The sequence below is a fragment of the Gordonia sp. w5E2 genome (genome assembly GCF_036540975.1).
Lineage (GTDB): Bacteria > Actinomycetota > Actinomycetes > Mycobacteriales > Mycobacteriaceae > Gordonia > Gordonia jacobaea.
Map to the genome: position 1 here is coordinate 4205282 of NZ_CP144213.1, position 230686 is coordinate 4435967.

Annotated in this window: 210 protein-coding genes, 8 pseudogenes, 1 riboswitch and 2 other annotated features (2 of these 221 cut by a window edge); of the genes and pseudogenes, 92 read left to right on the forward strand and 126 right to left on the reverse strand. The window is 64.3% G+C overall.

Annotated features, from left to right (window positions below):
• From RND64_RS18985 to hpt, 20 genes are all read right to left on the reverse strand, one after another.
• Nucleotides 1–980 carry the 5' portion of an FAD-dependent oxidoreductase gene (locus tag RND64_RS18985; RefSeq protein WP_049699936.1) on the reverse strand. The gene continues 811 nt to the left of window position 1, outside the view, so 980 of the gene's 1791 nt are visible here — the first part of the coding sequence; its start codon is at nucleotides 978–980; its stop codon lies beyond the left edge, outside the window.
• 110 nt (nucleotides 981–1090) lie between these two features.
• On the reverse strand, nucleotides 1091–2239 hold the full coding sequence (locus RND64_RS18990) for an NAD(P)-dependent alcohol dehydrogenase (RefSeq protein ID WP_049699937.1): 1149 nt from the start codon (nucleotides 2237–2239) through the stop codon (nucleotides 1091–1093).
• Nucleotides 2236–2793 carry a flavin reductase family protein gene (locus tag RND64_RS18995; RefSeq protein WP_049699938.1) on the reverse strand — a complete coding sequence of 186 codons (558 nt, stop codon included), beginning with the start codon at nucleotides 2791–2793 and terminating at the stop codon, nucleotides 2236–2238. Before RND64_RS18995 ends, RND64_RS18990 begins: the two co-directional genes overlap by 4 nt.
• Nucleotides 2790–3908, reverse strand: a complete 1119-nt coding sequence (locus RND64_RS19000; protein WP_049699939.1) for a zinc-binding dehydrogenase — start codon at nucleotides 3906–3908, stop codon at nucleotides 2790–2792. Before RND64_RS19000 ends, RND64_RS18995 begins: the two co-directional genes overlap by 4 nt.
• Nucleotides 3908–5155, reverse strand: coding sequence for an acyl-CoA dehydrogenase family protein (locus RND64_RS19005; RefSeq protein ID WP_160318053.1), 1248 nt, complete (start codon nucleotides 5153–5155; stop codon nucleotides 3908–3910). Before RND64_RS19005 ends, RND64_RS19000 begins: the two co-directional genes overlap by 1 nt.
• 187 nt (nucleotides 5156–5342) lie before the next feature.
• Nucleotides 5343–6317, reverse strand: coding sequence for an AraC family transcriptional regulator (locus RND64_RS19010; protein WP_049699941.1), 975 nt, complete (start codon nucleotides 6315–6317; stop codon nucleotides 5343–5345).
• Nucleotides 6318–6480: 163 nt separating this feature from the next.
• Nucleotides 6481–6930, reverse strand: coding sequence for a hypothetical protein (locus RND64_RS19015; protein WP_049699942.1), 450 nt, complete (start codon nucleotides 6928–6930; stop codon nucleotides 6481–6483).
• Nucleotides 6931–7138: 208 nt separating this feature from the next.
• Nucleotides 7139–7948, reverse strand: a complete 810-nt coding sequence (locus tag RND64_RS19020; protein ID WP_064864206.1) for a type III pantothenate kinase — start codon at nucleotides 7946–7948, stop codon at nucleotides 7139–7141.
• Nucleotides 7949–7955: 7 nt separating this feature from the next.
• Nucleotides 7956–8408, reverse strand: coding sequence for an aspartate 1-decarboxylase (panD, locus tag RND64_RS19025; protein ID WP_049699944.1), 453 nt, complete (start codon nucleotides 8406–8408; stop codon nucleotides 7956–7958).
• Nucleotides 8393–8650 carry a hypothetical protein gene (locus RND64_RS19030; RefSeq protein ID WP_064864204.1) on the reverse strand — a complete coding sequence of 86 codons (258 nt, stop codon included), beginning with the start codon at nucleotides 8648–8650 and terminating at the stop codon, nucleotides 8393–8395. The genes panD and RND64_RS19030 overlap by 16 nt, the downstream gene beginning before the upstream one ends.
• The gene (gene panC / locus RND64_RS19035) at nucleotides 8640–9554 is read right to left on the reverse strand and encodes a pantoate--beta-alanine ligase (protein WP_064864202.1); all 915 of its coding nucleotides are present in this window, start codon (nucleotides 9552–9554) and stop codon (nucleotides 8640–8642) included. The genes RND64_RS19030 and panC overlap by 11 nt, the downstream gene beginning before the upstream one ends.
• A gap of 68 nt (nucleotides 9555–9622) precedes the next feature.
• Nucleotides 9623–10651 carry a Rossmann-like and DUF2520 domain-containing protein gene (locus RND64_RS19040; RefSeq protein ID WP_049699947.1) on the reverse strand — a complete coding sequence of 343 codons (1029 nt, stop codon included), beginning with the start codon at nucleotides 10649–10651 and terminating at the stop codon, nucleotides 9623–9625.
• 178 nt (nucleotides 10652–10829) lie between these two features.
• Nucleotides 10830–12314: a DUF6779 domain-containing protein gene (locus RND64_RS19045; protein WP_064864200.1), complete on the reverse strand. Its 1485-nt coding sequence runs from the start codon at nucleotides 12312–12314 to the stop codon at nucleotides 10830–10832.
• Nucleotides 12315–12416: 102 nt separating this feature from the next.
• Nucleotides 12417–12959, reverse strand: coding sequence for a DUF3180 domain-containing protein (locus RND64_RS19050; RefSeq protein ID WP_049699949.1), 543 nt, complete (start codon nucleotides 12957–12959; stop codon nucleotides 12417–12419).
• Entirely contained in the window at nucleotides 12956–13507 is a 552-nt protein-coding gene (gene folK, locus RND64_RS19055) for a 2-amino-4-hydroxy-6-hydroxymethyldihydropteridine diphosphokinase (RefSeq protein ID WP_064864198.1), read from the reverse strand. The genes RND64_RS19050 and folK overlap by 4 nt, the downstream gene beginning before the upstream one ends.
• On the reverse strand, nucleotides 13504–13884 hold the full coding sequence (folB, locus tag RND64_RS19060; protein WP_064864298.1) for a dihydroneopterin aldolase: 381 nt from the start codon (nucleotides 13882–13884) through the stop codon (nucleotides 13504–13506). The genes folK and folB overlap by 4 nt, the downstream gene beginning before the upstream one ends.
• Nucleotides 13877–14740 carry a dihydropteroate synthase gene (gene folP / locus RND64_RS19065; protein ID WP_049700102.1) on the reverse strand — a complete coding sequence of 288 codons (864 nt, stop codon included), beginning with the start codon at nucleotides 14738–14740 and terminating at the stop codon, nucleotides 13877–13879. Before folP ends, folB begins: the two co-directional genes overlap by 8 nt.
• A 50-nt stretch (nucleotides 14741–14790) precedes the next feature.
• Nucleotides 14791–15429, reverse strand: coding sequence for a GTP cyclohydrolase I FolE (gene folE, locus RND64_RS19070; RefSeq protein ID WP_064864196.1), 639 nt, complete (start codon nucleotides 15427–15429; stop codon nucleotides 14791–14793).
• Nucleotides 15430–15440: 11 nt separating this feature from the next.
• Nucleotides 15441–17939, reverse strand: a complete 2499-nt coding sequence (gene ftsH, locus RND64_RS19075) for an ATP-dependent zinc metalloprotease FtsH (RefSeq protein ID WP_197494456.1) — start codon at nucleotides 17937–17939, stop codon at nucleotides 15441–15443.
• A 190-nt stretch (nucleotides 17940–18129) separates the two neighbouring features.
• Nucleotides 18130–18705 (reverse strand): hypoxanthine phosphoribosyltransferase, encoded by a 576-nt coding sequence (gene hpt / locus RND64_RS19080; protein WP_049699953.1) that lies wholly within the window; start codon nucleotides 18703–18705, stop codon nucleotides 18130–18132.
• A gap of 402 nt (nucleotides 18706–19107) precedes the next feature.
• Here hpt and RND64_RS19085 point away from each other — a divergent pair, with 402 nt between their 5' ends.
• Nucleotides 19108–19770: a hypothetical protein gene (locus RND64_RS19085; RefSeq protein ID WP_064864192.1), complete on the forward strand. Its 663-nt coding sequence runs from the start codon at nucleotides 19108–19110 to the stop codon at nucleotides 19768–19770.
• 54 nt (nucleotides 19771–19824) lie between these two features.
• Here the strand turns inward: RND64_RS19085 and tilS are convergent, their stop codons facing one another.
• From tilS to dacB, 3 genes are read right to left on the reverse strand one after another with little or no spacing between them, the layout of a single operon-like run.
• Nucleotides 19825–20781, reverse strand: a complete 957-nt coding sequence (gene tilS, locus RND64_RS19090; protein ID WP_331436262.1) for a tRNA lysidine(34) synthetase TilS — start codon at nucleotides 20779–20781, stop codon at nucleotides 19825–19827.
• Nucleotides 20760–21911 carry a zinc-dependent metalloprotease gene (locus RND64_RS19095; RefSeq protein ID WP_331436263.1) on the reverse strand — a complete coding sequence of 384 codons (1152 nt, stop codon included), beginning with the start codon at nucleotides 21909–21911 and terminating at the stop codon, nucleotides 20760–20762. The genes tilS and RND64_RS19095 overlap by 22 nt, the downstream gene beginning before the upstream one ends.
• A complete protein-coding gene (dacB, locus tag RND64_RS19100; protein ID WP_331436264.1) occupies nucleotides 21908–23314 on the reverse strand; it encodes a D-alanyl-D-alanine carboxypeptidase/D-alanyl-D-alanine endopeptidase in 1407 nt (468 codons plus the stop codon). The genes RND64_RS19095 and dacB overlap by 4 nt, the downstream gene beginning before the upstream one ends.
• A 136-nt stretch (nucleotides 23315–23450) precedes the next feature.
• Between dacB and RND64_RS19105 the strand changes: the two genes are divergently transcribed.
• Nucleotides 23451–23933, forward strand: coding sequence for an inorganic diphosphatase (locus tag RND64_RS19105; RefSeq protein WP_005207556.1), 483 nt, complete (start codon nucleotides 23451–23453; stop codon nucleotides 23931–23933).
• A gap of 120 nt (nucleotides 23934–24053) precedes the next feature.
• Here RND64_RS19105 and RND64_RS19110 read toward each other — a convergent pair whose 3' ends face one another.
• Both RND64_RS19110 and RND64_RS19115 read right to left on the reverse strand, forming a co-directional pair.
• Nucleotides 24054–25745 carry an MDR family MFS transporter gene (locus RND64_RS19110; protein ID WP_331436265.1) on the reverse strand — a complete coding sequence of 564 codons (1692 nt, stop codon included), beginning with the start codon at nucleotides 25743–25745 and terminating at the stop codon, nucleotides 24054–24056.
• A complete protein-coding gene (locus RND64_RS19115; protein WP_049699957.1) occupies nucleotides 25742–26218 on the reverse strand; it encodes a MarR family winged helix-turn-helix transcriptional regulator in 477 nt (158 codons plus the stop codon). Before RND64_RS19115 ends, RND64_RS19110 begins: the two co-directional genes overlap by 4 nt.
• A 191-nt stretch (nucleotides 26219–26409) precedes the next feature.
• Here RND64_RS19115 and alc point away from each other — a divergent pair, with 191 nt between their 5' ends.
• The 6 genes from alc to RND64_RS19145 all read left to right on the forward strand — a co-directional run bounded on the left by alc (nucleotide 26410) and on the right by RND64_RS19145 (nucleotide 35059).
• Entirely contained in the window at nucleotides 26410–27393 is a 984-nt protein-coding gene (gene alc / locus RND64_RS19120; protein ID WP_331436689.1) for an allantoicase, read from the forward strand.
• Nucleotides 27394–27544: 151 nt separating this feature from the next.
• Nucleotides 27545–29212: an alkaline phosphatase D family protein gene (locus RND64_RS19125; RefSeq protein WP_331436266.1), complete on the forward strand. Its 1668-nt coding sequence runs from the start codon at nucleotides 27545–27547 to the stop codon at nucleotides 29210–29212.
• Between the two features lie 50 nt (nucleotides 29213–29262).
• A complete protein-coding gene (locus RND64_RS19130) occupies nucleotides 29263–30435 on the forward strand; it encodes a phosphatase PAP2 family protein (RefSeq protein ID WP_331436267.1) in 1173 nt (390 codons plus the stop codon).
• Between the two features lie 356 nt (nucleotides 30436–30791).
• Nucleotides 30792–32501: an alkaline phosphatase D family protein gene (locus RND64_RS19135; RefSeq protein WP_235434415.1), complete on the forward strand. Its 1710-nt coding sequence runs from the start codon at nucleotides 30792–30794 to the stop codon at nucleotides 32499–32501.
• Nucleotides 32502–32570: 69 nt separating this feature from the next.
• Nucleotides 32571–33860 carry a hypothetical protein gene (locus tag RND64_RS19140; RefSeq protein ID WP_049699962.1) on the forward strand — a complete coding sequence of 430 codons (1290 nt, stop codon included), beginning with the start codon at nucleotides 32571–32573 and terminating at the stop codon, nucleotides 33858–33860.
• Between the two features lie 11 nt (nucleotides 33861–33871).
• Complete coding sequence (locus tag RND64_RS19145; RefSeq protein WP_083444429.1) at nucleotides 33872–35059, forward strand: phosphatase PAP2 family protein; 1188 nt, start codon at nucleotides 33872–33874, stop codon at nucleotides 35057–35059.
• Nucleotides 35060–35129: 70 nt separating this feature from the next.
• On the opposite strand, the gene RND64_RS19150 is transcribed toward RND64_RS19145, so the two are convergent.
• Both RND64_RS19150 and RND64_RS19155 read right to left on the reverse strand, forming a co-directional pair.
• The gene (locus tag RND64_RS19150) at nucleotides 35130–35633 is read right to left on the reverse strand and encodes a hypothetical protein (RefSeq protein WP_049699963.1); all 504 of its coding nucleotides are present in this window, start codon (nucleotides 35631–35633) and stop codon (nucleotides 35130–35132) included.
• Nucleotides 35630–36958: an aminotransferase class V-fold PLP-dependent enzyme gene (locus tag RND64_RS19155; protein ID WP_331436268.1), complete on the reverse strand. Its 1329-nt coding sequence runs from the start codon at nucleotides 36956–36958 to the stop codon at nucleotides 35630–35632. Before RND64_RS19155 ends, RND64_RS19150 begins: the two co-directional genes overlap by 4 nt.
• A gap of 16 nt (nucleotides 36959–36974) precedes the next feature.
• Nucleotides 36975–37088: riboswitch (SAM riboswitch) on the reverse strand.
• Between the two features lie 166 nt (nucleotides 37089–37254).
• Here RND64_RS19155 and RND64_RS19160 point away from each other — a divergent pair.
• Entirely contained in the window at nucleotides 37255–38355 is a 1101-nt protein-coding gene (locus RND64_RS19160) for an isochorismate synthase (RefSeq protein WP_331436269.1), read from the forward strand.
• 64 nt (nucleotides 38356–38419) lie between these two features.
• Here RND64_RS19160 and RND64_RS19165 read toward each other — a convergent pair whose 3' ends face one another.
• Nucleotides 38420–39715, reverse strand: a complete 1296-nt coding sequence (locus RND64_RS19165; protein ID WP_331436270.1) for an aspartate aminotransferase family protein — start codon at nucleotides 39713–39715, stop codon at nucleotides 38420–38422.
• Nucleotides 39716–39799: 84 nt separating this feature from the next.
• On the opposite strand from RND64_RS19165, the gene RND64_RS19170 reads away from it, so the two are divergent.
• Nucleotides 39800–40738, forward strand: coding sequence for a GntR family transcriptional regulator (locus tag RND64_RS19170; RefSeq protein ID WP_331436271.1), 939 nt, complete (start codon nucleotides 39800–39802; stop codon nucleotides 40736–40738).
• Here the strand turns inward: RND64_RS19170 and RND64_RS19175 are convergent.
• The 3 genes from RND64_RS19175 to RND64_RS19185 all read right to left on the reverse strand — a co-directional run bounded on the left by RND64_RS19175 (nucleotide 40723) and on the right by RND64_RS19185 (nucleotide 43380).
• Entirely contained in the window at nucleotides 40723–41922 is a 1200-nt protein-coding gene (locus RND64_RS19175; protein ID WP_049700107.1) for an O-succinylhomoserine sulfhydrylase, read from the reverse strand. The genes RND64_RS19170 and RND64_RS19175 overlap by 16 nt on opposite strands.
• Nucleotides 41919–42332: a rhodanese-like domain-containing protein gene (locus RND64_RS19180; protein WP_049700108.1), complete on the reverse strand. Its 414-nt coding sequence runs from the start codon at nucleotides 42330–42332 to the stop codon at nucleotides 41919–41921. The genes RND64_RS19175 and RND64_RS19180 overlap by 4 nt, the downstream gene beginning before the upstream one ends.
• Nucleotides 42333–42513: 181 nt before the next feature.
• Entirely contained in the window at nucleotides 42514–43380 is an 867-nt protein-coding gene (locus tag RND64_RS19185; RefSeq protein ID WP_270484416.1) for a LysR family transcriptional regulator, read from the reverse strand.
• A 142-nt stretch (nucleotides 43381–43522) separates the two neighbouring features.
• On the opposite strand from RND64_RS19185, the gene RND64_RS19190 reads away from it, so the two are divergent.
• Together RND64_RS19190 and RND64_RS19195 are read left to right on the forward strand one after the other, a co-directional pair.
• On the forward strand, nucleotides 43523–44437 hold the full coding sequence (locus tag RND64_RS19190) for a hypothetical protein (RefSeq protein WP_270484418.1): 915 nt from the start codon (nucleotides 43523–43525) through the stop codon (nucleotides 44435–44437).
• Between the two features lie 64 nt (nucleotides 44438–44501).
• Nucleotides 44502–45368, forward strand: coding sequence for a 3-hydroxyacyl-CoA dehydrogenase family protein (locus RND64_RS19195; RefSeq protein ID WP_064867411.1), 867 nt, complete (start codon nucleotides 44502–44504; stop codon nucleotides 45366–45368).
• A 21-nt stretch (nucleotides 45369–45389) separates the two neighbouring features.
• On the opposite strand, the gene RND64_RS19200 is transcribed toward RND64_RS19195, so the two are convergent.
• Nucleotides 45390–45890 (reverse strand): Rv0361 family membrane protein, encoded by a 501-nt coding sequence (locus tag RND64_RS19200; protein ID WP_064867409.1) that lies wholly within the window; start codon nucleotides 45888–45890, stop codon nucleotides 45390–45392.
• A 114-nt stretch (nucleotides 45891–46004) separates the two neighbouring features.
• Here RND64_RS19200 and RND64_RS19205 point away from each other — a divergent pair, with 114 nt between their 5' ends.
• Entirely contained in the window at nucleotides 46005–47045 is a 1041-nt protein-coding gene (locus RND64_RS19205; protein WP_270484422.1) for an ABC transporter substrate-binding protein, read from the forward strand.
• Between the two features lie 148 nt (nucleotides 47046–47193).
• Complete coding sequence (locus RND64_RS19210) at nucleotides 47194–48585, forward strand: FAD-dependent oxidoreductase (protein ID WP_064867405.1); 1392 nt, start codon at nucleotides 47194–47196, stop codon at nucleotides 48583–48585.
• Between the two features lie 84 nt (nucleotides 48586–48669).
• On the opposite strand, the gene RND64_RS19215 is transcribed toward RND64_RS19210, so the two are convergent.
• Complete coding sequence (locus RND64_RS19215) at nucleotides 48670–49218, reverse strand: hypothetical protein (RefSeq protein ID WP_270484425.1); 549 nt, start codon at nucleotides 49216–49218, stop codon at nucleotides 48670–48672.
• Between the two features lie 263 nt (nucleotides 49219–49481).
• Here RND64_RS19215 and RND64_RS19220 point away from each other — a divergent pair, with 263 nt between their 5' ends.
• The 3 genes from RND64_RS19220 to RND64_RS19230 are packed head-to-tail and all read left to right on the forward strand — an operon-like array spanning nucleotide 49482 to nucleotide 52443.
• Nucleotides 49482–50516, forward strand: a complete 1035-nt coding sequence (locus RND64_RS19220; RefSeq protein WP_049699973.1) for a FecCD family ABC transporter permease — start codon at nucleotides 49482–49484, stop codon at nucleotides 50514–50516.
• Entirely contained in the window at nucleotides 50513–51619 is a 1107-nt protein-coding gene (locus tag RND64_RS19225) for a FecCD family ABC transporter permease (RefSeq protein ID WP_270484429.1), read from the forward strand. The genes RND64_RS19220 and RND64_RS19225 overlap by 4 nt, the downstream gene beginning before the upstream one ends.
• Complete coding sequence (locus RND64_RS19230) at nucleotides 51616–52443, forward strand: ABC transporter ATP-binding protein (RefSeq protein WP_049699975.1); 828 nt, start codon at nucleotides 51616–51618, stop codon at nucleotides 52441–52443. Before RND64_RS19225 ends, RND64_RS19230 begins: the two co-directional genes overlap by 4 nt.
• Nucleotides 52444–52463: 20 nt before the next feature.
• On the opposite strand, the gene purT is transcribed toward RND64_RS19230, so the two are convergent.
• Entirely contained in the window at nucleotides 52464–54110 is a 1647-nt protein-coding gene (purT, locus tag RND64_RS19235; RefSeq protein WP_331436272.1) for a formate-dependent phosphoribosylglycinamide formyltransferase, read from the reverse strand.
• Between the two features lie 112 nt (nucleotides 54111–54222).
• Nucleotides 54223–54567 carry a UBP-type zinc finger domain-containing protein gene (locus RND64_RS19240; protein WP_049700110.1) on the reverse strand — a complete coding sequence of 115 codons (345 nt, stop codon included), beginning with the start codon at nucleotides 54565–54567 and terminating at the stop codon, nucleotides 54223–54225.
• A 77-nt stretch (nucleotides 54568–54644) separates the two neighbouring features.
• Here RND64_RS19240 and RND64_RS19245 point away from each other — a divergent pair, with 77 nt between their 5' ends.
• Nucleotides 54645–56234, forward strand: a complete 1590-nt coding sequence (locus tag RND64_RS19245; RefSeq protein WP_049699977.1) for a Na+/H+ antiporter — start codon at nucleotides 54645–54647, stop codon at nucleotides 56232–56234.
• Nucleotides 56235–56237: 3 nt separating this feature from the next.
• Here the strand turns inward: RND64_RS19245 and RND64_RS19250 are convergent, their stop codons facing one another.
• The 3 genes from RND64_RS19250 to RND64_RS19260 form a co-directional block, all read right to left on the reverse strand.
• Entirely contained in the window at nucleotides 56238–57785 is a 1548-nt protein-coding gene (locus RND64_RS19250) for an adenylate/guanylate cyclase domain-containing protein (protein WP_049699978.1), read from the reverse strand.
• A gap of 26 nt (nucleotides 57786–57811) precedes the next feature.
• Nucleotides 57812–59155, reverse strand: a complete 1344-nt coding sequence (locus RND64_RS19255; protein ID WP_049700111.1) for an NAD-dependent succinate-semialdehyde dehydrogenase — start codon at nucleotides 59153–59155, stop codon at nucleotides 57812–57814.
• Nucleotides 59156–59387: 232 nt separating this feature from the next.
• Nucleotides 59388–60674: an adenylosuccinate synthase gene (locus tag RND64_RS19260; protein ID WP_049699979.1), complete on the reverse strand. Its 1287-nt coding sequence runs from the start codon at nucleotides 60672–60674 to the stop codon at nucleotides 59388–59390.
• A gap of 155 nt (nucleotides 60675–60829) precedes the next feature.
• On the opposite strand from RND64_RS19260, the gene RND64_RS19265 reads away from it, so the two are divergent.
• Nucleotides 60830–61456, forward strand: a complete 627-nt coding sequence (locus RND64_RS19265; RefSeq protein ID WP_049700112.1) for a hypothetical protein — start codon at nucleotides 60830–60832, stop codon at nucleotides 61454–61456.
• On the forward strand, nucleotides 61453–62316 hold the full coding sequence (locus tag RND64_RS19270; protein WP_049699980.1) for a site-2 protease family protein: 864 nt from the start codon (nucleotides 61453–61455) through the stop codon (nucleotides 62314–62316). The genes RND64_RS19265 and RND64_RS19270 overlap by 4 nt, the downstream gene beginning before the upstream one ends.
• Before the next feature lie 25 nt (nucleotides 62317–62341).
• Here the strand turns inward: RND64_RS19270 and RND64_RS19275 are convergent, their stop codons facing one another.
• Both RND64_RS19275 and RND64_RS19280 read right to left on the reverse strand, forming a co-directional pair.
• Nucleotides 62342–63142, reverse strand: a complete 801-nt coding sequence (locus RND64_RS19275) for a polysaccharide deacetylase family protein (RefSeq protein ID WP_049699981.1) — start codon at nucleotides 63140–63142, stop codon at nucleotides 62342–62344.
• Between the two features lie 75 nt (nucleotides 63143–63217).
• Nucleotides 63218–64135 carry a cation diffusion facilitator family transporter gene (locus RND64_RS19280; protein WP_049699982.1) on the reverse strand — a complete coding sequence of 306 codons (918 nt, stop codon included), beginning with the start codon at nucleotides 64133–64135 and terminating at the stop codon, nucleotides 63218–63220.
• A 135-nt stretch (nucleotides 64136–64270) separates the two neighbouring features.
• On the opposite strand from RND64_RS19280, the gene RND64_RS19285 reads away from it, so the two are divergent.
• Nucleotides 64271–64687 (forward strand): DUF2568 domain-containing protein, encoded by a 417-nt coding sequence (locus tag RND64_RS19285; protein WP_049699983.1) that lies wholly within the window; start codon nucleotides 64271–64273, stop codon nucleotides 64685–64687.
• Between the two features lie 2 nt (nucleotides 64688–64689).
• On the opposite strand, the gene RND64_RS19290 is transcribed toward RND64_RS19285, so the two are convergent.
• Together RND64_RS19290 and RND64_RS19295 are read right to left on the reverse strand one after the other, a co-directional pair.
• Nucleotides 64690–65805 (reverse strand): FUSC family protein, encoded by a 1116-nt coding sequence (locus tag RND64_RS19290; protein WP_049699984.1) that lies wholly within the window; start codon nucleotides 65803–65805, stop codon nucleotides 64690–64692.
• On the reverse strand, nucleotides 65802–66269 hold the full coding sequence (locus tag RND64_RS19295; RefSeq protein ID WP_049699985.1) for a DUF3151 domain-containing protein: 468 nt from the start codon (nucleotides 66267–66269) through the stop codon (nucleotides 65802–65804). The genes RND64_RS19290 and RND64_RS19295 overlap by 4 nt, the downstream gene beginning before the upstream one ends.
• 260 nt (nucleotides 66270–66529) lie before the next feature.
• On the opposite strand from RND64_RS19295, the gene RND64_RS19300 reads away from it, so the two are divergent.
• On the forward strand, nucleotides 66530–68959 hold the full coding sequence (locus tag RND64_RS19300) for an Rv0361 family membrane protein (RefSeq protein WP_049699986.1): 2430 nt from the start codon (nucleotides 66530–66532) through the stop codon (nucleotides 68957–68959).
• A 229-nt stretch (nucleotides 68960–69188) separates the two neighbouring features.
• Here the strand turns inward: RND64_RS19300 and RND64_RS19305 are convergent, their stop codons facing one another.
• Nucleotides 69189–69383, reverse strand: a complete 195-nt coding sequence (locus tag RND64_RS19305) for a hypothetical protein (protein ID WP_160318054.1) — start codon at nucleotides 69381–69383, stop codon at nucleotides 69189–69191.
• Between the two features lie 78 nt (nucleotides 69384–69461).
• Nucleotides 69462–70496: a class II fructose-bisphosphate aldolase gene (fbaA, locus tag RND64_RS19310; RefSeq protein WP_049699988.1), complete on the reverse strand. Its 1035-nt coding sequence runs from the start codon at nucleotides 70494–70496 to the stop codon at nucleotides 69462–69464.
• 177 nt (nucleotides 70497–70673) lie between these two features.
• Here fbaA and RND64_RS19315 point away from each other — a divergent pair, with 177 nt between their 5' ends.
• The gene (locus RND64_RS19315; RefSeq protein WP_049699989.1) at nucleotides 70674–71402 is read left to right on the forward strand and encodes a VTT domain-containing protein; all 729 of its coding nucleotides are present in this window, start codon (nucleotides 70674–70676) and stop codon (nucleotides 71400–71402) included.
• Between the two features lie 168 nt (nucleotides 71403–71570).
• Nucleotides 71571–72308, forward strand: coding sequence for a DedA family protein (locus RND64_RS19320; protein ID WP_049699990.1), 738 nt, complete (start codon nucleotides 71571–71573; stop codon nucleotides 72306–72308).
• Between the two features lie 9 nt (nucleotides 72309–72317).
• On the opposite strand, the gene RND64_RS19325 is transcribed toward RND64_RS19320, so the two are convergent.
• The 4 genes from RND64_RS19325 to RND64_RS19340 all read right to left on the reverse strand — a co-directional run bounded on the left by RND64_RS19325 (nucleotide 72318) and on the right by RND64_RS19340 (nucleotide 75895).
• Nucleotides 72318–73025, reverse strand: a complete 708-nt coding sequence (locus tag RND64_RS19325) for a TrmH family RNA methyltransferase (protein ID WP_049699991.1) — start codon at nucleotides 73023–73025, stop codon at nucleotides 72318–72320.
• Between the two features lie 4 nt (nucleotides 73026–73029).
• Nucleotides 73030–73608 carry a phosphoribosyltransferase family protein gene (locus RND64_RS19330; protein ID WP_049699992.1) on the reverse strand — a complete coding sequence of 193 codons (579 nt, stop codon included), beginning with the start codon at nucleotides 73606–73608 and terminating at the stop codon, nucleotides 73030–73032.
• A gap of 81 nt (nucleotides 73609–73689) precedes the next feature.
• The gene (locus RND64_RS19335) at nucleotides 73690–74637 is read right to left on the reverse strand and encodes a hypothetical protein (RefSeq protein WP_049699993.1); all 948 of its coding nucleotides are present in this window, start codon (nucleotides 74635–74637) and stop codon (nucleotides 73690–73692) included.
• 244 nt (nucleotides 74638–74881) lie between these two features.
• A complete protein-coding gene (locus RND64_RS19340) occupies nucleotides 74882–75895 on the reverse strand; it encodes a D-2-hydroxyacid dehydrogenase (protein WP_152930108.1) in 1014 nt (337 codons plus the stop codon).
• 89 nt (nucleotides 75896–75984) lie between these two features.
• Here RND64_RS19340 and RND64_RS19345 point away from each other — a divergent pair.
• The 6 genes and pseudogenes from RND64_RS19345 to RND64_RS19370 form a co-directional block, all read left to right on the forward strand.
• A pseudogene (locus RND64_RS19345) lies at nucleotides 75985–76404 on the forward strand (aminotransferase class III-fold pyridoxal phosphate-dependent enzyme); the annotation flags it as partial.
• A 55-nt stretch (nucleotides 76405–76459) separates the two neighbouring features.
• Nucleotides 76460–76798 (forward strand): annotated as a pseudogene (locus RND64_RS19350) (FAD-binding oxidoreductase); the annotation flags it as partial.
• Nucleotides 76795–78243, forward strand: coding sequence for an NAD-dependent succinate-semialdehyde dehydrogenase (locus RND64_RS19355; RefSeq protein ID WP_049700114.1), 1449 nt, complete (start codon nucleotides 76795–76797; stop codon nucleotides 78241–78243). The pseudogene RND64_RS19350 and the gene RND64_RS19355, both read left to right, overlap by 4 nt.
• The gene (locus tag RND64_RS19360; protein ID WP_049699995.1) at nucleotides 78244–79437 is read left to right on the forward strand and encodes a M24 family metallopeptidase; all 1194 of its coding nucleotides are present in this window, start codon (nucleotides 78244–78246) and stop codon (nucleotides 79435–79437) included. It abuts the gene before it with no gap.
• A gap of 19 nt (nucleotides 79438–79456) precedes the next feature.
• The gene (locus RND64_RS19365; protein ID WP_049700115.1) at nucleotides 79457–80665 is read left to right on the forward strand and encodes an aminotransferase-like domain-containing protein; all 1209 of its coding nucleotides are present in this window, start codon (nucleotides 79457–79459) and stop codon (nucleotides 80663–80665) included.
• Between the two features lie 39 nt (nucleotides 80666–80704).
• On the forward strand, nucleotides 80705–81895 hold the full coding sequence (locus RND64_RS19370; RefSeq protein ID WP_049699996.1) for a M20 family metallopeptidase: 1191 nt from the start codon (nucleotides 80705–80707) through the stop codon (nucleotides 81893–81895).
• On the opposite strand, the gene RND64_RS19375 is transcribed toward RND64_RS19370, so the two are convergent.
• From RND64_RS19375 to RND64_RS19395, 5 genes are all read right to left on the reverse strand, one after another.
• Nucleotides 81846–82469, reverse strand: a complete 624-nt coding sequence (locus RND64_RS19375) for a TetR/AcrR family transcriptional regulator (RefSeq protein ID WP_049699997.1) — start codon at nucleotides 82467–82469, stop codon at nucleotides 81846–81848. The genes RND64_RS19370 and RND64_RS19375 overlap by 50 nt on opposite strands.
• Nucleotides 82470–82567: 98 nt before the next feature.
• On the reverse strand, nucleotides 82568–83962 hold the full coding sequence (locus RND64_RS19380; RefSeq protein ID WP_049700116.1) for an MFS transporter: 1395 nt from the start codon (nucleotides 83960–83962) through the stop codon (nucleotides 82568–82570).
• Nucleotides 83963–84042: 80 nt separating this feature from the next.
• Nucleotides 84043–84729: a GntR family transcriptional regulator gene (locus tag RND64_RS19385; protein WP_049699998.1), complete on the reverse strand. Its 687-nt coding sequence runs from the start codon at nucleotides 84727–84729 to the stop codon at nucleotides 84043–84045.
• Between the two features lie 15 nt (nucleotides 84730–84744).
• The gene (locus tag RND64_RS19390; protein ID WP_049699999.1) at nucleotides 84745–85242 is read right to left on the reverse strand and encodes a DUF3830 family protein; all 498 of its coding nucleotides are present in this window, start codon (nucleotides 85240–85242) and stop codon (nucleotides 84745–84747) included.
• Nucleotides 85239–86696 carry an amidase gene (locus RND64_RS19395; protein WP_049700117.1) on the reverse strand — a complete coding sequence of 486 codons (1458 nt, stop codon included), beginning with the start codon at nucleotides 86694–86696 and terminating at the stop codon, nucleotides 85239–85241. The genes RND64_RS19390 and RND64_RS19395 overlap by 4 nt, the downstream gene beginning before the upstream one ends.
• A 73-nt stretch (nucleotides 86697–86769) precedes the next feature.
• Between RND64_RS19395 and RND64_RS19400 the strand changes: the two genes are divergently transcribed.
• Entirely contained in the window at nucleotides 86770–87579 is an 810-nt protein-coding gene (locus RND64_RS19400) for a maleate cis-trans isomerase family protein (protein ID WP_049700000.1), read from the forward strand.
• Here RND64_RS19400 and RND64_RS19405 read toward each other — a convergent pair.
• The 6 genes from RND64_RS19405 to kdpF are packed head-to-tail and all read right to left on the reverse strand — an operon-like array spanning nucleotide 87479 to nucleotide 95606.
• On the reverse strand, nucleotides 87479–88234 hold the full coding sequence (locus RND64_RS19405) for a response regulator (RefSeq protein ID WP_083444431.1): 756 nt from the start codon (nucleotides 88232–88234) through the stop codon (nucleotides 87479–87481). The two genes, RND64_RS19400 and RND64_RS19405, sit on opposite strands and share 101 nt — an antisense overlap.
• Complete coding sequence (locus tag RND64_RS19410) at nucleotides 88231–90759, reverse strand: sensor histidine kinase (RefSeq protein WP_049700001.1); 2529 nt, start codon at nucleotides 90757–90759, stop codon at nucleotides 88231–88233. The genes RND64_RS19405 and RND64_RS19410 overlap by 4 nt, the downstream gene beginning before the upstream one ends.
• 30 nt (nucleotides 90760–90789) lie before the next feature.
• Nucleotides 90790–91413, reverse strand: a complete 624-nt coding sequence (locus RND64_RS19415; protein WP_049700002.1) for a potassium-transporting ATPase subunit C — start codon at nucleotides 91411–91413, stop codon at nucleotides 90790–90792.
• A 7-nt stretch (nucleotides 91414–91420) separates the two neighbouring features.
• Nucleotides 91421–93532 carry a potassium-transporting ATPase subunit KdpB gene (gene kdpB, locus RND64_RS19420; protein ID WP_235434422.1) on the reverse strand — a complete coding sequence of 704 codons (2112 nt, stop codon included), beginning with the start codon at nucleotides 93530–93532 and terminating at the stop codon, nucleotides 91421–91423.
• 23 nt (nucleotides 93533–93555) lie between these two features.
• On the reverse strand, nucleotides 93556–95505 hold the full coding sequence (gene kdpA, locus RND64_RS19425; protein ID WP_049700004.1) for a potassium-transporting ATPase subunit KdpA: 1950 nt from the start codon (nucleotides 95503–95505) through the stop codon (nucleotides 93556–93558).
• 2 nt (nucleotides 95506–95507) lie between these two features.
• On the reverse strand, nucleotides 95508–95606 hold the full coding sequence (gene kdpF / locus RND64_RS19430; RefSeq protein WP_064861331.1) for a K(+)-transporting ATPase subunit F: 99 nt from the start codon (nucleotides 95604–95606) through the stop codon (nucleotides 95508–95510).
• 358 nt (nucleotides 95607–95964) lie between these two features.
• Here kdpF and RND64_RS19435 point away from each other — a divergent pair, with 358 nt between their 5' ends.
• Nucleotides 95965–96462, forward strand: a complete 498-nt coding sequence (locus RND64_RS19435) for a DUF6611 family protein (protein WP_049700006.1) — start codon at nucleotides 95965–95967, stop codon at nucleotides 96460–96462.
• Here RND64_RS19435 and RND64_RS19440 read toward each other — a convergent pair.
• From RND64_RS19440 to RND64_RS19460, 5 genes are all read right to left on the reverse strand, one after another.
• A complete protein-coding gene (locus tag RND64_RS19440) occupies nucleotides 96449–96838 on the reverse strand; it encodes a PPOX class F420-dependent oxidoreductase (RefSeq protein WP_331436273.1) in 390 nt (129 codons plus the stop codon). The genes RND64_RS19435 and RND64_RS19440 overlap by 14 nt on opposite strands.
• Before the next feature lie 38 nt (nucleotides 96839–96876).
• Nucleotides 96877–97647 carry a maleate cis-trans isomerase family protein gene (locus tag RND64_RS19445; protein WP_049700008.1) on the reverse strand — a complete coding sequence of 257 codons (771 nt, stop codon included), beginning with the start codon at nucleotides 97645–97647 and terminating at the stop codon, nucleotides 96877–96879.
• 163 nt (nucleotides 97648–97810) lie between these two features.
• Complete coding sequence (locus tag RND64_RS19450; protein ID WP_152930109.1) at nucleotides 97811–98257, reverse strand: hypothetical protein; 447 nt, start codon at nucleotides 98255–98257, stop codon at nucleotides 97811–97813.
• 770 nt (nucleotides 98258–99027) lie between these two features.
• Nucleotides 99028–99324: a WhiB family transcriptional regulator gene (locus RND64_RS19455; protein ID WP_049700118.1), complete on the reverse strand. Its 297-nt coding sequence runs from the start codon at nucleotides 99322–99324 to the stop codon at nucleotides 99028–99030.
• 107 nt (nucleotides 99325–99431) lie between these two features.
• Complete coding sequence (locus tag RND64_RS19460) at nucleotides 99432–100031, reverse strand: DNA-3-methyladenine glycosylase I (protein WP_049700011.1); 600 nt, start codon at nucleotides 100029–100031, stop codon at nucleotides 99432–99434.
• Between the two features lie 92 nt (nucleotides 100032–100123).
• Between RND64_RS19460 and RND64_RS19465 the strand changes: the two genes are divergently transcribed.
• Nucleotides 100124–101749, forward strand: coding sequence for a dihydroxyacetone kinase family protein (locus RND64_RS19465; RefSeq protein ID WP_049700119.1), 1626 nt, complete (start codon nucleotides 100124–100126; stop codon nucleotides 101747–101749).
• 187 nt (nucleotides 101750–101936) lie between these two features.
• Nucleotides 101937–102506, forward strand: coding sequence for an ECF RNA polymerase sigma factor SigK (sigK, locus tag RND64_RS19470; protein ID WP_049700012.1), 570 nt, complete (start codon nucleotides 101937–101939; stop codon nucleotides 102504–102506).
• A gap of 149 nt (nucleotides 102507–102655) precedes the next feature.
• Here sigK and clpB (RND64_RS19475) read toward each other — a convergent pair whose 3' ends face one another.
• Nucleotides 102656–105208, reverse strand: coding sequence for an ATP-dependent chaperone ClpB (gene clpB / locus RND64_RS19475; protein ID WP_049700013.1), 2553 nt, complete (start codon nucleotides 105206–105208; stop codon nucleotides 102656–102658).
• Nucleotides 105209–105528: 320 nt separating this feature from the next.
• On the opposite strand from clpB (RND64_RS19475), the gene RND64_RS19480 reads away from it, so the two are divergent.
• Complete coding sequence (locus tag RND64_RS19480) at nucleotides 105529–106209, forward strand: response regulator transcription factor (protein WP_049700014.1); 681 nt, start codon at nucleotides 105529–105531, stop codon at nucleotides 106207–106209.
• An 11-nt stretch (nucleotides 106210–106220) separates the two neighbouring features.
• Here the strand turns inward: RND64_RS19480 and RND64_RS19485 are convergent, their stop codons facing one another.
• On the reverse strand, nucleotides 106221–107564 hold the full coding sequence (locus RND64_RS19485; protein ID WP_049700015.1) for an ATP-binding protein: 1344 nt from the start codon (nucleotides 107562–107564) through the stop codon (nucleotides 106221–106223).
• Nucleotides 107565–107746: 182 nt separating this feature from the next.
• Between RND64_RS19485 and RND64_RS19490 the strand changes: the two genes are divergently transcribed.
• Nucleotides 107747–108502, forward strand: a complete 756-nt coding sequence (locus tag RND64_RS19490; RefSeq protein WP_049700120.1) for an ABC transporter permease — start codon at nucleotides 107747–107749, stop codon at nucleotides 108500–108502.
• 34 nt (nucleotides 108503–108536) lie between these two features.
• On the opposite strand, the gene RND64_RS19495 is transcribed toward RND64_RS19490, so the two are convergent.
• Nucleotides 108537–109346 carry a phosphatase PAP2 family protein gene (locus RND64_RS19495; protein WP_083444432.1) on the reverse strand — a complete coding sequence of 270 codons (810 nt, stop codon included), beginning with the start codon at nucleotides 109344–109346 and terminating at the stop codon, nucleotides 108537–108539.
• Between the two features lie 313 nt (nucleotides 109347–109659).
• Here RND64_RS19495 and RND64_RS19500 point away from each other — a divergent pair, with 313 nt between their 5' ends.
• Nucleotides 109660–110520, forward strand: a complete 861-nt coding sequence (locus RND64_RS19500) for a COG4705 family protein (RefSeq protein ID WP_083444433.1) — start codon at nucleotides 109660–109662, stop codon at nucleotides 110518–110520.
• A 26-nt stretch (nucleotides 110521–110546) separates the two neighbouring features.
• Nucleotides 110547–111260 carry a metal-dependent transcriptional regulator gene (locus RND64_RS19505; protein ID WP_049700018.1) on the forward strand — a complete coding sequence of 238 codons (714 nt, stop codon included), beginning with the start codon at nucleotides 110547–110549 and terminating at the stop codon, nucleotides 111258–111260.
• Between the two features lie 125 nt (nucleotides 111261–111385).
• Here RND64_RS19505 and RND64_RS19510 read toward each other — a convergent pair whose 3' ends face one another.
• From RND64_RS19510 to RND64_RS19530, 5 genes are all read right to left on the reverse strand, one after another.
• Complete coding sequence (locus RND64_RS19510) at nucleotides 111386–113002, reverse strand: long-chain-fatty-acid--CoA ligase (protein ID WP_083444434.1); 1617 nt, start codon at nucleotides 113000–113002, stop codon at nucleotides 111386–111388.
• Nucleotides 112999–114117, reverse strand: coding sequence for an NAD(P)-dependent alcohol dehydrogenase (locus tag RND64_RS19515; RefSeq protein WP_049700019.1), 1119 nt, complete (start codon nucleotides 114115–114117; stop codon nucleotides 112999–113001). The genes RND64_RS19510 and RND64_RS19515 overlap by 4 nt, the downstream gene beginning before the upstream one ends.
• Before the next feature lie 28 nt (nucleotides 114118–114145).
• Nucleotides 114146–115657: an aldehyde dehydrogenase family protein gene (locus RND64_RS19520; protein ID WP_049700020.1), complete on the reverse strand. Its 1512-nt coding sequence runs from the start codon at nucleotides 115655–115657 to the stop codon at nucleotides 114146–114148.
• A gap of 27 nt (nucleotides 115658–115684) precedes the next feature.
• Nucleotides 115685–116089 (reverse strand): SCP2 sterol-binding domain-containing protein, encoded by a 405-nt coding sequence (locus tag RND64_RS19525; RefSeq protein ID WP_049700021.1) that lies wholly within the window; start codon nucleotides 116087–116089, stop codon nucleotides 115685–115687.
• A 126-nt stretch (nucleotides 116090–116215) separates the two neighbouring features.
• Entirely contained in the window at nucleotides 116216–116830 is a 615-nt protein-coding gene (locus tag RND64_RS19530) for a TetR/AcrR family transcriptional regulator (RefSeq protein ID WP_235434417.1), read from the reverse strand.
• A gap of 401 nt (nucleotides 116831–117231) precedes the next feature.
• Here RND64_RS19530 and RND64_RS19535 point away from each other — a divergent pair, with 401 nt between their 5' ends.
• Complete coding sequence (locus RND64_RS19535; protein WP_049700022.1) at nucleotides 117232–117720, forward strand: hypothetical protein; 489 nt, start codon at nucleotides 117232–117234, stop codon at nucleotides 117718–117720.
• A gap of 95 nt (nucleotides 117721–117815) precedes the next feature.
• Here RND64_RS19535 and RND64_RS19540 read toward each other — a convergent pair whose 3' ends face one another.
• A complete protein-coding gene (locus RND64_RS19540; RefSeq protein WP_049700023.1) occupies nucleotides 117816–118526 on the reverse strand; it encodes an IclR family transcriptional regulator in 711 nt (236 codons plus the stop codon).
• A 65-nt stretch (nucleotides 118527–118591) separates the two neighbouring features.
• Here RND64_RS19540 and RND64_RS19545 point away from each other — a divergent pair, with 65 nt between their 5' ends.
• Entirely contained in the window at nucleotides 118592–119962 is a 1371-nt protein-coding gene (locus RND64_RS19545) for a CoA transferase (protein WP_049700024.1), read from the forward strand.
• A gap of 11 nt (nucleotides 119963–119973) precedes the next feature.
• On the opposite strand, the gene RND64_RS19550 is transcribed toward RND64_RS19545, so the two are convergent.
• Nucleotides 119974–120405 (reverse strand): MarR family winged helix-turn-helix transcriptional regulator, encoded by a 432-nt coding sequence (locus RND64_RS19550; protein WP_083444436.1) that lies wholly within the window; start codon nucleotides 120403–120405, stop codon nucleotides 119974–119976.
• A 62-nt stretch (nucleotides 120406–120467) separates the two neighbouring features.
• On the opposite strand from RND64_RS19550, the gene RND64_RS19555 reads away from it, so the two are divergent.
• Together RND64_RS19555 and RND64_RS19560 are read left to right on the forward strand one after the other, a co-directional pair.
• Nucleotides 120468–120866 carry a hypothetical protein gene (locus RND64_RS19555; RefSeq protein WP_152930110.1) on the forward strand — a complete coding sequence of 133 codons (399 nt, stop codon included), beginning with the start codon at nucleotides 120468–120470 and terminating at the stop codon, nucleotides 120864–120866.
• A gap of 60 nt (nucleotides 120867–120926) precedes the next feature.
• A complete protein-coding gene (locus RND64_RS19560) occupies nucleotides 120927–121610 on the forward strand; it encodes a type 1 glutamine amidotransferase domain-containing protein (RefSeq protein WP_049700026.1) in 684 nt (227 codons plus the stop codon).
• 423 nt (nucleotides 121611–122033) lie between these two features.
• On the opposite strand, the gene RND64_RS19565 is transcribed toward RND64_RS19560, so the two are convergent.
• Entirely contained in the window at nucleotides 122034–123497 is a 1464-nt protein-coding gene (locus RND64_RS19565) for an MFS transporter (RefSeq protein WP_049700027.1), read from the reverse strand.
• A gap of 171 nt (nucleotides 123498–123668) precedes the next feature.
• Between RND64_RS19565 and RND64_RS19570 the strand changes: the two genes are divergently transcribed.
• The 4 genes from RND64_RS19570 (at nucleotide 123669) to RND64_RS19585 (ending at nucleotide 127501) form a co-directional block, all read left to right on the forward strand.
• The gene (locus tag RND64_RS19570) at nucleotides 123669–124637 is read left to right on the forward strand and encodes a serine hydrolase (protein ID WP_049700028.1); all 969 of its coding nucleotides are present in this window, start codon (nucleotides 123669–123671) and stop codon (nucleotides 124635–124637) included.
• Nucleotides 124634–125113 carry an ArsR/SmtB family transcription factor gene (locus RND64_RS19575; protein WP_049700029.1) on the forward strand — a complete coding sequence of 160 codons (480 nt, stop codon included), beginning with the start codon at nucleotides 124634–124636 and terminating at the stop codon, nucleotides 125111–125113. The genes RND64_RS19570 and RND64_RS19575 overlap by 4 nt, the downstream gene beginning before the upstream one ends.
• Nucleotides 125114–125156: 43 nt before the next feature.
• The gene (locus RND64_RS19580; RefSeq protein WP_049700030.1) at nucleotides 125157–126167 is read left to right on the forward strand and encodes an acrylyl-CoA reductase family protein; all 1011 of its coding nucleotides are present in this window, start codon (nucleotides 125157–125159) and stop codon (nucleotides 126165–126167) included.
• Between the two features lie 89 nt (nucleotides 126168–126256).
• Complete coding sequence (locus RND64_RS19585; protein WP_049700031.1) at nucleotides 126257–127501, forward strand: APC family permease; 1245 nt, start codon at nucleotides 126257–126259, stop codon at nucleotides 127499–127501.
• Here RND64_RS19585 and RND64_RS19590 read toward each other — a convergent pair.
• Nucleotides 127464–128771 (reverse strand): cytochrome P450, encoded by a 1308-nt coding sequence (locus RND64_RS19590; protein WP_235434418.1) that lies wholly within the window; start codon nucleotides 128769–128771, stop codon nucleotides 127464–127466. The genes RND64_RS19585 and RND64_RS19590 overlap by 38 nt on opposite strands.
• A gap of 112 nt (nucleotides 128772–128883) precedes the next feature.
• Here RND64_RS19590 and RND64_RS19595 point away from each other — a divergent pair, with 112 nt between their 5' ends.
• Entirely contained in the window at nucleotides 128884–129564 is a 681-nt protein-coding gene (locus RND64_RS19595; protein ID WP_049700032.1) for a response regulator transcription factor, read from the forward strand.
• Here the strand turns inward: RND64_RS19595 and RND64_RS19600 are convergent.
• Nucleotides 129481–130986: a sensor histidine kinase gene (locus RND64_RS19600; protein ID WP_049700033.1), complete on the reverse strand. Its 1506-nt coding sequence runs from the start codon at nucleotides 130984–130986 to the stop codon at nucleotides 129481–129483. The two genes, RND64_RS19595 and RND64_RS19600, sit on opposite strands and share 84 nt — an antisense overlap.
• Before the next feature lie 154 nt (nucleotides 130987–131140).
• Here RND64_RS19600 and RND64_RS19605 point away from each other — a divergent pair, with 154 nt between their 5' ends.
• From RND64_RS19605 to RND64_RS19620, 4 genes are read left to right on the forward strand one after another with little or no spacing between them, the layout of a single operon-like run.
• Nucleotides 131141–132814, forward strand: coding sequence for a thiamine pyrophosphate-binding protein (locus RND64_RS19605; RefSeq protein ID WP_049700034.1), 1674 nt, complete (start codon nucleotides 131141–131143; stop codon nucleotides 132812–132814).
• A gap of 2 nt (nucleotides 132815–132816) precedes the next feature.
• Nucleotides 132817–133482, forward strand: a complete 666-nt coding sequence (locus tag RND64_RS19610) for a hypothetical protein (RefSeq protein WP_049700035.1) — start codon at nucleotides 132817–132819, stop codon at nucleotides 133480–133482.
• Nucleotides 133479–134513, forward strand: coding sequence for a 3-oxoacyl-ACP synthase III family protein (locus RND64_RS19615; protein ID WP_049700036.1), 1035 nt, complete (start codon nucleotides 133479–133481; stop codon nucleotides 134511–134513). The genes RND64_RS19610 and RND64_RS19615 overlap by 4 nt, the downstream gene beginning before the upstream one ends.
• Nucleotides 134513–135520, forward strand: a complete 1008-nt coding sequence (locus tag RND64_RS19620) for a pyridoxal phosphate-dependent aminotransferase (protein WP_049700037.1) — start codon at nucleotides 134513–134515, stop codon at nucleotides 135518–135520. Before RND64_RS19615 ends, RND64_RS19620 begins: the two co-directional genes overlap by 1 nt.
• A gap of 22 nt (nucleotides 135521–135542) precedes the next feature.
• Here the strand turns inward: RND64_RS19620 and RND64_RS19625 are convergent, their stop codons facing one another.
• From RND64_RS19625 to RND64_RS19635, 3 genes are all read right to left on the reverse strand, one after another.
• Nucleotides 135543–136067, reverse strand: a complete 525-nt coding sequence (locus RND64_RS19625; protein ID WP_049700038.1) for a DsbA family protein — start codon at nucleotides 136065–136067, stop codon at nucleotides 135543–135545.
• Nucleotides 136068–136077: 10 nt separating this feature from the next.
• Nucleotides 136078–136575 (reverse strand): redoxin domain-containing protein, encoded by a 498-nt coding sequence (locus tag RND64_RS19630; protein ID WP_049700039.1) that lies wholly within the window; start codon nucleotides 136573–136575, stop codon nucleotides 136078–136080.
• Between the two features lie 171 nt (nucleotides 136576–136746).
• Nucleotides 136747–138549, reverse strand: a complete 1803-nt coding sequence (locus tag RND64_RS19635; RefSeq protein WP_049700040.1) for an N-acyl-D-amino-acid deacylase family protein — start codon at nucleotides 138547–138549, stop codon at nucleotides 136747–136749.
• A gap of 80 nt (nucleotides 138550–138629) precedes the next feature.
• Here RND64_RS19635 and RND64_RS19640 point away from each other — a divergent pair, with 80 nt between their 5' ends.
• The gene (locus RND64_RS19640) at nucleotides 138630–139517 is read left to right on the forward strand and encodes an alpha/beta hydrolase (protein WP_049700041.1); all 888 of its coding nucleotides are present in this window, start codon (nucleotides 138630–138632) and stop codon (nucleotides 139515–139517) included.
• A gap of 2 nt (nucleotides 139518–139519) precedes the next feature.
• On the opposite strand, the gene RND64_RS19645 is transcribed toward RND64_RS19640, so the two are convergent.
• Nucleotides 139520–140293, reverse strand: a complete 774-nt coding sequence (locus RND64_RS19645; protein ID WP_049700042.1) for a glucose 1-dehydrogenase — start codon at nucleotides 140291–140293, stop codon at nucleotides 139520–139522.
• Between the two features lie 132 nt (nucleotides 140294–140425).
• On the opposite strand from RND64_RS19645, the gene RND64_RS19650 reads away from it, so the two are divergent.
• Complete coding sequence (locus RND64_RS19650) at nucleotides 140426–140728, forward strand: DUF2316 family protein (RefSeq protein WP_049700043.1); 303 nt, start codon at nucleotides 140426–140428, stop codon at nucleotides 140726–140728.
• A 70-nt stretch (nucleotides 140729–140798) separates the two neighbouring features.
• On the forward strand, nucleotides 140799–141272 hold the full coding sequence (locus RND64_RS19655; RefSeq protein WP_049700044.1) for a DUF2231 domain-containing protein: 474 nt from the start codon (nucleotides 140799–140801) through the stop codon (nucleotides 141270–141272).
• A 45-nt stretch (nucleotides 141273–141317) separates the two neighbouring features.
• Here RND64_RS19655 and RND64_RS19660 read toward each other — a convergent pair whose 3' ends face one another.
• Entirely contained in the window at nucleotides 141318–141794 is a 477-nt protein-coding gene (locus RND64_RS19660; RefSeq protein ID WP_049700045.1) for a glutathione peroxidase, read from the reverse strand.
• Nucleotides 141795–141862: 68 nt separating this feature from the next.
• On the opposite strand from RND64_RS19660, the gene RND64_RS19665 reads away from it, so the two are divergent.
• The gene (locus RND64_RS19665) at nucleotides 141863–142906 is read left to right on the forward strand and encodes a membrane protein (protein WP_049700046.1); all 1044 of its coding nucleotides are present in this window, start codon (nucleotides 141863–141865) and stop codon (nucleotides 142904–142906) included.
• A gap of 39 nt (nucleotides 142907–142945) precedes the next feature.
• Here the strand turns inward: RND64_RS19665 and RND64_RS19670 are convergent, their stop codons facing one another.
• Together RND64_RS19670 and RND64_RS19675 are read right to left on the reverse strand one after the other, a co-directional pair.
• Nucleotides 142946–146323 (reverse strand): arabinosyltransferase domain-containing protein, encoded by a 3378-nt coding sequence (locus tag RND64_RS19670; protein ID WP_152930111.1) that lies wholly within the window; start codon nucleotides 146321–146323, stop codon nucleotides 142946–142948.
• Nucleotides 146313–149642, reverse strand: coding sequence for an arabinosyltransferase domain-containing protein (locus tag RND64_RS19675; RefSeq protein ID WP_049700047.1), 3330 nt, complete (start codon nucleotides 149640–149642; stop codon nucleotides 146313–146315). Before RND64_RS19675 ends, RND64_RS19670 begins: the two co-directional genes overlap by 11 nt.
• Nucleotides 149643–149819: 177 nt before the next feature.
• On the opposite strand from RND64_RS19675, the gene RND64_RS19680 reads away from it, so the two are divergent.
• From RND64_RS19680 to RND64_RS19700, 5 genes are all read left to right on the forward strand, one after another.
• Complete coding sequence (locus RND64_RS19680; RefSeq protein ID WP_049700048.1) at nucleotides 149820–150869, forward strand: NAD(P)-dependent alcohol dehydrogenase; 1050 nt, start codon at nucleotides 149820–149822, stop codon at nucleotides 150867–150869.
• A 138-nt stretch (nucleotides 150870–151007) separates the two neighbouring features.
• Nucleotides 151008–151880, forward strand: a complete 873-nt coding sequence (locus tag RND64_RS19685; protein ID WP_049700049.1) for a formate/nitrite transporter family protein — start codon at nucleotides 151008–151010, stop codon at nucleotides 151878–151880.
• 228 nt (nucleotides 151881–152108) lie between these two features.
• Nucleotides 152109–152381 (forward strand): GlsB/YeaQ/YmgE family stress response membrane protein, encoded by a 273-nt coding sequence (locus RND64_RS19690; RefSeq protein WP_049700050.1) that lies wholly within the window; start codon nucleotides 152109–152111, stop codon nucleotides 152379–152381.
• A 161-nt stretch (nucleotides 152382–152542) separates the two neighbouring features.
• Entirely contained in the window at nucleotides 152543–153367 is an 825-nt protein-coding gene (locus RND64_RS19695; RefSeq protein ID WP_049700051.1) for a TIGR03619 family F420-dependent LLM class oxidoreductase, read from the forward strand.
• A gap of 46 nt (nucleotides 153368–153413) precedes the next feature.
• Entirely contained in the window at nucleotides 153414–153899 is a 486-nt protein-coding gene (locus RND64_RS19700; RefSeq protein ID WP_049700052.1) for a GAF domain-containing protein, read from the forward strand.
• On the opposite strand, the gene RND64_RS19705 is transcribed toward RND64_RS19700, so the two are convergent.
• From RND64_RS19705 to RND64_RS19730, 6 genes are all read right to left on the reverse strand, one after another.
• Nucleotides 153896–154414 carry a flavin reductase family protein gene (locus RND64_RS19705; protein ID WP_049700053.1) on the reverse strand — a complete coding sequence of 173 codons (519 nt, stop codon included), beginning with the start codon at nucleotides 154412–154414 and terminating at the stop codon, nucleotides 153896–153898. The two genes, RND64_RS19700 and RND64_RS19705, sit on opposite strands and share 4 nt — an antisense overlap.
• Nucleotides 154411–154908, reverse strand: coding sequence for an NAD(P)H-dependent oxidoreductase (locus RND64_RS19710; protein ID WP_049700054.1), 498 nt, complete (start codon nucleotides 154906–154908; stop codon nucleotides 154411–154413). Before RND64_RS19710 ends, RND64_RS19705 begins: the two co-directional genes overlap by 4 nt.
• A complete protein-coding gene (locus RND64_RS19715; RefSeq protein ID WP_049700055.1) occupies nucleotides 154905–156116 on the reverse strand; it encodes an LLM class flavin-dependent oxidoreductase in 1212 nt (403 codons plus the stop codon). The genes RND64_RS19710 and RND64_RS19715 overlap by 4 nt, the downstream gene beginning before the upstream one ends.
• 173 nt (nucleotides 156117–156289) lie before the next feature.
• Entirely contained in the window at nucleotides 156290–157102 is an 813-nt protein-coding gene (locus RND64_RS19720) for a crotonase/enoyl-CoA hydratase family protein (protein ID WP_049700056.1), read from the reverse strand.
• A gap of 2 nt (nucleotides 157103–157104) precedes the next feature.
• Complete coding sequence (locus tag RND64_RS19725) at nucleotides 157105–158133, reverse strand: zinc-binding metallopeptidase family protein (protein ID WP_049700057.1); 1029 nt, start codon at nucleotides 158131–158133, stop codon at nucleotides 157105–157107.
• Nucleotides 158134–158320: 187 nt separating this feature from the next.
• On the reverse strand, nucleotides 158321–159157 hold the full coding sequence (locus tag RND64_RS19730; protein ID WP_083444440.1) for a sulfurtransferase: 837 nt from the start codon (nucleotides 159155–159157) through the stop codon (nucleotides 158321–158323).
• A gap of 184 nt (nucleotides 159158–159341) precedes the next feature.
• Between RND64_RS19730 and RND64_RS19735 the strand changes: the two genes are divergently transcribed.
• Nucleotides 159342–159635 (forward strand): hypothetical protein, encoded by a 294-nt coding sequence (locus RND64_RS19735; RefSeq protein WP_049700058.1) that lies wholly within the window; start codon nucleotides 159342–159344, stop codon nucleotides 159633–159635.
• Nucleotides 159636–159657: 22 nt separating this feature from the next.
• On the opposite strand, the gene RND64_RS19740 is transcribed toward RND64_RS19735, so the two are convergent.
• From RND64_RS19740 to RND64_RS19750, 3 genes are read right to left on the reverse strand one after another with little or no spacing between them, the layout of a single operon-like run.
• On the reverse strand, nucleotides 159658–160809 hold the full coding sequence (locus RND64_RS19740) for a CaiB/BaiF CoA transferase family protein (protein WP_049700059.1): 1152 nt from the start codon (nucleotides 160807–160809) through the stop codon (nucleotides 159658–159660).
• On the reverse strand, nucleotides 160796–161671 hold the full coding sequence (locus tag RND64_RS19745) for an SDR family oxidoreductase (RefSeq protein WP_049700060.1): 876 nt from the start codon (nucleotides 161669–161671) through the stop codon (nucleotides 160796–160798). Before RND64_RS19745 ends, RND64_RS19740 begins: the two co-directional genes overlap by 14 nt.
• An 8-nt stretch (nucleotides 161672–161679) precedes the next feature.
• The gene (locus RND64_RS19750; RefSeq protein ID WP_049700061.1) at nucleotides 161680–162186 is read right to left on the reverse strand and encodes a MarR family winged helix-turn-helix transcriptional regulator; all 507 of its coding nucleotides are present in this window, start codon (nucleotides 162184–162186) and stop codon (nucleotides 161680–161682) included.
• A gap of 105 nt (nucleotides 162187–162291) precedes the next feature.
• On the opposite strand from RND64_RS19750, the gene RND64_RS19755 reads away from it, so the two are divergent.
• Nucleotides 162292–163785, forward strand: a complete 1494-nt coding sequence (locus RND64_RS19755) for an MFS transporter (RefSeq protein WP_049700126.1) — start codon at nucleotides 162292–162294, stop codon at nucleotides 163783–163785.
• Nucleotides 163786–163860: 75 nt separating this feature from the next.
• On the opposite strand, the gene thpD is transcribed toward RND64_RS19755, so the two are convergent.
• From thpD to RND64_RS19785, 6 genes are all read right to left on the reverse strand, one after another.
• On the reverse strand, nucleotides 163861–164784 hold the full coding sequence (thpD, locus tag RND64_RS19760) for an ectoine hydroxylase (protein ID WP_235434424.1): 924 nt from the start codon (nucleotides 164782–164784) through the stop codon (nucleotides 163861–163863).
• Between the two features lie 188 nt (nucleotides 164785–164972).
• Nucleotides 164973–166082, reverse strand: coding sequence for an ABC transporter ATP-binding protein (locus tag RND64_RS19765; RefSeq protein ID WP_049700063.1), 1110 nt, complete (start codon nucleotides 166080–166082; stop codon nucleotides 164973–164975).
• 41 nt (nucleotides 166083–166123) lie between these two features.
• Entirely contained in the window at nucleotides 166124–167002 is an 879-nt protein-coding gene (locus RND64_RS19770) for a carbohydrate ABC transporter permease (protein WP_049700064.1), read from the reverse strand.
• Nucleotides 167002–167946 (reverse strand): carbohydrate ABC transporter permease, encoded by a 945-nt coding sequence (locus tag RND64_RS19775; protein WP_235434425.1) that lies wholly within the window; start codon nucleotides 167944–167946, stop codon nucleotides 167002–167004. Before RND64_RS19775 ends, RND64_RS19770 begins: the two co-directional genes overlap by 1 nt.
• 18 nt (nucleotides 167947–167964) lie before the next feature.
• Entirely contained in the window at nucleotides 167965–169293 is a 1329-nt protein-coding gene (locus tag RND64_RS19780; RefSeq protein WP_049700066.1) for an ABC transporter substrate-binding protein, read from the reverse strand.
• Nucleotides 169294–169343: 50 nt separating this feature from the next.
• Complete coding sequence (locus RND64_RS19785) at nucleotides 169344–170408, reverse strand: sugar-binding transcriptional regulator (protein WP_152930114.1); 1065 nt, start codon at nucleotides 170406–170408, stop codon at nucleotides 169344–169346.
• Between the two features lie 130 nt (nucleotides 170409–170538).
• Here RND64_RS19785 and RND64_RS19790 point away from each other — a divergent pair, with 130 nt between their 5' ends.
• From RND64_RS19790 to RND64_RS19800, 3 genes are read left to right on the forward strand one after another with little or no spacing between them, the layout of a single operon-like run.
• Entirely contained in the window at nucleotides 170539–171579 is a 1041-nt protein-coding gene (locus RND64_RS19790; protein WP_049700067.1) for an NAD(P)-dependent alcohol dehydrogenase, read from the forward strand.
• On the forward strand, nucleotides 171576–173048 hold the full coding sequence (locus RND64_RS19795) for a mannitol dehydrogenase family protein (RefSeq protein WP_049700068.1): 1473 nt from the start codon (nucleotides 171576–171578) through the stop codon (nucleotides 173046–173048). Before RND64_RS19790 ends, RND64_RS19795 begins: the two co-directional genes overlap by 4 nt.
• Nucleotides 173045–174358, forward strand: coding sequence for a xylulokinase (locus RND64_RS19800; RefSeq protein ID WP_049700128.1), 1314 nt, complete (start codon nucleotides 173045–173047; stop codon nucleotides 174356–174358). Before RND64_RS19795 ends, RND64_RS19800 begins: the two co-directional genes overlap by 4 nt.
• A 41-nt stretch (nucleotides 174359–174399) precedes the next feature.
• Here RND64_RS19800 and RND64_RS19805 read toward each other — a convergent pair whose 3' ends face one another.
• A complete protein-coding gene (locus tag RND64_RS19805) occupies nucleotides 174400–175089 on the reverse strand; it encodes a helix-turn-helix domain-containing protein (protein ID WP_049700069.1) in 690 nt (229 codons plus the stop codon).
• Nucleotides 175086–176582, reverse strand: a complete 1497-nt coding sequence (locus RND64_RS19810; RefSeq protein ID WP_235434419.1) for an APC family permease — start codon at nucleotides 176580–176582, stop codon at nucleotides 175086–175088. Before RND64_RS19810 ends, RND64_RS19805 begins: the two co-directional genes overlap by 4 nt.
• Nucleotides 176583–176827: 245 nt before the next feature.
• Between RND64_RS19810 and RND64_RS19815 the strand changes: the two genes are divergently transcribed.
• From RND64_RS19815 to solA, 3 genes are read left to right on the forward strand one after another with little or no spacing between them, the layout of a single operon-like run.
• Complete coding sequence (locus RND64_RS19815; protein WP_049700130.1) at nucleotides 176828–178288, forward strand: APC family permease; 1461 nt, start codon at nucleotides 176828–176830, stop codon at nucleotides 178286–178288.
• Between the two features lie 33 nt (nucleotides 178289–178321).
• Complete coding sequence (locus RND64_RS19820; protein ID WP_049700070.1) at nucleotides 178322–179449, forward strand: tyramine oxidase subunit B; 1128 nt, start codon at nucleotides 178322–178324, stop codon at nucleotides 179447–179449.
• Nucleotides 179446–180600, forward strand: coding sequence for an N-methyl-L-tryptophan oxidase (solA, locus tag RND64_RS19825; protein ID WP_049700071.1), 1155 nt, complete (start codon nucleotides 179446–179448; stop codon nucleotides 180598–180600). The genes RND64_RS19820 and solA overlap by 4 nt, the downstream gene beginning before the upstream one ends.
• 93 nt (nucleotides 180601–180693) lie before the next feature.
• On the opposite strand, the gene RND64_RS19830 is transcribed toward solA, so the two are convergent.
• Complete coding sequence (locus RND64_RS19830; RefSeq protein WP_049700072.1) at nucleotides 180694–183822, reverse strand: type I restriction endonuclease subunit R; 3129 nt, start codon at nucleotides 183820–183822, stop codon at nucleotides 180694–180696.
• Between the two features lie 270 nt (nucleotides 183823–184092).
• Here RND64_RS19830 and RND64_RS19835 point away from each other — a divergent pair.
• Nucleotides 184093–185375, forward strand: a protein-coding gene (locus RND64_RS19835; RefSeq protein ID WP_287014881.1) for an IS3 family transposase whose coding sequence is annotated in 2 segments (ribosomal slippage) — nucleotides 184093–184381 and nucleotides 184381–185375 — 1284 coding nt in all. Because the reading frame shifts where the segments join, the coding sequence is not laid out codon by codon here.
• Nucleotides 184371–184499, forward strand: a sequence feature (AL1L pseudoknot). (Overlaps the previous gene by 129 nt.)
• Nucleotides 185376–185633: 258 nt before the next feature.
• Here the strand turns inward: RND64_RS19835 and RND64_RS19840 are convergent.
• The 3 genes from RND64_RS19840 to RND64_RS19850 form a co-directional block, all read right to left on the reverse strand.
• Entirely contained in the window at nucleotides 185634–186452 is an 819-nt protein-coding gene (locus RND64_RS19840; protein WP_053117498.1) for a restriction endonuclease subunit S, read from the reverse strand.
• Nucleotides 186449–188185: a type I restriction-modification system subunit M gene (locus RND64_RS19845; protein ID WP_049700074.1), complete on the reverse strand. Its 1737-nt coding sequence runs from the start codon at nucleotides 188183–188185 to the stop codon at nucleotides 186449–186451. The genes RND64_RS19840 and RND64_RS19845 overlap by 4 nt, the downstream gene beginning before the upstream one ends.
• A 460-nt stretch (nucleotides 188186–188645) precedes the next feature.
• Nucleotides 188646–189665: an IS481 family transposase gene (locus RND64_RS19850; protein WP_143932887.1), complete on the reverse strand. Its 1020-nt coding sequence runs from the start codon at nucleotides 189663–189665 to the stop codon at nucleotides 188646–188648.
• 389 nt (nucleotides 189666–190054) lie between these two features.
• Here RND64_RS19850 and RND64_RS19855 point away from each other — a divergent pair, with 389 nt between their 5' ends.
• The gene (locus tag RND64_RS19855; protein WP_152930115.1) at nucleotides 190055–190831 is read left to right on the forward strand and encodes a hypothetical protein; all 777 of its coding nucleotides are present in this window, start codon (nucleotides 190055–190057) and stop codon (nucleotides 190829–190831) included.
• A gap of 465 nt (nucleotides 190832–191296) precedes the next feature.
• Here RND64_RS19855 and RND64_RS19860 read toward each other — a convergent pair whose 3' ends face one another.
• From RND64_RS19860 to RND64_RS19890, 7 genes and pseudogenes are all read right to left on the reverse strand, one after another.
• A complete protein-coding gene (locus RND64_RS19860) occupies nucleotides 191297–192283 on the reverse strand; it encodes an IS481 family transposase (protein ID WP_270484528.1) in 987 nt (328 codons plus the stop codon).
• A gap of 143 nt (nucleotides 192284–192426) precedes the next feature.
• A complete protein-coding gene (locus tag RND64_RS19865) occupies nucleotides 192427–192813 on the reverse strand; it encodes a VOC family protein (protein WP_005180136.1) in 387 nt (128 codons plus the stop codon).
• Nucleotides 192814–192823: 10 nt separating this feature from the next.
• On the reverse strand, nucleotides 192824–193621 hold the full coding sequence (locus tag RND64_RS19870) for a helix-turn-helix domain-containing protein (RefSeq protein ID WP_005180139.1): 798 nt from the start codon (nucleotides 193619–193621) through the stop codon (nucleotides 192824–192826).
• Between the two features lie 120 nt (nucleotides 193622–193741).
• Nucleotides 193742–194757: pseudogene (locus RND64_RS19875) on the reverse strand (IS3 family transposase); the annotation flags it as partial.
• A 40-nt stretch (nucleotides 194758–194797) separates the two neighbouring features.
• The gene (locus RND64_RS19880; protein WP_053117565.1) at nucleotides 194798–195055 is read right to left on the reverse strand and encodes a hypothetical protein; all 258 of its coding nucleotides are present in this window, start codon (nucleotides 195053–195055) and stop codon (nucleotides 194798–194800) included.
• On the reverse strand, nucleotides 195052–195585 hold the full coding sequence (locus RND64_RS19885) for a hypothetical protein (RefSeq protein ID WP_005180782.1): 534 nt from the start codon (nucleotides 195583–195585) through the stop codon (nucleotides 195052–195054). The genes RND64_RS19880 and RND64_RS19885 overlap by 4 nt, the downstream gene beginning before the upstream one ends.
• Nucleotides 195586–195930: 345 nt before the next feature.
• Nucleotides 195931–197075, reverse strand: a protein-coding gene (locus RND64_RS19890; protein WP_442903957.1) for an IS3 family transposase whose coding sequence is annotated in 2 segments (ribosomal slippage) — nucleotides 195931–196808 and nucleotides 196808–197075 — 1146 coding nt in all. Because the reading frame shifts where the segments join, the coding sequence is not laid out codon by codon here.
• 305 nt (nucleotides 197076–197380) lie between these two features.
• Here RND64_RS19890 and RND64_RS19895 point away from each other — a divergent pair.
• Nucleotides 197381–197683, forward strand: a complete 303-nt coding sequence (locus RND64_RS19895) for a helix-turn-helix domain-containing protein (RefSeq protein WP_005180184.1) — start codon at nucleotides 197381–197383, stop codon at nucleotides 197681–197683.
• Between the two features lie 198 nt (nucleotides 197684–197881).
• Here RND64_RS19895 and RND64_RS19900 read toward each other — a convergent pair whose 3' ends face one another.
• The 6 genes and pseudogenes from RND64_RS19900 to RND64_RS23170 form a co-directional block, all read right to left on the reverse strand.
• Nucleotides 197882–200890, reverse strand: coding sequence for a TniQ family protein (locus RND64_RS19900; RefSeq protein ID WP_049701074.1), 3009 nt, complete (start codon nucleotides 200888–200890; stop codon nucleotides 197882–197884).
• Nucleotides 200887–202035 carry an ATP-binding protein gene (locus RND64_RS19905; protein ID WP_005180180.1) on the reverse strand — a complete coding sequence of 383 codons (1149 nt, stop codon included), beginning with the start codon at nucleotides 202033–202035 and terminating at the stop codon, nucleotides 200887–200889. Before RND64_RS19905 ends, RND64_RS19900 begins: the two co-directional genes overlap by 4 nt.
• A 102-nt stretch (nucleotides 202036–202137) precedes the next feature.
• Nucleotides 202138–204231 carry a transposase gene (locus tag RND64_RS19910; RefSeq protein ID WP_007237587.1) on the reverse strand — a complete coding sequence of 698 codons (2094 nt, stop codon included), beginning with the start codon at nucleotides 204229–204231 and terminating at the stop codon, nucleotides 202138–202140.
• 101 nt (nucleotides 204232–204332) lie between these two features.
• Nucleotides 204333–205286 carry a TnsA-like heteromeric transposase endonuclease subunit gene (locus RND64_RS19915; protein WP_083444510.1) on the reverse strand — a complete coding sequence of 318 codons (954 nt, stop codon included), beginning with the start codon at nucleotides 205284–205286 and terminating at the stop codon, nucleotides 204333–204335.
• 833 nt (nucleotides 205287–206119) lie between these two features.
• Nucleotides 206120–206599 (reverse strand): hypothetical protein, encoded by a 480-nt coding sequence (locus RND64_RS19920; protein WP_040519576.1) that lies wholly within the window; start codon nucleotides 206597–206599, stop codon nucleotides 206120–206122.
• A 177-nt stretch (nucleotides 206600–206776) separates the two neighbouring features.
• Nucleotides 206777–207241, reverse strand: a pseudogene (locus tag RND64_RS23170) (TniQ family protein); the annotation flags it as partial.
• A gap of 124 nt (nucleotides 207242–207365) precedes the next feature.
• Between RND64_RS23170 and RND64_RS19925 the strand changes: the two are divergent.
• Nucleotides 207366–207584: a helix-turn-helix domain-containing protein gene (locus RND64_RS19925; RefSeq protein WP_233425431.1), complete on the forward strand. Its 219-nt coding sequence runs from the start codon at nucleotides 207366–207368 to the stop codon at nucleotides 207582–207584.
• 18 nt (nucleotides 207585–207602) lie between these two features.
• On the opposite strand, the gene RND64_RS19930 is transcribed toward RND64_RS19925, so the two are convergent.
• Nucleotides 207603–208343, reverse strand: coding sequence for a winged helix-turn-helix transcriptional regulator (locus RND64_RS19930; protein ID WP_331436275.1), 741 nt, complete (start codon nucleotides 208341–208343; stop codon nucleotides 207603–207605).
• Between RND64_RS19930 and RND64_RS19935 the strand changes: the two genes are divergently transcribed.
• From RND64_RS19935 to RND64_RS19955, 5 genes are all read left to right on the forward strand, one after another.
• Complete coding sequence (locus RND64_RS19935) at nucleotides 208342–208728, forward strand: hypothetical protein (protein ID WP_005177618.1); 387 nt, start codon at nucleotides 208342–208344, stop codon at nucleotides 208726–208728. The two genes, RND64_RS19930 and RND64_RS19935, sit on opposite strands and share 2 nt — an antisense overlap.
• Nucleotides 208725–209057 carry a TfoX/Sxy family protein gene (locus RND64_RS19940; RefSeq protein ID WP_005177612.1) on the forward strand — a complete coding sequence of 111 codons (333 nt, stop codon included), beginning with the start codon at nucleotides 208725–208727 and terminating at the stop codon, nucleotides 209055–209057. Before RND64_RS19935 ends, RND64_RS19940 begins: the two co-directional genes overlap by 4 nt.
• A gap of 76 nt (nucleotides 209058–209133) precedes the next feature.
• On the forward strand, nucleotides 209134–210120 hold the full coding sequence (locus tag RND64_RS19945; protein WP_331436276.1) for an IS481 family transposase: 987 nt from the start codon (nucleotides 209134–209136) through the stop codon (nucleotides 210118–210120).
• An 11-nt stretch (nucleotides 210121–210131) separates the two neighbouring features.
• On the forward strand, nucleotides 210132–210443 hold the full coding sequence (locus RND64_RS19950) for a putative quinol monooxygenase (RefSeq protein WP_005180837.1): 312 nt from the start codon (nucleotides 210132–210134) through the stop codon (nucleotides 210441–210443).
• Nucleotides 210444–210666: 223 nt separating this feature from the next.
• Nucleotides 210667–210978, forward strand: coding sequence for a hypothetical protein (locus tag RND64_RS19955; protein ID WP_152930182.1), 312 nt, complete (start codon nucleotides 210667–210669; stop codon nucleotides 210976–210978).
• A gap of 727 nt (nucleotides 210979–211705) precedes the next feature.
• Here the strand turns inward: RND64_RS19955 and RND64_RS19960 are convergent.
• Nucleotides 211706–212164 carry an Hsp20/alpha crystallin family protein gene (locus RND64_RS19960; protein ID WP_040519594.1) on the reverse strand — a complete coding sequence of 153 codons (459 nt, stop codon included), beginning with the start codon at nucleotides 212162–212164 and terminating at the stop codon, nucleotides 211706–211708.
• A gap of 686 nt (nucleotides 212165–212850) precedes the next feature.
• Between RND64_RS19960 and RND64_RS19965 the strand changes: the two genes are divergently transcribed.
• Nucleotides 212851–212979 (forward strand): hypothetical protein, encoded by a 129-nt coding sequence (locus RND64_RS19965; protein WP_268760693.1) that lies wholly within the window; start codon nucleotides 212851–212853, stop codon nucleotides 212977–212979.
• Nucleotides 212980–213550: 571 nt separating this feature from the next.
• Here the strand turns inward: RND64_RS19965 and RND64_RS19970 are convergent.
• Together RND64_RS19970 and RND64_RS19975 are read right to left on the reverse strand one after the other, a co-directional pair.
• Complete coding sequence (locus tag RND64_RS19970; RefSeq protein ID WP_331436277.1) at nucleotides 213551–213724, reverse strand: IS3 family transposase; 174 nt, start codon at nucleotides 213722–213724, stop codon at nucleotides 213551–213553.
• Nucleotides 213725–213775: 51 nt separating this feature from the next.
• A pseudogene (locus tag RND64_RS19975) lies at nucleotides 213776–214351 on the reverse strand (IS256 family transposase); the annotation flags it as partial.
• 56 nt (nucleotides 214352–214407) lie between these two features.
• On the opposite strand from RND64_RS19975, the gene RND64_RS19980 reads away from it, so the two are divergent.
• Entirely contained in the window at nucleotides 214408–215799 is a 1392-nt protein-coding gene (locus RND64_RS19980) for an IS256 family transposase (RefSeq protein WP_227918570.1), read from the forward strand.
• Nucleotides 215800–215849: 50 nt separating this feature from the next.
• Here RND64_RS19980 and RND64_RS19985 read toward each other — a convergent pair.
• Nucleotides 215850–216683, reverse strand: a pseudogene (locus RND64_RS19985) (IS256 family transposase); the annotation flags it as partial.
• A gap of 53 nt (nucleotides 216684–216736) precedes the next feature.
• Nucleotides 216737–217153, reverse strand: a pseudogene (locus RND64_RS19990) (helix-turn-helix domain-containing protein); the annotation flags it as partial.
• 429 nt (nucleotides 217154–217582) lie between these two features.
• On the opposite strand from RND64_RS19990, the pseudogene RND64_RS23175 reads away from it, so the two are divergent.
• From RND64_RS23175 to RND64_RS20035, 10 genes and pseudogenes are all read left to right on the forward strand, one after another.
• Nucleotides 217583–218103, forward strand: a pseudogene (locus RND64_RS23175) (general stress protein).
• Nucleotides 218104–218106: 3 nt separating this feature from the next.
• Nucleotides 218107–219990 (forward strand): molecular chaperone DnaK, encoded by a 1884-nt coding sequence (gene dnaK, locus RND64_RS19995; protein ID WP_005180078.1) that lies wholly within the window; start codon nucleotides 218107–218109, stop codon nucleotides 219988–219990.
• An 8-nt stretch (nucleotides 219991–219998) separates the two neighbouring features.
• The gene (locus tag RND64_RS20000) at nucleotides 219999–220523 is read left to right on the forward strand and encodes a nucleotide exchange factor GrpE (RefSeq protein ID WP_005180075.1); all 525 of its coding nucleotides are present in this window, start codon (nucleotides 219999–220001) and stop codon (nucleotides 220521–220523) included.
• Nucleotides 220524–220528: 5 nt separating this feature from the next.
• Nucleotides 220529–221482: a DnaJ C-terminal domain-containing protein gene (locus RND64_RS20005; RefSeq protein ID WP_005180074.1), complete on the forward strand. Its 954-nt coding sequence runs from the start codon at nucleotides 220529–220531 to the stop codon at nucleotides 221480–221482.
• Nucleotides 221479–221808 (forward strand): chaperone modulator CbpM, encoded by a 330-nt coding sequence (locus tag RND64_RS20010; protein ID WP_005180070.1) that lies wholly within the window; start codon nucleotides 221479–221481, stop codon nucleotides 221806–221808. The genes RND64_RS20005 and RND64_RS20010 overlap by 4 nt, the downstream gene beginning before the upstream one ends.
• Nucleotides 221790–224420 (forward strand): ATP-dependent chaperone ClpB, encoded by a 2631-nt coding sequence (gene clpB, locus RND64_RS20015; protein ID WP_005180068.1) that lies wholly within the window; start codon nucleotides 221790–221792, stop codon nucleotides 224418–224420. Before RND64_RS20010 ends, clpB (RND64_RS20015) begins: the two co-directional genes overlap by 19 nt.
• 14 nt (nucleotides 224421–224434) lie before the next feature.
• Nucleotides 224435–224887, forward strand: coding sequence for a thioredoxin (gene trxA, locus RND64_RS20020; RefSeq protein ID WP_049701016.1), 453 nt, complete (start codon nucleotides 224435–224437; stop codon nucleotides 224885–224887).
• Nucleotides 224884–225150 carry a UBP-type zinc finger domain-containing protein gene (locus RND64_RS20025; RefSeq protein WP_005180064.1) on the forward strand — a complete coding sequence of 89 codons (267 nt, stop codon included), beginning with the start codon at nucleotides 224884–224886 and terminating at the stop codon, nucleotides 225148–225150. Before trxA ends, RND64_RS20025 begins: the two co-directional genes overlap by 4 nt.
• Nucleotides 225128–226855 (forward strand): FAD-dependent oxidoreductase, encoded by a 1728-nt coding sequence (locus RND64_RS20030; RefSeq protein ID WP_005180062.1) that lies wholly within the window; start codon nucleotides 225128–225130, stop codon nucleotides 226853–226855. Before RND64_RS20025 ends, RND64_RS20030 begins: the two co-directional genes overlap by 23 nt.
• A gap of 13 nt (nucleotides 226856–226868) precedes the next feature.
• The gene (locus tag RND64_RS20035) at nucleotides 226869–227309 is read left to right on the forward strand and encodes a DUF1931 family protein (protein ID WP_174320862.1); all 441 of its coding nucleotides are present in this window, start codon (nucleotides 226869–226871) and stop codon (nucleotides 227307–227309) included.
• A 135-nt stretch (nucleotides 227310–227444) separates the two neighbouring features.
• Here the strand turns inward: RND64_RS20035 and RND64_RS20040 are convergent, their stop codons facing one another.
• Both RND64_RS20040 and RND64_RS20045 read right to left on the reverse strand, forming a co-directional pair.
• Nucleotides 227445–228131 carry a TetR/AcrR family transcriptional regulator gene (locus RND64_RS20040; protein ID WP_053117551.1) on the reverse strand — a complete coding sequence of 229 codons (687 nt, stop codon included), beginning with the start codon at nucleotides 228129–228131 and terminating at the stop codon, nucleotides 227445–227447.
• 103 nt (nucleotides 228132–228234) lie between these two features.
• The gene (locus RND64_RS20045) at nucleotides 228235–228594 is read right to left on the reverse strand and encodes an IclR family transcriptional regulator domain-containing protein (RefSeq protein ID WP_083444496.1); all 360 of its coding nucleotides are present in this window, start codon (nucleotides 228592–228594) and stop codon (nucleotides 228235–228237) included.
• On the opposite strand from RND64_RS20045, the gene RND64_RS20050 reads away from it, so the two are divergent.
• The 3 genes from RND64_RS20050 to RND64_RS20060 all read left to right on the forward strand — a co-directional run.
• Nucleotides 228593–228874 (forward strand): transposase, encoded by a 282-nt coding sequence (locus RND64_RS20050; RefSeq protein ID WP_005180712.1) that lies wholly within the window; start codon nucleotides 228593–228595, stop codon nucleotides 228872–228874. The genes RND64_RS20045 and RND64_RS20050 overlap by 2 nt on opposite strands.
• Nucleotides 228871–229569 (forward strand): DDE-type integrase/transposase/recombinase, encoded by a 699-nt coding sequence (locus RND64_RS20055; protein WP_235434488.1) that lies wholly within the window; start codon nucleotides 228871–228873, stop codon nucleotides 229567–229569. The genes RND64_RS20050 and RND64_RS20055 overlap by 4 nt, the downstream gene beginning before the upstream one ends.
• A 50-nt stretch (nucleotides 229570–229619) precedes the next feature.
• A protein-coding gene (locus tag RND64_RS20060) for an IS3 family transposase (RefSeq protein WP_227918568.1) occupies nucleotides 229620–230686 on the forward strand; the annotation gives its coding sequence in 2 pieces (ribosomal slippage) (nucleotides 229620–229926 and nucleotides 229926–230686; 1266 coding nt in all) (it continues 198 nt past the right edge of the window).
• Nucleotides 229922–230053, forward strand: a sequence feature (AL1L pseudoknot). Its footprint overlaps the gene before it by 132 nt.

Here is a 230686-nt window from a genome sequence, read left to right on the forward strand (position 1 = left end):
ACGGCGTCGCCCACGCAGAACACCCGTCCGCGCTGCAAATTCGTCGCATACATTTCGTTGACGCCCCAGAGGCTGTAGCCGGTGATCTCCGGTTCCAGATCCGGCATGCCGAGTAGATCGCGGACGATCTGGGTGGCGGCGGCATCGTCGAGAACCGGTGGCGGCTGGTTGATGTCGTAGCCCCACACGATCAGCCACTCGTTCCACGGCCGGACCATCCGGACCAGTCCGGTGCCGATGCCACCGACGTTGGAGCCGGGCTGGATGACCCAGTAGAGGACACTCGGGCGGTGGTCGACGAGGGCGGCGATGTCGGCGGTGAAGGTGATGTTCATCGACCCGGCGATGTCCATCGCCCCCTCGAACGGCAGGTCGATGTCGGCGGCGATCTGCGAGCGGGCGCCGTCGGCCCCGATCAAGTACTTGGCGCGGATGCGGTAACGGTGGGCGGTGAGTCGGTCGAGGACTTCGACGGTCACCCCGTCGTCGTCCTGGGTGTGCGAGAGGTACTCGGTGGAGAACCTGGCCTGCGTACCGCGAATCGTGGCGTTGCGCACCAGAATCGGCTCGAGGTAGGTCTGCGGGATATCCACCGTCAGGCATGGCGAAGCGAGCTGGTAGTCGGCCTCCCGGTCGGGACGGGTGCCCCAGGTGCGGATTCTGCCGATCTCCTCGCCGGCGATTGATGTGCAAAACACCGTGTCGCCGACGAGGTCGTGCGCGGTGGCGTCGACCAATACCTGGTCCTCGATGCCCAGGTCTCGAAAGACCTCCATCGCACGCTGATTGGTGATGTGCGCACGCGGCGTGTTGGCCGTCCAGCGGTACTTGGTGATCATGATGTTGTCGATGCCGAGTTCGCTGAGCATCAGCGACGCGGCCGCCCCGGACGGTCCGGATCCGACGACGAGCACATCGGTTTCGACCACCTGGCCGGTGGGTATCTCGGTCTGGGCCATGCCGTCGTCGAATGCAGGCATTGGTGGCCACCTTTCCACGACCGGTCCGGCCGGTCGTCTACGTTGTTTGTCGCTCGTGTCCCGAGAGGCACTGGCGAGAGATGAGTTGTGGTGAGCTAAGACGAAATCCGTCAGAACACGATGACCGGCTTGATGACTCGGCCGCTCTTGGCCGCGGCGATCGCATCGTTGATCGCGTCCATATCGAAGGTGGTGACCAGCCGTTCCACCGGCAGATCACCGTTGCGCCAATGGTCGACGAGTTCGGGTATCACCTGGTTCGCGTCGCAGTCGCCGATCGCCACACCGGAGATGGAGATATTGCGGGCGATGAACATGGTGACATCGGTCGTGAACGCGGTGCCCGGTGGCGGCGCGCCGATCACACCGCAGTGTCCGCCGGTGATCGTCGCCGCCATCGCGACGTCGAGAACTCCTGCCGCACCGCTGGTTTCGAGCGTCTGGTCGGCGCCGCCACCGGTGATGCGCTGAATCTCTTCGACGGAATCCGATGCCGACGGATCGATGACGTCGGTGGCACCGAGCTCGAGGGCCAGCTCGCGCCGCGAGGCGACCGGGTCCACACCGATCACCCGGTCGATGCCACGAATCCGGGCCGCCATCACGGCTCCGAGACCGACGGTGCCCAAGCCGAATACCGCCAGGCTGTCCATCGGGCGGGTGGTCTGGGGATGAAGGACCGGCCCGGCGCCGGTGATGATGCCGCATCCCAGCGGCGCCGCGACCTCTGCCGGCACGTCATCGGCGACGACGATCGCAGTCGAGCGGGGCGCAAGAATCGTTGCAGCAAAGGAGGATTGACCGAACCAGTGCGAGTGGATCGGGCTGCCGTCCAGAGAGAACGCCGTTGTGCCGTCGGGTCGACCGCCTGCGATGTTCATCCCGAAGGCGTTGGCGCACGCCCAGTACCGACCGCGATCGCAGCTTCGGCAATGTCCGCAGTGATCAATGGTCAGCACCACCCGATCACCGATACGCACATCGTCGACTCCCTCACCCACCGCTGTGACGGATCCGGTTCCCTCATGGCCGAGGACGATCGGGAACTGTGCCGGAAACTGTCCGTCGCGCGCGCTGAGATCGGTGTGGCAGATACCGCTCGCGGCCAGGTCGATCCGGAGTTCGCCTGCGGCCGGTGCGCCGATCTCCACCTCCTCGACTTTCAATGGCGCGCCGATGGTGGCGGCGACCGCGGCGCGCACCGTGCGTGATGGGCCTGCCGATTCGTCGGCGGCGGGGTCGGTGACGGAAACACTCATGACGACTCCTGTTTTGGTGTGGCGCTGTGTGATGCGGCGCTCCAGGCGCCGAAAGCGCTGCGGAAGAACAGCAACGGCTCGGCGTCGGGATGGCCGTCAAGGGCAACTACTCGTCCGACGGATAGGAAGTGGTCACCGACGATGTGCTCGGCGTACAGCTCGCACTCGATGTGGGCGACCGCGTCGTCGAGCAGCGGTGCGCCGGTTTCACCGAGATGCCATGGCGCAAGCGCGAATCGGTCGATGCCGCGGCGTGCGAAACCCAGCGCGGTCGCCGATTGCGTGCTGGACAGCACGTTCACCGCGAACGACCCGCTATCCCGGATCGCAGGATAGGTCGACGACGTGGCCGCAGGCGCGAAAGCCACCAGCGGTGGGTCCAGCGACATGCTCATGAATGACTGGCAGGTCATGCCGACGTTCTCCCCGCTCCTGGAAGCGGTGATCACCACGACGCCGGAACAGAATCGCCCGAGAACGTCGCGGAACAGATCCGAATCGAACGGGTCGCGAGTTGGGCGAGCGGCACCTGCCCTGATGTCGAGCGCGGTCATCGTCGCGGCTCCACAACAGCTGCGACGACCTCGCAGTCGGCCACCTGATTGAGGACGCCGTCGATGGCGTCGAGGCCCACAGTGGTCGAAACCATTGAATCGAAGTCCAATTCACCGCGTTCGAGAAGCCCCGTCCACACCGGGATGTCACGCAACAGGTTGGTCTGTCCCCACTGGCAGCCGTGAATCTGTTTGCCGTTCATCGCTGCGTCGAACGCGCTGATCGGCAGTGTCGCAGTGAGGAAGTCCTTGGTGACGCTGGCGAGGACGACGTGACCCGTCGGGCGCGTGATCGCCATGGCGGTACCCATCGCGGTCGCCTCACCCGAGGCCTCGAAAGCGAACTCGACGCCGCGCTTGTCGCCGAAGAGAGCCGGATAGCTGCCGGCCACCTCTTTGACCTTCTCGACGAGGTCGGGATCATTGGCGTCGAAGGTGTGTGTGGCGCCGAACTTTTCGGCAATTTCCCGACGATGCGCCAGCGGATCGATGGCGATGATCGTTTCTGCTCCGAGAACACGCGCGCTCTGCAGGTATGCGAGCCCCGTCATGCCACACCCGACGACCGCGACGCTGGCTCCCGCGGTGACCGGCGCGACGTTGAACGCTCCACCTACGCCACCTGCACCGCCGTCGGCCAGGACGGCCAGCGCCTGATGGGATAGACCTGTGGTCAGCGGCACCACCTGGATTTCCCTGGTCAGCATCTGTTCGGCGTAGGACCCGAGGTAGGAGTGCGCGACCGTGGAACCCGTTCTGGCGAGCTCGATCTCGGGCCCGAGGAAGGTCAGCTCGCCGCACATGTCCGGCCGATCGCGTAGACATGCGTAGCAGACACCGCACCACGGATTGGCCGATGCGAGCACGGTGTCGCCCACGCGTACCCGACTGACGTCGGAGCCCACGGCAGACACGATGCCCACACCCCCGTGACCGGGGATCTGCGGGATGTGTGCGCCGGGCGGGAACGGGGGATTGTCGAAGGCGATGACGTCGGTGATGCAGGCGACCACCGCGGTGGTGTCGACAACCACTTCGTGCGGGCCGGGAGCGGGCAGGTTCACATCGTCGACCTCGACGTGGCGGCCGTTTCCGTGCCAGAGTGCCGCGCGCATCAGGCGTTCGCCTCTGCGAGTGCGGCAACGGCGTATCCGCTGGCGGTGGCTTCGCGAATGGTCTGCGCGACGTGGCTGCGGTACATGGTGAAGTCTCGCCAATAACGTTGTGTGCGTGTGCCATCCTTCATCGCGCTGGACCCGGTCACACGAGCCATCAGATCCATCGCTTCGGTGAGCACCTTGCCAGCCTGGATGGCCAGCGAGACCAAGCGCTGATTCTCGGCAATGGTGACCGGCCTGCCGGTCGCCGCCGACTCGGCGCACAGTTGGGTGTAGGAGGCGGTGACGCTGAGCAGGCAGGCTTCAGCCTGATCGATCAGGGTGGTTGCCTCGCCGTACCACTGCCGATAGAACGAGTCCTCTGCGCGGACAGCCATCGGTGGCCACATCGTCTTCTTCACCGGCATCGTCGCCGCGAACTCGTCGAACATCGCCTTGGTCATTCCCAATGCGACGGCGAGCAATTCGGCGAAGAAGAACGGCTGGATCGGCCCGATGTACATCGGATTGCCATACAGCTCAAGCCCATAGGTCTGATCCGGACGAATGGCGTTGATATCGATGTCGAGGACGTATCCATGGTCGACGACGCAGTGGTCGACCTTGACCGAGTTGGAACCGCTGCCCTTGAGGCCGATCAACGTGCCCCAGTCGTCGAGGATCTCGTACTTGTCGCGCGGTACCAGCGCCAGCCCCGGATGGGGACGACCGCCGTCGGCGGGCATGATCATCACCGCATTGAAAACGTGTGTCGAGTAGGGCACGCCTGAGCAGTAGTCCCAGAGCCCGTTGAGTTCCCAACCACCGTCCACCGGCGTCGCGGTCACCGAGGGCACCACGCGGGAGGGCGCGATGAAATGTCCGTCGGCGCCCATGGCCTCGGCTTGAACGTCGGCATCGAACAGCCCGGCAAGGTTGACCACGTGGGCCGAGCCCAGGCACAAACACCATGCTGTCGAAGGACATCCGCGACCGATTTCGACGACGACGCGCAGGAAGTCTTGAATCGACAGTTCGTAGCCGCCCAGAGCAGCCGGCTGCAGCATCCGGTAAAAGCCGAGCCGCCTGAACTCCTCGTGCAGCTCCGGCGAGTAGCGGGTGCGTCGCTCGGTTTCGGCTTGCTCCTCGCGCAGCCTGTCCCTCAACCCACGCGCACGAGCCAAGAAGTCGTCAACGGTCAGTCCTGGCTCGGGGACCGGGATCTGCTTCCGCACAGACGTTTTGGTGGAATCAATGACGGTCATCGACACTCCTCTGATTGAGACCCACGGCCGACACCAGTGACGGTGGCGGCTCGCTTCTGTTCTCGAGTGTGATGCGGCGCACATCGGTAATGAAAGGAGATGCGGCGAGGTTGGCCGAAATCAGCCGCGATGTCTGATCACCGGAGGGCGTTGACCGAATTCCAAAGCCGTTCCACGACTTGCTCGTTCACCCATCGCCCCGAAGTGCACGGCGAAGTGCGTTGTCGCGCAATATGTCGTCGGGCCTGTTCCCGAACCTGGCGTGGTACGTGCGCGAGAAGTTTCCGACCGAGCCGAAACCGCAGCGAACCGCGATCTGTGCCACGGTCAAACCGTCGTCGGCTTGGAGCAACATCCCCCTGGAGCGCAGAAGACGTTGCTCACGAACATATTTGGGCACACTGGTGTGCGCCTCGGCGAAGATCCGGGACAGGTGCCGTTCGCTGATCCCGACAGCACGTGCCACATGTGGTGCGGTCAGACCTGGATCGGACAGATTGGCCGCGATGTAGTCACGTGCTCGGTCAAAATGATTGTGGACGGCTGGCTCCGGTCGCGGAGAGAGGACAGCGGAGATGAGCTCCACCAGGTCGTCCTCCGCGAGCGACTCGGCCGCCTGATCGCTCGTCGCGGCAATCAATCGCGTTCTCAAAGCGGCACCGGCGAAATTGTTGCCGATGTCGATGACCCGCGGAGTGAATCCGATTGGCACACCCGTCGATCGTTGCAGAAGTGGCGTCGGAACGACGACGGCCAGAGCTTCGGTGTCCTCGCCGAAGCCACTGACGAACGGGCGCTCGAGGCTCGTGACCAACAACCGATCGACCGTGGCGAAGTGGGTTTGGCCGTCGGTGAACAGGAAAGTATGGCCTTTGAGGGTGATCGTGATCAGCGTGGCGGGCACACCATCGTCGGATACAAATCTGCCCGACATCTCGACGATGTGGGACCCCATTCGCAACGACATGACACGCAGCGAACCGACCTCGGCCACCGTTCCCGTTGCATCGAGTCGCTCGTCACCGAGGACTTTGGCGTGCAGCGGCAGAAAGGTACTGCTGGTGAACTCCTCCCACCGGGCCGCGGATTCGACACCGAGCCCATCGGTGGTGAAGGCGATCGGATCAGGAGCCGACGGCCGCCCCGACGCCCCACGTGCCATGTCTACTCCCACGTCCTCCAGTGCTCGCGGCGAAAGACGCGATGAAACCGCACTGCCACGCCGCACCTGGCCATGTTATCCAGGTCACACGATGGTTCGGCAAGTGGCGTGAAAGCATGACCGAAATGACGCCGGATGGCCGATTCCCACAGGAGACGGACCCTCAGTGCGCGGAGAAGACCGCCAGTTCGCCCGCGCTGATCTGGCCGTTGATGCCGTCGCGACGCAGGCCGCGGAACCCGCCGACGACGAACACAGCACCACTGACACCGCGTGCCTGCAGGTGCCAGGCCAGCCACTCGGCCTCGTGGCCGTCGTCGCTCACGACGACCCAGCGCCGATCGGCGGTTGCCGTGCGCAGCGAGGTCGGTGAGCCGGGGGTCAGCAGGTCGAGCGCTTCCGCGGCGTCGACCGCCAGCGCACCGAGCAGCGCGCCGTCGAGCCTGCGCTTGCGGTGACTGCGGATGTCGACCGGCACTGCTCCTGCAGCGATCGCGGCGCGGTAGGCCGTGGGCTGAAGCGAGAGCGGAACGTCGGGGACGGGCTGTGTGACCGGCGCCTGTGCGAAAGAGTGAACCTGGACCAGTGCGTTAACCAGCGGTGATGCGGTCATGAGAGAAACCTCGAGAGTGATCGAAACGAGCGGGGGCGTCGACGAAGGGCGGCCGCATGATGCGGACTCAGCCCTGACAACACTCCTGACAGCTCTTGATCACGGCGACAAGTTTGCCACAGTGCACCGCCGCGGGCCAGGCCTGCGGGAGTTTTGTGCTTGCGGCGCGCAAAAAGAAGAAGTTCGACGCCGCGCTGGGCGTGCCAGGTCAGCGGGTCCCGCGCCCACGGCCCTGCTGTTTGGCCCGCTCGGACACCAGGCGTAGCCCCTCGAGAGTCAGATATGAGTGGTGCGTGGTGAGCGTGCGGCTCTCCGGGAAGATCAGCGGCGCCAGCGACCCGGTGGCCACGACTGTCAGATCCCGGCCGTCGAAGCCGTCGACGGTGCCGCGCACCCGGTCGACGAGTCCGTCGACCTGCCCGGCGAATCCGTACAGGATTCCCGACTGCAACGCTTCGACGGTGTTCTTGCCCAACACGCTGCGCGGAGGCATGAGCTCGACGCGGCGAACTGTGACCGTGTGCTCGGCGAGGGCCTCGACGCCGAGGTTCACTCCGGGTGCGATGGCACCGCCGAGGAACTCGCCCTTCGCAGACACCGCGTCGACAACTGTGGCCGTGCCGAATGCGACGACGATGCACGGTCCGCCGTAGATATGGTGCGCGGCAAGACAATTGGCAACACGATCAGTGCCGACCTCTTTGGGATTGTCGACGAGCAGCGGAACCCCGGTGCGCACACCCGGTTCGAGGAGCACGTGATGGACGCCGTCGTAGTAGCGCGAGACCATGACACGGAGCTCGCGCAACAACGCCGGCACCGTCGACAACGCGGCCACGCCGGTGATCTGCTCGATGTCGCCGCCGAGTAGGCCGCGAATAGCCATCGCGAGTTCGTCGGCGGTCAGGTGCGGGTCGGTGTGAATCCGCCAGTCCCGCACCAGGGTGGCGTGCTCACCCGACCCCGCGAACACCCCGAGATGGATGTTCGTGTTCCCGACCTCGACGGCGAGCAGCATCGACGACCTAGACCGTTGAATCTGCGAAGTCGGTTCGCGCCGAGTCAGTTTCGGGGTGGCGGGGGTCGAGTAGTCCTGATCCTTCTGGTGCGTGCGCGGGATCTGTGCCGTTCTCGACGACGCGGTTGGCCTCGTCGACGAAGACCACGTGCGGGCTGTAGGCCCGCACTTCCGCTTCGTCGAGGATCCCGTAGGCGATGATGATCACCAGATCACCGGGATGAACGAGATGTGCTGCCGCGCCGTTGATCCCGATGACGCCCGTACCGCGGTCGCCCGCGATCGCATAGGTCTCGAGACGGGCGCCGTTGGTGATGTCGACGATGGTGACCTGTTCACCTTCGAGAAGGTCCGCGGCGTCGAGCAGGTCGGCGTCGATGGTCACCGACCCGACGTAGTGCAGATCGGCCTGAGTGACGGTCGCCCGGTGGATCTTCGACGTCATCATGGTGCGAAACATGCTGTCATTCCTCTGTGTTGGCGTGCATTGCGGGCGGGCTGCAGAGTCTGTGGGGGCGTGATCTCGACTAGCTCGATCAGCGGGGAACGGCGCTCGATCAGCGCGGGGCGGCGCTCGATCAGCGCGGGAGTGATCTCGACAAGCTCGATCAGCGAGGAACGACGCTCGATCAGCGAAGAGTGGCGCTCGATCAGCGAGGAACGGCGCTCGATCAGCGAAAGCCGGTGCGGGTCAGTACGCATCGGGATTCCCGATGTCCTCGGGCTCGATGCCGATCGATACGCCGACGTTGTCGATCAGCCGCGCGGCGCCGAGGCGGGCGGCGACCAGCAGGCGTCCGTCGCCCTTGTCGGGCGCTTCGCCGAGGGCGCGGTCACGCAGCGCGAGATAGTCGAGTTCGATGTCCGGCGACGTCGCCAAAACCGCTTGTGCGGCAGCGAGAATCGCATCCTTGCCGCCGGGAGCGGCGTGAGCTCCCGCGGTGAGCGCCGCAGACAGCGTGGTCGCGACCTCACGCTGCTCCGGTGTCAGGTAGCGGTTGCGCGACGACAATGCCAGGCCGTCAGCCTCGCGCACCGTCGGCACCCCGACGATGTCGACGTCGAGGTTGAGGTCGGCGACCATCTGCGCGATCAACACCAACTGCTGGTAGTCCTTCTCCCCGAAGAACGCGGCGTGCGGTGCCGCGATGTTGAGGAGTTTGCACACCACGGTCAGCATCCCCGCGAAATGCCCCGGGCGCACGGCGCCGTCGAGGATGTCCCCTGCCGGTCCCGGCACGATCGTGGTGCGCGGCCCGAGTGGGTACATGTCGTCGACGGTCGGCGCGAACACCAATTCCACACCGGCGGAACGCAACAGCTCGACGTCGTCGTCGAACGTCCGCGGGTATGCGTCGAGGTCTTCGCTCTCGCCGAACTGCAGCGGGTTGACGAAGATCGACACGATGACCACCACATTGCCGACGCTCTTGGCGGCGTCGATCAACTGCAAGTGGCCCGCGTGGAGCGCACCCATCGTCGGCACCAACGCCACGCGCTTACCCGCGCGACGCAACGCCTGGCTCACCCGGTGCAGCGTCGCAGGGTCGCGATGCACCGTCAGTTCACCTCGGGCGTAGGCGTCTGGACTCAGCGGCGCGGTCATCGTTCTCCTCCGATACGGCTCGAAAGGCCGTGCATCACAACATCTGTCGACATCTGTTCGGTGTTCACTCACTGCTCCAATACGTCGAGGAGCGGTGCGGGTGCGTCGGTGTATGCGGCTGCCCGGCGCGCAAGGATGCGATACGCCTCGGCGATGGCGTCCGGTCGATGACCGCCGGGTAGTGCTCGGAGAGCGTCGAGGTGGTCTGCGACGGCCTGCGCGTCGCCCCTCGCCACGGGGCCGGTCAGCGCGGAGGGACCGAGGTCGAGCACATTGTGCAGAGCTGCCGTCAGAAGCGGCGCGAGAATGCGTTCGGCCAACCGTTCCGAAGATCCGTCGACTGTTGCCGCGTCACGGCCGGACTCCCCCGCACCGCCCTCGATGGCCGCGTTCATCGCCACGACCGCATCACTGACAAGTGCGACGAGATGATTGGCACCGTGCGCGAGTGCTGCGTGGTAGAGCGTGCGGTCGGCCTCGGCGATCCGGACAGGCTCACCGCCCATCTCGAGCACGAGGGCCGACGCTATCGCGAGACCCACCTCGTCGGAAGCGGTGACGCCAAAGCAAGCCTGCGGCAGTCGGGCGGTGTCGTCGTCGGTTCCGACGAACGTCATCGCGGGATGAATGGCGAGCGGAAGCGCCCCGAGCGCGGTGAGGGGCGCCAAGATGTCGACGCCGTGCGCGCCCGCCGTATGTACGACGAGCGTCCGAGGACGCAGCCGTCCGCTGTCCACGATCTCCGCGACAACGTCGGAGATGCGGTCGTCGGGTACGGCGATGATCAGGAGCTCCGAGCGGGCGACCACGTCGGGAAGATCGAGAATCTGCGATTCGGGAAGTCGTTGGGCGGCGCGGCGTCGAGACTGCGGCGACCTGGCCACGACCGCTCCAACCACGTGGCCTGCGCGTTCGAGTGCCTCGCCGAGTGCGGTTCCGACACGTCCCGCCGAAATGATGCCGATAGTCAGGCGCGCGGGTGTCGGCAGATTGCTGACCCCTGCGAATTCGGCGGAGAAGGATCCGGAATGGCCTGCTCGCCCCGCGTCGCGGGGTGGCTGATTCGACACGGCGGGATCGCCGTTCGGTGAGGTCACCGGTGTCCTCCCAGATCGTTCCAGTCCCAACTGCAGCGTGGGTACCGGACGTGCACCGCAATGCTAGGCGCTCGACGCATCGTCGGGCCAATGCCTGTGAGGCGGGTCACCCAAGCGGATCGTCGACGACACGGGTGAGACGCTCGACGGCTCTGACCAGGTCGACGGAAGGGGAAAGTCAGTCCTCGCGACGACGACGTCCGCCGCCACTGCCACCGGGAGACTGGCGAAGCTGATTGAGCAGCTCTGCGACGGGCAGTCCAGCGGTATGCGCGGCGTCGTGGTCCTCATCGTCCTCACGACGTCGTCGGCCACCGCTGTAGGTACTCGCGGGCGCACCGTCGCCGGTCTCGTGCCGACCCGCCGCGGAGTCAGGGGTGTCGACCGTTTCGGAGTCACCGGACTCGGGCGCCGACGTTGCCGTCTCAGCCTGGGCCTCCTGCTCCGGCGCCGCGACGGTGTCGGCGGCTGAAGGAGTCGTCTCCGCAGTGGGGACATAGAACCCGCCGGAGAACGGTGACGCCGAGGTCGATCCTGCAGGGGGTTCCTCGTCGTATCCCGAGGTGTAGGGCGCCCGCGGCTGTTCGTCGACCACGTCGACGACGACCTCGTCAGCCCTCACCTCTTCTGCACCGAAATCCTCCGGGCCGAATTCTGGGCCCGATCCCGCTGCGCCCAATCCTTCTGTGCCCGATCCTTCTGTGCCCGATCCTTCTGGGCCAACGTTCTGCTGGTCGGCCTCAGCTTGCGCCGCAAGCTCCTCGTCGACAGCGACCGTCTCGACCTCGTCGGCGCTTACGTCCTCGACGGCCGCATACTCCACCGCGCCATACTCAACCGCCCCGTACTCGACGGCTGTGTCTTCGGCGTGGATGTCGTCGAGCGGGACCTCGGCGGCGATGCGCCCGGAGATGGGGGCGTCACCCGGAACCACCGGGAGCACTTCGGTCAGTTCGTTGGGGTCGACGTCGGTCCCGAAACGTCGCGGAGCGTCGAACGGGCGGGAGTCGCGTCGACGATGCTCAGCACCGGGAGCGGTCTGCTCGAAGTCGCGCGCGGCAACGGCGCCGTCGTCGTGAGCGGTGTAGTCGGTCGTGCCGTACCCGCCGGAATAGCCCGAGTCGCCGTAACCCCCGTTGCCGTACCCGGTATGGGATTGACCCGACTCGGCGCCGAGACCACCGAGGCCCGAAGCCAGCTCACGCAGCTTCTCGTTGGGAAGAGCCGCGCGCTGATCGGGCAGCGACTCACCCAGCAGCATCTCGAGGCTCGATCGCAGTGCGAGCACCTGCGCCTTGAGTTCGGCCAGTTCGACGCCGGCTTCGTCGCTGATCTCCTTGCGAATCGTCGACTCGACGTCGAGCTCGTACTGCCTGCGCGCGGCGATCTCGCGCTCGAGTTGCAGTTCGTACACCAGGCGCAGGTCGCGGCTCTTGCTCTCGGCGCTTTCGGCCTGCCTGCGGTAGCGCGTGACAAGAATCGCCGCGATCACCGCCGCCCACAGCGCAGCGATCACCGCCAGCGATCCGAGCACCGAGATTTGATCAGTGAAGAGCATCAGCACGCTGGCCACAACGGCCAGCACGATCAGGAGACCCACCAACCACTGCCCGACGCGACCGGAACGGCGTGTGTCGGCGGCACGGCCAGTCGAGGTCGTCATGATCGTGAACTTACCCTCTGACAGCCGCCACGACCGCCAGGCTGGTGCGGAGAGTCACGATTGGACCCCTAAGAAGTCGTCCGATCGCGTCACACATGCAAGTCACGCGGGTCCGGGATGACCGTCTGCCCGCGGCTGCGTCGGCTGGTCGGTCGGGTCATCGGGTGCCCGGCAGCAGTACTCGAGCCACAGCGCCGCACCGACGAGCGCGAGTCCGCCGAAGGCGCCCACGATCGCGCCGGGTCTGTCGTGCTCGGCGGCATTCACGCCGTGCTGACTCCACAGGAACACCAGCATCCCCACCCACACGCCGACGGCCACAGCGCCGAGGATCGCGGACGCCTTCGCCAGGGCGAGCACACGCGCCGCCGTCAGCGGGTGCAACTGCCCGCGCGCCCGACCCACCTGACGGTCGGCGACACGTGCGCGCACCACGAAAGCCATCGCCGTCTCGATCGCGGCGAGCACGTAGAGAACGATTCCAGCAAGCAGCGGCAGCGGGGGCAGCGCCGAGTAGTTGTAGCGCACCAGAATCCACGAGACCACGGCGACGAAGACCGCGATGATCAACAGATCGCGTGGTCGCGTCGGACCCAGGCCGGGTTCGTCGGACTCCGGTGGCGTCGACGGCTGCGGGACGGTCACCTCGACACCTCACTCCCAGGTCGGCCCGGCTGCGAGTTCCCGGGACGCGCGGACAGTCGATGCACGCCCGCGCGTTCACTCGCGGGTAGCGCCGCAACCAGGTCGACGACGAACCGGACACCGTCGGGCGTCCACAGCGTCGCGTCGGGTTCGATCTCCAGCCACGGAACGAGTACGAAGGCCCGGTCGGCGGCACGCGGATGTGGCAGCGTCAGCACCTCGTCGTCGCTGGTGATCGGCTGTCCGTCTGCGTCGGTCGCACAGATCACGTCGACGTCGAGTGTCCTCGGGCCCCAACGAATATCACGGGTCCTATCGGCAGCGCGTTCGAGTTCGAAGCCCCGCTCCAACCAGTCGCGCGCCGAGATCGGGGCGTCGACGATCAGCGTGATGTTGTAGAAGTCGGGTTGTTCGACGCCGCCCCACGGGGCCGTCGAATAGATGCTCGACGCCGCGACGAGGTCGTCGGCGAATGCGTCGACGACCTCGCGAAGCCGGGCCTCGCGGTCGCCGAGATTGGTACCTGCGGACAGCACGGCGCGAGTCACCGGACACCACCGGCCGACTTGCGAGAGCGTCGGGTCACGACGGCGACGTCGGCGAAATCCAGCGGGATCGGCGCGGACGGCTTGTGCACCACCACCTCGCAGGCGTGGATGCGGTCGTCGAGCATGATCTTCTCCGCGATCTCCCCGCCGACGGCCTCGATCAGATTGCGCGGGCCACCAGCGACGACGTCGTGGACCTGCTGTGCGAGCGATCCGTAGTCGATGGTGTCGGCCAGATCGTCCGACGCCGCAGCAGCACGCAGATCGGCCCACAGCGTCACGTCGATGATGAAGTCCTGCCCGTCACGGCGCTCGTGGTCGAAGACGCCGTGGTTGCCACGCACGCGCAGACCGCGCAGTTCGATGCGGTCAGCCATCTCCATGCTCCCGTCGGACGGCGTGCCGGTCGCGCCCACCTGTACGCCACGCCGCAGCGACAGTCACCGCATCACGGTTGGCTGCGACGTCGTGTACCCGAACTCCCCACGCACCGTGCACCGCGGCGAGCGCGCTGATCGACGCCGTGGCGATTTCGCGGCCCTCCGGCGCACGATCATGGCCGTCCGCGGCGAGCAGCGTACCGAGGAAGCGCTTGCGCGACGCCCCGACGAGCACCGGGAAACCGAGATCGACCAGCGTCGGCAACGCGTTCAGTAGCGCCCAATTGTGTTGTGCGGTCTTGGCGAACCCGAGACCGGGATCGAGGATGATGTTGTCGGGATCGACGCCGACGTCGACGGCGGCGTCGACTTGGCCGAGCAGTTCACGACTGACCTCTGCGACAACGTCGCGGTATCCACCCGTGTCGTCGACCCGGTGGGTGAATCGTCGACCGGCATCCGATTCGGCTGCCGCGGGACGCCAGTGCATCAGAATCCAGGGCAGTCCGGCGTCGGCGAGGAGCGCTGCCATGCCCGGGTCTGCGCGACCGCCCGAGACGTCGTTGACGATCGTCGCCCCGGCCTCGATGGCGGCCGCCGCCACGCCTGCGCGCATCGTGTCGACCGAGACCTGCACGCCTTCGGCAGCAAGTGCGGAGATCACCGGAACCACGCGCTTGATCTCGACGGACTCATCGACGCGCACCGCACCCGGGCGGGTCGATTCACCACCGACATCGATGATGTCGGCGCCGTCGGCGAGGAGACGCACACCGTGTTCGACGGCGCGGTCGGGGTCGAGGTAGCGACCACCGTCGGAGAACGAGTCGGCGGTGACATTGACGACGCCCATCACCTTCGTGCGTGCGGCATCGACCGTGTCGGCGGCGACCGGGTGAGCGGTCACCGGGTGATGAGGTCGAGTGCCTCGCCGCGCGAAACGGCGCTTGTCTTGAAGATGCCGCGCACCGCGGACGTCGTCGTGCGGGCGCCCGGCTTGCGGATACCCCGCATCGCCATGCACAAGTGCTCTGCTTCGATCACGACGATCACGCCGCGCGGATTGAGCCGCTCAACCAGGGCATCGGCGATCTGGCTCGTCAACCGCTCCTGCACCTGCGGACGCTTGGCATAGAGGTCGACGACGCGCGCCAACTTCGACAGTCCGGTCACCTGGCCGGTCGGGCCCGGAATGTAGCCGACGTGGGCGACACCGTGGAACGAGACGAGATGGTGCTCGCACGTCGAGTACATCGGGATGTCTTTGACCAGCACCAACTCGTCGTGATCTTCGTCGAAGATGGTGGCGAGCACCTCCGACGGGTCGGTGTAGAGACCGGCGAACATCTCGCGGTACGCATTCGCCACGCGAGTCGGTGTGCGCCGTAACCCCTCGCGGTCGGGATCCTCGCCGACCGCGATCAGCAACTCTCGCACAGCCGCCTCTGCGCGCTCCTGGTCGAAGAAGCGCCCATCACCGGTCGACAAATCACGCGACGCGTCGTCGTGAGTCGCGATGTCGTGACCCTCGCTGATTGTCATCGATCCGGCCCTCAGGCTCCGTCTCCGGGTGAACGGTTGTCTCCGTGCGAACCGGTCTCCCCGTGCGAACTGTTGCGCTGCGACCCGTCGCCGGCATCATCGCGATGCTGCCCGCCGTTGCTGCCCGCTCCGTGCTGGCCGCCGTACGAACCGTTGCCGTAGCCATACCCGTTGGGCTGATTACCGTTTGGCTGGTTTCCATTTGGCTGATTTCCGTTGGCGCCGTTCGGGTTTCCGTTCTGCGGGTACCCCTGCGACTGGGGATATCCCTGCGACTGCGGATATCCCTGCGACTGCGGATTCCCCTGCGATTGGGGCGGCCAACCCGGCGCCGACCAGTCACGCGGAGCACCATAGTCGGGGCGAGTGCCGCCACCCTGCGAACCCTGCGGGTAGCCCTGCTGCGGATAGGGCTGTCCGTATCCCTGACCCGGGTACGAACCCTGGCCCGGATAGGAACCCTGACCCTGATGGGGGGTTCCGTAGTAGGGCTGCTGCCCACCGGGGTAACCCGGGGCGGCGGGAGCACTGCCTGCACCGACCGGCTCGCGCACCGGCTCCGGCGGCGGAGGAGGCCACGGCTCGCCGCGCTCGATGGCCAACTCGCCCGGGGTCTTCACCGGGGGCTTGTCGCTCGGGGTGCGCTCGCCGAACTCGTTGAACGTCGTGATCCGCGGACGCTTTTCGACGTCGGACAGGATGTTCTCGAGATCCTTGCGCGTCAGCGTCTCCTTCTCGAGGAGTTCACTGGCAAGCACGTCGAGGGTGTCGCGGTACTCGGACAGGATCGCCCACGCCTCGGTGTGTGCGGCCTCGATCAGTCGGCGCACCTCGTCGTCGATCTCACTCGCGACCTCGGCGGAGTAGTCACTCTGCGCGCCCATGCTGCGGCCGAGGAACGGATCGCCCTGCTCCTGCCCGTAGCGCACGGCGCCGAGCTTGGCGCTCATGCCGTATTCGGTGACCATCGCGCGTGCGATCTTGGTCGCCTGGTCGATGTCCGACGACGCGCCGGTCGTCGGCTCGTGGAAGACCAACTCCTCCGATGCGCGACCGCCCATGGCCATCACCAGACGAGCGATCATCTCCGAACGCGTCATCAGGTCTTTGTCCTGCTCGGGCACGGCGAGCGCGTGACCACCCGTTCGTCCGCGCGCGAGGATCGTCACCTTGTAGATCGGGTCGAGATCGGGCATCGCCCACGCGGCGAGCGTGTGTCCACTCTCGTGGTACGCGACGACCTTCTTCTCGTGTTCGCTGATGATCCGGCTCTTGCGACGCGGTCCGCCGATGACGCGGTCGACCGCCTCCTCGAGCATTTCCGCCGTGATCTGCGTCTTGTTCTCGCGCGCGGCGAGCAGTGCGGCTTCGTTGACGACGTTGGCGAGGTCGGCGCCCGACATTCCTGGCGTGCGCTTGGCCAAACCGTCGAGATCGGCATCCTCGGCGATGGGCTTGCCCTTGGCGTGCACCTTGAGGATGGCCCGACGACCCGCGATGTCGGGGTTGCCGACGGGAATCTGCCGGTCGAAACGTCCGGGACGCAGGAGCGCCGGGTCGAGGATGTCGGGACGGTTGGTCGCCGCGATCAGGATCACACCCGAGCGGTCGCCGAAGCCGTCCATCTCCACGAGCAACTGGTTCAGCGTCTGCTCACGCTCGTCGTGACCACCGCCGAGACCAGCACCACGCTGACGGCCGACGGCGTCGATCTCGTCGACGAAGATGATGCACGGACTGTTGTTCTTGGCCTGCTCGAACAAATCACGCACACGCGACGCACCGACACCGACGAACATCTCGACGAAATCGGAACCCGAGATGGTGAAGAACGGCACGCCCGCCTCGCCCGCGACTGCCCGCGCGAGCAACGTCTTACCCGTTCCCGGCGGACCGTAGAGCAGCACGCCCTTCGGGATCTTGGCGCCGAGAGCCTGGTAGCGCGCGGGGTTCTGCAGGAAGTCCTTGATCTCGTAGAGCTCTTCGACAGCCTCGTCGGCACCCGCGACGTCGGCGAAGGTGGTCTTGGGCATGTCCTTGGACAACTGCTTGGCCTTGGACTTGCCGAAGCCCATCACGCCGCCCTTGCCGCCACCCTGCATGCGGTTCATGACGAAGAAGAACAGTCCGAACAGCAGCAGCATCGGCAGCAGGAAGATCATGATCTGCCAGAACACCGACTGCTGCGTCACGTTGGTCTGATAGCCGGCCCCGGTCGACTTGACCGAGTCGAAGACCTGCTCGCCCGCCGAAGCCGGGTATTTGGTCGAGATCTTCGTGACGTCCTGGCCGTCGACCTTGATTGCATCCTTGGTCTCGATCCGCAACTGCTGTTCGCGATCGTCGATCTGGATGAACTTGGTGTTCTTTGTGTTGAGCTGCGTCAACGCGACAGAGGTGTCGACCCCGGTATAGCCGCGATCGCCATCGCGCATCGCGCTCCAGCCCCACAGGGCGAGCACCAGCACCGCGAGTATCGCGAGGTTACGGAAGACTGTCTTTCGGTTCATGCGCATTGGTGGAGGTCCAGGCTACGTGGGGCCGCCCGGCGCCGTTACCACTGTCCTTCCCATCGGTTCGTGAACGATGTGAACGCCACCCAAGGGTTCGGTCGTACACATTGAGGCTACCGGTCAACGATCACGCAGGTGAAACCGTTCCCTGTTTATCTGCGCGGGCTCCCCTCGCGCGCTGTGCGGGCTAGTTCTCGTAGACCGACGCGCGCAGGCGGCCGATGAAGGGGAGGTCGCGGTAGCGCTCCGCATAGTCGAGGCCATAGCCCACGACGAACTCATTGGGGATGTCGAAGCCGACATCGGCGACGTCGACGGGCGAGCGGACCGCCTCCGGCTTACGGAGCAGGGTGCACACCGCCAACGACCGCGGCTGACGGGTGGCGAGGTTCTTCATCAGCCACGACAGCGTCAGCCCCGAGTCGATGATGTCCTCGACGATCAGGACGTCACGACCTGCGATGTCGCGGTCGAGGTCCTTGAGGATGCGCACCACGCCCGACGACGACGTCGCCGACCCGTAGCTCGACACCGCCATGAACTCCATCTGCGACGGAATGGGCAACGCGCGGGCGAAATCGGTCATGAACATGATCGCGCCCTTGAGGACGCCGATCAGGACCAGATCGTCCTGCAGATCCGTGTAGCGCTGCGCCACCGACTGGGCCAGCTCCGCGGTCCGCGCCTTGATCTGTTCCTCCGTTATGAGGACAGCTTCGATGTCGTCGCCGTAGTGGTGCTCGATCTCGATCTCGGAATGCACGGATACCAGCTTGACACGTCCACCGAACCGGCCGATGCCCGCGGTGCCGTCCGCTGCGTCTGAACACCATTACCCACCCGAGGAAATGTCGTCTGAAAACAGGACGAATCCATCACAAGAGAATAACGGATCGAAACATGCGTCACCCGCGGGCGCGGTTGTGCCCACGCCCCAAGAAAAGCAGCCACTATCTATTTTCGGGCATCGTAGTGATCGGTATCACTCACTAACGATTCTCGGATTTTATTTGAGGATCACGGAGCGGCGTAATCGCCGATGACAAGCAAACTCAACGTCGGATCAAGGACGAGGACGACAATGAACCAACAGCGGCGATACAACCCCAAGCCACCCTCTCAACTAGCACATTTGCCTGGCGAAACATATTTGCCGACAAAGTATTTGATACGTGCGATTGCAATCTTCGCCGCCGCTGTGCTCGCGATCCCCCTGCTGCAGGCAACTGCCCACGCTGCGCCGTCGTCGGAATCGGTTCACTACCGCCTTTCCGCTGGACCGTCGTCGGTGAGCCTCTCCGTCACCGACGGCACGATAGCTCGTGAGGGCTCTGACCTGGTCATCAAGAACGGCGCGGGAAAGTCCCTTTTCCGCATGGCTTTGTGGTATCGGGATGAATTTCTCGAATTGCCCATCGACGCGCACGTGACCCCGACATCCGCGACTTTGGTCCCGTCCCGAGACAAACTGCGTGCACATCTCGCCGACCCGGTTCAGGTGAACGCGATGCGTGCGGTCGCCGCGAAGGAAGCCCCGACGAAGCAGACGAAGCAACAACGCGACAACGAGGCTCTCACCCGCTTCAACGGTCAGCTGTCGGCCGGAATGACCATTTCTTCTCTGGTCGGACTTGGTCTCGGCGCTGTTGTCGGGGCTGTGGTCGGATGTGGATTCGGTGCGGCGCTGGGCGCGGGAATCGGCTGCCTCTTTCCTGGCATTCAGATCGGTGCGGCGCTCGGGTCGATCGTCGGAATCATCCTCGGCGGAGGTGGGACGCTGATCCTCTCCGCGATCCAGTACTTCCAGACCATCAACTCGCCCGTTTAGAACGACTAAAAAGCGATCCCTCCGCGGTGACCCGGCCACGCTTTGGTGACCGGGTCACCGCGGAAGGCGCGTCACCCTCATCCCATCGGCTGTCCGTTCGACCGCCAGCCGGTGATCAGGCGATCCGCCGATCGCCACCTGACCCGGCCGAACACCCCGAAGTAGCTCGTCGACGGCCTCGATCACCCGCGTCGTGGGTTCTGTCGCGCCGACCTCCCGCAGCCAGCGCCGCACGACCCTGGTTCGCACCGCGGCGGGAAGGTCGGCGACCGAAGCGACGTCGAGTTCGGCGTGCTCGCCGATCCGCGACGACGTCGAGTAGATCTCGTCCGCGACGTCGTCGAGAGCGTCGACGTCCGCCTGCAATGAGGTCGCGGTGCGCGCCAGCGCCTCGACGACCCCACCGTGCAGGACATCGTCGAGCAACGGGATCACCTCTGCTCGTAGCCGCACGCGAGTGAATCTCGGGTCGCGGTTGTGCGGATCGGCATGCGCTGGCAGTGCCAGCTCTGTGCACGTTCCGACCGTCTGCGAACGACGTACACCCAGCAGCGGCCGACCCCACGGCTCACGCCACGCACGCATACCAGCCAGCGAACGCGACCCCGAACCCCTCCCGAGGCCGAGGAGGACAGTCTCGGCCTGATCGTCCATGGTGTGGGCCAGCAGGACCGGCAGTCCGGAGCGGGCGGCGTCGAGTGCCGCATACCGGGCCTCTCGTGCCGCCGCTTCCATGCCGCCGGCGGTACCGACGCTCACGCGCAGCACCTGCGCCGACGCACCGAGGCCTATGGCGGTCCGCGCCGCATCGGCCGCAACAGCATCAGAGCCTGGCTGCAGTGCATGGTCGACGATGAGCGCACGGACCGTCAGACCCGCACGAAGCGCTCCTGCGGTGAGCGCCAACGAGTCCGGCCCTCCGGACAACCCGACGCACACCTCGGTGCGTCCGGCCAGGTGAGCGGTCGCAAAATCTGCGACCGCGCGGGTCACAACACGCGTGCAATCCATCGCGACGGCTCGTCGATCTCGTCTGGCCGGGGCAGCGTCTCCGCATCGGTCCAGATGGTGTTGAAACGCTCCATTCCGACGGTCCCGACGACCTCGTCGACGAAAGCCTTACCCCGAATGTATTGCGCGAGTTTGGCATCCATACCGATCAACGCCCTGATGATGCGCTGCACTGGATTTCGCGGTGCGGTGCGTCGTTTGTCGAACGATGCGCGGATCTGCTCGACTGTCGGAACCTGTGCTGGGCCAACGGCATCCATGACGTGGTCGGCATGTCCCTCCAGAAGGGTGCCGAGCATCATCATGCGGGTGAACGCCTCGTACTGCTCGGGCGTCTGCAGCATCTGCATCACACCGATGACGCCCTTCTCCCGCTTGGCACCACCGCGCACAGCCGAATTGATCCGTGCGACAACGTCTGTCACCGATTCGCCCGCATCGGAGGTCAGCACCGCGATGTTGTCGAGCATGTACTGACGCAGCCAGGGGTTGGCGGAGAACTGCACGCGATGGGTCACCTCGTGCAGACACACCCACAGACGGAAATCCGACGGCACGACGCGCAGACTGCGCTCCACCGCAATGATGTTCGGCGTCACCAGCATGAGCACGCCGGGGTCACTCGGCCCGCTCGCGTCCGAACCACTCGGCGTGAACGGGTCGTACTGCCCGAGGATGGCGCCCGCGAGGAACGCGAGGAGACCGCCTGCCTGTAGGCCGCCGACCTTCCCCGACAGTCCGCCACCGGACTCGCCGTCGTCGTCGCCGTCGAGCATCGATCGCATCGACTGAGACGCGGCGTCGACCCAGCCGCGCCGGTCGACCACGAGCGCACTCGGTACGCGCAGACCGTCCGCGAGTCCGGTGACCTCGCGCACCGGTCCCTCGGCCCGCACTGCGGCGTCGGCCAGTTCGGCCTGCGCGGCGTCGAGCGTGTACTCGGTGACCTTCGGTCCCGGACGCACCAGCCGTTTCCCGACCGTCGCGGCAAGCGACCAGTCGATGCGCGCACCGATCGACTCGCCGCGCTCCTCCTGCTGGTCTCGCTGGTCGAGCTCGCCCCGCTGGTCAGCTCCACCCCGCTGGTCGAGCTTGTCGAGACCACTTCCCACGTCGGTCGGCTCGGTCATCGGCACCCGCACTCCCTCAACTTGCCCGCGACGTTGTCGAGGGCCGGCCGCGCGTCCGCGGGAGATGTGCCTCCCGAGATCAACGCGAACGACAGCACCCGACCGTCGACCGTCTGAACTATGCCGGTCAACGAACTGACGCCGGTCAGTGTTCCGGTCTTCGCACGCACCCACCCCGCGCCGGGGTTCTCGCCGACGGTGAAACGGTCGGCGAGTGTGCCGGTGCCGCCTGCGACCGGAAGTCCGTCGAGCATCGGGCGGATCTTGGAATCGATCGGCTGATCGCTTCCGGTCGGTCCGCTGGCAGCGGCCATCAGCTTGTCGAGCAGTGCTGCGGGCACGAGGTTGCGGTACGACAGCCCCGACGTATCGCGCAGCGTCACGTTCGAGACGTCGAACTTGTTGTCGGAGAGCGTCTGCTTCACCGCCGACGTACCCCCTGCGAGCGTTGCGGGCCCACCACGGGCGACGGACAGTTCGACGCCGAGCGCCTCGGCGAGGACATTGTCGGAGTAGCGGAGCATGTCGTTGACCCTGGTGACCAGCGGTGCCGAGCGGACCGTCGCGACGGTCCGCGCGCCAGCGGGAGCGGTGACGTTCGTGACCGGGGCGTCGACGTCGAGCGCCTTGGCGAGTTGTTCTCCGGCGGTTATCGCAGGGTTGTCGACGCGCGGGGAGTATTCGTTGAGCGGATCTATGCGCGCGCCGTCGGTCATCAATGCCTCGATCGGAGCGATGTCGCCGCCCTTGATGTCGTCGCGGCTCCAACTGCTGTCCATCGTCGGACCGGTGTACGCGCTGGTGTCGACGGCCACGGACGTGACCGAGACCCCCGACTTACGGACTTGCTCGGCAAGATCGCTGATCCGACCCGGATCGGTGTAGAACGTCTGCGACCGCTTCGACTGGGCCGACAGCGTCGGATCGCCCGCCCCCTTGATGATCACCTGACCGTCGGTACCCACCACGACGGTCGTCGTCAGGCGCGCATCGTGCGGCAGTCCGAGCAGCGCGGCAGCAGCGGTCAGGATCTTGGTGTTTGATGCCGGCACTCGTGGGGTGCTCGGACTCTTGGACCACAGGATCGCGCCGGTCAGCGAGTCGCTGACCTGGCCGGTGAACTCGCCGAGCTGGGGCGCGCGGGCCGCTGCGGCGATCTGTTTGGTGACGCCGTCTGCCGTCGGCTGCGGGGCCGTGGCCGACACAGCGTTGATCGCAGGTGTCGCGGCGATCGGCGCAGGCCGTGGCGGCACACCTGCGGGCAGGTCGTCGGACTTGTTCATGCGCAACGCCACGAACAGCACACTCGAGGCGATCAACGCCAGCACGACCACCGACACCAGGGTCCACACAACCGCGCGACGTCGACCGCCCAACCGACCGTCCTGATTCCTCGCGCCCACTCGACCTCCGGTCTCGACCCATCTCTTCCGACGCCCCACAGTATCGTTGAGGCGATTCGCACAGCCGGACCGCGGCTGTCGACACCCGCCGACGGCGCACCGATCCCGCCCGAGGCGCCACGATCAAGGAGGAACCGTGGAATTCGATGTGACCATCGAGATCCCCAAGGGAAGTCGCAACAAGTACGAGGTCGACCACGAGAGCGGAAAGGTCTTCCTCGACCGCTATCTCTACACCGCATTCGGCTACCCCGCCGACTACGGCTACATCGACAACACACTCGGCGAAGACGGCGACCCGCTCGACGCGCTGGTCCTGCTGCCCGAGTCGGTGTACCCGGGCGTCGTGGTCAAGGCTCGCGTGGTCGCGATGTACACGATGACCGACGAGGCAGGTGGCGACGACAAGCTGCTGTGCGTGCCTGCCAAGGACGTGCGCTGGGATCACATCCAGGACGTCGGCGACGTGTCGGAGTTCGAGCTGAACGCGATCTCGCACTTCTTCGAGCACTACAAGGATCTCGAGCCCGGCAAGTCGGTCACACCGGGCGGTTGGGTCGGCAAGGACGAGGCGGAGAAGGTGGCCCAGGCCGCCGTCGAGCGCTTCCCGGGGCACTGATTCGACGCCCCTGCCGCCACATACTGAAAAGTCCACCTCATCTGTTGCACGTCACCTTCGGCACTGCCGAAGGTGAACCGGCACAGATGAGGTGGACTTTTTGGGTCCTACCCGTCCGCCCTACTCGGCGGCGGCAGGTTCGGCGGCCGGCTTCCCGCGACGCAGTGGGAGCTCCTTCCACGTGACCGTGCCGATGATCGCGAGCAGCGAGACGATCGACACCGTCAGGAACACCGTGTCCATCGAGTTCGCGAAGCCCTCCTTGATCGGATCGCCCAATTCGGCAGGCAACTTCTCGATGATCGACGTATCGCTCATCACCGCGTCCGACGACCCCGACGCTCCCCCGGGATTCTGCGACGCCGCGATGAGACCCTTGGCGAACTCGCTGACCTGCGGATCATCACTGCCCGCGGCCCGCACGACTGCGGCGCGGTACTCGGGAGTCTGCGCTGCAGACACCATCTCGTCCTTGATGTTCGGCCCCATCATGCTGAACAGCAGCGAGAAGAACACGGCCACACCGAGAGTCGCGCCGATCTGGCGGAAGAAGGTCGCGGTGCCGGTCGACAAGCCCATGTCCTTGGGCGGCAGGATGTTCTGCATCGCGAGCGTGATCGGCTGCATCAGGTTGCCCAGTCCGAAGCCGAGCAGGAACGCCATGAGCATGACGATCCAGACCGGTGTCGACGTGCTCACCAGGTGCAACAGAAACGTGGCGACGGTGATGAGCACCGCGCCCACGATCGTGAACACCTTGTATCTGCCTGTGCGCGAGATCATCTGACCCGACGCGATCGAACCCATCATCAGACCGAGAACCATCGGCAGCATCTGCAGGCCCGCGACCATCGGGCTCGAGCCGCGCAGCACCTGGAAGTACTGGGGCAGCATCGAGATCCCGCCGAACATCACCGCACCGACGACCATCGAGATCACGATGCCCTGCGCGAACACCCGATTCTTGAAGACGCGCAACGGGATGAGCGCGTCGTCGCCCATCTTGTGTTCGACCCAGACGAACAGCGCGATGCCGAAGGCTCCGACGCCGTAACAGAGCCACGCCCAACCCGAGAACCACCCCCATTCGCGGCCCTGTTCGGCCACGATCAGCAGCGGCGCGATGCCGACGGCGAGCGCGAACGCACCCCAGTAGTCGGTACGGCCGCCCCGACCCTTCTGTTGGTCGTAGTTGAGCACCTTGGCGACGACGATCAGCGCGAGGATGCCGATCGGAACGTTCACCAGGAAGACCCAGCGCCACCCCGACACCCAGAGGATCGTCGACTGACCGGCGAAGAAGCCACCGAGTACCGGACCGAGCACACTCGACGTGCCGAACACCGCGAGGAAGTAGCCCTGGTACTTCGCGCGCTCACGCGGCGGGACGATGTCGCCGATCGTCGTCAGCGCCAGGGTGAACAGACCGCCCGCGCCGAGCCCCTGCAGAGCGCGGAACGCCGCGAGCTCGTACATCGACGTCGCGAGCGAGCACAGCAGCGATCCGACGATGAAGATCGAAATGGCAAGCAGGAAAAAGGGTTTGCGGCCGTAGAGGTCGGAGAGCTTGCCGTAGAGCGGAGTGACGATGGTCGACGTGACGAGGTAGGCGGTGGTCACCCATGCCTGCATGTCGTAGCCGTGCAGGTCGTCGGCGATGGTGCGGATCGCGGTCGACACGATGGTCTGGTCGAGCGCCGCGAGGAACATTCCCAGCATCAAGCCGGCCAGGATCGTGAGGATCTGCCGGTGAGTCAGACCGGCGCCCGCCACCTCGTCAGATGGCGTGGACACCTGCGTCTCGTCTGTCATCTCGTTCCTTTCCCGGAATGTTCGCCTGCGGGCGCAATCAGCTGCTCCGCGGCGTCGACGAAGCGGTCGAACAACACGACCAACGTCGACAGTTCGTCTTGGCTCCAGTCCGTCATCGCGGACTCGAACGCTTCACGACGCATCGCTCGCATGCCCTCGACGCGTCGACGTCCCGCTTCGGTGATCACCAGGAGCGTTGCGCGTCCGTCGGCCGGATCGGCCTCGCGACGCACCAGGTCGAGGTCGACGAGTTGTGCGACGTGTCGCGACACGGTCGACGGATCAGCGTTGAGCGCGGCGGCGAGTTCGCTCGATCGCATGGGTGCACGGTCGAGGTGGAACAGCCCGCGGAATGCCGCGGTCTCGAACTCCCCGTCCTTGGTACGGAACGTGGTGTGGACCGCACGATCCCGAACACGCAGGTATCGGCTGAGCGAATCGAAGAGCTGGTCGATCGACTCCGGGTCGAGCACTGTTACCGCCTTTTACTACCTAACGGACAAAGCCGACGGATGTTACATATTGCAAGTAGTTGCATGTTGCAAGCAAATGCCGAGCGCAAGTATGCGCTCGAGTTCTGCGCTACGCAAACAGCCAACTACCATCGACATTCGTGACTCCTCAGCCTCCACCACCGTCAGGTAGCCGCCCCCACTTCACCTCCATGCCCGACCTCGCGCTTCGCGATCTCGGCGGCGCGGTCGTGTGGACCAACGACGATCTGTTCGCTGAGGTACAGAACCTGATCAAGACAGGCCCGGCCGAGTACCGGCCCGCAACCTTCGGGCATAAGGGCCAGGTCTACGACGGCTGGGAGACACGACGCCGACGCCGCGACGGCGTCGACCAGGCGATCATCCGCCTCGGCGCACCCGGTGTGATCTACGGCGTCGTCGTCGACACGTCGTGGTTCAAGGGCAACTATCCGCCCGAGATCTCTGTGGAGGCCACCGCGGTCGAAGGCGTCGTGTCGGCGCAACAACTCGTCGACGACGCCGAGTGGACAACGATCGTCGAGAGGACTCAGGTCGACGGCGACACCCGCAATCCGTTCAAGGTCGACGCAAAAGGCCGCTTCACGCACGTCCGACTCACCATGCATCCCGATGGCGGTGTCGCACGCTTCCGTGTTCACGGCCGCGGTGTGCCGAATCCGCACTTCTTCCGCTACGGCCACTTCGATCTCGCCGCCCTCGAGAACGGCGGACTGATCACCGCTTGTTCGAACATGTTTTACAGCTCACCGAACAACCTGCTGATGCCCGGTCGCGCGCGGCACATGGGCGAGGGGTGGGAGACCAGCCGCCGTCGTGACTCCGGCAACGACTGGGTACAGGTGCGCCTCGCGGGCCAGGGCAGGGTCAGTCTCGTCGAACTCGACACCAGCTACTTCATCGGCAACGCGCCGGGAGCAGCGACGGTGCGTGGCCGAGACGGCGAGGACGGTGAATGGTTCGATGTGTTGCCCCGCACCGAGCTGCAACCCGACACTCGCCACCGCTTCGTCATCGACCTCGACCGGCCGATGACCGAAGCGCGGATGGACATCTTCCCCGACGGCGGCATGGCACGGTTCAAGCTCTACGGACTGCTGACCGAGGAGTCGCAGGCGGGCCTGATCGAGCAGTGGGAGCGCGGCGAGGCCTGAGCGTCGACACCCGCCGTTCACCTGAAACACCCAATCCGGTCACATGGCGGGTTTTGACTGACTCCTCGTGGCTCACAGACTTCCGAAATCGGTCAGCAATCCGCTGCCTTCGCAGTTGGCACAGACTCCGCAGTTGGCACAGTCTTCGCAGATGTCACATGTGACGCGCAGGACGTTCCTGAAGTCGGCGACGGTGGCTGCGGGCACCGCCGCCGTCGCGTCGGCTGCGATTCCGTCTGCAGCGGCAGCCCCGGGAGGTTCCGGCGTCTTTGCGCATTCGGTGGCTTCGGGCGATCCGCTCCCCGACCGCGTGATCCTGTGGACGCGCGTCACACCCCACGCACGCGCGACACCCGGCTCCGGCCTTGGCGACCCGACCGCGGTGCGCTGGGAAGTCGCGCACGACAACGCATTCGGCAGTGTCGTCGCGTCCGGAAGCGTGACGACGACGGCCCAGCGCGACCACACGGTCAAGGTCGACGCCGCGGGACTTGCTCCCGCGACGCGATACTTCTACCGCTTCACCGTGCTCGACGGTCCCGCGGCGGGCGCCGTGTCGCCGGTCGGCAGAACGAAGACAGCCCCCGCGGCCTCGGCGGACATCGACCGTCTGCGGTTCGGAGTCTGCTCGTGCTCGAATTACGAAGCAGGACACTTCATCTCGTACCGGGCCATGGCCGAGCGCACCGACATCGACTTCATCCTGCACCTCGGCGACTACACCTACGAGTACGAATCCGGCGGCTACACAGGAGCATTCGGCGAGATTGTTCGCAAGGTCGAACCGAGACACGCGACGGTGAGCCTGACCGACTACCGCATCCGGCAGGGAAAGTACCACCAGGACCCCGACCTTGCCCGCGCCCATGCCGCGCATCCGTTTGTCTGCATATGGGACGACCACGAATCGGCCGACAACTCCTACCGCGACGGTGCGGAGAACCACGACCCGCGGACGCAGGGCAGTTGGACTGCTCGCAAACGTGCAGCAACACAGGCGTACCTCGAGTGGATGCCTGTGCGCCCCAATTCAATCGACAACGGCGAACACCTGTATCGACGCCTCCGTTTCGGCACACTGACCGAGCTCATCATTCCCGATCTCCGCTCGTATCGCGACAAGCAATCGACTGCGCGCGTTGATGATCCGAAGCAGTCGATCACCGGAGCACAGCAGTACACCTGGTTGGAGACCTCGATCACGACGTCGTCGACCCGCTGGCAGGTGATCGGCAGCGAAGTGATGATGGTGCCGCTGACGATTCCCGCGTCGACCGATCCAAGACTCGCCGAGTGGTTACACGACACGGTCGGAGTCCCCGGAGACGGCTTCCCGGTCAACAACGATCAGTGGGACGGGTACGCGGCGCAGCGTCGACAACTGCTGTCCGCGATCGACAAGGCGGGCAAGCGAAACGTGGTTCTGGTCGCGGGAGACATCCACAGCTCGTGGGCAAGTGAGTTGCCGCTCAACGTTTCCCACTATGGCAAGGACCGCTCGGGACGCGCCGTCGCGTGCGAGTTCACCGTCCCCAGCATCACAGCCGCGAGTGCGCACGACAGCATCGCGGTCAGCCGCGCACTCGACGCCCCGACTGTCGCTGTGCTGTCCGCCGGTCAGGAGGCCATCAAATTGGCCAACCCGTGGATCAAGGATGTCGAACTGACGACACACGGATTCGGGGTGATGACCGTGACACCAGCGCGGGCCACAATGGAATGGTTCTACGTCGCGGATGTATTCGACCCGCGTTCGACGACTCGGCGAGCATTCGGTTGGTCGACGCGGGCGGGTACCCCGAAACTGATTCGCACATAAATCGTTTCGCCGGAACCCGACCCCGACCTTCTATCGACAGGAACCACGACATGAGACTCCCGCGACAACTCGCCAGCGGACTCGTCGCAACGACCGCGGTGATGTGTGCGGTGTTCGGCGCACCCGCCACCGCGCAGGCAGCGCCGCCGAAACCGACACCCACCGCATTCCCGGTCGGAGCGTTGGCCACCCTCTATCAGTCGGATGTCCACGGCAGTGACGTCATCTACTGGCCGGTGATCTCGAGCTTCACCGACATTCGTGCGCACCACCCCGCCACGATGTCGGAGAACCTGGAGAAGGCTGTCGCGATCAACAATGCGGCACAGGATGATCCGGCATCGCGCAAGCGCGCACTCGACGACGCGTACGCGATTGACGGGTTGTCGCAGAAGCAATTGCACGCCATGACCGATGCGTTCGGGACCGAGCTCGGCGCTGATGTGCGCCAAGCGCTCACCGAGAAGCGACTGCCGAAGGTGACCGCACTCATCGACACACTCGCCGCACGCGGGCAAGGCATCGCGTCGTCGACGCTCGTCGAGAAGGAGATCTCCGACAATCCCAGGCCGTACAAGGTGGCGCCGAACCGGATCAAGGTCTACAACCTGCCGGGCAAGACCGACGAGGACGTGCTCTCCGTCGGCTCGTCGTACCCGTCGGGGCACACCGCGTCGGCGATGATCCGCACCGGACTACTCGCCGTTATGGTGCCGGAGTTCGCTCCGCAACTCCTCGCACGCGGCAGCGAGGCCGGCTATCACCGCGTCGTCCTCGGGGTGCACTACCCGCTCGACGTGATCGCCGGACGCATGGTCGCCGACGCCGCCGTCGCCGACCGATACGCCGACCCACGCTTCCGCCCACTGATCGTGGCAGCAGGCCAAGAACTCCGCGCCGAACTCGAATGGCGTTGCCGCGCAGCACTTTCGACGTGCATTGCGCGCGACACACCATACCGCAGCACACCCGACGCCGTCGCAGAGTACAACGAGCGCATGTCCTACGGACTCTCCCGCATCGGCTCGCCGAGTGCAGCGTTCGTCGTACCGGGCGCAGCCGTCGATCTGGTGCTGCGCGCACATCCTCGCCTCACCCGCGCACAAGCAACCGATCTGCTGCGACGCACCGCCTACCCGGCCGGATACCCGCTCGACGACCAACGCCCCGGCGCACAGTCGTGGCAGCGGCTCGACCTAGCCCGCGCCTACGCCGCCCGCTGAGACCCGGGCCGCTGATCGAGCTTGCTACCCGCTCATCGAGCTTGCTACCGGCTGATCGAGCCCACCCGCCGACCGAGCCCACCCCGCTGATCGAGCTTGTCGAGATCACCACCCGCCGATCGAGCTTGTCGAGATCACCCGTCCCGCCGAGACTCGAACTGGGGCAACGCCTCTGCGCCCACGCGGTGCTCGTCGGCACGGCCACGTGGATCGTGTGGTCGCAACCACATAGTCGCGCGCCCGTCCGGCAACTCGCTGCGGCACAAACTGAGTGGGGATTCACATACGCGTCTCATGAGGTCTTCTTTGCCTGCTGTTCGCCTATTGGACAACAAAGACCGCTTCGCTAACTTCTCGTGACCCGCGAACCTCACAGCCTGCCCGATTCGAAGACCTCTGCTGTTCCGTCGATGTCGCGTCGGCGGCTCATGCAGACCGCTGCCGCCGCAGCCGGCACAGCGGCCGCGCTCGCATCCGGTGTATCCGAAGCGGTTGCCGCGCCGCACCATCAGGCCTTCCTGCACTCGGTGGCATCCGGAGATCCGCTGTCTGACCGCGTCATCCTGTGGACCCGGGTCACTCCCGAGCCGCGGGCAACACCCGGGTCGGGATTCGGCGAGCCGACGAACGTCCGGTGGCAGGTGTCCCAAGACCCGGGCTTCGCGCGCGTCGTGTCGTCGGGCGTCTTCACCACCTCTGTCGATCGCGACCACACCGTCAAGGTCGACGCGGCCGGCCTGTCGCCGTCGACGCGGTACTTCTATCGTTTCGTCGTGGCCGACGGCCCACTGGCAGGCGCTGTTTCACCGACCGGGCGCACCAAGACCGCACCAGCGCTGTCGGCCGACATCGACAAGCTCCGATTCGCGGTCTGTTCGTGCGCGAATTACGAAGCGGGCCATTTCATCTCCTACCGCGGCATGGCTCAGCGGGATGACCTCGACTTCGTGCTTCACCTCGGCGACTACACCTACGAATACGAGACCGGCGGATATCCCGGCGCTTACAACGAGACCGTCCGCACCACCGCTCCGGTCCACGCGACCGTCACCGTCGACGACTACCGGATCCGGCAGGGCAAGTACCACCAGGATCCCGATCTCGCCCGCGCACATGCCGCTCACACCTTCATCTGCATGTGGGATGACCACGAATCCGCCAACAACTCCTACCGAGACGGCGCCGAGAACCACAAGACTCTCACCCAGGGCAGCTGGAGCGCCCGCAAACGCGCGTCGGACAAGGCGTACTTCGAGTGGATGCCGGTGCGCCCCAATTCAATCGACAACGGCGAACACCCCTACCGCCGGTTCCGCTTCGGTCAGCTCGCCGAGCTGATCATCCCCGATCTACGCTCCTACCGCGACAAGCAGTCCTACCTCAAGGTCGACGATCCCAACCAGAGCATCACCGGTAAGACGCAATACAAGTGGCTCGAGACCTCGATCACGACGTCGTCAGCGCGCTGGCAGGTGATCGGCAACGAGGTGATGATGGCTCCGCTGGTGATTCCCGAGACCACCGACCCGCGCGTCGCTGACTGGCTGCACAAGCAGATCGGCCTGCCCGCCGACGGGATCACGGTCAACAACGACCAGTGGGACGGATATCAAGCGGAACGCCGTGCGCTGCTGCACGCGATCGACAAGGCGGGCAAGAAGAGTGTCGTGCTCGTCACCGGCGACATCCACAGCTCGTGGGCCAGCGAGATTCCCCTCAACGTGCTCCACTACGGCAAGGATGCGAGCGGGCGCGTGGTCGCGTGCGAATTCACCCCGCCGAGCATCACCGTGGCCAGCGGCTACGACACCATCGCCATCAACAGGGCACTCGCGGCGCCCGTCACGACGACCATGGACGTCGCCCAGGAGACCATCAAGACCGCGAACCCCTGGATCAAGGACGTCGAGCTCACCACACACGGTTTCGGAGTCATGGAGATCGACAGGTCACGCGCGCAGATGAACTGGTTCTACGTGAAGGACGTGACGAACCCAGCGTCGTCGGTGTACCCCGCCTTCAGTTGGTACACACGCGTCGGACAGCCAAAACTACGGCGCGCCTGAACTATTCGCCATCTCTGACAACCCGACCGACACTCACGACGGCCGACTTCCCGCAACGATTGGACTCTCATGCATTCCGAGCACTCCGCCGTGACTCCACGGCGCACACTGGCCCTCGCTGCGGGGCTGACGGCGGTTGCCGTGGCCGCGACGGTAGCCGTCGGCGCGACGTCCGCGCATGCCGCACCCCTCGGCCAACCGTCCGCGCCGTTCCCCACCGAATGCAGGTCGGGTAGCACACTGACACTCGGTGAACTCGTGCCGATCGTTGCCAAGTCGCTCGACGCCCGAGCGCCCGGAGCCGCAACGACGATCGACAGCGCCGCCGGCCGCTTCTCCACGCAACTGCACAACAGCACCGTCAGCACGCTCGTGGTCACTCAGCGCGGGTCGGAAGTGAGTCCAGGTCAAGGCGTGCAGGCCACCCACGGCGCCAATGCGCTGGTCCAGCAGGTGTTGTCGATCAAGAACGGCACCTACCGTGACGGTTACCGGCTCTCCTCGATCACGCTCAACGACGCGATCGAGACCGTTCTCGTAGGGATCGAGGCAAACGACGCGATCGTCCTCGGCAACATCGCGACCATCCTCGACGAGGTCGCATCGAAGGCCGTCTCGGGTGCCGTCGGTGTGCCGATCGTCAGCAGCATCATCGGCTCCATCGCGGGAAAGATCGTGAAAACGGTCGTCGAGCTGCCGGGGACCGTGGCCGAGAAGGGCGGAAACGCCCTCGGAGACAAGGCAGACAGCACGTGTCTGGCGGCCGGGGACGGCACCAAACCGGTTCAACGGGAAAGGGTCAAGAACGCCTTCGCCGTGAACGTCAGCCCTGAGCTGACCACCTTCGCGAAGTCGTTGAGTCCGTCGAGTGACGACTGTCGCCCGCTGGCAGGCTTGAGCCTGGACGAGGCCGTCGTCTACGTCGGCGCGACGCATGGATCGACGCTGCCGAAATCGCAACAGGCGTCGTTTGCGGCGAGCGTCAAGAGCGTCCGAGCCAACCTACGCAAGGTGTACCTCAGCAACGCATTCGTCCCGAAGGACAAGGACGAGCTGATCGGCGTATTCGAAAAGGTGGCGGGTCTGCCGATCATCGGCGGCCCTGGCCTGACCTATGCTGCCGGAGTGCTGCAGAACCTCAGTGCCGGCGGCGAACTCAGCCACTACATCCCATTGTCGGATGTCTCGGTCAACGCCGTGTTCAACGGGGGCCGTGCCGTCAACGATCTCCGAACTTTCAAAGCAACACCCGAATGGGCGCTCGCGAGCGCACAGGGTGCTACAAAAGCGTTGTGCCGCACCACCGATGAAGGTAAGCCCTACCCGGGCGCCGACAAGACCGTCTACCTGGGCAAGTGAGGAAACACTCGATGTCATCGATCCACATTCCCGTCAGATCGCTCAGGCGCGTCGTCGCGGCCACCGCTCTGACCGCCTGCGCACTCCTCGGCGCCCAGGTACCCACGGCCGTCGCGGCGCCGCCTCGACCCAACCCGACGCCGTTCCCCGCGGGTGCGATCGCGACGGTGTACCAGTCCGACGTCCACGGCTCTGACGTCATCTATTGGCCAGTGATCTCGAGCTTCACCGACATTCGCAAAAACCACCCCGACACGATCGCCGAGAACTCGGACAGGGCCGCGGCGATCAATCAGTCGGCGAAGAACGATCCGGCACGTCAGAAGCGGGCACTCGACGACGGCTACGCGATTGACGGCTTGTCGCAGACGCAGCTCTACACAATGTCGGATGCGTTCGGCACCAACCTCGGTAGAGATTTCCGTCAGGCCCTTGCTGACAAACGACTGCCCAAGGTCTCGGCTCTGCTCGACACACTATTCGCCCGGGGCCAAGGCATCGCTGCGTCCACGGCGGTCGAGAAGGCCCTGTCTGACAACGACCGTCCGTATGTGGCCGAACCCGACCGCATCACGGTGTACAACCGGCCCGGCAGGTCCAAGAGCGACGTGCAGTCCAGCGGCTCGTCGTACCCGTCCGGGCACACCGCGTCGGCAATGATCCGCACCGGGCTGCTCGCACTGATGATTCCCGAACTCGCACCACAATTCCTCGCGCGCGGCAGCGAAGCCGGCTACAACCGCGTCGTCCTCGGCGTGCACTACCCGCTCGACGTGATCGCCGGACGCATGGTCGCCGACGCCGCCGTCGCCGACAGATACGCCGACCCCAGGTTCCGACCGTTGATCGTTGCTGCCGGGCAGGAACTCCGTGCAGAACTCGAATGGCGTTGCCGCGCAGTACTATCAACGTGCATCGCGCGCGACACACCATACCGCAGCACACCCGACGCACTGGCCGACTACAACAAGCGCATGTCCTACGGACTCTCGCGCATCGGCTCGCCGAGTGCAGCGTTCGTCGTACCGCCGACGGCCGTCGACCTCGTGCTGCGCGCACACCCCCAACTCACCCGCGCACAAGCAACCGATCTACTACGGCGCACCGCCTACCCGGCCGGATACCCGCTCGACGACCAACGCCCCGGCGCACAGTCGTGGCAGCGCCTCGACCTCGCCCGCGCCTACGCCGCCCGCTGATCGAGCCCCACCCGCTGATCAGCTTGTTACCCGCTGATCGAGCCCCACCCGCTGATCGAGCTTGTCGAGATCACGCAGCGCGGCGAGACTCGAACTGCGGCAGCACCTCTGCGCGCACGCGGTGCTCGGTGGCCGAGCCGTCGATCGGAACGATGAGCACGGCGTCGGCGACCTCTGCCGCGTAGATGTCGCGGATCAGTGTGGCCAGGCCGTGCGGGGTACCGACGTAGCGCACGGTCTCTGCGGGATCGCCGGCGGACGTCACCGACGAGCCGGCAGCCGACACCGAGGCGACAGACGCGCGCGCCGACCCCGGATGCGGTGCGATCGCAACCTCGACAGCCAGTGCTACCGAGAAGTTCGCGGTGTCACGGGTGCCGGCCCGCAGTAGCGAGCGAGTGCGCTGGGCGTCGCGCAGCGTCGAACGTCGCACGACGATCGGCAGTTCGGCGGCACCGGCGTCGCCGACGATCGCAACCCGCAGCGCCGGGCGGCCGATGGTGATGACGCCGGTGTCGGCAGCAAGGAGCTGGTCGGCGAGAACGTCTGTCGGAGAACTCGATTGGATCGTCACGAGTGTGCCTTTCGGTGGTGGATGTCGGGGGCGTCGGCGCTGCGATCGCTCAGGCAACGCAGCGCGTGGAGCAGGCGGTCGACGTCGTCGGACGAGCTGCCGAGTCCGAAGCTCGCGCGTACAGCGCCGTCGGGATAACCGAGTCGGTCGAGAAGCGGGTGCGCGCAGAACTTTCCGTCGCGTACACCGATGCCGTGTTCCGAACTCAGGTACTCCGCCACCTCGCGCGGGCTATGGCCGTCGACGGTGAAGCCTGCGATGCCGACGCGCTCGAGGCCGTCGTCGAAGACACGCAAGGGGGTGACTCCGTCGATCTCGGCGAGTCCGGCGTCGAGTTGTGCGCACAGGTACGCCTCGTGCGCGCCGATCCACTCGTGTCCGAGGTCGGTGATCGCGTCGCATGCGGCAGCAATCGCAATGGCGCCCAACACATTAGGAGATCCCGCTTCGTGACGCGCTGCACCCGTGTGCCACGACACCGACGCGCAACCGGCCTCGACGTCGACGTCTGCCGTTGCACCGCCGCCCGCCAGATACGGCTGCGCGGCGTCGAGCCAGTCGGTGCGTCCGATCAGCACACCCGCGCCGAACGGCGCGTAGAGCTTATGGCCCGAGAAGACGAGGTAGTCGATGCCGTGACTGACGATCGACACCGGCCGATGAGCGACGAGTTGTGCGGCGTCGACGAGGATTCGGGCGCCGTGCCGGTGCGCAATCGATGCGAGTCGCGAGATCGGGAGGACCTCGCCGGTCACGTTCGACGCCGCGGTCACCGCAAGTAGCGCGGCGGGCTTGGTTGCGAGTTCGCGCTCGACGGCCGCGAGAGTCTCGTCGATGGTCGACGCAACTTCGACGATGCGTGTCCACTTGTCTTTGCGTTCGACCCACGGAAGCAGGTTCGCGTGGTGCTCGATGTCGAGAACAACGACGTCGCCGGGCGTCACATGCGCCGCGAGGTTGATCGCGTCGGTGGTGTTGCGAGTGAACACGACGGCGTCGTCGGCGCGACCGCGGACGAAGCGTCGAACTGTCTCGCGGCACTCCTCGTAGCGACGCGTCGTGACCTGCGACAGATGTCCCGCGCCGCGGTGCACGCTGGCGTAAGTGCTCAGCGAGTCGGCGACGGCATCAGCCACCGCAGTGAGTGCGGGGGCGCTGGCCGCGTAGTCGAAGTTGGCGTAGCGCACCGTCGTACCGTCGGAAAGCGGCGCGCATTCGGCGGCGCCGACGACGTCGGCGAGTGGGGCGATAGTTGGGGTCTGCGCAGGCGAAACAGCCTTGGCCTGCGAGAACTCGGTGTGCGAACGGGTGACGACAGCAGTCATCGAATAGTCTCCTCGGAATCCACGCTTGCCGTACCCACCCTGGGCACGGCCAGGTCGTCACCCGGAGCACCCCACCGCGGAGGAGGGTTGCCGACCAGCTAGCCGGGGCTTGTCGCTGGCACTCATGACCTGTTCCAAGGATCACCGACGCGACGCTGAGCTGTCAACTTTCACTCAGCGTGCACGAAAGGCGGCCGAGGGTGCGATCGCCGAGCGTCTTATCGACCCCGATTCTGTGCGCCGGCCTCGCCGGTCTGTGCGCGGTTGCGCTTCCACGCAACCGGTAGCGTGAATCCATGCCAGCTTCGGAGGTCTTCGTCCTGTCCAGGCCGCACGGCACCGTTCGAGCGCGTGGCGCGTCCGCGGGATTCACCGACGCCACCGAGGCTGCCGAGGCGCTGCGGTCCGGGCGCATCGGCGCCGTCACCGGGGCGATCGGGTTCACGACCGCCGACGACGCCGCGCTGCTGGTTCCCGAGACCATCACGCACAGCGGTTCGGCGATCGTGGGGCAAGCGCCGGAGCCTGCTCACGCCGAGCGCGTCACATTGATTCCCGACGCCGCGACGCATCGGGACCGGGTCGCACGTGCCATCGACGAGATCGACGCGGGGGCGTTGTCGAAGGTCGTGCTCGCGCGCGCCGTCGAATTCGACGTCGAACCTCCCGTCGACCCGGATCGACTTGTCGAGGCACTGGCGTACGGAAACGCCGATCACTCTGCGTTTCTCGTCGACCTCAGCGTCGACGAGCACACCGACCCGCGAGCTCGATGGCTCGTCGGCGCAAGCCCAGAAGTATTGCTGCGCAAGCAAGGTCTGGAGGTGACGTGCCGCCCCTATGCGGGATCGGCGGCGCGCTCAGCAGACCCCGACGTCGACCACGCTGCCGGCCGGGCACTACTGGCCTCGACGAAGGACCGGGCCGAGCACGCATTCGTCGTCGACCATCTCCGTAACGCGCTCGAGCCGATCTGTCGCGAACTCGACGTGCCTGACCAGCCGTCGCTGGTCTCGACCGGCGAGATGTGGCACCTGGCAACACCGATTCGCGGCGTGCTGACCGATCCGACGATCACCGCCCTCGACCTCGCACTGCTGCTGAGCCCAACACCAGCGGTGTGCGGAACACCGGGAGATGTTGCAGCACAGTTCATCTCGACCCACGAGGAGCGTCGTGGATTCTATGCGGGCGCCGTCGGATGGTCGGGCGCCGCGGGCGACGGCGAGTGGATGGTGACGATCCGTTCGCTCGAGCTGTCCGACGACCGTCGCCATGTCCACACCTGGGCCGGCGGCGGCATCGTCGCCGGGTCGGAGCCGCAGGCGGAGCTCGACGAGACGTCGGCGAAGCTCGCGACCGTCCTGCGCGCGCTCGGCGTCGACGAGCTCGGCTGACGTCGGGGTAGTGGGTGCGTGCCCGCGTCGTGGAGCCCACACCCCCGCGCCGAACCACCCGCACTCAGAGCGACGCGGCGAGGGAGTCGGTCAGGATGTCGAGGCCTTGGTGCAGTTCGTCGTCGCTGATCGTGAGCGGCGGGGCGATGCGGAAAATGCCGCCCATGCCGGGGAGCTGGACGATGTTCATGTGCAGTCCGCGCTCGAGGCAGGCGGCAGTCACCTTGGCGCCCAACGCATCCGCGGGTGTGCGCGACGCCTTGTCGGTCACGAGTTCGACGCCCTGCAGCAGCCCGCGGCCGCGGACGTCGCCGACCACCTCGACGTCGTCGCGCAGCGCGATCAGCCTCTCGCGCAACTGATCTCCGAGCTTGGCTGCACGCTCGACGAGTCCCTCCCGTTCGATCACGTCGAGCACCGTGAGGGCAACGGTCGCGGCGAGCGGGTCGGACGCATGCGTGGTGTAGAAGAGGAATCCCCGCTCAGCACAACGGTCTTCGATCTCCGCGCTCGTCACAACGGCCGCGACGGGTAGCCCGGCGCCGAGAGTCTTCGACAGCGTCAGAATGTCCGGAGCAACCCCGTCGCGTTCGAACGCGTACATCGTGCCGGTGCGGCCGAGCCCGGTCTGCGCCTCGTCGAGGATCAACAGCATGCCGCGGTCGTCGCACATCTGCCGCAACCGCGCGAGGTAGCCCTCGGGCAGTTCGATGATGCCGCCCGACGACAGGATCGGTTCGACGATGCACGCGGCGAGCGAGCCGTTTGACTGCGTGTCGACGGCCGCGAACCCGTAGTCCAGCTCCGCTTCCCAGTCGTAGGACCCGTCGGAGTTGCGGAACGGCGAGCGGTACGCGTTCGGGGTGGGAAGCGTGAAGTTGCCCGGCAGCGTGGGGCCGTAGCCGCGCCGGCCCGCCGAGAACGTGGCAGCCGCTGCGCCAGAGGTCATTCCGTGCCACGACCGGTCGAACGAGACAATCTCGTACCGGCCGGTGGCGAGCTTGGCCATCTTGATCGCCGCCTCGTTGGACTCGGCTCCCGTGGTCAACAACACTGTGCGCGTGAGGTTGTCGGGCAGGGTCGTCGAGAGCCGCGAAGCGAAGTCGACGACGGGCCTGCTGAGCATGCCGCTGAACAAATGATCAAGCGTGGCAACCGAATTCGACACCGCTTCGACGATCGCGGGATGCGAATGGCCGAGCACGGCACTCATCTGACCCGACGTGAAGTCGAGGATTGCGTTGCCGTCGGAGTCGTAGACGTACGACCCCGAGGCGCGTTCGATGATGCGCGGAGTGAACGCGGGGATGTAGCGGATCAGGTGTCGCTGGGCGGCATCCCAGAAGGCGTCGTCTGTCATGGTCGTCCTCAGATCGGTCGTGCGGATCATCCAACTATGGCATAGTCGGTTAGGACATTCATCTTTCAGGAGCACACGACCCCGATGGGACCTCAGCCGCCGATCAGCGTCACCGAGCACTCTGACATGCCCATTTATCGGCAGATCGTCACCCAGTTGACCTTCATGATCGAGATGGGCCAACTCGGCGCCGGCGACCGCCTACCCGGTTCCCGCATGCTCGCCGACAATCTCGGCATCAACCGGAACACCGTCGCCAGGGCTTATGGCGACCTACGCGCGGCCGGGCTTGTCGAATCGCGGGGCCGCGGCGGGATGGTCGTGCTCGCCGCGACGTCGACGCAGCCGCGGTCCGAAGCACGCGACACCGCCCGCGAGACACTGCAGCGCGCGGTCGACGAGTGCCTCCAGCTCGGGCTCTCCCCCACCGAGATCGGCGATCTCGCACTGAATCTCGCTGTCACACAAGCGGATTCACCTCGGGTGTACTTCGTCGAGTGCAACGACGACCGCGCCGACTACTTCGCAGACGAACTCACCGAGAAGCTCGGCGTTCAGGTTACTCCGCTCGTACTCGACCATTTCGACCCAGACGCCGTCCCAGCAGACCTGGTACTCACCACGTTCTTCCACCTCGCGCAGGTCCGCGGGTTGATGAGTGATCGCGCCGAGGTGGTGGCCATCGTCGTCGCACCCCACATCCGCACGCTCATGCAGATCGCCGACGTTCCGCCCGAGCAGAAGGTCGGGCTCTGGTACAACACCGCCGATCAGGCGGCGAGCGTGCGGGATTCGCTTGCTGCCGCAGGCATCACAGACGTGAGGATGCTGGACGACACCTCCGACGACGAGCTCGCCGGACTCGACGTCGTCGTGATCCCCAGCGAGACAGCAGAACTCGCCGACCGGCTCTCGCAGCGGGTACGCGTCATCGAGTTCGGCAACGTCCTCGACGACGCGTCGGTGCGCATGGTTCGAGAAGTGCTGCGCGACCTACGGGCGACGAGTCAGCCGAGCGCCTGATCCAGATCGCCGAGCAGGTCGTCGACGCCCTCGAGCCCGACCGATAGTCGCACCACCGAGTCGCTGAGCCCGATCGCCGCCCGACCATCCGGACCCATCGCGCGGTGCGTCGTCGTGGCGGGGTGGGTGATGAGCGACTTGGAGTCGCCGAGATTGTTCGAGATGTCGATGACCTGCAACGCGTTGAGCACCTCGAATGCCCGCTTCTTGCCGTCGACGCCGTCGTGGTCATTGAGTTCGAACGTCACGACGGTGCCGCCGCCCGACATCTGCTTGGTCGCGAGGTCGTACTGCGGATGCGATGTGATGAACGGGTATTTGGTCCACCGCACGCGTGGGTCGGCCTCGAGGAATTCGGCGATGCGCAACGCCGACGCCACCGACGCGTCGACTCGCAGGCGCATGGTCTCGAGCCCCTTGAGTAGCGTCCACGCGTTGAACGGACTCAAGGCGGGACCGGTATGACGCATCAAAGTCTGCACCGGACCGTCGATGTACTCTTTGGTTCCCAACACCGCACCGCCCATCACGCGGCCCTGGCCGTCGATGTGCTTGGTACCCGAGTAGACGATCACGTCGGCGCCGAGGTCGAACCCGCGTTGCAGTAATGGTGTGGCGAAGACGTTGTCCAACACCACCTTTGCGCCCGCAGCGTGAGCAAGCTCAGACACCTTCGCGACGTCGACGAGAGTCTGCATCGGATTCGACGGCGTCTCGAAGAACACCGCGTCGGTCGGCGTCGACAGCGCCTGCTCCCATTGGTCGAGGTCCTCGCCGTCGACGAAAACCGTTTCGACGCCCCAGCGTGGCAGGATCTCGTTGCACACCACGAAGCACGAACCGAATAGGCTGCGCGCCGCGACGAGCCGATCGCCCGCCTTCAGCAGTGCGCCGAGCGCCACGAACACCGCGGCCATGCCGCTCGCCGTCGCGAAGCATGCCTCGGCACCGTCGAGTAAGCGCAGTCGCTCCTCGAACATGGCGGTCGTCGGATTTCCGTAGCGGGAGTAGACGAATCGCTCGTCCTCACCGGTGAAAGCGCGCTCGGCCGCTTCTGCGGAGTCGTACACGTAACCGCTGGTGAGGTAGAGCGCCTCGGAGGTCTCGAAGAAGCCGGAGCGAGCCAGGCCGCCGCGCACGGCGAGGGTGTCGAAGGAAACGCCTTCTGGCAGTTCGTGACTCACGACTGCCTCCACGGAAGATTGGAGGCACGCCACCCGACGGCGCCGCGGTGGTCGTTCTCGTCGAGTGCGCCCTCGAATCCGTCGAGAACGTTGTACGCCTTGGTGATTCCGGCCGCGGTCGCCGCCTCGGCAGCTCCGATCGAGCGATGTCCGGAGCGGCACAAGAAGATCACTTCGTTGTCGTCACGAATACCCGCATCGCGCAGTTCCGCGATGAATGCCTGGTTGGGCGACCCGTCGGGAAAGGTGTTCCACTCGACGAAGACGGCGTTCTTCTCGATGACTTCCAGATCCGGGACGCCGACGAATGCCCATTCCGCCGTGGTGCGACAGTCGACCAGAACCGTGTTGGGGTCGGTCTCCAGCATCTCCCAGGCCTGCTGGGGAGTCAGATCGCCTGCATAGGTCATGCCCTGCACACCTTCCGCTCTCTGTTGTCGCCTATCCCGAACGCACTGCTGGCCGGGAGTTTCGTCGCCTAGCAATGTACTCGCGCGCCGGTCGTGGCGTGATTTCGACCCGAGCCCACCATGACCCCGGCTCGCCATGACCCCAGCCCACCACCCCGGCAGTCCCACCGGACCCCGACACTCACGCGTCCACCGCAAGTGCTGCGACGACGGCGTCGAGATCGTCGCTGTCGGCGCGCCTGATCGCCCACGTGTCCATGGGCATGGCGAGATCGGAGATGGGAAGAAGCGTGAACTCACTGCGATCGATGGCGCGCATCGACTCCGTCCCCTCCGGAACCAGGGTGAAGCGGTCGCCGCCGCGGAGCATCAATGCCATTCCTGAGATCGTGGAGTAGCGGTGCGAGGCGTCGACGAGCACACCGAGATCGCGCAGGAGCCGCGTGTACGGCCCGTACCGCAGGTCCCAGTGCCTCGGGCCGGACACCAGGGTCATTCCCCTCAGGTCAGCGGTCGTGATTGCGGCCGCCCCCGCGAATCGCGACGCGTCGACGACGGCCACGACTCTCGACGACGTGAGCAGCGTGCCCACAAGGTCGGGATGGTGTTCGGGAAGATGCGAAATCGCGAGATCGATCTCCCCGCCGAGGAGCTGCTCCGGCATCTCCAGCGACGGCATCTGGGAGAAGATCACCCGATGCGTCTCGTCAACCTGGTCGGCAACCGCCGAGATACGTCGACGCTGTGCGTGTGTGAGCTCGTCCGGAACGGCAACCCGTAGGTCCGTGTGCTGGGTCGCGCGCACCGCGGACGGTAGTGCGTCGAGATCTGCGACGACCCGTTCTGCGAGCGGAATCAATGCTCGACCCGCATCGGTGAGTGCGGTGTGGTGTGTTGACCTGTCGAAGAGGCGGACGCCGAGCTCGGACTCCAGCGCTTTGATCCGTTTACTCAGCGGAGGCGCGGACATGTGGAGCGATTCCGCAGCCCTGGTGAAGTTCAGCTCACGTGCCACAGCGAGGAAGTACCGCAGGTGCATGACATCCATAGAAATATCCAACGCTCCACATCGAACTTGGTATTTCCGTTTGGGCAACACAGGAGCGTCCGAACCGATCGTTCCCTTCCGTTCACGACGCTCCTAGCGTGGAGGTAAATGAGCTCTGTTCGCGAGCACACCGGGAGGCACCATGTTCGAGCATCTGTACGTTCTGGATGGCCGCAACCACTCCATCCTGCGGGTCGATCCCGGTGACGGCGCCGTCGAGACCGTGACCGATGAGACGGGCTACATGCCGGACGGGATCGTGACCACGCCCGACCGCATCTACTGGACGACGATGGGCAAGCCCACCCGTGCCGCGGCGACAGCCGACACCGCGTCAGACGAGGCCTGGGATTTCAGCGCTCCGAACGGCTCAGTGCGCACCTGCGCCCTTGACGGTTCCGGACAGACCCACCTGGTTCCCGACGGCGCCATCACCACCGGCAAGCAGCTCACCGCCGACTTCGACGCGGGTCTGCTCTACTTCTGCGACCGCGAGGGCACGACGGTCTGTCGCGTGGCCACCGACGGCACCGGCCTCACCCCGCTGGTCCACAACACCCGCGACGACACCTGGACACAGGAATGCGTCGGTGTCGCGAGTGACCCTGTCGGCGGGTTCCTGTACTGGACGCAGAAGGGCCCGAGCAAGGGCGGACGCGGAAAGATCTTGCGCGCAGGCCTCGACCTCCCGGAGGGCGAAACCGCTTCCACCCGAACGGATATCGAAGTGCTGTGGCATGACCTACCGGAGCCGATCGACCTCCACCTGGACCTCGACACGAACACAGTCTTCTGGACCGATCGCGGAGCAGCGCCGTCGGGCAACACGCTCAACCGGGCGGCGATACCCGACAAGGGTCACGCAGGCGCCACCCCGGAGATCCTCGCGCGCGGCTTCGACGAGGCGATCGGCCTGGCCGTCGACTCCGACGCCGGATTGGTCTACGTCAGCGACCTCGGCGGCTCGATCCGGTCTGTCGAGATCGGTGGCGACCACACCGTACGCGACATCATCCATCTGCCCGACTCGTCGTTCACGGGCATCGCCGGCCTCTGAGACGCCGGGCCCTGGGGACACCGAACATCCACCACCACAACATCTCTCGAAAGAAGTACACGCGATGAGCAATTACGCGAAGTCCCTCGACGACATCGACGCACGGCCGGTTGCCGTCGTCGGGGCAGGCACCCTCGGACGTCGAATCGCTCTCATGTTCTCCACCCGGGGCGGCGAGGTGCGGATCTTCGACCAGAGCGCCGACCAACGCGAAGCAGCCGTTCAGTACGTCGAGGACACCATCGACGAGACGCTGAAGATCATCGGCAAAGGCGTTGCGGGAAAGGTGATCCCGGCATCAACCCTCTCAGATGCGGTTGCCGGTGCGTGGCTGGTCGTCGAGGCCGTACCCGAGCGCCTCGACATCAAGATCCCACTGTGGGGCGAGATCGACGCAGCCGCAGACGGCGACGCGATCTTCGCGACCAACTCGTCGTCGTATGCGTCGTCGACGATGACCGAGAACGTGCGAAACCCGGAACGTCTGTGCAACATGCACTTCTACATGCCGCCGACGGCGAATGCCGTCGACCTCATGTCCGACGGCGACACGGCCCGCGACGTCCTCGACTCACTGCTCACCGTGCTACCCGAGTTCGGTATCCACCCGTTCGAAGCACGCAGGGAGAGCACGGGATTCATCTTCAACCGCATCTGGGCAGCCATCAAGCGGGAGTCGCTCGAAGTCGTCGCAGAGGGCGTGTCGACGCCGCACGACATCGATGAGATGTTCAAGATCAACTGGCACATGCCAACCGGCCCGTTCGCGATGATGGACAGCGTGGGCCTCGACGTAGTGCTCGACATCGAAAACCACTACGCCGCAGAGAATCCGAACCTGCCGACCGGTCCGCGTGAATTGCTCAAGCGCTACGTCGACGACGGCAAGCTCGGCCGCAAGACCGGCGAGGGCTTCTACATCTACGAGTGACTTCTATCCACGAGTCAACCGTCAGCTCGTGCAGAGCTTCCACGTACCGTCGTCCTTGACCACGACGACGCTGGTGGTCTGCTTGTCGTCGGGCGTCTTGTCGTAGTGCCAGTTCACCTTTGCCGTGGCGCGGTCGCCGTTGACCGCCACGTCGGTGATCTCCGGAATCACGATGCGGCCCTTGGACTCCACCAAAGTCCGGTTCTGCCTGACGAATTCCTGCTCGGAGATGAACGACGGCGACGACGTGTCGGCAGCGCACGTTGTCTGCTTGTACTTGCCGTAGTCGACGTTGTTGCGGGCGGTGTAGTTGTCGTTGATCGCGAACTGGACCTGTCCTGAATCGCTTGCGCGCTCCTCCGCCGGACGCAGCACGTTGGACAACACGACGCCGAGAATCGCCAGCACCACGATCACCAACGCGACCCAGAACGGCCAGGCGTCTTTCCAGGTGCGTGGGCGCTCGTCGTCGGCATCGAGATCGCTACCGGGGTTTTTGCTGTCACGTGCACCGCTGGCCATGCCGGGCAGTGTAGTCATCGTCGAATCCGATCTTCACTACCCCCGATCCGGACATCTGCGGCAACACATCTCGTAAGGTAACCCTAAGAGCGCCATCTACGAGAGGACCACCCCGTGCCCCACTCACGACATGTCCGCCCACTGCTCGCCGTGTTCGCGACCATCGCGGCGTCGACTCTGGTTCTCGTCGGATGCTCGGCCCCCGACGAACAAGAAGACTCTGCCGGTTCGTCGGCACCCGCAGCCGAACCCGGCGCACTGCCGGTCACCATCGAGCACAAGTACGGCTCGACGACCATCTCCACCCAGCCTTCTCGCGTCGCCGCAATGGGAGTTGGCGACGGGGACACGCTGCTCGCCCTCGGGATCACTCCGACGACGATCGCTCCGTTCGCCGATCCCACACAGCGCAGCGCCCCGTGGAATGCCGAACTCCTCGGCGACGCCAAGCCCGAGATTCTGCCCAACGTGTCGGCGGAGTTCGGCGCGCAGATCTCCAAGGCACTCTCGACCAACCCGCAGCTGGTCACCGCGGTCGGCGCGGCGCCCACCCGCGAGCAGTACGACACTCTGAGCAAGGCCGTGCCGACCATCGTGCGACCCGCCCAGTACCAGGACTGGCAGGTGCCGTGGGACGTACAGACCACCGAGATCGGTAAGGCCGTCGGACTTCCCGACGCGGCGTCGAAGAAGATCGCCGAGTCGAAGAAGCACGTCGCCGATCTGGTTGCCCAGCATCCGGAGCTCAAGGGCAAGACGGGTGTCGTGGTCACCGGGTCGACGGACGGTGGTGTCTCCATCTACGGGCCGGGAGACGGGCGTGCGCAGATGCTCGCCGACTACGGACTCAGCTTCCCCGAGTCACTCAAACCGACGATCACCAGCGGCTTTTACGGTTCGATCTCGGCCGAGAGGCTCGACATGCTCAACGCAGCGGACGTGGTGGTCACGGTGGACTGGTCAGGCGCGAACGCCAAGCTCAAGGCCGATCCGACGTGGAACCGCCAGGCGTACGTGGCGCAGGGCCGAACCGTCTATCTCGACCAGCAGGTCGGCAGCGCGATGTCGGTGCCGACGGTCCTCACGGTCCCGTGGGTCGCCGACCAGGCGGTCGCACCGATCGCCGAAGCAGCGGGTAAGCGCCCGACGAGTTAGCGAGACTACTGAGGTAACCCTCACAGATGATTTTGGTTAGCGGTGCCCAGCGCCTACCGTAGAGGGGATAAGCGTCGACGCTCCGCCGCACTCCAGCGACATACCTGGCGCGTCGAGAAACCCCTGAGCACGAGGTAGACGACACTCTATGACTGATCAGAGCCGCCCGCTGCGGGTTGCCATCGTCGGAGCCGGCCCCGCCGGCATCTACGCCGCCGATGCCTTGATGAAGTCCGACACCGCCAAGGATCGCGGCGTCAGCATCGATCTGTACGAGCGCATGCCCGCGCCGTTCGGCCTGATTCGCTACGGCGTCGCACCCGACCACCCGCGCATCAAGGGCATCATCACCGCGCTCCACAAGGTCCTCGACAAGCCGCAGGTCCGTCTGCTCGGCAACATCGACTACGGCACCGACATCACGCTCGACGAGCTCAAGTCGCACTACGACGCCGTGGTCTTCTCGACCGGCGCCACCGACGACCGCGCACTCGACATCCCCGGCATCGACCTCGACCGCAGCTACGGCGCGGCACAGTTCGTCGCCTGGTACGACGGACATCCCGACTTCCCGCGCGAGTGGCCGCTCGAGCAGGAGAAGGTCGCCGTCATCGGCGTCGGCAACGTCGCACTCGACGTCGCGCGCGTGCTGGCCAAGACCGGCGACGAACTGCTCCCCACCGAGATCCCCGCCAACGTCTACGAGGGCCTCAAGTCCAACAAGGCCGTCGAGGTCCACGTATTCGGACGCCGCGGCCCCGCACAGGCGAAGTTCACGCCGCTCGAGCTCAAGGAACTCGACCACTCGCCCAACATCGAGGTCGTCGTGAGCCCCGAGGACATCGACTACGACGAGGGCTCGGCCGTCGCCCGTCGCGGTTCCAAGATCACCGACCAGGTCGCGACGATCATCGAGAACTACGCGATGCGTGAGCCCAAGGAAGGCGCGATCCACAAGCTCTTCCTGCACTTCTTCGAGAGTCCGATCGAGATCCTCGGCGAGAACGGCGAGGTCGTCGGACTGCGCACCGAGCGCACCCAGCTCGACGGCACCGGCAACGTCAAGCCGACCGGCAAGCACACGGACTGGGACGTCACCGCGGTGTACCGCGCCGTCGGCTACCTCTCGGACAACCTGCCCCACATCCCGTTCGACTCGCAGGCGGGCGTCATTCCCAACGAGGCAGGCCGCATCTTCGACGACGGCTCCCACCTCACCGGCCTCTACGCAACCGGTTGGATCAAGCGTGGACCGGTCGGCCTCATCGGTCACACCAAGGGCGACGCCAACGAAACCGTCGAGTGCATCATCGAAGACATGGGTAATGGCGAACTGCTCGACCCCGCCAACCCGTCGGAAGACGCGATCATCGAGCTGCTGGAGTCCAAGAACATCCCGTTCACCACGTGGGACGGCTGGTACCGCCTCGATGAGCACGAGCGCGCCCTCGGCGCCGCTGAGGGCCGCGAGCGCGTGAAGGTCGTCGAGCGCGAGGACATGATCGCCGCATCCGAACCGCACAAGGTTCAGAAGGCCTGACAGACAGCAATAAAGAACGCCGACCGGATTTCCGGTCGGCGTTCTTTATGTGAGAGGGACCGATCGCCGGGCGATCGGGGTGTATCAGTTCTGAGCGGCCGTGACTGCGGCGGCCGGAGGAGCCTGGTTACCCGCGTTGTTGTTCGACGGCGCAACCTTCTGCGTGTTCGGGGCGGTTCCGTTCTCGCCCTTCTGCTGGTCGATGTTCCACCAGAAGCCCGCGTTGTTGAGAATGTTCTCGGTCTGGGCTCCGATGGTGTACCCGGAGATCGACGACGGGAAGCAGCTACGCCAGGTGGTCTCCGATGCCATGTAGAACTGGTTCGGCTTCAGAACACCCGCGGGCTGACCCTTGATCGCGGTCTTCTTCGTCGGGCCACCGAACTCGGTGACGTTCACGTTGGTCATGGTCGATCCGCCGACGTTCTTCACGCCCATCCAGCGGTGCATGCGCCAGCCCGGTAGGTTGTCCCACGTGGGTCCCCAGCCCTTGAAGTAGCAGTTGACTCCGCCGAAGAGCGCGAGATCGCCGGGATCGGCGGCGTGGGCGGGTGTAGCAGCAGCGATGGAGCCGGCGGCGATACCGCTGGCGGCGGCAACCGCGGCGATGGAGCGCTTCACAGACCTCTTCATGTCGTAGACCTTCCTGATTCACGTGTTTCGTCGTGCGTGTACCGACCTGCGAGCTGTCGACGCACCGGGATGCGACTGTGGACGTTCACCCCGACGGTTCGTCCCGTCTGAACATGCTTATCGGAAACTCACAGGAACTTGTTACCGGCGCTGAACATCTTGCCCGTTCAGCAATCACTCTGTGACATCGCTCCAGGGCTTCACCGTGCGACTCCGACCTGGACCGAATAACGGACATCGCGACTCAGGTAAGGTTGCCCTTCGTGCGTCGAATATCCGGTTTGTTGGTGATCGTTGCGGTCCTCGCCGCGGCGGTCGTCGCGTCGGTGATCATCGGCACACGCAACGTCCCACCTGCGCAAACCTGGGATGCGTTCACCTCAGGTGTCAGCCAGATCTGGAACTCGATCATCCACCTGCGCGCACCATCGGTCAGCAAGCCCGACGACGTCGCGGGCATCGTCTGGGATCTGCGAATCCCGCGAACCGTGCTCGGACTGCTCTGCGGTCTGGCGATCGGCGCAGCGGGTGCGATCACGCAGGGACACACCCGCAACCCCATCGCCGATCCCGGCATGCTCGGCGTCAACGCGGGCGCCGCGTGCGCTGTGGTGTGCGGGGTCTACGTACTCGGGATCTCCTCGCCGATGGCGTTCATGGGATTCGGCCTACTCGGCGCCATCGTCGCGTCGTGCGCGGTCTTCGGCGTCTCGGCACTCACCGGTACCGGTCCGGTCACGCTGATCCTCGCGGGAACCGGACTCTCGGCGATGCTCACGGCGATCACGTCGGCCGTGGTTCTCTCCGATACGGCTTCGCTCGACGCCTGGCGGTTCTGGAGTGTCGGCTCGACGTCCGGGCGCGGCATCGACATCTTCTGGGCGGCGCTGCCGTTCATCGTCGCCGGACTGGTCCTCGCTCTGGCGAGCGGGTTTTTCCTCAACATCCTGAGCCTCGGCGACGAGATGACGACAGCGCTCGGCTCACGCGTGCTGGTGATCCGTGCTGTCGGTATCGCTGCGATCACCCTGCTCGTCGGGGCGGCGACCGCCGCCTGTGGCCCCATCGTGTTCCTCGGACTGGTCGTACCGCATATCGCCCGCGCGTTCACCGGACCCGACTACCGCTGGATCATCCCCTACTCGGCACTCATCGGCGCGACACTCATGCTGGTCTGCGACGTCATCGGACGAGTCATCGCCCGCCCCGGCGAGGTCCAGGTCGGCGTCGTCCTCGCGATGGTCGGGGCGCCGTTCCTTATTGCCATGGTCCGCCGACAGAAGCTGACAAACGTATGACGACCGAGACCAAGCCCGAGACCACGGCCGCACCGACTCCCGAACGCCGACGCCTCGTCGTCCGCATCGGTCCGTCGTCGTGGGTGGTGCGTCCCCGCATGGTCGCGGTGACACTCACCGGACTCGCACTGATGCTGCTGCTGTTCCTGTTGAGTGTGGGAGTCAGCGACTATCCGCTGACACCGCTCGACGTCGCGCGCATTCTCCTCGGTGGCGGCACGCGCATCGAGAACGTCGTCGTGCTCTCGGATTCCCTTCCACGCGCACTGGTCTCGGTGTTGGTCGGTTTCGCGTTGGGTACGGCAGGCGCACTGAGCCAGTTGATTGCGCGCAATCCCCTTGCCACGCCAGACATTCTGGGCATCACAGCAGGGTCGAGTGCCGCCGCTGTCGCCGCCATCGCCTTCGCAAACAGTTGGGGCGCATGGCTCGCCGGCGTCGGTGTCCCCGCCGCTGCGCTCATCGGCGGTCTCGTGACAGCGATCGTCATGTACGTGCTCGCCTGGCCCGGACGTAAGGCCAACCACGGCATCAACCCGCTCCGACTCGTGCTGATCGGCGTCGGCGTGACCTGGTTGCTGCAGGCCCTGACGTCCTTCCTCCTCACCCGCGCCGACATCAAAGACGTTGCCCGCGCACAGGTCTGGCTCGTCGGGTCGGTGTCCCAATCGACCTGGTCGAGCGTATGGCCCGTCGCGATCGCCGTCGTACTCGGCATCGTCGTGATCACGATGATGTCCCGCCAGATCGACGCGCTGTCGCTCGGCCAGGACATGGCGCGTGGGCTCGGAGTGCGCACCACCGCGGTGTCGACCACGGTGCTGCTCGTCGCGGTCGGATTGACCGCGATGGCAGTATCGGCAGCCGGCCCCATCGCGTTCATCGCCCTGCTCGCGCCGCAGATCGGGATGCGGTTGGCCAGGACACCGGTCCCGACGCCGCTGCTGGCGGGTGTGATCGGGGCGATCCTCGTCCTCGCCGGTGACCTGTTGTGCCGCACGATACTTCCCAATGGACTTCCGGTCGGCATCGTCACCGCAGCAGTGGGCGGACCGTTCCTCATCTATCTCATGATCTCGATGTCACGGAAGGCGACAGTATGAGCAGACTCGTCGGCCAAGGACTCAGCGTCGGCTACGACGACCGCGTCGTCATCGAGGGTCTCGACGTCGAGATCCCCGACGCCGCGGTCACGACGATCATCGGCCCCAACGGATGTGGCAAGTCGACGCTGCTGCGTGCCATGTCGCGCCTGCTGCACCCTCGCGAAGGCGTCGTGCTTCTCGACGGTTCCGACATCAACCACACCAAGCCGAAAGAGGTCGCACGCAAGCTCGGGATACTCCCCCAGAATCCCGTCGCGCCAGAGGGACTCACCGTCGCCGACCTCGTCGGCCGTGGCCGGTTCCCCCACCAGAAGTGGTACCAGCAGGCATCTCCCGACGACGAGGCCGCAGTGGCGTCGGCGTTGGAAATGACCGGGACGACCGACCTGGCCGATCGGCACATCGACGCATTGTCCGGCGGTCAGCGCCAGCGCGTGTGGATCGCGATGACGCTCGCGCAGGGCACCGACCTTCTCCTGCTCGACGAGCCGACAACCTACCTCGACCTCGCACACTCCGTCGAGGTACTCGACCTCGTCTACTCGCTGCGCACCGAACACGACAAAACCGTCGTCATGGTGCTACACGATCTGAATCTCGCTGCCCGCTACAGCGATTCGCTGTTCGTGATGACGGCCGGAAAGATCGTTGCGCAGGGCACTCCCAATGAGGTCATCACCGAAGAACTCCTCGACGACGCGTTCGGGCTGAACGCGCGGGTCATCACCGACCCCGTGTACGGCGACCCGCTGATCATTCCGATCGGAACCCGCAGTGCGCGAACCGAAGTCGGCTCGTCCGCAGGTGACCGTTCGAGCTGACCCCCAGCTGAAGGTTCGGGCTAGCTCGACGACCGACCGGGCGTCACCGGGCGACCATTCGGCGCGGCGGGGTGCGGCGCGGGTTGCCGCACCGGGCGAGGCGCGGGCTGCTGCGGTCGCTGTCCGGCCACCGGCGGACGCTGCGCCCCAGCCGCGGGACGCTGTTCCGGCGCGGGCGGACGTTGTTCTGCCGCGGGACGTTGCTGTGCAGCCGGTGGGCGTTGCCCTGCTGCCTGCGGGCGCTGCTGTGCAGCCGGCGGGCGTTGCGCGGCCGGCTGAGGACGTTGCCCCACAGGCGGTTTCGGCGGCGCGGGCGGACCGGGAGCACGAAGCGGCACCACGACGCCGCGTCGAGCCGGCCTGCCGGGAACGGGTGTGACGATCGACGCGGCACGCACGGCGCGTTCACGCGCGGTGGTGACGTCGTCCGCGGTTGCGGTGACCACGCCCATCCTGCGACGGCGGAAACTCTCGGGCTTGCCGAAAAGTCGAATGTCGGTCTCGGGCAAGGCAAGTGCCTGTGCGACGTACTCGAACCCGATTCCCTTCTCGTCGAGCTGCCCGTAGATGACGGCCGACGCACCCGGCGAAGCAAGCGTCACATCGACCGGCAGGCCCAGGATCGCCCTGGCATGCATCTCGAACTCCGAGAGACGCTGCGTCGCCATGGTCACGAGTCCGGTGTCGTGCGGGCGCGGTGAGACCTCGGAGAAGTACACGTCGTCGCCCTTGACGAACAGTTCGACGCCGAAAATGCCACGGCCACCGAGGTTTCCGTCGCCCATCGCTGTTGCGATGCGTGCGGCGATCGAGGTCGCGGCACCCAGCGCGAAGGCACTCATCTCGTGCGGTTGCCAGCTCTCGACGTAGTCGCCGTTGACCTGCCGATGCCCGATCGGCGCGCAGAAGTGCGTCACCAGCCGGCCGGTCGCCGGGTCGATCGCTCGCACCGTGAGCAGGGTGATCTCGTAGTCGAACTCGATGAAGCCCTCGACGATGACACGCTCGCCGGCAACCCGTCCGCCGGTCGTCGCGGTCTCCCATGCCTTGTCGACGTCCTCCGGACCGCGCACCACGGTCTGTCCTTTACCCGAGGACGACATCACCGGCTTCACCACGCACGGATACCCGACCTGCTCGGCAGCGACGGTCAGCTCGTCGTGCGACCCCGCGAACAGGTACGGCGACGTCGGCAGGCCGAGCTCCTCGTCGGCGAGGCGTCGAATTCCCTCGCGGTTCATCGTCGCCATCACCGCGGAAGCGGTGGGGATGACCTCCGCGAGGCCGCGGCGCTCGATGGTCGCCAAGGCGTCGGTGGCGATGGCTTCGATCTCGGGGACGACGTACGCGGGCGAGTACTTCTCGACGAGGCCGATCAGCGCATCGCCGTCGGTCATGTCGATCACCTCGGCGTGATGCGCGACCTGCTGCCCGGGCGCACCCGCGTAACGGTCGACAGCGATTACCTCGACGCCCAATCGCTGGAAGGCGATGATCAGCTCTTTGCCGAGTTCTCCGGCGCCGAGCACCATCACCCTGGTGGCGTTCGGCGACAGTGGCGTGCCGATGATGTCGGGCGGCCCCACGGTCGGCTGCGCGGGCGACACATCAGGTGTCGCCGCGCCGGTGGCGTGGTCGTCCGCGCTACTCCCGTTGATCGAGGTCATAGGAGCAATCCTACGTGCCGGATTTGCGCCGACGCGCCCCATCTCCCCGGTACTCATTCACTCGAACTCATCCCCGCGCACCAGACCGCCGCCTCAACCCATCAGACCGTGGTCAACCCATGACCTCGTGGATGTAGCACCATCGCCAGACCTCGCCCGGCTCTGCCGAACGCATGACGGGATGGCCGACGTCGTGGAAGTGGGCCGTCGCGTGCTTGCGTGGACTCGAATCACAGCAGCCGACGTGGCCGCACTCGAGGCAGATCCGCAAATGCGCCCAGTGCTGCTCACCGAGTTGCATGCAGTCCTCGCACACACTGATGTCGCCGCGGGACGGACCCGGGTCGGCCGCCGGGTCGACCCCGATCTCCGCGAGCTCTGGACATCTGGCCTCGACACCACCGGATTCACCACGGGGGTCACCGGCGCGGGTACGGGATCGACCGAACAAACGCATACCCTCCATTATCCCCAACGGTCCGCTATCCCCGATGGCGTCGCGTCAAAGTCGCCAACTAGGGCTAGGTTTGCGCAGTGAGCGCTTCTCTTCTGCTCGTCGGAGTGCTGTCGGTGGTGATCGCAGCGCTGTCACGGCACTACAACCTGTCGGCGCCCCTGGTTCTGGTTCTCGCCGGGCTGGCGATCGGGTGGATACCCGGCCTCTCCGCGGCCGAACTCGACCCCGAGTTCGTGCTGTTCGTCATTCTGCCGCCACTGCTCTACTCCGCGGCGCAAGACAGCTCGTACCAGGAGATCCGCGCGAATCGTCGTGCGATCGGCATGCTTGCCATCGGGCTTCCACTCGCCACCGCGGTGGTCGTCGGCCTTGTGGCTTACGCGTCGGTGCCGCATCTTCCGCTGGCCGCCGCGCTGGTCCTCGGTGCCATCGTCGCGCCGCCCGATGCGGTGTCTGCCCAGGCGATCGGGCGCAGGGTCGGGCTTCCGCGTCGGATCATGACCCTGCTCGGCGGCGAGAGCCTGCTCAACGATGCGACCGCGCTCACCGCCCTCCGGGTGGCGCTCGCAGCCGCGGTCGGTGCGACGACGTCGGTGTGGGACGGCATCGAGACCTTCCTGCTCGCGGCGATCGGCGGTGTGGTCATCGGCCTGCTGATCGGCTACCTGGTGTTCCGTGTCCGCGACTGGCTGACCGACCCGACGATCGAGACGGCCATCGGGCTCATGGTGCCGTTCGCGACCTACTTCGTCGCCGAGGAACTGCACACCTCCGGCGTGATCGCCGTCGTCGTCGCGGGACTGTTCATCGGGCAGCGGTCGGTCCGTGTCGGCTACGCGACACGACTTCAGGACGAAGCCGTGCGCAAATCGATCGACGCACTTCTCGAAGCGTTCGTCTTCTTGCTGATCGGCCTGCAGTTGCCCGATCTCATCCGAGGCCTCGCCGGACAATCCTGGCTCCACATCGCATTCGACGCCGCGATGGTCCTGATCGCCACGATCCTGGTGCGATTCGCGTGGGTGTATCTGTTCACCTACGCCTCCCGCTTGCTGCCGGGAGTTCGACGACGAGAACCTCCACCCAAACCGTCGTGGTTGTTCGTCGTCGGGTGGTCGGGCATGCGCGGCGTCGTCTCGCTTGCCGCGGCGTTCTCCATCCCCCTGACTACCGAGTCGGGCGAACCGTTCCCCGCCCGCGCGGAGATCCTGTTCCTGACCTTCGTGGTGGTCGTCGGCACCCTGCTGATCCAGGGTGTCAGCCTGCCGTGGGTGATCCGCCGACTCGGCGTCTACGACGACGACGCCGCCTCCGACCGGCTCGCATACGCGGCAGCCCAGGATCGGGCATCACGCGAGGCCGAGGCCTACCTCGACACGATGGCAGCAGACATCGGCGAACACGACCCGCGACATCTCCAGGTGGCGATGCTTCGCAAATGGATTACCACTCAACGCAATACGGCCTGGGAGGAGCTCGGGCGCGGCCCAGAGGACATCGGCGAGAGTCCGACGGCAGCCGGAAACCGCATGCGCAGCAAGATGCTTGCGATCCAACGAAGAGTCTTCATCGACGAGCGCGACGCCGGGCACATCGACGACGAGGTGCTGCGTACCGCGCTGCGTCGCCTCGACTTCGCCGAGGGCGTCAACGACCGCGAGGCGTAACGGTCAGTCGTCGACCACCGCGGCGTAGACGCGCGTCTCCTCGGTACGCCCACGCAGCGAGGTCGTCTCCTGTTCCTCCCAGTGGGCGGCTTCCCGCGCGTTCGCGACGTCGACGGTTCGTCCGGACGCCAGCGGTCGACGGGGATCGCGCTTGGCGAGTTCGGACAACCGCGCGCTCTCGTTGACCGGGTCGCCGATGATCGTGTACTCGAACCGTTCGATCGCCCCGACGTTGCCTGCGACCGCGGGCCCGAAGCCGACCCCGATCCCCGCGGACAGTTCTGGCACCCGACGCTCGAGTTCCCGAGCGATCTCGCGGGCTGTGCACAGCGCGGCACCCGCGGCGTCGTCGAGGTCGATCGGTGCACCGAAGATGGCGAGCACGGCGTCGCCCTCGAACTTGTTGACCAGTCCGCGCTGTTGCTCGACGGCCCGCACGATCACCGCGAAGAAGCGGTTCAGGATCTCCACGACCTCTGTCGGAGATCGTTCGGCGGCCAGCGTCGTCGAACCGATCACGTCGACGAACAGTGCCGCGACCGTGCGTTCGGTTCCGCCGAGTGCGGGGTCGGAGCTCAACGCCGCTTCGGCAACCTCACGACCGACGTGGCGGCCGAACAGATCTCGCATCCGCTCGCGCTCACGCAGGCCACTGACCATCGAGTTGAAGCCCACCTGCAGGTCGCCGAGTTCGGTGCCGTCGTAGACGACGAGGTCGACGTCGACATTGCCCGCCTGCACCTTGTTCATCCCGTTGCGGACACTCCGCAGCGGACCGGTGACACTCGTCGTGGTCAGCCACGTCAGGAGTAGCCCGGTACCGAGTGAGATCACCGCGAGCACGAACACACCGACGAAGAGGTCGAGCTTGCTGGTGTCCTGGCGGAACGCCCCGAAGGACACCAGAAGCAGGATGCCGACGATCGGCGTTGCCGACCCGACGATCCACGCGACCACCGCGCGAGACAGCACGCCGGAACGCTTGCGACGTCGGTAACCCGCACTGATCAGATCCGCGGACACCGGCCGGAGCGCGAGCTCGATCAACAGGTACGTGACACCGACGACCACGGCACCCGACAACCCGATGACGAAGAACATCTTCGGGATGAGCATCGGACTCTGGATCCCGTACATGATGGTGAACATCACGACCGCTCCGAGCCAGAGCGCGGCCTGCAGTCGCAGCAGCCTGCCCGCGACGCGCCTCGTCCGGCGTGCGTCGGCCGCGGTCGGCGGCTGTCGTCGAATCGCCCAGCGCAGGTCGCGGGTGATGGTGTAGGTACCCCAGCCGATTCCGATGACGAAGGCGAGCGCCACGTAGATCGGCACCGCGATGTAGTTGATCCACCACATCTCCGGCGCGAACGTCGACGGTTCGGGGATGCCGACGGACGACAGCGAGATGGTGACGACAGCACCGACGAAATTGGAGAGGACGATCGACCCGGTGAGGATCGTCTGGATACGAACGCGCCGTTTGGTTGGACCGTCACTCGCCGACCCGAGCAGGACCGAGCCGTAGTCGCGTTCCCCCCTGCCGCGGATCATCCACCTACTGTGTCACAGGCAGCGAGTCAGCTGATCCGGATCATCTTCTTGTTGACGAACTCGTCGATGCCGAAACGTCCGAGCTCTCGACCGAAGCCCGAACGCTTCACGCCGCCGAACGGCAACTCCGCACCTTCGGCGCCGACGGCGTTGACGAAGACCATTCCGGCCTCGATCTTGTCGGCGACGCGTAGCGCCTGGTCGGCGTCGGTGGTGAAGACATACGACCCCAGACCGAAGGGCGTGTCATTGGCAAGTTCGACGGCGGCGTCTTCACCCGACACCTTGTAGACGGTCGCGATCGGGCCGAACAGCTCCTGCTTGGCGACGATCGAGTCGGGGTCGACGCCGGTCAGCACGCCGGGCGGGAAGTAGGCGCCCTTGCGTTCGCCTGACGACTCGAGGCTCGCGCCGGTGGCCAGCACTGAATTCACCTGCTCCTCAAGGCGCTCGGCAGCAGCAACCGATGAGAGCGGCCCCAGTCCCTCTCCGGCGGCCTTGACCTTCTCGGTGAACTTGACGATGAAATCGTCGTAGACACTCTCGTCGACGATGAAGCGCTTCGCGGCGTTGCACGCCTGACCGGTGTTCTCGAATCGTCCGTCGACCGCTGCCGACACCGTTGCGTCGAGGTCGTCGGTCGACAGCAGGATGAACGGGTCCGACCCGCCGAGTTCGAGGACGACCTTCTTCAGGTTCCGGCCGGCAACCTCCGCGACGGCGGCGCCCGCGCGCTCCGATCCGGTCAGCGAGACACCCTGCACGCGCGGGTCGGCGATCGCCTCGGCGATCTGCTCGTTGGTGGCGTAGACGTTCACGTACGCGCCGACCGGGTACCCGGCGTCGAGGAAGATCTGCTGCAGGGCGGCAGCGGATTCGGGGCATTGCGGGGCGTGCTTGAGCACAATTGTGTTGCCCAGCACCAGGTTTGGACCGGCGAATCGCGCGACCTGATAGTAGGGGTAGTTCCACGGCATGATGCCGAGCAGCACGCCGACTGCGCTGCGTCGGATGAACGCCGACCCCTCACCCTCGAGCAGCGCGATCGGCTCGTCTGCGAGGAACTTCTCGGCATTGTCGGCGTAGTACTCGTAGATCGCGGCGCTGAACTCGACCTCGCCGACGGACTGGTCGTACGGCTTGCCCATCTCGCGGACGATGATCTTGGCGAGCTCGTCTTTGCGCTCGGTGTGCAGTTCGCCGACGCGACGGATCAGCGCAGCCCGCTCGGCGACCGTCGAGTTCTTCGACCACGTCGCGAACGCATCCGACGCCGCGGTGATCGCCGCTTCGACCTGCTCATCGGTGGCGGTCGGATACTCCTTGACGACGTCGCCGGTCGCGGGGTCGACGACTTGGTACAAGCTCATTGCGATTCTCCTCGTCTGCACGCACGGCCGCTCGGCCGACTTCACCTACGAATGTAGTAGTCGACGAGGCCGCGCGCTGAGTGAATCGACAATTTTACGACCCGATTGTTGCGGAATCCGCAACTCATGCCAGCGCTATGTCACGGTTTTCGGTGACAACCGGCCACTTCTTGACGGATTCCGTACAGTCCTGTCGCTGGGGTGTGAATCTCCCGGTGAGGAGTCCGATCTCTCAGATGATGGCCCGGCGGACGATCGTCTGGTCACGGCCGGGGCCGACGCCGATGCACGAGATGTGCGCGCCCGAGAGCTCTTCGAGTCGCAGCACGTAATCCTGGGCGGTCTTCGGCAGGTCGTCGAATGTCTTGCACTGTGAGATGTCTTCCCACCAGCCGGGCATGTACTCGTAGACCGGCTTGGCGTGATGGAAGCCGGTCTGGGTCATCGGCATCTCGTCGACGCGCTCGCCGTCGACCTCGTAGGCGACACAGATCGGGACGCGGTCGAGGCTGGAGAGCACGTCGAGCTTGGTCAGGAAGTAGTCGGTGATGCCGTTGATGCGCGTCGCATAGCGGGCGATCACGGCGTCGAACCAACCGCAGCGACGGGCGCGACCGGTGGTCACGCCGACCTCGCCGCCGGTCTTCGCTAGGTACTCGCCCCACTCGTCGAACAACTCGGTCGGGAACGGCCCCGAGCCGACGCGCGTGGTGTAGGCCTTCAGGATGCCGAGCACCGTGGTGATCTTGTTCGGTCCGATACCCGACCCGACCGCAGCGCCGCCGGCCGTCGGATTCGACGACGTCACATACGGGTACGTGCCGTGGTCGACGTCGAGCAGCGTGCCCTGCGAACCCTCGAGCAGCACCGTCTCGCCGCGTTCGAGCGCCTCGTTGAGCAGGGGCTGCGTATTGGCGATGCGATGCTTGAAGCCCTCGGCCTGGGTGAGGACCTCGTCGACGACCTGCGCGGGTTCGAGTGCGCGGCGGTTGTAGATCTTGACCAGGATCTGGTTCTTGAGTTCGAGTGCGGCCTCGACCTTCTGCGCGAAGATCTTCTCGTCGAGGACGTCGGCTGCGCGCACGCCGACGCGCGCGATCTTGTCCTGGTAGCAGGGTCCGATGCCGCGTCCGGTCGTGCCGATCTTCTTGTTGCCCAGGAATCGTTCGGTGACCTTGTCGATCGCCACGTGATAGGGCATCAGCAGGTGGGCGTCGGCCGAGATCATCAGGCCGGTGGTGTCGACATCGCGGTCCTCGAGACCGCTCAGTTCGGTGAGCAGCACCCCGGGGTCGACGACGACGCCGTTGCCGATGACGTTGTTGACGCCCGGCGTGAGGATGCCCGAGGGGATCAGGTGCAGGGCGAACGTCTCACCATTCGGGAGAACGACGGTGTGACCCGCGTTGTTGCCGCCCTGGTAGCGAACAACCCACTGCAGCTTCTCGCCGAGTAGATCGGTCGCCTTGCCCTTGCCCTCGTCGCCCCACTGGGCGCCGATAAGCACGATCGCTGCCATGTCCCCTACTCCTTAGTCGCGCGCATGCGGAACGCGCCGTAACGGACCTACCCTACTTGCTGACCGGGCAGAACCCTTGGGCGACGCCCCGACATCGACGTTGCGGCCCGACTACGCTCGTCGGCGTGTCCCATGCAGTTATCTCGTCGTCGACGGTGATCGTCGACGACGCCCGGCAGACTCCACCGCCCCGCAAGGCGGTACGACGAGTCGTCGAGAGCGCGCTTTCCGACGCCCCGAGCCGGTTGATCGTCGAGCCCGGCGACTGCGCGCACCCCGACGTCCTGCTCGCCGAGGTGGTCGCGATCCTGATGATCACCGAACGACTCGACGTCGAGGTCGCGTACACGCCGAGTGTCGCCACCCCGGCGACTCGCCGCTACGGTCTACCGCACGGACAAGCGGCCGTCGACCTCGCACGTGACGGCGACGCTCACGACCTGCCGCTGATCCGCGACGACGCCGCCACCGTCCTCGTCGGCTTCGCACGACACCTCGGCGCCGAGGGCGCAAAGTTGCACGGCGAGAGCTATGTCGACGACGCCCGCCTGTTCACCGGTTCGGTACGCGGTGTGCGGATCGAACCGACCCGCGAGGCACCAGGCGTACGCGCCCGCGTCGAACGCACACTCCGGCCGGGCAGCTGGCACGTCGGGCGCGCGGCACAGACCGGCGGGAGCAACCTCGTCGTCGAGCGTGAAGGCGTCCTGACCGAGCGGACGGTCAAACGCTCGACGTTCTACCGCCACCACATCGACTGGAAGCTGGTCTGCCACTCATGACGGGCAATGCGTGGGCGAGCGGTCGGTCGGGGCATCCGACGCGCGGCGAGATTGCCCGCGCGATACGGCCGGGATGGCTGTTCTTCGCGTTCATCGCCGTCGCGGCCGTCGGCGGCTGGATGTGCGCGGTCTCGGCACCCGGTCGCAACGCGATGTCGATCGGCGGAACCCTGCTGCTCGTACTCGCCGGCTGGGTCATCTCACTGTGTCTGCACGAATTCGGCCACGCCGTCACCGCGTTCCGGTTCGGCGATCGCAATGCCGAACTGCGCGGCTACCTCACGCTCAACCCGATGCGCTATACGCATCCGGGGTTGTCACTCGGCCTGCCGCTGCTGATCATTCTGCTGGGCGGTATCGGATTCCCCGGCGGCGCTGTATATCTCGACGAACGCGGCATGACCAATCGCCAGAAGACGCTGGTCTCACTCGCCGGGCCCGCGATGAACATCATGCTCGCGGCGATCCTGTTGCTCGTCATCCGCATCGCGGCACCCGACGCCTACATCCCCCTCCACTCGGGTCTGATGTCGGGGATGATTCTCGCCGTCGACGGCATCAATCTGTGGGCGGCACTGGCGATGCTCGCCTTCTTGCAGATCACCGCGGCCGTGCTCAACCTGATCCCGATGCCGGGTTTCGACGGCTACAACGCCATCGAGCCGTACCTGTCGCAGCAGACACGCGCGAACGCCGCCAAGATCGCGCCCTACGGGTTCCTGATCGTGTTCGCGCTACTGTTCATTCCTCAACTGAACGCCGCCTTCTTCGACCTCATCCGCTGGCTGTTCGAATTGTCGGGCGTGCCATCGAATCTCGCGAACCAGGGCTGGAACGTCTTCATGTTCTGGCGGACGTGATGTACCAGCGGGGCCGTATCGCAACTCACGCCCTGCGCGTGACGAAGTAGTCGTCGAGCGTGACCATGTTGAGTCGACGCTCGCGAATGATCTCCACCAGCGTCGGATACACGTGGGTCACCGGCGGATGATTGGCATGGCCGATGATCACGGTCTGCGGATGGAAGTACTGCCGCGCGCACTGCACCAGATAGCGCTCGGTGATCAATCCCGAGTCCGAGAGCGACCCGAACCACAGCACGGGAGTCGTGTATCCGAGTTCTGCGGCCACGGCGTCGACCGTGTCGTTGTGGTAGCCGTACGGCGGACGAAAGAACGGAGTGCCGTCGACGCCGAACGTGTTGCGTAGGAACCGCTTACACCGCGACAGCTCGTCCGCGACACCCTCGGTCGAGAGTGATGTCAGATCGGCGTGGGTCCACGTGTGATTGCCGAGCTGGATCTGACCGGATTCGACGAGCGGCCGTAGCTCGGCCTTGTGGTCTGTCCAGGAATCAAAGCCGCCGGTGACGAAGAAGGTGAACCGCGCGCCCGTGTCCCGCGCGAATCGGATGTACGCACCGACCACCTCGGAGCTCGCGCCGTCGTCGACGGTCAGCGCGAGATGCCTTCCCGTACCCGGCAATCCGGTCAGTGTGCCCGCGGGAACCGGAACCCTTCGTGCAACGTCGGGTGGTGGTACCTGCGGAACCGGCGTCTGCGCAACCGATTTCGGAGTCGGCGACATCGGATTGGTCGACGGCAAGGCCGTCGGCGCCGACGCGTCGACGCGCGCTGTCGCACATCCCCCGAGCGCAGTGACCAACCCTGCAGCCAAGACGGTCATGAACCCCCTACGTCTCACGGCTGTGAAGATAGCCCACCAAGGTGGCGTGAGGGCAACGAGATCGAGTGTGTCGCGTTACCAGCCCATATCGTCGCGACAGCGCTTGCCCGCTTGGTCCGGATCGACCTGAATCGTCGCGTGGGTGAGGCCGTGGCGGGCCAGCACGGCGCGCGCCTGCGGGAGCACCTCGTCGTTGGGACAGTTGCTCGCCAGATGCACTGTCGCGACGTCCATTCCGGTGGTCAGCGACCAGACGTGCAAATCGTGGACGTCGATGACCTCGGGGATCGCTGCGAGCTCGTGCTCGAGGGCGTCGACGTCGACGTGATCGGGCGCCTGCTGGTTGAGAATGCGCAGGGCATCGCGGGCCAGACGCACCGCTCGGGGTACCACCCAGATCGCGATCAGGACCGCGACGACGATGTCGGCGTAACCCCAACCCGTCGTCATCGTCACGATGCCCGCGACCAGCACGCCGACACTGCCGACGGCGTCGGCCAGCACCTCCATGTATGCCCCGCGCACGGCGATCGACTCCTTGGAGTCCGCACGTAGCAGCAGCATCATCGCGACATTGACAGCCAGGCCGATCAGCGCCACCACGACGAGCGTCAGCCCGGGCACTTCCGGGTCGGAGCCGATGCGTCGGATCGCCTCGTACAGGACGAAGACCGCGACACCGATCAGCAGGACCGCATTGGCAACAGCGGTGAAGACCTCAGCGCGATGCCACCCGAAACTCCGCTCGGCGGTCGTCGATCCGTGGCGTGCGAGCAAAAGTGCGACGAGACCCATCAGGAGCGCGACGACGTCGGTCAACATGTGCCCGGCGTCGGCGATCAATGCCAGCGAGTTGACGGCGATTCCGACGCCGAGCTCGACGAAGAAATACGTCCCGATCATCGCCACGGCGACGACCATCGGCCAGATGCGCCGATTCGACGTCGCGGCCCCGGTGCCGTGCGAGTGCGTGTGTGTATGCGAGTGACCCATGGTCTCGTCAATATATGCATCTTTTCGCATATATGACAAGGGTTAGGGTCGCCTAAATCTCTACATCGAGGCCGATTCAGTTGAAACGAGATCACTGCTCTTGTTTTTCAAGCCGCATGGGCGCAGACTCGAATCATGAACAAGAGCACCGCTCTCGAAACTGCTGGGCGGCACGCCACCGAGCCCAGTCAACTGTCTGGCCTGCGTGATTACACCTGGGGTGCGCTGGTATTCGCTGTCGAGGTCATGCTCTGGACGGCCGCGGTGGCGGTCGGCTATCACTGGGGCGCGGCATTCGCGGGTCCCGCCGCAGGCGTACTGCTCGGTGTGGTCGCGCTCGCGGTGATCGGCGGTGTGTGGGGGCGTTGGATGTCGCCCAAAGCGCGACGCCGCCTCGCTCTGGTCCCGCGTATCGCGCTCGGTATTTGTCTCATCGTCCTCGCGGCAGCCGCGTCGAGCGCACTGATCGGTGTCGCCGGCGCAATCGGTTGCGCCGCGGTGGCGGTGCCGACCTTCGCGATGGGACAACGCGCGATCGACGGCAAAGCCTGAGTTCAGCGCAGCGTCGCCTGTGCGGAGGAGCGTCGAAGTCCGCACACCATCAGCAGGTCGATCAGCAGCGAACGTATCTCCGCCAGCAGCGCGGTCTCACTCATGCCACTCTCGGCGACCAGTTCGGCGCGAGCCTTACGCGCGATCGTGCGCAGTACCCGCGCGGCGTCGGCAGGGTCGGGCGATTCGCCGGGGTCTGCCAGCATCATTCGACGCAGCGTCTCGAAGGCGTCGCCGAGGTCGTCGATGATCTCGATCAGTTCGGGGCGGAGCTTCTCGCCGCGCTGCGTCATCCCGAGCGCGCGACGAGCGACGATCCGGAAGTTTCGTACCCCGTTGTCGATGGGGTCGGCCGTCGCGGCGATTCTCTGCAGTCGTATTCGTTGCCGCCAATGCAGCGGCGAGATGGTGCTGATCTCTTTGCCGCCACGCATGTCCGAGCGCATGGTGTTGATCGCGGCCTGGGTTCCGCGCGCACTCTCGAGCGCCGAGAACACCACGTCGGCATCTCCGACCCGCAGCCCTGCCGCGAGAGTCTTCGCGGCGTCGCGCATCGTCGCCAGAATCCCGGCGGCATCACGCCGCCCACGCGACGCCGGGTTCGCAGGGAGAAGCGCACCCACGGCGATGCCGACGAGTCCGCCGATCAACGCGTCGAAAGCGCGGTAGTACCCACCGGCCTCGCCGGGCGGCAGAAGCGTTGCGACGAGGACCGCAGACGACGCCGCCTGCATCGGGATCAGCGGACCGTCGTCGAGAAACACGGCTGTCGCCATCGCGAGTGCGACGACGACCATGATCTGCCAGGTCCCCGAGCCGATCCGAGAGATGAGCAGATCACCGATGAGAATGCCGATGGAGACGCCGACGACGAGTTCGACGGCGCGGCGCCAACGCTGACCGAGCGACAGCCCCAGCGAGATGACGGCCGCGATCGGCGCGAAGAACGGGCGTGAGTGATGGAGCAGGTCGAGCGCGATCCACCACGCCAGACCTGCCGCGATCGAGCACTGCAGGATCGGCTGCAGCGAGAGATATAGCCGCCGAATGCGGGTACGCAGGGGGCGCGGCAGCGCGTTGACCCTGGCGCTGACCCGCGAACGCAGCGTTGCGATCACACCAGGCCGAGTTGTTCTGCCGCGGTCGGGTCGCTTTCGTTCAGGAGGTCGAGGCAGCGCAGGTACTCGTCGCGCTCGCCGATGACTCGAGCAGCTCTGGCCAGCGCACCGACACAGCGCAGGAAGCCCTGATTGCCCTCGTGCGCCCACGGGACGGGTCCGAATCCCTTCCACCCGTTGCGGCGCAGCTGGTCGAGCCCGCGGTGGTACCCGGTGCGGGCGTAGGCGTATGCGGCGATCACGTCGTCGACGTTTGGTGTCTGCTCACCCGCGGGTTCGCCGTCAGCTCCGACGCCGCCCGCTGTCAATGCCGCTTCTGCCAGATATGCCCAGGCGATCGACGCTGTGGGATGTTCCGCAGCTACCGCAGCCGGCGAAGCACCGTTGAGCAGGTCCGATTCGGCCTCGTCGTCTCCCGGGAGGAGCGTCGGTTGGGGGCCCATCAAGTCTCCGAAGGAAGTCACTCCTCTATTCAAGCATCGAGCCGCGACACGGTGTCCGCTCCGGTCAACACACACCGACCGGTCGGCGGCGTGGCGCGCCGCGCGACGCCCTCCGCGGCATCTGTGCGCCGGTAGTAGTCTTCGCTGATGCCCATCCCCTGCCCGGGTGCCCGCGACAACGGCGATTCGCTAGGGTGAATGGCGCACTTGGTCGCTGAACGGCCCCGATGCCGCGGTGCGCCGCAGAATCCACTTGCTCGAGGAAGGAATGGTGATCGACGATGCCTCAATCCGGTGATCGGAAATCGGCTGTCACCAAGGCCTTCTCGGTGATACGCAAGAAGGCCGCCGAACGCCTGGAGGGGGCGTCGAGCCGGACCTACTCGTCGCCGACCAAGAACTCGGCCGCGGCTGCGCCCACCGCCCGACCATCGACGCCCAGCGAGACTGCGGGCACTAAGCAGTCGGCGGACAAGGAAAAACCGGCGGGCGCCGAGGCGACAACTGGCACGGATACACAATCGGGGGAATCGGGAACATCTGTGGACAAGTCTCAGGTCGATGAAGCGGGCGCCGGCGGCGCGCAGGGGACAGATTCACGGCCGAGCGGCCCGAAGCCCCGTGGAGGTCGAGGCATCGACTCCGCGACCAAAGTGATCTCGCGAGATCAGCTTCCCGACCCCAGCACGCTTGACGACCTCGACGACATCGACCCCCTCGCGGGCGGCACCGAGGCCGACGACGCCGACTCCGCAGCAACTGCCACAGAGAGTTCAGAGGCGAAGAGTTCGGACAGCGAGAGCTCGGACGACAAGCGCCCAGTAGTGAAGGTCGCCGGGACGGCCTCGCCGAGCGCCACCGACACCACGGTGATCAATCGCGACGACCTGCCGGACACCAGCGACATGCCCGACCTCGACGACGTCGACATCACAGGCACCGACTCTCCGGAAGAGTCCAACGCTGAAGAGACCGCTGGCAGCGAGGACACCGACAGCGCCGAGACAATCGACAGCGCAGAGAAGCCAGACGGCGCAGAAGAAACCGACAGCGCAGAAGAGGCCGATCAGGGCAACGCGGGGAAGATCGCGGCCGCGGGCGCGGTCGCAGCGGGAGTCGCAGGCGCGGCCGCTGTAGAGGCGCACGACACCGACGACGCCGAGACCGACGAGACCGACACAGACGAGAAGGCAGTCGAAGAGAGCGACACCGACGAGAAGGTAGTCGACGAGACAGCCGACGACGCCGCCGAGTTCCCTGCGGCTGACGAGTCGTCTGCCGCCGAAATCGAAGACGCCGACGACACCGCGGACGCCGTCGCTGCCGACCGCGCCGAGGCGGAGTCCGAAGCGAAGCTCGACGACGCCGATCCCGAAACCGTCGACGCCACCGATGCCGAGCACGAGAAGGAAGACGCCGAAGCTCGCCTCGAAGCCTTCGAAGCGACCACGGACGCGGGTGACCTGAGCGTCGAAGAAGCCGCAACCGACGGAGACATCGGCGACTTCGAGCCCATCGACGAGATCGACCAGGCCGACGAGCCAGGCGACGAAACACCAACGGCCGCAGCGGCTTCGGCGGCTGCTGCCACCTCCGCGGCCGCTGCCACTTCCGCGGCCGCCGTCTCATCCGAGTCCGACGACACCGCCGACACCGAGGCCGGCACCGAGACTGGCGTCGACGACGAGACAGTTGCCGAAGACGAGACCGAGCACGGCGACGCACCCGCCGAGGTTGACGACGTCGACGACGCATCGGCTGAGGCCGAGCCCGAAACCGACGCCGAACAAGCCGACGCCGAACAAGCCGACACCGACGGGGCGGCCGACGCGGAAACCGCAGAAGATGACAGCACTTCTGTCGATGAAGAGCTCACCGACGAAGAGCCCGTCGAGGAAGAGCTCACCGACGAGGAACCCACAGGCGAAGAGCTCACCGACGAGCAGCCCGCTGACGACGAAGACACCATCGACGGCGAGGCGGAGACCGTCGCGCTGAAGGCACAGAAGCCCGACGCCCCGACAGACAGCACCACCAGCGACAGCGCCACCACCGACAAGGTGAACATCGGCAAGGGCGCCGCGGTTGTCGGTGGCGCGGCTGCCGCGGGAGCCGCCGCAGTCGGAGCGGGCGCAGCAGCAGGGTCCACAGCGAAGACCGCACAAACGTCGGCGGCTCGTCCCTCGACGTCTTCCGGTTGGTCGACCACCCCGCACCAGCCCCAGGTGATTCCGCCTGCCGGAACGTCGACGCCGACTCCTGCGAAGAGCAAGGGAGGCTCCAGTCGTCGTGTGCTGCTGACAGTCGGAGCGCTCGTCGTCCTGGCGCTGATCGTCGTGGGAGTTGTGTGGGGCGTTATCGCATCGCGCGCCAAGCCTGCAGCCGACCAGGCTGCCGACACAGCGTCGAAGTTCTCCACCGCCCTCTACAACGGCGACCTCTCGACCCTGCGGTCAGTGACGTGCGGCCAGGAGAATCAGTTCTATACCAACATCTCCGACGCAGATTTCCAGAAGATCTACTCGGCGCAGAAGGCGCGCAACGAGTTGGTCCGCACCGGAGACATCAAGGCGTCGAAGGTGACCGACGACGGGGCCAAGGCGGTCGTCGAGGTGACTGCCTACCAAACCAGCAAGCCCAACGAGCCTCAGACCGTCACCATCAATCTCCAGAAGGACGGCAGCGACTGGAAGGTCTGCACGCCGCGGTGACCGGTCGCAGGGCGCCAGGTCCCGTACGCGACGACATACCCGGCACAGGGTGGGTGCCGGGTGGCCACGCGCCGGTCCACCGTCCGACGACCCAGCCGTTACGGGTTACGCCTCGACCAGCGCGACGCTCCTACGTCCCGTCCGCCGACGCGCCGGGCGCCATACCGTCCGTCCATCCGGCTCACCACGACGCTCCTGCGCGGCGCCCCGATCCTCGGAGCGTTCATTCTCAGCGGGTCAGGGTGCAGCGTCGAGCCGACCCCTCGGTGATCTGCGCGGCCATCGCCATGGCCGTGTTGGCACTGACCGTCGCCGTCGGATTGATCTGGTCCTGACCGCACTCAGCGCGTAGGCCCGTTGTTGCGGTTGCCCAGAGGCTCGGAAACCGCGCTTCTGGGCAACCGCAACTCGCGGCCGATCGCATCCTCTTCCGCCACCCCGACACAAACAACGCGCGCCCCCTCCCGAACCGAGAGAGGGCGCGCGTTGTGTGAGAGAAAAGTCAGGCGCTGATCGACTTGCCGTTCGACTTCAGGTCGTCGCACGCCTCGACGACGCGCTCGGACATGCTGGTCTCGGCCTTCTTCGACCAGACGCGCGGGTCGTAGGCCTTCTTGTTGCCGACCTCGCCGTCGACCTTCAGCACGCCGTCGTAGTTGCTGAACATGTGCCCGGCGATCGGTCGCGTGTAGGCGTACTGGGTGTCGGTGTCGACGTTCATCTTGACGACGCCGTAGGTGAGCGCTTCCTCGATCTCGCTCTTGAGCGAGCCCGATCCGCCGTGGAACACGAAGTCGAACGGCTTGGAGCCCTCGGGCAGGCCGAGCTTCTTGCTGGCGACGTCCTGGCCCAGCTTGAGCACATCGGGACGCAGCTTCACGTTGCCAGGCTTGTAGACGCCGTGGACGTTACCGAAGGTGGCCGCGAGCAGGTACTTGCCCTTCTCACCCGCGCCGAGCGCGTCGACGGTCTTCTCGAAGTCCTCAGCAGAGGTGTAGAGCTTGTCGTTGATCTCCGCCTCGACACCGTCTTCTTCACCACCGACGACGCCGATCTCGACCTCGAGGATGATCTTCGCCGCAGCGGCCTTGGCGAGCAGTTCCTGCGCGATCTCGAGGTTCTCGTCGATCGGCACAGCGCTGCCGTCCCACATATGCGACTGGAACAGCGGATTCTTGCCGGCGTCGACGCGCTCCTGGGAGATCGCGAGCAGCGGACGCACGTAGGTGTCGAGCTTGTCCTTGGGACAGTGGTCGGTGTGCAGCGCGATCGTCACGTCGTACTTGGCGGCAACCACGTGCGCGAACTCGGCGAGCGCAACCGCGCCCGTCACCATGTCCTTGACGCCGAGGCCCGAGCCGAACTCGGCCCCACCGGTGGAGAACTGGATGATGCCGTCGCTCCCGGCATCGGCGAAGCCCTTGATGGCCGCATTGATCGTCGACGACGAGGTGCAGTTGATCGCGGGAAATGCGTAGCCACCCTCCTTCGCCTTCGCGTACATCTCGGCGTACTGCTCTGGGGTTGCAATGGGCATGTCACGTCCTCCAACCGGGTGGGATCTCACACTTCGAGCTCTGTTGAGTCCCCCTCAGTATGGCAAGTGCCACTCCAGCGCGTGCAGGACGCTCTCACCTGCGTCTAAACCTCCGCGTCGACGCCTGCGCCCGCGCGCGAATAGGACGCTTTGTCCGTTTCCGCTACCCTCGGAGCCGTGACCGCCTCTGTTCTCGACGCCACAGCCCCCGTTCTCGCAGCAACGACGACCGACCTCGCCCTCCTCCCCGGCTTCCTCGACCCCGTCAACCTGCTGAACTCCTTCGGCACCTGGATTCTCGCCGGACTGCTGTTGGTGGTCTTCATCGAGTCAGGACTGCTCTTCCCGCTACTCCCAGGCGACTCACTGCTCTTCACCGCGGGCCTGATCGTGGCTGCGAAGTCGGCCGACATCGAGCCGTTCGCCCCACTGTGGGTGTTGCTGGTGACCATTCCGATCGCGGCGTTCCTCGGCGACCAGGTCGGGTACCTCATCGGCAACAGACTCGGGTACTCCCTGTTCAAGCCGGACGCCCGCATCTTGAAGCAGTCCTACATCGTCGAGGCCCACGAGTTCTTCGAGAAGCACGGCCCCATCACGATCTTCCTGGCGCGCTTCGTGCCGATCGTGCGCACCTATGCACCGCTGGTCGCCGGAGCTGCAAAGATGCGCTACTCGACGTTCCTCGCCTACAACGCGATCGGCGCAGTCGTCTGGGGTGCAGGCGTCACGCTCCTGGGCTACTTCCTCGGCCAGATCGCATTCATTCGCGACAACGTCGACGTGATCTTCCTGCTGATCGTCTTCATCTCGGTGCTCCCGATCATCTCCGAGGTGGTCAAGCGCTGGCGGCGCTCCCGCCAACCCGTCGTCGAAGAGAAGGTCGACGCCGCGGAGCGCGCATAGGACACCGCCCCGGCATAAGACACCGCCGCGTAGCGGACATAGTGGACGCCGCGGTGTAGCGCTCCTTCGATGGGGCTGCGCCACATTCGGCACTGCACGCCGGGCACGGCCGCTTCTGACAGCCACTCATTAGCTCTCGGACAGCTTCGCCAAGTAGCCTGGTGACCCGTGATCGACACCGCACTTGCCCATACGACCACCGTGGTCGCTCTCCCCGGCATTCTCGACCCCATCAACGTGCTGAGCTGGTTCGGCGCCTGGGCGTTCTGGGGGCTGCTCCTGGTCGTCTTCATCGAGTCGGGTGTGCTGTTCCCGGTCCTCCCCGGTGACTCGCTGCTGTTCGTCGCGGGCATGGTGGTCGCGGCAGGCGGTAAGGACGGCATCGACCAGTTCGCGTCGCTATGGCAGCTGTTGGTCTTCGTGCCGATCGCCGCGATCCTCGGCGGTCAGGTGGGTTATTGGATCGGCCGATTCATCGGGACCGAGATGTTCAAACCCGATGCCCGGTTCCTCAAGGAGCGCTATCTGATCGAGGCGCAGGAGTTCTTCGACAAGCACGGCCCGATCACCATTTTCCTGGCCCGCTTCGTGCCCATCGTGCGCACCATCGCTCCGATCGTCGCAGGCGCCGCACGCATGAAGTGGTCGGTGTTCGCGCTCTACAACGTGATCGGCGCCATCGTCTGGGGTGCCGGCATCGTTCTGCTCGGCTACTGGCTCGGCCGGTTCGAGGTGGTGCAGAAGCTCATCGAGCCGATCTTCATCCTGATCGTCATCCTGTCGATCGCCCCTATGCTCATCGAGTGGTATCGCCGACGACGCGCCGCGAAGAAGGTCGCGACCGACGCTGTCGCGACCTCGGAGGCGACGGCGACGGCCGATCCGCACTCCTCCGACAACGTCTGACGCCTGGCGTCACCACGCGTCGTCGAGGTCGGCGTGTTGCCGAATCCACGCGTGCATGGCGATTCCCGCGGCCACCCCGGCGTTGATGCTCCGTGTTGATCCGAACTGCGCGATCGACACCGTCAGGTCCGCCTGCGCTTGGGCGTCGTCACTGACGCCTGGCCCCTCCTGACCGAAGAGCAGTACGCATTCGCGTGGGAGATCAGCAGTTTCCAGCGGTACCGACCCCGGAGTGTTGTCGACGGCGACCACGGCGAGACCGTTATCGCGCGCCCACGTCATCAGCTCCGACACCGAATCGTGGTGCAGCAGATGCTGATAGCGATCGGTCACCATTGCTCCGCGTCGATTCCAGCGGCGTCGTCCGACGATGTGCACCGCCAACGCGGCAAACGCATTCGCGGTCCGCACCACGGTCCCGATGTTGGCGTCGTGCGCGAAGTTCTCGATGGCCACATGAAACGGGTGTCGACGCGCGTCGATGTCATCGACGATCGCCTCGCGGCGCCAATACCGGTATGCATCAACGACATTCCGGGTATCACCCTCGGCGAGCAGTTCCGGGTCGTAGCGCGGATCGTCGGGGATTCGACCATCCCGTTCGACGTCCCACGGCCCCACTCCGACGGCGGGCCGTGCCTGCCATTCGGTGGGCCCGGGTACGTCCGAACCCTCGGGCGAGTCAGATCCCTCAGGCGACATGCCGCCGGTCGACATCGCCTCAGGCAAGCCCGATGTCGGCGAGACCGAGGAGAGATCGGTACGGCACACCGAGTTTCGTGATCACGTCGTCGGCGCCGGTTGCGCGGTCGACGACGGTCGCAACACCCACCACAACGGCTCCGGCCTCGCGCGCAGCCGCCACAGCGGTTGCCGGCGAATTGCCCGTGGTGCTGGTGTCCTCGACGATCAGCACCGCTTTGTCTGCGATGTCCGGGCCCTCTACCTGACGCTGCATTCCGTGCGCCTTGGCCGCCTTGCGCACCACGAATGCGTCGATGGGGCGTCCGGGCGCGTGCATGATCGCGGTCGCAACCGGGTCGGCACCCAACGTCAGTCCGCCGACCGACTGGTATCCCCAGTCGGCGGTGAGTTGACGCATGAGCTTGCCGATCAGCGGCGACGCCTCGTGATGCAGCGTGGCGCGTCGCAGGTCGACGTAGTAGTCGGCTTCACGTCCTGACGACAACGTCACCTTGCCGTGCACCACAGACAGTTCGGCGACGAGTCGCGCGAGCGCCGCGCGGGCGTCGCCGTCGACCTCGGGGGTCGCGGATGCGGAGGGCGTTGAGGAGGTCACAGTCGGCTCACTCTTCCTGCTCGTGCGTCGCGGTCGGGATATCTCGATGGCTGATTGTGTCTCGAAAGCTGCGTGAAACGCTCAGTCACGACGATGATGCCGATTGGAGCGCTCACCCGTCTCGGGCGGCTGCGCACTGCGTGATCGCCGCACCGGCATCGGGGTCATGCCGCGGCCGGTCGACGGCGTCGACGCACGCCTGGCTCCGGTCTCACTCTGCGGTTGCTCGGCCTGTGGTGGCTGGCCCTGTGGTTGCTGGTTCTGGGGTGGCGGTTGGCGGCGTGTCGCGGGAGCTGCTGCCTCCTGCGCCTGAATGCGCGCCCGACGTTCCTTGTCGCGCATCGACTCGGTCTTCTCGTCGGCGAACTCTTCGCGCGTCGGCCCGTGCGGATCGCGCGGGTCCGGCGGATCCTGGGGGTCCTGCACCGGCGGGAGTACACGCAGCAGGTCAGCGAAGCGTCGAACCACTTCGAGTCCCGTGTCGAGCTTGGTCGCGTCATCGGTCAACGGCATCGAACCGAGCGCCCAATTACCTTCGTCCCACAGCACCTCGACGTACGACGGCGCGTTGTTGGCCAGCGCGACCATCCTCCGGTCACACACCCGTCGTGCGACGTCGAGGTCGTTGGAGAACATGACACGCGGTCCCATCGCACCGAGCAGTTCGACGTCGTCCTCGGCGGGCGCGAGCACGTCCTCGTGGCGAAGGTCGACGATCACGTTCGACGGCGCATTGCGGCGTACCGCGATGACGGTTGCGGTATCAGCGAGGTCGAAGACGACAGCCTCGGCACCGCCATAAACTCCGTATGCGACATCTTGAACCCCGACGCCGTCGGGAACATTCATCGTCGCGCGGTGGAACACCTTGCGCAGCTTGGTATCTGAGGCACGGTAGGAGAAGTCGTGGGCATCACCCCACACGGCACGCCGGTGGCGGGTGCCGCTGGAACGCTTGCGGTCGAGCCACAGCAGGGCCGCCGCACCGGCCAGCGCCACGGCTGCGATCACGAAATAGACGATGGTCATCGCGCTACAGCCTACTTCAGGGGCACGCCGCTGATCGAGAATGCCTCGCTGCTGATCGAGCGCGCCCCACCCAACCGCTGATCGAGCCCACCCCCGCTGATCGAGCTTGTCGAGATCACCGACCGAGCCCACCAACAGAGGCGCACCGTGGTTTCGACACGGCAGCTCGCTACGCTCGCGGCCTGCTCAACCAGCAGAAGACCCCCGCTGATCGAGCGCCCCCCGCTGATCGAGCTTGTCGAGATCACCTCCCCGACGCCACGTACCCCCGCCGCTTGTCGACGACGTTCCGCAGAGCCGTCGACAACTCCTCGCCGCCGGCCTGGCGCCCAGCCTCGACGTACCGCCGCAAATTGTCGAGCACCTGATCGGCGAGCTCGTCGCGCCACCCCACGACGTCGCCGCTCATATGCGCCGAGATCGCGACGTTGTCGAAGTCCCACAGGGGGCTGTCGTCGGGCAGCGGTTCGGTGACGAACACATCGAGCGACGCCGCGCCGATCCCGCCGCTGCGCAGCGCGTCGGCCAACGCCGCCTCGTCGACGAGCCTGCCCCTGCCGACGTTGACAAGGTGCGCGTCGGAACGCATCGCCGAGAGCACCGACGCGTCGATCATGCCCTCGGTCTGCGCGGTGAGCGGCGCCACGACGACCACGTTGTCGAATTCGCCGACGTACGTGCTCAATTCGTCGGTTGCGCGCACCTCGCCGAAGTCGGGATCGTCGTGACGTGCCGTGCGCCCGGCGCCGGTCACGCGCATCCCGACGGCGCGCAGCAGCCGCGCGATCGCCCGTCCGATCCCACCGGTCCCGATGACCAACACCGACGACCCAGCGGTCCGTGTCGTCTCGCGCCACACCCAGTCGTGCGACGACTGCAGGCGCGCCGATTCGTGTAAGCGCTTGTCCCGCGCCAGGATCGACGCCAGCACGAACTCCGCGATCGGTTGGTCGAAGACGCCGTGTGCGTTGGTCACCACGATGTCGGAGTCGGCGAGCTCGTCGAACAGCAACGAATCGACGCCCGCGGCGCAGACGTGCACCCAGCGCAGCGATTGTGTTGCGCCGCCCCAGTTGTCGCGCAGAGCGCGAGAGAAGAAGTCCCACACGACGAGAACATCGGCACCCGGCAGCACCTGCGGCAATGTCTCGACGGTGCACTGCCGCACGTCGGCCAGCGCCTCGAGTTCGGCGAGGTTGTAGGGACCCGGCGCGTCGTCGGCGCCGAGGAGGACGAGTTGCGGCTTGGTGGACGTCACACCCGCCACCGTATCCGTGTACGCACCCACCGGAAACAGCACCCTGTCTAATTGTTGACAATCCGACGATCTGAGTACACCGTGTACCCATGACCCTCGCCGCAACGCCTCAGACCGCGTCGCTGTCGCCGATCCTCAAGCAGGCGACGCCCGTCGTCGTCGATCACGCGCTCGGCTCGTGGATTCACGGAACCGACGGAAACAGCTACCTCGATTTCACCACCGGCATCGGGGTCACCAGCACCGGCCACTGCCACCCGAGGGTCGTCGCCGCAGCTCAGGAGCAGTGCACCAAGATCATCCACGCGCAGTACACGACGGTGATGCATCAGCCGCTGCTCGAACTCACCGAGAAGCTCGGCGCAGTCCTCCCACTCGGACTCGATTCCGTCTTCTATGCGAACTCCGGGTCGGAGGCCGCCGAGGCAGCGGTGCGCCTGGCCCGCATGGCAACCGCGAACCCCAACATCATCGTGTTCCAGGGCGGATTTCACGGGCGAACCGTCGCGGCCGCGAGTCTCACCACCGCGGGCACCCGATTCTCCGCGGGCTTCTCACCCCTCTGCGCACGCCTCGACGGCCGCACTGGCGTCGCTCGGCGTCGAGGTCACCACGGCCGACGGATGCTGCGGCGTCGCAGGCAACTTCGGCTTCGAGAAGGGCCACTACGAGGTCAGCGTCGCGGTGGCCGAGAACGCCCTGGCGCCCGCGCTCCGTGCCGCGCCGGAAACCCCGGTCATCACCGACGGGTTCAGTTGCGCGATGAGCGTCGACCACCTGACGGCCACCGACCCCCTCATCAACGCCCACGGGCAGCACCTCGCCGAACTGCTCGCACAGGCGCTGCCCCTTGCACAAGAACTACCCCGCGCACAGCCATCACCAGAGGAAGGACTCCGATGACACTTCTCGTCGACACAACCTGGGCACCCGCATCCTCGAAACGTCGCTTCGATGTCGAGAACCCGGCGACGGGCGAGGTCATCACGTCGGTCCCGGACGGCAACGCCGACGACGCGCTCGAAGCCCTCCGTCGTGCCGCCGCCGCCCAATCCGACTGGGCGGCAACCAGTCCCCGCTCGCGTAGCGAGATCCTCTACCGCGCATACGAACTCATCACCGCGCGGGCCGACGAGTTCGCGACCCTGATGACCACCGAGATGGGCAAACCGTACCCCGAAGCGCGTGGCGAGGTTGCCTACGGCGCAGAGTTCTTCCGCTGGTTCGCCGAGGAAGCCGTACGCATCGGCGGCGACCACTTCCTCACCCCGGACGGCAACAACCGAGTCGTCGTCCGGCATCGCCCCGTCGGCCCGTGCATCCTGATCACGCCGTGGAACTTCCCATTGGCGATGGGAACACGCAAGATCGGCCCGGCGATCGCCGCGGGCTGCACGATGGTCTTCAAGCCCGCAGAGCTGACACCGTTGACCTCGCTACTCCTCGCCGACGTGCTCCGCGAGGCAGGTCTGCCCGATGGCGTCCTGAACGTGGTCACCACAAGCGATCCCGGTGACGTCGTCGGTGCGTGGATGTCGTCGGGCCTCGCCCGCAAGGTCAGCTTCACCGGCTCCACCGCGGTGGGAAAGCTGTTGCTGCGCCAGGCCGCCGACACGGTGATGCGCACCTCTATGGAGCTCGGCGGCAACGCACCCTTCATCGTCTGCGACGACGCCGATCTCGACACCGCGCTCGACGCCGTGATGGTCGCGAAGATGCGAAACATGGGACAGGCATGCACTGCGGCCAATCGCATCTTCGTGCATCGTGACGTCATGGACGAGTTCGCACGCGGTCTCACGCAACGCATGTCAACACTCACCGTCGGAAACGGAATGTCCGAGGGCACCCAGGTCGGCCCCCTCGTCGAACGCAAAGCCGTCGACAAGGTCGAAGAGCTCGTCGACGACGCCGTTCGACGCGGAGCATCGCTTCAGTGCGGCGGCACCCGTCCCGACGGCCCCGGCCACTTCTACCCGCCGACGGTCCTCACCGACGTTCACCCCGAGTCCGCTCTCATGAGCACCGAGATCTTCGGGCCGGTCGCCGCTCTGATCCCGTTCGACGGCTCCGGAATCGAGGCCGACGACACCGTCGTCGCAGCCGCGAACAGTACGCCCGCGGGCCTGGTCGGATACGTCTGCAGTCGCGACGCCGAGCGTCTCGACGCCATCTCGTCGAGCCTCGCGGTGGGTATGGTCGGGGTCAACACGGGTCTGGTCTCCAACCCCGCGGCCCCGTTCGGGGGGATCAAGGAGTCGGGCCTCGGCCGCGAGGGCGGACGTCTCGGCATCGAGGAGTTCCTCGACGTCACCTACACGTCCACCCCGATCCGACGGAGGCGATAGGTGTATCTCGGCGCCCAACTCTTCACCGACAGCGAGTACCGACAGCGGTTGACCCGCGTGCGCGAACTGATGGATCTGCAAGGACTTTCGGCGATCATCGTCACCGACCCCGCGAACATCTTCTACCTCATCGGGTACAACGCGTGGTCGTTCTACACCCCGCAGATGCTGTTCGTCCCCATCGACGGCGAGATGCTGTTCTTCGCTCGCGAGATGGACGCACATGGCGCCCACCGCACCACCTGGCTACCCGACGAGCAGATCGTCGGCTATCCCGAGAGCTACGTGCACCGCCCGCACGTGCACCCGTTCGACTGGGTCGCGTGGGCGCTGCGGCAACGTCATCAGGTCGCACCGGCGTCGAAGGGCGGCTCCGTCGGACTCGAGATGGACTCACACTTCTTCTCTCCCAAGGCTTACCGCGCGCTACACAACGCCATCCCCGAGTGGAAGCTCGTCGACAACTTCGAACTCGTCAACTGGGTACGTTCGGTGAAATCCGACGCCGAGGTGCAGCTCATGCGACAGGCCGGCATGGTGTGTTCAGAGGCGATGCGCGCCGCCATCGAGACCATCGATGTCGGTGTACGGCAATGTGATGCGGCAGCAGCGATCTCACAGGCACAGATCACCGGCACCGACCAGTTCGGCGGCGACTATCCCGCGATCGTGCCGATGATGCCGACCGGTGCCGCCGCCGACACTCCCCATTTGACTTGGCACCAGGGCACTTTCACGCCTGACGAGGCCGTCGTCGTCGAATTGTCCGGTGCGCACAACCGGTATCACTGTCCCCTCGCCCGCACCGTGGCGCTGAGCGCACCGTCGAAGGATCTCGACTATGTCGCGGGCGCGACGGCAGAGGGCCTCAACAACGTCCTCGACGCGATCAAACCCGGTGTCGCCACGCGTGAGCTCGCATCGACCTGGAACTGGACCCTCGCCAAGTACGGTCTCGAAAAGCCCTCTCGCCTCGGCTATTCCATCGGGATCGGTTACCCACCGGATTGGGGTGAGCGCACCATCAGCATCCGCACCGAGGACGAAACCATCCTCGAAACCAACATGACCTTCCACATCGTCTGCGGAATGTGGATGGACGACTACGGTTTCGAGCTCTCCGAGTCGGTACGAGTCAGCCCGACGGGCGTCGAAACCTTCACCGCGTTCCCACGGGAACTGATCAGGAAATGAGGTGTCAGCAGTGACCACCATGAACTACACGCTCCCCCTTGCCGGACGCGCGAAGGATCTCGTCGGCTCGATGATCGATTCATCGACATCCCTGCTGGCCTCTCAGACGCACGACATCGTGCGCTTCGCGATGGGCTCGCCAGCGGATGAGGCCGTCCCCGCCGCGGAGTTCCGGCAGATCGCCGGTGAGATCCTCGACAACTCGTCGTTCACCTACGGCGCCACCGAGGGCGAACCACGGCTGCTGCAGCTCCTCGTCGACTACCTCGCGACCACACCCGACCCGTCGAGCCTCGATCGCCTCGTCATCACCACCGGCGGCATGCAGGGCCTCGACCTCGCGTCCAAACTGTTCGTCGACCCCGGCGACCTCGTCGTCGTCGAATCACCCACGTACACCAACGGCAGTGCCACCGCGCTGTCGTACGGCGCGCAGCTTCTCGAAGTGCCCGTCGACGACGACGGCATGCAGGTCGACACCCTCGAAGACCTCGTCTCCCGCACCCGACGCACCCCCAAGGCGATCTACACGATCCCGACGTTCCAGAACCCGTCGGGCGTCACCCTCTCCGAGGAGCGTCGACGCGAGCTGTTGCGGCTGGCGCACGAGTGGGGCGCCGTCATCATCGACGACGACCCGTACGGCCTGCTGCGCTTCTCCGGCGACGACGTCCCGACGTTCCAGACCCTGTCGCCGCACGATCCGCTGATCTTCTCGGTGCGGACGTTCTCCAAGATCCTCGCGCCGGGCTGGCGGGTCGGATGGGTCGACGCCGATCCGTCGCTGCGCCAACTGCTCATCAACGGCAAACAGGCGATGGACACCTGCACCAACGTGCCCAACCAGCACATCGTCGCCGAGTACATCGCGCGCGGCGGACTCGAGGATCACCTCGCCGGCCTGCGGGTTCTCTACCGCGAACGCAGGGACGCGATGCTCGATTCGGTCGAGCGCCATTTCGGTGACCGCGTGTCGACGACGCACCCCGAAGGCGGATTCTTCCTCTGGCTGACCCTGCGCGGCGAGTTCGCCGAGATCGACACCCGCGAACTGTTCGAGACTGCTCTCGCCGACGGCGTCGCGTTCATCCCCGGCCCCGCGCTGTCGCCGACCGGCCGGTTCCGTAACGCCCTGCGTCTGTGCTTCGCATCGAGCACGCCCGAGCGCATCGACGAGGGAATTCGACGTCTCGCCGGAAGCTGCGAGAGGATGACACAGAACAGATGAGGTCGGTATAGCCAGCCGACAATCACGAAGGGGATTCCAGTGACGGTGAGCGAGTCCGACGCGGTGGTGGCCCGGATCCGTCCGGACGAGATCGTCGCGCTCACCAGAGCTCTGGTCGACGCCCCGAGTGAGAACCCGGGCGGCACCGAGGCCCTGGCCGTCGCCATTCTCGAAAATGCCTGCCGCGATGCCGGTTTCACCGTCACCACCCATGAGGTGACGCCCGGCCGACCCAACCTCATCGCGACGCTACCCGGCGGCGACGGGCCAGGACTGATGTTCCTCGGCCACTCCGACGTCGTCCCGGCCGGACCTGGCTGGACCGGTGATCCCTACCGCACCCGGTTGTCCGAAGGCGTGCTGACCGGGCGCGGCACCGTCGACATGAAGGGCGGATTGGCCTCGGTCGTCGAGGCGATGTCGGCGCTGGCGCCGCTGGCCGCGCAGGGCCGACTCTCCGGTCCGGTGCAGTTGGTCTGCACCGTCGACGAGGAGGAACACGGAGCGGGCGTCCGCGACCTGGTGGCCCGCGCCGACACCTCCCGCAACTTCGTCGGATGCGTCGTCGCCGAACCCACCGATCTGGTCGTCGTCCGCGGGTGTCGCGGGGCGTCGTATCTGGAAATCGACATCCGGGGCAAGGCCGCCCACTCCGGTCGCCCCGACGACGGCCGCAGCGCAATCTACGCGGCGGCGTCGATCATCGACATCATCCGGGCCGACCACGAGGCGATGACCGCGAGCGCCGCAGGTCTTCTCGGCTCGGGTACCTGGAACGTCGGGACGATGAGCGGCGGGCAAGGCATTTCCGTTGTCGCCCCGATGGCGGCACTCGGAGTCGACCGCAGACTGATGCCAGACGAGAGTGCGGAGGCCATCGCCGAATGGCTGCGCGGCCGCATCGCCGCCGCAGGCATCGAGTCCGACGGCATCGAGGTCGACGTCGCGGTCACCATGGAGATGCCGGGCTTCGAGACGCCTGCCGACCACACACTGGTCACCGCAACCGTCGACGCGCTGAACTCACTCGACGCCCAGACGTCCGTCGGCGGCTGGACCGCGGCGTGCGACGGCGGTTTCGTCAGTCGCGACCTCGGCATCCCGGCGATCGTCTGCGGTCCGGGCAACATCAACACCCAGGCCCATCAGCCGGACGAATCCGTCGCGGTCGACGATCTGGTCACTGCCGCACGGGCTTACGCGTTGGTGGCGCTGGAACTGCTCGGCTGACGCCGACCGCCCCGAGCACAGCGCGCACCGTCGAACGCACCCGCGCGTCGACCTCAGCCGGAGAGCTTTCGGGGAACTTTCCGCCGAGGTACAAGAACGCCAGCCCGTGCACCAGCGCCCACATCGCGGTCGCAACCTCTTCCGGCTCTGCCGTCGAAACCGTAGCGGCGACAACGGTATTCAGATACCCATGGATCGCCTCGACGGCCTCGACCCGATCCGGGCTCGTCGGGTCGCACCGCTCGGCGAACATCGCGCGGAACAACCCCGACCGCTCCAACGCGAACCGCACGTAGGCGACGGCGATGTCGGCTACATCGTCGACGCTCGACGGCGACTCGCTCGCCGCTCTCAGCCGCGCAGTCAGCTCGCGATAGCCCACCGCAGCAACGCTCGAGACCAATGCCTCACGGTCGGCGAAGTGCCGGTAGGGCGCCGCGGGTGAGACGCCCGCGCGCCGTGCGACAGCGCGCAACGACAACTCGGCAGAGCGGTCCTCGTTGAGCAACTCGATCGCCGACTGCACCAGCGCTGCGGCGAGATCACCGTGGTGATACGACTCGGGCCTCGACATATGCCAGATTCTATCGCTGGTCGAGCCGCCGCAGACCGTCAGCACTGCACGCCGGAGCCGGGATCAGCGCGTGACGACCGAGCCGGTGTCCGCGCGTGTCAGCGCGAAGTCACCGCCGTGGAGCTCTCCGGAACCGTGATGTCCTCGGTCCGCTCGGGAATCTCGGTGCCGCGCAACGACGCTCCAGCCGTCTCCTTCAAGAAGATCAGCGCCACCATGCCGATCGCACACGCGCCCATCATGTAGACGGCGGGAAACAGGTTCCAGCCCGTGTCATTGACCACCGCTTCGTTGACGAGCGGTGCGGTACCGCCGAACGCGGCGGTCGCCACGTTGTAGGAGATCGCGAAGCCCGCGTAGCGCACCTGAGTGGGGAACATCGCCGGGAACGTCGCGGAGATGGTCGAGAGCTGGGGCACATAGAACAGTCCCAGGATCACGAATCCCACTATTGCCCAAGCGAATCCCTTACCCATCAACCAGTAGAGCGGTATCGCGAATACGAAGAGTCCGATGAGCGAGAACCACCACATCGGTTTACGCCCGGTCTTGTCCGACGCCGCTCCGAAGAACGGGATCACCACCATCATCGCGAGCTGCCCGATGAGCACCACCGTCGAACCCGACGACTCCGACAGCCCGATCGTCTCCTTCAGGTACGTCGGCTGATACGCCAGCAGCGTGTAATTCGCGACGTTGAGTGCGATCACCATGCCGAACATGATCAGGATCGGCTTCCAGTAGTTGCTCAGCAGATCCTTGAAACGGGTGTAGGCGCTTCCGGTGATCTCGTCGCGCTTGTCCAGCTCCTGGAACACCGGGGTGTCTTCCAGCTGCGAGCGCAGATACAGACCGATCAACCCGAGCGGCAGCGCAATCAGGAACGGAATTCGCCAGCCCCACGTCTGCATCTGCTCGTCGGAGAGCAACAGCTCGAGGAACAGAACGATCGCGGTGCCCGCGCTGAACCCGGCGAGTGTGCCGAACTCCAGCAGCGATCCGTACTTGCCGCGCTTGTTGTCCGGCGCATACTCGGCCATGAACGTCGCAGCACCGCCGTATTCGCCGCCGGTCGAGAAGCCCTGAATCACGCGCAGCGCTATCAACAGAATCGGCGCCCAGATCCCGGCGACGGCGTGTGTCGGAAGGACACCGATCAGCGCAGTGGCACCGGCGATCAACAGAATCGTCATGGCCAGCACGGACTTTCGTCCGATCCGGTCACCGATGGGACCCCAGATCATGCCGCCCAACGGGCGTAGGACGAATGAGATCGCGAACCCGAGCATGGTGCCTATCGAGCCGAGCGACCCCGGGAAGAATGCTTGCGTGAGGTAAGTAGCGGTCGCGGCGTAGACGCCGTAGTCGTACCACTCTGTTGCGTTGCCGATCGCCGACGCGCCAATTGCTTTGCGGAGTAGAGCTTTTCCTTCTCGCGACTCGGGGTCGGGTGCGAGATCCTCATAGGTTGCCGAGGAGTTTGCCGTAGCCATCTGTGCCTTCCTGGGTGGACTCGGGGCCAGTGTGTCTTCGCGCTGACTCACATCGGTGGGCGGTGATCAGTACATGTCGTCTAGAGCAGTCGGCGGAGACCGTCTCTCATGTGTTCGATCATCAGCTCGTCGGCCGCCTTCGCATCTCCAGCCGCGATGGCGTCCACCAATGCCTGGTGTTCGTCGGTACGTTCCTTTCCCGAGGAATACGTTCCCCGCATCGCGCGTAGACACATCTTCGTTTCCACGAGGATCGTGCTGTGCAAGCGCGACAATCGTTGACTCCGCGCGTACTCCACCAAAGTCTGATGGAACCGCATATCCGCTTCGGCCATGTCTTCGCCGTTCGGATCGTCGATATGACGACGCATCAACGCAACCACGTCGGTGAGAGCTTGCACCGCCGCAGGGTCGCCGTGTTCGATCACCTGCTCTATTGCCGCACGTTCAACGGCCGTCCGGGCGATGTACATGTCCCGGATGTCGTCGTCATCCATCGAGACGACGAACAAGCCTCGGTTGCGGTGACTCACCAGCAACCCTTCTGCAGTCAGGCGTTGCATCGCCTCTCGCAGCGGCCCCCGACTCACTCCCAGGTCTGCTGCGAGACCTGCTTCGGTCAATTGTGAACCGGACGGAAAGTTACCGTTCGCAATCGCATCGTGCAACTTTCTGGCGATGATCGCAGGTGTCGACTCCTGCTCGATCGGTTCGAGAACCCTACGGCGACCTTCCGATCGAGTTCGCTCCATTGTCATCGTGACCATCCTCTTCTTCGTACTCTATGCACGCGCAAATGTCAGGGTTTCGCCGCGAGCGCCGCCCATCCAGATGTCGTTGCATGCTGCGGCGAACTCGACGAGACCATCGGTGATGGTGGCGAACACATTTCCGGGAACCCATCCGACATCCCCGTTGACCAGCAAGTTGTTTCGACCATAGAAGACTGCAAGGTCGATGAGCAGTGAGTGTTCCGACGGCGCGGCGTCGGATTCGTAACCGTAAGCGGGATTGTCCAATACACCGTCGAAGGTGAAATAGCAAAGGTCGCCCGGTATCGGTGTGACCGTCGTGTTCTCCGGTCCCGGTTCATGCGCCGCGAACGCGGGTGCCAACGTATAGATCTCGTTGCGCGCAAACTTGCCGTGAAAGACCTGACCCCCCAACGGCAAAGCGTCCCACACCGCGGCGGCGGTGCGCGGCGCCTCGGCGTCGAGCAGTCTCGCCCTTGCGCTGACATCGCGCGATGTGAGGCTGACGATGATGAAGCGATCGGTCACGAGCCGTCTCGACTTTCGTTGAGGTGAGCAGACTTTCGTCGAAAGTCTGCATCTGCGAGCGTGCCGACGTTCGCGACCGACTCGTATGCCGCGGCCACACGCAGCACTGTCGCGTCGTCGTGGCGTGCTCCCACGATCTGAATGCCAGTGGGCAGCAACGGGTCCTGCGCAAAGCCGCTCGGCACCGTGATCGCAGGTTGACCGGTGAGATTGAACGGATAGCTGTACGGCGTCCACGACGTCCAGTCCTGCGACGACGAACCTGCAGGCACGTCGACGCCCGCCTCGAATGCGACCGACGGCATCGACGGTGTCACCAGAACGTCGTACTCCTCGTGCAGTGCACCCATCTGTGTGCCCATTGCCATTCGCAGCGCAGTGGCATCCACATAGTCGGCCGCACTGAAGTCGCGGTGACGTTCCAGTGCCGCAAGCAGTTTCGGGTCGACGCGATCCCGGAGGGCAGGGTCCAGAGCCCCGACCACCGCGGCCGCTCCCGCGAACCACGCCGTGTGGTACGCCCAGACCGGATCGTCCCACCCGATGTCGACCTCGTCGACCGTGGCTCCGAGGTCGCGTAGAACGCCGACCGCAGCCTCGGTATTCGACTGCACCGCAGCATCATTGACGCCATAGCCGAGATCGGGACTGTAAGCGACGCGGATGCCGTCCAAACCCCGCGCGCCTGCGATGATCTCCGGGGCGACAGGTTGCGGCGTCGGCCCCGCCGACCAGTCGCGCGAGTCGAAACCACTGATGACGTCAAGCAACAACGCGCAGTCGACGACGCTGCGCGTCATCGGTCCGACATGTGCCACCGGCGCGAACGGACTCGGCGGATACATCGGCACCCGGCCGAGCGTCGGCTTGAGCCCGACGACTCCGCAGAACGCAGCCGGAATACGAATCGAGCCGCCACCGTCGGTGCCGACCGACAGTGGCCCGAGTCCCGCCGCGAGGGCAGCGGCGCTACCTCCGCTCGAACCTCCCGACGTCCGATCGGTCGACCACGGATTGCGCGTGATGCCGGTCCGGGGACTGTCGGTCACGCCTTTCCAGCCGAACTCAGGCGTCGTGACCTTGCCGAGCGGCACGGCTCCCGCCTCGCGCAGTCGTGCCACCGCTGGAGCGTCGACGTCGGATCGTTGTATGTCAGGGCTCAGCGTCAACGAGCCGCGCAGCGTCGGCCACCCCTCGGTGACCAGGAGATCCTTGATCGACACCGGCACGCCGTCGAGCGGACCGATGGGAGTCGACGCGGCGTAGCGAGCCGCCGATTGGCGTGCGGCAGCCATCGTCGTGTCCGGGTCAACGACACAGAAGGCATTGATCTCGGCGTTCACCTGCGGGATGGTGTCCAGTAGCTCGGCAGCGACGTCGACAGGGCTCAGCAACCCACTGCGGTAGGCGTCACCGAGCTCCGACGCCGACATCGTGCGCACTGAGTCCTGCATGGTCACCTCCGGTTCCGATACGGTGAGAACAACAATTGTTTGATTGTTGACAATCTAGTCGGGAGGTCAACCCGTGACAACCGCTATCACCGCGGTCCTCTACCCGGGACACGCGGCCGAGGACGACTACCAGCTCATCGAGGACGCACTCAGCCCGTCGATTCGCCTGCCCGTGGTGATCACCGAGATCGACTCCGACGACCACACCGTCGGCGCCATGCGCGCTGTCGGCGAGTCCGACCGACTACTCGACGGCGCACAGCGCGCACGCACACACGACCCCGCAGCGTTGATGTGGGCGTGCACCTCGGGCAGCTTCCTCTACGGGTGGGAGGGCGCACAACGGCAGGCCGCGCAGTTGTCCGAGGTTGCGGGACTACCCGCATCGTCGACGTCGCTCGCGTTTGCCGAGGCGTGCAGAGCGCTCGGGATCGACGCGGTCGCGGTCGCGGCGAGCTATCCGGGCGACGTCGCCGCGGGATTCACGACGTTCCTCGCCGGCGCGGATATCGAGGTGGTCGGCATGCGCGCCAACGACATTCTGACCGCGACCGACGCCGGGTTCATCGACGGCGACACCCTGTTCGACATGGTCGTCACCGCCGATCAGCCTGCGGCGCAGGCCATCCTGATTCCCGACACCGCACTACACACGGCAACCTGGATCAACGACCTCGAGGCGCAGGTCGGCAAACCGGTCCTCACCGCGAACCAGGTGACTGCCTGGGAGGGTGCGCGGCTCGCGGGCGCAACCCCGCACTCCGACAAGCTGGGCGCGTTGTTCAGTCAGACGCCGCTTGTTCAGGCTCCGCGCCTCCAGACCCAGCCTGCTCAGGTGCCGAGTGTCCCCGTACGAAGCGATACCCCATCCCGGCCTCGGTGAGCAGATGCACCGGATGCGCCGGGTCGTCTTCGAGTTTGCGGCGCAGACTGGCCAGGTACACGCGCAGATAGTTGGTCTGGTTGAGGTACTTGGGACCCCACACGGTACTCAGGATGTCCTTCTGCCCCACCAGTTTTCCCTCGTTGCGCACCAGTAGTTCCAGAATCCCCCACTCGGTCGGCGTCAGGTGGACCTGCTCACCGTGACGCGACACCTGCTTAGCGCTGAGGTCGACCACGAAGTCTCCCGCGTCGACAACCGGCACCTCCGACGCATCCGGCGCAGCGACTCCACGACGCACCGCTGCACGCAGCCTCGCCAAGAACTCGTCCATCCCAAAGGGTTTCGTGACGTAGTCGTCGGCACCCGCATCGAGCGCAGCCACCTTGTCGACCGATTCGCCGCGCGCCGACAACACGATGACCGGCACGTTGGTCCACCCGCGCAATCCCTCCAGAACCGTGAAGCCGTCGATGTCGGGAAGCCCGAGGTCGAGGACAACCACCTGCGGGTTGACCTTGGCTGCCGCGGTGAGCGCCGCGGTTCCCGTCGACGCCGTCGTGACAGCGAAACCACGGGCGCTCAGATTGATTCGCAAGGCCCGCAACAACTGTGGTTCGTCGTCGACAACGAGGACTCGGATTCCGTCGGTCATGACTCGTCGTCCTCCGCCGGAAGTGAGACGACCATCGTGGTGCCGCCGCCCGGTGTCTCCTCGACACCGAGCGTGCCACCGATCGCGGCGGTAAACCCCTGCGCGACAGACAGACCCAGCCCGACGCCGCCGTCGGCACCGTTGCGGTCGCCACCCTGAACGAAGGCGTCGAAGATCTGCCCGCGTCTGTCGGCGGGAATCCCGGAGCCGTGGTCGATCACACGAATGACGGTACGCGGCACACCGTCGTCGTCGGTCTCGGACTCTGCCGTGACCTCGACACCGGCGCCACCTCCCCCACCGTGGCGCACCGCGTTGTCGATCAGGTTGGCCAGGACGCGTTCGAGCAGTCCACCGTCGGTGTATGCCCACATAGCGTGGAAGGTGAAGGCGATCTCCGGGATGGGCCCACCGACCCAGCTCACCGCGGTCGCTGCACGGTGCACCACCTCGACGAGGTAGGTGCGCGCGAGTCTTGGCCGCACGGCACCTGCCGCGAGCCTCGACGAGTCGAGCAGATTTCCGACAAGCGCCGACAGGTGGTCGACCGACTCGTCGATTGTCTCGAGGAGTTCTGAGGTGTCCTCCGGGCTGAATGTCACGTCGCCCGCACGCAGGCTCGAGACCGCGGCTTTCGCGCCGGCCAACGGTGTGCGCAGATCGTGGCTCACCGCGGACAGCAGTGCGCGACGCATCTCGTCGGTCTGGGCGAGTGCACGTGCCTCGGACGCCTCGCGTTCGAGTCGACGACGCTGCACCGCGCCGGCGGCCTGGATCGCCACCGAGGTGAGTACCCGTCGATCCCGACCGCCGAGTTTCGGCCCGCGCAACAGCAATTCGTATTCACCGCCGGGGACCGGGCAGACCGTGTCGGCGTCTTCGGCGCGCTGCGGCGGGTCGTCGCCGACAGCGGCGTCGACGACGCGTCGACCATCTTCTTTGTGCACCACCGATACCGCGGTCTGGTCGTAGGTCTCACGCACGCGCTGCAGCAGTGCCGAGACGTCAGCTCCACCGAGCACGGCGTCGGAGAACAACGCCAACAACTCGGCGTCACGGCTTGCCAGGCTGGCTTGCCGACGCCTGTTCGCAGCCGAATCGACCAGTGCGGCAACCGCTATCGCGATCACCAGCATGACAAGGATGGTGATGAGATTGTCCGGCTCGTTGATGGTGAACGTGAACCGTGGGTTGGTGAAGAAGTAGTTGAGCAGCAGGCCGGCCACCACCGCCGACAATGCCGCAGGCCCGATGCCGCCCAGCAGCGAGACCGCGAGCACCGTCACGAAGAACAACGCCGACTCGCTGGCGAACCCCAACCAACGGTCCAGGACGGCGAGTATGACCGTCATGATCACCGGTACCACGACCGCCGCGACCCAGCTCAACGGACGATGGAAGCGCGTGTCGCGAATGTCGAGTCGATTTCGACGACGCGTCTCGTCGTGGGTGACCATGTGGACGTCGATCTTCCCGCTGTGCGCAACGACATTCGCACCGACGCCCTCGTCGAAGAGTCGTTGCCAGCGCGGACGGCGCGACGTACCCAGCACCAACTGGGTCGCGTTGACGCCACGTGCGAAGTCGAGGAGCGTCGACGGAATGTCGTCGCCCACAACGGTGTGGATTCGCGTGCCGAATCCCTCGGCCAACTCGTGCAGCCGGGACAGCTCGGCAGCGGGTGTCCCGACTAGTCCGTCTCCGCGGACCACATGCACCACAACCAGTTCCGCACTCGACCGTGACGCGATGCGACTCGCTCGACGCATCAGGGTCGCGGATTCGGGTCCACCGGTGATCGCGACCACTACGCGCTCGCGTGCTTCCCACGTGTCGGTGATCGCGTGCGCCGCGCGGTAGTCGGCGAGATTGTCGTCGACGCGGTCGGCGAGCCACAGTAGTGCCAATTCGCGCAGTGCCGTCAGGTTTCCCTGGCGGAAGTAGTTCGAGAGCGCCCCGTCGATGCGTCCGGCCGGGTACACCTTGCCCGCACTGAGTCGTTGACGTAGCGCCTGCGGGGCGATGTCGACCAACTCGATCTCGTCAGCGGCACGCACGACAGCGTCGGGAACGGTCTCGCGCTGGATGACACCGGTAATCTGGGCGACGACGTCGTTCAGACTCTCCAGATGCTGCACGTTGACCGTTGTCAGCACGTCGATGCCCGCGTCGCGCAACTCCTCGATGTCTTGCCAGCGCTTGGCATTTCGCGATCCGGGAGCATTCGTGTGCGCCAGTTCGTCGACGAGTGCGACGCGTGGGGCACGCGCCAGCACGGCGTCGATATCCATCTCGTCGAGGACGGCCCCGCGATACACCTCCTCGCGACGCGGAATCTCCTCGAGACCATCGGTGAGAGCCGCGGTTGCCGAGCGCCCGTGCGACTCGACAACCGCGATCACCACATCAACACCCTCGTCGGCGAGACCTCGTGCATGCGAAAGCATTTCGTAGGTCTTGCCGACTCCGGGCGCACACCCGAGGAAGACTTCGAGTCGACCTCGGGTGTCAGCACCTGAACCCATGGGACCGAGTCTAATCAGCGCGACCGGCGATCACTTGCACACCGTGTGACCCAGCGCGAGGTTCACCTCGAGCACATTGACGCGCTGCTGCCCCAGGAATCCGAACTGCCGTCCTGACGTGTGAGCCTCGACGATCTCTCGGACCGCAGCCTGCGACTTCCCGCTGTTGCGTGCGATCCGTGGAATCTGGATCGCCGCGTACTCCGGGCTGATCTGCGGGTCGAGACCCGAGCCGGAGCCGGTCACGGCGTCCGCGGGCACTGCCGACGGCGCGACGCCCTCACGCTCGCCGATCAACGCGCGGCGCGCGGTGATATTGTGCGCGAGCGTCTCGCTGTTGGGGCCCTGATTGCTCGCGGCCGAGGCCGACGGATCGCCGGTGGCCATCGGATCGTCGGCCGAGCCGAGCACCCGTGCGTGCAGATAGCTGTCGGGAGTCCCAGCAGGTGCCTTCGGATCGACCCCGATCAGCGACGACCCGGCGTTACAGCCCTTGGCGTCGGTCACCTGCGACCCCTCTGCTGAGTTCGACCCGATGCGCGATGCCGCCCAGACAACCGTCGGATAGGCGACGCCGAGGATCACTGTCAGCGCCACGAGCATCGCGAACGCGACGGCACACTGCCGGAGGAATCCGGACGTGATGGTGTTCATGCTGCGATTACCCCATTCCCGGGAGGAAGCGGACGACGAGATCGATGAGCCAGATCCCCACGAAGGGGGTGATCACACCGCCGACGCCGTAGACGAGTAGGTTGCGCCCCAACAACTTCGACGCCGAGCTGGGTCGGTACCGCACACCACGCAGTGAGAGCGGGATCAACGCGACGATGATGAGCGCGTTGAACACCACCGCCGACACGATCGCCGACTGTGCCGAGTGCAGCCGCATGATGTTGAGCGTGTCGAGCTGCGGATAGATGCTCACGAACATCGCAGGCAGGATCGCGAAGTACTTCGCGAGGTCGTTGGCCAGCGAGAACGTGGTCAGTGCGCCGCGAGTGATCAACAGTTGCTTGCCGATGGCCACGATGTCGATGAGCTTGGTCGGGTCGGAGTCGAGGTCGACCATGTTGCCGGCTTCCTTCGCCGCCGACGTTCCCGAGTTCATCGCCACACCGACGTCGGCCTGCGCGAGCGCGGGGGCGTCGTTGGTGCCGTCACCGGTCATCGCGACCAGTCGTCCACCTGACTGCTCGGCACGGATCAGTGCCAGCTTGTCCTCCGGTGTCGCCTCGGCGACGAAGTGGTCGACGCCAGCTTCGGCGGCGATCGCCTTCGCGGTGAGCGGGTTGTCGCCGGTAACCATGACGGTGCGGATACCCATCTCACGCAGCTGCGCAAAGCGTTCTGTCATACCGGGTTTCACGACGTCCGACAGCTGGATCACACCCAGCACACGCGGCGTCTCGTCGTTGACGGCGACGACCAGCGGCGTACCTCCGCCGTTCGAGATCTCGGCGACTCGTTCGGTCACCTCGACCGGCATGTCGCCACCGAGCTTCATCACCCACCGCGCGACCGCGTCGGCGGCACCCTTGCGGTACTCGACGACGGGTCCGGGACCGGTGCGTACATCGATACCGCTCATACGCGTCTCCGCGGTGAAGGGCACGACCTCGAACTCAGGGTGCTCGTGACCACGCGTCGCGGCAAGTGCTTCCGCGTCGGCGGGCACCACATCATGCTCGTCCAAACACAATTCGACGATGCTGCGCCCCTCGGGAGTGTCGTCGGCGAGACTGCAGCGGTAGGACACCTCGGCGAGCTCGGCCGTCGAGGTACCCGGGCCGGGGAAGATCTCGGTGGCCCGGCGATTACCGAAGGTGATGGTGCCGGTCTTGTCGAGCAGCAGGGTGTCGATGTCGCCCGCGGCTTCCACCGCGCGGCCCGACATGGCGAGCACGTTGCGCTGCACGAGCCGGTCCATTCCCGCGATACCGATCGAGCTGAGCAGCGCACCGATCGTCGTCGGGATCAGGCAGACGAGCAGCGCGATCAGCTTGATCGCATCGGGGCTCTGGCCCGCGTACTGCTGCATCGGCCCGACCGCGACCACCGCGAGCAGGAAGATCAACGTCAGGCTCGCGAGCAGGATGTCGAGTGCGATCTCGTTGGGCGTCTTCTTGCGCGACGCACCCTCGACGAGCGCGATCATCCGATCGACGAAGCTCTCTCCGGGCGCGGCGGTGATCTTGACGACGATCCGGTCGCTGAGAACCACCGTGCCGCCCGTCACCGCGCAGCGGTCGCCGCCGGACTCACGCACCACCGGAGCGGACTCGCCGGTGATGGCCGACTCGTCGACCGTGGCGATGCCGTCGACGACGTCGCCGTCGCCCGCGATCACCTCACCGGCCTCGACGACGATGAGGTCGCCGACCCGCAGTGCCGTTCCCGAGACCTGAGAGATCGAACCGCTCTCGTCGAGTCGACGAGCCAAGCTGTCGCGCTTCACCTTTCGCAGTGAATCGGCCTGTGCCCTACCTCGGCCCTCAGCGACAGCCTCGGCCAGATTCGCGAAGAGCACGGTGAACCACAGCCACGCCGCGATCAGCCAGGCGAACCACGATGGCCGCCAGATCGCGAGCACGGTGGTCACGATCGAACCGATGTACACGACGAACATGACCGGATTGCGCGCCTGGTCGCGCGGGTTGAGTTTCCGCAGTGCCTGCGGAACCGACGTGATGAGCTGACGAGGATCGAACGAGCCGCGCGAGACCAGTTGTGTCTCCTCACGCTGTTCGACCGTCGCCTCCTCGGGTGTCACATCGGATTCGATGGTGTTGACGCTCACAGAAGTGCCTCCGCGATGGGTCCCAGCGCCATGGCCGGGAAGAAGGTGAGACCGGCGACGAGAAGGATCGTGCCGAGTAGCAATACGCCGAACAGAACTCCGTGCGTGGGGAGATTGGCCTCGGCCCGGACGGCCTCCTGCCGCTCGAGGACGGCAACCACCCCGCCGCTACCGCTGGTCGAGCTTGTCGAGACCTCCGCAGCGCTGGTCGAGCTGCCTTCGCTGGTCGAGCTTGTCGAGACCACCCCACCGCCGATCGAGCTCCCACCGCTGGTCGAGCCCTGCCCGCTGGTCGAGCTTGTCGAGACCACCTCGCCGGCCGGGCTCCCACCGCTGGCCGAGCTCCCGCCGCTGGCCGAGCTCCCGCCGCTGGTCGAGCTTGTCGAGACCACCCCGCGCGGGCGTTGGCGGCTGAGCAGCCCCGCGAGCGCGAGCACGAACACGATCGGCAAGAACCGGCCGAGTAGCATCGCCATTCCGAGCGACGTCTGGAACCAGTCACTGGTGACCGTCAGCCCACCGAACGCGCTGCCGTTGTTGTTCGCTGCCGACGCATACGCGTAGATCACCTCGGAGAACCCGTGGATCGATCCCGGAGTCCCCGGGTCGCCGCTGTTGCCCTGGGCGTCGAGCGTCGAACCCATCGCAACGCTGACACCGACGCCGACCAGCACCAGAGCGGGCATGACCAACACGTACAGCGCCGCCATGGTGATCTCGTTCTGGCCGATCTTCTTTCCGAGGAACTCCGGCGAGCGTCCGACGAGGAGACCGCCGACGAACACCGTGACCACAGCCATCATCAGGATTCCGTACAGACCGGTGCCGACGCCGCCGGGCGCGACCTCGCCGAGAAGCATGTTCCAGATCACCGCTCCACCACCGCCGGCAGACAGGCTGTCGTGGGCGGCATTGACTGCGCCCGTAGATGTTCCGGTTGTCGAGACCGCGAACAACGCACTTCCGGGAATACCGAAACGCTGTTCCTTGCCCTCCATCATCGCGCCGGCAGCCTGAGCGGCGAGACCGTTGGTGTGCGATTCGAAACTCCACACGATCGCGAGCATCACGCCCCAGATCGCCGCCATCACGCCGAGCAGCGTGAGGCCCTGGCGTCGATCGCGCACCAGCGTGCCATAGGTACGTGTCAGGCAGATCGGAATGATCAGGATCGCAAGGATTTCCACGACGTTGCTGAACGGCGTCGGATTCTCGAACGGATGCGCCGAGTTCGCCGACAGCGTGCCGCCGCCGTTGGTTCCGAGTTCCTTGATCGCCTCCTGAGAAGCGAACGGCCCCACCATGCTTCGGGAAGGATCACCCGACATCGTCGTGAAGCCGAAGCCGCTGTGCCACGACTGCACCACACCCTGAGTCAGCAGCACGATCGCGACGATCACGCTGAGCGGCAGGAGAATACGGACGCACGTACGCGTGAGGTCGACCCAGAAGTTGCCGATCAGTCCGTCGCCGCGTCGGTTCACCAATCCCCTGATGAGCGCGACGGCCACAGCCATACCGACGGCGGCAGACACGAAGTTCTGCACAGCGAGTCCGAGCATCTGGGAAAGGTTGCTCATAACCACTTCTGGCGAATACGACTGCCAGTTGGTGTTGGTGACAAACGAGATCGCGGTGTTGAACGCCGTCGCGGGATTGACACCTGCCTTGCCGTCCGACCAGGGCAGCACGCCCTGTAGCCGCTGCAGCAGATAGAGAAAGAGAAACGAGATCAGCGAAAAGGCCAGTACCGCAAGCACGTAGCCGACCCACGTCTGTTCGCGTCGGGCGTCGACGCGAGCCAACGAGTAGATCGCGCGCTCGGGCAGCAGATCGCGAGTGCTGCGGTACACGCGGGCCATGTAGTCGCCCAGCGGCACGTAGACGACTGCGAGAACCAGGACGACGAACGCCACCTGGAGCGCCCCCGCAAGGGATGAATTCACGTTCAGAACCTTTCCGGCTTGATCAGCGCGATCATGAGGTAGATCGCTGTCGCCGCCGACAGGACCAGCAGAACCACGTTCAACACTCCGTCTGCAGTCATCGGCCGATCCTCGCGTCGACGCCCCGGACCACCAGGACGCATATCGCGAAGCCGATCAACGCGGCGAGTACATAAAGCACATCGGCCACTTGTCACACTCCTTGGCTGGGCATGCCGAACGTCGAGCTGGCGAACGGCGCACCACAGCTTCTGTCTAATTCGTCTGTGTTGGAAGACCTCTTAACGCGTTCCATACGCGGCGCCGGGGTTTGTTGACGCAACCTTCGCGCCGAGCGACTCAGCCGTGCAGCGGGCCTCGTCAAAGGCCCGTCAAAGGCGCGTCAAGATCTGCGCTCACGGCGTCGAGAAGTCGTGAGGAATACGCTCTCCCGCGTGTGTAGGAGTTAGAACCGATCACATGAACGAGTCAGGATCGTCGCGCTGGGGATACGTCCAGGTCGGCTACGCGCGCCATTGGGTCTGCCATCGCATCGTCGTGTATCCGCCGGGTGCCAGCGCGGACGACGCGCGCTGGCTGCGCGTGTGGCGGGCACTACCCTTCGTCGCGATCGCGACGGTGTTGACCGCAGCGTTGATCGCGTCGTGGATGGGTCGCTCCGGGCTTGCCGGAATGCTGAGTGGAATGGTTGTCGCGTTCGCGACGGTTGTGGTCGTGGGGCAGCGGACCCACCTGGTGCGCACGCAGACACGCACAATGGAGGCGTGGACGGGTTACGGAACCGACGCCACTGCCCGAGCTACCCAGCGGAGTATCTGCGAACTCGCCGCTGCCCTGCGCGACGCCGATGGCCGTCTCGCTTCAGGTGCGATCAGCCCCGTCGAACACGAAATGGTATGGGCCCGTTGCTATCACGAGATTCCCGCTGCCCGGCGGCGTCGACTCAGCGCGGTGTGATCGCGATGCCGATCGTCCCATCCTTGCCACGACGGATCAGGCTTGCCCTGACGAGACCCCAGCCGACGATGCCGTACTTCTTCGAGATGGCGCTGCGCGCGCGATCGGTACCGGCGGCGTCGAGGATCGTCGCGGTTCCGTCCACCGGTTGACCCTGGAGCTTCTTTCCGCGGGCATCACACGCCTGGACGACGACGTGCGAGTCGCGTCGAATCCGCTTGACCTTCCACGAGTCGGTCTCTGTCCACATCAGCAGCGACTCGCCGTCGTAGGCCGCCCACAGAGGCGACGACACCGGCGTCCCGTCTTTGCGAAAAGTGGTCAGCTGCACGTACTTTGCATCGGTCGCAGCGTCGAAGGGCTTATCGGTGGCCATACCCAACCCTACTTCGCTCAACCCGATATCGGAGTCGCTCACGCGGCGCGTGCGAACAGCGACTGGTCGGCAGCAGGTACCGCGTAGGAGTGAGTGATCCCTGGCGACAGCACGCCGGCGTCGACGAGCGTCGCCCACGCGGTCACCTGGTTGGCCGAGAGCACCGGCTTGCCGAGTTCGGCTTCGAGTGCGCCGAGGACGTCGTAGGTCCAGAGGTTGGTGCAGGACACGAAGATCGCGTCGGCGTCCGGATGGTCGGCGCCACGGATCAGATCGGCCGTGACCGAATACGGAATGGTCCAGATGTCGTGGTCACGACCGAGTCCGGCCTGCGCCACCACGCTGCGTCCGGCCTGCGCGAGAAAGTCGCACAGCAACCCGGTGAGCGCATTCGTATAGGGCGTCGCCACGGCTATCCGACTGATTCCCAACGCATCCAACGCGCGTAACAGCGCTTCCGACGTCGTGACCGCACGCTGCGCACCGGCACCCAACATGCAGTTGGAGAGTTCGACCGCCCCGGAGATGCCGTAGACAAAGCTGCCCGACGCACACGCGTACGCGTATGCACTGGGCCGAACGGCCGATATCGCGCGCACCGCCGCCGCGATCTCGGCGTGGTTGTTCAGGTCCTTGCACATGTCGACGTCGACCGGAGCGTCGATGAATCCGGTTCGGGTGAAATACAGCGAGACGCCGTCGGGCATCCAGCGCCACAGCTCGCGGTCGAGAGCCATATCGAACGGGCAGACGATCCCGATGCCAACCTGCTCGCCGGGGCCATCACCCCACCCGAATTCGTACTCCATGCAGGCATGATGACACATTGTCGGATTGTTGACAGTTTGAGCGCACAAGTTTCCCGACCTGCTGCTGAGCCGTGTGGGTAGCCGGCGGAAACATCGAATCGCAGGAGTCAATCCTCGCCCGCTTCGCCGCCCGACAACGTCCCGGTCGACGTGCACCCAGACGTTATGTCCTGTCCGGGATGCTGCGCTGCGCACTCGCTGGCACAAAGTAGCGGCCTGCAAGCGCGCCGACGCCCATCAATCCGTATGCGACGAACAACGACGTGACGAACACATCGAACTGTCTATCTGAAAGTCTGGGATACCCTCCGTCCCAAATCATCATGATTATCCCGTCCCCTGTTACTCCCACAAGCACCAAACCAAGCGCGATACGTTGCGACATTTCAGGGATATACGCAGAAGTTTTTCCTAAGAGTGCGGGTATTGCAGTTGCACCGACTCCAGCCAGCGCAGCAAGCAGAGCGAACGCTATCAGGAAAATGGCCGCCGCAGCCCTGCTCTCCGGCACCACCGCTTCGCCAAACAGTATAAAGAATGTGTTAGCAGCCAACCAAATGACAAATCCGGCGACTACCGCGTAGATTGATACTGACTTGTCAGACTTCATCACGCCCTAATTTCTGTAGAGTCGGACCCCAGCTAGGCCATCACGGGAAACGTTGCCCAGCAACGTATGGAAGTCATCCCGTCCATTTATTCAGAGATATCGGATAGTGAGAAACAGTCGAAGGTTCCCTCATACTGCGCGCGGCCAGCTCTGTCGCGCATACCCCTCTTCGCTCTAGAGGCAAATTGATCCAGTAACCACGGAGCCATTCCTTCGATCCGATCGACCTGCAAGTAGTGGCTCGGGTCATTTAGCATGAGTCTCATCAAATAGGGATTTGATACCGTACGAGCAGTTGCCCTCGAGCCAGCGGTGTCCCACTCTTTCTCATATCGTCTTAGTCGCCTTGACCGCTCAAGCTCCTTCGTCTCAAATGTGCGCCGCGTCATACGTTAACCGTTGCGACTACGTTGGGTTGCGGAACTAACGGATATGGCTGGATTGGGTCGCAACACCCCGGGCTGACCACACCGACCTCTCCATCACCTGGACCAGCACCCGCACAGGCGAAACCATCACCACCTACCCACGGTGACCACCTGGCCGGGGTGACATCGTCTTGTCGCATGAGCCCGATCCGTATGACAGTTCGGCCGGATTCCGGGGTCGACGTCCTACGGATCGCTGGGCGGTCGAGCAGCACCCCGACCCGGCGCAGCGCCGCAGATCCGTATGACAATCTGGGCGGATTTCCTGGGTCAACGTCATACAGATCGCCAGCCCCAGACACCGTCTCGGGGGCTACAGCCGAGGGTCGTGCCCGTCCATGGTCAGGCCGCGGACTTGCGCGGGCGGCCGGGAGGACGCTTGCGCGCGATCACCGCACCACGCTCGAAGATCTCGCCGCCCCAGACACCCCAGGGCTCGGCACGATCAAGCGCAGCCTGCAGGCACTGCGCCCGCAGCGGGCAATCGGCGCACATCGCCTTGGCGCGCTCGAGGTCACGAGGGTCGTCGGCGAACCACAGGTCGGCGTCGGCTTCCTGACACGGAAGGGCCGATGCGCTCGGTGCCGCACTGACACAGTGCAGGCCGCCGCAGGTCCGCAGCACGCCGGGAGTGGTCAGTGACGGCACCTGGGCGCGACGCATGGCGCGTGGGTGGTGCGATGAACATCTGGCATCGGCGGTCATGCTGACGAGGCTAAAAGTTCAACCTCACTCGAAGTCAAGGGTCACTGCAACGCCAGATAGTCCTCGATGGCCGCGGCAACTGTCGGTCGGGTCACGCAGTCGTAGGCGTGGTCGTTGACCATCCCCGACGCCTGCATCAGCGCGAACATCGTGGTCGGACCGACAAACTTCCACCCGCGCTTCTTGAGGTCTTTCGAGAGCCTCGTCGAATCCTCCGACAACGTCATCGAACCCGGAATATGTTCTGCCGCAGGCGCGTACCGCCAGAAGAAGGATTCCAACGACCCCTCGGCATCGATGAGTTCGCTAGCCCGACGCGCATTGTTGATCGACGCTTCGATCTTGCCTCGATGACGAATGATCCCGGCGTCGCCGAGAAGACGTTCGACGTCACGCTCGGTGAAGCGCGCGACTTTCTCGACGTCGAAACCCGCGAATGCGGCTCGGAAGTTCTCGCGCTTGGTGAGGATCGTTCGCCAGCTCAGGCCGGATTGGAAGCCCTCGAGGCAGACCCGCTCGAACAGCGCGGTGTCGCCGGTGAGCGGAAATCCCCACTCCGTGTCGTGATAGGTCGTCTCGGGCTCGACAGCTGCCCAGGTGCAGCGCGACAAGCCGTCGTCGCCAACGATCACGTCCACCATGTGTCCTGCCTCCCAGTCCGCCGCCGCCGAGCGTATCGCGGGACTCCGACACTATCGGCACCTCCATCCGCTTTACCGATACGGTGGATTGCGTGAGCGACTACATCCTGAATTCACCGGGCACCTTCATCACCGACTCGCTCCGCGGTTTTGTTGCCGCTCACCCTGACATCGTCTGGCAGTCCGACCCCGGTTTCCTCCACCTGCGCGAGCGCGACGGCGAAAGCAACGTCGCCCTCGTCTCCGGCGGCGGGTCAGGCCACGAACCCATGCACTCCGGAATGATCGGCACCGGCATGCTCGACGCCGCGTGCCCCGGACTGGTCTTCACCTCGCCCAATGCCCTGCAGATCGTCGGTGCCACACGGTGGGCGGACCGCGGCGCGGGCGTGCTGCACATCGTGAAGAACTACACCGGCGACGTCATGAACTTCCGCATCGCGCGGCACCTGGTGCGCGATGACATCGAGACCGATCATGTGATCGTCGCCGACGACGTGGCATCCGACTCCGCAACCGGCCCCGGTCGTCGAGGAACCGGAGCGACCATCCTGGTCGAGAAGATCTGTGGAGCCGCAGCAGCTCGCGGCGACGATCTCGGCACCGTCGCCGACATCGGCCGGCGCGTAGCGGACAACGCCCGCAGCATCTCGGTGGCCTATCACGCGTGCACCATGCCGTCGAAGTCGGCGCCGACCTTCGAGCTCGACGCCGACGAGATGGAGTTCGGCGTGGGCATCCACGGCGAAGCAGGCCGTGAACGCACCGCCCGCGTCGGTGCCCGTGAACTCGTCAATCGCATGGTCGACCCGCTGGTCGACGCACTCTCACTCACCCACGGCGAGGAAGTGATCTGCCTGGTGAACGGCTTGGGCGCCGCCCACCCACTCGAACTCGACCTCGTGTTCGGAGAGGTCGTCGCAGATCTTGATCGTCGCGGGATCTCCATCGCCAGGCCGATGGTCGGAACATTCGTCACGGCCCTCGACATGCGTGGCGTCTCGATCACCCTGCTGCGAGCCGACGACGAGATCGTGTCGCTCTTCGACGCCCCGACCACCGCGCCGGGATGGGCGGCCAATCCGGCGCGTGGTACTGCCCCGCTGAGCGACACCACGTTCGCCGAACCGTCGGACTCCGCAGACGACGGAGCCGAGAACGAGTGGCTGACACGTTTCGTCCGACACGTCCAGGAGTCGATCGACGACCTGACCGAGCTCGACCAAAAGGCAGGTGACGGCGATTTCGGAACCAACATGGAAGCCGCGCTGTCGCACTTCAGCCTTCCGGTGCGCGGTACCGACAGCCAGGTATTGAACGCCATCAGCACGTCGTATCTCGTCCGGTCCGGCGGGACGTCCGGCGTCATCTTCGGCGTGCTATTCCGCGAGTTGGCCAACGCCTTCACCGAGACTGACGACGTCGAGGCCGCGATCCGCGAGGGTTCCTCGCATGCGCTCGCAGAGATCCAGGATCTCGGCGGCGCCCAGGTCGGTGACAACACGATGGTCGACGCTCTCAGCCCGGCCGTCGACGCGTTGGAGAATGGCGACTCTCTCGCCGACGTCGCCCAGAAGGCTGCTGATGGCGCCGAATCCACGCGTGACACAACCGCAACGAAGGGTCGAGCAAGCTACGTCGGCGAGAATGCGCGCGGCGTCGTCGACCCGGGTGCACTCGTCGTTTCCTGGCTCTATCAAGCTCTGACTGACGACTGACGCGTTCATCCATGAAAATCGTTAACCTATAACGTCCCGTCGCGTTATTACTTCGTGACCGCGAGTGCCCTCGGTTTCGAGTTCGTCGCAATCCGCCGTTGCCCCTGACGGTCTTCGCCTCCGAAGACCTAGCGTTTAGCCCACGTCGAGAAGTCGGCGCTGCGCACTACGACAACAGGAGCTCGACATGAGTGATTCAACGGGACGCCTGTCTGCACTGCTCTCCCGCATCGCCGAGGGAGACGCGCACGCCTTCGCCGCCTTCTACGACGAAACCAGTCACCGTGTCTACGGCATGGTTCTGCGGATCGTGCGCGATCGCGGCCTCAGCGAGGAAACCACGCAGGAGGTCTTCCTCACGGTGTGGCGGTCGGCGCACACTTTCGACCCGGAGTCGGGTTCGCCGCTCGGGTGGCTGATGACGCTCGCGCACCGACGAGCCGTCGACCGGGTTCGCTCGGAGACCGCGGCAAAGCGTCGACTTCACGTCTACAGCACAGCCGAACAGTCCACACGGATCGAACACGACGTCGTCAGCGAATCGGCTGAGCGTCGCGAAACCGTTCGCGAGGTGCGATCCCTGCTCTCACGGCTGACCGAACTGCAGCGCGAAGCCATCGAGCTCGCCTACTTCCGCGGTATGACCTACCGCGAGGTGGCCGACGAACTCGGCGTCGCGCTACCCACCGCGAAGTCACGCATCCGGCAGGCCCTCAAGCGTCTCGAGCCGCACATCGCGGCGGTTCCTGCCGCCTGAGCACCTGCACGCGCACAGAGTCCCCAAACCGCAAGGCCCCCTCACAAAAGAAAGGTCCCGACCCAAGAATGGGTCGGGACCTTTCTGGCCTGTCGGCGTGTCAGCCGTGTGGGCGTGTCAGTGCTGCTGGCGTGTCAATCCTGTGGCGGTCAGTCCAGAACCAACCCGTCGCCGTCGGCGCTCACGTTGACCGGCACGACGTCGCCGTCGCGGACGTCACCGGCGAGCAACGCCTTGGCGAGCTTGTCGCCGATGGCCTGTTGCACCAGGCGACGCAGCGGACGCGCACCGTAGAGCGGATCGAATCCCCGCTCGGCGAGCCATTCCTTGGCCTTGGGCGTGACCTGCAACTCGAGGCGACGCTGTGCGAGCCGCTTCTGCAGTTGGCCGAGTTGGATGTCGACGATCGACACCAGTTCCTCCGGGCTCAGCGCGTCGAAGATCACGACGTCGTCGAGTCGGTTGATGAACTCCGGCTTGAAGGCCGCGCGCACTGCCGCCATCACCTGGTCCTTGTCGCCGCCGGAACCGAGGTTCGACGTCAGGATGAGGATGGTGTTGCGGAAGTCCACGGTGCGGCCCTGACCGTCGGTCAGGCGTCCTTCGTCGAGAACCTGCAGCAGGATGTCGAAGACGTCGGGATGAGCCTTCTCGACCTCGTCGAAGAGGACCACCGTGTACGGACGACGCCGCACAGCCTCGGTCAACTGACCGCCCTGCTCGTAGCCGACGTAGCCGGGAGGTGCACCGACAAGCCTTGCGACGGCGTGCTTTTCGCCGTACTCACTCATGTCGATGCGCACCATCGCGCGCTCGTCGTCGAACAAGAACTCCGCCAGCGCCTTGGCCAGCTCGGTCTTGCCGACACCCGTCGGTCCGAGGAACAGGAACGATCCCAGCGGCCGGTTCGGATCGGCGACGCCTGCGCGTGCACGCCGCACGGCGTCGGAGACCGCGACGACAGCGTCTTTCTGACCGATGACGCGTTGTCCCAGTTCGTCTTCCATGCGCAGCAGCTTGGCGGTCTCACCCTCGAGCATCTTGCCCGCGGGGATGCCCGTCCACGCCGACACGACCTGTGCGACGTCGTCGGGGCCGACCTCCTCCTGCAGCATCACGTCTTCGTCAGGGTCGGTGCCGGTCTTCTCGATCGCGGCCTCCAACTCCTTCTCCAAGCCCGGAATCTTGCCGTAGCGCAGCTCGGCGGCGCGGCCGAGATCACCGTCACGCTCAGCGCGATCCGCTTCTCCGCGAAGGCGTTCCAGCTCTTCTTTGGTGTCGCGAACGGCGTCGATGGCGGTCTTCTCCGACTGCCAGCGCGCGGAGAGCTCGTTGAGCTTCTCCTTTTGATCGGCCAGTTCCTGACGCAGCTTTTCCAGACGTTGCTTCGACGCTTCGTCGTGCTCCTTTTCGAGCGCGACCTCTTCGACCTCGAGGCGTCGGACTACACGCTCGACCTCGTCGATCTCGACGGGGCGCGAGTCGATCTCCATTCGCAGGCGCGACGCCGCCTCGTCGACGAGGTCGATGGCCTTGTCGGGCAGGAAGCGCGAGGTGATGTAGCGATCGGAAAGTGTTGCGGCAGCGACCAATGCGGAGTCGGTGATGCGCACACCGTGGTGCACCTCGTACCGTTCCTTCAGGCCACGCAGGATACCGATTGCGTCTTCGACGCTCGGCTCGCCGACGTACACCTGCTGGAAACGACGTTCCAGTGCGGCGTCCTTCTCGATGTACTTGCGGTACTCCTCCAAGGTCGTGGCACCGACGAGTCGCAGCTCACCACGAGCAAGCATCGGCTTGATCATGTTGCCCGCATCCATGGCGGAATCGCCTGTGGCACCGGCACCTACGATGGTGTGCAGCTCGTCGATGAAGGTGATGACCTGTCCGGCCGATCCCTTGATCTCGTCGAGCACGGCCTTCAACCGCTCCTCGAACTCGCCGCGGTACTTGGCGCCCGCGACCATCGATCCGAGGTCCAACGAGACAACGGTCTTGTTGCGCAACGACTCCGGCACGTCGCCTTCGACGATGCGCTGAGCGAGCCCCTCGACGATGGCGGTCTTGCCGACACCTGGCTCACCGATCAACACCGGGTTGTTCTTGGTACGACGACTGAGCACCTGCACCACACGACGGATCTCGGAGTCGCGCCCGATGACCGGGTCGAGCTTGCCCTCACGGGCAGCCGCGGTCAGGTCGGTCGAGTACTTCTCCAGCGCCTGATAGGTGGATTCGGGGTCTTCGGATGTCACGCGCGCCGTGCCACGGACAGCGACGAACGCCTCCTGCAGCGCCTGCGGGGTTGCGCCGTTGTCATGCAACAGCTTGGCGACGTCGGAATCACCGGTCGCCAATCCGACGACGAGGTGCTCGGTGGAGACATATTCGTCGTTCAGTTCGGTCGCGAGCTGCTGGGCGGCCGTGACCGCCGCGATCGACTCGCGGGAGAGTTGCGGCTGAGCGCTGGCACTCGACACCGTCGGCGCCCGATCGACCATCGCCTGCGCCTGTGCGCGAATAGTCGACGGATTCACTCCGACCGCCTTGAGCAGCGGCGATGCGATCCCATCGGACTGGTCGAGCAAAGCCACCAGGATGTGGGCGGGACGTACGTCGGGGTTACCAGCAGCGGCCGCCGCCTGCACGGCAGCGCTCAACGCCTGCTGTGTCTTGGTGGTCGGGGTGAAGCTGTCCACTTCGTGGTACCTCTTTCTCTACGTGTGCGTTCTTAAGTCTCTGTGGCTCAATTATGGCCACTCGAGTTGTTCAACGCGAGTAGAGTTGAGTCCATTCCGCTCAGGTTTGGTAGTTTTGTGACTTAAGTCACTGTCGATGGCTCGCGGCGGCGCCCCCGGCCGACAAATGTGTGTCGAATCGAAGGATGTGGGTGCTGCAGCGCCCACATCTTTATGTAAGACACACATCTACCGCCCCCTCGGCCCACACGGGGCCACTCAGCGTCTCCACAGCGGCGATCGCGCACACTGTGTTCGAAGAAGAGGGCGGTGAATGTGGCGTGCGCATCCTTGTAGTCGACGACGACCGTAACGTCGCCGAGACGGTCCGCAGGATGATGGTGGCCGAGGGCTGGGTGGTCGACGTCGTGCACGACGGTGCGCTCGGCCTGGAGAAGGCCGCCTCCGAGCGCTTCGATGTGATCGTGCTCGACATCATGATGCCGGGCCTCAATGGATATGAGGTCGTGCGCTCGCTACGGCGTTCTCAGGTGTGGACACCGGTGTTGATGCTGACGGCCAAGGACGGCGAGTACGACCAGGCCGACGCCTTCGATTTCGGCGCCGACGACTATCTGACCAAGCCGTTCTCGTTCATCGTGTTGATCGCGCGCATGCGCGCACTTGCCCGCCGTGGCGCACCCGAGCGACCAGCAGTGCTCACCGCAGGCACCCTGTCGCTCGACCCGGCAGCCCACGTCGCGTCCCGTGGCGAGACCGAACTCACCCTGACGCCAAGGGAATTCAGCATGCTGGAGTTCCTGATGCGCCACAAAGGTGAGGTGGTCACCCGAGCAGAGATCCTCGACTCCGTCTGGGACGTGAACTATCGCGGCGACGAGAATGTCGTCGAGGTCTACGTAAGCTATCTCCGCAAGAGAATCGATACCCCGTTCGGGTGCAAGGCAATTCAGACTGTGCGCGGCGTCGGATATCGCCTGGCGGCCGACGGAGGCGGCTAGGCGCGTACGGGCTAGTCCAAGGCCTGCTCGACGCTCAGCCGAAAGCCGACGGCTGCTCCCCCACCATCGGCGTCGGTGATCACCACGGTCCCACCGTGGGCGCGGACGATCTCCGAGACAATAGCCAGTCCGAGACCCGAACCGCCCGATCCGCGCTGCCGCGAGGCGTCGAGGCGCACGAACCGCTCTGTGACACGGGCTTTGTCGTCGTCAGGGATACCGTCACCGTCGTCGGCAACCGTGATCGTGACTGTGTGATCCGCGACGTCTCTCGACATCGTCACCGACAGACGACTCGCGGCATGACGCGCAGCATTGTCGGCGATGTTGCGTAGCGCGCGTGCGAGCTTGTCTGCGTCGCCGCGAACCCGAGCGGCAACGATTCGAGCGTCGACGACGTGATCGGTCACCGCGTCGAGTCGGGTGACTTCTGCACTGACGATCTCGTCGAGATCGACGTCATCGAGAAGTAGTGGCACTCCACTTTCATCGGCGCGGGCAAGAAGCAGGAGATCGGCAACCATCTGTTGAAGGCGCAGAGCATCGGGGAGCATCACGGAATCGACCGTGTCCGGATCGATGGGCTGGCGTTTGACACTCGAAAGATCCAGCAGCCCAACAAGTGTGGTCAGTGGACTGTTCAGCTCATGCGACGCATCGTTGACGAACTGCAGTTGCTGCGTTCGTGACACCTCGATACGGGCGAGCATCTCATTCATGGTCACGGCCAGCGCAGACACCTCGTCGCCCGTAGCGGGTACCGGGACCCGTTGGGTGAGGTCACCACCCGAGATCTCCTCGACGCGTGCGCGGATATCGTCGACGGGACGAAGTGCGCGCCCCACGAAAACGTAAGTGAGGAAGGCCATTCCGACAACGACGAATGGAAAGACGATGGAGCACAGTATCCCGAGCGCGACAACGGTGGCATTGATGGGCGCCTCTTCCGCGCCGACCTGGATGGTGAAGACGCCTTCCGGCGTCTTGACCCCGTAGGCGCTCGCCTGGAATTCCTGCTCGGTGTCGGTGGCGTGCGCGCCGTGAATCGTCAACCGCTGCCCGGCGGCCAACGGAGGCGACATCGGTCGCGAGTAGACGGGTTTGTTGACCAACCTCAGAGCACCCGACTCGTCGGTGATCTGTACGACCGCAATGTTCTGACCGCTCGCGAGCAGCGCCTGGTCGATACCCCCGACACCTTCAGCCGACAACGAGCTCGCTATCTGCTCTGCGCGCGCGAATGTGGCGGCATCAGCACTCCGCAGCAACACGTGATGTAGTGCTTCGACCATGATCACCGCGGCGATTGCCAACGCGCATGCGACGAGACCGGTCGCGAGAAGCGTGAGCCGCATGCGTACGGGACGAGTCCAGGCGACAAGTCGGCCAAGAATCGTCCTTGCACGCTGATACACCTTCCGAAGCCTAGTCGGCCGTATGTATCCATAGTGGCGCTACTCAGCGTCCCCTAAGCTTCTACCAGCAAGGATGCCCCACATGTGTGTCGGTCGTCCCGAGTCGGCAGACGGAGCCGCTCGTGAAAGCTGACCACACCGTCGTCCATCTCGGTCCAGCCCTGGCAGTCTCCATCGCAGTGCTCGCCGTGATCGCGATCGCCGTCAACCGATACAACGATCGCGCACTCGCCGCTGCGACCGCACGGGCCGCGATCCGCGCAGTCTGCCAGTTAGCTGCTCTGGCAGCAGTATTGGCGCTAGTCATCCACGCCCTGTGGGCATCGGCAGTGTTCGTGGTCGTCATGGCGATCACCGCCGCGGCGACCTCGGCAGGTCGCGTGTCAGCAGCACACCGTGCGAGCGTGCGGAAGACAATCCGGTGCCTCGTCCCGGTAGCAGCCAGCACCATCCTGATCGTCGTGACACTGGTTGCTGTGGGCGTACTACCCGCCACTGGCATCGCGATCATCCCGACCGCCGGAATCATGTTCGGAGGTGCGATGAATACGACGTCGATCGCCGGCAAACGTGCGCACGATGAACTCCGCACTCGGCGCGGCGAGGTCGAAGCCGCGCTGTCACTGGGCTTCTCGTCTCGCGATGCCCGACTGGAGATCATCAGACCCACCGCCGCAACAGCATTGATTCCCGGACTGGATCAGACCCGCTCCGTTGGCCTCGTCACCATCCCGGGCGCATTCGTCGGGATGGTTCTGGGTGGAGCCTCAACCACTGCGGCGGCGATCATGCAACTCTTCGTCCTGATCTCGTTGCTGGCCGTGAGTGCAGTGGCCGCGTTGGTCACTGTCGAAATGGTTTCCCGAGATCTTGTCTGACAGAGGAGAAGTGGGGTGCCACCGGCCTCCCCGATCAGTGGTGGGCAGAAAACCACTCCGCATACTCGGTGGCCCATACACCAGCCAGGTGTCCTGCCTGTCGCGCCGCGGACGCTCCATCGGACATGCCGTCACCGTCGACTGCCAAAATCACCGCGACGGCACTGAGAACCAACAGGATCGCCACGACGAGGACGCTGCGTCTTCGGGACGACCACTTCGCCACTGCCAATTCAACGATAGGGAGCACGAGTAGCGTTGCAGCGCAGGCGACAACAACAGCAGCGACCACATCTGACATCCACTGAACACCGAGATACAGGCGCGTTGCGCAGACGAACACAACCGCGACGACGGCGCACACCCACAACGCAGTGCGAGCACCACCGCCCGCCGACCGTGCTACGAGGGACGCCGCGGCGACCACCAGTGCAGCAGTCCCAGCCACGTGGCCAGAGGGAAACGAATAGGTGGTTTCCAATACGCCCACCTGGTCTGTGACCGGCGGACGCGGGCGCGCCACCAGCACTTTCAACGTCGCACACAGCGCCCCGGCGCTTGCGACTGTGGCAACCAACATGACGGCGCGCAGGACACTCGCATCGCGCACCAGCAGAATGATCGCCGCCAGAGCAGTCCAGACGGCAACCGCAAACGGGCTGAAAACCTGCATCGCGACGTCGACGACCGAGGTCCGGTGAGGCGTATGAAGTCTTGTCGTCGCCGACATAATCATTGTGTCAATGGGCAGTGGGCCGCCGCCAGATATGCGCAGGGCAACACCCGCAACCACAAGGACAAGAACTAACGCCAATCCGCCCGACACGCGAATGTAGCTCGACATGATGTCACTATTGATCAGCAGCCCTGTGGAGATGCTGAGTCACGCTGAGCGCAAGGGCTATTTAGTACACGGCTCATCTGCCGTCGCCGTTCGACGAAGCCGCGGGCCATCTCAACGGGCGCTGAGTTTCTTAACCGGTGCTGAGTCCGATTCGCAGCCGTGCCGCGGCCTCAATACTGTTGGCGGCGTCGGTGATTTGACGCGGACGTGGAGTCCTTCAATCACCCTTCGTACAAGCGGCTTTCGCGACGACGCGCAAGCGCGTCTCCCTTCCGGAAACCCCCACTTCCGGAAACCTACGATAGGAATCTCTATGTCGGAGTCCTCTCACGACGCTTCGGCGTCAGTGGCGCCTACCGAAGCGAAGTCGCCGAGCCGAATTCGTGTCGGCCTGAACGAGCAGCTGGCCATCAAGGTGCCCGCGATCGGCGTCATGTTCTGGGTTGTCAAGATCGTGACAACCGGTATGGGAGAGGCGATGTCGGACTATCTGGCGACATTCGGTCTTGCGGTTCCGGTGGTCGTGGGCGTCGTCTGGATGGGTATGAGCTTGTGGCTGCAGCTCCGGTCGCGTGCCTACCACGCACCCACCTATTGGTTCGCGGTAGCGGGAGTGGCAGTGTTCGGCACGGTCGTTGCCGACGGGCTGCACGTCGTCGGACTGTCCACAACGGAAACAAGTCTTGGCTACGCGATCGCTCTCGGGCTGTGGATGACACTGTGGTACCGAACCGAACACACGCTCAACATCCATGAGATCACCACGCGACGAAGAGAGATCTTCTACTGGGGCACAGTCCTGTTGACCTTCGCGCTCGGGACGGCGTTGGGAGACTGGAGCGCATTCTTCCTCGGATTGGGATTCGCCGGCTCGATCGTGCTCTACGCATGTCTCATGGTGGTGCCAGGCGTGGGCTGGAAGTACCTCCACCTCAACGCCGTCGCCGCATTCTGGACCGCGTACGTGCTCACCCGCCCGCTTGGTGCGTCGGTGGCTGATTGGCTCGGCAAGCCGCAGCCGATCGGACTGGGTTTCGGCGACGGTGTCGTCGCCATCGGATCGCTCGTCCTTGCGACCATCCTTGTCGCATTCCTTTGGCTCACCGGGTCCGACGACCCCAACAATTCCGCACCTCGTGCCCGGACTCTCCAGCGCGCACTCAGGGTCTCCTAAGCTCATCACCGGCATCATGCTCGCTGATGACAACACAGGTTACGGCGACCGTCGCAAACTACCTTCGTACCATCTTCGACCTTGAGGAAGATCGCGTGGAGGTTCGTCGCGCACGCATCGCCGAACGCACAGGAAACAGCAAAGCATCTGTCGCCCAAATGCTTCGGAGAATGAGAGATCAGGGGTTGCTCGACTTTACCGACGAGCGGCTCGTGGTTCCCACCAAGGCGGGGCGCGATCTCGGCGTCGCGTTGACCAGGCGGCACCGACTTGCCGAGAGGATGCTCGTCGACGTCGTCGGCCTACCTCGCTTACAGGCTCACCGAGTTGCGTCGGGCTGGGAGCTGTCCATGGACAAAGCCACCGAAACTCAACTCATGCACCTGTTGCGGTACCCAACCACCGATGCCTGGGGAAATCCGATACCCGCTCTCTGGCAACTAGGCTTTCACGATAGCCCGATCCTGCTACCCGGCCTCCCACTGTCCGAGGCCGTACGTGACACAGGCTCCGCCAGGCTATCGGTGCAAGCGTTCTCCGAGCATGTGCTCAACGACGAATCCGCCATCACACGTCTGCTTGAAGCGGGCATCGAACCGGGCGCAACCATCGTCGCCAGAAAGCAGGGCGCTGCCGTGTCCGTGTCCGGCGACGAATCAGTCGATCTTCCAACACAATTGGCGGCCTCGATTCGTGTGACGCTGCTCGGCGCCGCGGACGCGGATGCATACACCCACTGATCGCCGCGGTCGCGCGACCGTCTCCCGATCCACAAACGTGTGTCGAATCGAAGGATGTGTGTGCTGCAGCGCCCACATCCTCACGTAAGACACACATTTACTGCGCGCCGTCGAGCCACAGAGGCTCACGTATGCAGTGTGCGGCCCGCCCAGTACTCCTTGCGGATCTCCCGCTTCAGGATCTTGCCGGTGGAGTTTCGCGGCAACGCGCTCACGAAGTCGACGGTCTTCGGTATCTTGTAGCCCGCCAGCCGACCGCGGCAGTAGTCGATGAGCTCATCCTCGGTGACGGCGCCGTCGGCGTTCAGCACAACCACTGCCTTCACCGATTCGCCCCACTTGTCGTCCGGAACACCGATCACCGCAACGTCGGCGACCGCCTCGTGTTCGATCACGACGCGCTCCACCTCGACGGGGTAGACGTTCTCACCGCCCGTGATGATCATGTCTTTGACGCGGTCAGAGATGAAGAGATAACCGTCGGGATCCATATGCCCGGCATCGCCTGTACGCAACCACTCGCCCACCAGAGTGTCTGCGGTCGCCTGCGGATTACGCCAGTATCCGAGCATGTGTTGCTGCGACTTCGTCCAGAGTTCACCCACGGTGTTCGGCGGAAGCGTATTACCATCGGGATCAACCACTTTGATGATGTTCCCAGGCAGTACCCGACCCGCCGAGACCAGTCGCTCGGGATGCGTCACATCGCGATGATCAGCCGGAGTGAGAACACTGAACACTCCCGACATCTCTGTCATCCCGTACACCTGATAGAAATCGACGTCCGGCCAGGCTTCCAGACAGGCACGAATCGTGGGCAGTGGCATCGGCGAACCGCCGTAGCCCAGACATCGCACCGCCGAATAGTCCCGCTTGTGCAGACGCCGATCCGCGAGAAAGAACCCATAGACCGCCGGCACAAAAAAGGCGTGAGTCACTGCGCGCTCGACCATTTCGTCGAGAACGGCACCGGGAACCATCTCGCGCACGATCACCGTCTGGGCGCCCACCGACATACCCGCAAGCACCCACGACGACCCTCCGACGTGAAACAGAGGCATGGCCACCATGCTCACCGAGTCCTCCGTGAAGCGAAATCCGGTGACCGCGGCACGACTGTGCGCCGACAGACTGCGGTGCGTGAGCATCGCCCCCTTGGGGTGCCCCGTCGTCCCAGAGGTGTATAGCTGCAGGAAAGCGACATCGGGGTCGAAAGGTACCGCCGCGAAAGATTCACTCCCACAATCCAACCAGCGCTCGTACTCGTCGTCGGGGCCACCGCTGACGATGACACGCTCAACCGTGGTGAGCTCGTCCCGGATCGCCGCAATGGTGTCGACGAACTCCGGCCCCGTGATGACGATAGCGGCCTGCGCATCGTTGATGATGTAGGCCACCTCCGCAGGTGACAGGCGAAAGTTGATGACCGCATTCGCGGCACCGGTCAACGACGCTGCGAGAGTGGTCTCGACGCACGCCACAGAGTTCTTGTCCAAGAATGCAATTCGATCTCCCGGCCGAACACCGGACGCTACCTGAGCAGCGGCGTTGCGCTCAATACGCTCACGGAACCGACTCCAAGTGAAGTGCCGATCGCCATCGATCACCGCCAGATCATCGGGCTTTTCGGCAACCCAGCGATCGACGACACCGATTATCGGCGTGACTTCGTCATTCGACGACGCCGCGTACGTCGACTTTGAGGTGACGTCGTGCCGCAGGGTGGGGCTCTGAAAGGTCATACGGGTGTGTCCTCCAAGCGTGAATTCTCCGGAATCAGAACAGGTTTGATGGCAGTTCCAGTGCGAAAATCCGCCAAAGCGCTCGCGATGTCGGTGAAGTCGTAGGTGGTGATCAGTTCGTCGAATGGGAACTTTCCCTCTTGCCACAGCGCGATGAGCTCGGGGATGAATCGGTGCGGGTCCGCATCGCCCTCGATCACACCGGTCAGCGTGCGTCCGAGTAACAGATGTCCTTGATCGACGGTGATCTCGTTCTCGAGCTTCTGCAGACCGAGCGTGGCACACGCGCCGGGCGACCGCAGCGACTCGAGAGCTTGGCGCACAACGACTCCCGACCCAACCGCATCGATCGTGTAGTCGAGCCCGCCCGCCAATTGCAGGATCTCCCACACGAGATCGCTGACCACCGTCGGGTCGAACGTATGCGTTGCCCCGAGCTTCCGTGCGACCGCCAGGCGTTCGGCATTCGGGTCGACGGCGATGATCGGATCACATCCAGAAGCCTTGGCAGCCATGACTGCCGACAGACCAACCGTCCCGATCCCCCACACGCCGATGCTCTGCCCTTCACTGGGCCGGTGCACGTTGAGCACCGCGCCCGCACCGGTGAGCAAACCACACCCCAGTGGCCCAAGGATGTCGATGGGCAGTCGGTCGTCGACCTTTACCGCATTCCGTGTACTGGCGACAGCGTGAGTGGCGAAAGAGGATTGTCCGAACCAACTTCCATGGACTTCCCGTTCGCCACTATGCAGTGTCGGCGTCCCGTCGAGACGGGTACCGAAGTAGTTGAGCGCGGCAAACAGCTCGCAGTACGCCGGGTGTCCGGATCGACAACTGGCGCACTCGCGGCAGTGGTCGAAAGTGAGTACCACGTGATCGCCGACCACTAATTCGGTCACTGCGCTTCCGACGGCCTCGACCACGCCCGCACCTTCATGTCCCACAACGTAAGGGGTTGGCAGCGGGACAGTTCCGTTGATCGCCGTGAGGTCGGTGTGGCAGATGCCAACGCCCGCAATGGAGACGAGAACCTCGTCGGACTCCAGATCGGTCGGGTAGACCTCTTCGATGGACGGTTCATCACCGACTTCTGCGAAGACTGCTGCACGCATCCGACCGGAGCTCCGTGTCGTCGACACCTCAGTCCTCCCTCGGTACGACAAGGTCGTACACCTTGTTCTCGATACGACGAGCGAGATCGACGTGGACGAACTTCTCCTCGGTGTACTCGTCGAGCGCATGCGGTCCGAGCTCGCGTCCGTTGCCGCTCTGCTTGTAACCGCCGAACGGATACAACGCATTGACCATGTGCCAGTCGTTGATCCACACCGTGCCCGATTCGATCTGTGCCGCGACGTCGAGAGCCGCGTCGATATCCTCGCTCCAGACCCCGGCAGACAGTCCGTACTCGCTGTCGTTGGCGATCGCGACCGCTTCGGCCACGCTTCGATACTTGATGACGACGAGAACGGGACCGAAGATCTCCTCCTGTGCGATCGTCATCCAATTGTCGACGTCGGTGAAAATCGTTGGTCCGAACCAGTTTCCGGAATCGAACTCGCCTCCGGTCAGGCGCGCGCCACCGAAAGCCAGTGTTGCGCCCTCCTTCGTACCCAGTTCGACGTAGTGCTCGATGCGCTGACGTTGTTCGGCCGAGATGATCGGTCCCATATCGGTATCGAAGTCGTCTGGATCACCTACACGAATGGCGGCCGCGCGTTCGACGAGCCGTGCGACGAATTCGTCGTGCAACGATTCCGGCAGCAGCAGGCGTGTACCTGATTCACATGCCTGTCCCTGGTAGAGGCAGAAGGCGAAGAGAGCCGCGTCAACCGCTTGCGACAGATCGGCGTCGGGCAGAATGATGTTTGCGCCCTTGCCGCCGAGTTCGAGGGTCACCTTCTTGATGTTCACGGCCGAGAGCTCGGTGATGGTGCGGCCCACCGCAGTTGAGCCTGTGAAGGCAACCTTGCGGACGTCAGGATGAGCGGCCAACCGCGCACCGACCACCTCACCCGGCCCGGTCACGACGTTGAAGACGCCCGCGGGGATGCCCGCGTCGTCTGCCGCGCGAGCCATCTCGAGGAGAGTCAACGGCGTCTTCTCATCCGGCTTCAGAACGATCGTGTTGCCTGCCGCCAATGCGGGGCCGAACTTCCACACCGCCAGCAGCATCGGGAAGTTCCACGGGACGATGCCCGCGACAACCCCGAACGGCTCCCGACGAACGATCCCTGCTGCGGTGGTCGGATAGCCGAGCATCGGCCCGCTGCGGGTGAATTCGTAACTCGCCGCAAGATCGGCAAAGTACTGCAGATGAGAAATCGCGTAGCCGACATGGAATGCCATTGCCTGTCGTCGAGTCACCCCGTTCTCGGCAATATGCAGATCGACGAGATCGTCCATGCGCTCGTTGAGAATCTCGACCCACCGCGACATCACCTTCGCACGTTCCTCCGGAGGCGTGTTCCGCCATTCGCCATTACGGTGTGCCCGCAATGCCGAAGCAACTGCCCGGTCAGCGTCGTCGGCGTTGCCGAATGCGACGGTCGCCACCAACTCATCCGACGCCGGGTTGATCACGTCGGTGCTGACGGCCGAGTCGACCCAGTCGCCGTCGATGTACATCTGATAGTGCAACGATGTGGTCACGAATGCTCCTCTCTCGCGCGAGAACCGTCAGGCGTTCTCGGCGTCCTTCACCGACACCAGATCTCGATAGATCGGAAACACCGGCTTGGCCGCTGGGATGAGCTTGAGGATCTTCGACACCGGCCCCTTCGCCTTCACCTGCCCCTTGGCGAGTCCCACTGCGACGTTGTACTCCCCGCGCCAGAACTTGTTGCCGTTGTCCGCGGACATCGACATGCGCACATCCGGGGTCAGCTCGCTGTCGCCTTCGATGACAGCGATGGCCGGCTCCTTCAGGACAACGGTGATCGACGCATCGGGCGCCGAATAGTCCAGTCGGAGAACAATATTGGCCGCCCGCAGTGTTGACCCGACGCCGTCGACACCATCAGCCTGCTTGAACACGCCACCGAGATACTCGTACACCTCGGATGCGTCAGCGAAGTAGCTCATCGTAGATCCCTCTCTCACCGGCGATCGGCCGCCCGATGTGTGACGACTATCTCACTGACCGTACGTACAGTCAATAGTCGCAATGAGACTTCGACGCCCCGCTTTCCGGGTATGGGAAAACCGCTCTCAGCTGGGCGTAGCGCCCCCGTCGAGGACCTCGTACACCGCCGCACGGACTCGGCCGGCCGGATCGATCAAGGCATCGATGCCTTCGCTGGACAACATCAGGCCTCGGAGGATCAGCAGCACATACGTGGTGGCGACGTCGTCGTTGGACTGCGAACCGGCGGGGTTGAACCACGTCCACATCCATTGCGTACCGCCAAAGATCTGCAGCGCCAGGATCGACGAGTTGCCGTCGTGGAAGACCCCCGTACTCATCCCCTCGTCGAGGATGGCCTTGACGAGATCACGGTATTCGTGGCGTAGGTCGCGGGATCGTCGCATCGACGGGGCGTCGTTGAAGCGCACGATCTCACGCTGGAACGCGACCGTTTCCGTTCGCCCGTAGGTCTGGTACATGGTGAACGCCCAGACCAGACCCGCCAGACGTTCCTCGACGGCGTCGAGGCGCCCGACAATGTCTTGCGCTTCGACGAGCCGCTTCTCCATGTAGCGCTCGTGGGCGTCGGCAAACAGCCGTTCCTTGGTGCCGAAGTGGTGGACGATGGTGCCCTTGCTGATGCCCAATTCGTCGGCGATGGATCCGAAATTGGTGCCGTCGTATCCCGACTCCGCCACGTGGCGAGTGAATGCGTCTCGAATTTCGTCGCGACTGCTCGGACGCGCATTCGCTGTCGAGCGCCGTTTACTCGTCGAAACCGATTCCGTCACCACCTCAGTTTGCCCTCCCCCGCGCTCACGCGGGCAGCCGCGTCAAGGTCGCGCCCGCGTCCGCGTCGAATTCCGCCCGAACAATCGGGGCTCACTGGTGCTCAGACCTGTTCACCATCCGACGACGCAGCCAGATGTGTGTCGTATCGAAGGATGTGTGTGCTGCAGCGCCCACATCCTTACGTAAGACACACATTTACCGCACCCACTCGGCACCAGCCGCGCCAATGGTCGCGCTCGTCGGTAACGAAATGCCAGGGATCCGCGCAATCGGCTAACACACCCCGCCCCGATACCGACAGACCAGTATGGGACACCTCAGAAGGCTCGGCGCGGCGGCTGCGACAACCGCGATCATCGGCTCAGGGATCACCGCAGGCACCGCCTCGGCGTCGATCTTTCACAACGGTCCGGGCGGCGGATTCCAAACCTCCACCACCCCCTGTACGGGCATCAGTCCCAACGTGATCGACCTGCCCTACTCCGGGAGAATCTTTGTCTCCCAATCAAATCCGCTCCGAAGCGGCTACGCCGACATCCGGATCGACGCCAACATGTCGGTCTGGGGCTATACCAACCTGATCGACGTCCGCTGGCGAAACCTCGGCACCGGCAAGACCGGGCAGTTGCGCGGCCAACTCGGTGTGCGCCTCTCCGACGGTGGCACGATGAAGACCTTCGAGGGCGTGAACACCGGCCCGGGCCGGGTCCGCATCGAGTTCCGTCCGACCAATCGGGGCGCACTGCTGACCACACCGGCCACCTCGCAGTGCTCAGACGTGTTCACCATCCGATAACTCGGCCAACGGGCAGCTAAATATGTGTCGAATCGAATGAGTTGGGTGCTGCAGCACCCACATCCTTACGTAAGACACACATCTAGCGAGCCCCATTAGCCGGCAACGCCTCCATCAAGCCATTCCCGCGCCCGCCGCGCGGCCTTGTCCACGGCCCGCCCGGTGCGGGTTCGACGACCGACCACCACGACGACGCCGACCAACAGCCCGCGCTCGAACACCGGAACACCCGCGGCGCGGATCTCGGGATCGGCGAGCCCGTCGCTGATCGCATGGCCGCGACGTCGAATCCCGGCGACCTCACGACGGAAACCAACGGCGTCGGCCGGTCCGGCGTGAATCGCCAACAACCGGTCGCGCTCACCGTCGTCGGCGAAAGCCAGGAACGCACGCCCGGCCGCCGTACGAAGAAGTGGTCGCGGACGGTACTCCCCGACCACCGCTTCTGCATACTCCGACACCTCGCCGACGCTCCCGAGATACACGACGTCGGAGCCGACGAGCACCGCAAGCGCCACCGGTAGACCTGTGTACTCCGCCAGCGCCGCAAGCCCATCGGAGTCGATCGGCGGTGCATCGGCATGGGCCGCGATCAGCCGCAACGTCATCAGCCGCGGACCCAGCCGGTACCTGCTGTCGGATCGAACCAGGTATCCACACGACACCAGGTCATCAAGCAGATCCGACGTCGACGACACCGGTGCGTCAACAGAACGCGCAATCTCGCTCAGCGACAACGGTTTCGACGCACGAGCGACCTCTTCCAGTAGCCGGTCGGCTCGCACGACGGCGCGTTGTCCACCCACCGCCTACATCTTACGTATATTCGGAAACTCACCGGCGGTGCAAGCGCGACGCGAAGATTGGAGACATGCCAACCAGCACGCCGCGCGTCTCCGACATCGTCGACGGCCTGACCGCGCTCACCGGAACCGACGTCGGTCCGACGCGCATCTCCGGCGCTGACCCGATCACGCCGTCACCCCACCGAATCGGCGACGCATCGGCAGCGGCGATCGCGGCGTTCGGCGCTCAGATCTCAGCGCTGGGTGACAGCTCGGGAGTGTCCGTGACTGTCTCCGACGCCGTCGACCAATTGCGTGCCGCATACCTGACCGCGATCAACGGGCAATCAGCCGGATCGGTCGCAGAAGACCCGACAGCACTGCGCAGCAACGACTTCTATCGCACTGCCGACGGCTGGACGTTCTTGATCACCACCTTTCCGCACCAACGCGACGCCGTCTGCTCCGTCCTGGACTGCCCGCCGACAAAGGAGCACATTGCACAGGCCGCTCTCACATGGAATTCCGTTGCCCTCGAAGAAGCCGTGGTTGCGGCGGGCGGCGTTGCGGCCGCAGCACGAACCGCCGAACAGTGGGCCGCGTCGCCGGTGGGCATCGACGTCGCGCGACGACCGGTCATCGACCTGGAACGCATCGACGACTCCGACCCCGAATCCCTCACCGCACCACGAGAATGGCCGCCGCTGAATGGCGTTCGAGTTGTGGATATGACTCACGTGATTGCCGGCCCGGTGAGCACCGAACTGCTGGCCGCTTTCGGAGCCGACGTCGTGCACGTCACCCGGCCCGACCTCGTCGACCCGCACCCCATGCCAGCACTCACCGGTGGCGGAAAACACAACGCCTACTGCGATGTTCGCGACCCAGACCAGTTGGCCGAACTCACCGATCTGATCGCCGACGGCGACGTCTTGGTGAACGCCTACCGCGGCCTGCAGCGCCACGGCCTCGATGCCGAGCACCTCGCACGACGGCGACCGGGCATCATCGTCGTCGAATATCACTGCTGGGGCTCCGACGGACCGTGGGGAGATCGCGGTGGATTTGATCAACTTGCTTGTTCAGCAACCGGTTTCAGCCTCGAAGAGGGGCGCGGCGGGCCTCCGACGCTACCCCCGACACACCTCCTCAACGACTATCTGGCCGCTTACCTCGGCGCGACGGGAATCGTTGCCGCGCTTCGTCGTCGACAATCTGAGGGCGGTTCTTGGAGGGTGCGCGTGCGACTCGCGCGCGTGTGCACCTGGGTGCAATCTCTCGGTCCGTCGGGCGCCGACTCCGACATCGACTGGGGCACAAGGTCAATCGAGCTGGCGACAGTCGACGGCCCGTTCGGCCGTATCGACGAACCGGTGATCCCCATCATGTTCGACGGCAAGCCCACGCCGCGACCGCTACCCGCGCACCCCCTCGGCACATCCCCACTGGCGTGGTGACCACACGGGCCTTAGCCGCCGAGTCGGGACAGGTACCCCAGCAGCGTCGACATCTCGGCGTCGTCCAAGGTGCCGAACACCTCGCGCTGGACCGCCGCAACCACTCGTTCCAGATCGTCCAGCGTGCGTTCGCCTGAAGTGGTCAGCGACACCAGCTTTCGTTGCCGGTGAGCCGGATCGGCCGTTCGCTGGACCATCCCCCGAGCCTCGAGGTCGCGGACTGTAACCGCGACGTCGCGTCGGTCGAGTTCTGCCGCGCGGCCGAGTTCCGTCTGACTCACCGGGCCGAGGTCGGCCACGACCGCCAGCACGCGAAATTCGTAGCCCGTGACACCCGCGATGCGCAGTCGTTCGTGTAGCACCTGATGCGAACGCGCAGCGGCCCGCGAGAGCTGCCACGTCGGCAAGTCGGTTAGTCGATGCGGCGTCGAAGAATCACTCACTGTTGGTACCACCAATGGTCTGCTACTGTTGGTCACACCAACGGTACACGCGGGAGGTCACCATGACACGCTCACTGCCCCAGATCATCGGCTCTACCGAGAGCGCGCTCGGCGCACTCCTCGACCACGCGCTGGCGCCCTTCCCAGCCCTCGGCCGAGCCGAGTGGATCTACCTGAACATGAGCCTCGCCGGCGCACCCCTTCCCGTGATCGCGGCAACCCTGCAGCGGTCCGTCGAATCCGTCGAGCACATACGAATCGCGCTCCGCGACAACGGAATCCTCGACGACGCGCACAAACTCACCAGCGCAGGCAATGACCAAATCACCGCCGCACGCGAATCCGTCACCACAGCAACGGCCCAACTCACCGCCGACATCGACGCATCCGACATCGACGCCACCGCCAGGACTCTCGAGCTCATCCAACAACGGGCCCGCGCGCAGGCCACCGCCGGTTGACACTGCTTACATCTGCCCTTACCGTCGGACCAACACACCACCGACGGAAAGCTGCACACGATGGTCACTCGCATCCTCAACGTCGTCACCAACGTGAGCCACTACGACGATCCATCGCACGCCACCGGTCTGTGGTTGTCGGAGTTGACCCACGCGTGGGAGATTTTCGACGACGCCGGTTATACACAGACTCTGGTCAGCCCAGCGGGTGGACACTCACCGCTCGAACCGCGGTCGCTGAAGTTTCCGAACTACGACAAGACCGCGAAGGCATGGCGCGCCGACCCCGACCGCATGTCGCTGCTCGACACCACCGCAGCTCCCGACGACATCGACTCCGCCGACTTCGACGCCATCTTCTTCACCGGCGGCCACGCGGTGATGTACGACTTCCCCGACAGTGTTGGGCTGCAACGCATCACCCGCGAGATCTTCGAGCGAGGCGGAGTGGTCGCATCGGTCTGCCACGGCTACTGCGGACTACTGAACACCACGTTGTCCGACGGCTCGCTGCTCGTTGCCGGCCGTGATGTCACCGGATTCGCCTGGCAGGAAGAGGTTCTCGCGCGAGTCAACAAGCTGGTGCCGTACAACGCCGAAGAAGAGATGCGCAGCCGCGGCGCCAACTACCACAAGGCGAAACTGCCGTTCGTCTCCTACACCGTCGTCGACGGCCGCCTGGTCACCGGCCAAAACCCCGGATCGGCGAAAGAGACTGCGCAGAAGGTGGTTTCGGTCCTCTGAACACGCCACAGCGACCGGGAGTCCTCCAGAGATAACCGATGCGGCCCGTGGGAGCTCACAGATTCCCCTTCGTCCCAGGCATTTTCGCCAGCACGTGATCCGTCCGAATACGTTCCGGACCGCTCCCGTTTTCAGTCAATTTCAGCGCTGCCCGGCGGCAAAAGCCCAGGTCGGCTCACCGGGATCGTTCAGAAATGACTGAAAACGGGAGAGCCGAGACAGCCGGCTACCCCCAGACAGCGAAACACCCCCTCATCTGCGTAGATGAGGGGGTGTTTCTGGCGGCGGCGAGGTGGGGTGTTGCTCTATCGTCGTCATCGCCTTGACAATCTGGTGGCTAACCAGAGCTTCTGGATAGTCCTTCGGCTTTCAGTCGCTCGCCAACCCTCTGACTGTTGGCGCTGGCTAACGTCGTCGCGTCCGCTAGTGAGCTTCCTCGGCGTTGCGGGAGTTGGTCAGCGTGAGGGCGCCGATGCCCGCGATCACGCCGACGACGATCCCCAGCACGACATACGTGATGCTCTCCCCGTGGAAGAACGTGTCGGTGAAGGCCGCAGTCCACTTCCCCTCCGGTAGGTGCGCCGCAACGAGCGTCGCGAGCATCGTGCCGACGATCGCCGTGCCGACGCTGCTGCCGACCTCCTGCGCTGTGTCGTTGAGCGCGGTACCGATCGACGTCTGGTTCTCGGGCATCGCGTCGACCAGTGCGATCGCACAGATCGTCATGACCGTCCGCAATCCGAAGGTCATCACGACCATGAAGATCGCGATCGCGAGGTATCCATGCGTGACACCCCAGCCGAGACCCGCGGTGCCCGCTGCGAGCGCCATCGCGCCGATGAAGCAGGTCATCCGGTGACCGAAGCGGGTGATCAGTGCCTCCGACAGCGGTGTTGCGAGGAGCATCGTCGCGATCATCGGCAGGTTGGCCAGACCGGCCTTCATCGGACTCCAGCCGTAGGCGTACTGGAAGTGCAGGATGAGACCGAACATCACGCTGGCCATCGCGATTGCGCTACCGACCTGGGCGATCGTCGCACCGCGCACGGTGCCGTTGCGGAACAGGGAGAGGTTCAACATCGGTGCTGCGCTTCGCCGTTCATGCCAGACGAATGCCGCACCTGCGACCACCGCGCCGATGATCGATGCCAGCGTCATCGCCGACGCCCAGCCGTGGTCGACGCCACTGGTCAACGACCAGCAGGCAAGGCCGATCGTCGCGATACTCAGCAGCGCTCCCGGGATGTCGAGCTTGTAGTCGGTGAGGTCTTCACGACGATCCGACGCGACGCCGAACCAGATGCCGATGCCTGCGATGAGCGCGATCGGCGCATTGACGACGAGCAGCCATTCCCACCGCACATGAGCAAGCGCCGAGCCACCCAGTATCGGACCGAGCACGAATCCGGCCATGCCGACGACGATCATCACGGTCATCGCGCGCATGCGCAGCTTCTGGTCGTCGAAGAGACGGAAGACCAGCGAGTTGGTGATCGGGGCCATCATCGCGGCGGCGACGCCGAGAGCGGCTCGCAACGCGATCAGTTCGGTCGTCGAGTTCACGAGCACGACCAGCAGGCTGAGCAGCCCGAACGCGGCCAGACCGATCATCAGGACGCGTCGTCGACCGAATCTGTCCGCGATCGAGCCCGCGGTGAGCAGCAGCCCGCCGAAGGTGAGCGAGTACGCACCGGTGATCCACTGCAGCGCAGTGGTGCTGCTGCCGAGGTCGCGACCGATAGTCGGCAGCGCGATCGAGAGCAGTGTGTTGTCGACCATCTCGACGAAGAAGGCCAGACAGAGCGCAGCAAGCGGTATGGCTGCTGCGGCGAGAGACGTGTAAGTGCGCGACGAACTCTGCGTCGCGGCATCAGTGGTGGTTGCCATGACAGCACCTCCTATCAGTAGTCAGGATTTGTTGACACTGACGTTAGGGAGCTGCGCTTACGCGGCCCTGCCGTCGCCTGTCGTCGGCCTGACAGTCGATAACGATGGTTGCGGCGGCACAAACTGTTCGATAGTTTCGTAATTACGTACTTACGAACTTGAGGAGTTCCGATGCGCCACGCTTGCTACCTCGCATTCGTGCTGGCCGTAGCCGTGGGTCTCTTCACCCCCGCGTACGCCCCCGCCGCACCCCCTTCCGCAGCCTCGATGTGTGCTCAACCCGCACAGCCGAACGTCACCACCGTGCCCGGCTGGATCGGGTACCTCGCCGCCCATCGCAGCAACTACGCGCTGAGTGTGCGACCGCTCGACGGCGACCCGATCACGCACAACGCCGACGTTCCGTTCCCCGCGGCGTCGTCGATCAAACTCATCCATCTCGCGGCGTATTCGCGGGCGGTTGCCGACGGCCGGCTCGACCCGGAAGCGCGTGTCCCCGTCACGGATTGGCAGCGCTGGTACATCCCGCTCGACGGCGGAGCGCACGTTCGAGCGCTCGAGTACCTAGGTATTCCCGCACGCAAGGGCATCCCGCTCGACCTCTCGGCCACGGTGACCTACCGCCAACTCGCCGACGTGATGATCCGCTTCTCCGACTCCGCAGCCCCCGACCTGCTTCGTAACACGCTGGGCGACAACGCTTTACGTGACGTCATGGTGCGCTACGGATTCACCGGACAGGTACCGGGCCTCTTCGACACGTACCTCGCTATCGCCAATCCTCTTCGACCACAGACTGATTCGTATCTCGAGGCGACATCGAATGCGCTCAACGCGCTGATGACGAGCCTTGCCGACGGCTCGTTCGGGCCCGGTGCAGAGCTTGCGCGCCGCCATCTCGAATACCAGGGACCGATGCCCGACGGCTCGGTGCTCGGATTCAAGGGCGGCAGCCTCCCCGGAGTGATCACCGAGGTCTTCGAATACCGCACGCCCGACGGCAGGATCGGGACCGGCACGCTGATGGTCCGCGGCGTCTCCCAGCGCGACGCCGCGGCCGACAAGTTCACCCACCAGAAACTGCTCCTCGCAGCCATCACCGATCGCGACGTCGGACACGCGCTACGGTGCTTGGGGTGAGCAGTGATCCGTCCGACGACCTCGCAGCCCGAGTCGCACGCCTCGAAGCGGCGGTCTTCGCCGCGGGCGACCGCGTGGACAGCGAACCGGACTCGGCCACTGAGGGCCGGTCGGGCATGCTCGAATACTCGGGCAGCGTCGATTTCACCGGACCTGTCACCTGGAATATCGCCTATTCGGCCGACGCGACGCTCGATCTCGCGCCGGAGACGACCGCGAACGTGTTCGCCGCGCTCGGCCATCCCGCACGCGTCGAGATCGTGCGCCTTCTGGCACGCGGCAACGCCTCGGTCGCACATCTGCAGGAGTCAGGCGACTTCGGAACATCGGGTCAGCTTTACCACCACCTGAAGATCCTGACCGCGGCGTCGATCGTCACCAAAGTCGGTCGCAACGACTACGGAATCGCCCCGACGCACCTGGTCCCGGTGCTGATCTGTCTGCTCGCCGCAGGCGACATCGGAGGAATGCTCTGACCTACGCTGGATTTCGACGACCCATGACGATCCGAGGAGCACAATGACGCGCACCCTGCCCGATCAGTTCACCGTCCTGATGGCACGCGAGTCCGACGGCGAAATCACCTTGGCAAGCGAGCAACTCGACGCCACCCAACTGCCTGACGGCGAGGTGACGATCGCGGTCGACTACTCCGGCGTGAATTACAAGGACGCACTCGCTGTCACACCGCGCGGCGGCGTGGTGCGCGACTACCCCATCGTGCCGGGGATCGACCTCGCCGGCGAGGTAGTCGCATCGTCGACACTCGACTTCGCCCCCGGCGATCGCGTTGTGGCACATGGCGGTCCGATCGGAACCGCACAACACGGCGGTTATGCCGCCTACGCACGGGTCCCTGCCGCGCAGGTCGTACGACTCGACACCCTCTCGACGCGCGAAGCCGCCGCCATCGGCACTGCGGGCTTCACCGCGGCACTGAGTGTCGTCGCGCTTCTCGACCGCGGGCTCACCCCGGACGACGGCCCCGTGGTGGTCACCGGAGCCAGTGGCGGAGTCGGCTCGGTGAGCGTCGATCTCCTCAGCGCACTCGGTTTCGACGTCACCGCGTCGAGTGGAAAGTCCGACGCCGCAGCGCTATTGACCGAGCTCGGCGCGACGTCGGTTGTCGGCCGACTCGTCGACGACGACACCAAGGTTCGTCCGCTCGGGAAATCGCAGTGGGCGGGCGCAGTCGATTGTGTCGGCGGCAAGACGCTCGCCTACGTGTTGTCGACGATGAACCACAGCGGGTCGGTCGCTGCGAGCGGTCTCACCGGTGGCGCCGACCTCCCGACAACAGTCATGCCCTTCATCCTGCGCGGCGTGGCACTCCTCGGAATCGACTCGGTGTCCATCGGACCCGAGCTTCGCCGGTCGGTCTGGGCACGCCTCGAAACCGACTTGCGCCCAGCCCATCTCGATCGACTCATCACCGAGATCGGAGTCGATGATCTCGACGGCTCGCTCGCCGAGATACGGGCGGGCCGAACGACGGGACGAACCGTAGTGCCTATCAGCGCTCAGAGCTGAGCTGCAGCGGCGGCGGCTGTCGAAGAGCACGCCACCTGCCATTCACCTTTCGGTGAGAATCTCGACCATGCTCAGACCACGATCGACCCATGACTGAACCGTCGCTGCACCGCAGGCTCGGCATGTCCGACGCCGTGATCATCGGCCTCGGCTCGATGCTCGGCGCCGGGATCTTCGTTGCGCTGACGCCCGCGGCCGCCGCAGCCGGATCGGCGCTGCTGATCGGGCTGGTCATCGCCGCTGTTGTGGCCTACTGCAACGCGATGTCGTCGGCGCGACTTGCGGCCATCTACCCGGTCTCCGGTGGGACGTACGTCTACGGCCGCGAGCGGCTCGGCGACTTCTGGGGCTATCTCGCCGGGTGGGCGTTCGTTGTCGGCAAGACAGCGTCGTGCGCCGCAATGGCGCTGACCGTCGGATTGTATGCCTGGCCTGCGCACGCACACGTGGTGGCAGTCGCCGCTGTTGTCGCGCTCACCGCGGTGAACTACGTCGGAGTGCAGAAGTCGGCGTGGCTGACACGCGCGATCGTCGCCGTGGTGCTGATGGTGCTCACCGTGGTCGTCGTGACGACGCTCGCGTCCGACGCGGGCAGCGTCGACTCACTCGAGGTCGGCTCGGATGCACGAGTCACCGGAATACTGCAGTCCGCGGGCATCCTGTTCTTCGCCTTCGCCGGCTACGCGCGCATCGCGACCCTCGGCGAGGAGGTGCGGGAGCCGACACGCATCATTCCTCGCGCGATCCTCGTCGCGTTGGGGATCGCACTGGTCGTCTACGCGACCGTCGCAGCCACCGCTCTCTGGGCGCTCGGCGCATCGGGACTTGCCACGGCGACGGCGCCACTGGCCGCAATGACGCAGGCCGCAGGCGCGGGCTGGCTGACTCCTGTCGTTCGGATCGGCGCCGCTGTCGCAGCGCTCGGTTCACTGCTCGCGCTGATCCTCGGCGTCTCCAGGACGACGTTGGCCATGTCGCGCGACGGACACCTGCCACGAACGTTGGCGGAGGTTCACCCCCGCTTCGGCGTGCCGCATCACGCCGAACTCGCCGTCGGTGCGGTTGTCGCTGTCGTCGCCGCGACCGCAGATGTCCGTGGCGCCATCGGATTCTCGTCGTTCGGAGTCCTGCTGTACTACGCGATCGCGAACGCGTCGGCCATGACACTTTCTCGCGTGGAGCGGCGCCCACCGTTCATCGTCTGCGCCGTCGGCCTCGTCGGCTGCGTAGTCCTCGCGTGCACACTCCCCCGCGCCTCGGTGATCTCGGGCGTCGTGGTCATCGTCATCGGTATCGCTATCTACGCGTGTCGCATCGCTCTCGCGCGTCGGTGACCGCGGCACTGAAACCCACATTGGCTGTTAGAGCGACGTCACGACGCTCGTAGTCGTCGGAGCCGACCGTCCAGTCGAGCCGTCGAATCATATGGTGAATCATCGTCGCCGCCTCCAGGTACGAGAAGTTCATGCCGATGCACTGGTGCGCACCACCGCCGAACGGCGCCCATGCCAACCGATGCCGTCGCTCCGCGTTCTCCGGCATGAACCGCTCGGGATCGAAATCATCTGGGCGCGGCCATATTTCGGGTATCCGGTGATTGCTCGCGCTGACCGCGATGACAAATGCGCCCTTCGGGATGAAGTGGCCGCCAATCGAAGTGTCCGCAATCGCCGCACGGGGGATCACCGGTACCGGCGGGCGCAACCGCAGCGACTCCTTGAACACCGCCTGATAGACGTCGGACTCCTTCAACTCCGCTGCTGACGGCGCTTCACCCAGACGTTGCGCCTCGTCGACGACGCGCGCACGCCACCGTGCGTCACGTCCCAGCCGATAGGCCATTGACGTCATCGCTATGGTGGCGGTGTCGTGAGCGGCGAACAGCATGAATCGCATGTGGTCGACGACCTGTTGGTCGGAGAGCTGCGAGCCGTCGTCGCCGCGTGCATGGCACAGTGCCGACATCAGGTCCGGGCCGTCGGCGCCGCGCCGCGCGGGCAGAAGATCGCTGAAGAACTCGTCGACGACGCCGCGCGCCCGATGTCCACGCGCCCACATGGTGCCCGGGATTCGAAACCGAACCAGCGCACTGCCCGCCTCGATGAGATCGACGAACGCCGCGTTCATCCGATCGGCGTCGTCGCGCGAAAGCTTCTCTCCGACAAACAGTTCCAACGCGACGTCGAGTGCCATCGCTTTGAGTTCGGTACGCATGTCGACGTCCGGTCCGCGAGTGAATCGCGTCGCGGCCTCAGCGGCAAGGGAATTGAGCTGATCCTGGTAGCCGGCCAGGCGGTCGGCGGTGAAGGCCGCCTGCATTATTCGACGATGCTTGCGATGTTCGTCGGTGTCCATCAGCAGGATTCCGCGTTCGAAGAGGGTCCCGAGGGCGAATCCGTATACCGGCTCGTTGCGAAACGCGCGGTCGGCGTCGCGAACCAACTCGCCGAGTGCCTCGGGGCCCTGCACGATCACGATGTTGCGTCCGAGCACCGTGATGAAGGCGATGTCGCCGTAGTCGGCGCGAAGATTCTCTGCGAACTGTGCCGGGTCGGCCCGCAGCCGCAGCGCGGACTGCAGCGGAAGGGTTCGTGGTCCACGCACCGGGAGTAGGGTCGAATTGTTACGTGGTCGGGTCAGTGTGCGGTGACGCATCGGGGTCCTTTCTGATGGCGACGCCGGGAGCCGCGGTGCCTGAGCATCGGGGAGAAGGGCGATGTCCGACGTGCGTGTGTTGGTGGTGGACGACGACGTGCGGGCGGCCGAAACCATTCGTCGAGTGTTGGTCAGCGACGGGTGGAACGTGTCAGTCCTGCACAACGGCGCGCAGGCGCTACAGCGTGCCGTTGACGAGGAATTCGACGCAGTAGTGCTCGACATCATGCTGCCCGGTCTCAACGGCTATGAGGTCGTGCGTGAGTTGCGCAGACGATCGCAGTGGGTGCCGATCGTGATGCTGTCCGCGAAGGACGGCGAGTACGACCAGGCCGAAGCACTCGACTTCGGCGCTGACGACTACCTCGTCAAGCCGTTCTCCGTGGTCGTACTGAAGGCTCATCTACGGGCAGTCGCCAGACGCGGTCAGCGCGAGCGGCCCGCGATACTCTCGGCGGGATCGCTGTGTCTCGATCCCGCCCAACACGTCGTCACGCGTCACGGGGCGCCCATTGCCCTGACTCCCCGCGAGTACGCGGTACTCGAACTGCTGTTGCGCAACCAGGGGCAGGTGATGTCGAAACATGCCATTCTCCAATCGGTGTGGGACGAGAACTACGACGGCGACCCGAACATCGTCGAGGTCTACATCGCCTATCTACGTAAGCGCATCGACGCCCCGTTCGGGATCGCCTCCATCCAGACGATCCGGGGCGCCGGGTACCGTTTGATCGCGCTCTGAACGGCTCCTGGATTCCTCGGAACCATCGGACGAGTTCCCGAGTGGCAGGACAAGTTCGAACGTAGCGCCGCCGTGACTGCCGTCGACAACTGAGACCGACCCACCGTGCGCCTGCGCGATCTCGTAAGCGATCGCCAGGCCGAGACCGGCTCCCGACGAGTCGCGCTGACGATCGACGTCGAGTCGCGAGAATCTGTCGAATATCACCGACCGCCTGTCGTCGGGAATGCCGGGCCCGTCATCGCTCACCGCGATGACGGCGTTCGATCGATCAGCTCGCAGTGAGACCCAGACCGCCGAGTCACAGTGCCTGGTGGCGTTGTCGACGAGGTTGCGCACCGCGCGTCGAATCATCTCGCGGTCACCGGAAACCCGAACGGGCACAACGTGTGCGGTCACCTTGGCCGCCTCCATCGCGCGTAACCGTGCGACCTCCTCGACGACGACGTCGTCGAGGTCCACATCGCCCGCCACGACGGTCAACCCCTGTTCATCGGCGCGTGCCAGCAAGAGCAGATCTTCTGCCATGGCCTGCATTCGACGCGCCTCGGGCAGGAGGATGGTGCGGACGGTCTCCACATCGATCGGCGTCGATGTGTCGTCGGCAAGGTCGAGCAACCCGACAAGGGTGGTGAGCGGGCTTCGTAACTCGTGCGACGCGTCGCCGATGAACCGCAGTTGCGATTCCCGCCCGCGTTGGAGTCGCCCGAGCATGCTGTTGACGGTGACCGCGAGTGTGCGGATCTCGTCGTCTGCGGTCGGCACGGGAACCCGCTGTTCGAGCTCGGTCGAGGTGATCTCATTGGCCTGCTTGGTGATACGCGAGACGGGCCGAAGCGACCGACCGACGAGCAGGTAGACCGCACCTGCCCCGAGTGCCACGATGATCGGCAGTTCGATCGCCATGAGCGTCGCGGTGGTCCATTCACTGCTCCTTATGCCCGTCGCCTTGTCGAGCGCGAGGATCGTGTACTCACGGTCGGCGTGGTACGCGGTGTTCACCGATGCGCAGAACTCGTCTCCATACCCGGGGACGTTCACGTGGTCGGCGTAGCGCACCTTCGATTCGTCAGCATTCGAGTCATCCGCGACCCGGATCGCCGTACGTGGTGCGCCAGGCGACGCGGCCACCACAACTCCCCGATCGTCGACGACCTGCGTGATGTCGATTCCCGCTCCGGGAGTCAGGTCGTCGGGATCGACCGCCGACACGCCACCACGGTTGACCGCGGTAGCGATCTGATACGCCTGACGCCCCGTCGCTCGATACATCTGCGCTGTGTTCTCCCGATGCAGCATAAGGAGCATCACCGCGCCACTGATGGCCAATGCGACGACAAGTACAAAAGCCGACACGATCGTGAGTTGCCTTCGCACGCCGTAGCCGCCTACTCGTCTACGAATACGGGTGCGTACGTTCACGAGCTCATCCAATGGCCAAAGCTGTATCGATACCACGGTCGCCCACCGGAAAGTGACCAATGAGCTGTGGTCGTCGAGTGTATGCCGTTCGCGGCGGGAGCAACAGGTACCCGGTTTCAGCCAACCTTCAGGTGCCTGCGGGCACTCTTGCGACATGTCCAGCCGACGGAGCGTCGCTCTGCATCTCCTCGAAAGTGCGCGTCGACGTGGTATCTCCCACGCGTTCGGCGTACACGGGGCCAACATCGAAGACATCTACGACGCCGCGTCCCGGCTCGGAATGCCTGCTGTGGTGGCTAAACACGAATTCGCAGCAGGCGCAATGGCAGACGGTCTTGCTCGGATGACGAACGGGCCGGCATTGGTACTCACAACCTCGGGCGGCGGAGCGATGAATGTCGTTCCTGCGCTTGCCGAATCGTACGACAGCAGGGTTCCGGTACTCGCCGTCATCGGCGCTGCGCCCTTGTCGCTGACCACGCGGGGCGCATTCCAAGACATGCTCGACCCGCCCGATACGATCGACGTCGTCGGCCTCCTCAAGTCAGTGACCGGCCACGTCGAGTTGGTCGCAGACGCGAGCGAGCTCGAACCCGCGTTGAAGTCCGTGTTCGCCACTCTCGATCGCGGACTACCTGCTGCACTTGTGATCCCCAAAGATGTTCAATCACAGACGATCTGGGACACAGGAGTAGACGAGAACCACGAACCGGCAACACACTCGACGGCCAGGAGTCCCACCGCGATCACGGAGACTGCCGGCCGACTCGCCGACGCCGTCGGGCGTGGCGAGCGGATCTGCCTTTGGATCGGAGACGAGGCCTCCCGAACCCGCGCCGGAACGGCGTTACGCCGCATCGCGTCTCGCCTTGGTGCGAGTGTCGTGGCCGCACCGGGAGGTGCCGACGCACTCGAGAACATCGACGGTCATGCCGGCATCACCGGCGTTATGGGGCACCCGTCGGCACACGCCGAACTGGTGGCCGCGTCGATCTGCGTCAGCATCGGATGCCGGATGACAGCGACCGATCGGGGCGGGTTCGACGCAGATCTTGCGGACACCGAGATCATTCACATCGGCATCAACGACGCCAGACCGCAACGCGGACCGTCGATCCTTGTCGACTCGCTGCCCAGTGCGCTCCGACTTCTCGATGAGTCACTCGCCGCACTTGGACTGCCACAGGGCGCGGTGCCGACCATCGACATCGATTACCTCGACACACCGGCGCTCCCGCACTCTGCGTTTCCGAGCTTACGCCAGATCATGAACACCGTCTCACCACACCTTCGCAGTGGCACAAGAGTTTTCGCCGACGCAGGCAACGTCGGCGCCGCAGCGATCCACTATCTCACTCCGATCAGCGACGGGAGATTCACCGTGGCCCTCGGTATGGGTGGCATGGGATACGCGATCGCGGCAGGAATCGGAGCAGCGATCGGCTCCGCCGATCAAGGGAGGGTGGTGATCGTCGCGGGAGATGGAGCATTCTTCATGCACGGCATGGAATTTCACACCGCCCTCGAATACGACGCTCCTGTCACCCTCGTCATCCTCAACAACGACGCACACGGCATGTGCGTCACCCGAGAACACCTCTTCTTCCCGGAGGCCGCCAGCGTCAATCGCTTCCGGCCGACGGACATCGCGGGCGGCTTGGCCGCCATGTTCGGCACTCGCACCGAGGTGCGTCATCCTGCTTCTCTCAGCGATCTCGACTCCGCGTGTGCCGACTTGTTCGCGGATACCGGACCGAACGTCATCGTCGTCGACTGCGATCCGGACGAAGTGCCACCATTCCAACCGTTTCTGCCGAAGGGACCATAGTCATGACCATCGAGACCACACCGCTGGCCGACCTCGGCCGGCAGGCCGACGAGCTCGACGGGTTGACCCGCATCGAGACCCACCCGCGACAGACCGCCACACCGATCATTCTCGACATGCTGCGATCGGTCTATCCGCACGACCAGATCTTCGGCGACTTCTGTCCGGTGCAGGGTTACGTCAACGCGCCGCCCCGCGAACTGTACGAATGGCTTTCCGACACACGGTCTCTCGAGGAGTGGACCTACAGCCTCCGCGGATTCACGCCGACCGACGAGCCGGGACTGTGGTTGGCGTCGGACAGATTGGGCGACGCCACCGACATCTACACACGTACGGTCGCCAATCCCGACGCGATGACCGTCGACTATCACTGCGCGTGGGATCAGGGCAAACACCTGTGGATGATCTACCTGATGCGCGTCGTCGACGCGCAGGTCGTGCTCGACAAGCCGGGGTCGGTGGTGTTGTGGACCAATTGTCGACATCCCTTCTATGAGCGAAATCCGTACCCAGAGACAGCACCGGCCGACCGTCCGGTCTGGGTCGGCGACTTCTGGGACATGTTCGCCGCAGGTCACCAGCTCGAACTGAACAATCTCACCGCGATCGCCGAGTATCGCCACGCCAACAATTTGCCCCTTACGCCCGATTGGATGCGCTCATGAACAACCCGACTGCGCCCGCCGTCGTCCTCGCAGACGTTGCGGGGTATCTGCCCGAGAATCGCGTTCCCGCTTCCTATTTCAGCCAGTTCGCCGAGAACGACGACCTCGCCGACAACATCATGTTCTCGGCGCCCGCATTCCGACATCACGCAGCCGAAGGCGAGACGTCGGCCGACATGATGGTTTCTGCCGCAAGAACTCTCACGGAGCGGCATGGCGACGACTACCTCGATGACGTCACGGTTGTCCTGACGCACAGCCAACTTCCCGAGGTACCGGTCCGCGGATGTGGTGGCGAGCTCGCCGATCGTCTCGGTCTGCGGCCCACCACGGTTCTCGACGTCCACAACGGCGGCTGCGCCGCGTTCATCCACATGCTTGATCTAGCGGCTGCGCTGCTCGTAGCGGCGGGTGGCGGCAAGGCGTTGTTGGGACTGGCGCAGAACAGCGCATCCCAGATCTTCACCCAGGAGCAGGTTCGCGGCAAGGCACAGGCTGCGATCCCCGGCGACGGCGCGGCAGCGGCCGTGGTAAGCCTCGACGGTCCGGCAGGTTCCCCGGTCCTCGGACTGGTCACCCATTCTTACGGCGAGTACTCGGCCGACATGACATCGGTGGCAGAACCCGACCGTCGATACTGGGAAGCGGGCACGGGAGAAATCCACATCGGCTTCACCGAAGCGAAGATCACCAAGGTTCTCGCGCGCGGCAATCGCATGGTTCCTGCTGCTGCCATCGAGGTGGCCGACTCGATCGACATCCGGCCGTCCGAACTCGACTGGTTCATCACCAACCAGCCGAATCGCATCTTTCTACGCAACTGGCGCGATGCGCTCGAGTTGCCCGAGCAACGACACCCGGACACCTTCGACGAGTGCGGAAACCTGTTCGGCGTCGGGCTTCCGATCACTCTGGACACGGCGGTGTCCGACGGGCGCATCCAGCCCGGTGACGTTGTCATGATGTCGGCGTTCGCCCACGCCGGAGACTTCGCGGGAGCGGCGGCGATTCGTTGGTCGGATCGTCACTAGTGGTTACCGACAACATGATTCGACTCAACCTGAACGAGTCGGCCTATCCGCCACTGCCCGCGGTCGCCGAAGTTCTCCATCAACAGGTGCTGTCGGCACACCGCTACCCGGAGTTCACTCCGCACGGTTCCCGTCGCGTCATCGCACATCATCTGGGAGTGTCCGACGACATGGTCACCGTCGGCGCTGGAGCAACCGGGGTCATCCTCCAGGCACTGCAGGCAGCTCTCGACCAATACCACGGCGTCGCGCCCGAACTGGTGACCGCGACCCCGACATTCGACGGGTTTCCGATCCTCGCACAGTTGCTGCGCATGGACTTTCGCGGTGTGCCGCTTGATCGCGGCGGAGGGGTCGACCTCGACGCGCTGCGCACCTCCGTCACCGCGTCGACCGTCGCCGTGATCGTCTGCTCCCCACACAACCCGACAGGCACGATCGTCGACGAACGCGAACTACATGCGTTTCTGACTTCACTACCCGACCACGTGACGGCCATCCTCGATCAGGCCTACATCGAGTTCAGTACTGCCGCACCAGATCTGCACCGGCTGATCGCACGGCATCCCCGATTGGTGGTCGTCCGAACCTTCAGCAAGGCACACGGTCTCGCGGCTCTGCGGGTTGGTTACGGCGTCGGTGACGAGCGGCTGATGTCTGGCATCCGTCGATTCGAGATTCCGTTTGCGGTGAGTGCGCCTGCCCAAGCGGCGGTGCCGGTGGCGTTGGCCGCGACGACAGCGCTCGCGCACCGCGTCGAGGCCATGCGCGCCGCGCGTGATCGGCTGTCCGCGCAACTGCACGCGATAGGCGCGTCGACCATCGCGGGTGAGGGCAACTTCGTCTATCTGCCCGGCGCGGACGGAGTGGCGCTCGGCTCGCTGCTCGGCACATGCGGCGTTGCGGTGAAGACAGTTCCCGGTCACGGCGTCCGGATCACCGTCGGCGACACCTTCAGCAACGCGCGTGTACTCGCCGCGTTGCGCGCGACGGCAGCAACTGCCTGAGCGAGCAACTGCCTGGGCGGTGTCAGCGTCCCGACGCGAAGATCTGCTCGAGCACTTCGGGGAGTTCGGTGAAGGGTCCCGGAAAGAACTGCTCGTTGATGAAGAAGGCGGGCGTGCCGTTGACGCCGCTGCGGAGCCCACTGTTGATCTGACCCTGGATGCGATCACCGAACTGCTGCGCACTCACTGCGGCCTCAGCTGCGGCAGGGTCTAGTCCGAGACTCGTCGCCAACTCGCGATAGAAGCTCTCGCCGAGCTGATCCTGATTCTCATACAACGCGTCGTGCGCCTCCCAGAACTTGCCCTGGTCGCCCGCGTATTCGGCGAACTCCGCCGCTGCGAGTGCCTGCGGGTGGATCTCGGGGATCGGGAAGTTGCGAAAGACGAATCGCAGCGAGTCGGGATAGCTGCGCTGGAGTTGCTTCACGATCGGATAGGCCTGCCCGCAATAGGAACACTGATAGTCGCCGTACTCGACGAGTGTGAGAGCAGCGTCGGACGGTCCTTGAACGTAGTCGTCGGATCCCACGGGTTGGGTCAGCGGCATGGTCGACTCCTCACGCGTTCTTGTTCTTGAGGGCTTCGAGGGCGTCGAGCACCCCGTTCACACCCGGGTTGATGGCCATCGGCGACAGGTAGCTCCACGAGATGACGCCGTCCGCGTCGACGACGAACAGAGCGCGCTTGGAGCAGCCGGCCTGTTCGTCGTATGCGCCGTACTCCTTGGAGACCGCGCCCTTGGGGTTGTAGTCAGCAAGGAGGTCGTAGCCGAGCTTGCGCGACTCCTTGAACGCCTGGTGACTCCACGCGCTGTCGACCGAGATGCCGAGGAGAACCGCGCCGTACTCCTGTAGCAGCGGCAGCGACTGGTTGAAGACGGCGAGTTCGTCGCCGCATACCTGACTCCAGTCGGCGGGATAGAACACGAGGACAACGGGATTGCCCTTGAGTTCAGAGAGGCTCAGCGATTGATCGGGCGTCGCCTTGAGGGTGAAATCGGGCGCGGTGGTACCGGCCTCAAGGATGCTGTCTGGTGCGGTGCTTGTGTCGGCCATACTCCGATCGTTGCACGCAAAAGGGGGTCACCGCACTGAAAGCCCGGCGACTTCTGCGTACTGACGTCTGCCAGTGGAGATGCGACGCAAACCGCTGTCGCACCTATACGTAACAGTGACTTTCGAGGCGTAGTGCCTGTCGGGAAGTCCTGAATGACTCCCCGACTGCACTCAGCTCGTCCGGATGAGTTCACGCTCAGCTGTCGCCGGCGGCACAATTGTCGGCGGAGTGGTGTGCCCGGCCCGCAGGAAGCTACCCGTGCGCACCGTCCCCACGGACGGCGCGAACTCACCGTCGGCGAACACGGTCTGTCCGCTCACCATGACGGCTCTGATTGCGGCGTCGTTTCGATTCACCATGCGCGACATCTGGCCGAACTGTTCGATCGGCGCCTCGCCGTACGCTTCGAGTTGCTCGTCGAGGTGTTCGGGATCGATCACGACGAGGTCGGCTCGGTCGCCGACCCGCAGGTGTCCCGCGTCGATGTCGTAGAAGTCGGCGACTTCACCGGTGAGGCGATGGATCGCGTATTCGGTACTCATGAACGGCTTTCCGGCCTGCTCGGCGTCACGAACATGGCGCAGCAACCGCAGCCCGCTGTTGTAGAAGGCCATGTTGCGCAGGTGAGCTCCGGCGTCGGAGAAGCCCATCTGGACCGTTGGCCAGGTGGCGATCTTCTTGAGCATTTCCGGACGATGATTCGAGATGGTTGTGCGCCAACGGATCTCACGGCCGTGTTCGACGACGAGGTCGAGGAAGGCGTCCACCGGGTGGAGTCCGCCACGATCGAGCCCGACCTGACCGAACGACTTTCCGATCACCGACTCGTCGGGACACGCGACGATGTCGGCGTCGAAGAAGTCGCGGTGCCACACCCTGATGCCGAACTTCTGCTCGTAGTCCTTGCGGAACCTGCGCCGGTACTCCTCGTCTTGGATGAGCGCATCTCGTTCAATGTCGTCACGCAGGTGCAATGCCGCTGCGCCGGAACCGAATTCCTCGAAGATCACCAGATCGATACCGTCCGCATACACCTCGAACGGCACCGGCAGGTGCTGCCAGCGGAAGTCGCCGCCCAAGCGATTGATGAGCGCGGTAGGGCGGTCCATCAGGATCAGCGCTTTCTCGTTCGACTTCACGTCGGCCGCAGACAGCAGCGACGTCTTCAGCACAGGGCGCCCGAAGCCGATCGACTGCACCATCTGCGACAGCAGATTGAGCGGGTTCTGGATGTCGGGTCCCGACTGCAGCACTCGGCCGCTGTGGCGCAGCATGCTCTTGAGTCGGCGCAGCTCTTTGGGTTTGGCGTACGTCGACGGCAGGGTGCGTGACCGACATGTCACGCCGTCGAGCTTGTCGAACTTGAGCTGCTGCGACGAGAGTCCGACGAATCCCTCGACGAGCGCGTCGCCGAGCATCTCCTCCATCCGTGCCTGCTCCGCGCGTGTGGGTCGTACATCCGATCGTGTCGCACGATCGAGACCCATCACAGACGTCCGCATGTCCGAATGTCCGATGAATGCAGCGAGATTCGCCCCGAGCGGCAGACCCTCCAACCGTTCGACATACTCCCTCGGCGACGACCAGTCCTTGTGTTCGTCCACCGCGGAGATGACGTGGTCGCGCGGGATCGCTTCGACGCGCCCGAAGAGGTCGCCCGCCTCCTCCCCGTTGACGTAGATCGTCGACAGCGAGCACGACCCGATGAACACTGTGGTCACGCCGTGGCGAAGCGACTCGGTCAGCTCCGGGGTGTCGAGAACCTCGACGTCGTAGTGCGTGTGGATGTCGATCAGACCCGGCGTCACCCATGCACCCTCGGCGTCGATGACCCGTGCACCCTCGGTGTCGAGGGGTTCCGTACTGATCGCGGCCACCCGACCGTCGCGAATACCGATGTCGCGGATCGCCGACGGCGCCCCCGAGCCGTCGAACCACCGGCCACCTCGAACGACTGTGTCAAATGTGGACATGGCCACTCCCTTCGCCGGGCTCATCGTGGCACAGATCACACTCGATGTAGACACTTTCTCGGAAATGTATAGTCCAGTTGGTGACGACCGCCGACATCGCTCCCGACCTTCGACGCACCGCACGCTGGATTCCTCGCGGAATCGGACTGCGGCACATGCCGCGAGGCGTCCTACGACTCGGCGGTATGCCCCTGGCCCGCGTGCGCGGCGTCCCGACGGTCGCGATCGGGCCAGGGGTATCGATTCGCCTGCACCGGCCAACCGGAGCACAGAACACCGGCACCGCGATGCTGTGGATCCACGGCGGCGGGTACGTGCTCGGTTCTGCCGGACAAGATGACATCTACTGCCGCGACCTCGCCGACGCCACCGGCATCACGGTGGCTGCCGTCAACTACAGACTCGCGCCGCAATACCCGTATCCGACACCGCTCGAGGACTGCTATACCGCGCTCGCATGGCTGGCCGAGCAACCGTGGGTCGACCGCGATCGCATCGCAATCGCCGGCGCCAGCGCGGGAGGCGGCCTCACCGCCGCACTCGCACTGCTGACACGCGATCGCGGCGACATCCCCCTCGCTGCACAGGCTCTCGTGTATCCGATGCTCGACGACCGGACCGCGGCGACGCCCACGGGACGTCGATACGTGCTCTGGTCTGAGCGTGATAATCAGCGGGGGTGGGATCTCTACCTCGGCGCTGCGGACAGGCAGCGGGCCGTACCCGCACGCCGCGCAGATCTCGACGGCTTACCGCCTACCTGGCTCGGCGTCGGAACCTGCGACCTGTTCCACGACGAGACACTGGACTACGCACGACGACTCCGCGAGGCAGGGGTCGACTGCGATGTCGAGATCGCCGACGGCGCCTTCCACGCGTTCGATCAGATTGCGCCGAAAGCACCTACCACGCAACGTTTCAACGAGTCACTGCGCTCGTTCCTGCGTAGAGAGCTCGCCTCCGTGTGAGGTCAGCCGTCAACCTCCGACGCGTCGACGACTCCGAAGTCCTTGTGCGCCAAGCCCGCAACGACACCACCGTCGACGACGAACTCCGCCCCCGTGGAGTAGCTCGACTCGTCGGAAGCCAGGTAGACAACGAGTTTCGACACCTCGGACGGGTCCGCAGCCCTACCGAGTGCGGTCTGGAAGATGTCGTCGGGCACCCATTCCGTCATCGGCGTCTTGATCAGGCCGGGGTGCACCGAGTTGACCCGAATGCCGCTCGGCCCCAACTCCAGCGCAGCCGACTTGGTGAGTCCACGCACACCGAACTTGGACGCTGTGTAACCGTGAGTGGCAATCGTTCCCGCCAGCCCCTCGATCGACGAGATGTTGATGATCGAGCCGCTGCCGGCCTCCTTCATCTGCGGCACAACAGATTTGATGCCGAGGAACACTCCGGTCAGGTTCACATCGAGGATCTTGCGCCAGTCGTCGAGTGTATAGTCCTCGAACAGGCCGAAGTTCACGATTCCCGCGTTGTTCACCAAGACGTCCAGGCGCCCGAAAGTGTCGACCGTGGACGCGACAGCGGCTTGCCAGTCGTCGGGTTCGGTGACGTCGAGATGGACGTAGCGCACCGCATCGCCGACTTCGTCGGCCAGCGCCTTGCCCTCGTCGTCGAGGATGTCGCCGGCGACGACGCGCGCGCCCTCCGCGATCATCTCGCGCACGTGCGCTGCACCCATGCCCCGCGCACCGCCACTCACCAGCGCAACCTTGCCTGCCAGCCGCTCGCTCATCGTCTCCCCTTCCAGGCTCCGTCTCGGGCGACCATACGCTTGCCTTGTCACTGTATGGCGTGAATTTCATAGACTGGTGCACAGACCAACTAATGACTGCGCAGACCAACTTGTAAAAGGGAGACGACGATCATGTCTCTGAACGCACACCAACGCCGCGTCACCAGCGCGGAACTGCGCGCGAATCTCGACCTCGCCGGTCTCGATACCGCAACTCTCGCAGCGCAACTCGGATTGTCGACCGCGGCCGTCGAGGATGCACTCGACATCGGACCCGCGACCGATCCGGCACTGGTGTGGCGCCTGCGCGATCACCTCGAATCCGCGGCCCGCGCGGCGGGCGCCCAGCCACACGAGTACACGTACCTTCCCGAGCGGATGCGATCGGCCGCGCAGGCCTGGTTCGGCGTTGGCGATCATCGCTTCTCGGACTGAGTCGCTCCACACGAGGGGTTGGCGAAGCATTCTCAGCGCTCCTTCAGCGACTGACCGTCACACTCGTGCGATGGACACGATCGCCGGACTGCCCGCGCACCCCCTGTTTGTTCACCTTGCGGTGGTGGCGATTCCCCTCACGGCCGTCCTGGCGATCCTGGCGAGCGTATGGCCGGCAGCACGCCGACGGCTCGGCTGGTTCACACCGGCGGTCGCGGTTGTCGCGATGACCATCACACCGCTCACCACTTCCGCGGGTGAGACATTGGAGAAGCAGGTACCGCGATCAGAAGCCCTGCACAGCCATACCGAGCTCGGCGGCCAGATGCTCTATTGGGTCGCAGCGCTTTTCGTACTGGTCGTACTCTCCTGGGCGATGTACGACGACACCATCGCGCGCCGGATACCTGCGGTGGCTTCGGTACGCGCGCACGGTTGGCTGCGGGTCGTGCTCGCGGTTGCGACTATCGTTGTGGCGCTTGGCGCTCTGGTGATGGTCGTCCGCGTCGGCGATTCCGGTGCGCGGTCTGTGTGGCTGGGCTGACGACGGTCACACGGCACACAGCGGCCACAAAGCGCACACCCGTTCTCAGATCACCTTGTCGATGTCTCCGGTCAGCTTCTCGGGCTTCACGGTCGGCGCGAAGCGGTCGACGACCTGACCGTCGCGGTCGACGAGGAACTTGGTGAAGTTCCACTTGATGCGATTGCCGAGCACGCCCGACTTCTGCTCGCGTAGCCACGCGAAAAGCGGATGCGCGTCGGACCCGTTGACGTCGACTTTCGCGAACATCGGGAAGCTGACGTCGTAGGTGAGCGAGCAGAAGTTCTTGATCTCCGCCTCGTCGCCCGGTTCCTGATGAGCGAACTGATCACAGGGGAACCCGAGTACGACCAGCCCGCTCTCGGCGTAAGTCTTGCTGAGCTCTTCGAGTCCCTTGTACTGCGGGGTGAAACCGCACTTCGACGCGGTGTTGACGATCAGCAACGGTTGCCCCCGGTAGTCGTCGAGGTCGACGGTGTTGCCGTCGATGTCCGTCGCCGTGAAGTCGTAGGCACTGGTCATGGACTTACCTCCGGGTCGTTCCGATCAGCTTCTCCGCAGCCTATCCGACGAACGAATAGCCTCGAGGCGTGCGCACCACAGATGACTTCCGCAGGGCCTGGCACGCCATCCGCACCTCTCGGTTCGCGCCCGCGCTGGTGATCGTGGTGATCCTCGGCATCGCGGCGGCGTTATTCGTCGGCTCCTACACGTACTCGACGGCCAACCCGAAACCCGAACGTGTGCCGATCGCCGTCGTCGGTGACCTGCCACCGCCGCAGTCAGCCGATGTCGAGGCACGGCTCGCGCGCGAACTCGGCAGTTCGGTCGATGTGCGTCATCTACCAACCCATGCCGAAGGCGTCGAACAGTTGCAGAACCAGCAGGTCTTCGCGGTTGTCGACATCGACACCACGGCGCGCACCATCGACGTCGAACTGTCGAGCGCGTCCGGTGCGACGGTCGCGCAACTCCTCGAGCAGAGCATGCCGCGTGCGGCCGCCGGGACCGGCTACCGGGTGAGCGTCCGCGACGTCAATCCACTACAACCCCGAGATCCGCACGGGCTCACCATCTTCTACATGATGCTTGCGGCGGTCATCATCGGATTCGTCGGCGCGATCCAGCTCGGCGTGCATGCCAACAAGTTGCGGCCCTGGGAGAGAATCGGATTCACCGCGTTGTACTCGCTACTGGGCGGGTTCACCATCTGCGCCATGATCGACTGGATCATCGGTGCGCTGACGCTGCCGGTGTTCGAGGTGTGGCTCATTCTTGCCCTGACGATGTTCACCTGCGGCATGATCTTCACGATGTTCAGCGCGATGTTCGGCCGCTGGGCAATCCTGCCGACATGGGCGGTCATGGTGCTGCTGGGTAATCCATCGTCGGGCGGCTCCGTCGCGTGGCCGCTGCTACCCCGGGTGATCGCGACCATCGGCGGCTGGCTGCCACCCGGCGCGTCGGTCAACGCGCTGCACACCGCAGTGTATTTCCGCGGGCATCAACATGTCTGGCCGTTCCTGGTGCTCACCACGTGGTCCGCGGTGAGTGTCGCCGTCTACCTGTTCGAGCGGCGCGTTCGGGGCCACAAGACCCCGAACGCACCCACCTCCGACATCGGCGCCGCCTGAGATCGCAGAAACAGGCAAGGCTACAGAGCCCGGCAGGACTCAGAACCCAACTGCGCGAATCTGTCCCGGCGACCAGAGCCCGTTGTGGACATCGGTCGTCACCGTGAGCTCTGCGGGCTTCTGCGGCACGAGCGGTGTGAGCCGCTGCAGCATGCCCCAGTCCTTGGCCCAGTCGTTGCGTAGATACGACGGCAACACCGTTGGGCGCATTTGGTTCTCGACGATGCCGAGCGGACCGCCCGCGGTCCCCGCCATCCAGCGCTGCGAATTGACCCGCTCGCCTTCACGGTCGGGCGAGATCCGCCACTCCGGTGTTTCCAGGACGCCGTTGTGCACCTGTGCGGGACGCTGACACGGGAATGCCAGTGCAGCCTCCCAGTCGATCATCACGGGAGCCTCGCTACCCACGAGGTCGTTGAGCGTGATCATCTTTGAGACACGAGGTGGAGTGACGGCAAGCCACTGATCGGAGTTGGTCGACGTGTCCTGCGCGAGCACGCGCACCACCGTCGCACCCTGCGGAGCACCGTCGAGCGGGAACCGCAGGTTGCGCCACGCAGGTGCACCGCCGATATCCATCGGGGTCATGATCCCCGCAGGTGTCACCGAACCGTCAGGACCCACACGGCCGAACTGGAGGCGAACCTGCTGTCCCGAACGCGTGACGGCGAGATCGTCGACGTATTCGATCTGTCCGGCAACCGACATCGTGATGAGCGGAGTATCGGAACCGCGCGCGGGTAGCTGATACCAATCCGAAGTCAGACTGCCTGTGCCCGACGGCGATCCGTACGTACCGAGCACCGGTGTGCGCTGCGGCGAAAGCCCGAATGGCAGTTTCACCTGGGAGCCGTTGACGCCGGTGGTCGACGTCGTTCCGCCTGCGGTGTCGCTCGACGGACTACTACCGTCGGTTCCGGTCTGTTCGGTCGCGTCCGATTGCGTTCGGTCGACCTCGGCCGACGATGTCCCCGTTGACGAGTCCGATTCGGTGCCGTCGTCGGATAGATCAGATCCGACGCCGTTCGGGTCGAAGCCGGTCGCGTCGGCACCCGCAAGCGCAGCCCCCGGCGACGGGTTATTCTGTCCCGCAACACGTGCCGGCGCGAGCAGACCGGAATTGACGTCCTTCTCGACGAGCACCGCGTCGGCGAGCGCGCACGGCTCACCGCGTACCGCGGCAACATTCGAACTCAGCCACGACCACGAATTACGTTGTGTCCAATCCGCCTTCGCGAAGGAGACCAGCGTGAACAGCAGCATGATCACCGACACGACGATGATCGACGGCGAGCGCAACCAGGCTGTCCACCGGTTCTTCGACACCCGCTCCTCGCCGCGTCGAACGTCGTCGGAGACGTAGTCGTCGCGGAAGTGTTGCCAGAGACCGAGAATGGTGAGCAGCACCGCGACAGTGAGGATGACCGCCCAGACAGGGATGCCCTTCACGTCGGGAACGGCGTCGCGCCAAGGAATTCCGTAGCTACCGACGTACCACCACTGGTTGCGTCCCGAGAAGGCCAGCGCCAGCACGTACGCACACGCCGCAGCGAAGAGTGTGCGGTTGCGTCGTCGACGCATCACCGCGCGGTCGACGCACACGGTTGCGACAGCGGCCAACGAGCCTGCGATGCAGGCATACACACCCATCTGGTGTGTCCATTTGGTCGGCAGGAACGCCATCATCACTGCGGTACCCGCGACCGTGGCAACCAACCGCCAGGTGGGAGCCGACGCAATGCCCGCCAGCCGTCGACGGTTGAGCAGCATGACCACCACGACGATCAGACACACGAACGTGATGAGCACACCGAATCGGCGCGCGATGCCGCCGTCGGCGGTGGGATTCATGAGCATGTAGTAGCGCATGCCCTCTTCCCACCACTTGTTGGTCGGACCGACGGCAGAGTTGACCCTGATGGCCTCGCGAATCGCAGCGAGTGTCTGGTCGGCGAAGATCTCGTAGAGCACGACGAGTCCCGACGCCAGAATCGGTATGAGGATGGGCCACAACCCGTCTCGTCGTCGTCTGATCATCAGACGCTTCAGCAGGGGTCGGATTCCCGCGATGAGCGGGATGGCAGCGATCACGCCTGTCGGGTGGATCGTGAGGGTGAACGCCGCGACCACGATCGCGAGCGTGAGCGGGAAGAATCTTCCGGTCGCTATCGCCCGCTCCACGAGCACCCATGCCAGCAGCGTGCCGACGGCGATGATCGGTTCCACGCGAAGCCCGTTGTTGAACGGCATCCACACCGCGAGGAACACGAGGGCGGCCGCCCAGATCGCGGACTGCGACGTCCGGACCGCGTAGCCCAGTCGTGGGATGGCTGCGCGGCTGATCAGCCACCAGCCGACCACCGCGTAGAGGAAGGGCAACAGCCGCAGCCACGGCGTCGCCGTGCTCACCTCCATCCACAGCGAGAGGTACTGGTAGTGCCAACCGAACGGGTCTTGCGGCACACCGAAGTACCGGTAGTAGTTGTCGAGGTATCCGGCGTTGCGGGCGACTCGTGCGACGGTGACCTGATACCCGTCGTCTGCCGTGTTGCCACCGACGAACAACCAGATCAGCAGGACGAGCGTGACGAAGGCGTCGACCCAGCGCGGTCGCCACCAGCCCTGCGGGAAGAGCTTGTGGACGCCGCGTCCGTCACGGGCGTCGAGCACGGCCAGCGCGAGCATCGAGGCAATCGTCATGACGACGCCGATGACCAGGAGCCAGAACTTCAGCGTTGTCGGGGTCGACACGAAACGCGTGTCCAGTGTCGCGCGGAACGACAGGCCCTCCGTCGGCGCATCCTGCGGCAACTGCGAGTACACACCGATGATCTGCGGGCGTGCCGTCGCGTCTCGTAGGTCGAATGACCCCAGACCGGTGTCCGTTGTCGAGAGGTTCTCGAATTTGCCTGCAGCGCCGTCGGTGTCGGCGTGGAAGACGACGCGACACCCGGGAGAGTTCTCTGCCGCGCTTCGAGGCGCACTGAGCAACACGATGTTTCGCTGCGTCAACTGCAACGAGTCGCGGGTGGCGCGGATGAAGAAGCCGACCTTGTTGGCATCGGCTCCGTTCCACGGCACCGTCGAGACGATCACGCCACCCGAGGCGGGCAGACTCTTGGCGAGCGAGCACGGGACGGACACGTCCATCGAGACCGGCGAGAACGAGACGCTCGGCGCTGCCACGCTGCCGACCGAATTCTGTTGCGGCCAGGTCAGTTCCGTCTTGGTGTAATTGACCGGCAGGAACGGGGTCAGCAACGCGATGACGATGCCGATGAGCCCGGCGACCACCGCGACGATCTTCGCGATCCTGATCCGATCGGCCGATTTCGACGACACCGGTCCGCCCGTGCCCTTGTCGCTCGGCTTCTCGTCGCCGTTCCCCGTTGCGTTCACCGACGTCTCACTCATCATCTTCTGGCACCACCTGCATTGCTCCGGGACGGCTCCAGCCCCACCTGGTCGACGTTCCGGTACTCACCGCTGCGGGCACCGCATCCGGCACCAACGGCGACAACCGTTGCAGGCTGCCCCAATCGCGGTACCAGTCGTTCTTCAGATACGTCGCCATCGTCGACGGCGTCGTCAGCGCTTCCGCCGTGGTGAGCAGTCCGCCGTTGACGGTGGCCATCCACGTCTTCGACTGCGAGTTCGCCACCGACAGCTCCGGCAGGATTCGCCACTGCGGAATCTGGTTGACGCCGTTGGACGCATCCATCGGGTGCTGGCAGGGGAATGCCGCGCCGACCGCGAAGTCGACGAGCACCGGGTCCGACGATCCGACGACATCCTGCAGCGTCTTCAACTCGGGCGCGCGCGGCGGCGTCACCGCGAGCCACTGGTCGGGGTCGAGGTTGTTGTCGGTCGCGACGATCCGCATCGCGGTCGCACCGGCGGGTACCGACGACATCGGGATGCGCAGGTTGCGCCACGGCCGATTCGCCTTGCGGTCGGCGTCGATCGGCTGCACGGAGGTACCGACCTGCTGGAACTTTCCGTCCTGCTCGACACCGAACTCCACCTGCAGCGACTGCCCGTATGTCGTGACCCCGTCGGGATCGGTCGAGGCGAGCGCGCCTGCCGCCGTGATGACGATCAGCGGCGACGAGTCGCGCGCGGGCAGTCGATACCAGTCGGTCGTCAGCGATGCCTGGCCGTCGGCTCCGTAACTGCCCATCACCGGGGTCGTCGCGGGGTCGAGTCCGAACGGCAACGCCGCGGTGCTGCCGTTGACCCCTTCCGGTCCACGCCCGCCCGTCGTCCCCGGTGCACCACCGGCGACGACGAAGGTCTTCGAGAGATCGGCCGAGGTGTTCTGCGTACCCGGCTTGATCGAATCCGCCTCCGGCGTGAGGTCGTCGGCGACACCCTGGGCCGAGAAGCCCCGTGCGGTGCCCTCCAACGCCTGTGACGGCGACGCGTTGTCGACCGGAGCGAGGCTCCCCTTGTTCGAATCGGGTTCGACGAGAACGTAATCGGCCATACCGCAGCCTCCGGTGACCGCGTGCACGTTGCCCTTCAGCACCGAGTAGGTGTCGGCGCGAGCCACGGCCGCCTTGGCGAACACGGCCAGCTCTGCGAGTAGGATGATCACCGCGATGACGGCAATGGGCGACGACGCGATGCCGGTTCGCCACCGGTTCGGCGGTTTGCCTGCGTCGTGGTGCAGTCCGGTGTCGGCGACGTAGTCGAGGCGCAGGTGCTGCCACACCGCGACGACGAGTGCAATCACCGCCAGCACCAGGAACATCGACGAGACCTGAAGTCCCGCAACCACTGGCGCCTTGTCGAACCACGAGATGCCGAAGTCGTACGACCACGGCCATGCGTTGTATCCGGCCGCCGCGGCCGCGCAGGCGACGAGCAGGCCTGCGATCAGGATCGACAGGTTACGCGTATTACGTTGCGCCACCTGGCCGATCGCAACACAGGCGACCGCAGCGAGTGCCGCTGCGAGGCCCGCGAAGATACCGAACTGGATGGTCCACTTGGTCGGGGTGAGCGAGAGCAGTCCGATCGTGATCAGTACCGCCCCTGTGATGCGCCAGACCGGTCCGCTGTCGACCCCACGGATCTGCTTGCGCCGCAGCATGATCGCGAGAACCACGAACAGCGAGACCAGCAGCAAGAGCACCGGCACCCTTCGCACCAGCGAGCCGTCGCGCGTGTTGACCGCGAGGAAGTAGTACCGCAACAGTTCCTGGTACCAGGCCAGCGTCGGCCCGACGGTGTAGCGCACCCGTATCGCCTCGAACACCGACGCGAGCGTCTGGTCGCGGAACACGATGATCACCACGATGGCCGGAGCCGCCAACAGCGGAAGCAGAAGAGAGGCAAGGCCCGACTCGCGGCGTCGTCGAACAAGGAGCTTGAGCATCGGCCGCGCACCGGTGATCAGGAGTGCCACCGCGATGACACCCGTCGGCGCGGTCGCAAGGGTCAGAGCGGCTGCGAAGGCCGCTCCCGCGGCAGGCAACATGCGCCGGGTCGCGATGGCCTGCTCGACGCCCCACCAGGTCAGCAGACTGCCGAGCACCACGACGCCCTCGCTGCGCAGGCCCGAGGCCATCGGCAGCCAGAATGCGAGAAAGACCGCGGCGCCGGTCACCATCGCCCACTGCGACGTGCGGATGGCACGTCCCAGACGCGGGAGCAGCACCCGACTGAGGATGAACCAGCTCACCAGCCCGATCACCAACGACGGGATGCGCATCCACACACCCGTCGCCGACACCGCCGACCAGTGTGCGAGGAAGTCGTAATACCAGTCGAACGGCGCCTCGGGGATGCCGTAGAAGCGGTAGTAGTTGGCCAGGTAGCCCGCGTGCTCCGCGTTCCGGCCCATGTTGAGGATGTAGCCGTCGTCGGACGAGCCTGCTCCGAGGAAATGCCAGATGAGCAGGATCGCGGTCACCGCGATATCGGTGGCGCGCGGACGAATCAGCTCCAACCACCGCACCCGACCGACTCGCCGGTGGTAGCCGTAGATGCGGTCGAGTTGAGCAAGCGCACCGAGTGCGACGATCGCCGCCAGGACGCCGACGATCATCACGAGCCATTTGATGATCGACGGACTCGAATCGAACCGATCGTCGACGACGATGCGCGCCGACAAACCGGGCGTCGAGGTGATCGTCGACGTCGGGATGTCGGTGAACAGGCCTGCCACCTGCGGACGGTCGGCTTCCGGCGCCATCTGTACCGGTCCGAGTCCCACAAAGCGTGCGCCCGAACCCGCCGCCGACGAGAAGATGTGGAGCTGCGTGCACCGATCCGACGCGACGTCGGCGCGCGGGGCAGACGCGACCGTGTCGCCACGCATCGTCACCGTCACCGTGTTCGCGTCTGCCGTCACGTTCAGCGCCGATGTCCGCTGGTTCTTCGCAGCGGGCGGCATCGTCGTGAGGATCGTCGACGACGCATCGGCCGGCGCAGACCGCAGGAGCGAACACGGAATGGTGACGTCGAGATCCTGCGCCATCTGGGCGACGAGCGGAGAGGTGATGTCGGCGTTTGCCGCACCGAGCTGCTGACCCTGCGGCCACGTGATGGTTGCCGTCGTCGTGGTCACCGGGAGGAAAGGCGTGAGCACAGCCGCAACAATCGCGATCACACCCGCCACGACGGCAACGATTGACGTCGACCCAGGTGAGAGGCGTCGTGCGCGGCCATTGGGGTCGTCGGATCGACGGTTGGGCAGCGTTGCTGTCGTCTTCTCCGGCGATTCGGTCACACGCGAATGCTAGTCAGGTTGCCTGTGACAAAACCAAGTCGGTCCCCTTTCGGCCTGGCGTGTCACGCGACACAGTCGCATGCGCATCCGGCAATACGTCGGCACGCTGGATGTAGTGAGGTGCCCGCGGCACCGGCAGATCGTCGTGGATTCCGCGGACGCCGGATAGGGAACACAGTGACGACGACCGTCAATGCTTTCTGGGCAACAGCTCCTGATGCGCCACTATCGAAGACCACCATCGAGCGCAGGGACCTCGGCCCGAAGGATGTCCTGATCGACATCGCCTTCGCCGGGATCTGCCACTCCGACATCCATACCGCCCGCAACGAATGGGGCGGCACCACCTACCCCGTCGTGCCAGGACACGAGATCGCCGGAACGGTCGCCGCTGTCGGCGATGAGGTGACCAGGCACAAGGTCGGCGATCGCGTCGGCGTCGGCTGCTTCGTCGACTCGTGCGGTGAATGTGCCGCGTGCAAGAACGGCGACGAGCAGTACTGCACCACGGGTGTCGTGCAGACCTACAACTCCAAGACCTACGAGGGCGAGTTCACCCACGGCGGGTACTCACAACAGGTCGTGGTGACCGAGGACTTCGTGCTGAAGATCCCCGAGGGCGTCGACCTCGACGTCGCTGCACCGCTGCTGTGCGCGGGCATCACGCTGTATGCACCGTTGAAGCACTGGGGAGCGGGCCCGGGCAAGAAGGTCGCCATCATCGGTCTGGGCGGCCTCGGACACATCGGCGTCAAGATCGCGCACGCGTTGGGCGCAGAGGTGACCGTCTTGAGTCAGACGCTGTCCAAGAAGGAGGACGGCGAACGCTTCGGCGCCGATCACTACTACGCGACGAAGGATCGTGAGACCTTCCGGACCCTGCGCGGGGAGTTCGATCTCATCATCAACACCGTGTCGGTCAACCTCGACCTCGACGACTACCTCGGACTGCTGGCCATCGACGGCACCCTTGTCGAGCTGGGGGTTCCGGAGCATCCGCTCGAGATCAAGGCATTCTCGCTACTGGCTAACCGACGTTCGATCGCCGGATCGATGGTCGGAGGCATTCCCGCCACCCAGGAGATGCTCGACTTCTGCGCGGAACACGGCATCGGAGCAGAGATCGAGAAGATCAGCGCCGACGAGATCAACGCCGCCTATGACCGCGTCGTCGGAAGCGACGTGCGGTATCGATTCGTGATCGACACCGCGACTCTCGCCGACTGACCCCGAGCATCGACCGGGTACGTACACAACTCGGTCGTCAGCGCGAGGCCACGACAATAATTTCGATGGCCTCGCGCTGAGGTCGCAGTTGTGTACGTATAGCGGGCGCCATGGCATGTGCTGTGGAACCGTTGACACATGAGCGACCCCGAGTTCGATGTGAACAAGCTCTTCCCGGGCAAGTTCTTCATCAGCACAACGCTCGACGTGCTCGAGTCCAAGAAGAAAATGACCGGCCATCTGCGGCGCCGTTTCATCCAACGCGCCGCGATGGCCGGCATCATCATCGCGATCTTCTACGTCATCAACTACACGATCGTCGCCGCGTTCGACACGATGACCGATCCGCCCGGGCAACTGCACGCGGTCGGCAAACTCATCGGAGCGCTGGCCTTCGGCTGGGCGCTGGTGTTCATCTACTACACCAAGTCCGAGCTACTCACCTCGAACATGATGATCGTCTCGGTCGGCGCCTACTACCGACGGGTGACGCCGGTCCTGATCATGCGCATCCTGCTGTTCTGCTATCTCGGCAACATCCTCGGCGGCCTGCTGATCGCCGTGATGCTGCGCGGCACAACGCTTCTCGACGGCCCTGTACTCAACGCGATGGTGCACGCGGTCGACGTCAAGACCGGCTACCTCAGTAACGGATTCAGCGGATGGCTCGACCTGTTCATCCGAGCCGTGCTGTGCAATTTCATGATCAACCTCGCGATGTTGCTCGTCTACAACGGTTACCTGACCGAGGACATCGCGAAATGCATGGCGATGATCACCGCCGTCTTCGTCTTCGCGTTTCTTGATTTCGAGCACTCCGTGGCCAACACAGTGCTCTTCATGATCGTCGGCTTCCAACACGACATGCCAATAGGTTTGGTGTTCGGCAATCTCGGCACGGTGCTGCTGGGAAACTTCGTCGGAGGCGGAATTCTCATCGGCTTCTACTACGCGTGGGTCAACGACGAGCGCGACACCCATCTGGTGCACCTCCGACGACACCGGCATTGAGCCGACGCGTCCCCACCCGCGGCGCACCAACCGGTGCCCAGCCGAGATGGGTCATTTGTCCGACATTGCGATTGGATCACGACGCGGTCGGCGATGAGCTTTGCCGCTGGTCCCCGGTCGTACGTTGACTCGGGGCCTTGCGGATGCGTCGAAGAATCGACCTTCCTTCCATGAAGCAGTCGTGGAACATCCAAGGGGGATCAGGGCCCGCTATCGGAGGAGTTTCACGTGATCGGAACAATCATCAGCGCCATCATCGTCGGCCTGATCATCGGCGCACTCGCACGACTTGTCATGCCGGGCCAGCAGAACATCGGCATCATCATGACCATCGTTCTCGGCGTCCTGGGGTCGCTCATCGGATCGTGGCTGACCTACCAGTTCGGGTACAGCAACGCCAACGGCGGCTGGGAGGTCATCCCGTTCATCGTCGGCATCGTCGTGGCGATCGTGTTGATCGCCGCATACCTCTCGCTCCGAGGGCGCACCGTACGCCAGTAGCACCGTCACGACTGTGGCCGGGAAGCACGGGGGCTTCCCGGCCACAGTTGTATTCGCCCGCCGTAATCACCGCCGCGACAGCCACTTGCGAACGAATCCACTTGTGATCGCCGTGGGCACAATGATCGTCTGTGGGACGAGTACGTCACACTATGGTGTGCATGGGTTTTCACGTCGCACTGCCCAACGACGGCAGCATCGAGCAGCTCACCGAACTCGCGACCGCGGCTGAGAACCTCGGCTTCGACGGAGTATGGCTGGCCGAGCACGTCCTGCCACCGATCAAGCATCCCGATCCGGCGTATGCCGCCGAGTACGACCCACTGGTGCTGCTCGGGTTCATCGCCGCACACACGACCACCGTGCGTGTGGGCACCTCCATACTCGTTCTCCCCCTGCGGAATCCGTTCGTTGTCGCGAAGCAGGCCGCGACCGTCGACGCGCTGAGCGACGGGCGGCTGGAACTCGGGGTCGGCGTCGGGTGGGACGCAGACGAATTCACTGCCGTGGGAGCGCAATTCCACGATCGTGGGCACCGCACCGACGAGGCGATCGGCGTGCTGCGCCACCTGTGGGCAGGCAACACCGACGGACTGTTGGGCGAGCACTACAGCTTCGGCGGCGGGTATCCCACTCCGGTACGCCCACAGGGCATTCCGATCACGATCGGCGGGCACTCCACTGCTGCGGTGAATCGTGCTGCACGCCTTGGTGATCGTTGGCAGTCGATCTACTTCAACAACTCGGGCACCGACCCGGCGACGTTCCGTGCGATAGCAGCCGATCTCAAACGTCGTACCGAGGGTCGCGTCACGACGGCGATCAAACGCTTCGTCCGCACCGCCGACCAGGTCGACGCATTGGTCGACGAACTCGACACGTGGCGTCGCGCCGGGGCCGACGACGTCGTCGTCTGGTTCGGCGAACCTGCGGTATTCGGCCCTCTCCAAGAACGTTTCGCACGCAAGGCACAGGTCAACACGTGAAGACCCACGCTGGCGCAACAACCACCGATGCGGGCACAGTGGTGACATGAGCACCGAGTCCCTCCCGCCCACCGACCACCCCGCGATCGACTACGCCGAGCTCGCCGGCGCGGCGCGCGCACTCATCGAGGGCGAATCGGATCGCGTCGCCAATGCGGCCAACCTGTCAGCACTCGTCTATCAGGCGCTGTCACAGGTCAATTGGGTTGGCTTCTACTTCTTCGACGGCCGCGAGCTGGTGGTCGGCCCGTTCCAGGGAAAACCTGCCTGCGTACGCATCCCGTTGGACCGTGGCGTCTGCGGGGCGGCGGCAAGAACCCGCACCACGCAACGCGTCGCCGACGTGCATGCCGTCCCCGACCACATCGCCTGTGACGCCGACAGTCGCTCGGAAATCGTTGTGCCACTGGTGCACCGCGGCGAGCTCATCGGGGTGTTCGACCTCGACAGCCCCGTACCCGACCGCTTCGGAGCCGACGATCAGGCGGGCCTCGAAGCAATCGCCGAGGCGTTCATCGCGACTCTGGACTAGACCGCCTGCGCGAGTTTGCCGAATCCACTGCGGTGGAAGATCAACGGGTTTCCGGTCTCCGGATGGTCGACGCCGTGCAACTCGAGCAGCACGATGATGTGATCGCCCGCTTCCACCTCGCGGTAGACGGTGCAATCGAAATGCGCGAGTCCCTCATCGAGAGTCACCGCGCCCTCGTCGGATGCCTTCACCGCGATGCCGTCGAATCGGTGCTCGACCGCTCCGGCGAGTTGTCGACAAGCGGCACCCTGGTGGTCGGCGAGGATTGTGACGCCGAGGTGTACTGCGCGTCGAAGATCCGGCCAGGTCTTGGACCCCGAAGCCACCGAGACCGACACGAGCGGCGGGTCGAGACTGACGCTGGTGAACGAGCTGGCGGCAAGGCCGGTCAACTGGCCGTCGACCTCTGCGGCAACCGCGACGACGCCGGTCGGAAAAATGCCGAACGCCTTGCGTAGACGCGCGGGATCGAGATCCTGATTGGTCTGTAGCTGGTTGGTGCGCGGTTCGCTCATGAGCCTGCCTTCAGCAATGTGGTGACGATCGGCTTTGTCGCAGTGAGCCATTCGGCGTATGCGGCAGGGTCGTCGTATGCGGAATCGATGACGTAGAGACCACGTCCCGGCACCGTGCCACCGATCTCGGTGAGCACGGGACGCAAGGTGAGTTCCGGCGCGAGCGAATGTGCGGGGCTACCGCCGAGCATCAACGGAATCGCGATCCCGGAGAGCCCTGTCCCGCCCGCGAAGCGGTCGAGAAACAGTTTCAGCAGGCCGGTATATGCGGCTTTGTATGTGGGACTGGCGAATACGACGAGATCAGCCTGGCCGACCTGTGTCACGAGATCGTTGACGTGCTCGTCGCTCCAGTCAAGGATCGTCGAGCCGAGTGTTGCAAGGTCGACGATCAGATCGGGTTCAGAGCCCGACAGCTCCGCAGCCAAATATGTTGCGGCACCGAGTGTTCTGCTGCCTGGTTTCGGGTTGCCGACGACGACAGCAGTCGTCACGATGCCGACACCCGCTTGAGCGGTGCCTGCGCTCCGAACGGAACCGAGGCACTGACCGCGACAGGAGCGGGGTGCTCCCATAGTCCTCGACGGGTGAGTTCGGGAAGTACACCCTCGCCGAACCAGTACGACTCCTCGAGATGCGGGTAGCCCGACAGCACGAACTCGTCGATCCCGACCTCGTGATACGCCTCGATCAGATCGGCGATCTCGGTGAAGGAGCCGACCATCGCGGTTCCGGCACCGCCGCGCACCAGGCCGACGCCAGCCCAGAGGTTCGGGTAGATCTCCAGCCCGTCTTTGGACCCCTTGTTCAGCGCGAGCATGCGCTGCTGCCCTTCCGACGCCGAGCGCCTCAGCCCCGCCTGGATGCGCGCGATGTCGTCTTCGGAGATGTTGGCCAGCAGGCGATCCGCTTCGGCCCACGCGGCTTCGGAGGTGTCGCGCGCAATGGTGTGCAACCGGATTCCGTACTTCAGTTCGCGACCCTGCTCCTCCGCGGCTGCACGGACGCGAGAAATCTTCTCCGCCACTGCCTCTGGCGGCTCGCCCCAGGTGAGATAGACGTCGGCATGCTTCGCCGACACCGCGATTCCTTCGGGCGACGAGCCGCCGAAGTAGATCTGCGGCAACGGATCCGGGATCTGGTGCAACACCGCGTTTTCGACGGAGAGGTATTGGCCGTCGAAGTTCACCGTGTCGCCGGTCCAGAGCCGTCGCACGATCTCCAGGAACTCGTCGGCCCTGGCGTAGCGCTGCTTCTTGTCGAGGAAGTCGCCGAACATCCGCTGCTCGGCGTCCTCGCCACCGGTGACCACGTTGAGCAGGAGTCGACCACCGGAGAGATTCTGGAACGTCCCGGCCATCTGCGCGGCCAGGAACGGCGCGGTCATCCCCGGGCGGAACGCCACGAGGAACTTCAGACGCTCCGAGAGGCTGCTGATCATGGCCGTGCTGACCCACGCGTCCTCGCACCAGGCACCCGTCGGAGTGAGCGCGGCCTCGAAGCCGAGCTGCTCCGCGCTGCGCGCGATCTGTCCCAGATACTGCACCGACGCCGGTCGACCCGCGGCTTCGGCAGCGACGCCGTGACCACCTCCGACGACGTTGCGGCTGTCACCACCGTTGGTGGGCAGGAACCAGTGGAACTTCAGGGAGCTCACGTAAAGCCTCTCTCCTCGATCGACGCATCTCGTCGCTCGACACATCCAGGCATCGAGCGCCATCAGGTGGCGCGCCGTAGGCGCAACTACACCAGTTCAGTCGAGGTCGGACCGATTTCCAAGGGTTGCGTTCTCACTGATTACTAGATTTGCCACCTACTGACGACGGCCGGTGAGTCCGGCCCGACGAGGTCTCGCCGTCCTTGGTTCGGCAACGATCAACAGGTCCCGTCGCCGCGCTTGGATCGTGGTCCGCTCGAGAAGCTGCCGTGACGTCCCGCGCCGCCCGCGAAGCGTGCAGCACCGGCGACGCCCTCGCGTTCGACGATGGGGACGCCGGCCGCCCCCTCGGCGCGGAGCGCGTCGCCGAGGGGGAGGTCGAGTCCCGCGTAGACCGATGCACGGTCGGTGAGCACGCATTCGAACGGGAACTGCGCGATCTGATGCGCGAGTTCCCGCGCAGCGTCCAGCGACTCGCCATGCGGCACAACTCGATTGGCCAACCCGATCGCCAAGGCTTCTTCGGCGTCGACCGGCCTCCCGGTGAGGATGAGGTCGAGCGCCCTGCCGAGGCCAACGATGCGCGGTAGGCGGACCGTGCCGCCATCGATCAGCGGCACGCCCCACCGTCTGCAGAACACGCCGAGCGTCGCGTCCTCTTCGACCACACGGAGATCGGCGAGCAGCGCCAACTCCAACCCGCCGGCCACCGCGTATCCGCTGACCGCCGCGATCACCGGTTTGGACAAGGGGATGCGGGTCGGCCCCATCGGACCGTCTCCCCCGCCGTCGGTGTCGAGGTCGTTGCGGCGCGAAGGATCGCCGACCGACGTGAGATCGGCTCCGGCGCAAAATGTTCCGCCCGCCCCGGCGAGGACCGCAACCTTGACGTCCGGATCGTCGTCGAATCGGTGAAAGGCCGCTCGCAGGGCGCGCGCAGTCGGCCCGTCGACGCTGTTGCGTACTTCGGGCCGGTTGAGCGTGATGGTGACGACCGGCCCGTCGACCTCGTAGAGCACCGGCCCGGGCATGACTACTGCGCGACCACCGCACGGTCGTCGGAGGTGATGAGTTCGTGGATGAACTCCATCTTTTCGAGCACCTTCGGCGGCAGCACGAACGGGTACAGGTCCTGATGCCCCATCGACCGATTGATCTGGTTGAGCGCCCAGGTCAACGGCAACCACCAGTCGATGATCCGCTCGAACCCGACCTTGCCCGGCAGGTCTGCCTCCAACGTCGCACCCGCGGGTGCCAGCGCGAAAGCGGCTGCGGTGTCGAGGGTGTCGCGGATGTGCAGGTAGTGAGCGAACGTCTCCGCCCAGTCCTCGAACGGATGCATCGTCGCGTACGACGAGACGTAGTCCTGTTCCCAGTTCTCCGGCGGGCCGTCGTTGTAGTGACGATCGATCGCGTCCTGGTAGCTCGTATTGGGGTCACCGAAAAGCTCGGTGTAGCGCGCGAGGTTCGGGCCATCGCCAACCAGAACCATCTGATAGAAATGCCCGATCTCGTGACGGAAGTGACCGATCAACGTGCGGTACGGCTCGTCCATCGAGACGCGCAGGCGCTCGCGGTGCACGTCATCGCCCTCGGCGAGGTCGAGCGTGATCACGCCGTCAGCGTGGCCGGTGGTGACCGGCTGATCGCGGCTCGACAGCAGGTCGAATGCGAGCCCGGTCTCCGGGTCGGTGTCTTTGCCGAAGATCGGGAGCTTGAGCTCGTCGAGTTCGTAGATGACCCGACGTTTCGCGCCTTCGGACTCGGCGAAGGCGGCCATCGCCTGCTCGTCGGAATCCGACGGCCTGGTGCGCGTCAAGCGGCACGATTCACAGAGCGCCGGCAGCTCCGGACCCTCCTCGACCATCCAGTTGCACGCGGCGGTCAAGTTGTCGGCACAGCGCACGATGGTCGCGCCCTCGACGGAGCCCTTCTCGTCGTCGTCGAGTACCTGGATCGTGTGGCTGGGCAGGTGGAACCCCAGGTTGCGCCCACAATTGAGACAGACAGTGTTCTCGAAGGACAACTGCTGTCCACAGTTGGAACAATGGAAATCGCGCATCTACTCACTCTTTTCGTTCGTCAGTCCGGACGTAACCCGGTGGTGAACTCTGAGCCGTTTACGTCTCAGAGCTGTGCATCGTGATGGAGGTCGGAGCCGCGCAGCCTTCTGCACGCGTTCGTGACCAGTGTCACCCTGTTCTCGCAGTACATTCGTCGAATTCGATGGTGTTCAGGTTCCAGTTCGGTCATATCTCCGCTGGACGCGCAGGGTCGGCCGACCATTGCGACCACGAGCCGGGAAACAGAGTCCCCGACAATCCGGCGATCTCCAGCGCTGCGATCTCGTGTGCGGCATTCACGCCCGAACCGCAGTAGGCGACGACCGGTGTCCCGTCCGTGACGCCGGCCTGCGCAAACCGCTCACGCAGTTCCGACGCGGCGCGGAAGCGTCCGGACTCGTCGACGTTCTCGCTGGTGGGGACGCTGATCGCGCCTGGAATGTGCCCCGCTCTTGGGTCGATAGGTTCGACTTCACCGCGATAGCGTTCGGCCGCCCGCGCGTCGACGAGGACTGTCTTTGAGTGATCGGAACCGAGCGCCGCGACGTCGTCGATGGTGGCGGTCGGCAGTGATCCCGCCCGTAGTGTGACGCTTCCTGGCCGGACGGGGGTGTCGCCGGTCGACAAACGCATGCCGGAATCGCGCCATGCCGTGAGACCGCCGTCGAGAAGGCGAACGTCGCGGTGGCCGCCCCACCGGAGGAGCCACCACGCGCGGGCGGCGGCGAGGTTGCCGTTGTCGTCGTAGACCACGACGGGTGAGGTGTCGTCGATGCCCCACAACCGCGCGGCCTCGGTCAGCGCATCGATCTCGGGTAGCGGATGCCGCCCGGCCTCGGGCGAAGGCGGTCCGGCTAGTTGAGAGTCGAGGTCCACATACACCGCGCCCGGAATGTGTCCGGTGCGGTAGCGCGCATGACCGTCGTCGTCGCCGAGTTGCCACCGGACGTCGAGCACGACCGGCGGGGTGTCGGAGAGCATGGCGTCGGCAAGCTGCGCGACGTCGATCAGCACGGATGACACACGGCACCTCTCTGGGAACAACGATCAGGGCACACAACAACAGGGACTGTCATGGCGGAGGTGGACTCATGGCGACCCGCGCATACCAATCGTGCCCTGTCGACGCCCGTACTCGCCACCACCGCCCACCACCCGTGTGTCGAGTACGGCCCGCAGGCCCGCCCGACTCCGTAGGATCGTCGCCATGAGGCAGGCAGACGGCACATACTTCGTGACGGCCGAAGAACTGGCCGCGTTCTACGACTCAGGCCAGAAGTACTGGTACATGCGTGACGACGGGTCGACGGACCTGTACTCCGACGAATTGATCATCACGCACGGCTGGCCGATCTATCTGATGGATCGCGACGAGAAGTGGTTCGCCAAGTGGGACGGCAATTACGAGAAGGCCGTCGAGGACGAGCTCAATCCGCATCTCCTCAAGAACTTCGAAGAGCTGATCACCGAGGGCGACTGGCCCAAGGATCACAACGAGTGACCTCGGCCCTCGTTGTCGGCGCCTAGTTGTTGTCGGCGCCTAGTTCCGGAGGTCCGCTGCGATAGGTGACCGGCGTACCCGACATTCGTATCGGGTTCGCGGTCGTCACGATCGCGCTGTCCGGGGTGGAGGCGCGCACGTCGATGCCGAGTTCGTCGGCGAAGTCAAAGGCCTCGGCTACCGAGTTGATCGGTCCCGCAGGCACTCCCGCCGCCGTGAAGTCGGCATACCAGTGATCGGCGTCCTTGGTGACGAGCACGGTGGTGATCTCGTCGATCAACTCGTCGCGATGGGCGACCCGCGCCGAGTTCGACGTAAAGCGTTCGTCTGCAGCCAGTTCCGGGCGACCCAGCACCGCGACAGCTTTCTCGAACTGGCCGTTGTTGCCGACCGCCAACGCGATTGGACGGGTTGCCGTCGAGAACACCTGGTAGGGAGTGATACTCGGATGGCGGTTGCCCATTGGCGCAGGGACCACACCTGCGTTGAGAAACCCCGACGCCTGGTTGACCAACGACGACAACGACGCCGAGAACAGGTCGACGTCGACACGTTGCCCCTGGCCGGTCCGGTCGCGATGGCGGAGTGCGGCAAGGATTCCCAGGCCCGCGTGCAGACCCGCGAGTACGTCGACGACGGCGACTCCTACCTTCACCGGCTCGTCGGGTCCCGATCCGGTGACACTCATCAATCCGCCGACCGCCTGAACGAGCAGGTCGTATCCGGGCAGTGCCGCGCCTCCGTCACGACCGAATCCGGTGATCGAGCAGTACACAAGATCTGGTTTTTCCGAACGTAATTGGTCGTATCCGAGACCGAGGCGTTCCATCGTCCCGGCCCGGAAGTTCTCGATCACGACGTCGGCCTGCAGCGCGATCTCGCGCGCACGGGCCAGATCGTCCGGATCGCGTAGGTCGAGCGTCACCGACTTCTTGTTGCGGTTGACGGACGCGAAATAGGTTGCGATGCCGTCAGCGGTGAATGGCGGACCCCACGTTCTCGTGTCGTCGCCCGCCCCCGGACGTTCGATCTTGACGACGTCGGCGCCGAGATCTGCGAGCATCATCGTCGCGTATGGCCCGGCAAGCACGCGGGTGAAGTCGGCGACAACGAGACCGTCGAGAGCTCCTGGCGCCCAATCGTTCTCGGGTGATGAGCTTTCAGTAATTGACAACGCGACCCTCCTTGGGAGCTCGGTACATACGCCACAACGTGCGAGGGACCTCGTGCAACGGCAGCCGGACCGGCCAATCGCGCGACCGAAGATACGCCTCCGTGCCGCCGTCGACCGTGACCACCGATCCCGACATGAAGTCGGCATCCGACGACAGCATGAGCATGACCCATGCAGCGAGCTGCTCCGGCGTGCCGTACTCGCGCAACGGAACCGGGAAGGCCCGGACGTTCTTACCCGACGCCCCTTCGAGCTGCGCCTGCAGCAGCGGGGTCATCACCGGCCCAGGAGCGATCACGTTCAGCCGGATACCCGCACCTGCCCAGTCGAGATCGGTACCGTGCACGCGACACCATTGGGTCACAGCGAGTTTCGACGCCGCGTAGGCGACCGGCCCCGACAGCACCTTACCGCGGCGTCGAATGATCGTGGCCGCCGAAGCCGCATCGCCCTTCATCAGTTTCCGCACCGCGGACTTCGGCACGAACGGCGTCGACGTCGTCGAATTGGAGCCGAAGACAACCACTTTCGCCTTGTTCGACGCTGCGAGCGCGTCGCGCAGTCCGGCGAGCAGTTCTGTGACACCGAAGGTGTTGACCTCGACAATCGCGCGTTCTGCACCCGCCTTGGGCCCGACTCCCGCGGCCAGCACGGCGCCGTCGAGTACACCGTCACAAAGCGCGAGAATGGCTGCGATCGCGTCGCGTCGACCGTCGGGCGTCGCGAGATCGGCGATGATGTCGGCATCTCGTTGGTCGACGCCGATGACGGTGTGACCTTGTGTCCGAAGGGATTCCGCCACTGCTGAACCCATTCCGGAGGCGGCTCCGGTGACCACGTAGCGACGCGGAGCGTCGGCCATCGTGCCTCCTATCCGTGTCGCCGCCGGTTGCGGTCGTCGTCGGCCAGCGTACGGTCATACGCGTTGTTGAACGCGTGGAGTTGGCGAAACAACGCCTCCGGAGATCCTGGCCCCATGTCGGAGAGCACACGCTCGAGGCGTCGCGCGCGCAGCAGGCCGTCGTGCTCGAAAGCGTCGAGACCCGCTCTGGTCGGCCTGACCTGCTTGCTGATCGATCCCGCGACGTCGAAGCGCTCGAGATAGCCGTGCTTGATCGCCGCGTTCACCTGTCGGTTGACGGTCGACTGCTCCAGTTGCATCGCGTCGGTCAACTGTCGGAGCGTGCGAGGTTTGCCGTCGGACAGTATCCACAGCAGGTTGAAAGCGGAGACCTCGAGGATCGAGTCGGGATCGACGTGCGAGCGACGACGGGTCATGCGGAGGAATTCCTCGGCGAGATCGCGATAGAGCGGCGACGGCCAGGGTGCGTAATCATCGCTCGAGTCGTCGGCGCCGCTTACGCGTTCCCTCGTCACACGAATTCCCTTCGCCCTCAACGCTGTCCACTATGTCCGAAATATCCTAAGGGATTAGGCATATGTAGTTCACATATGTAGTGTGCATATCCCAAGGAGGTGTTCATGTCCGACACTCAATCATCCCCTGCTGGGGAGAATTCGCTGCCGCACGTGGAGAACAAGACCGCGACCAGCGCGGTCGCCACCGTGATCGTCCTCTGCCTCGGCGGACTCGTCGCCGCGTTGATGCAGACGCTCGTGATCCCGATCCAACCTGAACTGCCACAGTTGCTCGGCACGTCGCGCTCGAACGCCTCGTGGGTCATCACCGCAACGCTGCTCGCCGCGGCCGTGGCCATGCCCATCGCGGGCCGACTCGGTGACATGTTCGGCAAGCAACGCGTACTGGTCGGCTCGGGCGTCCTACTCGTCGTCGGCTCGGTTGTGTGTGCGCTCAGCGACTCGGTCATCCCGATGATCGTGGGTCGCGCCATCCAGGGTCTCGCGATGGGCTTCATCCCCGTCGGCATCAGCCTGATGCGTGAGGTCACACCGCCGAAGATCACCTCGATGGCCATCGCCGCGATGAGTGCCACCCTCGGCGTTGGCGGCGCAATCGGTCTGCCGCTCTCGGCATGGATCGCGCAGACATGGAACTGGCACGCCCTGTTCTGGGTTGCTGCGGCACTCGGCGCAGTCGTGCTGCTGCTGGTCATCTTCGTCGTGCCACATGTTCCCGACGCCGCGGGCGGTCGGCTCGACATCATCGGCGCCATCGGCCTGGCCATCGGTCTGTGTGCTGCGTTGATCGCAGTCTCGAAGGGCAATGACTGGGGTTGGGCATCGGGTACGACGCTCGGCCTTCTCGCGGCAGGCATCGTCGTATTGATCGCCTGGGGCTTCTATCAGTTGCGCGCGTCCGACCCACTCGTCGACCTGCGCACCACCGCGCAGCCTGCGGTGCTGCTGACCAACATCGCCGCGATCGCGATCGGTTTCGGCATGATGGCGCAGTCGGTCGTCATCCCAGCTCTGCTCGAGATGCCGAAGGAAACCGGGATCGGACTCGGCCAAACGATGCTGGCGGCCGGACTCTGGATGGCTCCGGGCGGCTTGATGATGCTGGTCTTCTCGCCGGTGTCGGGCATCCTGATCAACAAGATCGGCGCCAAGTACACCCTGGTGATCGGCGCAACCGTTCTCGGCGTCGGCTACCTGATCGCCCTGTTCCTGATGAACTCGCCGTGGCAGCTGATGGTCGCGTCGATCATCGCGGCCTCCGGCGTCGGAATCGGGTACGCGGCCATGCCGACACTGATCATGGGTTCAGTGCCGATGACCAAAGCCGGTGCGGCAGTTGGCCTCAATGGCTTGATGCGATCGATCGGCACCACGGTGTCATCGGCCGTGATGGCGGTCCTGCTCACCACGGCGACGGTGTCGCTCGGCGGCCAGGACATGCCGTCGCACACGTCGTTCCGTCTGTGCTTCCTCGTCGGAGCGATTGCAGCGTTCGTCGGCGCCGCGATCACGCTCACAATTCCCAAGCGCGGCCCGCAGCCGGTACCGACTGCGGTGTCGTCGGACGACGCTCCGGCGGTGCCCGCCGCCAACTGACGGTCGGCAGATACGCGCACGAGCATCTCACCGAAAGTGGGGGACGAGTTCTCGTCCCCCACTTTTCGCGTTCACTCAGCGATGCGCCAGATAGTCCGGGCGTGGCGCGCCGGACGCGAAAGGTGCTTGCAGCGCATTTGATTTCGCATTGAACACGACGAAGAGATTGCTGCGCGGATAGGGCGTGATGTTGCCCGACGACGCGTGCATGCAGTTCGAATCGAAATACAGCGCCGTACCCGCAGGGCCGGTGATCATGTCGATGCCATGCTCGTCCGCCAACGCCGTCACGTCGGATTCCTCGGGCGTCCCGAACGGCGGGCGGTACGACACCAGTGACTGATTGTGGTAGCCGTCGGGAGTCTGTCCGACGCACCCGACGAACTGCTCGTGGGAACCCGGGATGATCATCAACGCGCCGTTGGTGACGAGATTCGGGGTCAGAGCAAGCGAAACGCTGAGTGCACGCGGTGTCGGCATGCCGTCCTCGGCGTGCCACGTCTCGAAATCGGAGTGCCAGTAGAACGGGCCACCCGCAAATCCTGGTTTGAGGTTGATGCGACTCTGGTGAATGTAAACGTCGTCGCCAAGTATTTGCCTTGCGACACCAGCGATTTCGGTGCGATCACACATGTCGGCGATCGCGTCGCTGAGCTGGTGGACCGCGAAAAGTGAACGCACGTCGCCGCTCGACGACTCGCGAACCACGCGTTCATCGACGCCCAGCCTGTCGGTGATGGCCGCGACCTCTGTCAGGCACGTGTCGATGTCACTGTCGGACAACACATTTTCGGCGACGTGGTAGCCACGGTCGCGGTAGCCGTCAACCTCGGCAACCGACAGCGGCCCTCGCGCGTCGTGCTCCCAGACAACAGGGTGTGGGCGGGGTTCTATCTCTCCGTGATCGGCAAGACGTGTTCGGTACACGTCCACCGGGCGGCTGGCCGTTCGAGTTTCTGTGATCAACGCTGATCCTTCCCTCAGTCTGCATTTCGCCATGGTTCGAGTGCTCATGCAGCGTGGCCGCAGGGAAACTCGTACCGGCCTGCAGATGGCGGGTTGGCACGAAACCACGCCGCGGCCCATGCACTCGCGGAGTCTACGTACCCAAACCAGGCGCGTAAACCATCGAAGTGGTTCTCAGACCACCGAAAGGGCAGTGCCACCTGCACAGATGGCAAGAGGAATCAGTTCAGCCGCTCCCCCGTCTCGGGATGAAAGAGGTGTACCGCGCGATCGGCTTGGCGCAGTCGGATACCGTCGCCCCGCTTGGCCGGCGCGCGATCGGCCGAGCGGATCACCACGGTCATCGGATCGCCGTCGAGATTCCTGATCGAGTCGTCCACCAGGGACGCGTACACGTAGGTCTCACTACCGAGTTCCTCGAGAAGAGCGACGTCGGCGTCGATACCCGAATCTCCGTCGTCTGCCAGGGCGAGGTGCTCCGGCCGAATACCAACAGTCACTGATGACACGCCAGACTTACGCAGCGCCGCTTGAGATTCCGCGTCAAGATCCACACTTGCGTTACCGATCCCCACAGCGCCGTCGGTGACCGGAGCGGTGAACAGGTTCATCGACGGCGACCCGATGAAGCCTGCCACGAATGCGTTGCGAGGTCGGTCATAGAGTTCGGTCGGAGTGGAGAACTGTTGCAGCACTCCGTTCTTCAGTACCGCAACCCGATCACCCATCGTCATGGCCTCGACCTGGTCGTGGGTGACATACACCGTCGTGGTACCAAGCCGACGCTGCAATGCGGCGATCTGGGTTCTGGTTTGCACCCGCAGCTTGGCGTCGAGGTTCGACAACGGCTCATCCATGCAGAACACCTGCGGTTCACGCACGATCGCACGGCCCATCGCCACACGTTGCCGTTGCCCACCCGAGAGCTTCGCGGGTTTGCGATCGAGGAAGTCGGTGAGGTCGAGCAGCTTTGCTGCCTCGGCAACCTTGGCTTTACGCTCGTCTGCGGGCACTCCCCGCATCTTGAGCGCAAATCCCATGTTCTCCCCGACCGTCTTGTTGGGGTAGAGCGCGTAATTCTGGAACACCATCGCGATATCCCGATCCTTGGGCGCAACACCCACCATGCTGTTACCGCCGATATGGATTGCGCCAGAGTCGATCTCCTCGAGCCCTGCAAGCATTCGAAGGGCCGTCGACTTGCCGGATCCCGACGGCCCGACCAGAACAATGAATTCGCCGTCCTCGATGTCGAGGTCGAGTGAGTCGACAGCCAGTTTCTCGGCCCCGGGGTAAACGCAGCAGGCCTTGTCGTAGGTGATGGAAGCCATTGTGAACTCCTGTGTGTGCTGAATGTTGGATTGTCTGTTGACTACTTGATGGCGCCGAAGGACAGGCCACGGACGAGCTTGTTCTGCGCGATCCACCCGCAAACGACGACGGGAAGTGCAGTCAACACCGACGCCGCTGACAGTTGCGCCCAGTACAGTCCCTGCCCCGACATGAACCCGGTGAGGAACACCGGCATGGTTTGCGCGTTGACCGCGGTCATGTTGACGGCGAAAAAGAACTCGTTCCACGAGAAGATGACGCATATCAGTGCAGTGGCAGCGATACCGGGTGAGATGAGCGGCAAGATCACCTCGCGCACGGCGGTCCACATACTCGCGCCGTCGATACTGGCCGCCTCCAACAGTTCTCCGGGCACTTCGAGGAAGAACGACCGCATCATCCACACGGCGATCGGCAGGTTCATCGCCGTGTACAGAATGATCAACGTCCAGACGTTGTCGAGCATCCCCAGTTTTCCGACGATCACGTACAGCGGGATGATCGCCGCGACGATGGGTAGCATCTTCGTACTGATGAAGAAGAACAGAGCGTCCTTGGTCTTACGCACCGGGCGCAGCGACAGCGCGAAAGCTGCTGGTACACCGAGAAGCAACACCAGGATCGTCGAGACCACGGTGGCGCACAACGAATTCAGCAGCGGGGTGCCGATCCCGGCGTCGAACACATTGCGGAACTGCTGCAGGGTGGGCGTGAAGAAGAAGGTGGGCGGGTTGGTTGCCGCGTCACTCTCCTGCTTGAACGCCGTCAACACCATCCACAACACCGGGAAGAAGAACCCGATGGCGAGTATCCAGGTGATCGCTGTCAGCACTCCGCCGCGCGGATCGCGTCGACGTCGGATGGTCGGGGTCTCCGTCGAGGGAGACGTCGACGTTGTCGGGGTGGCGGTGGCGGTCATCAGGCTGCCTCCTCGGTTCCGGTGAATGATTTGAAGATCAGTCGAAGTGCCAGCGACGCAACGACTATCGTCCCGATGACGGTGACAACACCCATCGCGGCGGCCTGGCCGATGTCGAATCCGAGGAACGCCCGCTGGTAGATGTAGAACGACAGGTTGGAACTGGCCACACCCGGCCCGCCCGCCGTCATCATGTAGACCGCATCGAAGGTGTTCACCAGATAGATCGCACCGAGTACTGTGCCCAGTTCGATGAAGCGACGCAGGTGCGGGAGCGTCAACTCGCGGAACAGCCGGAAGCTGGTCGCACCGTCGACTCGCGCTGCCTCCTGGATGTCGCGCGGCATCGACTGCAGCCCAGCGAGAATGAGAAGCATCATGAACGGCGTCCACTGCCAGATCAATTCGGCCATCACGCTCATGAGTGGGAACTGCGACAGCCAGTCGACGTGAATTCCCAAGGGACTCAACGCCCAGTTCACCAGACCATTGGTCGGCGAGAGAAGGCTCGTCTTCCACAGAAGTGCCGCCGCAACGGGTGTCACCAGGAATGGGGTGATGAGCAGGGTGCGTACGATCCCTCGCCCCAAGAACTTTCGGTCGAGCAGCAGCGCGAAGAGCAGACCCAATGCGACCGAGATCAGCACCGTTCCCGCAATCAGCACGATGGTGTTGAGCGTGACCTTCCAGAACTGACTATCGGAGAAGACGGCGCCGTAGTTGTCGAGTCCGACGAATCGACGCGAACCGGGGCGCACAAGGTTCCAGGACTGTGTCGAGTAGTAGAGGGTGAACACGAACGGAATCTGTGTCACCACGATCATGAAGATCAGCGCGGGTAGCAGCGGTCCCCGCCTGCGCCAACCCTCGGCGCGTGTGATTTGGTCGCGCTTGGACGTTACCGCCTTACCCGAACCGGCGTCGGGTTGCGCCGGCGGTGTCATGACTGCAGTCGCCATGGTCTACCTCTCCCTCTGATAGGACTTACCGACGACCTGCGCGTACTGCTGCGCCTGCTCCAGTGCGTCATGAACACTGATCTGACCTGCGATAGCGGCCGAGATCTGTTGGCTGACACGGGTACCGAGGTCCTGGAACTCTGGGATCGCGAGGAACTGGATTCCGGTGTAGGGCACCGGCTTGAGCGTCGGCTTGAGCTGATCTGCCGCCTGCATCGCCGACAGCGTCTGCTCGGCGAACGGCTGCGAGATCTTCTGATAGGCGGGCAACTGGTAGGTCGACATTCTGCTGCCCGGCGGCACGTGCGTCGCACCGAGTGTTGTTGCGACGTGCTGGATGTAGCTCTTGTTGGTCATCCAGTCGATGAACTTCCAGGCGTCGTCCTTGTTGTCGCTGCTCGACGGGATACCGAGTGACCAGGTGTAGAGCCACCCGTTGTCATTCTTGGCCATGGTCGGCGCGGGTAGGTAGCCGACGTCGCCGGCGATCGTGGAGTCGTCTGGACTCTCGAGAACCGAGACCGCTGACGTGGCGTCGTACCACATCGCAACCTGCCCCTGCGACATCAGGTTTCCGCATTCTTGGAAACCGGAAGACGATGCGCCGGCCTCGCCGTACCTGCGAACGGTGTCGACATACATCTGCACCGCCGCCTCGACCTCCGGGCTGGTCAGTTGAGCGTTCCAGTCCTCGTCGAACCAACGTCCGCCGTACGCGTTGATCACGGTGTTGAGCGGTGCAAGCACCTCGCCCCATCCGGGCTTGCCACGTAGGCAGATTCCCGCTGTCTGGTCGTTGGTGAGACGGCGTGCTGCGTCGGCGACCTGTGGCCACGTCGGGGTGGCAGGTAGATTCACACCCGCCTGTGCGAAGAGCTTCTTGTTGTACATTAGAAACGACGACTCACCGTAGAAGGGCGCCGAGTACATCTGCCCGTTGTAGGAAAGTGCTGATTTGAGCGTCGGTATGAAATCGTCTGCGTCGTAAGACGAGTCGGCATTCATGTAGGGCGTCAGGTTGACCAGCCAGCCATATTTGGCCCACATGGGTGTCTCGTAGTTGCTGATCATCACCACGTCGAATTCGCCACCGCCGGTCGAGACCGACGCGGTGATCTTCGCTCGTGCCTCGTTCTCCGACAGCGTCACGAACTTGACGTGCACTCCCGGATTCTGTTGTTCGAACTGCTCGGAGAGCTTGACGGCGTCTTGCATCTGCGAGTTCGACACCATGGCGACGGTGACCTCTCGGCTGCCTCCGCCAAGCGAACCCGCGCCCGAACACCCGGTGACGAATGCGAGTGATGCAGCGGCACACACCGCGGCCACCATGTATGTCGTCCGTCGTCGCGCGGCGCGAAGACTTCGTTGTCTCAGTGACCTCACTGTCGGCCTTTCTCTTGCATGACAAGCCATTCGGCGGTTTCGGTGTCGGTCACCAGAATGGTGGCGAAACCGCCGCGCAGGGCTCCGAGTATCGATTCACGGCGGTGAACTCCACCGGATACGAGAATGGATGTGGGACAGGCGCGCACGGCATCGAGCGGCACAGACACCGTCCGTTCCACGAGGCTCGACGAAACGGGCTCGCCCGCGGCGTCGTAGAAGCGTCCGCCGATCTCTCCCACCGCGCCCAGCTCGATGAGCTCGTCGAGCACGATGGCGTCGATGTACGCACCCTCGAACAGCGTCGTCGAGGTGGACACGGAGCCCACTCCGAAGAGCATGATGTGAGCACCTCGCGCTGCGGAAAGCGATTGGGACAGAATCGAATCGCGGTTGAGGGCGGTGACGGTCTCTGCGTCGACGTAGAGCGGGGCGACCAGCCGCAGTGGTTGCGCATGCAGTCGTTCGGAGAATCTTGCGAGCGCATGATCGACGCCGGTGTGGTAGTCGACGGATGTCATCGAACCATCCATCTGGACCACCCGTTGACACGACGCCGAGGCGCTCATCGCGTCGGCGACCGCGACTTGTTCAGGGCCCCAGGTGAATCCGAATGTGTCCGTGGACTGGATGCGGCGTGCGAGGACCGAAGCCCCGGCCCGACCGAGTGCCGCGTTACCGGATGTGGTCCCGTCGGCGACTTCATCGATGACCAGCGCCTCGTCTAGTCCGAATGCCTTCTCGACGCTCCGCTCGAGATCGGTATGAATCGACGCCGAGAGGTGCGACGGAGCCGAGACCGTCACCTGAACGAGGCCCTGCGCCCGAGCACGTGCCACGAGTCGCCCGGCGGTCGGGCGTGAGACGCCGAGACGCGCGGCGATCTCGGCTTGGGTCAGGCCCTCGAGGTGGTACATCGTTGCCGCCCGGACCAGCAACCTCAGATCCGATCCACTATCCGACGTCGCGCGGGACGTCGAACGTGAAGAGGTACCGGCATCGGAGTGCGTGGCCTCGGCTCGGGTCTGTGCCGGTGTCTTGTTGCGTGTCGCCATGAGCATCGCCCTTGATGTTCGCGTGATGTCGACCGGTGAGCATTTGCTCACTAGCGGTGAATATGCTCAATACGCTAACATCTGTGATGTGAGCCACGCAACATCCTCGACGACGAGTGATCAGGGACTCCACGCGATGCGGGCTTCGGTTCTCTCGCCTGGCCGACAGCTGACCGTGGAGACCAGACCCGTACCCCGGCCCGGCCCCGGAGATGTCCTTGTGCAGGTCAGCGCGGTCGGAATATGCGGTTCGGACACGCACTACCTGCGCCACGGACGCATTGGTGAGCACGTGGTGCGCGAGCCGCTGATCCTCGGACACGAGGCCGCCGGGGTGATCGTCGACGTCGGAGCGGGTGTCCAATCCTCACGCATCGGCCAGCGCGTGTCGATAGAGCCGCAGCGACCCGACCCGACGAGCACGGAGACGATGCGTGGTGACTACCACCTGTGCCCGGCCATGCGCTTCTACGGAACGCCCCCGGTCGACGGCGCGCTGACCGAGTTCGTGACGATCGGTTCCCCATTCGCGCATGCCGTACCCGACGACGTGAGCGACGAGGCTGCCGCACTTTTCGAACCCCTGTCGGTCGGTCTCGCGTCGATCGCGAAAGCATCGGTTCGACTTGGTGATTCACTTCTGATCAGCGGAGCGGGGCCGATCGGGCTGATGTGCGCGCAGGTAGCCCGTGCGGCCGGGCTCTCGCGGATCGTCGTGAGCGAGCCCGACGAAAAGCGCCGGTCGCAGGCACTCCGATTCGGGGCAACCGATGTCGCCGTTCCCGGCACGGCCATCGCACCCGTGGACGCATTCGTCGACGCGAGCGGCGCGCCGGCAGCGGTCACCGCGGGCATCTCCGCTCTTCGACCCGGAGGCCGTGCTGTGCTCGTCGGCATGGGCGCCGACACCATGGAACTGCCCATATCGTTGATACAGAACCGCGAGATTGTCCTGACGGGCGTCTTCCGCTATGCAAACACCTGGCCAACGGCGACCCGACTTGCCACCACCGGCGCCGTCGACCTCGACTCCATGGTCACCGCCCGTTTCGGACTCGACGAGCTGCCCGCGGCGCTCAACGCCGATCGCATCACAGGACACATCAAAGCTGTTGTGTATCCGGCACTCTCGCGCTACACCGAACCCCGACCAGACACCCGAAAGGCGCACCCGTGAGTACCCGGCTCAGCAACGACGCTCTTCCAGCAATCACCGACACCTCGACGCCCGGCTACGACCGCACACACGTCACCGTCGGAATCGTCCATTTCGGTGTCGGCGGCTTTCACCGTGCGCACCAAGCAATGTATGTCGATCGCCTTCTCGCCGAACCCAAGGCACGATCGTGGGGTATCTGCGGTGTCGGTGTCCGGCCTGCCGATCAGGCGATGCGCGACGCCCTCGTGCCCCAGGACGGGCTCTACACATTGACCCTCAAGAGTCCTGATGGCGCTGTCGAGACCTCGGTGATCGGTTCGATCGTCGAGTATCTCTACGCCCCAGACGATCCCGAGACCGTCCTTGATCGGCTCGCCGATCCCGAAACCCGGATCGTGTCGCTCACGGTCACCGAGGGCGGCTACAATTTCTCCCCTGCGACAGGTGAGTTCGACGCCGAGAATCCAGCCATCGTCGCAGATCTGAGCGGAAATCATCCTCTGGCAACGGTTTTCGGATTGGCGACGGAAGCCCTTGCACGCCGACGTGCACGCGGACTTCCGTCGTTCACCGTGATGTCGTGCGACAACATCCAGGGCAACGGGCACATCGCCCGCTCGACGTTCCTCGCCTACGCGCATCTGCGTGATCCTGAGCTCGCCCGGTGGATCGACACCCACACGTCGTTTCCCAATTCGATGGTCGACAGGATAACGCCGGTCACCCCACCTGAATTGGCGGCGGAGGTCGAGGCACGAACCGGCATCGGCGACAACTGGCCAGTCGTCGCCGAGCCATTCACCCAATGGGTCCTCGAGGACTCGTTCAGCAACGGACGACCCGCGCTGGAAAACGTCGGTGTACAGATCGTCGATGACGTCACGCCGTACGAGCTCATGAAGTTGCGTCTGCTCAACGCGAGCCACCAAGCGTTGTGCTACTTCGGTTACCTACTCGGCTACCGCTATGTTCACGACGCCGCAAGCGATTTCGACATCCGTGAACTGTTGCGCCGCTACATGCTCGACGAAGCAGAACCGACACTTGCACCATTGCCCGGTGTCGACGTCAACGCATATATAGACACACTTCTCGAGCGCTTCGCCAATCCCGCCATTGCCGACACGATCGCACGCCTGTGCCAGGATTCCTCCGACCGCATTCCCAAATGGCTCGTGCCCGTGATTCGCGAGCGACTCCACGCTGGTGGCAACGTCGATCTTGCCGCTGCCGTCGTGGCGAGTTGGACTCGATATGCCGAGGGCATCGACGAGAACGGCGACGCGATCGACGTCGTCGACCCGAAGGCCGACGAACTCGTGCCACTGGCACAGAAGTCGCGGACCGAACCGCTCGCCTTCGTCTCGGAACGAGGGCTCTTCGGTGACCTCGTCGACAGCGACGGCTTCACCAAGCCCTACCTATGGGCGCTGGAAACGTTGCGTACCAGGGGTTCCCGCGAGACCCTGAAGGAGTTGCTCGCATGACACTCGTGGCGGGGATCGACTCGTCAACGCAATCCTGCAAGATCGTGATCTGTGATGCCGAGACCGGCGCCGTCGTTCGCTCGGCGAGCGCGCCACACCCGCCGGGTACCGAAGTAGATCCCGAGCACTGGTGGACTGCGTTGTGCGCGGCCATCTCCGCCGCAGGCGGGCTCGACGACGTCGCGGCCGTGTCCGTTGCCGGACAGCAACACGGCATGATCTGCCTGGACGAGTCGGGCAGGGTGATTCGAGATGCCTTGTTGTGGAACGACACCCGATCGGCGACGAGCGCCGCCGATCTGATCGACGAGCTCGGCGGACCCGAGAAATGGGCGGAGACAGTCGGCGTCGTCCCGGTTGCCGCGATCACTGCGGCAAAACTGCGTTGGCTCGCCGACAACGAACCTCAGAACGCCGACATAACTGCCGCTGTATGTCTTCCCCACGATTGGCTGACGTGGCGGCTGTCCGGATCGACCGACATCGCCACACTGACCACCGACCGCAGCGATGCTTCGGGAACAGGATACTTCAGCGCTGCCCGAGACGAATATCGCCCCGACCTGCTTGAACTTGCACTACATGGGCGAAGTCCGTTGTTGCCCAGGGTGATCGAGGCCGAACAGGCTGCCGCACGAATCCCCGACGGCGCGCTACTCGGCGCAGGACTCGGCGACAACGCCGCCGCGGCACTCGGACTACAGGCCGGTCCGGGCGACGCCATTGTCTCGCTGGGTACCTCCGGAGTCATCAGTGCTGTCACCGATGTCGCGCCGTGCGATCCATCCGGCATTGTCGCGGGGTTCGCCGATGGCACCGGCCGCCATCTGCCGTTGGTGTGCACGCTGAACGGTGCACCGGTTCTCGCCGCAACCGCGAGAATGCTCGGCGTCGACCTCGATGAGTTTGCACGACTGGCAGTCTCGGCCCCTGCAGGCGCACACGGGCTGCGTCTCGTGCCCTACTTCGCCGGAGAGCGCTCGCCGAACCTGCCCGATGCGACTGGATCGCTGACGGGGATCACGACCGAGAACTTCACGGCGCCATCGGTCGCACGTGCCGCCGTCGAAGGACTACTCGGCTCGCTGGTGTGGTGCCGGGAGCAGATTGAGGCGCAGGGCGTCGACGTCGAGAGGGTCCTTCTCATCGGAGGTGGAGCGAAATCGCCGGCGATACGTGCCATCGCACCATCAGTCTTCGAAGGCACCGTCATTCTTCCCGCCGAAAGTGAATGGGTCGCGCTCGGTGCGGCCCGACAGGCTGCCTGGACACTGACCGGGCATCTGCCGGGGTGGTCGGTGGCGACGTAGCGGATATGAGCTATTCCCCGAGCTATTCCCCGTCCTTCAGCTCACTCCTCGCCGGGGGCCATGATCTCGGCGACCCGACGCGCGGGGTCGGCGAGCAGTCGGACTAGCGTCTCGGGGTTCTCGATGTGCTTAGCGGGCGCGGCGATGGTGAGCGCGGCGACCAGCGTCGAATCTGCTCCCCACACCGGCACAGAGACACAGCCGAAGTTGGGTATGAACGAGCCGATTTGGCTCGCGTGCGTCGGTGCCGCGGCCGGATGCCCGGATCCGATGGCGGTCATCAGCCTGCCCGCCGCGGACGCGGTCAGATCGTGGAGAAGCCGGCCGGGGTCACTGAGCGGGTAGTCCGGATCGATGTCCATCAGGCTCAGCCTGGCCCGCGAAGTCCCCGCGCGGTGGCAGCCGAACAGGTGCACGCCGAATCGCAGGCCGGCGCGCACCTCGTCGAGAACGGTACGGAGTTGGTCGGAGACCGGCGGCCCGGCAGCGGCGCCGATCATGCGATCAATTCTGGCGCCGAGCGCGAAGCCGCCCAGGTCGGGCGTGCGGACCAAATACTCCTCCTGCGCAAGCAGATTCACGAGACGGTACGTCGCCGACTTCGACAATCCGAGATGCCTGGACAACTCGACTGCGGTCACACCCGGCCCCATCGTCGCGACCTCTTCAAGGATCTGCAGTGCGTTGATCACCGATTTCGACGACGAGTCGCTCCCAAAGGCAGGACTCATCGCGACGGTCCGCCACTGACTGCGGCGTCGGCCTCGAGGTGTCCACTGAACACCTCTGAGCGCATTGGTGTTTCGTGAATTCCTATACGAGCTGTGACCAGTGGCCGAATGCGACGCAGCGTCACGTAGCCGAGTGCCGCCAGCGCCAGCCAGACCAATGCACCGATGATTCCCGGTGCCCAGGTGCCGCCGATGTTCGTCGCGACGAAGACAACCAGGATGCCGCCGAATCCGATCGCGGCGAGCCCGGCTATCACCGTCGTCCGTCGTTGTAGTTCACCGGTTTTGCGCAGAAATGCAGGCGCCGCAACGCAGACAAGAACGTAGGCGACCATGAATCCAATGGCTGGTGCTGCCGCCATCGAGCCGCGCATGGAATTCTCCGACGCACCCGCAGCCAGGGATATGACAATCACCGCGACCATCACGAGCAGGCTCACAACCACGCCGACGACCGGCGTTTTGAAACGCGGATGTGTGTAACCGAGTCGGCTGGGGAGCACGCTCTCTCGGGCCAGCGACAGCAGAGTTCGGGTCAGCGCCGTGGTACTTGCAAGCGCACACGCAAGAAACGATGCGCACACACCGAGATTCACCAGCGGGGCAACCCACGACGCCCCGATGCTCTCGGTGAGCACGTCGACGTTTCCCTCGCCGAGCGCGGAGATGCCGTCGAGCACTGTCGCTCCGCCCGCCTGGGCCAGTGTCGCGATGAGAACCACGACGGCGCCCAAGAGCAGCGAGGCGTTGATCGCCCGTGGGATGGTGCGCAGCGGACGCTTCGCTTCGACCGACAGTGTTGCGGCGCTTTCGAATCCGATGATTCCGCACGTCGCGACGGCTACGCCCGCGAGGTAGTGCGACCATCCGGTCGGCACCGCAACCGCTGAACGCACCGACATGTGGTCCCAGTTGCGTGCGACCAACACTCCGACAAGGGTCAACAATCCTGCGACCGCAACGGCCTCGATGATCAGCCCGACCCGCGCCGAGACTCGGACCCCGCGAATCAAGAGAACAGCCATGGCCGCCGCGATCCCCGCGACGGCAAGACACATCGTCAGCGTCGACGGTGCAGTGACCCCGAATATCCGCAACCCATAGGCTGCGGTCTGCGACAGCGTGAACATCGCCAGCGACCCGTAGCCAAGCGTCATCGCGGCCGCGGTGGCAGCGCCTGCGGAGGGGCCGAGGCCCTTGGCCGCGTAGGTGTAGAGAGCGCCCGGAGCAACCACGCGCGACGCGAAGACGCCGAGGGTCGATGCGACCAACGCACACAGCACGGTAGCCGTGACGACGCACCACACCAGCGGAGCATTCGCCTGGCCGAGCAGCATCGGTATTGTTGCGGCTGCAGCGCATGGCGCCATGACGGCCACCGACTGCGCGACCACATCGGTGAATCCGAGACTTCGACGATCAAGCCCGACCAACTGGGTGCGAGCGCCCAGACGTAGTCGCGCACGAACGCGATCTCTGGCTGGTCCCGGCATAGCGCGGACGCTAACCACAGCGTGTTTCCGCCGTGTTACTCGATGGTGTTGTGGGCGTGACACGCAACGGGTCTCGGCGTCGAGCGTCGTCCCACGAAGGTGTCCAGACGTGTTACCGCGGGGCAACGACGCCGCGACGGGGCGGTCAGAACATATATGCACGGGCATCGACGCCCAGTCCTCACGACATCTCCTTGCACGATTCCTTGCACGATGTCGCCCGTCTGATCGCAGAAGAGAATCACATGACATCTATCGATAGCGGCGCTGCCACCGCCAGTTCACCCGGCTCGTCTCGATCCCTGCAGGGGTCGCTCGGCGTCGGAGCCATCGTCTTCATGGTGGTCGCCGCGGCCGCTCCCCTCACCGTCGTCGGCGGTGGTGTACCCGTCGCGTTCCTGCTCGGCAATGGCGCAGGCGTGCCGTCGATGTTCGTCATCGCCGCCGTAGTCCTGCTGCTCTTCTCGGTGGGGCTGAGCACGATGGCCCGCTACATCCCCCGGCCGGGCGCCTTCTTCACCTACGTCGGCTACGGACTCGGCAGGCCCCTCGGACTCGGCACCGCGCATCTGGCGCTGCTGACCTACACGATGATCCAGGCAGCGGTGTACGGCCTGATCGGCGTGCTGATCTCCTCCGGCGTCTCCGACCTCGGCGGACCGTCGATCGCCTGGTGGGTGTGGGCACTGGTGATCGCGGCGTTCACCGGCATCCTCGGCTACCGGCACATCGAGTTGAGTTCCAAGGTCCTCGGTCTGCTGCTCATCGCAGAGATCGGGATCGTGCTGATCCTCGATATCGCCATCATGGCCAAGGGCGGCAACCAGGGACTCTCGATGGCTTCGTTCAAGCCGTCCGAGGTGATGTCGGGTGCACCCGGCATCGGCCTGATGTTCGCGGTCGCCGGATTCATCGGCTTCGAGGCAACCGCGATCTTCCGCAACGAGGCTCGTGACCCCGACCGCACCATCCCGCGCGCAACCTACGTCTCCGTCCTGCTCATCGGCGTCTTCTACGCCTTCTCGTCCTGGGCACTCGTCATGGCGTGGGGACCGGACAACGTGGTCGCCGCTGCCGCCAAGGACCCGTCAGGCATGATCATGGCGACGGCGCAGACCTACCTGGGCACCTGGGCGTCGACGACGGTCAATGTCCTGCTGATCACGAGCCTCTTTGCGTGCATCCTCAGCTTCCACAACGTGATCTCGCGCTACCAGCACTCGATGGCCTCGGCGACGGCCATGCCGTCGAAGCTGGGCACGGTGCACCCGAATCACCTGTCACCCCATGTCAGTTCGTTCGTGCAGACCATCACCGCCGCACTGCTCATCGTCGTCTTCGCCGCCTTGTCCCTCGACCCCGAACTCGAGGTCTTCGCCTGGTTCTCCGGCGTCGCAACTCTGGGAATCGTCGTGCTGATGGCACTGACCTGCCTCGCGGTGCTGGTGTACTTCCGCCGCAACAACATTCAGGCCGGCCTCTGGCGAGCGGTGATCGCGCCGACGCTCGGGTTCATCGGACTCATCACCATCCTCGTGGCGGTCATCTGGAACTTCCCGACGCTGATCGGCGGTTCGCAGTCGCTTGCCGACTTCTTCATCGCTCTTGTTGTCGCGGCACTCGTACTGGGAGTAGTCCAGGCACTGATCATGCGACGCCGCAACGTCGTTGCGTACGACTCCCTGACCTCGGCCATCGCGGTCTGACCCCCTTCTCTTCAGCACAGAACAGGAAAACCCATGACCTCCATCGACTTTCGCTATCTCTCCGAACCCGACATGATCGCCGCAGGCGTCACCGACATGGCCGCGTGCGTCGACGCCATGCAGGAGACATTCGTGCTGTTGCATTCCGGCGACTACCGGATGGCGGGCACCAACAGCGACTCCCACGGCGCAATGGTCACCTTCCCGGACGAGTCTCCGTTCGAGACCATGCCCAAGAACACGGCGGATCGTCGCTTCATGGCCATGCCGGCCTACCTCGGCGGCAGCTTCGGAACGAGCGGTATGAAGTGGTACGGCTCCAACATCGCCAACCGCGAGAAGGGCCTGCCGAGGTCGATTCTGATGTTCATGCTCAACGACACCGACACGGGCGCTCCACTGGCATTGATGTCGGCAAATCTGTTGTCGGCGTACCGAACCGGAGCTGTCCCAGGTGTCGGGGCACGGTTCCTGGCACGCGAGGACGCACAGGTCGTCGGCATCGTCGGCCCTGGCGTCATGGCCCGGACCTCGCTGGCCGCGTTCATGGCGACCTGCCCCAAGATCGACACCGTCAAGGTGAAGGGCCGCAGCCGCGGCAGCCTCGACAACTTCGCCGGTTGGGTTGCGCAGGAGTACCCGCAATTGACGGTCATCGAAGTCGACGACGTCGAGGATGCCGTGCGCGACAGCGACATCGTCACCTACTGCACCTCGGGCGAGATCGGCGATCCGTCGACCTATCCCCTCGTCCGCCGCGACTGGCTGAAGCCGGGAGCATTCTTGAGCATGCCCGCCAGTTGCGAGATCGACGAGGGGCTCAAGGCATCCGACGTCCGCAAGGTCGTCGACAACATCGGCCTCTACGACGCATGGTTCGACGAGACCGAATACCCCTCGCACAACTCGATTCCCATCATCGGCTGCAAGTTCATGGACATGATTCACGACGGCTCGATGCCGCGCGAGGAGCTCGTCGATCTCGGCGCGGTTGCAGCAGGCGCCGTCGAGGGACGACGCAACGATGACGAGATCGTGATCCTGTCCGTGGGCGGCATGCCCGTCGAAGACGTCGCGTGGGGCACGGTTGTGTATCGCAACGCGGTGGAGCGCGGCATCGGAACCCCGCTGAACCTGTGGGAAAGCCCGGCCCTGTCATGAGCGATAGTTCAGTGGCCGCACACCATTCGGTCATCGTCGTCGGGCTCGGCTCCATCGGATCGATGACGTTGTGGCAGTTGGCAAAGAAAGGTGTCGACGTTCTCGGTATCGAGCAATTCGGGAGGGTTCACACCGAGGGCGCGTACGCGGGTGAGTCGCGATTGTTCCGCGTCGCAGCGAAAGAGGGTGAGCTGTTCACTCCCGCCCTGCTGCGGTCACGCGAGCTGTGGCAGGAACTCGGGGCCGGATACGGACGCGACATCCTGCTTCCCGCAGGCGCACTCAGCGTTGCACCGTCGGATCATCCCGATTTGCAGCCGACACTGGCATCGATCGAGCACTTCGACCTGCCGCACAAGATTTTCGACGCTGCGCAGATGCGACTTCGCTTCCCGCAGTTCCACATTGAGGACGACGACATCGGCGTACTCGACCTCCTCGGCGGCGCCATGCGTCCGGAGATGGCCGTTGCGGCCGCCACCGACCAGGCGTTCTCACACGGGGCGTCGGCAATCTACGACACCGAAGTGCTCGACATCGTGGAGACATCGAACGGCGTTCTCGTGCGCACAAGTCGCGGTGAGTTCACCGCCGACCGCGTCGTCGTGACCGCTGGTCCGTGGACGGCTCGACTACTCCCCGAACTGCGAGACGTGGTGCAGACCAAGACCTTTGCGCTGACGTGGCTCATGCCGCGCCACGTGGAGCGGTTCACGCCCGACGTCTTCCCCGGGTTCATGCGCGACCTCGACGATGTGCACGCCTTCGGAGTACCGACACTCGACGGCTACAGCATCAAGATCTGCCCGCACATCGATCTCGACGCATTCGACGACTGGGCCGACCGACCGACGACGCTGAGCCGCGAACAGCTTCGGTGGATCGGTGACCAGGCGGCACGCATGATCCCCGATCTGATTCCCGACGTCGTGCGGTGGTCGTTGCATTCGGATTCGTGGACGCCGACCAAGATGCCGATCATCGACAGCGTCGGCGACGGCGTGATCGTGGGAACAGCGTTCAGCGGCAACGGATTCAAGTTCGCGCCGGTGTGGGGTGAATGCCTGGCCGCGCTTGCGACGGGCGGGCCGAACCCCTTCGGCGACGCCGCATTCAGCGTCGCGGGGCATCGGGAGGTGGCGTTGGCGTGAGCTATGGAACGTCCTGCTGTGCAAAGACCACGTGGCCGCACAAGCGAGTGGCCGCGGTCTGCTGAGATCGGCGAGGCAGGGTCCTGTAAGTCTCTACGGTGCTGAATTCGATGCAGCCACCACCTGATAGAACCATTTGGCGATGTCGGACATCAGGTGTGTTCGTCCTGGTGTGTTGGTGAAGAAGTAGTCACTCATTTTCTGATGTGCGCCTTGGTTATCGGCGACTGCTCCGGTGACCGCGTACGCGAAATCGGGCGACTCGATGAACTGCTTGGCGGAGTTGACCTTGGCTTGCTGAATGAGGTCGTTATCGGCGAGCAGAGTCTGCAGCAGCGACTCGATGAACGAGACCTTTTGGCTCTCCGAGAAGTCCTCGGAGCCGAACAGGTCGTTGAGTCGGTCGAGCACCTGCCGGAGCGCGACCATAGTCGGGTCGCGTTTCTCTCCGGAGCCGGTTGCGGTCAATCCCGACAGTCCTGCTTTGGCGCCGAGACTGATGTCAGTCTTGCCCTGGTCGATCTGCTTGACCTGTCTGAGCACGATCGTCGACAGGTCGATGGGCGTGGTGTAGTTGTCGGGCTGAATCACTCGTTCGAGGTGACGCAGGTAGATCTGCTTCTTCTCCAGCTCGGCGTCGCCGTAGTCGATGATCTGTGACATGAAGTCGTAGAGCCGGACGAACGAACCGACGTCGCGCCGGAACATGTCGAGCACCGCAAGTTCGGCCTTGTCACCTTCGCCGCCGTTGTGAATCAGGGCGGCGGTGTAGCGGTCCGCGAAGCGTTTCTGGCCCGGGTCGACAGCCGCTTTAAGTGCGTGGTGGTCACCCTTGACGAATGCTTGCGCGCAGTCGTCGATTTCGTCGTGCGTGTAGATGGCGGCGGTGTCGAGTTTGGTGGCGAGATCATGTACCAGGTTGGGATCGGTCTCGGTTTCGAGGTAGGCGTCGGTGTAGTACGGCTCGAATGCTTCTCGGATGGTCGCGGGTTCGTTGACGAAATCCACCACCTGGGTCATCGCTGCGGTCTTCGGCGTTCCCGACGGTGTGCGGTAGGTGCGGTTGAGCCGCGAGAGGGTCTGCACCGCAGTGACTCCGGAGAGCTTGCGGTCCACGTACATCGCGCACAGCAGCGGCTGGTCGAAGCCGGTCTGGAATTTGTTGGCGACGATCATCACCTTGTACTGGTCGCCGGTGAACGCGGTCCGCAGGTCACGGACACCAGGGTTCATGCTGGCTTCGGTGAAGTCGTCGGGGCCGGAGTCGGGGTCATGCACGGTTCCCGAGAACGCGACCAGGGTGCCGTATCCGTACCCCTTCTTGGCTATGTACTCGTCGATGGCCAGTTTGTACCGGACCGCCGCTTTGCGGGAGTCTGCGACCACCATCGCCTTGGCATGCCCATCGAGCAGGTTCGCGACGTTCTCGCGGAAGTGTTCGACGATGATCGCCGACTTTTGGGCGATGGTCTGCGGGTTGAGTTTGACCCACTTCATCACCGCCTTCGTTGCTTCGGCCTGGTCGACTTCGCCATCGCCTCCGTCCGTCCCAGCGCCGTGTGCGACGTTCTGCCCGATCTGGAAGGCGAGTTTGAAGCTGTGGTAACCGGTGAGAACGTCGAGGATGTAGCCCTCCTCGATAGCTTGCTTCATCGTGTAGACGTGAAACGGGACGGGCTTCTCGTCGGGTGAGGGTCGGCGGCCGAACAACTCGAGGGTCTTGCCCTTGGGTGTGGCGGTGAATGCGAAGTAAGAGATGTTCGACGAGTCGGCACGATCGGTGGCCTCTGCCGACAGGATTGCTTCGACGTCGATCTCGCCGCCGTCTTCGATCTCCTTGATCTCCTCGGCGGTCAGCACCGCCTTGAGCTTCCCTGCGATCTGCCCGGACTGCGAAGAGTGTGCTTCGTCGGCGATCACGGCAAAGGTTTTTCCCTTGAGTCCCTTGTTTTCTCGGATCGCCTGCATCGCGAAAGGGAAGGTCTGGATGGTGACGACGATGATGAGTTTGCCGTCGGTCAGTGCCTTGGCAAGCAACCCCGACTTTGATGCACCCGACTTGGATGCCTCCTCACGGTCGATCGCGACCACGATGCCCTGATCGTTGTCGATCTGCTTGATCGCGTCCTGCAGCTGTGCGTCGAGGACGTTGCGGTCGGTCACCACGATGACCGAGTCGAACACCTTCTTATTGTCCACCTGCAGCCGCGCCATCCGGTGTGCTGTCCAGGCGATCGAGTCGGTCTTACCCGACCCGGCCGAATGCTGAATCAGATACCGGTTTCCGGCACCTTCAGTGGTAACCGCAGTGGTGAGGTTGGTGACCGCCTCCCACTGATGAAAGCGCGGGAACCGCAGCGTCGAGGTCTTCGTGGTCTTGCCGCTGATCGGATCGGTTCGTGACTCGTGCTTGATGTACATCAGCCGGCCGAGGATGTTCAGCCACGCATCGCGTTGCAGCACCCGCTCCCACAGATACGACGATCGAGAACCATTGGGATTCAGCGGGTTTCCCGCACCACCGTCCTCGGAGCCTCGGTTGAACGGCAGGAAGTGGGTCTTGTCCCCGACGAGGTTGGTGGTCATCCACACCTCGTCGTTGGTGGCCGCGAAATGCACCAACGCCCGGGCACCCGATACGAATAGCGGCTGGATTAGGCCTGTTGCGGGATCTTTTGGCAGCCGCGTCGTGCGGTATTGACGAATGGCGTCGGTCACGGTCTGTGTGAACTCGGTCTTCAACTCCGCGGTCGCCACCGGTAGCCCGTTGACGAAGAACACCAGATCCACCGATCGGTTGTCGGCGGTCGAGAAGTGGACCTGCCGCATCACCCGCAACCGCACCGCCGCGTAGTCGGTGTTGCGTTTGGCGTTGAGCGTGGTCTCCGGCTTGAACACGCACATCGCGAACTTGCCCGACAGGTGAGAGAAGCCGTTGCGCAATAGGTTCAGTGCGCCGCCGCCATTGCTTAATGGCGTATCGAGCACCTTCACAATGCGGTCGAGAAGCTGCGCCTCCTGCTTGGCAACGTCCTTTGAGCCCGGCTTGATGACCTTGTCGACTTGCTCAGGCTGCGTTTCCCGCAACCAGCCGAGAACGTCCTCGGGGAACAACGCGCGTTCTTTGTCGTAGCCCTTGTCATTTGTCGAGTAGAGCCAACCGTGCGCCGCGAGGTGCTCGGCGATCGTGCGCTCTAGCTCAATCTCATTGTGGACAGCCATGATTCAGGACACCTTCTGCCGCACATCGATTTGACCGGTGACCGCCGCGGTGATCAGGGCTGTGCGACGTTCGCGGGAGAGTTCGATGAACTTTTCGGTCTCGGCGATCAGGGTGTCGATCTGTGATGTTTGCCCGTCGAGATGAGCGACTATCCGGTTCTGCTCTGGGACGCTCGGGACATCTAAAGGCAGGTTGAGAATGTCGGCCTGGCTTATGTTGAACCGCCCCGGGTCTGTCGGAGGCTCTCGAACCTGTGAAGGATGGAGAGCATGGCAGCACCACGCAAGTACAGTGAGGAACTCAAGGACCGGGCCACCCGGATGGCATGTGAAGCGCGACGAGATCCCGATTCGTCGAGAGGTGCGATCAAGCGGATCGCCGATCAGCTCGGAGTCCATCCCGAGGCGTTGCGCAATTGGGTTCGTCAGGCCGAGATCGACGGCGGGGTCCGCCCGGGCACCACGAGTGAGGACGCTGACCGCATCGCGGCGTTGGAGCGGGAGAACCGTGAACTGCGGCGAGCGAACACGATCTTGAAGCAGGCTTCGGCTTTCTTTGCGGCGGAGATCGACCGCCCACAGCGTTGATCGTGGAGTTCGTCGCGGCTCACCGCGATGAACACGGAGTCGATCCGATCTGTGCGGCATTGCGCGATACGTCCGCCCAGATCGCTCCGTCCACGGTACGAGCCCACCTGAGCCCCCAGAAGACCGAGGCGCCTCGTGTGGTGCGTGACCGGGATCTCCTTACCCAGGTCCGCGCGGTGCATGCCGACAACCTCGGCGTCTACGGTGCCCGCAAGGTGCATGCCCAATTGCGCAGACAGGGCCATAGTGTTGCCCGCTGCACCGTCGAGCGATTGATGAAAGCCGATGGGCTGCAAGGGATAGCGAGACTCAAGACACGCAAGACCACGCGCAGCGAGGGAGCTGAAACACCCCGGCCGGCTGACCGGGTCAACCGTCAGTTCACCGCGGCGGCACCGAACGCGTTGTGGGTGGCGGACCTGACCTACATCCGCACCCACTCGGGCTGGGTGTACGCGGCGTTCGTCCTGGACGTGTTCTCGCGGATGGTCGTCGGCTGGCAGGTCTCGACCACGATGCACACCGACCTCGCATTGGACGCCTTAGACATGGGATTGTGGGCACGGTCGCGTGCCGGCCACGACGTGGCCGGGCTGATCCACCACTCCGACCGCGGAGTGCAATACCGAGCCATCCGCTACACCGAACGACTGGCCGAAGCCGAAGCGGTGACATCTGTTGGCTCCAAGGGGGATTCATACGACAACGCGATGGCTGAGGCGTTCAACTCGCTGTTCAAAGCCGAATGCATCCGTAACCCCGTGATGCGCCCGCGAGGCGGCTGGGCAGGTGTGGGCGAGGTCGAGATCGCCGTCGCTGAGTACGTCGAATGGTTCAACCACCGCCGCCTGCACGGCGAGATCGGACACGTCCCACCCGTCGAGTACGAGAGCGCCTACTGGTCGACCCACACCGTCACCAGCTACCGTGAGAACCCGGTCCCCGCAAACGCTGGAACCAACTAACCGAGCCTCCAGCAAACCCGGGGCGATTCATGTTCTGCATGGAGGGGGACGACCCGCTGGCTTCAAGCTCAATAAGCCCTCGCACTCGCCTAGTCCCCAGCATCAGCGCTACATAGCGAGCAATCGCACGGTCCGGGTCAATCGTCAATCCATAAAGTTTGTCGGAGAGCATCAGGCGGGGGTAGTCGCCGAGTACAACTGCAGCGCTGCCTACGAGCTCTCGAGTGTTCGCTCTTGAGACAATGAGCTGCCCATTCTTCACGACCGCTTCTGGCCGCGGCACTTCACTATCGGGCAGTTCCTTGTTTCGTTCGGTCGGAAGGCGCCACCATTTGCTGCACCGGCTTTTAACACAGCCCACGTGGTAGTTCCGTCACCTGGCCATGGATAGCATTGTGGACTCCAACCCTGCTTGACCTCAGTGACAAAGTGTTTTAGTCGCATTCCTTGGGCAGTCGTCCCATCGATGGCAAGAGACGATTCGATCACTGCTAACTTGCGCTCACGCAGCAGGTTAGTGAGCCGCTGCTGTTCTTCGATAAGCGTGTCGATCCGGGCCGTCTCCCGGTCCAGAAAGTCGGCGATGGCGCGCTGCTCATCGAGGGGAGGGACCAGTATCTCGATCGCCGAGGCGTCAGCCTTGTAGATGGTCTGGTGGGTGGACCCCAAGTTGAGTCCACGAAGGTCTTGAGCCATCGAACGCAGCTGGTAATTGAGATACTCCGGCAACAGGTTTGGGCCACACACCCAGTTCCAAAAGTCCTGACTCGTGGCCATTGGCCTAGGCATGATCCCTGTAAACCCGACCGATGCGGTTCGCGAGAGCACGACTGTTCCAGCGGGCAGGAGTTCGGCGGCAGAGTTCGCGAGGCCGAGCTCTGAGATCTGGTTCGTAGTCTCGCCGAGGTAAGTGCGGCGACCATCGCGCAGCTGCCATACGTCGGCCAATGTGAACCATGGGATAGTCGTGTTCGCCCAGTACTCGGAGTTGGACCGACTCGGTGTGTGCCCCGTTCTCATTGAGGCGAAGTGGCGGATATTGGCGCGCGTCCATCCGGTCGGGAGCGGTTCTGTCACCCTTCTACCTCCCGCATCAGCTCCATGATCTTGGCGACTTGCTTCTCCAAGTCGGCGTCGATCTCGGCCAGTGGTCGGGGTGGGACGTATTTATAGAAGTGGCGGGTGAACGGGATCTCGTAACCCACTTTGGTTTTCGACTCGTCGATCCAGGCTTCGGGAACGTGCGCCAGTACCTCGGCCTCGAAGTACGCCTTGACTGTCGCATCTCGGCCGTCGTCGCCGCCGGTGTTGCCGTTGTAGGTGAAAGGGATGTTCTCGGTGTCGCGCTTCTTGGGGTCGGGCTTTGGATTGCCCTTGCGGTCTTTCGAGACTTTGCCGGTGTCGGTGAGTAGCGGTTGCTCGACGGTGATGGTCCAGTAGCCGAAGTCGTTGGCGGTGAAGACTTTGGAATAGTCGGGGTCAGCCTCGTCGAAAGCGTCGTAAAGGGCGAGGATACGGTCGCGGGCCTTCTCGTCGAGTTCGCGATTCTTGGAGCCCAGGCTCTTGCGCATCTTGGTCCAGAACGAGGTGGCGTCGATCAGTTGGATCTTGCCCTCGCGTTCGGGTTGCTTGGAGTTGTCGAGTAGCCAGATGTAGGTGGCGATGCCGGTGTTGAAGAACATGTTGGTGGGCAGCGCGATGATCGACTCGACCAGATCGGATTCCAGCAGCCATTGGCGGATTTTCGATGGTCCGGATTCAGCTGCACCGTTGAACAGTGGTGAGCCGTTGAGGACGATTCCGGCGCGCCCACCGCCGTCATGCTCGGGACGCATCTTGGATGCCAGGTGGCACAGGAAGAGCATTTGGCCGTCACCGATGGAGGGGAGTCCGTGCGAGAAGCGCGACCCCTGCGCGAGTGCTTCCTTCTTGACCGATTCCTGCGATGCCTTCCAGTCCACGCCGTAGGGCGGGTTGGACATGCAGAAGTCGAAGGTGCGGTCGAAGAACTTGTCGTCGTCGAGGGTGTCGCCGAGTTGGATGTTGCTGGCATCCTGGCCTTTGGCGATCATGTCGGATTTGCAGATCGCATACGACTGGTCGTTGATCTCCTGGCCGTAGAGGCGCAGACGTGCGTCTGGGTTACGTTCGAGGAGTCGTTCTTCGGCGACTGACAGCATGCCGCCGGTGCCGGCGGTGGGGTCGTAGATGCTTCGGATGGTGCCCGGCTCGAGCAGTGACTCGTTCTCCTCGGCGAAGAGAAGATCGACCATGAGGCGGATGGCGTCGCGTGGCGTGTAGTGCTCGCCGGCTTCCTCGTTGGAGGCCTCGGCGAATTTGTAGATCAGGTGCTCGAACAGGTCGCCCATCGCAGCGTTGGAGACCACGGTTGGGTGCAGGTCCACCTCGGCGAACTGTGACGTCACGAGGTAGAGGCGGTTCTTCTCATCGAGGGTGGCGAGTTCGTTCTCGAACTTGAAGCGCTCGAACACGTCGATGTTCGCGGAAAAGCTCGCGATGTAGTCCATCAGGTTCGCGCGCAGACCCTCGGGATCTTCGAGCAGCGTCCGGAAGTCGAAGGGGCTGGTGTTGTAGAAGCTCAACCCGGTCTTGCGTTTTACCTGAACGTCGAGCGCACCGTCGGAGTATTTCGCTGCGAGGCTGCGTACTTCGTCGCGGGTGGGTTCAAGGATGCAGTCCAGGCGGCGGAGGATGGTGAACGGCAGAATGACGCCGCCGTACTGGTGCGGTTTGTAAACGCCACGCAGTTGGTCTGCAATCCCCCATACGAAGTTGCCGAGCTTGCTCAATCCATGTCCCTTTCCTCACGCCAAGCCAGAGGGTCGTTGCCGCAGCCCGCGCCTCCGGACAAGACGCTAGTCGGCCCTGCAGCGCGTCGTGGAGGGAACCCTGTACACGAGCGCAGCAGCATGGACTGAAGCGCGCACGTGCTCGGTCTGGTTTGTCCACCGCCTGAGACGCGACGATCAACGCAGTCGCTCGCCGTGCTGGCGGCATGGCCGTGACCGCGATGGTGTCGGCGTTCGATACCGGCCGACCCCACAAACGAGGCCGTGAACTGGCGGCTGGTGGACAGCGGGTCTGATGCGTGTGGATCGTCTGATTTGCGTCACGGAAACCTTGAACGAATCGGGTTTGGATCTGGATCTCAACTCTCACTAGTGAGGACTCTCTACGCCTGTGAGATTCGGATCAGGATCGGATTCAGTCCGCGGAATTGCTCCCTGGGCCAGTAGCTATTCGGGCGCCCTAGGTGTACTGACCCGACAGGTTGGGTACGCGGTCGGCGGGTGAGTTGCCTCGGAGTGCGGTGTGGCCGCGTTCGTGATTGTAGATGCGAAGGAACTCGGGGAAGGCCGCGACGCGTTCGGTTTCACTGAGGTAGGGACGGGCGTAGGCCCATTCCTCCTGCAGGGTCCGGTTGAATCGTTCGACCTTGCCGTTGGTTTGCGGCCGGTACGGTCTGGTCCACTTGTGCTTGATCTTGTTGTCGTGCAACAAGTCCCGAAATATGCGGGACCGGTAACACGACCCGTTGTCGGTCATCACTCGCGCGGTGGTGACACCGATCGAGGCGAAGTGCGCCAACGCCCGAGTCATGAACGCGGTCGCGGTTTCCTTCTTCTCATCAGCGAGGATCTCGGAGTAGGCGTAGCGGGAGTGGTCGTCGACGGCGTGATGCAGATACGCGTACCCCAGGTTGGGGCGGCCAGCAACTTTGCGGGTTCGTCCAGGCTCGCGGTGGGCACTGGAGTTGCGGGTGCCCTGGGCGCGGCCGTGTACGCGATGTCCACCGCCGTCGGGGATTCTGCCGAGCTTTTTGATGTCGACGTGGATCAAGTCTCCGGGCGCTTGGTGTTCGTACCGGCGAATCTCGCGTCTGCGGGCACGTACCGGCGCCCCGGTTGCCGGGTCGATCCACGACAGTCGTAGGCAGCCGTAGCGGGTGAGGATGCGGTGCACCGTGGAGACGTTCAACCCCAGGTGGTATCCGATCCGGGCTGGCCCCCAGCGGCGGGAGACGCGTAACCCGACGACCCGGCGTTCCCGGCGCCGGCTGGTGCGATGCGGACACGATCGGGGCCGGCTGGACCGATCACCCATTCCGGCCGGCCCGTGGTCGCGGTAGCGATCCGCCCATCGCTTGGCCGTGGTGACTGACACGTTGAACCGGTCAGCTGCGCGGCGCAGTGGCCACCGGTCGTCCACAACACACCGAGCCAGACGCAACCGGCCAGTCGGGGACAGCGGTGAATTACGGTGGGACATGAAGACCTCCGGGTTGAGGAGCGGTTCTTAGACAGCTCCACACCTCACTCGGAGGTCTTCCCTATGTCACGTCGACTCGCCGAACTCTGTACCTAACGTTCCGGGTCAGTACACCTAGGGGCCGCGCACGACGTTTGTTCGCGACTATTCGAAGATTTCCTCCCAGCGGTAACGGGCCCGCTTCGCTACGAATTTGCGACGACCCGCGTGCCCGAGTCTGGTTGTACGGGACCGAGCACCAACGCGGAGCATCGGAGTCACGGGCACGGGCGAGCGGTTGAATGTCCACCACCCCACGGGGCGCTGTCCTTCGCGGAACGACAGACGCGCGATCGTGAGGTTGATGAAATAGGGGCATGCTCCTCGCTGCCGATGGAAACCTTGCGGACTTGTACTTCTGGCCCCTCGTGGCACTGGTGACGCCCGCAGTTCTCACGTTGACGTTGTTCCTTTCCAGTCGCTGGAGTGCCCGAAACAAGGACGCGCGAGAGGTTCATCGTGCAGTCACGTCCGGCGCGGGCGCGGATGCGCGATCGGGGTTCTCGGACGCAGAGTTCGACTGGTGGAAGTACGGGCGCTCACCGTCACGCAAGAAGCCGAAAGGCGCGATCGGTCACCTAAGACGAGCGGGATGCAGGCTCGGGGGAACTGCCGATACCCAAGGCTCCGACCGGGAGGAGCAGGAGACCGTGAAGATCGATCCAGAGCTGTTCAAGAACTTCTACGTGGTAGACGCCTCGCTCGCCCAACTGACCCTGGTACTCAACCAGTACTCGAAGCGCAACTACTGGTGCGGCCAGTCGCAGCGGTACCGGCAGCTGCTGGGATGGCACGTCGGGATTCACATCGCGTGGGTTATGTGGTTCGTCAGCGTCACGTGCGAGACAACGAGCGACGGAGAGGCAGGTAAGTCGCGCCATACGCCCGCTGTGCGCCTAGACGGAGCATGGCAGCGAGCGAAAGAAGCACTGTCGCTTGTGGGGGACTACGGTATCGAGCGCCGCGACGCGGGTGGGAAGGATCAGACGGTCAAGGGTTTTGTCGCCGCCGAACTGCGGCAGTGGGTGAAGAGCGCAGAGAAGGGCACGCGCGCCAACGCATCAGAGATCGCGGCAGTCAAGACGATGGCACTGAACGAGGTTTCCGAACCGACGACTGAAGCATAGAACTCCGAAATGGCAGCGGACTGCTCCAGGGCAGCGCTTTCCTCGTCGAGTCGGTGCAGAAGGGCGCAGGCGACGACGACGACGATCATCAGTTCGTGTGAGATCCGGCCAGTGTTGGCACATATCCGCGTGAAATAGGGCTTCTGACTAGCGGTTATCCGGACTCTCGGGAGGGCCGCGGAGACGCCTGTCCGCTCCTATCAGACATATACTCTTGGCAGTTACGGACCCGTTATGCACCGATCCTGAGTTCATTCGCGGGCACAGGCTGGGACAATGACTGAAAGGCCGTCATCGGCATCGAGAGGGTGAGCGACGCACTCCGCGAGAAGCGGGCTCGCCCTGCTCGCTGATGTTGCTGCGCTGCACAGTATCTCGGCACCCGATGACAACCTCCGGACGCAGCCGCATGACTCCGCTGCCAGCTCCGGTCAAAAGGTGCACGGCTGCGTCCGGGGGCGGTTTCTAGGTGTACTGCCCGGAGACGTTGATCAATCGCGAGAAGGGCGGGAGGTTCCCGCAGGCCGTGTGCGGCCGGTGATGGTTGTAGTAGTGCAGCCAGTCGTCCAGCTCGCCCCGTCGTTCGGCTTCGGAGGTGTAGCAGCGGGCGTAAGCCCATCCGTCGGCCAGGGTGCGGAGGAAGCGCTCGATTTTCCCGTTGGTCTGCGGCCTGTAGGGCCGGGTGCGCTTGTGCCGGATACCGAGTTCGGCGCAGGTGTCGCGCCACAGGTGTGAGCGGTACGCGCCGCCGTTGTCGGACAGGACCCGCTCGACGGTGACGCCGCGGGCGTTGAACCACTCGACGGCTCGGACCAGCACGGCGGTGGCAGTGCGGGCGGTTTCGTCGTCGTGGATCTCGGCATAGGCGACGCGGGAGTGGTCGTCGATGACGGTATGGACGGAAGCCATGCCCATCAACGGGTCGTAGTGCTTGTTCTTCGGCTTGTCGGGTGTAGCGGCCCGGTTCTTGTCGCCCTGTCGCCGCCCGACGTAGCGCCATCCTCCGCCGTCGGGAATGTTGCCGAGCTTCTTCACGTCGACGTGCAGCATCGAACCTGGGTGATCGTGCTCGTAACGGCGCACCGGTTCTCCCGTGGCGCGGTCGACGTGCGACAGCCGGTTCAAGTGCACGTCTGTAAGGATGCGGTGGACCGTGGACGGGGCTATCCCAAGTCGGCTGGCCAACTGCACCGGCCCCTCCCGTAGTCGCAGGCGAAGACGGACGCAGCGCCTGGCAGTCTGCTGGTTGGTCTTGTTCGGTGAGTGATGCGGCCTGGATGACCTGTCCTGCATTGGCTCGCCGGTGCGGTAGCGGTCGGCCCAGCGCTTCACCGTGGGCCAGGAGACCTGGAACCTGGCGGCGACCTGGCTGATCGGCCAGCCGTCATCGACGACCAAGCGGCCGACGATCAGGCGGTGGCGAGGGGTGAGAGCGGCGTTCGCGTGGGACATGACGAGGCCTTCCTGGGGGCATGCGCCGCCCAGGAAGGCCAGTTGCCGCCGCGGGCGGCGAGATTGTGTGGGTCAGGGCTCATTGAGATGTGCACGAACTCGTGAGCCGTGGCACATGACGGTGTCGAGGGGTGTTCCCCGGCTCAGGCTCCTGGGTAGGAGTCGAGGTTCCACCAGTGGCCATCGAAGTCAGCGACACATGCGTTGCGCCCTCCGTGGGGGGCGTCGTTGGGCTCCGTGACGGTGGTCGCGCCGTGTGCCAGGGCTGCGGCGAAGAGGCTGTCCACGTCCTCATCACTGGCGACCACCAGGTTGCAGATCCCCGGCCCGTAATGCGGGTCATCGTCCCGAACAGAGCCGAGCATGATGCCCCCGTTGTCACGCCAGGCAAGTTGCGCATGGGCCACCAAGGTCGCGTCATCAGGATCCCGCACGATCATGGCGGTGGTGAAGCCGATGGCTTGGAGGAAGTCGATGCCTCGATCGGCGTTTGTATAGCGCAGGCAGTGGAACAGCTGTGGTGTCGTCATGGCTCTAGCCTCACGCCGGAAGCATGTCGGTGTCTTGAAGCAATGGGAAATCGTCCTTCGACTGGCGCAGCGTCCATCCAGTCATCGACTTCCATTCCCGGGACAGGTGCGGTTGGTCGCTGTAGCCGGCCATCGCCGCGACGTCCGAGGGCTGGGCGCCACGCTGGACCAAGTCTTTGGCATGGGTGAAGCGAGCGATGCGCGCCACCCGCTTGGGCGAGAGACCGGTCTCGAGGTCGAACAGGCTTGAGAGCCGCCGTCTGGACAGGCCAACGTCCTGAGCCAGGCCGGAGATGGGGATCGTGCCTCGGGTCCGATGGATCCGCGCGAGTGCCTCGACCAGGTCTGCGCGCGGTGCATGAGGATGCTGCTCGAGCCTCTTGGTGAGGAATGCCGCCAAGAGGTGGAACCGTCGTGGCCACATTGACTGCCGCAGCTGGTCGAGCAGGTGCCTGGGCCACGAGAGATCATTCACATCAACCATCGAGCCGGCCAGTTCCCCGGCCGGCAGCCCGAGAAGCCGACGGGTCGAGAGCGGGTGGAGCGACAATTTGAGGCCCTGCTGGCGTCCCCTCGACTGGATCAGAGCCGGAGTGGTGTGCAGGCCGGAGACTAGTACGTCACAGAGATGCCGCGCGTCGCCATGAAGCCAGCCACAGTCGATGGGCTCTCCGAGCGACAGCACCACCGTGACGCCCATCGAGGGAACCCCGTGGTGGACGGTGTCGGTACTGGTGAAGTCGTACCCCACCCAGGAAAGGAGATGGGGGCGCAACCCTTGCGGGATAGCTGGCTGCCAAACGGGCATGCACCCACCCTAGGGAAGCCCCGGCCCAGAAACAGTCACTTGTCTGACGACCACTGTGGTGTCGCTACACGACCGCCAGGGCCGTGGCGGCTCGATCAACGTCTCCGGGCAGTACAAGGATCGACGGTCGAGGACGTTGTTCTGTAGCAGCGAGAAGAAGCTCTCCATCGCCGCGTTGTCACCACACGCACCGACCCTGCCCATCGACCCGAGCATGCCGTGCCGGGTGATGGCCTTCTACATCTTCTTCGAACGAAATTGAGACCCTCTATCGCTGTGCAGAACGCAGCCGGCCACGTCCCCTCGCCTGGCGACAGCGCTGTTCAGGGCGGCCACGGCCAGGCGGGACTTCATTCTCGAGTCGATCGAGTACCCGACGATCCGGCCCGAGTAGACGTCCTTGATCGCGCACAGGTACAGCTTGCCCTCGGCCGTCCAGTGCTCGGTGATGTCGGTCAGCCACAGCTCGTTGGGGCCGGGCGCGGTGAAGTCTCTCTTGACGAGATCGTCGTGTACAGGCGGGCCGGCCTTGCGGTGCTTGCCGCGGCCTCTCTTGCTGATGGTGCTGGTCCAGCCGCCGGCGGAGCAGATCCGCCACGCCGTCCGCCGGCACATCTTCTCGCCTGCGGCTTCGGCCTCGTCGGCGAGGTAGCGGTAGCCGAACTCCGGGTCTTCGCGGTGGGCGTCGAACAGGGCGTTGGCCCGGTACGCCTCGGCGAGCTCGGCGTCGGTGATCGGGTTCTTGCGCCACCGGTAGTAGGGCTGGCGAGCGATCTTGAGTACCCGACACGCCACCGTGACGGGGATGCCGTCAGCGGCCAGCTCACTCACGAGCGGGTACCACCTTTTCCCGGCAGATTCGCTTGGGACAGGTACGCCGCCGCCCGGCGTAAGACCTCGTTCTCCTGTTCAAGCAGGCGCACACGCCGCTTGGCCTCGCGCAGCTCACGCGATTCGGCCGACGTGGTGCCGGGCTTGATCCCGGCCTCCACGTCGGCCTTGCGGATCCACTTGTTCAGGGTCATCGGGTGGATACCGAAGTCGGCAGCGATCTGTTCGAGAGTCACACCGTCTTCACGGTTCTGGGCGACGCGGACAACGTCGTCGCGGAACTCCTGGGGATAGGGCTTGGGCACAGCTGGCATCCTTCCAGGCCGCCCGGCAGGGCAAGCCAGATCAGATGTCACCTACTCGTGCACCAGCCCCGCCCAGGACTTCTCGGACTGCGGTGTCTGGATCGACACCGAGGTAGCAGGTTCCGCGGGGTGCGTCGAGATCGAAACGGCCTGCCCCTCCGTTCGAGAAGAACCATGCACCATTGGCTGTGCGATGTCCTCGATACAGCTGTGCGCTCGTGGGAATGCTGACCGTCGGGAAGGATGACAAGTCCCGTCCGCCGGGTTCACGCAGCGCTACCGATTCACGGCTGCTCATGCCGCCCAGCGTTCCGCATCGACTCGGGCAGCGTTGAGGGCCGCTGTGAGCTCGTCGTCACCGCCACCCCTGACATACGCGACGGCGGTTTCGTCGTCGAGGGCGGCGTTCGGTGAGCACATCCACAGCGCCGCGGTCCACGCGTTGGCGTGCTCCCGCAAAACTTGCCACACCCTCAAAAGCCGGCGGTCGACTACGGCGTCGTCGGTGAACTGCCACGTCGGATACACCCACGTGCCGGATTCGAGCTGGCAGCCGATAAGGGTGTTGTTCTTGACGCGTTTGGCGAGCGCCTGCTTGCTGACATCAAGCCAGGTGGTCAGTCCTGCAGTGTCGTAGAAAGGTCCAACGGTCTGATCATGCACGCTGGTTGCAGACGGCAGTGCCGCCATCATTGCCCTAGCAATTCGGGAGGTGTCCGCGTACACCGCCGGGTCAACCCCAGAGTCCTCGGCGACGGCGAACCGCACATCCAAGAGGCTGCCCAACTCGTCGAGCAACGCCTGCTTACGATCCATCAGATCCGACATCGAGCCCACTTTCGGTCAACCTGGACAACCACCTGCCTCTAGTTTTACGCCCACACATCCCGTCGGTCAACCGGGTCAACCTAGCGGTCGTGTGCTCACTCCTATCGGCTGATGCCCCGAATCGCCTCGGACGCGTCGTCTTCATCCGGCATGGGTGTATCGCCCCGGCTGGCCGGTTCGAGCCTCGGCACTGACCGCGTGCCGGGTGGGCGTATGTGTGGTTGTTGCTGGTTGCGAGCGTCTAACCAGACGCGGGGAACGCGAAACAGACACGCCGAACGAGCTCCTGGCAGGTCCCCGATAACCGGTCCAGGCAGTTCTAGAGCCAGTTCCTTGTTGTGATCGTCAGTCGATCTCGCAGCCCACGGGGTGATGTTGGTGGGTGCATCCGGCAGCGTACTCGGCCGGCGTTTGGTAGCCCAGCGCTGAGTGCCGGTGTCGGTGGTTGTGGTCGTCTTTGAAGTCGTCGATGACCACGCGGGCCTCGATCAGTGTGGGCCAGCAGTTGCGGTTCAAACACTCGTCGCGCAACCGGTTGTTGAACGACTCGATGAACCCGTTGTTCCACGGTGTGCCGGGCGGAATGTAGGAGATCCCGACCGACCCTGCACAGAACGCCTGCAGGGCTTCTGAGATGAACTCAGGGCCGTTGTCCATGCGCAGCACCATCGGCGGGCCACCCCAGATCGCGAACGTCTTCTCCAACTCCTCGATCAACCGCTCAGCCGGAATCGAGCGGTCCACGATGTTCAGCAACGACATCCGGGTGTGTTCGTCAACCATGGACGCGATCTTGATCTTCTTCCCATCCACGGTGGAATCGAACTGAAAGTCCAATGCCCACACCACTTTCGGTGCGTCCGCGACAACGACCGGGACCGATGACTGGCCGGCGCGTTTGCGGCGCCGAGCGCGCCGCACTTGCAGGCCCTCTTCTTTCCACAACCGATGCACTTTCTTCTTGTTGATCTCGATGCCGTCGTCGAAGCGCAGGTGTGCCCACGCGCGCCGGAACCCGTGCCGGGGGTTCTTGCGGGCATACGTGCGTAGCTGCTCGCGCAGTGCGGCGTCGGGATCGGCCGGGGTGTGCGCTTGCGGCAGCCGTCGATAGGCGGAACGGGAAAGCCCAACTACCTTGCACGCCATCCGTTCTGACATGCTCTTGACGTCCTTGAGCATGTCGATGGCGGCGCGTTTGGCGGTCGGGCTCAGAATTTTCCCTTGGCGATCTCCCGCAGCGCGTCTTTCTCGAGCTCGGCATCGGCGAGCAGCCGCTTGAGTCGGCTGTTCTGCTCGCGCAGCTCTTTGAGTTCCTTCGCGGCGTCGCCGTCCATGCCGCCGTACTGGCGGCGCCAGTTGTACAACGTGGCCGCCGACACCTCGAGATCGGCAGCGATCTCCTCGCCGGTCTTGCCTTCCGCGGCCAACTCATCGGCCCGGCGCAATTTGCGCACGATGTCCTCCGCCGAGTGACGCTTGCGTCCTGCCATGTTCTTCATCGTCCCTTCTCCGCCCTCATCAGGGCAATCAGGACTCTAAAACAACCCGGACCGGCTCACGGGGGACACGCCACCTGACTTGGCATGGCATGCCAGTCGTAGACTTGGAGCCGAACTGAATCTGTTCGAGCCGATACACGATGACTTGTCTCACGTCGCCGGAAGGTCTCGAATACGCGCTAGCGACGATATAACCCAAAAAGACACAGACGACCGCTCGACACAAAGTTGGATCCGGAGCGAAGCGTCACTCACAAGCTCGCACCCATTGCCCAGCATCGCATAAAGGAGGACCAGTGAGCGTATGGGATGACATCATGGACACCCCTGCCGAAGCTGAGAACATGCGCGTCCGAGCAGCTTTGATGCGTGCACTGCGCGAACGTATCGTCACATTCGGCTGGTCGCAGACCGTTGCCGCCGCCAACCTCGACATCCCCCAACCGCGAGTCTCTGAACTCATGAACGGCCGCATCTCGAAGTTCAGCCTCGACGCTCTCGTTACCCTCGCATACCAAGTCGGGATCCATGTCGCTGTCGTCGCCGATCCCGACACAGACGTCGCCGACCATCTGACCAGTTCCAGGTCTCGCCACTAGCATCACCATGCAACCACCAGCGAAGCGTTTGTTCGGGTGATAGACGTTCGCGGGCAAGGGTCACGAGCTTCGTGAACTTGCTCGACGCCCTGACCCCGATCGTTGACGGGGCGGGTCCGGCGCGGCTGCTCGATATGGTCGCCGGCCACTGCATGTCAGCACTCAAAGACTGACTCTATCCCGTGACCAGCAGTTTCATCATACCGATTTCCCTCGAGGTCGGCGGAGGGGGATGCCTTCACGATGCAAACATTCGTATATACACGCGTTTGAAACACCGAACTCGTGTGCAATGTCTTTGACTAGGCACCCCTCTTCTTCGTACCTTTTCCTGAGTAGCTCACCGGGCACTAATTTCTTTTTTGATTCGGGAGCAGCTGCGGGAATGATTCCTGCAGCGCGCATCCTCTTACCGACCGTGGAGGGGGCGGCGTCGAGTGCAGCAGCAATATCGGCAATCGATTGATGCTTGTTGAGGTAGCGATCTCGTAGTTCTTCAATCGGCAGTAGCCGAACGCGTCCGGCCCCAGGAGGGCGACGTGATGGAGTACGGATAGCGATGCCTTGCTCGCGCATTATTTCGCAAAGCCTAGACTCACTAATGCCAAAACGTTTGGCGGTTGCGCGGAGCGTTAGTTTCCGGTCGACGTAGAGTGATTTGATCGCGTCAGGTGAAATCGCGGCAGGCGGTACTGCGTCGTCAACTGGGGTAGACACTTCGACCCTGCGCGTTGCGGTGTAATCCACCACTCGACGGCCTCGAAAAATGACGACGCCGCTATCCTTGAGGCGGCGAGCAATCGTGGGTCTGCACACACCGTACCGAACGCTCAACTGTTCAAGAGTCATGAGCTCATCGACATAGAGATGTTTGATTTCTTCGATGGGCAAGGACACAACCGACGCCCCTTCTTGCGTGCCGCCAGTGCGAATCGTGATGCCAGCTTCGCGAAGGCGGTTGGTGATCGTGGTCCTCGACACACCGAGCTGGCGTGCGATTTCGGTCGACGGCTGGTTCTGCGTCACGTAGAGGTCGACGATCTGCGCGGTGTCGACCGAAACTGTCTTCCGTCCACGGACCTCAATTCCGTTTTCACGGAGAAGGATACGCACCTTGTGTTCGCTCAGGTCGAGATCGCGGCTTATCTCGCGGACGGTCTGCCGCCGGGTGACGTACGCGTCGTAGAGTGTGTCGCGCGACGGTAGCGTCGCTCGGCGTGCGTCTGGCGCCGTGTTCGAATGCACTGCCGCGTCACTGCTGCGGCTGTCAGACGGGGGTGCTTCGGGACGCTGACCAGACGACTTACTTCTTCGAATGCGGCGTCTCGTTGATCGTTGGATAGGTTGATCGTTCAGGTATATGCGCAGTGCGGCAGGGGAGATCGCGAGGGCGCGTGCCGCATCGCGTACCGATAGGTTATCTGCGCGCAGTAGGTTCGTGATGTCGTCCCGTGGTAGGGGCACAGGTGGCCCCGGTAGGTCTAGGTCGGCGATCAGATCGATCGGTGGTTCTGCGCACACTGGTTCGTCAATTCCGAGGCTGTTGAGGAACACACTCGCCTGGTGGTCAAGCGCCTCGACGATCTGCGGGCTGAGCAATGCAAGGAGTCGAGGTACCTCGCGCGTGCGTCGATCGGATGCCGCGACTCCCCGTGTTCGCTGGTAGTTCAGTGTGACTCGCCGGTAGAGAAAATCGCGTGCCAGTTCGTGGCGCCCCATATCTACGCCGTGTTCGGTAGCGATCTGACGCCATTTGTCCTCGGGCAGGAGCTGTGAGTAGTCCAGTTGACGACGGCGGTCGTAGTCGATCTTGCCTGGATGGTCGACGAGGTAGTCGCCGAGTCGTGTGATGGCTGATAGGACTGACCGTGGGAGTCGCGCGCTTCCTGCTCTGTGCCAGACCGAACCGATGTGGCGTGGGTCTTCATCGATGCCGAGGAGCGTTGCGCAATCAGCAACCGGTTTTCCCGTGACAGCGATGACCGTTGCCAGCGAGAGACCGACAGCCCCGTAGTCTTCGTTGAGACCGGGGATGAGGAGCCGAACCGCCCAGGTTGGCCACATGCGTTGCGGGATTGAGGACACTGCAGCGTGCTGTGGGCTGGTGAGTTCTCCCGATGTCTGGGGACGACGCCATGTCTGCTTTGGCGCGTTTATGTCATTCGCCTGGCTAGCACCACAGAAGATCGACTCTAAGCGGCCACCTTTGTTGGTGCGCGCTGTGTATCGGTACCCGCTTGTTCGTGAGAGGACGGTTCCGAAGCTTGGAAGCAGCAGGCGCAGCATCTCGGCGGCGGTCGCATTGTCGGCGGAGAGGATGCTGACGGATGTGGCGGTAGCTGCGACGTCGAGTAGCGACCCGCGATCGACGTCGGTTGCTGTGAGGTTCTCAAGCAGGCCAGTGAAATGGGAGGAGTGTTCATTGGCTGCTTTACTCCAGTCCGCATCGCGCTTGAGGCGAATCGCCAAAACCCTTGCGTCAGCGAGAAACGAGACGGCGTCGAGTATGGCGGTATCGGAGTCCGCCGTAACTCCATCTCGTGGGATGGACATCGCGGTGCTGACGGTTTTGCTGACCGTGCGTTGTGCGATGAGAGCAGGGTCATCGTCGGAAAGCCCGGCCGTGAGGGTCTGACCCAGAGGGAACGTGCAGGCGGGGTCGGCAGAGTTGTCTAGCATGTGAGCGCCACACTCTTGCAACACGGGGATGTCAGTGGCCATCCGATGAAGGGCGGGGCTCGTGCCGCAGCGTTGACAGAGATCGACCAATAGACACTGATGACGAGGACATACGAGCTCCCAGCCGATGCGCCAGCGGAGAAGCCATCGTCCACCGTTCTCAGAGAGGCAGTGCGGACAGAATCGAGACGCTGGACGCAGACGGAAGATGTTTCTTAGAGTCCACCCCCGCTGGTCGGCCTCGCGTCGGGCAAACGCCCCTGCGCTCGCGTCCACTGTGGGGAACGCGTATTCGGTCATCGTGAGGAGGTCTTCGAGTGATGTCTCGGTGGCGTCGGCAAGGGGTTGAAGCCCACCGGGGGTGGCGGGCAGCTGGATTAGACCATGTCTGGTCCGGAGACCGTAGTTGAGATAGCGGAATACGCTCCGAGGCACGTTGAACCGGCTCGCGTAGGCATCGGTCCACGATTCGATACTCTCCCCCGGCACGGCAGGGATGCGAACGGCAAGCGTCCGGGTGGTCATCATGATGCCACCGTCGCCTTTTTCGAGCCGCGAGCGCGCGATTTCAGGTGCTTGGATCCGATTGCCCCGGATTCGATCTCCGCCAGATAGCCCTTGCGTTGCCGTTCAGCCTCGGCGTCGATGGCGATTGTGTCGAGGAGATCCTGGGTGAGGCATTCTTGCCCTGTAGCAATGGCTTTACGGGATCCACGGGCGATTAGTGACATCAGCGAGTTGATATGGCCACTCGACCTGGCGAACAAGTATTCAGCAAGATTGACGGCGAGCATGCCGGGGTGCTTGTGTACTAGCAGCAGGTCACGCTCCACTGTGAGCAGCGTGTCATGCCACTGCTGTTGTTGTTCCTCGTTTTTAAGTCCGAATCCCCTGAATCCTATGGGTGTCCAGCGCCGTGACATCTGTGTCACGAGGTTGTGTGAGCGTTCCTCGTTGTAGGGGTCTTTGGCATCGAATAAGCCAGTCCCGACGAAGATGAAGGTCGCCGGAAGGTGGTTGGTGAGCGACTTCAAATGGTTGATGCTGCGCCGTCCACTCGGGGTGGTTGCGTCGATGAACTGCACTTCATCGACGACGACTAGTACGGTTGCACACGATAGGACGTGGTCCTGTGCGCGTGCGAGCAGCGTCGCTTCGTTGCCGGATAAGGGTGCCCCGAAGAATCGGCAGATGGCTTCGTCGATCGCCTTTGGGCTGGGGTTCGATGGGATGGAGATATACACGACTGGAATGTGTTCTGCATCGGTGGACGGAAGGTAATCACCAAGTTCAGCCCGCTGGGCATTGAAGATTCTTTGGGCGTAATCGACGACCATGGTGGTCTTACCGAGTCCTGGTGACGCACTGATGATGACGGAGTCACGCACTTTGTCTCCCCGCTTGTCTACACCGCATTCGTACACCATGTCGATGGTTTCGTTCGCGTTGATCAGCATGGGGGTTTTGATTGGTCCGTAGTTTGCGTGGTATGCACGGCGTCGCAGATTGTAGTCGCTGCGTGCGCTGGTGCTGAGTGCCTTGAGCTGGGGCGTGGTTAGTTGTTCCGGCCGTGTCGGAGGGTGCGTGGCGAGTGCCTTGAATCCCTCCTTGAGAACCAAGCTGGCAACCCTTAGATCGGGTTCGGGGGACAATTTCTTTTGCGAGTTGGACATTGTGTTTCCAGTGCTATATTCAGTGATATCGGGCCGTGTACGGTTTTCTGTGTCTGGGTGTTCCTCTTTCTTTTGGAAGGGTGCGAACGAACTGCGATATCTTTATGCATCGACATCGTCGGTGGTAGTTCCTGAGGCCCGGCTGTAGTAGTCGTCGAGTTCCTGCTCGTTGTAGTTGCCGTCGCTATCGGGGAGGGGGACAGCCACGTCGGTGTCGAGGTCGATCTCAGAATCGCTGTCTGAGGGTGACTCCCACTGGTCGCCGCCGGATCGGAGGGTCACGGTCGGAGTTGGTTCTAGCGGGTTGCGGTCGCGTCGGAGTTCTTCCAACGCCGCGCGCCGCTCTTGGGGTGTGTCTGCGATACCCGCACCGAATTTGTGGAGTATTTCGTTGATTGCTTGGACGTCGTCGACTGCCGTATCGCAACGGCGTTGGTAGTCGCGAGCAAGCGACAGTGTTCGCTCGGTGAATGGTCCATCGACATAGCGCGCCTTGTTCCATGTCAGGCGAATCCACTCTCCCGGCGATTTTTCTAAGTAGAGGTAGCGCATGTCCCATGGGTTGACTCGTACCGGGAACTTGTCGATGTCTGGTCCGGTACCGGTGCCGCTGCGGGATCCGGGGGGTGGGAGTTGAGGACTGGTGTACTGCAGTCGGTATTGCACTCCTTTGGTGGTGATGGTGCGCCACACCAGCGGTAGTAGTCGCAGCAGAAGGTCCGGGCTTGACGGTACGGTCAAGCCAAATTTTCCGAGCGAGCGCCGAACGCCGAATTCGTGTGCCGCGTTGGGTGACAGCTTAAGATGTGGAGCATCCGGCAGCTGGATCCCGCGATGGATCTGTTTGTGATAGACGTTTGCTAGGAAATCACAGATCATCTCTTCTAGTTCATCCACGTAGTAGGCCGCCTGTTTTTCGATGTCCTCCCCGCGCACCTGCACAGATCCACCTTTTTGTCCTGCAACATCTTGCAGGTAGTACTCTATTGTTTGAAATAGACGTTCGCAGGGGCCTTTGTCCGTGGGCTGGTTAGCCCGTGCGGGTCGTAGATCTGTGTGCATCGCCCGCAAGACCGATACAGTTTGTTTACCGATGAAAATCTTAGCGTTATCGGGGATAACTGCACCAGCAACTGGGCGGCGCGATTGGATGAAGTCAGTGTTGTCTGGATCGTAGACGACGTGGTCGGGGACACCTAACCACCCGAGTTGCTGCATGTAGGCGGGCCGTTGCAGCGGCGCGAAATAGCGATACAGCAGCTGCATCACTGCGAATGCATCAGTCGAACGTTCCGTTAGAATTAGACTGGGAACCTTCTTGCAGAAGACGTCGATGAGCAACGTCAGCTGAAGATTGACCCACCGACTGGTGAGTCGGTCGAGACCGATGACATCGAAATAGTGAGTGTCGAGCATCAAGAATTGAGTGGGGTAGTCCGCGTGCAAGCCGTGAAATTCGCCGGACGGGGAATCCGCGAGTTGCTTCTCGGTCTGTACCGACGACCGGAACGTGTAACGACCGGCGGAAAGCTCCGTCAGTGCCGCGTATGCGGTGGTGCGGCCAGGCTGTCGCACCCTGCCGCCGTACTGCCTTTCACACAGTTGATTGATTTGGTTGATCATCGCTTTGCGAGTGATTCTGGTTTTTCCCGGGTGCTCGCGTACCTGCCGGGCAGCGATTTCCAACCAGCGGGCGTCAATGGAGTGCATCCCTAGTTTTCGGCGGATTGACCGTCCGTCGAGTAGCGCTGCGGGGTTGCCGTCGGCGGCCCAGTAGTTTGCGCATCGCTTCTTCACACAGGAGGTAGTCAGCCCCAGCTCTGCTGCTTTCGCCGCATATCGTTCTTCCAGAGCTATCTCGGGCGCGTATTGGGAACGGGGTTCGCCCTTCAACGCGCGATCTGAGGTGCCGCTGCGGTATCCCGTGGTGATCTCTAGGACGTGTTCTTCCCATTCATAGGCGTCGCGCTGCGCCTGTTCGGGCGCTAGATCGATGTCTGAGGCGGCAGATGTCTTTCCCTCAGGCGGAAGGGCGTCAAGGACGACGAAGTTGGGGTTCGCGGACATGGAGCCAGTCCAGATCGTGCAGAATCCCGGGGTGTCTTCGTAGGACAGCACAGCTACTTCGGCACTGATCGACTCAACGTGAGCCGGCCGACCGTGATACACGACTTTGGTGCCGGGAACTACGCTCACGGCACTCCTGGATAGGTCCATGGTTCTTCGTTTCTTGTGGAAGGCGATGTCTATCGCCTGCCCTGGTGGTGGCTGTTGTGTGCTCGTGGAATAGGCGACGATCAGCGAACGGAGTCGCTGATGCGGTGGTGGAACAATGCTCTCGCCTCGTCGGTCAGGTAGTCCGGGAGTGGCACCCCTTCCGAGAGTTCTGTGGTGCCGCGCAGAACGAATCGGTGCAGGTCGGCGCGGAGTTGTTGACGCCAGATCAGGTGGCGCACAGCGGGGGTGACTGGCCATTGTGGAAACTGTTCTTGAAGTTTCTCGACCAGCTCGTCGACGGTCAATGTGCCTGCTCGAACCGCCTCAAGGGCGGCAGTTGTGACATCGGAGTTGGTGAGTTCCGGGTCGCGAAACCCGTCGAGGTAACCCATGTTGAGTGACACCATCTCATCGGGTTCGGTCACGTGGACCTCGGTGTTCCAGCCCAGTGCTTGGATCCGTGGCATCGCCCACTGCAGGCACGAAGCTACTTTGGGATCGTTGAGTCCTGGAGCTGTTTTGACTTCCACTATGGTGACCTCTCCCGACCGCGAAACCGTGGCGTAGTCGGGTGTGTAGCGGCGGAGGCGGCGCTCGGCCCGTTCGACGAGCCGAAACGGCTGCGAATGGATCTCGATGATCTCCGGATCGGCATCTGCGAGCTGGAGTCGTCGTAGCTCTCGCAATGACTCGTATTGCACGTGAGCGCCCATCGTGAAGCAGTAGTGTTTACCCGAGTAGTACCACTGCCCCGAGAAATGACGAACAAGCCGTATGGGAAGTGTGTTCTTGAGCGCTTCGCGGCTTTGGACGCCGTCACAGGGGACAGTCGTCACGGTGTCATCAAGACCTCGTATCCTTATTACAGGACCCCCGGCGCTTGCTTTGATGTCTTCCTGTAAGCCATGTTTTTCCGGCACGGCACTATCCTCTCGGAGGGTCTGTGCATGGGACTTCGACATGATCTGACCGCACAACTGCGTGCTTGCACACATTGTTTCGACATCAATCACCGTCCTGGAAACAGGCATCATGCTCGGCCGACCTGGCGGACGAACTCGCTGAGTAATTGCTTCCAAGGGCGAGGTGTGCTCATCGCTCAAGCGATTCGGCAGGAAAGAGTGATCAGAGATCCGCGATCAGAGTATGAGCCAGTTCATTGGCATCACTTCGATTCAGAGTTAACGAGAGTGTCTGCTCGGCGGTCCTGATGCCGTTTCACCTCTGAGAGCCAATGGTAGCGCGAACTGGCGGACCAATCCATAGCCGTGAGCCCCTTTTATCAGACCACGAAAACTCTGCGCGTATCGTCGTCCCCATACATCGAAGCCACAACTAACTCTGGCGGACTGACTACACCGCGTGCGATCGAGTACGTGATAGTTCGGGTTGCCAGTTTGGGAGAGGGACCCTATGTCCATCTATGCGCTCGGCACGGCTCACACCGTAGAGCAACTACTCGAAAGCGGCCGCGACTATCCCTCCGAGTCGGTGTGCCTCAACCCGTTCTGCACCAAGCCTGTCTCGTACGCCGTCCACCACGCGGGTCGGCGGCAGCTGTTCTGCAGTCCGAGGTGCCGTCTTCAGTACCGCGACTATCGCAATCATCTCACCGCCGAGCGAACACAACTCGTCAGTCATATCAACTCGTGTGAGGTACCCCGTCGCACGAAAGTGATTCTCGGGCGCCAACTTAACCAGCTGGACTGGTCACTCGTGCTCTTCCCTCCCACCGACTGGGTTAAGCAGTTCGACTAGCCCCACCGATCCTGCCTTGGTGGAGGACACTGTTGCCACACTTGGTGCACATGACCCTCGTGCAGGAGGCGCCTCCGGCTGCGACAGCTCCGAGCAGACAGCGGATCAATCAGTTGCTCCTGCGGATCAGACGCTTGCTCGAGTCTGGCACGAATTCGGCGGTGCGCAGCCGGTTCCAAATCAGTTCAACTTGAACACTTCGACGCGCCCACGCATTCATCTCCAGGTGCAGATTTGTACAGTGTAGATGCTCTGCTGGTAGCGGAAGCAGCTCGTGCAAGCGCCGGGCAGCCTCATCGATGCCCGCACAGTCGAGCACTCCGAGAGCCAGCGCTATCGTTGGTGCGAGAACAAAGCTCGATACAAAGTTGCGCGTGCTGTTGCGCGCCATGTCACCGGTCTCCCGCAGTTCCAAGATCGCCGCGCCACTTCCCCTTACAAGACAGTCGATCTGCGTGATATCACCAGCCAGAATGATCTGGCGCGCCAGGTACGCCACATCATGCAGCAGTGGACTCGGCGCCCAGGTTGAAGGCGACGGATCACGTTCGGTGCGCAGAAGCGTGTCGATGCGTGCCTGTGCGCACAAGATGGGCGAATCGGCATCGAGAGCAGTCGCCTGAACTCCGCCGAGGACGAACTGGCAAACACCGCCGTAGCGACCATTCGCGCCATCACACGAACCTCCGCGAAGCCGCAGTTGCGTGATGCGACGACGTCGTGGGTGCGATCCGCACTGGGGGCATGTATCCACGAGCAAGCAGTGGTGGCGGCGACACGCGAAAGCCCACCGAGACCGCCAGCCCAACTGCCATCGGCCACCATCTTCGGTTAGGCACTGCGGGCAGAACCGTGAGCTCCTTGTCACGAGCCAGAAGCCCGCACGCGGACGTGGATAAACCTGGTAGTCCGTAGCAACCGGCGTCACGGTGTACCCATCAGTCTCTGGGAACATTGCCGACACAGTCATCGACTCGATCTGCGCCGAGCGCATTCCGCCGGCGAGCGCTAACCGCTCGATCTCGGATCGCGATACGCCGGTAACGAGGTCGCGCCTGCCTGCCCCCGGCATAGACATGTGTCGATAGAACTCGCCCAGCGTGAGCCGATGCCGCCGACAGCACGCTTCTACCCACGAATCGAGCGCTTCTCCGTCGATTGCCGGAACACGCAGCGCCAATGTACGCAAAGCAGTTCGAGCTGGCGAGTCGGACTTGGTTTGCGAGAGCATGTCTTAGTATCGCGTGCGATACAATGGGCGTGGGGCGAACCGCGCCCCTCCCCGACCGGTCACAATGAACGACGTGCCGGTCCCTGAAGCGTCCCTGACGCCAGCTCAAAGGCGGGTCCGGAAGATGCGGCGAGATGCAGTTGGAGACGCGATTCGCCGAGCACGAGTCGGGGCCGGACTAACTCAGCAGCAACTCGCCGACGCCAGCGGCGTCAGCCGACCAGCCATCGCCCGCATCGAAACCGGTGAAGCCTCGACTCAAGTAGACCGGCTGTGGGATCTGGCCGAAGCACTGGGCACGACGCCGAGCGCGATACTCGCGGATGCAGAGTCAAATCTCTAGTCGTCGGGACTGACGCCACTAATTGTACTGACCGGGGACGTTAGTCGACGCTTGCGGCGCCGGTAGAACTCGCGTCAGGGTCGCGGCATCGCCGGTGACATCCACGCCATGCGCGATAGCGGCGGGCAGAGGCATTGCGCCTTGCAGGAGGGCAACCAGTACCGGCCCGGGGCCTGCAACACGCGCCAGGGGGCTGACATCGCGCTGGCAAGGGTTCACCGTGATGGTCCCGTCGGCGGCGGTGAGGTCGAAGCCGTCGTCGAAGGTGCCGAACCGGATCACGATCGGTGGCTCGTCCGGTCTGTGATCCGCGAGGAGGAAGCGTGCCGGTTGGCTGAGCCAGTGCATCTGGAAGATCGCATCACTCGGCGCCTCTGGAACCGTCGGTGCACCCCACTTCAGAAGCTCGCGCAGCACTCCGTCCAGGGCCCGGCCACGCTCGGTAAGCCGATACGTTGGCGTGCCCGGGATTCCTGGGGCGGGCTCGCGGGCGACGACACCGTTGGTCTCGAGGTCCCGCAGGCGCTGGGTGAGCAGGTTCGTCGCGATGCCAGGCAGGCCGCGCTGGACTTCACCAAAGCGCAATGCTCCCCCGATCAGCAGCTCACGCACGATCAGGAGAGTCCACCTGTCACCGACGACATCCAGGGCGCGAGCGATCGAGCAAAGCTGTCCGTAGGACTTCACCTGAACCCCCTTGACTTTATCAAGTGCCTGCTTGAAAGTATCAAGCACCATTCTCACACCAAGGAGAGCCATGCCCGCCACCCTGTCTTCTGCCGCACCTCAGACACTCAAGGACTACTACCGGATCCTCGAGTCCGGCATCGACAGTTACCAGGACGGGGCTGACCTACGGCCTCTGCTGGATGACCACCTCGACTTCACGGGCTCCCTCGCTGGACACCTCCCCGACGCCACCGATGGCTTCCTGGGCGGGGTCGCCGGGTTCATCGCGACGGTCAAGCAGATCGAGATCATCCACGACGTGCACGGCACTAACAGCTCCGCCGTGCTCTACACGGCGACCATGCCCGGCGGTCCCATGACCTTCGCGGAGTTCTTCACCTTCGACGGCGGACGCATCGCGTCCTTGAACCTTCACTACAGCGGCCCCGAGTACATCGAGAAGGGTGGACGATGACGGCACAGAAGGACCTGGTCGAGCGAGTTCGTGACGCGCTAAGAGCTCGCAACCCTCGTGAGGTGTCGATGTTCGGGGGAGTGTCGTTCATGGTCGAGGACCGGATGGTTGTCGCCGCTCGTCGGGAAGGGACGCTCCTGCTACGCATCGACCCCACTGACGCGGAAGACCTGCTCACCCGCCCTGGTGCTCACCCTGCGCTCATGGGCGCAGATCGCCCCATGGGCGACGGCTGGATCAGCGTCGAGCAGGCCGCACTCCAGGGACCTGGGCTCGAGTCCTGGCTCGAGCCAGCACTCACCTTCCATGCAGCGCAAGGCGCCGAGTAGAGATCTCTACTCCAATTCCATCATCCGGTGGCCGGTCGCAAACGCGGCCGGCCACCGATCTATCTCAGGAGGCACTTTGAGTCATCGCAATGCCGCGCTGACCCCACGTCATCGTCTACGAGTCGCACGCCTCGTCATCGAGGAAGGATGGCCGATCAGCGAAGTTGCTGCCCGCTTCCAGGTGTCGTGGCCAACCGTGAAGCGGTGGGTCGACCGCTACCTTGCTGGCGAGCCGATGCAGGACCGGTCGTCACGGCCGAAGTCTTCGCCGAACAAGACGAGCAAGAAGACGACAAAACGGTGCGTGAGCCTACGAATGCGCCTGAGGGAAGGGCCTATTCAACTCGCAGCCCGACTCGGCATCGCCCCGGCCACGGTCCACCGCATCCTCACGACCGCGCGCATGAATCGACTTTCCTACGTCGACCGTGCCACCGGCGAGCCAATCCGCCGATACGAACACGACCACCCTGGCTCACTCGTGCACGTGGACGTCAAGAAGCTTGGGAACATCCCCGACGGTGGGAGCTGGCGATACGCCGGGCGACGTCAAGGATCGAGGAATCGTGCCGTCACTCCCGGCAAGCCGAAGAACAAGTGGCGCAACCCCAAGCTCGGGTATGCGTTCGTGCACACCATCATCGATGACCACTCGCGCGTCGCCTACACCGAGGTTCACAACGACGAATCCGCTGTCACCGCCGTCGGAGTCCTGCATCGAGCGGTCGAGTGGTTCGCCGACCGAGGGGTCGCAATTGAGCGCATCTTGTCCGATAACGGTGGTGCGTACCGTTCTCACCTGTGGCGAGACACGTGCGAGGCCCTATCGATCACTCCGAAGCGAACGCGGCCATACCGCCCACAGACCAACGGCAAGGTCGAGCGATTTCACCGCACCATGGCCGACGGTTGGGCGTATGCGCGCTGCTACACGAGCGAGAACGAACGCCGCGATGCCCTCCCCGACTGGCTCCACGAGTACAACCAGCACCGACCACACACCGCCTGCGGAGGCCAGCCGCCCTTCTCACGATTGATCAACGTCCCCGGTCAGTACACCTAGGAGAACCCCTCATGTCCACACCCGCATCACTTCCGTATGCCTTCGTCGCCAAGATCGTCGCGGCCGATGGACAGCACGACGCGGTCGCCGATCTGCTCGCCGGCGCTGTCTCACTCGCCAACGAAGAAGTAGGAACGATTGTCTGGTTCGCGGTCAGGACCCACGCCGACACCTTCTGGATCTTCGATGCATTCCCCGACGAGGCCGCTCGCGACGCCCACGCCAACGGCGCCATCGTCGCAGCCCTGATGGCCAACCAGCACCTCCTCGGCGCAGCACCCGAGATCCTGGCGGCCGACGTCCTCGCGTCCAAGCTCCCGTAGTCCGCCAACGCACGAGACGATCGCGCCCCGCCGAGCCGTCGCCAGGTCGCGACGCAACGCCACGCTGCGTTGCCGAGCGGTACGAGGCCTATCGGCACACGGACAGGATGCCGGCCGCGAGCGCTCAGCCGGCGAGGGGTCCGTCGCAGAGGAGAGCGACGTCGGTGTCGGGCAGAGCCGTGAGGCCAGCGCCGGTGGGAAGGGTCGAGTCGACGCAATAGTGGTGCAGAACAACGCGGGAGCGACCACCACCTACAGCTACGCCATCCATCTGGTCCCCGCCGGTGAGCCAATCGACGCCCCTGCGATCGCCACACTCAGAGGAGCCCAGCGCAGCCGGACCGACTACGGGGCCAACCTCGAATGGACCGACGCTCGCACTGTTGTCGTCAGTTACTGGAAAGCCGACTCGATCCACCCCGACAACACCCAGCTCAGGCACACCCACCTGGCCGGAATGAACCTGCGTGTGGTCCTGGAACCCGCACCGCCCGATCACCACGCCCTGCCAGGACCAATGACACCGCACCGCTGACCAAAAGTGGCGAAGCGTCTCACTCCTCGGACTCACAGCGGCGCATATGTCAACTGAACACGAATTACCAGCTCCCCCAACTAAATTAGAGTGCCGATAACCTGCCGTGCAGCAGTCCCGGCTGCCGATGTGTCGGGCTTGCCAAGAGCCACCCGACGAACGAACCCCGGGCCGCCCACCTCACTCCGGGTCATGCCACCCCACACTTCGAAGCGTGACAGCGATCACAGCACTATTAGCGATCCGCAAAGATACATCAGTCGAACTGAATATGGACAAGGATGACACTCGGCCGCCGGGGAGGACGGCGGGTGTCATCCTTGTCCGTCCCTCTGCCCTGCCATCGCCAGAGCCCGACACCGCCAACCCTTTCGGCTCCCGGACGCAGCTGTCTCTCAGAAGCTCTCGGACGGAGGTGGGCGGGCCACGCTGCCGCCCACCTCGACTGACTACTCGGTGTCGCGGCCGCAGGTGCGCGACGCGAGGGGCGGTCCGGCCGGAACCAGGTGGCCGGCGCCGAGCGGTGCTGATCCCGCACGTGAGGGTAGGTAGCACCCGCTGCGGATCGCCAACCTGCGCGAAGACAGCATCGATTTCAGCGGCCAGCCAGGTGTCTTCGACGTCGATCACGTCGACACAACCGGCCAGCGGCACAGCCCTGACGCAGCCCATCATCTCTGACCTCCCTGCGCTTGGGGTGACAGTGACGACCACCACCCCGGGTCAGTCAGCCCGAGGCCGCCTCGGAGCCAGCGGTGATCTCCTGACGCCCAGCACCGGAATGCTCAATGGCCACCTTGCGAGGCTTGGTCTTCTCAGCCACCGGGATCGTCACCGTGAGCACACCGTTGTCATAGGCAGCAGAGATCTTCGCCGGATCGACACCCTCACCCAGAGTGATCTGCCGACGGTAGGTGCCGGCGAATCTCTCGTTGGCCAGCCACTGCACACCCTCATCCGAGAGTGCGCTGCGATGCGCCGACAAGGTCAACACCCCGTTGTCGACGTTGAGATCGATCGAACCAGGATCAACACCAGGCAGGTCGGCGATCAACGAATAGTGGTCGTCGACCTTGTACACATCGATCGGCATGAATCTCGGTGCACGTCGGCCAGCGACGGACTCGCCAGTGAGAAGTCCTCGAGCCCAGTCATCAACCATGGAGAACGGATCGATACCCAGCATCGCAACCACCTCCTTGATCCACGGGTGCCGCCACACTGACGGCACCACATCAACCTTCACTGCGCACCATCAGATTAGCACTCACAACCAGCGAGTGCCAAGCATCTGATTGATGTTCCGCGCACTCAGTCATCCACCAGCACAACAGCACTCGATCCAAGAGCGAGCAGTAACCCGCATTCGGCATCGGGTGGCGGGCCGCGCATACGAGTGCTATCTAGGAAGACGACGTTCACCGACGGCCACGTTCCGCGCGACATGACCCAGGAAGGATGATCCCACCCGATGTCGGCCCCCGCCCCCGAACTTCACCCGATCGTCTGGCCCGATCCCAGCCCGCTGCAGCACTGGTGGACCCACGTCATGGGCGCAGCCACGCCTCCACCCGGATCAATCCGAAACACTGGTACCAGCCACCCCCGACACCAGTCGACCGGCAGCGAAGCACTCCCAGCCCGACATTGACCGCCAGCACCGGGTGCCCGTGGCCTCAACAGCAGCTGGCCTCCGCTCGACGGCCCTGACCGCGTCACACACCTCTACGGCCGGGCCCACGCCTGCCCAGGTGCAGTGACTACGACGCCCCCGACCTCAGGGCGGCGTTCTGCTCACGGGCGGGCCGGGCGTCGGCCTTGCGACGTCTCTTGTTGTCCCACAACCCCACCACTTGCATCGAACTTGCAGTCATGACCTCCCGCAGCCTCACATTTCACCGTCACACCCCGCCCACCCCACAACACCACGACCTACGGTGGGCCCTGGCCTACCTCATCGCCCTGGCCGCCATCCTTGTATTCCTCACCACGTCGCAGTGACACCTCACTCCCCTGGCGGGTTGGCAGGGTGCGGCGACAGACCACGTCCGTCCACGCCTCGGCCAGCACTGGTGGGTCAACCCGACAGCAGGTGACGGCAGCGGCGTACCCCGCCGCTGCCGTCACGCGCACACGTAACGTCCGATCACCGGTCGCGGATCGGTATCGGACCAACCCCCGTAGGGCCGAAACAGACTGCGCTATGCTGCCTTCGTAGCAATAGAGCAGGCCAGCAGCAGGGAGGGCAGACGCGGATGGTGATCCTGGGTGGTCTTGTTGCGCCCGTCGCTGTGATGGTCACCGCGTTGGTCATGGAAGCACTGCAAGAACGCATACTCCCCCACATGACCGACGACGTCCCGCGCCCATGACAGACCGGGCGGCCGCCCATTCCTAGCCACGGCATTTCTGCCAGACCGGTGCCGCGCACTCACGGTTGCCATCTGTCGCAGACTGGCCTTGAAACCGTGGCCCCAGACTGGCGATGGAGCCTACGACGTCGATTCCGATCCGACAGACTGGCCGCCGGGCTGAGCCAACCTGAATCGCCCCGGGTTTGCTGGAGGCTCGGTTAGTTGGTTCCAGCGGTTGCCGGGACCCGGGTTCTCACCCGGTAGTTGGTGACCGTGTGGGTCGACCAGTAGGTGGTCTCGTATTCGACGGGTGGGACGTGTCCGATCTCGCCGTGCAGGCGGCGGTGATTGAACCAATCGATGTATTCGGCGACGGCGATCGAGCTTGTCAAGATGTCTGTGTAAGAACGTAACTCCTGATTTCTTGGGTTCGCTTTCGGTGTCTAGTTGAGGTGGGGTTCGATGCGGTCGGGGTAGGCCAGGGCGAGTTGTCCGAGGGCCTGTTTCCAGCTGGTCACGACTTGCCCTTCGACGAGTCGTCCGGGCGCTTTACGCTGACTGGCTGGCTTGCCGCGTTCCTTCTCGCGTTGCCTGGCTCGTTTGTCCTCGATGTCGCAGATAGCCAGCCAGAGCAGTTTGCGGACCGCGACGTCGTTGGGGAAGTGTCCCCTGTTCTTGATGACCTTGCGGAGTTGATAGTTCAGCGACTCGATCGAGTTGGTGGTGTAGATGACCTTGCGCAACTCGGGTGGGAAGGCCAGGAATGGGATGAATCTGTCCCAGGCGCGGTCGAAAGCCTGTGCCGCACTCGGATATGTGACACCCAACGCCGAATCTCGGAAGATCTCCCATTCTCGGCGCGCGGTCTCGGCGTCGGGGGCGGTGTAAATCGGTTTGATCGCCCGGGCGACCTGTTTGCGGTCTTTGTAGTTGATGAACCGCATCGCGTTGCGGATCAGGTGCACGACGCAGGTTTGTACGGTGGCCAAAGGCCACGTCGCCTCGATCGCCTCGGGGAATCGGGGGTGTCAGATGGTCTGTGTAAGTCCAGTGCTCATTAGTGAGAGGAAGATTTATGAGCATGGCGTTAGACGACAAGCAGCAGGACAACGACGACCACCCACCGCTGCCTGAGCTCGCAGAGCCGCGTTCGACTGCGGAGGTGGCCGAAGCGTTGCAGGCCTCGGGCATGGTCGATGAGTTGTTGGCCCAGATCGATTCGGGTCAGGTGCAGGTCACCGGGGACGGTGGCTTGATTCCGGGCTTGATCAAACTCGCCCTCGAACGCGGTTTGAAGGCCGAGCTGACCGATCACCTCGGCTACGAGAAGGGCGACCCGGCAGGCCGGGAACTGCCCAACGCCCGCAACGGATCAACCCCGAAAACGGTGGCGTCTGAGGCGGGGCCGGTCGAGCTGAAGGTCCCTCGTGACCGTGACGGCACCTTCACCCCACGTCTGGTGCCGAAGGGATCGCGTCGGCTCGGCGGCCTCGATGACATCATCATCTCGCTGTACGCCGGAGGCATGACGTTACGCGACATCCAACATCATCTGGCCGCCACGGTGGGCACCGATCTGTCGCATGAGACGATCTCCAAGATCTGCGACGAGGTTTGCGACGCGGTCGATGAATGGCAGAGCCGGCCGCTGGAAGCGTTGTATCCCGTCCTCTATCTCGATGCCCTGGTGGTCAAGGTCAAAGACGGTGCTCACGTTCGAAATAAGCACGCCCACATAGCTATTGGTGTCGACATGGCTGGCGTCAAGCATGTGCTGGGCATCTGGATACAGGCTGAAGAGGGCGCGAAGTTCTGGGCCGGGGTGTGCGCGAATCTGGCCAACCGCGGCGTCAAGGACGTGCTGATCGTGTGCTGCGACGGGCTGACCGGATTCCCCGAGGCGATCGAGGCGACGTGGCCTTTGGCCACCGTACAAACCTGCGTCGTGCACCTGATCCGCAACGCGATGCGGTTCATCAACTACAAAGACCGCAAACAGGTCGCCCGGGCGATCAAACCGATTTACACCGCCCCCGACGCCGAGACCGCGCGCCGAGAATGGGAGATCTTCCGAGATTCGGCGTTGGGTGTCACATATCCGAGTGCGGCACAGGCTTTCGACCGCGCCTGGGACAGATTCATCCCATTCCTGGCCTTCCCACCCGAGTTGCGCAAGGTCATCTACACCACCAACTCGATCGAGTCGCTGAACTATCAACTCCGCAAGGTCATCAAGAACAGGGGACACTTCCCCAACGACGTCGCGGTCCGCAAACTGCTCTGGCTGGCTATCTGCGACATCGAGGACAAACGAGCCAGGCAACGCGAGAAGGAACGCGGCAAGCCAGCCAGTCAGCGTAAAGCGCCCGGACGACTCGTCGAAGGGCAAGTCGTGACCAGCTGGAAACAGGCCCTCGGACAACTCGCCCTGGCCTACCCCGACCGCATCGAACCCCACCTCAACTAGACACCGAAAGCGAACCCAAGAAATCAGGAGTTACGTTCTTACACAGACATCTTGACAAGCTCGGGGAATCCGGTCAGCCCGTCGCAGCACACGATCAGCACGTCCTTGACGCCGCGGTTGGCCAGATTCGCGCACACCCCGGCCCAGAACTTCGCGCCCTCTTCAGCCTGTATCCAGATGCCCAGCACATGCTTGACGCCAGCCATGTCGACACCAATAGCTATGTGGGCGTGCTTATTTCGAACGTGAGCACCGTCTTTGACCTTGACCACCAGGGCATCGAGATAGAGGACGGGATACAACGCTTCCAGCGGCCGGCTCTGCCATTCATCGACCGCGTCGCAAACCTCGTCGCAGATCTTGGAGATCGTCTCATGCGACAGATCGGTGCCCACCGTGGCGGCCAGATGATGTTGGATGTCGCGTAACGTCATGCCTCCGGCGTACAGCGAGATGATGATGTCATCGAGGCCGCCGAGCCGACGCGATCCCTTCGGCACCAGACGTGGGGTGAAGGTGCCGTCACGGTCACGAGGGACCTTCAGCTCGACCGGCCCCGCCTCAGACGCCACCGTTTTCGGGGTTGATCCGTTGCGGGCGTTGGGCAGTTCCCGGCCTGCCGGGTCGCCCTTCTCGTAGCCGAGGTGATCGGTCAGCTCGGCCTTCAAACCGCGTTCGAGGGCGAGTTTGATCAAGCCCGGAATCAAGCCACCGTCCCCGGTGACCTGCACCTGACCCGAATCGATCTGGGCCAACAACTCATCGACCATGCCCGAGGCCTGCAACGCTTCGGCCACCTCCGCAGTCGAACGCGGCTCTGCGAGCTCAGGCAGCGGTGGGTGGTCGTCGTTGTCCTGCTGCTTGTCGTCTAACGCCATGCTCATAAATCTTCCTCTCACTAATGAGCACTGGACTTACACAGACCATCTGACACCCCCAATCCGAACGCTCTCCATACACGCGAAACAGTTGACTGCGACATGCCGAGATGCTCAGCCATCGCCCGCGTCGACCAGTGTGTCGCATTCTTCGGAGTGGTCTCGAGAGTTGCGGTGATCAGGTCTTTGATCTGCTCGTCGTCGACGGTGCGAGGTCGCCCGGGCCGGGGTTCGTCGAGCAACCCCTCGCAGCGGTGCTCGACGAACCGGCCTCGCCATCGCCGCACGGTACCTCGGTTGAGGCCGAGTCGTTGTGCCACTTCGGTATTCGACCCGCCATCAGCGGCAGCGAGAACGATTCGTGATCGCATCGCCAAACCCGAGGCCGTCGTTCGCCGACGCGCCCACCCTTCGAGCTCACGGCGCTCGTCATCGGTCAGAACAACATCCACTGCTCGCGGACCCCGGGTTGCCATTCCCTAGCCTAACAACCGAACGAAATTAATGACTCAGGACACTAGCCACACACCGACACGGTACTCTCGTTCTCCACCGTCGCATCGGCCTCGAATTCAAGCGTTGTCGACACTCGACTCCCGTCTTGCTCTCTTCGTCCCATCCGCACACTTCTCTCCAATCAGCAGGGTTACGACCAATACTTGAGCCCGCCGCGTCGATTCCCCCATTCCATGACGGTAGGCACCGTTCTGGGCGATACTGAGAAGTGCCCCGGACCGAGTAGAGGCTAGGTACATGCAGAACTCACGCAATCCTGACGCGACAATTCTCACTGCGGCCGAACCGCATCGGATGACACTGGGACTGCCCCTACGCAAAACCCCAGGCATCCGCGGCAGCGGCACCACACGGAGATATTCTGGCCGGCCAACCCATCAGGCAGGGAGGTGATAGAGTCCAGTGGCGGGACTACCACGGTACGTCCGCACCGATCTGCCCCTCAAATATAGTAACGTTCGCCAACTTCGCCGAAACTGAAAACGACGTCGACGACCTCTCCGGCCAGCATTTCGCAGTAGGCAAACTAGCCATCGCGCGCCAGGACATCGAGCCGGTCGAATAGGTCATCGGCACACTGAACTACCGTTGGGCCGCGCCCGCGCCGCCGCGGGCGCGTGGACAGCTACACCATTAGGCTGGATTTTTGGATTACTCCACCGAGGCCGGCCGCCGTGTACACGCCTCGATCTCAGCTTCTACGCGCCGATCTTCGGTGCCGTTGTCGGCGCTCCGTTCGGCCTGCTCATGCACGCATCACAGGACAGGGCAGCCAGCGCGACTTCACCTCGTTCCCAGTCCTTACGACCATGTCCCTACACAACCACGTCACTACGAAGTCCTCGCCGACGTCGAGGTCGCGGACGAAGCCGTCCGCCTTCTCACCGGCCGGACCGATCGAAAGGAATGAATCATGGCAACTGCGGTAGGCATCGACTTGGGCACCACCAACTCGGTCATCGCAAGCTGGCAAGGCGGCGAACCGGTGGTGATCTCCAATGTCGAGGGTGCGCGGACGACGCCGTCGGTGGTCGCCTTCACTGAGAGTGGCGAGCGCCTGGTGGGTCAGCTGGCCCGACGACAGGCGATCTTGAACCCGAAGGGCACGATCTACTCGGCGAAACGCTTCATCGGGCGTCACTACGATGAGATCTCTGAGGAGGCCAAAGCGGTCAGCTTCGACGTCGTGCCGGGTGACAACGGTGAGGCGCGATTCGACGTGCGGGGCAAAAAGTACGCGCCGGAGGAGATCAGTGCACTGGTGCTGCGCAAGCTCGTCGACGACGCGAGCAGGTTCCTTGGCGAGAAGGTGAAGGAAGCGGTCATCACCGTTCCGGCCTATTTCAATGACGCGCAGCGCAACGCCACCAAGGATGCCGGCCGCATCGCTGGCCTCGAAGTTCTGCGAATCATCAACGAGCCGACCGCGGCGGCATTGGCGTACGGCATGGACAAGCAGGTCCATGAAACCGTATTGGTGTTCGACCTGGGCGGCGGCACGTTCGATGTGAGTCTGCTCGACGTCGGTGAGGGCGTAGTCGAGGTTCGGTCCACGGCCGGCGACTCCCACCTCGGCGGCGACGACTTCGACCGGCGCCTGGTGGACTACCTCGCCGACGAATTCCAGCGTGCCGAGAACATCGATCTGCGCAAGGATGCGCAGGCATTGCAGCGCCTCTTCGAGGCCGCGGAGAAGGCCAAGGTCGAGTTGTCCTCGGTGACGCAGGCGCAGGTCAACTTGCCCTTCGTCACTGCTGACGCGAACGGTCCCAAGCACCTCACCACCACGATCATGCGATCGAAGTTCGAGGATCTGACGGCGGATCTGGTGGAACGCTGCCTCGGTCCGGTGAAGCAGGCGATGAGTGACGCCAAGGTCACCGCCAACGATATCGACGAGGTGATCCTGGTCGGTGGTTCGACACGGATTCCGGCGGTGCAGGCGCTGGTTCGCCGGCTCACCGGCGGTAAGGATCCCCACATGGGCGTCAACCCGGATGAGGTCGTCGCGCTCGGTGCCGCCGTCCAGGCGGGCGTGCTCAAGGGTGAGGTTTCCGATGTGCTGTTGCTCGATGTCACCCCGCTGTCCCTCGGCGTCGAGACGCAGGGCGGGGTGATGACCAAGATCATCGAGCGCAACACGACGATCCCGGCCCGGCGCAGTGAAGTGTTCTCCACCGCGGAGGACAATCAGTCCGCCGTGGACGTCGTGGTCCTGCAGGGCGAACGCGAACGCGCCGCCGACAACCGGGTGCTGGGCCGGTTCCGGCTCGAAGACATCCGACCTGCGCCACGCGGCGAGGCGCAGGTCGAAGTCACGTTCGATATCGATGCCAACGGCATCCTCAACGTCACCGCTCGGGATAAGGACACCGGCAAGGAGCAGAGCATCACGATCAGTGAGCAGGGCAACCTGGATCAGGGTGAGGTCGAGCGGATGCTCGCGGAGGCCGAACGGAACCGGGGTGAGGACGAGGCGCTGCGCAAGGCTGTCGACGCGCGTAACGAGCTCGATTCGGTTGCCTATCAGGTGGAACGGCGACTGGCCGAACTCGGTGAGAGTGCGCCACCGCACGACAAGGCGCGCGCCGAGATGCTGGTCGCCGACGCCAGGAAAGCTGTGAAGGACGGTGCTTCACCCGCGGAGGTACAGCCACTGACCTCGGAGCTGCAGCAGCTGCTCTATGGGCTCGCCCCGGTCCAGGCCGGCGGCGGCGACGGACACCAGGCTGGCGGTGGAGACGCTGCGTCGTCGGATGACGACGACGTGATCGACGCCGAATTCGATCGAAGCTGAGGCACCTGATGGACAGATCTGCTGATCATTCGACGACCGAGCCGGCTACCGACGGTACCGACGGGGATCAGACCGAGACGGCGCCTGATCGCACCGACACGGGGGCTGAGTTCGCTCAACTCGAGGACCGCTGGCGCAGGGCCCTCGCAGATCTGGACAACCTGCGCAAGCGGTATGCCAAAGATCTCGACCGTGAACGCGCCGCGGAGACAGCGAGGGTATCGGCGGCGTGGCTGCCGGTGCTGGACAACCTGGAGCTTGCGCTGGCACATGCGGGTAGTGACCCGCAGACTGTCGTCGACGGTGTGAAGGCAATCCGGGACCAGGCGGTGCAGATACTGTCACGGCTCGGCTTCGAGCGCCACGACGAGGTCGGTGTGCCGTTCTCCCCGGAGCTCCACGAAGTGGTCAGTGTGGTGACCCAACCCGACCTTCCCTCCGGAACCGTGATCGAGGTCTTGCGGCCAGGTTACGGAGAAAACGGACAGCAGTTGCGTCCCGCCACCGTGGTCGTCAGCCGACCTGAGGAGTGAGCGCCATGGCGCGTGACTACTACGAAGCGCTCGGGGTCCCGCGCAGCGCCGACACCGACGAAATCCAGCAGGCCTACCGCCGACTTGCCCGCAAATATCACCCCGACATCAACAAAGACCCCACTGCGGAAGACAAGTTCAAAGAGATCAATGAGGCCTACCATGTGTTATCCGACCCGGACACCCGGAAACGCTACGACCGATTCGGTGACGACTTCCGGCGTGTGCCCGAGGACTACGACGAACGGGTCCGGGCAAGCGCCGGTGGGTACGGCGGCGGGTTCGGCGGCGGCGGGTACGGCGGTGGGGGGTACGGCGGTGGGGGCGGGGGCAGAAGGGTGCACTTCGGTCACGGTGTCGGTGGCGAGGGCGGCGTCGACTTCGAGGACCTCTTCGGACAGATGTTCGGCGGCGGTGGCGGGTACGGGCCGATTCCCGGCGCCGATCAGGAAGCGGAACTGGAACTGCCCCTGGAAGAGGCGTACCGGGGCGGCAAACGCACTCTCAGACTGGACGGCCGGCGATACGACGTCAACATTCCGGCCGGTGTCCTGGACGGCCAGCGAATCCGGCTGGCCGGGCAAGGAGGCCGGGGCAACGGCGACGCGCCGCCCGGGGATCTGTACCTCGTGGTCCGGATCAAACCGCATCCCCGGTTCCGCGTCCAGGGCCGGGACATCTACGTCGACCTGCCCGTCTCCCCCTGGGAAGCAGCCCTCGGCGCGACGGTCGCCGTTCCCACCCCGGGTGGCGAGGCGAAAGTCAAAGTCGTACCGGGCTCGTCGACAGGTAGGAAGCTGCGCCTGCGCGGAGAAGGAATGCCCAATCCGCGGGGCGCCAACGGCAACCTCTACGCCGAAATCAAGGTGATGGTGCCGCCGAAACCGACAGCACGCGAACGCGAGCTGTTCGAACAGTTGGCCACCGAATCGAACTTCGATCCGAGGAAACAGCCATGAGCACCCCGACCCCGGTCACCCAGTACATATTGGTTCGCCGTACCGGAATGTCGCTGGATGTCTTCGCCGAACGTACCGGGCTGCACCCCGACCTGGCACGAAAGCTTGTGGCTCTCGGCCTGCTCGACGCCCACCGCGACCCCGGCGGCGAAATATTGTTCGAACCGTCAGCAGTGGCCCACGCTGCCCGCATCCAACGGTTACGGACGGGTCTAGGCCTGAACTACTCGGCAATCGGGCTCGTGCTCGATCTGCTGGATCGAATCGAGAAACTCGAAGCAGCGTCCCACGGAAGGAAGACACCCCCATGGACACCGGCAGCCTGACTGAAAAGTCACGAGAAGCCCTGCAGGAAGCCCAGAACCTGGCGACCAGAATGGGCCACACAGAGGTCGACGGAGAGCACCTGCTGCTCGCGTTGGTCGATCAGCAGGACGGGCTGGTACCCCGACTGCTCGAGCAGGCCGGCGCGAACGTCGACGCCCTGCGATCCGATCTGGAACGTGAACTCTCGCGCAGGCCGAAGGTCAGCGGCCCCGGCGCGACGCCCGGTCAGGTGATGATCACCCAACGCCTGGCCAAGCTGCTCGACGCCGCGGAACGGGAGGCGAAGCGACTCAAGGATTCCTACGTGTCGGTGGAGCATCTCGTGATGGCTCTCTCCGAGGAGGGGTCGACCAGTGCGGCCGGACGGGTTCTCACCAGTCATGGGGTCACACGAGAGGCCTTCCTCACCGCCTTGACCACAGTGCGCGGCAATCAGCGCGTCACCTCGGCCACCCCGGAGGGTGCGTACGAGGCGCTCGAGAAGTACGGACGCGACCTCGTCTCCGAGGGGCGGGCAGGCAAACTCGATCCGGTCATCGGCCGCGATGCCGAGATCCGCAGGGTAACGCAGATCCTGAGCCGGAAGACGAAGAACAATCCGGTGCTGATCGGCGACCCCGGCGTCGGCAAGACCGCGATCGTCGAGGGCCTCGCCCAGCGGATCGTCCGCGGCGACGTGCCCGAGGGCCTACGCGACAAGACGATCTTCTCGCTCGACATGGGTTCCCTGGTGGCCGGCGCGAAGTACCGCGGCGAGTTCGAGGAGCGACTGCAGGCGGTGCTGTCCGAGGTGAAGGCGGCCGAGGGGCGCATCCTGTTGTTCGTCGACGAGTTACACACAGTGGTCGGCGCGGGATCGGTCGGCGGCGAGGGGTCTCTCGACGCCGGCAACATGCTCAAGCCGATGCTCGCCCGCGGCGAACTGCACATGATCGGTGCCACCACCCTCGACGAGTATCGCAAGCACATCGAATCCGATGCGGCACTGGAGCGACGCTTCCAGACCGTTCTCGTCGACGAGCCCGGCATCGAGGATGCGATCTCGATTCTGCGCGGACTTCGAGAACGCCTCGAGGTGTTTCACGGCGTGAAGATTCAGGACGGCGCACTGGTGGCCGCCGTGACCCTCTCGCACCGGTACATCACCGACCGTTTCCTTCCGGACAAGGCGATCGATCTGGTAGACGAGGCGTGTGCGCGGCTACGCACCGAAATCGATTCGATGCCCGCCGAACTCGACGAGCTCACCCGGAAGGTGACCCGGCTGGAGATCGAGGAGGCCGCGCTGTCCAAGGAAACGGACGCGGCCAGCAAGGCGCGTCTCGAAGAGTTGCGTAAGGAGCTGGCCGATCTGCGGGCCGAGGCCGACGCCCGGCACGCGCAGTGGGAGGCGGAGCGCCAAGCGATCCGTCGGGTGCAGGAGCTACGGGGGGAGCTGGAACGATTGCGCCACGAGGCCGAGGAGGCCGAACGCAATTACGACCTCAATCGGGCCGCCGAGCTGCGCTACGGCGAGATCACCGAACTCGAACGCAGGCTCGAGGCGGCGGAGGAGCAATTGGCCACCAGGCAAGGCCGCAATCCGTTGCTGCGTGAGGTGGTCACCGAAGACGAGATCGCAGAAATCGTGGCCGCATGGACGGGCATCCCGGTCGCCCGGCTACAGGAAGGAGAGCGGGAAAAGCTGTTGAAACTCGACGAAATCCTGCACGAGAGAGTCATCGGTCAGGACGAGGCTGTGCAACTGGTCGCAGACGCGGTCATCCGGGCGAGGTCCGGTATCCGTGATCCGCGCCGGCCGATCGGTTCGTTCATCTTCCTGGGCCCGACAGGTGTGGGGAAGACCGAGCTCGCAAAGACGCTGGCCAGTGCCCTCTTCGACAGCGAAGACAACATGGTGCGCCTGGACATGAGCGAGTACCAGGAGCGGCACACGGTGAGTAGGCTCATCGGTGCACCCCCCGGGTACATCGGGTACGACGAGGGTGGCCAGCTCACCGAGGCGGTGCGCCGCAAGCCGTACTCCGTGGTGCTCTTCGACGAGATCGAGAAGGCCCACGCCGACGTCTTCAATACCCTGCTGCAGGTGCTCGATGACGGCCGGATCACCGATTCTCAAGGCAGGCAAGTCGATTTCCGGAACACGGTGATCATCATGACCTCCAACATCGGATCCCAGCATCTCCTCGAGGGAGTCACAGCCGACGGCGAGATCAAGCCGGACGCCCGGGAGCGGGTGCTGGCGGAACTGCGCGGGCACTTCCGTCCCGAGTTCCTCAACCGGGTCGACGACATCGTGTTGTTCACCCCGCTCACGCTGCCCCAGATCGAGCACATCGTCGAGCTGCAGCTCGCCGATCTTCGGAACAGGTTGTCGGAGCGCCAGATACACCTGGATATCACGCCGGAAGCACGCCGGCTCATCGCCGAACACGGTTTCGACCCGGTCTACGGTGCGCGGCCGCTGCGGCGGTATATCGCCCATGAGGTCGAAACCAGGATAGGTCGTGCGCTGTTGCGCGGCGAAATCGAACCGGGCGGCACCATCAGTGTCACGGTGGACGGCGGCGAGCTCGCCGTCGCATATACGGAACCCGCCATCGCGGCCTGAGAAGAGGTGTCGTCATGGGATCCGACAAGGTGAAGTGCCCACACTGCGGCAAGGTCAACAAGGTGCCGGCGGCCGGGGACGGGAGACCCCGCTGCGGGAACTGCCACGAGCCGCTGCCCTGGATCGCCTCGGCAGGGGACGGCGACTTCGCGGAGGTCGCCGAGAAATCCTCGGTGCCTGTACTCGTTGACCTCTGGGCGACGTGGTGCGCTCCGTGCCGCATGGTCAGCCCCGCGCTCGCGCAGCTCGCCACAGAACGCGCAGGTCAGATCAAGCTGGTCAAGGTCGACGTGGACGCTGCGCCCCAGACGGCCGAACGGTTCACCGTCCGCGCCGTACCGACTCTGCTGGTGATGGACCGAGGTGAGGTACTCGCTCGTCAGGCGGGCGCAGCTCCGGTACCCCAGCTGCGCACGTGGCTCGATCAGGCGCTCTCGGAAAATGCAGGCAAGAAGGCGAAGCCATGACCTCGGTCCATGCCGACCCGCACGTGACCGCGATCCGGGCCGTGGTGCCCCGCACTCCACAGGGTTGCGAGGAATGTCTTCGCCTCGGCACCCCGTGGGTACATCTGAGGCTGTGCCTGACGTGCGGACACGTCGGTTGCTGCGACTCCTCGCCGGGCAAGCACGCGAGCGCACACGCTCACACCATCGGCCATCCGATCGTCCAGTCGATGGAACCCGGTGAAGATTGGCGCTGGTGTTATGTCGACCAGAACTTCGTCTGAGGACGCCCCACGCCTCGGCGACGGTCAGCTCGTCGACGACGAGACCCCGGATACAGTCGGAGCATTCCCGCGGCTGACGGACGACCAGATCACGACGCTCGAGGTCGGTGGCACGCGTCGATCGGTTCACGCCGGCGAGGTGCTGATCCGAGCGGGCGCGCCCAGCAACGACTTCTTCGTCATCCTCACCGGCAAGGTCGCGGTCATCGACGAGGGCGCCGAGGACGGCGAACGCCGGATACTGCGCGTGCACGGTCCGGGCCGATTCCTGGGCGAGCTCGGACTGCTGGAAGGCCAGGTGGCGTTCTTCACCGCCGAAGCGATCGAGAACGGCGAGGTCCTCGTCGTCCCGGCCGAGCGGGTGCGCGAGCTCGTCGCCCACGACCTCGTGCTCAGCGATCTGATCCTGCGCGCCTACCTGATCCGCCGGCACCTGCTGATCGGGCTCGGCGCGGGGTTCCGGATCATCGGCTCCTGCTATTCCCCGGACACGTTGCGGCTTCGCGAATTCGCCATACGAAACCGGCTGCCCCACAGGTGGATCGATCTGGAGCAAGACGAACGGGCGGAGCAGCTGCTGCAAAGCCTGGGTGTCGCCCCCGAGGACACTCCCGTCGTGATCTGGCACGGCGAGAAAGTGCTGCGCAATCCGACGAACGCCGAACTCGCCCGCATCGTCGGGCTCCCGGTCCCAGACTCGGTCCCGGACGCAGCCCAGGACGTGTGCGACCTCGTCGTCGTAGGTGCCGGACCGGCGGGTCTGGCCGCGTCCGTGTACGGCTCATCCGACGGGTTGAACACGGTGACACTGGAGTCGATCGCTGCAGGTGGGCAGGCTAGCACCTCCTCCCGGATCGAGAACTACCTGGGCTTCCCGGCGGGGATCTCCGGCGCCGAATTGGCCGAGCGCGCCCTAATCCAGGCCGGGAAATTCGGTACCCGCCTTCTCGTGTCGGCGGAGGTGACCGGTTTGGGATCCGAGGGCGGGCACCATGTGCTCCGGCTGGCGGACGGCGGCGAGATCCGCGCCCGGGCGGTCGTGCTCGCCACCGGGGCGCGATATCGCAAGTTGGAGGTTCCGGGAATCGAGGCACTGGAGGGGAGAAGCGTGTATTACGCCGCAACCCATCAGGAAGCGCGGCTGTGCGGCACCGACCCTGTAGCCATCGTCGGCGGCGGAAACTCCGCCGGCCAGGCCACCGTCTTCCTCGCAGACCATGTCTCCCACGTTCACCTCCTCATCCGCGGCCACGACCTCGGAAAGAGCATGTCCCGATACCTGGTCGACCAGATCGAACGGCATCCGCGGGTGACCGTGCACCGGAACACCGAGATTCGTCAGGTCCACGGCGACAAGCACCTCGAAGAGATTGTGGTCGAGGACAATCGCACGGGCGACCAGGACACGATCCGGGTGCACGCCCTGTTCGTCTTCATCGGGGCGACGCCGCACACCGGGTGGCTGGCCGACACGATCGCACTCGACGACCACGGCTTCGTCCTCACCGGCATGGACGCGGTCCACGCCCGAGGAGACGGCAACCGGCCGATCAGCGCCGGGCTGTCCAGGACGCTCGAAACCAGCCGGTCCGGCCTGTTCGCGGCGGGCGACGTCCGCAGCGGCTCGGTGAAACGGGTCGCATCCGCAGTCGGTGAAGGAGCGATGGCGGTACGCCAAATCCATGAATACTTCGAAAGGAGCTGACGACATGCCAGTGATGGGCACCGTCAAATTCCAGCGGTTCTTCCGGGCAGCGGCCGGACTACAGGTCGACCGGAACGACCTCAAGCGCTATACGGATTTCATCGACGACAAGATCTACGACCTGATCCTGATCGGCAAGGCCTCGGCAAAGGCAAACCTGCGGGACGTGATCGAACCGTGGGACCTGCCGATCACCAAGGGGCTGCAGGAGAGCATCCACCGGTTCGAGAAGCTGGACGAGGAGATCGAACTACAACCTCTGCTCGACCAACTGGCGGCCCGGCCATCCTTGGACGTGGCTCTCTCCGAGGAGACCGAGCAACGACTGCCGCTGATCGCCGGAGGCCTGAGCGTGGCGCTGGCGCATACCTTCGTCACGGTCGAGCCGGACCGCAAGAACCCCGGGACCGCCGAATGGAGCGTCGCCCTCGACATCTTCCATCAACTCCTCTGAACCCAGCCAGCGACCGGGCACTGATGGCGGACAAACGTGCCATCCTTGGCTTCGCCGAAAGGCACTGTCGTCATGCATTCAGCCTAGCCGCTAGACTGGCCAGAAACTAGCCATATGTTTAGCCGATAATAGCGATTATGTCAGGTTGAGCAGTTCGTGGGTGTTGAAGGGGAATTCGGACCCGGCCCTGCGAGGATTGGTAGGCCCTATATCAATCAGACGCACGCCTGATTGATGCGGCGCCTTGGCGCCCACGCAGATGATTTCGATTCCTATATCGAGCAGTTCGCGAGCCGAGTCCCAGCGCTCCTGGCGTATCCGGTGTCGGCAATCTGGTGATTCGACGAGATTCTCCGCCACTACTGTGAGTGCGGTACCGGCAACCAGATTCCACACTGTCGCCGATGTCGCGCGTGCTACCGGCGGTGTAGTCCCTGCTTCGACGAAGGCACTCGCTAACCAAGCCAGGCTTTGCTCCGACTCTGGAGATGCTGCGGTGCGGGGCGACGCTAGGGCCAGCACGAGCCACTGATGACGGTTGTAGAGAGCCCAGTCTATTTCCACGGCCGTCAGAACTCGTTGATACCATGGCGTTTCGGAAATTCTTGGATAGGGATGTCTGCGCGTGATCTCGAGCGTCATTGCTTGGATGAGCATGCCCTTGTCGTCGACGTATCGGTAGAGCGACATGGCGCCAACTCCTAACTCGTCGGCAAGCGAACGCATCGTCAACGCGTCCAGTCCGCCGGCGTCGGCAATCTCGATTGCCGCCTCGACGATCAAGGCGTACGACAGCCTGGTTCGGTTGTTCGGATTCGGCATGATCGGCGGGCTCACCCTTCAACGCAGCTCAATGGGACGCCCGGCGCAACGCCCGTCGAGTGCACAGACATACAACCACCGGCCTTCTGTCACGGTTCTGTTCTCAGTGGGTCTGGATTCGATCGGTTGCGCCCAGGCGCAGTCGGAGGTCGGCCTCGATTCGCGAAGCCGTATTGGTCATCGCTGTGATCAGCTCTGTTTCGGAGTCGTTGTGGGGTGTCGATGTGTGCATGATCGATAGATTTAGAGCTGCTATCGGTCGCGGCGACCTGTCATAGACCGGCACCGCATAAGCGCAGAGACGGTCATTGAACTCCTGGTCCATTACGCACCACCCGCGATCCGATACCCCACGAATACTTTTGCGCAGCTGCGCCTTTTGGCGTGTCCCCCGTGAACCGGTCCGGTTGGTTCTAGAGTCTTGATTGCCCTGATGAGGGCGCGAAGGGACGATAGGAATCATGGCGGGACGTAAGCGTCACTCGGCCGAGGACATCGTGCGCAAGCTGCGCCGAGCTGATGAGTTGGCCGCGGAAGGTAAGACCGGTGAGGAGATCGCCGCCGACCTCGAGGTGTCGGCCGCGACGTTGTACAACTGGCGCCGCCAGTACGGCGGCATGGACGGCGACGCCGCCAAGGAACTCAAAGAGTTGCGCGATCAGAACAGTCGGCTCAAGCGACTGCTCGCCGACGCCGAGTTGGAGAAGGACGCGCTGCGGGAGATTGCGCGGGGAAAATTCTGAGCCCAACTGCCAAACGCGCCGCCATAGACATGCTCAAAGCTCGCATGAACATGTCAGAACGTAAGGCGTGCAGGGTTGTTGGGCTCGCCCGCTCCGCCTATCGGCAGCTGCCGCAAGCTCAGACACCTGCAGATTCCGACGCTGGCCTGCGTGAGCAGCTACGGACCTATGCCCGCAAGAACCCTCGTCATGGGTTCCGTCGGGCGTGGGCGTGGTTGCGTTTCGACGAGGGCGACACCGTCAACAAGAAGAAGGTGCACCGGTTGTGGAAGGAGGAAGGGCTGCAGGTACGCCGGGCGCCTCGCCGCAAGCGGGCGGGCCAGTCGTCGGTGCCGGTCGTGGTCGCTGATGCGCCGAAAGTGGTGTGGGCATTGGACTTTCAGTTCGACTCCACCGTCGATGGACACAAGATCAAGATCGCCTCGATGGTCGATGAACACACCCGGATGTCGTTGCTGAACATCGTCGATCGCTCGATCACCGCGGAGCGGTTGATCGAGGAGCTTGAGAAGGTTTTCGCGATCTGGGGTGGCCCGCCGATGGTGCTGCGTATGGACAACGGCCCCGAGTTCATTTCAGAGGCCCTCCGAGCGTTCTGTGCAGGGTCGGTGGGGATCTCCTACATTCCGCCCGGCACACCGTGGAACAACGGGTTTATCGAGTCGTTCAACAACCGGCTGCGCGACGAATGCTGACACGCCTGGGAATCTTGGAGACTCCTGACCTTGGAAACGAGGATGCAGGTATGGCCACAGGATCGCCGTCAGGGAAGAAGCCGACCAGCCGTCGGTACAGCTCAGAAGAGAAGGCTGCCGCGGTCCGCATGGTCCGTAGTTTGCGGGCCGAACTGGGCACCGAGCAGGGCACCGTCTCACGGGTAGCTCATCAACTGGGCTACGGAGTGGAATCGGTCCGCTCCTGGGTGCGCCAGGCCGATATCGATGACGGACACACCCCCGGTGTCACCACCACAGAGGCCACCAGGGTCAAAGAGCTCGAACAAGAAGTCCGAGAGCTCAAGCGAGCCAACGAGATACTGAAACGAGCAGCGTCTTTCTTCGGGGCGGAGCTCGACCGCCAACACAAGAAGTAGTCACGTTCATCGATGATCAGCGGGCAGAATTCGGGGTTGAGCCCATCCTCGCCGTCCTGCGCAGCGCAGGTGTGCGGATGGCCCCGAGTACCTACTACGACATCAAGAGCCGCCGCCCCTCGGCGCGGTCGCAACGTGACGCTGTCCTCGCCCCTGCGCTACGACAGCTGTGGGAAGACAACTACCGGGTCTACGGTGCTCGCAAGCTATGGAAAGCTGCGCGTCGCGCTGGACACGATATCGGTCGTGACCAGGTTGTTCGACTGATGCACGCACTCGGAATCGAAGGCGCGCGGCGCGGCCGGCGGGTCCGCACGACCCGCCCCGATTCCTCGATGCCGCGCCACCCGGATCTGGTCAAACGGGAGTTCACCGCGACTACACCGAATCAACTGTGGGTCACCGATCTGACCTATGTCCCGACGTGGTCGGGCGTGGCGTACGTGTGTTTTATCATCGACGCCTACTCGCGGATGATCGTGGGGTGGCGAGTGGCCTCGCATATGAGGACTGCGATGGTCCTCGATGCGATCGGGATGGCCCGATGGAATCGGGGAAACATGTTGCCGGGCTTACGGTGTCACTCTGATGCGGGCGCGCAATTCACCTCCGTGCGTTACGGGGAACGTCTCGCCGAGATCGGGGCGACACCCTCGATCGGGACCGTGGGAGACAGTTACGATAACGCTCTGGCCGAGACGGTGAACGGCTACTACAAA

Bases quoted from the DNA above. Each gene is read 5' to 3' on its own strand.
- RND64_RS19930 (WP_331436275.1), bottom strand. From the start codon at position 208,343: ATGGCTCTCCTTGGTGTGAGAATGGTGCTTGATACTTTCAAGCAGGCA.
- RND64_RS19355 (WP_049700114.1), top strand. From the start codon at position 76,795: ATGACACTTCTCGTCGACACAACCTGGGCACCCGCATCCTCGAAACGT.
- RND64_RS19375 (WP_049699997.1), bottom strand. From the start codon at position 82,469: ATGTCGAGGCCCGAGTCGTATCACCACGGTGATCTCGCCGCAGCGCTG.
- sigK (WP_049700012.1), top strand. From the start codon at position 101,937: ATGAGTGATTCAACGGGACGCCTGTCTGCACTGCTCTCCCGCATCGCC.
- RND64_RS19160 (WP_331436269.1), top strand. From the start codon at position 37,255: ATGCCAGCTTCGGAGGTCTTCGTCCTGTCCAGGCCGCACGGCACCGTT.
- RND64_RS19770 (WP_049700064.1), bottom strand. From the start codon at position 167,002: ATGACCGCCACCGCCACCCCGACAACGTCGACGTCTCCCTCGACGGAG.
- RND64_RS19300 (WP_049699986.1), top strand. From the start codon at position 66,530: ATGCCTCAATCCGGTGATCGGAAATCGGCTGTCACCAAGGCCTTCTCG.
- dnaK (WP_005180078.1), top strand. From the start codon at position 218,107: ATGGCAACTGCGGTAGGCATCGACTTGGGCACCACCAACTCGGTCATC.
- RND64_RS19020 (WP_064864206.1), bottom strand. From the start codon at position 7,948: ATGCTGCTCGCCGTCGAGGTCGGGAACACGAACATCCATCTCGGGGTG.
- RND64_RS19270 (WP_049699980.1), top strand. From the start codon at position 61,453: ATGACGGGCAATGCGTGGGCGAGCGGTCGGTCGGGGCATCCGACGCGC.
- RND64_RS19395 (WP_049700117.1), bottom strand. From the start codon at position 86,696: ATGCAGGACTCAGTGCGCACGATGTCGGCGTCGGAGCTCGGTGACGCC.
- RND64_RS20025 (WP_005180064.1), top strand. From the start codon at position 224,884: ATGACCTCGGTCCATGCCGACCCGCACGTGACCGCGATCCGGGCCGTG.
- RND64_RS19820 (WP_049700070.1), top strand. From the start codon at position 178,322: ATGACCTCCATCGACTTTCGCTATCTCTCCGAACCCGACATGATCGCC.
- RND64_RS19925 (WP_233425431.1), top strand. From the start codon at position 207,366: ATGCGGCGAGATGCAGTTGGAGACGCGATTCGCCGAGCACGAGTCGGG.
- RND64_RS19725 (WP_049700057.1), bottom strand. From the start codon at position 158,133: ATGCGCGATTTCCATTGTTCCAACTGTGGACAGCAGTTGTCCTTCGAG.
- RND64_RS19885 (WP_005180782.1), bottom strand. From the start codon at position 195,585: ATGTCGGATCTGATGGATCGTAAGCAGGCGTTGCTCGACGAGTTGGGC.
- RND64_RS19685 (WP_049700049.1), top strand. From the start codon at position 151,008: ATGAGCGACCCCGAGTTCGATGTGAACAAGCTCTTCCCGGGCAAGTTC.
- RND64_RS19275 (WP_049699981.1), bottom strand. From the start codon at position 63,142: ATGACCGTCTTGGCTGCAGGGTTGGTCACTGCGCTCGGGGGATGTGCG.
- RND64_RS19650 (WP_049700043.1), top strand. From the start codon at position 140,426: ATGTCTCTGAACGCACACCAACGCCGCGTCACCAGCGCGGAACTGCGC.
- RND64_RS19765 (WP_049700063.1), bottom strand. From the start codon at position 166,082: ATGGCTTCCATCACCTACGACAAGGCCTGCTGCGTTTACCCCGGGGCC.
- fbaA (WP_049699988.1), bottom strand. From the start codon at position 70,496: ATGCCCATTGCAACCCCAGAGCAGTACGCCGAGATGTACGCGAAGGCG.
- RND64_RS19870 (WP_005180139.1), bottom strand. From the start codon at position 193,621: ATGCCCGTTTGGCAGCCAGCTATCCCGCAAGGGTTGCGCCCCCATCTC.
- RND64_RS19385 (WP_049699998.1), bottom strand. From the start codon at position 84,729: ATGGTCACGATGACAATGGAGCGAACTCGATCGGAAGGTCGCCGTAGG.
- RND64_RS19960 (WP_040519594.1), bottom strand. From the start codon at position 212,164: ATGCTGGGTATCGATCCGTTCTCCATGGTTGATGACTGGGCTCGAGGA.
- RND64_RS19810 (WP_235434419.1), bottom strand. From the start codon at position 176,582: ATGCCGGGACCAGCCAGAGATCGCGTTCGTGCGCGACTACGTCTGGGC.
- RND64_RS19595 (WP_049700032.1), top strand. From the start codon at position 128,884: ATGTCCGACGTGCGTGTGTTGGTGGTGGACGACGACGTGCGGGCGGCC.
- RND64_RS19585 (WP_049700031.1), top strand. From the start codon at position 126,257: ATGACTGAACCGTCGCTGCACCGCAGGCTCGGCATGTCCGACGCCGTG.
- RND64_RS19515 (WP_049700019.1), bottom strand. From the start codon at position 114,117: ATGCGTGCAGCAGTCTTCGCAGAAGTCGGTGATGAACCGTCCATCGAA.
- RND64_RS19140 (WP_049699962.1), top strand. From the start codon at position 32,571: ATGCATTCCGAGCACTCCGCCGTGACTCCACGGCGCACACTGGCCCTC.
- RND64_RS19800 (WP_049700128.1), top strand. From the start codon at position 173,045: ATGACACTCGTGGCGGGGATCGACTCGTCAACGCAATCCTGCAAGATC.
- RND64_RS19635 (WP_049700040.1), bottom strand. From the start codon at position 138,549: ATGTCCACATTTGACACAGTCGTTCGAGGTGGCCGGTGGTTCGACGGC.
- RND64_RS19525 (WP_049700021.1), bottom strand. From the start codon at position 116,089: ATGAGCTACTTCGCTGACGCATCCGAGGTGTACGAGTATCTCGGTGGC.
- trxA (WP_049701016.1), top strand. From the start codon at position 224,435: ATGGGATCCGACAAGGTGAAGTGCCCACACTGCGGCAAGGTCAACAAG.
- RND64_RS19415 (WP_049700002.1), bottom strand. From the start codon at position 91,413: ATGAACACCATCACGTCCGGATTCCTCCGGCAGTGTGCCGTCGCGTTC.
- RND64_RS19610 (WP_049700035.1), top strand. From the start codon at position 132,817: ATGACCATCGAGACCACACCGCTGGCCGACCTCGGCCGGCAGGCCGAC.
- RND64_RS19615 (WP_049700036.1), top strand. From the start codon at position 133,479: ATGAACAACCCGACTGCGCCCGCCGTCGTCCTCGCAGACGTTGCGGGG.
- RND64_RS19940 (WP_005177612.1), top strand. From the start codon at position 208,725: ATGACGGCACAGAAGGACCTGGTCGAGCGAGTTCGTGACGCGCTAAGA.
- RND64_RS19280 (WP_049699982.1), bottom strand. From the start codon at position 64,135: ATGGGTCACTCGCATACACACACGCACTCGCACGGCACCGGGGCCGCG.
- RND64_RS19510 (WP_083444434.1), bottom strand. From the start codon at position 113,002: ATGACCTTTCAGAGCCCCACCCTGCGGCACGACGTCACCTCAAAGTCG.
- RND64_RS19535 (WP_049700022.1), top strand. From the start codon at position 117,232: ATGGGACACCTCAGAAGGCTCGGCGCGGCGGCTGCGACAACCGCGATC.
- RND64_RS19365 (WP_049700115.1), top strand. From the start codon at position 79,457: ATGAACTACACGCTCCCCCTTGCCGGACGCGCGAAGGATCTCGTCGGC.
- RND64_RS19155 (WP_331436268.1), bottom strand. From the start codon at position 36,958: ATGACTGCTGTCGTCACCCGTTCGCACACCGAGTTCTCGCAGGCCAAG.
- RND64_RS19660 (WP_049700045.1), bottom strand. From the start codon at position 141,794: ATGACCAGTGCCTACGACTTCACGGCGACGGACATCGACGGCAACACC.
- RND64_RS19950 (WP_005180837.1), top strand. From the start codon at position 210,132: ATGTCCACACCCGCATCACTTCCGTATGCCTTCGTCGCCAAGATCGTC.
- RND64_RS19410 (WP_049700001.1), bottom strand. From the start codon at position 90,759: ATGGGTTCAGGTGCTGACACCCGAGGTCGACTCGAAGTCTTCCTCGGG.
- thpD (WP_235434424.1), bottom strand. From the start codon at position 164,784: ATGGCGAAATGCAGACTGAGGGAAGGATCAGCGTTGATCACAGAAACT.
- RND64_RS19190 (WP_270484418.1), top strand. From the start codon at position 43,523: ATGTTCGAGCATCTGTACGTTCTGGATGGCCGCAACCACTCCATCCTG.
- RND64_RS19505 (WP_049700018.1), top strand. From the start codon at position 110,547: ATGACAACACAGGTTACGGCGACCGTCGCAAACTACCTTCGTACCATC.
- RND64_RS19745 (WP_049700060.1), bottom strand. From the start codon at position 161,671: ATGGCCGACGCTCCGCGTCGCTACGTGGTCACCGGAGCCGCCTCCGGA.
- RND64_RS19215 (WP_270484425.1), bottom strand. From the start codon at position 49,218: ATGAAGAGGTCTGTGAAGCGCTCCATCGCCGCGGTTGCCGCCGCCAGC.
- clpB (WP_005180068.1), top strand. From the start codon at position 221,790: ATGGACACCGGCAGCCTGACTGAAAAGTCACGAGAAGCCCTGCAGGAA.
- panD (WP_049699944.1), bottom strand. From the start codon at position 8,408: ATGTTTCGCACCATGATGACGTCGAAGATCCACCGGGCGACCGTCACT.
- RND64_RS19560 (WP_049700026.1), top strand. From the start codon at position 120,927: ATGGTCACTCGCATCCTCAACGTCGTCACCAACGTGAGCCACTACGAC.
- RND64_RS19225 (WP_270484429.1), top strand. From the start codon at position 50,513: ATGACGACCGAGACCAAGCCCGAGACCACGGCCGCACCGACTCCCGAA.
- RND64_RS19900 (WP_049701074.1), bottom strand. From the start codon at position 200,890: ATGATGACCACCCGGACGCTTGCCGTTCGCATCCCTGCCGTGCCGGGG.
- RND64_RS19850 (WP_143932887.1), bottom strand. From the start codon at position 189,665: ATGTCCCACCGTAATTCACCGCTGTCCCCGACTGGCCGGTTGCGTCTG.
- RND64_RS19605 (WP_049700034.1), top strand. From the start codon at position 131,141: ATGTCCAGCCGACGGAGCGTCGCTCTGCATCTCCTCGAAAGTGCGCGT.
- RND64_RS19860 (WP_270484528.1), bottom strand. From the start codon at position 192,283: ATGTCCCACGCGAACGCCGCTCTCACCCCTCGCCACCGCCTGATCGTC.
- panC (WP_064864202.1), bottom strand. From the start codon at position 9,554: ATGACCGCGCCGCTGAGTCCAGACGCCTACGCCCGAGGTGAACTGACG.
- RND64_RS19015 (WP_049699942.1), bottom strand. From the start codon at position 6,930: ATGACCGCATCACCGCTGGTTAACGCACTGGTCCAGGTTCACTCTTTC.
- RND64_RS19095 (WP_331436263.1), bottom strand. From the start codon at position 21,911: ATGACCGAGCCGACCGACGTGGGAAGTGGTCTCGACAAGCTCGACCAG.
- RND64_RS20000 (WP_005180075.1), top strand. From the start codon at position 219,999: ATGGACAGATCTGCTGATCATTCGACGACCGAGCCGGCTACCGACGGT.
- RND64_RS19170 (WP_331436271.1), top strand. From the start codon at position 39,800: ATGGGACCTCAGCCGCCGATCAGCGTCACCGAGCACTCTGACATGCCC.
- RND64_RS19980 (WP_227918570.1), top strand. From the start codon at position 214,408: ATGAGCATGGCGTTAGACGACAAGCAGCAGGACAACGACGACCACCCA.
- RND64_RS19435 (WP_049700006.1), top strand. From the start codon at position 95,965: ATGAACGAGTCAGGATCGTCGCGCTGGGGATACGTCCAGGTCGGCTAC.
- RND64_RS19570 (WP_049700028.1), top strand. From the start codon at position 123,669: ATGCGCCACGCTTGCTACCTCGCATTCGTGCTGGCCGTAGCCGTGGGT.
- folE (WP_064864196.1), bottom strand. From the start codon at position 15,429: ATGACAATCAGCGAGGGTCACGACATCGCGACTCACGACGACGCGTCG.
- RND64_RS20005 (WP_005180074.1), top strand. From the start codon at position 220,529: ATGGCGCGTGACTACTACGAAGCGCTCGGGGTCCCGCGCAGCGCCGAC.
- RND64_RS20010 (WP_005180070.1), top strand. From the start codon at position 221,479: ATGAGCACCCCGACCCCGGTCACCCAGTACATATTGGTTCGCCGTACC.
- RND64_RS19200 (WP_064867409.1), bottom strand. From the start codon at position 45,890: ATGGCCAGCGGTGCACGTGACAGCAAAAACCCCGGTAGCGATCTCGAT.
- RND64_RS19630 (WP_049700039.1), bottom strand. From the start codon at position 136,575: ATGGCCGACACAAGCACCGCACCAGACAGCATCCTTGAGGCCGGTACC.
- ftsH (WP_197494456.1), bottom strand. From the start codon at position 17,939: ATGAACCGAAAGACAGTCTTCCGTAACCTCGCGATACTCGCGGTGCTG.
- RND64_RS19000 (WP_049699939.1), bottom strand. From the start codon at position 3,908: ATGCGCGCGGCACTCTGGCACGGAAACGGCCGCCACGTCGAGGTCGAC.
- RND64_RS19705 (WP_049700053.1), bottom strand. From the start codon at position 154,414: ATGAGCGAACCGCGCACCAACCAGCTACAGACCAATCAGGATCTCGAT.
- RND64_RS20030 (WP_005180062.1), top strand. From the start codon at position 225,128: ATGTCGACCAGAACTTCGTCTGAGGACGCCCCACGCCTCGGCGACGGT.
- tilS (WP_331436262.1), bottom strand. From the start codon at position 20,781: ATGGATTGCACGCGTGTTGTGACCCGCGCGGTCGCAGATTTTGCGACC.
- RND64_RS19285 (WP_049699983.1), top strand. From the start codon at position 64,271: ATGAACAAGAGCACCGCTCTCGAAACTGCTGGGCGGCACGCCACCGAG.
- RND64_RS19805 (WP_049700069.1), bottom strand. From the start codon at position 175,089: ATGAGTCCTGCCTTTGGGAGCGACTCGTCGTCGAAATCGGTGATCAAC.
- RND64_RS19830 (WP_049700072.1), bottom strand. From the start codon at position 183,822: ATGGCTGTCCACAATGAGATTGAGCTAGAGCGCACGATCGCCGAGCAC.
- RND64_RS18990 (WP_049699937.1), bottom strand. From the start codon at position 2,239: ATGAGTGTTTCCGTCACCGACCCCGCCGCCGACGAATCGGCAGGCCCA.
- RND64_RS19915 (WP_083444510.1), bottom strand. From the start codon at position 205,286: ATGATGCCTGTTTCCAGGACGGTGATTGATGTCGAAACAATGTGTGCA.
- RND64_RS19250 (WP_049699978.1), bottom strand. From the start codon at position 57,785: ATGATCCGCGGCAGGGGGGAACGCGACTACGGCTCGGTCCTGCTCGGG.
- RND64_RS19125 (WP_331436266.1), top strand. From the start codon at position 27,545: ATGTCACATGTGACGCGCAGGACGTTCCTGAAGTCGGCGACGGTGGCT.
- RND64_RS19305 (WP_160318054.1), bottom strand. From the start codon at position 69,383: ATGCGATCGGCCGCGAGTTGCGGTTGCCCAGAAGCGCGGTTTCCGAGC.
- RND64_RS19865 (WP_005180136.1), bottom strand. From the start codon at position 192,813: ATGACGACACCACAGCTGTTCCACTGCCTGCGCTATACAAACGCCGAT.
- RND64_RS19010 (WP_049699941.1), bottom strand. From the start codon at position 6,317: ATGGCACGTGGGGCGTCGGGGCGGCCGTCGGCTCCTGATCCGATCGCC.
- RND64_RS19255 (WP_049700111.1), bottom strand. From the start codon at position 59,155: ATGAGCTTGTACCAAGTCGTCGACCCCGCGACCGGCGACGTCGTCAAG.
- RND64_RS19230 (WP_049699975.1), top strand. From the start codon at position 51,616: ATGAGCAGACTCGTCGGCCAAGGACTCAGCGTCGGCTACGACGACCGC.
- RND64_RS19110 (WP_331436265.1), bottom strand. From the start codon at position 25,745: ATGACAGACGAGACGCAGGTGTCCACGCCATCTGACGAGGTGGCGGGC.
- RND64_RS19165 (WP_331436270.1), bottom strand. From the start codon at position 39,715: ATGACAGACGACGCCTTCTGGGATGCCGCCCAGCGACACCTGATCCGC.
- RND64_RS19735 (WP_049700058.1), top strand. From the start codon at position 159,342: ATGAGGCAGGCAGACGGCACATACTTCGTGACGGCCGAAGAACTGGCC.
- RND64_RS19030 (WP_064864204.1), bottom strand. From the start codon at position 8,650: ATGCGTACTGACCCGCACCGGCTTTCGCTGATCGAGCGCCGTTCCTCG.
- RND64_RS19645 (WP_049700042.1), bottom strand. From the start codon at position 140,293: ATGAGCGAGCGGCTGGCAGGCAAGGTTGCGCTGGTGAGTGGCGGTGCG.
- RND64_RS19655 (WP_049700044.1), top strand. From the start codon at position 140,799: ATGGACACGATCGCCGGACTGCCCGCGCACCCCCTGTTTGTTCACCTT.
- RND64_RS19555 (WP_152930110.1), top strand. From the start codon at position 120,468: ATGACACGCTCACTGCCCCAGATCATCGGCTCTACCGAGAGCGCGCTC.
- RND64_RS19815 (WP_049700130.1), top strand. From the start codon at position 176,828: ATGACATCTATCGATAGCGGCGCTGCCACCGCCAGTTCACCCGGCTCG.
- RND64_RS19405 (WP_083444431.1), bottom strand. From the start codon at position 88,234: ATGACCGACGGAATCCGAGTCCTCGTTGTCGACGACGAACCACAGTTG.
- RND64_RS19785 (WP_152930114.1), bottom strand. From the start codon at position 170,408: ATGCTCATGGCGACACGCAACAAGACACCGGCACAGACCCGAGCCGAG.
- RND64_RS19790 (WP_049700067.1), top strand. From the start codon at position 170,539: ATGCGGGCTTCGGTTCTCTCGCCTGGCCGACAGCTGACCGTGGAGACC.
- RND64_RS19715 (WP_049700055.1), bottom strand. From the start codon at position 156,116: ATGTGTCGAGCGACGAGATGCGTCGATCGAGGAGAGAGGCTTTACGTG.
- RND64_RS19180 (WP_049700108.1), bottom strand. From the start codon at position 42,332: ATGACCTATGCAGGCGATCTGACTCCCCAGCAGGCCTGGGAGATGCTG.
- RND64_RS19195 (WP_064867411.1), top strand. From the start codon at position 44,502: ATGAGCAATTACGCGAAGTCCCTCGACGACATCGACGCACGGCCGGTT.
- RND64_RS19005 (WP_160318053.1), bottom strand. From the start codon at position 5,155: ATGACCGTCATTGATTCCACCAAAACGTCTGTGCGGAAGCAGATCCCG.
- RND64_RS19625 (WP_049700038.1), bottom strand. From the start codon at position 136,067: ATGCCGCTGACCCAACCCGTGGGATCCGACGACTACGTTCAAGGACCG.
- RND64_RS19485 (WP_049700015.1), bottom strand. From the start codon at position 107,564: ATGCGGCTCACGCTTCTCGCGACCGGTCTCGTCGCATGCGCGTTGGCA.
- alc (WP_331436689.1), top strand. From the start codon at position 26,410: ATGCCCGACCTCGCGCTTCGCGATCTCGGCGGCGCGGTCGTGTGGACC.
- RND64_RS19130 (WP_331436267.1), top strand. From the start codon at position 29,263: ATGAGACTCCCGCGACAACTCGCCAGCGGACTCGTCGCAACGACCGCG.
- folP (WP_049700102.1), bottom strand. From the start codon at position 14,740: ATGGGCGTCGTCAATGTCACCGCCGACTCGTTCTCCGACGGTGGTCGC.
- RND64_RS19445 (WP_049700008.1), bottom strand. From the start codon at position 97,647: ATGGAGTACGAATTCGGGTGGGGTGATGGCCCCGGCGAGCAGGTTGGC.
- RND64_RS19580 (WP_049700030.1), top strand. From the start codon at position 125,157: ATGACGCGCACCCTGCCCGATCAGTTCACCGTCCTGATGGCACGCGAG.
- purT (WP_331436272.1), bottom strand. From the start codon at position 54,110: ATGACCTCGATCAACGGGAGTAGCGCGGACGACCACGCCACCGGCGCG.
- RND64_RS19260 (WP_049699979.1), bottom strand. From the start codon at position 60,674: ATGGCAGCGATCGTGCTTATCGGCGCCCAGTGGGGCGACGAGGGCAAG.
- RND64_RS19240 (WP_049700110.1), bottom strand. From the start codon at position 54,567: ATGCGTTTGTTCGGTCGATCCCGTACCCGCGCCGGTGACCCCCGTGGT.
- RND64_RS19500 (WP_083444433.1), top strand. From the start codon at position 109,660: ATGTCGGAGTCCTCTCACGACGCTTCGGCGTCAGTGGCGCCTACCGAA.
- RND64_RS19880 (WP_053117565.1), bottom strand. From the start codon at position 195,055: ATGAGCAGCCGTGAATCGGTAGCGCTGCGTGAACCCGGCGGACGGGAC.
- RND64_RS19695 (WP_049700051.1), top strand. From the start codon at position 152,543: ATGGGTTTTCACGTCGCACTGCCCAACGACGGCAGCATCGAGCAGCTC.
- RND64_RS19935 (WP_005177618.1), top strand. From the start codon at position 208,342: ATGCCCGCCACCCTGTCTTCTGCCGCACCTCAGACACTCAAGGACTAC.
- RND64_RS19440 (WP_331436273.1), bottom strand. From the start codon at position 96,838: ATGGCCACCGATAAGCCCTTCGACGCTGCGACCGATGCAAAGTACGTG.
- RND64_RS19755 (WP_049700126.1), top strand. From the start codon at position 162,292: ATGTCCGACACTCAATCATCCCCTGCTGGGGAGAATTCGCTGCCGCAC.
- RND64_RS18995 (WP_049699938.1), bottom strand. From the start codon at position 2,793: ATGACCGCGCTCGACATCAGGGCAGGTGCCGCTCGCCCAACTCGCGAC.
- RND64_RS19495 (WP_083444432.1), bottom strand. From the start codon at position 109,346: ATGTCGAGCTACATTCGCGTGTCGGGCGGATTGGCGTTAGTTCTTGTC.
- solA (WP_049700071.1), top strand. From the start codon at position 179,446: ATGAGCGATAGTTCAGTGGCCGCACACCATTCGGTCATCGTCGTCGGG.
- RND64_RS19045 (WP_064864200.1), bottom strand. From the start codon at position 12,314: ATGACGACCTCGACTGGCCGTGCCGCCGACACACGCCGTTCCGGTCGC.
- folB (WP_064864298.1), bottom strand. From the start codon at position 13,884: ATGGCTGACCGCATCGAACTGCGCGGTCTGCGCGTGCGTGGCAACCAC.
- RND64_RS19380 (WP_049700116.1), bottom strand. From the start codon at position 83,962: ATGGCTACGGCAAACTCCTCGGCAACCTATGAGGATCTCGCACCCGAC.
- RND64_RS19700 (WP_049700052.1), top strand. From the start codon at position 153,414: ATGAGCACCGAGTCCCTCCCGCCCACCGACCACCCCGCGATCGACTAC.
- kdpF (WP_064861331.1), bottom strand. From the start codon at position 95,606: ATGACTGCAGACGGAGTGTTGAACGTGGTTCTGCTGGTCCTGTCGGCG.
- RND64_RS19780 (WP_049700066.1), bottom strand. From the start codon at position 169,293: ATGGTGGCCGCGGTGTGTGCCGCTGCATCACTCGCATTCGTCACCGGG.
- RND64_RS20045 (WP_083444496.1), bottom strand. From the start codon at position 228,594: ATGATTCCTATCGTCCCTTCGCGCCCTCATCAGGGCAATCAAGACTCT.
- RND64_RS20040 (WP_053117551.1), bottom strand. From the start codon at position 228,131: ATGCCGAATCCGAACAACCGAACCAGGCTGTCGTACGCCTTGATCGTC.
- RND64_RS19450 (WP_152930109.1), bottom strand. From the start codon at position 98,257: ATGAAGTCTGACAAGTCAGTATCAATCTACGCGGTAGTCGCCGGATTT.
- RND64_RS20050 (WP_005180712.1), top strand. From the start codon at position 228,593: ATGGCGGGACGTAAGCGTCACTCGGCCGAGGACATCGTGCGCAAGCTG.
- RND64_RS19325 (WP_049699991.1), bottom strand. From the start codon at position 73,025: ATGTCGACCGGCGGCATGTCGCCTGAGGGATCTGACTCGCCCGAGGGT.
- RND64_RS19965 (WP_268760693.1), top strand. From the start codon at position 212,851: ATGACCTCCCGCAGCCTCACATTTCACCGTCACACCCCGCCCACCCCA.
- RND64_RS19185 (WP_270484416.1), bottom strand. From the start codon at position 43,380: ATGGATGTCATGCACCTGCGGTACTTCCTCGCTGTGGCACGTGAGCTG.
- RND64_RS19460 (WP_049700011.1), bottom strand. From the start codon at position 100,031: ATGGTGGACGTGATCGTTGGCGACGACGGCTTGTCGCGCTGCACCTGG.
- RND64_RS19210 (WP_064867405.1), top strand. From the start codon at position 47,194: ATGACTGATCAGAGCCGCCCGCTGCGGGTTGCCATCGTCGGAGCCGGC.
- RND64_RS19545 (WP_049700024.1), top strand. From the start codon at position 118,592: ATGCCAACCAGCACGCCGCGCGTCTCCGACATCGTCGACGGCCTGACC.
- RND64_RS19720 (WP_049700056.1), bottom strand. From the start codon at position 157,102: ATGCCCGGGCCGGTGCTCTACGAGGTCGACGGGCCGGTCGTCACCATC.
- RND64_RS19335 (WP_049699993.1), bottom strand. From the start codon at position 74,637: ATGACCATCGTCTATTTCGTGATCGCAGCCGTGGCGCTGGCCGGTGCG.
- RND64_RS19565 (WP_049700027.1), bottom strand. From the start codon at position 123,497: ATGGCAACCACCACTGATGCCGCGACGCAGAGTTCGTCGCGCACTTAC.
- RND64_RS19670 (WP_152930111.1), bottom strand. From the start codon at position 146,323: ATGATGAGTGAGACGTCGGTGAACGCAACGGGGAACGGCGACGAGAAG.
- RND64_RS19905 (WP_005180180.1), bottom strand. From the start codon at position 202,035: ATGTCCAACTCGCAAAAGAAATTGTCCCCCGAACCCGATCTAAGGGTT.
- RND64_RS19145 (WP_083444429.1), top strand. From the start codon at position 33,872: ATGTCATCGATCCACATTCCCGTCAGATCGCTCAGGCGCGTCGTCGCG.
- RND64_RS19775 (WP_235434425.1), bottom strand. From the start codon at position 167,946: ATGACACCGCCGGCGCAACCCGACGCCGGTTCGGGTAAGGCGGTAACG.
- RND64_RS20035 (WP_174320862.1), top strand. From the start codon at position 226,869: ATGGGCACCGTCAAATTCCAGCGGTTCTTCCGGGCAGCGGCCGGACTA.